Source organism: Aureimonas psammosilenae, from assembly GCF_009176975.1.
GTDB classification, from domain to species: domain Bacteria; phylum Pseudomonadota; class Alphaproteobacteria; order Rhizobiales; family Rhizobiaceae; genus Plantimonas; species Plantimonas psammosilenae.
This window is the reverse complement of the sequence record NZ_WEZG01000005.1, coordinates 1-226,387: the sequence shown is the minus strand read 5'-3', so window position 1 is coordinate 226,387 and position 226,387 is coordinate 1. Positions and strand designations below refer to the sequence as shown.

General features: G+C 65.4%; 220 protein-coding genes, 1 tRNA gene and 1 pseudogene (1 of these 222 cut by a window edge). 100 read left to right on the top strand and 122 right to left on the bottom strand.

Annotated features, from left to right (window positions below):
* From F9929_RS11660 to F9929_RS11620, 9 genes are all read left to right on the top strand, one after another.
* Positions 1-859, top strand: partial view of a glycosyltransferase gene (locus F9929_RS11660; protein ID WP_152046741.1) — the 3' portion only. It extends 230 nt beyond the left edge of the window; 859 of the gene's 1,089 nt are visible here — the last part of the coding sequence; the start codon falls outside the window, past its left edge; the stop codon is at positions 857-859.
* On the top strand, positions 849-1,949 hold the full coding sequence (locus tag F9929_RS11655) for an acyl-CoA dehydrogenase family protein (protein WP_152046740.1): 1,101 nt from the start codon (positions 849-851) through the stop codon (positions 1,947-1,949). Before F9929_RS11660 ends, F9929_RS11655 begins: the two co-directional genes overlap by 11 nt.
* The gene (locus F9929_RS11650) at positions 1,946-2,659 is read left to right on the top strand and encodes a PIG-L deacetylase family protein (protein ID WP_193227717.1); all 714 of its coding nucleotides are present in this window, start codon (positions 1,946-1,948) and stop codon (positions 2,657-2,659) included. Before F9929_RS11655 ends, F9929_RS11650 begins: the two co-directional genes overlap by 4 nt.
* Positions 2,656-3,246, top strand: coding sequence for a class I SAM-dependent methyltransferase (locus F9929_RS11645; protein WP_193227716.1), 591 nt, complete (start codon positions 2,656-2,658; stop codon positions 3,244-3,246). The genes F9929_RS11650 and F9929_RS11645 overlap by 4 nt, the downstream gene beginning before the upstream one ends.
* Before the next feature lie 91 nt (positions 3,247-3,337).
* Complete coding sequence (locus F9929_RS11640; protein ID WP_328595989.1) at positions 3,338-4,771, top strand: cytochrome ubiquinol oxidase subunit I; 1,434 nt, start codon at positions 3,338-3,340, stop codon at positions 4,769-4,771.
* A gap of 5 nt (positions 4,772-4,776) precedes the next feature.
* Positions 4,777-5,781, top strand: a complete 1,005-nt coding sequence (gene cydB / locus F9929_RS11635) for a cytochrome d ubiquinol oxidase subunit II (protein ID WP_152046737.1) — start codon at positions 4,777-4,779, stop codon at positions 5,779-5,781.
* Positions 5,782-5,783: 2 nt separating this feature from the next.
* The gene (locus tag F9929_RS11630) at positions 5,784-5,897 is read left to right on the top strand and encodes a DUF2474 family protein (RefSeq protein ID WP_235919219.1); all 114 of its coding nucleotides are present in this window, start codon (positions 5,784-5,786) and stop codon (positions 5,895-5,897) included.
* A gap of 9 nt (positions 5,898-5,906) precedes the next feature.
* A complete protein-coding gene (locus F9929_RS11625; protein ID WP_152046735.1) occupies positions 5,907-6,470 on the top strand; it encodes a GbsR/MarR family transcriptional regulator in 564 nt (187 codons plus the stop codon).
* 139 nt (positions 6,471-6,609) lie between these two features.
* Positions 6,610-7,470 (top strand): MurR/RpiR family transcriptional regulator, encoded by an 861-nt coding sequence (locus tag F9929_RS11620; RefSeq protein WP_152046734.1) that lies wholly within the window; start codon positions 6,610-6,612, stop codon positions 7,468-7,470.
* Positions 7,471-7,736: 266 nt separating this feature from the next.
* Here the strand turns inward: F9929_RS11620 and F9929_RS11615 are convergent, their stop codons facing one another.
* From F9929_RS11615 to F9929_RS11580, 8 genes are all read right to left on the bottom strand, one after another.
* Positions 7,737-8,189 carry a gamma-glutamylcyclotransferase family protein gene (locus F9929_RS11615; RefSeq protein WP_193227715.1) on the bottom strand — a complete coding sequence of 151 codons (453 nt, stop codon included), beginning with the start codon at positions 8,187-8,189 and terminating at the stop codon, positions 7,737-7,739.
* A gap of 97 nt (positions 8,190-8,286) precedes the next feature.
* Complete coding sequence (locus tag F9929_RS11610) at positions 8,287-8,826, bottom strand: DUF4142 domain-containing protein (RefSeq protein WP_152046732.1); 540 nt, start codon at positions 8,824-8,826, stop codon at positions 8,287-8,289.
* 14 nt (positions 8,827-8,840) lie between these two features.
* Positions 8,841-9,938 carry an alpha/beta hydrolase gene (locus tag F9929_RS11605; protein ID WP_210251332.1) on the bottom strand — a complete coding sequence of 366 codons (1,098 nt, stop codon included), beginning with the start codon at positions 9,936-9,938 and terminating at the stop codon, positions 8,841-8,843.
* 147 nt (positions 9,939-10,085) lie between these two features.
* The gene (locus F9929_RS11600) at positions 10,086-11,231 is read right to left on the bottom strand and encodes a YihY/virulence factor BrkB family protein (RefSeq protein WP_152046731.1); all 1,146 of its coding nucleotides are present in this window, start codon (positions 11,229-11,231) and stop codon (positions 10,086-10,088) included.
* Positions 11,232-11,346: 115 nt separating this feature from the next.
* Positions 11,347-12,912 carry a phospholipase D family protein gene (locus F9929_RS11595; protein WP_152046730.1) on the bottom strand — a complete coding sequence of 522 codons (1,566 nt, stop codon included), beginning with the start codon at positions 12,910-12,912 and terminating at the stop codon, positions 11,347-11,349.
* Between the two features lie 147 nt (positions 12,913-13,059).
* Positions 13,060-13,704, bottom strand: coding sequence for an alpha/beta hydrolase (locus tag F9929_RS11590; RefSeq protein ID WP_152046729.1), 645 nt, complete (start codon positions 13,702-13,704; stop codon positions 13,060-13,062).
* Between the two features lie 121 nt (positions 13,705-13,825).
* Positions 13,826-15,181 carry an FAD/NAD(P)-binding protein gene (locus F9929_RS11585; protein ID WP_152046728.1) on the bottom strand — a complete coding sequence of 452 codons (1,356 nt, stop codon included), beginning with the start codon at positions 15,179-15,181 and terminating at the stop codon, positions 13,826-13,828.
* 25 nt (positions 15,182-15,206) lie between these two features.
* A complete protein-coding gene (locus F9929_RS11580) occupies positions 15,207-15,668 on the bottom strand; it encodes an RrF2 family transcriptional regulator (RefSeq protein ID WP_152046727.1) in 462 nt (153 codons plus the stop codon).
* 283 nt (positions 15,669-15,951) lie between these two features.
* Here F9929_RS11580 and F9929_RS11575 point away from each other — a divergent pair, with 283 nt between their 5' ends.
* The 4 genes from F9929_RS11575 to F9929_RS11560 are packed head-to-tail and all read left to right on the top strand — an operon-like array spanning position 15,952 to position 20,649.
* Complete coding sequence (locus F9929_RS11575) at positions 15,952-17,493, top strand: ABC transporter substrate-binding protein (protein ID WP_152046726.1); 1,542 nt, start codon at positions 15,952-15,954, stop codon at positions 17,491-17,493.
* A complete protein-coding gene (locus tag F9929_RS11570; protein ID WP_152046725.1) occupies positions 17,490-18,428 on the top strand; it encodes an ABC transporter permease in 939 nt (312 codons plus the stop codon). Before F9929_RS11575 ends, F9929_RS11570 begins: the two co-directional genes overlap by 4 nt.
* A complete protein-coding gene (locus tag F9929_RS11565) occupies positions 18,425-19,243 on the top strand; it encodes an ABC transporter permease (RefSeq protein ID WP_152046724.1) in 819 nt (272 codons plus the stop codon). The genes F9929_RS11570 and F9929_RS11565 overlap by 4 nt, the downstream gene beginning before the upstream one ends.
* On the top strand, positions 19,240-20,649 hold the full coding sequence (locus tag F9929_RS11560; RefSeq protein ID WP_152046723.1) for an ABC transporter ATP-binding protein: 1,410 nt from the start codon (positions 19,240-19,242) through the stop codon (positions 20,647-20,649). The genes F9929_RS11565 and F9929_RS11560 overlap by 4 nt, the downstream gene beginning before the upstream one ends.
* A gap of 3 nt (positions 20,650-20,652) precedes the next feature.
* Here the strand turns inward: F9929_RS11560 and putA are convergent, their stop codons facing one another.
* Positions 20,653-24,321: a trifunctional transcriptional regulator/proline dehydrogenase/L-glutamate gamma-semialdehyde dehydrogenase gene (putA, locus tag F9929_RS11555; protein ID WP_235919218.1), complete on the bottom strand. Its 3,669-nt coding sequence runs from the start codon at positions 24,319-24,321 to the stop codon at positions 20,653-20,655.
* A gap of 142 nt (positions 24,322-24,463) precedes the next feature.
* Here putA and F9929_RS11550 point away from each other — a divergent pair, with 142 nt between their 5' ends.
* The gene (locus F9929_RS11550) at positions 24,464-24,952 is read left to right on the top strand and encodes an Lrp/AsnC ligand binding domain-containing protein (RefSeq protein ID WP_235919217.1); all 489 of its coding nucleotides are present in this window, start codon (positions 24,464-24,466) and stop codon (positions 24,950-24,952) included.
* Between the two features lie 162 nt (positions 24,953-25,114).
* Entirely contained in the window at positions 25,115-25,477 is a 363-nt protein-coding gene (locus F9929_RS11545; protein ID WP_152046720.1) for a hypothetical protein, read from the top strand.
* A 3-nt stretch (positions 25,478-25,480) separates the two neighbouring features.
* On the opposite strand, the gene F9929_RS11540 is transcribed toward F9929_RS11545, so the two are convergent.
* The 7 genes from F9929_RS11540 to F9929_RS11510 form a co-directional block, all read right to left on the bottom strand.
* Positions 25,481-26,488 carry an SDR family oxidoreductase gene (locus F9929_RS11540; RefSeq protein WP_152046719.1) on the bottom strand — a complete coding sequence of 336 codons (1,008 nt, stop codon included), beginning with the start codon at positions 26,486-26,488 and terminating at the stop codon, positions 25,481-25,483.
* A 130-nt stretch (positions 26,489-26,618) separates the two neighbouring features.
* Positions 26,619-26,828 (bottom strand): TOBE domain-containing protein, encoded by a 210-nt coding sequence (locus F9929_RS11535; RefSeq protein ID WP_152046718.1) that lies wholly within the window; start codon positions 26,826-26,828, stop codon positions 26,619-26,621.
* A gap of 98 nt (positions 26,829-26,926) precedes the next feature.
* Positions 26,927-27,277, bottom strand: coding sequence for a DUF779 domain-containing protein (locus tag F9929_RS11530; protein WP_152046717.1), 351 nt, complete (start codon positions 27,275-27,277; stop codon positions 26,927-26,929).
* 68 nt (positions 27,278-27,345) lie between these two features.
* Positions 27,346-28,866: an aldehyde dehydrogenase gene (gene adh / locus F9929_RS11525; protein ID WP_152046863.1), complete on the bottom strand. Its 1,521-nt coding sequence runs from the start codon at positions 28,864-28,866 to the stop codon at positions 27,346-27,348.
* Between the two features lie 175 nt (positions 28,867-29,041).
* Positions 29,042-29,800: an ABC transporter ATP-binding protein gene (locus F9929_RS11520; protein ID WP_152046716.1), complete on the bottom strand. Its 759-nt coding sequence runs from the start codon at positions 29,798-29,800 to the stop codon at positions 29,042-29,044.
* Positions 29,794-30,861 carry a FecCD family ABC transporter permease gene (locus F9929_RS11515; RefSeq protein ID WP_152046715.1) on the bottom strand — a complete coding sequence of 356 codons (1,068 nt, stop codon included), beginning with the start codon at positions 30,859-30,861 and terminating at the stop codon, positions 29,794-29,796. Before F9929_RS11515 ends, F9929_RS11520 begins: the two co-directional genes overlap by 7 nt.
* Complete coding sequence (locus F9929_RS11510; protein ID WP_152046714.1) at positions 30,858-31,991, bottom strand: ABC transporter substrate-binding protein; 1,134 nt, start codon at positions 31,989-31,991, stop codon at positions 30,858-30,860. The genes F9929_RS11515 and F9929_RS11510 overlap by 4 nt, the downstream gene beginning before the upstream one ends.
* A 98-nt stretch (positions 31,992-32,089) precedes the next feature.
* On the opposite strand from F9929_RS11510, the gene F9929_RS11505 reads away from it, so the two are divergent.
* Positions 32,090-32,899 (top strand): class I SAM-dependent methyltransferase, encoded by an 810-nt coding sequence (locus tag F9929_RS11505; protein WP_152046713.1) that lies wholly within the window; start codon positions 32,090-32,092, stop codon positions 32,897-32,899.
* Between the two features lie 55 nt (positions 32,900-32,954).
* Here the strand turns inward: F9929_RS11505 and gyrB are convergent, their stop codons facing one another.
* Entirely contained in the window at positions 32,955-35,402 is a 2,448-nt protein-coding gene (gene gyrB, locus F9929_RS11500; protein WP_152046712.1) for a DNA topoisomerase (ATP-hydrolyzing) subunit B, read from the bottom strand.
* 218 nt (positions 35,403-35,620) lie between these two features.
* On the opposite strand from gyrB, the gene F9929_RS11495 reads away from it, so the two are divergent.
* The gene (locus F9929_RS11495) at positions 35,621-35,911 is read left to right on the top strand and encodes a hypothetical protein (protein WP_152046711.1); all 291 of its coding nucleotides are present in this window, start codon (positions 35,621-35,623) and stop codon (positions 35,909-35,911) included.
* A gap of 33 nt (positions 35,912-35,944) precedes the next feature.
* Here F9929_RS11495 and F9929_RS11490 read toward each other — a convergent pair whose 3' ends face one another.
* Both F9929_RS11490 and cysK read right to left on the bottom strand, forming a co-directional pair.
* A complete protein-coding gene (locus F9929_RS11490) occupies positions 35,945-36,808 on the bottom strand; it encodes a mechanosensitive ion channel family protein (protein WP_152046710.1) in 864 nt (287 codons plus the stop codon).
* Positions 36,809-36,969: 161 nt separating this feature from the next.
* Positions 36,970-38,010 carry a cysteine synthase A gene (gene cysK / locus F9929_RS11485; protein WP_152046709.1) on the bottom strand — a complete coding sequence of 347 codons (1,041 nt, stop codon included), beginning with the start codon at positions 38,008-38,010 and terminating at the stop codon, positions 36,970-36,972.
* Positions 38,011-38,251: 241 nt separating this feature from the next.
* On the opposite strand from cysK, the gene F9929_RS11480 reads away from it, so the two are divergent.
* Positions 38,252-39,184 (top strand): GGDEF domain-containing protein, encoded by a 933-nt coding sequence (locus F9929_RS11480; RefSeq protein WP_193227714.1) that lies wholly within the window; start codon positions 38,252-38,254, stop codon positions 39,182-39,184.
* On the opposite strand, the gene dut is transcribed toward F9929_RS11480, so the two are convergent.
* From dut to ubiE, 6 genes are read right to left on the bottom strand one after another with little or no spacing between them, the layout of a single operon-like run.
* On the bottom strand, positions 39,103-39,549 hold the full coding sequence (dut, locus tag F9929_RS11475) for a dUTP diphosphatase (protein ID WP_235919216.1): 447 nt from the start codon (positions 39,547-39,549) through the stop codon (positions 39,103-39,105). The two genes, F9929_RS11480 and dut, sit on opposite strands and share 82 nt — an antisense overlap.
* Positions 39,546-40,769: a bifunctional phosphopantothenoylcysteine decarboxylase/phosphopantothenate--cysteine ligase CoaBC gene (coaBC, locus tag F9929_RS11470; protein WP_152046706.1), complete on the bottom strand. Its 1,224-nt coding sequence runs from the start codon at positions 40,767-40,769 to the stop codon at positions 39,546-39,548. Before coaBC ends, dut begins: the two co-directional genes overlap by 4 nt.
* Positions 40,766-41,194 carry a type II toxin-antitoxin system VapC family toxin gene (locus F9929_RS11465; RefSeq protein WP_193227713.1) on the bottom strand — a complete coding sequence of 143 codons (429 nt, stop codon included), beginning with the start codon at positions 41,192-41,194 and terminating at the stop codon, positions 40,766-40,768. Before F9929_RS11465 ends, coaBC begins: the two co-directional genes overlap by 4 nt.
* Complete coding sequence (locus F9929_RS11460) at positions 41,191-41,457, bottom strand: FitA-like ribbon-helix-helix domain-containing protein (protein ID WP_152046704.1); 267 nt, start codon at positions 41,455-41,457, stop codon at positions 41,191-41,193. Before F9929_RS11460 ends, F9929_RS11465 begins: the two co-directional genes overlap by 4 nt.
* Positions 41,458-41,509: 52 nt before the next feature.
* Positions 41,510-43,096 carry a 2-polyprenylphenol 6-hydroxylase gene (gene ubiB / locus F9929_RS11455; protein WP_152046703.1) on the bottom strand — a complete coding sequence of 529 codons (1,587 nt, stop codon included), beginning with the start codon at positions 43,094-43,096 and terminating at the stop codon, positions 41,510-41,512.
* Positions 43,097-43,100: 4 nt separating this feature from the next.
* Entirely contained in the window at positions 43,101-43,880 is a 780-nt protein-coding gene (gene ubiE, locus F9929_RS11450; RefSeq protein ID WP_152046702.1) for a bifunctional demethylmenaquinone methyltransferase/2-methoxy-6-polyprenyl-1,4-benzoquinol methylase UbiE, read from the bottom strand.
* Positions 43,881-43,990: 110 nt separating this feature from the next.
* Between ubiE and mutM the strand changes: the two genes are divergently transcribed.
* From mutM to F9929_RS11400, 11 genes are all read left to right on the top strand, one after another.
* Positions 43,991-44,899, top strand: a complete 909-nt coding sequence (gene mutM / locus F9929_RS11445; protein ID WP_152046701.1) for a bifunctional DNA-formamidopyrimidine glycosylase/DNA-(apurinic or apyrimidinic site) lyase — start codon at positions 43,991-43,993, stop codon at positions 44,897-44,899.
* Positions 44,900-45,040: 141 nt separating this feature from the next.
* Positions 45,041-45,322: a 30S ribosomal protein S20 gene (gene rpsT / locus F9929_RS11440; RefSeq protein ID WP_152046700.1), complete on the top strand. Its 282-nt coding sequence runs from the start codon at positions 45,041-45,043 to the stop codon at positions 45,320-45,322.
* A gap of 677 nt (positions 45,323-45,999) precedes the next feature.
* Positions 46,000-46,434, top strand: a complete 435-nt coding sequence (locus tag F9929_RS11435) for a rhodanese-like domain-containing protein (RefSeq protein WP_152046699.1) — start codon at positions 46,000-46,002, stop codon at positions 46,432-46,434.
* Positions 46,431-47,996: a chromosomal replication initiator protein DnaA gene (gene dnaA, locus F9929_RS11430; protein ID WP_152046698.1), complete on the top strand. Its 1,566-nt coding sequence runs from the start codon at positions 46,431-46,433 to the stop codon at positions 47,994-47,996. Before F9929_RS11435 ends, dnaA begins: the two co-directional genes overlap by 4 nt.
* Before the next feature lie 19 nt (positions 47,997-48,015).
* Positions 48,016-48,168 carry a hypothetical protein gene (locus tag F9929_RS23995; protein WP_193227712.1) on the top strand — a complete coding sequence of 51 codons (153 nt, stop codon included), beginning with the start codon at positions 48,016-48,018 and terminating at the stop codon, positions 48,166-48,168.
* A gap of 183 nt (positions 48,169-48,351) precedes the next feature.
* Positions 48,352-49,470, top strand: coding sequence for a DNA polymerase III subunit beta (gene dnaN, locus F9929_RS11425; RefSeq protein WP_152046697.1), 1,119 nt, complete (start codon positions 48,352-48,354; stop codon positions 49,468-49,470).
* A gap of 4 nt (positions 49,471-49,474) precedes the next feature.
* A complete protein-coding gene (recF, locus tag F9929_RS11420; RefSeq protein ID WP_152046696.1) occupies positions 49,475-50,620 on the top strand; it encodes a DNA replication/repair protein RecF in 1,146 nt (381 codons plus the stop codon).
* Entirely contained in the window at positions 50,617-51,369 is a 753-nt protein-coding gene (locus F9929_RS11415; RefSeq protein ID WP_152046695.1) for a HesA/MoeB/ThiF family protein, read from the top strand. The genes recF and F9929_RS11415 overlap by 4 nt, the downstream gene beginning before the upstream one ends.
* A gap of 4 nt (positions 51,370-51,373) precedes the next feature.
* Complete coding sequence (locus F9929_RS11410) at positions 51,374-51,670, top strand: putative quinol monooxygenase (protein WP_152046694.1); 297 nt, start codon at positions 51,374-51,376, stop codon at positions 51,668-51,670.
* Between the two features lie 5 nt (positions 51,671-51,675).
* Positions 51,676-52,362 carry an alpha/beta fold hydrolase gene (locus F9929_RS11405; RefSeq protein WP_193227711.1) on the top strand — a complete coding sequence of 229 codons (687 nt, stop codon included), beginning with the start codon at positions 51,676-51,678 and terminating at the stop codon, positions 52,360-52,362.
* The gene (locus F9929_RS11400; protein ID WP_152046692.1) at positions 52,362-52,868 is read left to right on the top strand and encodes a DUF2937 family protein; all 507 of its coding nucleotides are present in this window, start codon (positions 52,362-52,364) and stop codon (positions 52,866-52,868) included. Before F9929_RS11405 ends, F9929_RS11400 begins: the two co-directional genes overlap by 1 nt.
* On the opposite strand, the gene fabI is transcribed toward F9929_RS11400, so the two are convergent.
* Genes fabI through fabA form a run of 3 tightly spaced genes read right to left on the bottom strand, consistent with a single transcriptional unit; the run spans position 52,861 to position 55,577 of the window.
* Positions 52,861-53,712 carry an enoyl-ACP reductase FabI gene (gene fabI / locus F9929_RS11395; RefSeq protein ID WP_152046691.1) on the bottom strand — a complete coding sequence of 284 codons (852 nt, stop codon included), beginning with the start codon at positions 53,710-53,712 and terminating at the stop codon, positions 52,861-52,863. The two genes, F9929_RS11400 and fabI, sit on opposite strands and share 8 nt — an antisense overlap.
* A 55-nt stretch (positions 53,713-53,767) precedes the next feature.
* Positions 53,768-54,991: a beta-ketoacyl-ACP synthase I gene (fabB, locus tag F9929_RS11390; RefSeq protein ID WP_152046690.1), complete on the bottom strand. Its 1,224-nt coding sequence runs from the start codon at positions 54,989-54,991 to the stop codon at positions 53,768-53,770.
* Positions 54,992-55,049: 58 nt separating this feature from the next.
* A complete protein-coding gene (gene fabA, locus F9929_RS11385; protein WP_152046862.1) occupies positions 55,050-55,577 on the bottom strand; it encodes a 3-hydroxyacyl-[acyl-carrier-protein] dehydratase FabA in 528 nt (175 codons plus the stop codon).
* 133 nt (positions 55,578-55,710) lie between these two features.
* On the opposite strand from fabA, the gene F9929_RS11380 reads away from it, so the two are divergent.
* Complete coding sequence (locus tag F9929_RS11380; RefSeq protein WP_152046689.1) at positions 55,711-56,151, top strand: hypothetical protein; 441 nt, start codon at positions 55,711-55,713, stop codon at positions 56,149-56,151.
* A gap of 109 nt (positions 56,152-56,260) precedes the next feature.
* Positions 56,261-56,707, top strand: a complete 447-nt coding sequence (irrA, locus tag F9929_RS11375) for an iron response transcriptional regulator IrrA (protein WP_152046688.1) — start codon at positions 56,261-56,263, stop codon at positions 56,705-56,707.
* Between the two features lie 14 nt (positions 56,708-56,721).
* Here the strand turns inward: irrA and F9929_RS11370 are convergent.
* Positions 56,722-57,255, bottom strand: a pseudogene (locus tag F9929_RS11370) (AAA family ATPase); the annotation flags it as partial.
* Between the two features lie 402 nt (positions 57,256-57,657).
* Positions 57,658-58,251, bottom strand: coding sequence for an SH3 domain-containing protein (locus F9929_RS11365; RefSeq protein WP_152046687.1), 594 nt, complete (start codon positions 58,249-58,251; stop codon positions 57,658-57,660).
* Between the two features lie 240 nt (positions 58,252-58,491).
* Between F9929_RS11365 and F9929_RS11360 the strand changes: the two genes are divergently transcribed.
* Positions 58,492-59,478: a DUF808 domain-containing protein gene (locus F9929_RS11360; protein WP_152046686.1), complete on the top strand. Its 987-nt coding sequence runs from the start codon at positions 58,492-58,494 to the stop codon at positions 59,476-59,478.
* Positions 59,479-59,569: 91 nt separating this feature from the next.
* Here the strand turns inward: F9929_RS11360 and pnp are convergent, their stop codons facing one another.
* Together pnp and rpsO are read right to left on the bottom strand one after the other, a co-directional pair.
* Positions 59,570-61,708: a polyribonucleotide nucleotidyltransferase gene (gene pnp, locus F9929_RS11355; RefSeq protein WP_152046685.1), complete on the bottom strand. Its 2,139-nt coding sequence runs from the start codon at positions 61,706-61,708 to the stop codon at positions 59,570-59,572.
* Positions 61,709-61,957: 249 nt separating this feature from the next.
* On the bottom strand, positions 61,958-62,227 hold the full coding sequence (rpsO, locus tag F9929_RS11350; protein WP_152046684.1) for a 30S ribosomal protein S15: 270 nt from the start codon (positions 62,225-62,227) through the stop codon (positions 61,958-61,960).
* 399 nt (positions 62,228-62,626) lie between these two features.
* Between rpsO and F9929_RS11345 the strand changes: the two genes are divergently transcribed.
* Positions 62,627-63,769, top strand: coding sequence for a YcxB family protein (locus tag F9929_RS11345; protein ID WP_152046683.1), 1,143 nt, complete (start codon positions 62,627-62,629; stop codon positions 63,767-63,769).
* Positions 63,770-63,834: 65 nt separating this feature from the next.
* On the opposite strand, the gene F9929_RS11340 is transcribed toward F9929_RS11345, so the two are convergent.
* The 17 genes from F9929_RS11340 to F9929_RS11260 form a co-directional block, all read right to left on the bottom strand.
* Positions 63,835-64,668 carry a PhzF family phenazine biosynthesis protein gene (locus F9929_RS11340; protein WP_152046682.1) on the bottom strand — a complete coding sequence of 278 codons (834 nt, stop codon included), beginning with the start codon at positions 64,666-64,668 and terminating at the stop codon, positions 63,835-63,837.
* A gap of 5 nt (positions 64,669-64,673) precedes the next feature.
* On the bottom strand, positions 64,674-65,657 hold the full coding sequence (gene truB, locus F9929_RS11335; protein WP_152046681.1) for a tRNA pseudouridine(55) synthase TruB: 984 nt from the start codon (positions 65,655-65,657) through the stop codon (positions 64,674-64,676).
* Complete coding sequence (gene rbfA / locus F9929_RS11330; RefSeq protein WP_152046680.1) at positions 65,657-66,079, bottom strand: 30S ribosome-binding factor RbfA; 423 nt, start codon at positions 66,077-66,079, stop codon at positions 65,657-65,659. Before rbfA ends, truB begins: the two co-directional genes overlap by 1 nt.
* 138 nt (positions 66,080-66,217) lie before the next feature.
* A complete protein-coding gene (infB, locus tag F9929_RS11325; protein WP_152046679.1) occupies positions 66,218-69,538 on the bottom strand; it encodes a translation initiation factor IF-2 in 3,321 nt (1,106 codons plus the stop codon).
* A gap of 88 nt (positions 69,539-69,626) precedes the next feature.
* Positions 69,627-70,262 (bottom strand): RNA-binding protein, encoded by a 636-nt coding sequence (locus tag F9929_RS11320; protein WP_152046678.1) that lies wholly within the window; start codon positions 70,260-70,262, stop codon positions 69,627-69,629.
* A 43-nt stretch (positions 70,263-70,305) separates the two neighbouring features.
* Positions 70,306-71,901, bottom strand: coding sequence for a transcription termination factor NusA (gene nusA / locus F9929_RS11315; protein ID WP_152046677.1), 1,596 nt, complete (start codon positions 71,899-71,901; stop codon positions 70,306-70,308).
* A 43-nt stretch (positions 71,902-71,944) separates the two neighbouring features.
* A complete protein-coding gene (gene rimP, locus F9929_RS11310) occupies positions 71,945-72,574 on the bottom strand; it encodes a ribosome maturation factor RimP (protein ID WP_152046676.1) in 630 nt (209 codons plus the stop codon).
* Positions 72,575-72,752: 178 nt separating this feature from the next.
* Positions 72,753-73,481: a tRNA (guanine(46)-N(7))-methyltransferase TrmB gene (gene trmB, locus F9929_RS11305; protein ID WP_152046675.1), complete on the bottom strand. Its 729-nt coding sequence runs from the start codon at positions 73,479-73,481 to the stop codon at positions 72,753-72,755.
* A 16-nt stretch (positions 73,482-73,497) separates the two neighbouring features.
* Positions 73,498-74,703: a methionine adenosyltransferase gene (gene metK, locus F9929_RS11300; RefSeq protein WP_152046861.1), complete on the bottom strand. Its 1,206-nt coding sequence runs from the start codon at positions 74,701-74,703 to the stop codon at positions 73,498-73,500.
* Between the two features lie 170 nt (positions 74,704-74,873).
* Positions 74,874-75,302: a helix-turn-helix domain-containing protein gene (locus F9929_RS11295; RefSeq protein ID WP_152046674.1), complete on the bottom strand. Its 429-nt coding sequence runs from the start codon at positions 75,300-75,302 to the stop codon at positions 74,874-74,876.
* A 109-nt stretch (positions 75,303-75,411) separates the two neighbouring features.
* Entirely contained in the window at positions 75,412-77,013 is a 1,602-nt protein-coding gene (gene lnt / locus F9929_RS11290; RefSeq protein ID WP_152046673.1) for an apolipoprotein N-acyltransferase, read from the bottom strand.
* Between the two features lie 135 nt (positions 77,014-77,148).
* Positions 77,149-78,201, bottom strand: a complete 1,053-nt coding sequence (locus F9929_RS11285) for a hemolysin family protein (RefSeq protein WP_152046672.1) — start codon at positions 78,199-78,201, stop codon at positions 77,149-77,151.
* A complete protein-coding gene (ybeY, locus tag F9929_RS11280) occupies positions 78,198-78,704 on the bottom strand; it encodes an rRNA maturation RNase YbeY (RefSeq protein WP_152046860.1) in 507 nt (168 codons plus the stop codon). Before ybeY ends, F9929_RS11285 begins: the two co-directional genes overlap by 4 nt.
* A gap of 65 nt (positions 78,705-78,769) precedes the next feature.
* Positions 78,770-79,771: a PhoH family protein gene (locus tag F9929_RS11275; protein ID WP_152046859.1), complete on the bottom strand. Its 1,002-nt coding sequence runs from the start codon at positions 79,769-79,771 to the stop codon at positions 78,770-78,772.
* A 41-nt stretch (positions 79,772-79,812) separates the two neighbouring features.
* Positions 79,813-81,261: a tRNA (N6-isopentenyl adenosine(37)-C2)-methylthiotransferase MiaB gene (miaB, locus tag F9929_RS11270; protein ID WP_152046671.1), complete on the bottom strand. Its 1,449-nt coding sequence runs from the start codon at positions 81,259-81,261 to the stop codon at positions 79,813-79,815.
* On the bottom strand, positions 81,258-82,160 hold the full coding sequence (locus tag F9929_RS11265) for a lysophospholipid acyltransferase family protein (RefSeq protein WP_152046670.1): 903 nt from the start codon (positions 82,158-82,160) through the stop codon (positions 81,258-81,260). The genes miaB and F9929_RS11265 overlap by 4 nt, the downstream gene beginning before the upstream one ends.
* Before the next feature lie 54 nt (positions 82,161-82,214).
* The gene (locus tag F9929_RS11260) at positions 82,215-82,739 is read right to left on the bottom strand and encodes a GNAT family N-acetyltransferase (RefSeq protein WP_152046669.1); all 525 of its coding nucleotides are present in this window, start codon (positions 82,737-82,739) and stop codon (positions 82,215-82,217) included.
* 219 nt (positions 82,740-82,958) lie between these two features.
* On the opposite strand from F9929_RS11260, the gene F9929_RS11255 reads away from it, so the two are divergent.
* Positions 82,959-84,062 (top strand): acyltransferase family protein, encoded by a 1,104-nt coding sequence (locus tag F9929_RS11255; protein WP_193227710.1) that lies wholly within the window; start codon positions 82,959-82,961, stop codon positions 84,060-84,062.
* On the opposite strand, the gene tsaB is transcribed toward F9929_RS11255, so the two are convergent.
* The 3 genes from tsaB to F9929_RS11240 form a co-directional block, all read right to left on the bottom strand.
* Positions 83,983-84,654, bottom strand: coding sequence for a tRNA (adenosine(37)-N6)-threonylcarbamoyltransferase complex dimerization subunit type 1 TsaB (gene tsaB / locus F9929_RS11250; RefSeq protein ID WP_152046667.1), 672 nt, complete (start codon positions 84,652-84,654; stop codon positions 83,983-83,985). The two genes, F9929_RS11255 and tsaB, sit on opposite strands and share 80 nt — an antisense overlap.
* Before the next feature lie 14 nt (positions 84,655-84,668).
* Entirely contained in the window at positions 84,669-85,238 is a 570-nt protein-coding gene (locus F9929_RS11245; RefSeq protein ID WP_152046666.1) for a NifU family protein, read from the bottom strand.
* Positions 85,239-85,355: 117 nt separating this feature from the next.
* The gene (locus F9929_RS11240; RefSeq protein ID WP_152046858.1) at positions 85,356-85,847 is read right to left on the bottom strand and encodes a universal stress protein; all 492 of its coding nucleotides are present in this window, start codon (positions 85,845-85,847) and stop codon (positions 85,356-85,358) included.
* An 86-nt stretch (positions 85,848-85,933) separates the two neighbouring features.
* On the opposite strand from F9929_RS11240, the gene F9929_RS11235 reads away from it, so the two are divergent.
* Both F9929_RS11235 and F9929_RS11230 read left to right on the top strand, forming a co-directional pair.
* Positions 85,934-86,206 (top strand): type II toxin-antitoxin system ParD family antitoxin, encoded by a 273-nt coding sequence (locus F9929_RS11235; RefSeq protein WP_152046665.1) that lies wholly within the window; start codon positions 85,934-85,936, stop codon positions 86,204-86,206.
* A complete protein-coding gene (locus F9929_RS11230; RefSeq protein WP_152046664.1) occupies positions 86,203-86,511 on the top strand; it encodes a type II toxin-antitoxin system RelE/ParE family toxin in 309 nt (102 codons plus the stop codon). Before F9929_RS11235 ends, F9929_RS11230 begins: the two co-directional genes overlap by 4 nt.
* A 2-nt stretch (positions 86,512-86,513) precedes the next feature.
* Here the strand turns inward: F9929_RS11230 and trpS are convergent, their stop codons facing one another.
* From trpS to mutS, 4 genes are all read right to left on the bottom strand, one after another.
* Positions 86,514-87,626: a tryptophan--tRNA ligase gene (trpS, locus tag F9929_RS11225; RefSeq protein ID WP_407922222.1), complete on the bottom strand. Its 1,113-nt coding sequence runs from the start codon at positions 87,624-87,626 to the stop codon at positions 86,514-86,516.
* A gap of 56 nt (positions 87,627-87,682) precedes the next feature.
* Positions 87,683-89,302, bottom strand: coding sequence for a murein biosynthesis integral membrane protein MurJ (gene murJ / locus F9929_RS11220; protein WP_152046663.1), 1,620 nt, complete (start codon positions 89,300-89,302; stop codon positions 87,683-87,685).
* Entirely contained in the window at positions 89,299-92,172 is a 2,874-nt protein-coding gene (locus F9929_RS11215) for a [protein-PII] uridylyltransferase (protein WP_152046662.1), read from the bottom strand. Before F9929_RS11215 ends, murJ begins: the two co-directional genes overlap by 4 nt.
* A 103-nt stretch (positions 92,173-92,275) precedes the next feature.
* Positions 92,276-94,936, bottom strand: coding sequence for a DNA mismatch repair protein MutS (mutS, locus tag F9929_RS11210; protein ID WP_152046856.1), 2,661 nt, complete (start codon positions 94,934-94,936; stop codon positions 92,276-92,278).
* Between the two features lie 342 nt (positions 94,937-95,278).
* Here mutS and F9929_RS11205 point away from each other — a divergent pair, with 342 nt between their 5' ends.
* Positions 95,279-95,587 carry a hypothetical protein gene (locus F9929_RS11205; protein ID WP_152046661.1) on the top strand — a complete coding sequence of 103 codons (309 nt, stop codon included), beginning with the start codon at positions 95,279-95,281 and terminating at the stop codon, positions 95,585-95,587.
* Between the two features lie 24 nt (positions 95,588-95,611).
* Here the strand turns inward: F9929_RS11205 and F9929_RS11200 are convergent, their stop codons facing one another.
* On the bottom strand, positions 95,612-96,523 hold the full coding sequence (locus F9929_RS11200; RefSeq protein WP_152046660.1) for a GNAT family N-acetyltransferase: 912 nt from the start codon (positions 96,521-96,523) through the stop codon (positions 95,612-95,614).
* Positions 96,524-96,998: 475 nt separating this feature from the next.
* Between F9929_RS11200 and F9929_RS11195 the strand changes: the two genes are divergently transcribed.
* Entirely contained in the window at positions 96,999-98,348 is a 1,350-nt protein-coding gene (locus F9929_RS11195; protein ID WP_210251331.1) for an MFS transporter, read from the top strand.
* A 9-nt stretch (positions 98,349-98,357) separates the two neighbouring features.
* A complete protein-coding gene (locus F9929_RS11190) occupies positions 98,358-98,786 on the top strand; it encodes a DUF2000 domain-containing protein (RefSeq protein WP_152046658.1) in 429 nt (142 codons plus the stop codon).
* Between the two features lie 6 nt (positions 98,787-98,792).
* Here F9929_RS11190 and F9929_RS11185 read toward each other — a convergent pair whose 3' ends face one another.
* The 4 genes from F9929_RS11185 to F9929_RS11170 all read right to left on the bottom strand — a co-directional run bounded on the left by F9929_RS11185 (position 98,793) and on the right by F9929_RS11170 (position 102,535).
* The gene (locus F9929_RS11185) at positions 98,793-99,626 is read right to left on the bottom strand and encodes an AraC family transcriptional regulator (protein ID WP_152046657.1); all 834 of its coding nucleotides are present in this window, start codon (positions 99,624-99,626) and stop codon (positions 98,793-98,795) included.
* Positions 99,627-100,165: 539 nt separating this feature from the next.
* Positions 100,166-100,684, bottom strand: coding sequence for a signal peptidase II (gene lspA / locus F9929_RS11180; RefSeq protein WP_235919212.1), 519 nt, complete (start codon positions 100,682-100,684; stop codon positions 100,166-100,168).
* The gene (locus F9929_RS11175) at positions 100,681-101,532 is read right to left on the bottom strand and encodes a TrmH family RNA methyltransferase (RefSeq protein WP_152046656.1); all 852 of its coding nucleotides are present in this window, start codon (positions 101,530-101,532) and stop codon (positions 100,681-100,683) included. Before F9929_RS11175 ends, lspA begins: the two co-directional genes overlap by 4 nt.
* The gene (locus F9929_RS11170) at positions 101,522-102,535 is read right to left on the bottom strand and encodes a class I SAM-dependent methyltransferase (RefSeq protein WP_152046655.1); all 1,014 of its coding nucleotides are present in this window, start codon (positions 102,533-102,535) and stop codon (positions 101,522-101,524) included. Before F9929_RS11170 ends, F9929_RS11175 begins: the two co-directional genes overlap by 11 nt.
* A 100-nt stretch (positions 102,536-102,635) precedes the next feature.
* Here F9929_RS11170 and F9929_RS11165 point away from each other — a divergent pair, with 100 nt between their 5' ends.
* Positions 102,636-103,115 (top strand): SRPBCC family protein, encoded by a 480-nt coding sequence (locus F9929_RS11165; RefSeq protein WP_152046854.1) that lies wholly within the window; start codon positions 102,636-102,638, stop codon positions 103,113-103,115.
* A 31-nt stretch (positions 103,116-103,146) separates the two neighbouring features.
* Here the strand turns inward: F9929_RS11165 and F9929_RS11160 are convergent, their stop codons facing one another.
* The 3 genes from F9929_RS11160 to sppA form a co-directional block, all read right to left on the bottom strand.
* Positions 103,147-103,518: a lipopolysaccharide assembly protein LapA domain-containing protein gene (locus F9929_RS11160; RefSeq protein ID WP_152046654.1), complete on the bottom strand. Its 372-nt coding sequence runs from the start codon at positions 103,516-103,518 to the stop codon at positions 103,147-103,149.
* A 94-nt stretch (positions 103,519-103,612) separates the two neighbouring features.
* Positions 103,613-103,897 carry an integration host factor subunit beta gene (locus tag F9929_RS11155; protein WP_152046653.1) on the bottom strand — a complete coding sequence of 95 codons (285 nt, stop codon included), beginning with the start codon at positions 103,895-103,897 and terminating at the stop codon, positions 103,613-103,615.
* A 161-nt stretch (positions 103,898-104,058) separates the two neighbouring features.
* Positions 104,059-105,036: a signal peptide peptidase SppA gene (gene sppA, locus F9929_RS11150; RefSeq protein ID WP_235919209.1), complete on the bottom strand. Its 978-nt coding sequence runs from the start codon at positions 105,034-105,036 to the stop codon at positions 104,059-104,061.
* A gap of 249 nt (positions 105,037-105,285) precedes the next feature.
* Between sppA and lptC the strand changes: the two genes are divergently transcribed.
* The 6 genes from lptC (at position 105,286) to ptsN (ending at position 110,422) form a co-directional block, all read left to right on the top strand.
* Positions 105,286-105,990: an LPS export ABC transporter periplasmic protein LptC gene (lptC, locus tag F9929_RS11145; RefSeq protein ID WP_152046651.1), complete on the top strand. Its 705-nt coding sequence runs from the start codon at positions 105,286-105,288 to the stop codon at positions 105,988-105,990.
* The gene (locus F9929_RS11140) at positions 105,987-106,598 is read left to right on the top strand and encodes an LptA/OstA family protein (RefSeq protein WP_152046650.1); all 612 of its coding nucleotides are present in this window, start codon (positions 105,987-105,989) and stop codon (positions 106,596-106,598) included. Before lptC ends, F9929_RS11140 begins: the two co-directional genes overlap by 4 nt.
* 76 nt (positions 106,599-106,674) lie before the next feature.
* Positions 106,675-107,496, top strand: a complete 822-nt coding sequence (gene lptB / locus F9929_RS11135; RefSeq protein ID WP_152046649.1) for an LPS export ABC transporter ATP-binding protein — start codon at positions 106,675-106,677, stop codon at positions 107,494-107,496.
* Positions 107,497-107,632: 136 nt separating this feature from the next.
* Positions 107,633-109,054, top strand: a complete 1,422-nt coding sequence (gene rpoN / locus F9929_RS11130; RefSeq protein ID WP_152046648.1) for an RNA polymerase factor sigma-54 — start codon at positions 107,633-107,635, stop codon at positions 109,052-109,054.
* A gap of 252 nt (positions 109,055-109,306) precedes the next feature.
* On the top strand, positions 109,307-109,888 hold the full coding sequence (gene hpf / locus F9929_RS11125) for a ribosome hibernation-promoting factor, HPF/YfiA family (protein WP_152046647.1): 582 nt from the start codon (positions 109,307-109,309) through the stop codon (positions 109,886-109,888).
* A 75-nt stretch (positions 109,889-109,963) separates the two neighbouring features.
* Positions 109,964-110,422 (top strand): PTS IIA-like nitrogen regulatory protein PtsN, encoded by a 459-nt coding sequence (ptsN, locus tag F9929_RS11120; protein WP_152046853.1) that lies wholly within the window; start codon positions 109,964-109,966, stop codon positions 110,420-110,422.
* A gap of 137 nt (positions 110,423-110,559) precedes the next feature.
* On the opposite strand, the gene F9929_RS11115 is transcribed toward ptsN, so the two are convergent.
* The 5 genes from F9929_RS11115 to F9929_RS11095 form a co-directional block, all read right to left on the bottom strand.
* Positions 110,560-110,811, bottom strand: coding sequence for a BQ00720 family protein (locus F9929_RS11115; protein WP_235919207.1), 252 nt, complete (start codon positions 110,809-110,811; stop codon positions 110,560-110,562).
* Between the two features lie 88 nt (positions 110,812-110,899).
* Positions 110,900-111,325 carry an Hsp20 family protein gene (locus tag F9929_RS11110; RefSeq protein ID WP_152046646.1) on the bottom strand — a complete coding sequence of 142 codons (426 nt, stop codon included), beginning with the start codon at positions 111,323-111,325 and terminating at the stop codon, positions 110,900-110,902.
* A gap of 199 nt (positions 111,326-111,524) precedes the next feature.
* Positions 111,525-112,031, bottom strand: a complete 507-nt coding sequence (gene msrB / locus F9929_RS11105) for a peptide-methionine (R)-S-oxide reductase MsrB (RefSeq protein WP_152046645.1) — start codon at positions 112,029-112,031, stop codon at positions 111,525-111,527.
* A 106-nt stretch (positions 112,032-112,137) separates the two neighbouring features.
* A complete protein-coding gene (gene arfB / locus F9929_RS11100; protein ID WP_152046644.1) occupies positions 112,138-112,578 on the bottom strand; it encodes an alternative ribosome rescue aminoacyl-tRNA hydrolase ArfB in 441 nt (146 codons plus the stop codon).
* Positions 112,579-112,713: 135 nt separating this feature from the next.
* Complete coding sequence (locus F9929_RS11095) at positions 112,714-114,333, bottom strand: phosphoenolpyruvate carboxykinase (RefSeq protein WP_152046643.1); 1,620 nt, start codon at positions 114,331-114,333, stop codon at positions 112,714-112,716.
* A gap of 292 nt (positions 114,334-114,625) precedes the next feature.
* Here F9929_RS11095 and F9929_RS11090 point away from each other — a divergent pair, with 292 nt between their 5' ends.
* The 15 genes from F9929_RS11090 to trxA all read left to right on the top strand — a co-directional run bounded on the left by F9929_RS11090 (position 114,626) and on the right by trxA (position 133,743).
* Positions 114,626-115,105: a pyridoxamine 5'-phosphate oxidase family protein gene (locus tag F9929_RS11090; protein WP_152046642.1), complete on the top strand. Its 480-nt coding sequence runs from the start codon at positions 114,626-114,628 to the stop codon at positions 115,103-115,105.
* 310 nt (positions 115,106-115,415) lie between these two features.
* Positions 115,416-116,117 (top strand): response regulator transcription factor, encoded by a 702-nt coding sequence (locus F9929_RS11085; protein WP_152046641.1) that lies wholly within the window; start codon positions 115,416-115,418, stop codon positions 116,115-116,117.
* Positions 116,118-116,140: 23 nt separating this feature from the next.
* Positions 116,141-117,949, top strand: coding sequence for a stimulus-sensing domain-containing protein (locus tag F9929_RS11080; RefSeq protein WP_152046640.1), 1,809 nt, complete (start codon positions 116,141-116,143; stop codon positions 117,947-117,949).
* On the top strand, positions 117,946-118,416 hold the full coding sequence (locus F9929_RS11075) for an HPr kinase/phosphorylase (protein ID WP_152046639.1): 471 nt from the start codon (positions 117,946-117,948) through the stop codon (positions 118,414-118,416). Before F9929_RS11080 ends, F9929_RS11075 begins: the two co-directional genes overlap by 4 nt.
* A 297-nt stretch (positions 118,417-118,713) precedes the next feature.
* Positions 118,714-119,115 (top strand): PTS sugar transporter subunit IIA, encoded by a 402-nt coding sequence (locus tag F9929_RS11070; RefSeq protein WP_152046638.1) that lies wholly within the window; start codon positions 118,714-118,716, stop codon positions 119,113-119,115.
* A 33-nt stretch (positions 119,116-119,148) separates the two neighbouring features.
* Complete coding sequence (locus tag F9929_RS11065; protein ID WP_152046637.1) at positions 119,149-119,451, top strand: HPr family phosphocarrier protein; 303 nt, start codon at positions 119,149-119,151, stop codon at positions 119,449-119,451.
* Positions 119,452-119,557: 106 nt separating this feature from the next.
* Positions 119,558-120,985, top strand: a complete 1,428-nt coding sequence (gene ahcY / locus F9929_RS11060) for an adenosylhomocysteinase (RefSeq protein WP_152046636.1) — start codon at positions 119,558-119,560, stop codon at positions 120,983-120,985.
* Positions 120,986-121,192: 207 nt separating this feature from the next.
* Entirely contained in the window at positions 121,193-123,718 is a 2,526-nt protein-coding gene (locus tag F9929_RS11055) for a sensor histidine kinase (RefSeq protein WP_235919205.1), read from the top strand.
* A complete protein-coding gene (gene tsaE / locus F9929_RS11050; RefSeq protein WP_152046635.1) occupies positions 123,715-125,277 on the top strand; it encodes a tRNA (adenosine(37)-N6)-threonylcarbamoyltransferase complex ATPase subunit type 1 TsaE in 1,563 nt (520 codons plus the stop codon). Before F9929_RS11055 ends, tsaE begins: the two co-directional genes overlap by 4 nt.
* On the top strand, positions 125,274-126,008 hold the full coding sequence (locus F9929_RS11045) for a nucleotidyltransferase family protein (protein WP_152046634.1): 735 nt from the start codon (positions 125,274-125,276) through the stop codon (positions 126,006-126,008). The genes tsaE and F9929_RS11045 overlap by 4 nt, the downstream gene beginning before the upstream one ends.
* Positions 126,009-126,084: 76 nt before the next feature.
* Positions 126,085-126,273, top strand: coding sequence for a hypothetical protein (locus F9929_RS11040; RefSeq protein WP_152046633.1), 189 nt, complete (start codon positions 126,085-126,087; stop codon positions 126,271-126,273).
* Entirely contained in the window at positions 126,266-126,559 is a 294-nt protein-coding gene (locus F9929_RS11035) for a type II toxin-antitoxin system RelE/ParE family toxin (RefSeq protein WP_152046632.1), read from the top strand. The genes F9929_RS11040 and F9929_RS11035 overlap by 8 nt, the downstream gene beginning before the upstream one ends.
* A gap of 60 nt (positions 126,560-126,619) precedes the next feature.
* The gene (gene addB, locus F9929_RS11030; protein WP_152046631.1) at positions 126,620-129,766 is read left to right on the top strand and encodes a double-strand break repair protein AddB; all 3,147 of its coding nucleotides are present in this window, start codon (positions 126,620-126,622) and stop codon (positions 129,764-129,766) included.
* A complete protein-coding gene (gene addA / locus F9929_RS11025) occupies positions 129,763-133,368 on the top strand; it encodes a double-strand break repair helicase AddA (RefSeq protein ID WP_152046630.1) in 3,606 nt (1,201 codons plus the stop codon). The genes addB and addA overlap by 4 nt, the downstream gene beginning before the upstream one ends.
* Before the next feature lie 54 nt (positions 133,369-133,422).
* Positions 133,423-133,743: a thioredoxin gene (trxA, locus tag F9929_RS11020; protein ID WP_152046629.1), complete on the top strand. Its 321-nt coding sequence runs from the start codon at positions 133,423-133,425 to the stop codon at positions 133,741-133,743.
* 59 nt (positions 133,744-133,802) lie between these two features.
* Here the strand turns inward: trxA and F9929_RS11015 are convergent, their stop codons facing one another.
* The 15 genes from F9929_RS11015 to F9929_RS10950 all read right to left on the bottom strand — a co-directional run bounded on the left by F9929_RS11015 (position 133,803) and on the right by F9929_RS10950 (position 149,566).
* The gene (locus F9929_RS11015; RefSeq protein WP_193227724.1) at positions 133,803-135,140 is read right to left on the bottom strand and encodes a bifunctional folylpolyglutamate synthase/dihydrofolate synthase; all 1,338 of its coding nucleotides are present in this window, start codon (positions 135,138-135,140) and stop codon (positions 133,803-133,805) included.
* A gap of 5 nt (positions 135,141-135,145) precedes the next feature.
* Positions 135,146-136,069, bottom strand: coding sequence for an acetyl-CoA carboxylase, carboxyltransferase subunit beta (gene accD / locus F9929_RS11010; protein WP_152046627.1), 924 nt, complete (start codon positions 136,067-136,069; stop codon positions 135,146-135,148).
* 52 nt (positions 136,070-136,121) lie between these two features.
* The gene (gene trpA / locus F9929_RS11005) at positions 136,122-136,955 is read right to left on the bottom strand and encodes a tryptophan synthase subunit alpha (protein WP_152046626.1); all 834 of its coding nucleotides are present in this window, start codon (positions 136,953-136,955) and stop codon (positions 136,122-136,124) included.
* Between the two features lies 1 nt (position 136,956).
* The gene (locus F9929_RS11000) at positions 136,957-137,427 is read right to left on the bottom strand and encodes a hypothetical protein (protein WP_152046625.1); all 471 of its coding nucleotides are present in this window, start codon (positions 137,425-137,427) and stop codon (positions 136,957-136,959) included.
* On the bottom strand, positions 137,420-137,713 hold the full coding sequence (locus F9929_RS10995) for a type II toxin-antitoxin system RelE/ParE family toxin (RefSeq protein WP_193227708.1): 294 nt from the start codon (positions 137,711-137,713) through the stop codon (positions 137,420-137,422). The genes F9929_RS11000 and F9929_RS10995 overlap by 8 nt, the downstream gene beginning before the upstream one ends.
* Positions 137,710-137,988: a CopG family transcriptional regulator gene (locus F9929_RS23990; protein ID WP_193227707.1), complete on the bottom strand. Its 279-nt coding sequence runs from the start codon at positions 137,986-137,988 to the stop codon at positions 137,710-137,712. The genes F9929_RS10995 and F9929_RS23990 overlap by 4 nt, the downstream gene beginning before the upstream one ends.
* Before the next feature lie 25 nt (positions 137,989-138,013).
* Complete coding sequence (gene trpB / locus F9929_RS10990) at positions 138,014-139,234, bottom strand: tryptophan synthase subunit beta (protein ID WP_152046623.1); 1,221 nt, start codon at positions 139,232-139,234, stop codon at positions 138,014-138,016.
* Positions 139,231-139,899 (bottom strand): phosphoribosylanthranilate isomerase, encoded by a 669-nt coding sequence (locus F9929_RS10985; RefSeq protein ID WP_152046622.1) that lies wholly within the window; start codon positions 139,897-139,899, stop codon positions 139,231-139,233. Before F9929_RS10985 ends, trpB begins: the two co-directional genes overlap by 4 nt.
* 65 nt (positions 139,900-139,964) lie before the next feature.
* On the bottom strand, positions 139,965-140,711 hold the full coding sequence (locus F9929_RS10980; protein WP_152046621.1) for a M48 family metallopeptidase: 747 nt from the start codon (positions 140,709-140,711) through the stop codon (positions 139,965-139,967).
* 107 nt (positions 140,712-140,818) lie between these two features.
* Positions 140,819-141,247, bottom strand: a complete 429-nt coding sequence (locus tag F9929_RS10975; protein WP_152046620.1) for a DUF2852 domain-containing protein — start codon at positions 141,245-141,247, stop codon at positions 140,819-140,821.
* Between the two features lie 102 nt (positions 141,248-141,349).
* Positions 141,350-142,807 carry a polyhydroxyalkanoate depolymerase gene (locus tag F9929_RS10970; protein WP_152046619.1) on the bottom strand — a complete coding sequence of 486 codons (1,458 nt, stop codon included), beginning with the start codon at positions 142,805-142,807 and terminating at the stop codon, positions 141,350-141,352.
* 283 nt (positions 142,808-143,090) lie between these two features.
* A complete protein-coding gene (pyrF, locus tag F9929_RS10965; RefSeq protein WP_152046618.1) occupies positions 143,091-143,798 on the bottom strand; it encodes an orotidine-5'-phosphate decarboxylase in 708 nt (235 codons plus the stop codon).
* Positions 143,795-145,144, bottom strand: a complete 1,350-nt coding sequence (locus F9929_RS10960; protein ID WP_152046617.1) for a PAS domain-containing protein — start codon at positions 145,142-145,144, stop codon at positions 143,795-143,797. The genes pyrF and F9929_RS10960 overlap by 4 nt, the downstream gene beginning before the upstream one ends.
* Before the next feature lie 163 nt (positions 145,145-145,307).
* Entirely contained in the window at positions 145,308-148,223 is a 2,916-nt protein-coding gene (polA, locus tag F9929_RS10955) for a DNA polymerase I (RefSeq protein ID WP_152046616.1), read from the bottom strand.
* Between the two features lie 350 nt (positions 148,224-148,573).
* Positions 148,574-149,566: a Bug family tripartite tricarboxylate transporter substrate binding protein gene (locus tag F9929_RS10950; protein WP_152046615.1), complete on the bottom strand. Its 993-nt coding sequence runs from the start codon at positions 149,564-149,566 to the stop codon at positions 148,574-148,576.
* A 169-nt stretch (positions 149,567-149,735) separates the two neighbouring features.
* Here F9929_RS10950 and F9929_RS10945 point away from each other — a divergent pair, with 169 nt between their 5' ends.
* Together F9929_RS10945 and F9929_RS10940 are read left to right on the top strand one after the other, a co-directional pair.
* Complete coding sequence (locus F9929_RS10945) at positions 149,736-151,898, top strand: malate synthase G (protein ID WP_152046614.1); 2,163 nt, start codon at positions 149,736-149,738, stop codon at positions 151,896-151,898.
* Positions 151,899-151,907: 9 nt separating this feature from the next.
* Entirely contained in the window at positions 151,908-152,588 is a 681-nt protein-coding gene (locus tag F9929_RS10940) for a hypothetical protein (RefSeq protein WP_152046613.1), read from the top strand.
* Here F9929_RS10940 and F9929_RS10935 read toward each other — a convergent pair.
* From F9929_RS10935 to F9929_RS10925, 3 genes are all read right to left on the bottom strand, one after another.
* Positions 152,561-153,202, bottom strand: a complete 642-nt coding sequence (locus tag F9929_RS10935) for a nucleoside/nucleotide kinase family protein (RefSeq protein ID WP_152046850.1) — start codon at positions 153,200-153,202, stop codon at positions 152,561-152,563. The genes F9929_RS10940 and F9929_RS10935 overlap by 28 nt on opposite strands.
* Positions 153,203-153,205: 3 nt before the next feature.
* The gene (cysG, locus tag F9929_RS10930) at positions 153,206-154,675 is read right to left on the bottom strand and encodes a siroheme synthase CysG (protein ID WP_152046612.1); all 1,470 of its coding nucleotides are present in this window, start codon (positions 154,673-154,675) and stop codon (positions 153,206-153,208) included.
* A gap of 107 nt (positions 154,676-154,782) precedes the next feature.
* A complete protein-coding gene (locus F9929_RS10925; protein WP_152046611.1) occupies positions 154,783-155,208 on the bottom strand; it encodes a GlcG/HbpS family heme-binding protein in 426 nt (141 codons plus the stop codon).
* Between the two features lie 86 nt (positions 155,209-155,294).
* Here F9929_RS10925 and F9929_RS10920 point away from each other — a divergent pair, with 86 nt between their 5' ends.
* Complete coding sequence (locus tag F9929_RS10920; protein WP_152046610.1) at positions 155,295-155,969, top strand: DUF7002 family protein; 675 nt, start codon at positions 155,295-155,297, stop codon at positions 155,967-155,969.
* 156 nt (positions 155,970-156,125) lie between these two features.
* On the opposite strand, the gene F9929_RS10915 is transcribed toward F9929_RS10920, so the two are convergent.
* The 9 genes from F9929_RS10915 to F9929_RS10880 all read right to left on the bottom strand — a co-directional run bounded on the left by F9929_RS10915 (position 156,126) and on the right by F9929_RS10880 (position 166,583).
* Entirely contained in the window at positions 156,126-157,388 is a 1,263-nt protein-coding gene (locus F9929_RS10915; protein ID WP_152046609.1) for an Hsp70 family protein, read from the bottom strand.
* A gap of 148 nt (positions 157,389-157,536) precedes the next feature.
* A complete protein-coding gene (locus F9929_RS24800; RefSeq protein ID WP_328595987.1) occupies positions 157,537-157,926 on the bottom strand; it encodes a hypothetical protein in 390 nt (129 codons plus the stop codon).
* Between the two features lie 45 nt (positions 157,927-157,971).
* On the bottom strand, positions 157,972-160,941 hold the full coding sequence (locus F9929_RS10910) for a class I SAM-dependent DNA methyltransferase (RefSeq protein WP_328595986.1): 2,970 nt from the start codon (positions 160,939-160,941) through the stop codon (positions 157,972-157,974).
* A 116-nt stretch (positions 160,942-161,057) separates the two neighbouring features.
* Positions 161,058-161,279: a DUF2283 domain-containing protein gene (locus F9929_RS10905; protein WP_152046608.1), complete on the bottom strand. Its 222-nt coding sequence runs from the start codon at positions 161,277-161,279 to the stop codon at positions 161,058-161,060.
* Positions 161,280-161,333: 54 nt separating this feature from the next.
* Positions 161,334-161,720, bottom strand: a complete 387-nt coding sequence (locus F9929_RS10900) for a GIY-YIG nuclease family protein (RefSeq protein WP_152046607.1) — start codon at positions 161,718-161,720, stop codon at positions 161,334-161,336.
* A gap of 274 nt (positions 161,721-161,994) precedes the next feature.
* The gene (gene lepA / locus F9929_RS10895) at positions 161,995-163,797 is read right to left on the bottom strand and encodes a translation elongation factor 4 (RefSeq protein ID WP_152046606.1); all 1,803 of its coding nucleotides are present in this window, start codon (positions 163,795-163,797) and stop codon (positions 161,995-161,997) included.
* A gap of 26 nt (positions 163,798-163,823) precedes the next feature.
* Positions 163,824-164,738, bottom strand: a complete 915-nt coding sequence (locus F9929_RS10890) for a CHAD domain-containing protein (RefSeq protein WP_152046605.1) — start codon at positions 164,736-164,738, stop codon at positions 163,824-163,826.
* A gap of 3 nt (positions 164,739-164,741) precedes the next feature.
* Positions 164,742-165,212, bottom strand: coding sequence for a CYTH domain-containing protein (locus tag F9929_RS10885; RefSeq protein ID WP_152046604.1), 471 nt, complete (start codon positions 165,210-165,212; stop codon positions 164,742-164,744).
* Positions 165,213-165,260: 48 nt separating this feature from the next.
* Positions 165,261-166,583, bottom strand: coding sequence for an alkaline phosphatase D family protein (locus tag F9929_RS10880; RefSeq protein WP_210251330.1), 1,323 nt, complete (start codon positions 166,581-166,583; stop codon positions 165,261-165,263).
* Positions 166,584-166,873: 290 nt separating this feature from the next.
* On the opposite strand from F9929_RS10880, the gene F9929_RS10875 reads away from it, so the two are divergent.
* Positions 166,874-167,449 carry a histidine phosphatase family protein gene (locus tag F9929_RS10875; protein ID WP_152046603.1) on the top strand — a complete coding sequence of 192 codons (576 nt, stop codon included), beginning with the start codon at positions 166,874-166,876 and terminating at the stop codon, positions 167,447-167,449.
* Between the two features lie 4 nt (positions 167,450-167,453).
* Here F9929_RS10875 and F9929_RS10870 read toward each other — a convergent pair whose 3' ends face one another.
* Positions 167,454-168,632 carry an NAD-dependent epimerase/dehydratase family protein gene (locus F9929_RS10870; protein ID WP_152046602.1) on the bottom strand — a complete coding sequence of 393 codons (1,179 nt, stop codon included), beginning with the start codon at positions 168,630-168,632 and terminating at the stop codon, positions 167,454-167,456.
* Between the two features lie 96 nt (positions 168,633-168,728).
* Between F9929_RS10870 and F9929_RS10865 the strand changes: the two genes are divergently transcribed.
* The 4 genes from F9929_RS10865 (at position 168,729) to F9929_RS10850 (ending at position 172,434) form a co-directional block, all read left to right on the top strand.
* Complete coding sequence (locus tag F9929_RS10865; protein WP_235919203.1) at positions 168,729-169,766, top strand: glycosyltransferase family 4 protein; 1,038 nt, start codon at positions 168,729-168,731, stop codon at positions 169,764-169,766.
* Positions 169,767-169,884: 118 nt separating this feature from the next.
* The gene (gene exbB / locus F9929_RS10860) at positions 169,885-170,949 is read left to right on the top strand and encodes a tonB-system energizer ExbB (RefSeq protein ID WP_152046601.1); all 1,065 of its coding nucleotides are present in this window, start codon (positions 169,885-169,887) and stop codon (positions 170,947-170,949) included.
* Between the two features lie 7 nt (positions 170,950-170,956).
* Positions 170,957-171,427: a TonB system transport protein ExbD gene (gene exbD, locus F9929_RS10855; RefSeq protein WP_152046600.1), complete on the top strand. Its 471-nt coding sequence runs from the start codon at positions 170,957-170,959 to the stop codon at positions 171,425-171,427.
* Positions 171,424-172,434: an energy transducer TonB family protein gene (locus F9929_RS10850; RefSeq protein WP_152046599.1), complete on the top strand. Its 1,011-nt coding sequence runs from the start codon at positions 171,424-171,426 to the stop codon at positions 172,432-172,434. The genes exbD and F9929_RS10850 overlap by 4 nt, the downstream gene beginning before the upstream one ends.
* Before the next feature lie 7 nt (positions 172,435-172,441).
* On the opposite strand, the gene F9929_RS10845 is transcribed toward F9929_RS10850, so the two are convergent.
* Positions 172,442-172,756, bottom strand: coding sequence for an antibiotic biosynthesis monooxygenase family protein (locus F9929_RS10845; protein WP_152046598.1), 315 nt, complete (start codon positions 172,754-172,756; stop codon positions 172,442-172,444).
* Positions 172,757-172,897: 141 nt separating this feature from the next.
* On the opposite strand from F9929_RS10845, the gene F9929_RS10840 reads away from it, so the two are divergent.
* From F9929_RS10840 to sdhA, 7 genes are all read left to right on the top strand, one after another.
* Positions 172,898-174,697 (top strand): aminopeptidase P family protein, encoded by a 1,800-nt coding sequence (locus tag F9929_RS10840; RefSeq protein ID WP_235919200.1) that lies wholly within the window; start codon positions 172,898-172,900, stop codon positions 174,695-174,697.
* A gap of 78 nt (positions 174,698-174,775) precedes the next feature.
* On the top strand, positions 174,776-174,973 hold the full coding sequence (locus tag F9929_RS10835) for a hypothetical protein (protein ID WP_152046596.1): 198 nt from the start codon (positions 174,776-174,778) through the stop codon (positions 174,971-174,973).
* Positions 174,974-175,136: 163 nt separating this feature from the next.
* A complete protein-coding gene (tal, locus tag F9929_RS10830) occupies positions 175,137-176,117 on the top strand; it encodes a transaldolase (protein ID WP_152046595.1) in 981 nt (326 codons plus the stop codon).
* Positions 176,118-176,376: 259 nt separating this feature from the next.
* Positions 176,377-176,844: a GNAT family N-acetyltransferase gene (locus F9929_RS10825; protein WP_152046594.1), complete on the top strand. Its 468-nt coding sequence runs from the start codon at positions 176,377-176,379 to the stop codon at positions 176,842-176,844.
* Positions 176,845-177,010: 166 nt separating this feature from the next.
* Complete coding sequence (sdhC, locus tag F9929_RS10820; protein ID WP_152046593.1) at positions 177,011-177,400, top strand: succinate dehydrogenase, cytochrome b556 subunit; 390 nt, start codon at positions 177,011-177,013, stop codon at positions 177,398-177,400.
* Positions 177,401-177,410: 10 nt separating this feature from the next.
* Positions 177,411-177,788, top strand: a complete 378-nt coding sequence (gene sdhD, locus F9929_RS10815; protein WP_152046592.1) for a succinate dehydrogenase, hydrophobic membrane anchor protein — start codon at positions 177,411-177,413, stop codon at positions 177,786-177,788.
* A gap of 3 nt (positions 177,789-177,791) precedes the next feature.
* The gene (gene sdhA, locus F9929_RS10810; protein WP_152046591.1) at positions 177,792-179,645 is read left to right on the top strand and encodes a succinate dehydrogenase flavoprotein subunit; all 1,854 of its coding nucleotides are present in this window, start codon (positions 177,792-177,794) and stop codon (positions 179,643-179,645) included.
* A gap of 132 nt (positions 179,646-179,777) precedes the next feature.
* On the opposite strand, the gene F9929_RS10805 is transcribed toward sdhA, so the two are convergent.
* From F9929_RS10805 to F9929_RS10795, 3 genes are all read right to left on the bottom strand, one after another.
* A complete protein-coding gene (locus F9929_RS10805) occupies positions 179,778-180,686 on the bottom strand; it encodes a sensor domain-containing diguanylate cyclase (RefSeq protein ID WP_152046590.1) in 909 nt (302 codons plus the stop codon).
* A gap of 325 nt (positions 180,687-181,011) precedes the next feature.
* On the bottom strand, positions 181,012-182,724 hold the full coding sequence (ade, locus tag F9929_RS10800; RefSeq protein WP_152046589.1) for an adenine deaminase: 1,713 nt from the start codon (positions 182,722-182,724) through the stop codon (positions 181,012-181,014).
* 32 nt (positions 182,725-182,756) lie between these two features.
* Entirely contained in the window at positions 182,757-184,538 is a 1,782-nt protein-coding gene (locus tag F9929_RS10795; RefSeq protein WP_152046588.1) for a GGDEF domain-containing protein, read from the bottom strand.
* Positions 184,539-184,790: 252 nt separating this feature from the next.
* Between F9929_RS10795 and F9929_RS10790 the strand changes: the two genes are divergently transcribed.
* Positions 184,791-185,570 carry a succinate dehydrogenase iron-sulfur subunit gene (locus F9929_RS10790; RefSeq protein WP_152046587.1) on the top strand — a complete coding sequence of 260 codons (780 nt, stop codon included), beginning with the start codon at positions 184,791-184,793 and terminating at the stop codon, positions 185,568-185,570.
* 49 nt (positions 185,571-185,619) lie between these two features.
* On the opposite strand, the gene F9929_RS10785 is transcribed toward F9929_RS10790, so the two are convergent.
* The gene (locus F9929_RS10785) at positions 185,620-186,321 is read right to left on the bottom strand and encodes an SDR family oxidoreductase (RefSeq protein ID WP_152046586.1); all 702 of its coding nucleotides are present in this window, start codon (positions 186,319-186,321) and stop codon (positions 185,620-185,622) included.
* A gap of 108 nt (positions 186,322-186,429) precedes the next feature.
* Here F9929_RS10785 and F9929_RS10780 point away from each other — a divergent pair, with 108 nt between their 5' ends.
* The 9 genes from F9929_RS10780 (at position 186,430) to F9929_RS10740 (ending at position 194,777) form a co-directional block, all read left to right on the top strand.
* Positions 186,430-188,619, top strand: a complete 2,190-nt coding sequence (locus tag F9929_RS10780) for a primosomal protein N' (protein WP_152046847.1) — start codon at positions 186,430-186,432, stop codon at positions 188,617-188,619.
* A 40-nt stretch (positions 188,620-188,659) separates the two neighbouring features.
* Positions 188,660-188,884 carry a hypothetical protein gene (locus F9929_RS10775; protein WP_152046585.1) on the top strand — a complete coding sequence of 75 codons (225 nt, stop codon included), beginning with the start codon at positions 188,660-188,662 and terminating at the stop codon, positions 188,882-188,884.
* Positions 188,881-189,168 (top strand): type II toxin-antitoxin system RelE/ParE family toxin, encoded by a 288-nt coding sequence (locus tag F9929_RS10770; protein ID WP_193227705.1) that lies wholly within the window; start codon positions 188,881-188,883, stop codon positions 189,166-189,168. The genes F9929_RS10775 and F9929_RS10770 overlap by 4 nt, the downstream gene beginning before the upstream one ends.
* Positions 189,169-189,250: 82 nt before the next feature.
* The gene (locus F9929_RS10765; RefSeq protein WP_152046583.1) at positions 189,251-189,649 is read left to right on the top strand and encodes an AGROH133_08824 family phage infection protein; all 399 of its coding nucleotides are present in this window, start codon (positions 189,251-189,253) and stop codon (positions 189,647-189,649) included.
* Positions 189,650-189,863: 214 nt separating this feature from the next.
* Entirely contained in the window at positions 189,864-190,424 is a 561-nt protein-coding gene (locus tag F9929_RS10760; protein ID WP_152046582.1) for a F0F1 ATP synthase subunit delta, read from the top strand.
* The gene (atpA, locus tag F9929_RS10755) at positions 190,424-191,953 is read left to right on the top strand and encodes a F0F1 ATP synthase subunit alpha (protein WP_152046581.1); all 1,530 of its coding nucleotides are present in this window, start codon (positions 190,424-190,426) and stop codon (positions 191,951-191,953) included. Before F9929_RS10760 ends, atpA begins: the two co-directional genes overlap by 1 nt.
* Positions 191,954-191,986: 33 nt before the next feature.
* Positions 191,987-192,877 (top strand): F0F1 ATP synthase subunit gamma, encoded by an 891-nt coding sequence (locus F9929_RS10750; RefSeq protein WP_152046580.1) that lies wholly within the window; start codon positions 191,987-191,989, stop codon positions 192,875-192,877.
* A gap of 22 nt (positions 192,878-192,899) precedes the next feature.
* A complete protein-coding gene (gene atpD, locus F9929_RS10745) occupies positions 192,900-194,369 on the top strand; it encodes a F0F1 ATP synthase subunit beta (RefSeq protein WP_152046579.1) in 1,470 nt (489 codons plus the stop codon).
* 3 nt (positions 194,370-194,372) lie between these two features.
* Positions 194,373-194,777, top strand: a complete 405-nt coding sequence (locus tag F9929_RS10740) for a F0F1 ATP synthase subunit epsilon (protein WP_152046578.1) — start codon at positions 194,373-194,375, stop codon at positions 194,775-194,777.
* Positions 194,778-195,034: 257 nt separating this feature from the next.
* On the opposite strand, the gene F9929_RS10735 is transcribed toward F9929_RS10740, so the two are convergent.
* From F9929_RS10735 to rplU, 16 genes are all read right to left on the bottom strand, one after another.
* Positions 195,035-195,553, bottom strand: coding sequence for an RNA pyrophosphohydrolase (locus F9929_RS10735; protein WP_152046577.1), 519 nt, complete (start codon positions 195,551-195,553; stop codon positions 195,035-195,037).
* Between the two features lie 65 nt (positions 195,554-195,618).
* On the bottom strand, positions 195,619-196,890 hold the full coding sequence (locus F9929_RS10730) for an arsenic transporter (RefSeq protein WP_152046576.1): 1,272 nt from the start codon (positions 196,888-196,890) through the stop codon (positions 195,619-195,621).
* A gap of 63 nt (positions 196,891-196,953) precedes the next feature.
* Positions 196,954-198,342: an MFS transporter gene (locus F9929_RS10725; RefSeq protein WP_152046575.1), complete on the bottom strand. Its 1,389-nt coding sequence runs from the start codon at positions 198,340-198,342 to the stop codon at positions 196,954-196,956.
* 92 nt (positions 198,343-198,434) lie between these two features.
* Entirely contained in the window at positions 198,435-199,637 is a 1,203-nt protein-coding gene (locus F9929_RS10720; protein ID WP_152046574.1) for a divergent polysaccharide deacetylase family protein, read from the bottom strand.
* 121 nt (positions 199,638-199,758) lie between these two features.
* Entirely contained in the window at positions 199,759-201,102 is a 1,344-nt protein-coding gene (locus F9929_RS10715; RefSeq protein WP_152046573.1) for a S41 family peptidase, read from the bottom strand.
* Positions 201,092-202,570, bottom strand: coding sequence for a murein hydrolase activator EnvC family protein (locus F9929_RS10710; protein WP_193227704.1), 1,479 nt, complete (start codon positions 202,568-202,570; stop codon positions 201,092-201,094). The genes F9929_RS10715 and F9929_RS10710 overlap by 11 nt, the downstream gene beginning before the upstream one ends.
* Before the next feature lie 207 nt (positions 202,571-202,777).
* Positions 202,778-203,260, bottom strand: coding sequence for a 23S rRNA (pseudouridine(1915)-N(3))-methyltransferase RlmH (gene rlmH, locus F9929_RS10705; RefSeq protein WP_152046571.1), 483 nt, complete (start codon positions 203,258-203,260; stop codon positions 202,778-202,780).
* 34 nt (positions 203,261-203,294) lie between these two features.
* Entirely contained in the window at positions 203,295-203,759 is a 465-nt protein-coding gene (gene rsfS, locus F9929_RS10700) for a ribosome silencing factor (RefSeq protein ID WP_407922221.1), read from the bottom strand.
* An 80-nt stretch (positions 203,760-203,839) separates the two neighbouring features.
* Entirely contained in the window at positions 203,840-204,457 is a 618-nt protein-coding gene (locus F9929_RS10695) for a nicotinate-nucleotide adenylyltransferase (RefSeq protein ID WP_152046570.1), read from the bottom strand.
* Positions 204,458-204,491: 34 nt separating this feature from the next.
* Positions 204,492-205,766, bottom strand: a complete 1,275-nt coding sequence (locus tag F9929_RS10690; RefSeq protein WP_152046569.1) for a glutamate-5-semialdehyde dehydrogenase — start codon at positions 205,764-205,766, stop codon at positions 204,492-204,494.
* A gap of 3 nt (positions 205,767-205,769) precedes the next feature.
* Entirely contained in the window at positions 205,770-206,924 is a 1,155-nt protein-coding gene (proB, locus tag F9929_RS10685) for a glutamate 5-kinase (RefSeq protein WP_152046568.1), read from the bottom strand.
* Positions 206,921-207,994, bottom strand: a complete 1,074-nt coding sequence (obgE, locus tag F9929_RS10680) for a GTPase ObgE (RefSeq protein WP_152046567.1) — start codon at positions 207,992-207,994, stop codon at positions 206,921-206,923. The genes proB and obgE overlap by 4 nt, the downstream gene beginning before the upstream one ends.
* A gap of 46 nt (positions 207,995-208,040) precedes the next feature.
* On the bottom strand, positions 208,041-208,586 hold the full coding sequence (locus tag F9929_RS10675; protein WP_193227703.1) for a DUF3833 family protein: 546 nt from the start codon (positions 208,584-208,586) through the stop codon (positions 208,041-208,043).
* Complete coding sequence (locus tag F9929_RS10670) at positions 208,580-209,167, bottom strand: GNAT family N-acetyltransferase (protein ID WP_152046565.1); 588 nt, start codon at positions 209,165-209,167, stop codon at positions 208,580-208,582. Before F9929_RS10670 ends, F9929_RS10675 begins: the two co-directional genes overlap by 7 nt.
* A 139-nt stretch (positions 209,168-209,306) precedes the next feature.
* Positions 209,307-209,573 (bottom strand): 50S ribosomal protein L27, encoded by a 267-nt coding sequence (rpmA, locus tag F9929_RS10665; protein ID WP_152046564.1) that lies wholly within the window; start codon positions 209,571-209,573, stop codon positions 209,307-209,309.
* A gap of 114 nt (positions 209,574-209,687) precedes the next feature.
* Positions 209,688-210,158 (bottom strand): 50S ribosomal protein L21, encoded by a 471-nt coding sequence (gene rplU / locus F9929_RS10660; RefSeq protein WP_152046563.1) that lies wholly within the window; start codon positions 210,156-210,158, stop codon positions 209,688-209,690.
* 254 nt (positions 210,159-210,412) lie between these two features.
* Here rplU and F9929_RS10655 point away from each other — a divergent pair.
* The 7 genes from F9929_RS10655 (at position 210,413) to F9929_RS10625 (ending at position 214,327) form a co-directional block, all read left to right on the top strand.
* A tRNA-Ser gene (locus F9929_RS10655) sits at positions 210,413-210,499 on the top strand.
* A 179-nt stretch (positions 210,500-210,678) separates the two neighbouring features.
* Positions 210,679-211,215, top strand: coding sequence for a hypothetical protein (locus tag F9929_RS10650; RefSeq protein WP_152046562.1), 537 nt, complete (start codon positions 210,679-210,681; stop codon positions 211,213-211,215).
* 630 nt (positions 211,216-211,845) lie between these two features.
* The gene (locus tag F9929_RS10645; RefSeq protein ID WP_152046561.1) at positions 211,846-212,499 is read left to right on the top strand and encodes an SOS response-associated peptidase; all 654 of its coding nucleotides are present in this window, start codon (positions 211,846-211,848) and stop codon (positions 212,497-212,499) included.
* Complete coding sequence (locus F9929_RS10640; RefSeq protein ID WP_152046560.1) at positions 212,496-212,738, top strand: hypothetical protein; 243 nt, start codon at positions 212,496-212,498, stop codon at positions 212,736-212,738. The genes F9929_RS10645 and F9929_RS10640 overlap by 4 nt, the downstream gene beginning before the upstream one ends.
* Complete coding sequence (locus F9929_RS10635) at positions 212,739-213,296, top strand: histidine phosphatase family protein (protein WP_152046559.1); 558 nt, start codon at positions 212,739-212,741, stop codon at positions 213,294-213,296.
* Positions 213,293-214,018 carry a thermonuclease family protein gene (locus F9929_RS10630; RefSeq protein WP_152046558.1) on the top strand — a complete coding sequence of 242 codons (726 nt, stop codon included), beginning with the start codon at positions 213,293-213,295 and terminating at the stop codon, positions 214,016-214,018. Before F9929_RS10635 ends, F9929_RS10630 begins: the two co-directional genes overlap by 4 nt.
* A gap of 21 nt (positions 214,019-214,039) precedes the next feature.
* Positions 214,040-214,327, top strand: a complete 288-nt coding sequence (locus F9929_RS10625) for an excalibur calcium-binding domain-containing protein (RefSeq protein ID WP_235919196.1) — start codon at positions 214,040-214,042, stop codon at positions 214,325-214,327.
* Between the two features lie 85 nt (positions 214,328-214,412).
* Here the strand turns inward: F9929_RS10625 and F9929_RS10620 are convergent, their stop codons facing one another.
* Positions 214,413-215,507, bottom strand: coding sequence for an acyltransferase family protein (locus F9929_RS10620; protein WP_152046557.1), 1,095 nt, complete (start codon positions 215,505-215,507; stop codon positions 214,413-214,415).
* A 269-nt stretch (positions 215,508-215,776) separates the two neighbouring features.
* Here F9929_RS10620 and F9929_RS10615 point away from each other — a divergent pair, with 269 nt between their 5' ends.
* Positions 215,777-216,034, top strand: coding sequence for a DUF2171 domain-containing protein (locus F9929_RS10615; protein ID WP_152046556.1), 258 nt, complete (start codon positions 215,777-215,779; stop codon positions 216,032-216,034).
* 135 nt (positions 216,035-216,169) lie between these two features.
* Here F9929_RS10615 and F9929_RS10610 read toward each other — a convergent pair whose 3' ends face one another.
* A complete protein-coding gene (locus F9929_RS10610) occupies positions 216,170-216,562 on the bottom strand; it encodes a hypothetical protein (RefSeq protein WP_152046555.1) in 393 nt (130 codons plus the stop codon).
* 375 nt (positions 216,563-216,937) lie between these two features.
* Here F9929_RS10610 and F9929_RS10605 point away from each other — a divergent pair, with 375 nt between their 5' ends.
* Positions 216,938-217,960, top strand: a complete 1,023-nt coding sequence (locus tag F9929_RS10605; protein WP_152046554.1) for a hypothetical protein — start codon at positions 216,938-216,940, stop codon at positions 217,958-217,960.
* 240 nt (positions 217,961-218,200) lie between these two features.
* Here F9929_RS10605 and F9929_RS10600 read toward each other — a convergent pair whose 3' ends face one another.
* Positions 218,201-218,695 (bottom strand): DUF892 family protein, encoded by a 495-nt coding sequence (locus F9929_RS10600; RefSeq protein ID WP_193227702.1) that lies wholly within the window; start codon positions 218,693-218,695, stop codon positions 218,201-218,203.
* A 340-nt stretch (positions 218,696-219,035) separates the two neighbouring features.
* On the opposite strand from F9929_RS10600, the gene F9929_RS10595 reads away from it, so the two are divergent.
* The gene (locus F9929_RS10595) at positions 219,036-219,443 is read left to right on the top strand and encodes a DUF1761 domain-containing protein (protein WP_152046552.1); all 408 of its coding nucleotides are present in this window, start codon (positions 219,036-219,038) and stop codon (positions 219,441-219,443) included.
* A gap of 1,443 nt (positions 219,444-220,886) precedes the next feature.
* On the opposite strand, the gene F9929_RS10590 is transcribed toward F9929_RS10595, so the two are convergent.
* Positions 220,887-223,301: a sensor domain-containing protein gene (locus F9929_RS10590; protein ID WP_152046551.1), complete on the bottom strand. Its 2,415-nt coding sequence runs from the start codon at positions 223,299-223,301 to the stop codon at positions 220,887-220,889.
* 1,317 nt (positions 223,302-224,618) lie between these two features.
* Between F9929_RS10590 and F9929_RS10580 the strand changes: the two genes are divergently transcribed.
* The 4 genes from F9929_RS10580 to F9929_RS10565 form a co-directional block, all read left to right on the top strand.
* Positions 224,619-224,882, top strand: a complete 264-nt coding sequence (locus F9929_RS10580; protein ID WP_152046549.1) for a hypothetical protein — start codon at positions 224,619-224,621, stop codon at positions 224,880-224,882.
* Positions 224,883-224,891: 9 nt separating this feature from the next.
* On the top strand, positions 224,892-225,239 hold the full coding sequence (locus tag F9929_RS23985; protein WP_193227701.1) for a helix-turn-helix transcriptional regulator: 348 nt from the start codon (positions 224,892-224,894) through the stop codon (positions 225,237-225,239).
* A 225-nt stretch (positions 225,240-225,464) separates the two neighbouring features.
* A complete protein-coding gene (locus F9929_RS10570) occupies positions 225,465-226,007 on the top strand; it encodes a TadE/TadG family type IV pilus assembly protein (protein ID WP_328595985.1) in 543 nt (180 codons plus the stop codon).
* Positions 226,008-226,093: 86 nt separating this feature from the next.
* On the top strand, positions 226,094-226,387 hold a 294-nt coding region (locus tag F9929_RS10565), incomplete at its 3' end, for a TadE/TadG family type IV pilus assembly protein (RefSeq protein ID WP_193227700.1).

The following is a 226,387-nucleotide window of genomic DNA, read 5'->3' as shown; positions in this document are numbered from 1 at the left end:
CTTCGCGCCGCCGGATGCCCATGTCGGCTCCGCCCGGCGACTCGCCATGGACCGCGCCTTCGCCCATTTTCCCGATCCCGCGTCGGGTGTGATTCTCACCACCGATGCCGACGCCGTGCCTGAGCCGGGCTGGCTCGAGGCCAATCTGCGCGCTGTCGGAAACGGCGCCGATCTCGTCGGCGGCAAGCTTTTCGGCAACAAGCAAGAGGAAGCGCGGCTCGGGCCGGGCTTTGCCGAGCGGGCGAAGGCGGTTCTGACCTATTCCAGCCTTTGCGACCGCCTCGCCTGCCTGATCGACGAACAGGCGCACGACCCCTGGCCGCGCCACCGGGACCATACCGGCGGAAGTCTCGCCATCGCCGCCGCGCTTTATCGCCGGATCGGCGGCCTGCCGGTTCTGCCGAGCCGCGAAGATCTGGCGCTCGTGTCCAAAGCGCGCGCGGCGGGCGGGAGGCTCGTCCATCCGCTGGACGTGCGCGTCGAGGTCTCGGCGCGCCTCGTCGGGCGCGCGCCCGGCGGCATGGCCGATTGCCTGAAGGACTGGCTGCGCGCCGAGGCCGAAGGGCTGCCGCTTCTCGTGGAGGACCCGGCTGCCGTCGAGGAACGGTTGCTGAGGCGCCGCACCCTGCGACAGCTGGATCAGGCGGGCGCATCGGAGCGGGCTGCAATCGCGCAGAGCCTCGGGGTTCCCGCTCCCGCGCTGCTCGATGCCGATGGAGAACGGCTGACAGCGGCGGCGTTGATCGAGATTTTCGCGCCCGACGAACCGGATGCGCTCCCGACCGTGCCGGTGGCACTCGCCACGATGCGCATCGAGCAGATGATCGCGATCCACGAGGCGACACCCCGTGCGGCCTGACACCTTCGCCTCCCCTCACCCGACTGACGGCGCTCTTTCCTCCGCCTTGCGCGAGAACATGCTGGGGCGGGAAGACGACGGCGCTTTTCCTGGGCAGGCCTTCGCACTCCTGCATGAGCGCGGGCTCGTCGGCACGCCGCCGATCGCCGCAAGCGAGATAGGGAAGCTTCTTCGCCTCCTCGCCGAGATCGGCCGGGGCGACCTTTCGGTCGGGCGCGTCTTCGAGGGTCATGTCAACACGCTCATTCTGATCGAGCGTCACGGCACTCCCGAGCAGAAGATGCGGTTCGGTGAACTCGCCATGGCGGGAAAGCTCCTCGGCATCTGGAACACGGACCTGCCGACCGATCCCTTGCGCTTGGAGAACGGCCGGCTGGTCGGGGCGAAGAACTTCGCCTCGGGCGTCGACGGCTTGTCCCACGCGATCGTCACGGTGACGGAGAGCCAAGGCCGCGTAATGATCGTCGCGCCGCTCGACAATCTGCCGGTCGACCGCTCCTGGTGGAAGCCGATGGGGATGCGCGGCTCGGGCAGCCATATCGTCGATTTCACCGGCCTCGAGTTGCGACCGGAATGGGTGCTCGGCCAGCCCGACTCCTATCTCGAAGCGCCCTGGTTCTTCGCCGGCGCGATCCGCTTCGTGGCCGTTCATGTCGGCGGCATGCACGCCGTGTTCGATGTCGCGGTGGAGCATCTTCTGCGAACCAAGCGCCTCGGTGATCCTTATCAGGCCCATCGCGTCGCGCGCATGGGTGCGCTCGTGGAAGGAGGCTATGGCTGGCTCGACCGCGCGGCCGCCGAATGGCGCGCGGTGGCGGAAGGCCGGGCCTACCCGAAGGCGCTGATCGCCACGGTGAACGCGGCGCGGGGCGCGGTGGAAAGCGCGGCTCTGGCGGTTCTGGAGGAGGCCGAGCGCGGCGTCGGCGCGGCCGGCATGATCGCTCCCCACCCGCTGGAGCGGCTGATCCGCGACCTTCGCACCTATCTGCGCCAGCCCAACCCCGATGGCGCCTTGTCGGCGCTGGGCTCGGCCATTGCGGAAGGGACATGGCGGCCGGGTGCGTTCATCCCGACGGGAGAAGACCGATGAACGCGCTGCGGGACTTTGCCGAGATCGCTGCGCGGCGCATCCTCGTCGTCGCGCCTCACCCGGATGACGAGTCGCTCGGCTGCGGCGGCTTGATCTGGACGCTCGCCGCGCGCGGCGCGAAATTCTTCACCGCCTTCGTCACCGATGGGGGCGCGTCGCATCTCCATTCGAAGACCTGGCCGCGCGAAAGGCTGGCGGCGGCGCGCGAAGCCGAAGGCGCCGAGGCGCTGCGCCGGCTGCGAATCGGCGATGCCCCGCGCGCCTTTCTGCGCCTGCCCGATGCCGGCATGCCTGTTCCCGGCTCGGAAAGCCATGCCACGGCTTTGGCGGAGGCCGGCGCGATTGTGGGCGGTTTCCAGCCCGATCTCGTGCTTCTGCCCTGGCGGCGCGATCCTCATCGCGACCACCGCGATTCGTGGCGTCTTTTCACCGATGCGCTCGCCGCGAAGGACGTCCGGCCGGCGACGCTGGAATATGCCATCTGGCTGGACGAAATCGGCGAACGGCAAGACCATCCGCGCCCTGACGAGATGGAGCGGCTCGACTTTGCGGTGAGCGAAGCCCTCGCTCCCAAGCGCGACGCGGTGCGGGCGCATGTGACGCAAGTCAGCGATCTCATCGCCGACGATCCGACCGCCTTTCGTTTGACGGAGGCCACGATCGACCGCCTTGCCGGACCGGTCGAGACCTATTGGCGTCCCTCGTCTTGAAACCCATCGACATCGCCGGGTTCGAGGAGAAGTATCGCCAGGCGATCGACCCGTGGAACTACCGGACCTCGCGCTTCGAGGCGAGGAAACGCGCCGAACTCCTGCGCGCCTGCGGGCTGGGCAAGGTCGGACGCGGGCTGGAGCTTGCCTGCGCCATCGGCGAAACCTCCCGCGCCCTCGTTTCGCGTTGCCTGACGCTGGTGGCGAGCGACGGCGCGCCGACGGCTCTCGCCGAGGCGCGGCGCTTGACGCCGCCGGGAATGCGCATCGCGTACCGCGAAGGCAATCTGCCGCACGAGATGCCGCGCGGCCCCTTCGATCTCATCGTGGTGTCCGAGATCGCCTATTACCTGTCGCCGCGCGATCTCGACCTTCTCGCCCGGCGCATCCGGAACGAGACTGCGCCGGGCGGCCGGGTCGTGGTGCTCCACCATACCGTTCCCTTCCCCGATGCAGCGCAGCTTCCGGCTCTGGCGCAGGCGCGGCTTGCGCGGTGTCTCGAACGGGGAATGAGCCCCGCGGGGCAAAGAAGTTTCGGCCGCTACGAAATCGCCGTTTTCCGCAAGCCGTCGCGCCGCGACCGGTAGCGACATACGGGCACTGCTTCCCAGAACTGAAATCATTGACGTCCGTCATTTCAGTAATTACTGAAATGTCTGTATCTCTCAATGATTCGGAATGACGCTTCCCATGTCGCTCCTGTCCGGCTTCGACGCCCTGTTTCTGGCGCGGGCGCAGTTCGCCTTCACAATCTCCTTCCATATCGTCTTTCCCGCCTTCTCCATCGGGCTCGCCAGCTATCTGGCCGTTCTCGAAGCGCTCTGGCTGAAGACCGGACGCGAGGTCTATCTCAACCTCTTCCGCTACTGGCTGAAGATCTTCGCGATCGCCTTTGCCATGGGCGTCGTGTCGGGCATCGTCATGAGTTACCAGTTCGGCACGAACTGGTCGGTCTTTTCCGACAAGGCCGGGCCGGTGATCGGGCCGCTGATGGCCTATGAGGTGCTGTCCGCCTTCTTTCTGGAAGCCGGGTTCCTGGGCGTCATGCTGTTCGGCATGAACAAGGTCGGCCCGCGCCTCCATTTCACCGCGACCTTGATGGTGGCGGTCGGCACCTTCGCCTCCGCCTTCTGGATTCTGTCGGTGAATTCCTGGATGCAGACGCCGCAGGGCCATGGCATCAACGAGGCGGGGCAGTTCGTGCCGCTCGATTGGTGGGCGATCGTCTTCAACCCGTCCTTCCCCTACCGGCTCGTCCACATGCTGATCGCCGCCTATCTGACGACGGCGCTCGTGGTGGGGGCGGTCGGTGCCTGGCATCTCCTGCGCGAGCGGGAGAACAAGGGCGCGCGCAAGATGTTCTCCATGGCCATGTGGATGCTGGCCGTCGCGACCCCGCTGCAGATTCTCGTCGGCGACGCCCATGGCCTCAACACGCTGGAGCACCAGCCCGCCAAGGTCATGGCCATGGAAGGCCATTTCGAAAGCCATCCGAACGGCGCGCCCTTGATCCTCTTCGGCCTGCCCGACGAGGAAGCCGGCATCGTGCGGCACGCCATCGAGATCCCGAAGCTGTCCTCGCTCATCCTGAAGCACGATTTGAACGCGCCGCTGGCCGGTCTCGACACGGTGGCGCGCGAGAACTGGCCGCCGGTGCCCGTGGTGTTCTGGTCGTTCCGCGTCATGGTGGCCTTGGGCTTCCTGATGCTCGGGCTCGCGGCCCTGGCGATCCTCATGCGCTGGCGCGGCCGCTTCTACGAATCGACGCTCCTTCATCGCTTCGCCCTTCTCATGGGGCCGAGCGGCTTCGTCGCCGTCCTTGCCGGCTGGGTGACGACGGAAGTCGGCCGCCAGCCCTTCACGGTCTATGGCTTCCTTCGCACCGCCGAATCCGCTTCGCCGCTCCACGCGCCGGCGGTCGCGGCCTCGCTCCTCGCCTTCGTTCTCGTTTACTTCGCCGTTTTCGGGGCGGGCATCCTCTACATCCTGAAGCTCATGGCCCATGCGCCCCATCGCGGCGAGCCGGGGCTGGAAGAAGGAATGCCGATCCGCACGGCGGGCGTGACGCCCGCTCCCGCCATCGATCCAGGCCGCATGCAGCCGGCAGAGTGATTTCCATGGACTCCATCGACCTTTCCACCGTCTGGGCGCTTCTGATCGCCTTCGCCGTATTCGCCTATGTCGTGATGGACGGCTTCGACCTTGGCATCGGCCTCCTGTTTCCGGGACTGAAGCCCGGCGAGGAACGGGACGCGGCGATGAATTCCGTCGCGCCCGTTTGGGACGGCAACGAGACCTGGCTGATACTGGGCGGCGGCGGTCTGTTCGCGGCCTTTCCGCTCGCCTATGCCGTGGTGCTGCCGGCCCTCTATGACCCGATCATCGCCATGCTGCTCGGCCTCATCTTTCGCGGCGTCGCCTTCGAATTCCGTTGGCGCGATCCCGGCCACCGCGCTTTCTGGGACCTCGCCTTCTTCGGCGGCTCGACCGTCGCGGCCTTCGCGCAGGGCGTCACGCTCGGCGCCCTGCTCCAGGGCATCTCCGTGGAAGGCCGCGCCTATGGCGGGGGCTGGTGGGACTGGCTGACGCCCTTCTCGCTTCTCACCGGCGTTTCGCTCACCGTCGGCTACGGGCTTCTCGGCGCGACATGGCTGGTGATGAAGACCGAAGGCTCCGCCCGCACCCATGCGCAGCGCATGTCGTTGCGGCTCGGCGTGATGACGGTTGCCGCCATTGCCCTCGTCAGCGCCTGGACGCCCTTTCTGTCGGAGGCTTACGCCACGCGCTGGTTCGCCTTCCCGAACGTCCTTCTCACCGCGCAGGTGCCGCTTCTCCTGGTGATCGGTTCGGTTCTTTTCTTCCGGTCGCTGAAGGGCGGACGCGACCGGGTGCCGTTTTTGCTGGCGCTCGGCCTCTTCGGGCTTTCCTTCGTCGGGCTCGGCATCAGCATCTATCCCGACGCCGTGCCGGGCAGCCTGACGATTTGGCAGACCGCCTCGCCGCCTTCCAGCCAGTTGTTCATGCTGGTCGGCGCGGCGGTGCTCATCCCCATCATCCTGGCCTATACCGGCTATGCCTATTGGGTGTTTCGGGGCAAGGTGGGCGCGGAGGGCTACCATTGAGCGTGAAGCAACCCTCCCTCGCCGCGCGCCTCGGCTGGATGGCTCTCATCTGGCTCGCCAGCATTCTCGCTCTTGGAGCCGTGTCCATGGTGATCCGGCTCTGGTTGAAGGTCTGAACTCTTCCGATGCAGCTTCCGCCTCTCGTCCAGACCTTCGTTCTCCATTTCGGCGAGATGGGATCGCGCTGGGGCATCAACCGCACGGTGGGGCAGATCTATGCCCTGCTCTTCGTCTCCGAGAAGGCGCTGAACGCCGAGGAGATCGTGGAAAAGCTCGGCGTGTCGCGCTCCAACGTGTCCATGGGCCTCAAAGAGCTGCAGGCCTGGAATCTGGTGCGGCTCCAGCACATTCCCGGCGACCGCCGCGATCATTTCACCACGCCCGACGATATCTGGCTGATCGTCAGGACCCTCGTGGAAGAGCGCAAGAAGCGCGAGGTCGATCCGACCCTCACCATGCTGCGCGAAATCCTGATGGAACAGCCGCAAACGCCCGAAGAGCGCCACGCGCAGGAACGGCTCGGCGAGATGCACGACCTGTTCGAGCTTTTCGCCGGTTGGTACGACGACGTGCGCCGGCTCGAAACGGAACGTTTGATCCAGCTCCTGACGCTCGGCGCCAAGGTGCAGAAGATCCTGGAAATGAAGGACAAGCTGCGCATCCTGCCGCGCAAGAAGGGCGAAAACTGACGCCACCTCGGGGCTGGCTTCGCGAAAGCCGGTTATTGGATTGATTTAGCCATTTCCATTACGCTGAAATAGGAGTTCCATAGCTTCGAAGGGCGCGTTTCCCGCGTTTCCCGGCGTGCGTATCGAATCGGTTGTCGCCATGAGTATCGTCGAAACAAGCGAGGAAGGTCTCTCGTCCGCCGCGCCGCCCGAAAGCTTCGCGGAGCTGCGGGACCGCTTGGCGAGCGGCGCGGTGAAACTGCCCAAGCGTTTGAAGCAGGTGGCGTCCTTCGCCCTTGCCCAGCCGGACGAGATCGCGCTCGGCACGGTGGCGGGCGTCGCGGAAAAGGCCGGGGTCCAGCCCTCGACCCTCGTTCGCTTCAGCCAGGCGCTCGGCTTTGCCGGCTTTTCCGATCTCCAGGCCTTGTTCCGCGATCGTTTGCGCAACCACGTGTCCAACTACGACGAGCGGCTTCTGTCGCTGCGGGTGCGCGACGGGCACACCTCGAAATCGGCGGCGCTTTTCGATGGCTTCTGCGAGGCGTCCACGCGTTCGGTCGCGGCCGCGCACGACCGCATCGACCTGTCGGCCGTGGACGAGGCGGCGCGCATTCTCGCGGACGCGGAGACGATCTACCTCATCGCGCAGCGCCGCTCTTATCCGGTGACCGCCTATATGAGCTACGCGCTCGGCAAGCTCGGCATCCGCAACGTCCTGATCGGCTCGGCGCTCGGCACGGACACCGAAACCCTGTCCTTCGCCGGCCCCCGCGATGCGGCGCTGGCGATTTCCTTCACGCCCTATGCTTCCACCACCGTCGCCCATGCGCGGCAGGTGGCGGAACTTGGAACCCCCCTCGTCGTGATCACCGACAGCCCTTTCAGCCCGCTCGTCGCCGAAGGGCAGCTCTGGTTCGAGGTGGTGGAGGCCGATTTTCAGGGCTTCCGTTCGCTGGCCGCCAGCCTGTCCCTCGCCATGACGCTTGCCATCGCCATCGCCGATCTGCGCCGGGAAGGTTGACGGACGGCGGTTCGCGAGCCTTCAAGCCTGAAATTCGACGGAAGGCGGATGGAGCCTTCGCCAGCTTCGCGCATTCTTCGAGATGTTCAATGAGCTTGATTGAAGCGGAGCGGTTGTCCGGTGAGTTTCGAAGAGGGCATGACCGATCTTCTTCTGCGCCTGTGCGACAGCGCGGCGGATCTGGTGCGATTGACGCTGCCCCCAACACCCGCTGAATCGGCGAGCGACCTTCAGGATTTGTTAGCGAATGCGTGGTCTGATGATGGTCAGGCGTCGGGGCGCGTTGCGTATTGCCCTGGCGTCTCCTGATCCCTTCCCATCGCGAAGCGAAGCGCGGCCATGTCGAGCCCGAAGTCGCGATAGCCGTCCTCGATGAGCTTCAGATAAGTGGTTGAGGGCGCGGCCCACGCCTGCCGAGTCATGCGATAGGTGAAGGCTTCCACAGTCCTTCCGTCCGCATCTCCCAGGACTTCGACGATGCGACGCTCGTAGAGACCACTGGCGATCTCTTCGTATCGGTCGAGCGCGGTTTCGCAGGGAGCGGTCACGCGCCAAAGCGCACCCTCCACCTTCCCTTCCAGACAAGGCTCGATATCGGCGAAGGTCTTGAAGACCAGTCGATAGCCGAAGAGCTTCGCCTTGCCGATCGCGGTGGCGGCTGGGCAAAGCGCGCAGAAATGCGCGCGATTGAGGTTCGACCCATAGGCGAAATACAGCATCCGGGTCCTTAGGCGGCGGCACACCCTTCTCATGCGAAAAGGCCCGCCGGGATGCAACCTGGCGGACCTTCGGTGATCGTAGACGGGATGCCCGGTCTTACTGCGCGGCGACGATCTTCTGCACCATGTCGGCATGCATCTCGAGCGTCGGCAGCGTTTCCTTCGCGAAGGCCTTCACCTTCGCGTCGTCACCCCCGCCCGCATAGGTACGGAACAGCGCGACGGCTTCCTTGTGCGCCTGCGACTGCGTGTCGAGGTAGAGCGTCGTGAATTCAGCGCCGGACGCGCCCTTCAACTGTTCCAGCATCTTGGCGTGCTTGGGCGCGACGGCGGCGGTCTTGCCGTGCTCCTGGCCGAGCGCGGCGTGAAGGTTCTTCTCCGCCTTCTCGTGATCGTCGATCATCTTCTGGGCGAAGGCCTTCACGTCGGCATTGTCGGACTTCTTCACCGCCATTTCGCTCGACTGGATTTCGAACTGGTCGGAGCTCATGACGGTCTTGGCGAAGTCGGGCGTCGCCACCTTGAAGGGCGGTGCGGCTTTGTCGGCGGCGGGCAGATCCGCCTGCTGCGCGTAAGCCGTGCCGGTGACGGAGAGGGCAAGGGCGCAGGCGAGCGCGCGAAGGGTGGTTCTGGTCATGATGGTTCCTTCCCTCACTTGGCGGCTTCGAAAGCTTGTTTCAGGTCGGCGATGGCCGCTTCCTGCGCTTCCTTCGCCTGCGGCACGACCTTGGCCATGCCGAAGAACTCGTGCGTCACGCCCTTATAGTCCTTGGCATCGACCTTCACGCCGGCCTTCTGGAGATTCTCGGCGAGAAGCTGGCCCTCGGAGCGCAAGGGATCGAACTCCGCCGTGATGACGGTCGCCGAGGGCAGACCCGCCAGATCCTTGCGGTTGACGAGATCGATACGCGGATCGGCGGCCTCGTCCTTGGAAGGCAAAGCTTCCTTCACGAACCACATCATGTCCTTGGCGCCGAGCGGCAGGGTGTTCTCGTTGGCCTTGTAGGACGCGGTTTCCATGTCCTTGCCGGCGATCGGGTAGACGAGCACCTGATGCACCGGCTGGGTGACCTTGGCCTCCTTCGCCATCAAAGCGACATTGGCGGCGAGATTGCCGCCGGCGCTTTCGCCGACCACGGCCACGCGCTTGGAATCGGCGTTGAGTTCGCCGCCGTTCTCCACCAACCACTTGTAGGCCGCGAAAGCATCCTCGTGGGCCGCCGGGAACTTATGCTCCGGGGCATGGCGGTATTCCACCGACACCACGACCGCCTTGGCTCCTTCCGCGATGGCGCGGGGCGTCGCGTCATAGGTGTTGATGTCGGCGATCACCCAGCCGCCGCCGTGATAATAAACCACGAGCGGGAACGGGCCCTGGCCTTCCGGGACGTAGGCGCGGGCGAGAAGGCTGCCGGCGGGCGTCGGGATGGAGAAGTCCTTCGTCTTCACCTTGGCTTCGGGCAGCGGCGAGATCTTCTTGTCGCGCTGAACCGTCATGGCGGCGTCGGCGGCGCTCGCCTGCGAGCGGGCTTCCGGAACGCTGAGCGTATGGAGCGGCTTCGCGCCAAGCCCCTTCAAGGCATCGAGCACGGCCTGCATGTCCGCATTCGGCTTGCCGTCCGGGGCCGTTTCGCTCTGCTGCTTGGCCGGCGCGGCTTCCTGGGCGATGGCGGGTGCGACGGCGAAAGCCGGCAGCAGAACCATCATGGCGCCCATGGCCAGCGCGCGGTGCCGTTTTTCCAAGATCATGTTTGTATATCTCCTCATATCGGCTGCGAAAGCTCCGCAACCGAGGAGACGTTCCGAAAAACATGGCTGCGACCAGGACGAGTTTCGGTGTCCGGCCAATGGTTTCCTCATGGAACCATCGGCAGCCCAAATCGTCCGCGAGGGTCCTCAGCCCTTGGTATCGCCGAGCGTATCGGCCATCTGCGCCCCACGGCTGCCCATCGGACGCGCCGGCCTCGTGGTCGTATCTTCGGCCGTCTGGTGCTCGAGTTCGGCATTCACCTCCGCCCCCAGAAGCACGACGATGGTGGAGATCCAGATCCAGGTCATGAAGCCGATGGCGGCGCCGAGCGAGCCGTAGGTCTGGTCGTAATTGCCGAAGTTCTGGACGTACCAGGAGAACAGGCCGGAAAAGACGATCCAGAGCACCGCCGCGAAGGCGCTGCCCCAGGTGATCCAGCGCCATTTCGCCGGCTGGCGGCTCGGGCCGATGCGGTAGATCGCGGTGAGACCGAGCGCCACCACGAGAAGAAGAACCGGCCAGCGCAGAAGGAGGAGCCAGGTTTCCAGTCCGCCGAGGCCGATATAATCCAACGCGATCGGCAGAACGACCACCGCGCCGAGCGCCACGAGCAGAAAGACGATCATGCTGAGCGTCATGGCGAGGGTGACGAGCGTCAACCGGATGAAGCTGCGCTTTTCTTCTTCCTCGTAGACGATGTTCATGGCGTCGAAGAGCGTCTTCATGCCGGCATTGGCGCTCCAAAGCGCCAGCCCGAGGCCGAAGACCATGCCGAAGCCGAGCTTGCCGTCGCTTTGCGACGTCACGCGCTGCAACTGCTCGCCGATGATGCTGACCGCCCCGCTCGGCAGGATGCCGGACAGGGCGTCGAGTTGCGCGCGAAGCGAAGCCGGATCAGTGAACAAGCCGTAGATCGAGATCAACGCGGTGATCGCGGGAAACAACGCCAGAAGCACGTAGAAGGTGACGCCGGCCGCCACCAGCATCAGGCGGTCGTTGGAGAATTCCTCGAAGGTGCGCCAAAGCACATCCTTCCAGCCCTTGGCAGGAATGGCGGAAGGCCGCTCGGCGTCGCGGCCTCGCCCCTTGTCGCCGGCCGATGAAGCCTTCGCAGTTTCCTGCCCGGTGGGTTTGGCTTTCCCCGAATCCCAGGATCGCTCCACCGGATCGCCGGCAGCGGTTCCGCGCTCGGCCTTGCCGAGAAGGAAGCCTGCCAGCGCCAGAAGCCCTCCCGACATCAGGCCGATCGCGGCATTGGAGAAATCGGTCTGGCCTCGTTCACGCCCCTGCATTCATTCGCCCTTTCGCGCTTCGTTCCGGCGCGATCACAACGGCGAGAGGACGGCAACGATCCCTTCCGTCGCTAGACGGGCATGCAATTGCCGCCGTATGGCCGCAGAAAACCGCTCAAAGCTGCGATTCGAGCGGCAGCCATCCGACGACCGTGGCGAGAAGTCGCCGGCCGACGGCCGCGTCCGGCTCGCTCTCGTAGAGTGCCGATTTTTCGCCTTCCTTCTCCGCCGTCCAGCACAGCTTGCCCCCTTCGTCGAGCGCCACGGCATAGCTCATGGCCGGGTCGGTCTCCTCGTTGAAAAGCTCGCTCATCCGCTGGACGAGTACGGGCGACGTGAAGAGAATGCCCATCTCGGTGTTGAGCGAACTCGAGCGCGGATCGAAATTCAGGGAGCCGATGAAGCCGTGCCGCCCGTCCACGGCGAAGGCTTTCGTATGAAGGCTCGCGCGGCTCGATCCGCGAAGTGTCAGGCTCGGCGAGCGCCCGTCCGGCTTCAGCTCGAACAGCGCGACGCCCGCTTCCAGAAGGGGTTTGCGGTAAGGCGCGTAGCCGCCATGAACGGCCGCGACATCGGTCGCCGCCAGCGAATTGGTCAGAACCGCCACCTGCACGCCGCGCCGCCTCAGCTCCGTCAGGCTTTCCACGCCCCGGTCGCCGGGGATGAAATAAGGCGAGGTGATCTCGAGCCTTTCGATAGCCGCCTCCATCACCGGCAGGAGGTAGTCCATCACCCGGTTGCCGTCGTCGCGCCCCGCCGCCTTTTCCGGGCAGTCGCTGACGATCTCGACCTTGTCGCACCAATGAACGGCCGCGTGATCGAGCAGCCCTTCCAGGGCCATGTGGCTCTTCAGGCGATCCAGATAGGGCTTGGCCTCGCGCGAGCCGGCAACGCGCTGAAGCTGCGCGCGCACCCGCTTCAGCCGAGGCCGCACGATCCCCTTGGCGAGCTTGCCGATGGGCAGGGCGACACCGCTGTTCCAGTAGGTATCGAAAACCTTCTCGCTCTCAGTGACGGCCGGCCCGAGGCACAGGAGGTCGAGGTCGCGGAAGTTCGAGCTTTCGGAGGCGTCGTAATATTCGTCGCCCACGTTGCGCCCGCCGACGATGGCGAGCCGTCCGTCGACGATCCAGGCCTTGTTGTGCATGCGCCGGTTGACGCTCCAGGCCCGCAGCAGCATCTCCGCCGCCCGGCGCACCGGGTTGGCGCGCGCCCGCGTCGGGTTGAACAAGCGAAGCTCGATGTTGGGATGGCTGTCCAGCGCCAGCATCACCCTGTCGTCGCCCGATACGCCGAGATCGTCGAGGAGAAAGCGCACGCGCACGCCCCGATCGGCGGCGGCAAGGGCTTCGGCCGCCAGAAGGCGCCCCGTCAGGTCGCCGTGCCAGATGTAGTACATGAGATCGAGGCTGCGGCCGGCGGAGCGCGCGGACAGGGCGCGGGCGGCGAAAGCGTCGAGATTGGATGCCAGCAGCAGAAGCCCGCTTCGGCCACGGCTTTCTCGGGTGAGTTCGGCGACGCGGTGATCGATGGGCGTCGGCTCGGTGCCTCCGAGATCGAAGGCGGTGGAACGGCGTCCCCGCGCTTTCGCGGCGAAGCGGTTGTAGTCCCAGCCGGCGAAGGCCGAGGCTCCGGCAAAGGCAGCCGTAACTCCGACAACGATAGGCGCCACCCATCTCATGAGGAGCGGCCCTTCCTTGTCACAGGAGAAGGCCCGTCCCTTCGCGCTACCCGTCCCGCTGCCGCCTTTCCCATGTCCTCACGAAATCCACCCGACTTTTCTCGCGATATAGGACGCCGGGCGGGAATTGGATGAGGCGGGCGGTCGTCAATTCACGCCGAGGCCGGCATCGAAGGCGCGCGCCGAGAAGATGCTCGGCTCGCCCTGCCAAAGGCGGCGCGGCCTTGTCGCGACGACGCCCGGCACCGATCCCGCCTGCCGGCTGCGCAGCCCGTCGGCGAGAATGCGCCCTTCCGGCCACGCGCCGTGGCCGCTCGCGATGTTCACATGGCCGACCTCGCCGAGATCCACGAGGGCCGAGCCCCAAAGCGCGGCCTGACGCTCGGCTTCCTCGAAATGCATAAAGGGATCGTTGCGGCTCGCCACGAGAATGGAGGCGAAGGGCAGGACATGCCCCCGCGCCCCGGCGAAGGACCAGACGGAAGGGTGGGTTTCTGCCAGCGCCGGCACGTCGGCGGGAGCGACCAGAAGCGCGCCGCCGACATGATGGGCCGCCGGCCGCCCGGCGAGCGCCGCGACGAGGGCGCAGCCGAGGCTGTGCGCGACGAGGATCACGCCCGGCTCGCTCCCCGCGATCCGCGCTTCCAGTGCATGGAGCCAATCGGCCAGGATCGGGCGCGACCAGTTCTCCTGTTCCACGATGTCGGAGCCGGGATCGGTTTCCACCCAATGGCGCTGCCAATGGCCTTCGGGCGATCCGTTCAATCCCGGAACGATCAGGGTCTCGGTCATGGCGGGCCTTCCTTTCGAAAGAAACTGACCGGACCCTAGAAGTCTGCCGCCCGAAGCGGAAAACAAAAAATACCAAATTCCTAGACTGAAGCGGAAGACGGTTCCTTCCCGGCCATCGCGATCAGGCCGTCGCACGCTCCGCCAGCCGGCGGGCGAGGCCCGCGCTTTGCACCCGGATGTCGGGAATGGCGGTGATCTCCCAGAACTGGGCGCGCGTCACCGGCCCAAGCGCGAAGAGCCGGCGCGAAGGCGTGCCATCGGCATGGATCACCGCGCAGTCGCGATCCACGTCGAGCCCGAGCCCGAGCGGATCGAGCCGCGCGCTGCCTTGCTGGAGGAGACGTCCGACGAGCGGCGTATCGCCGGACGCGGGATCGCGCAGAATGCCGGTGCAGTCGATCACGTGATCGGCCACGAGTTCTTGTTTTTCGCCGTCGCGCCGGCGCAGGCGAACGACGCCGTGCCCGTCGGCTTCCCCGATATCGAGAACCCGGCCGGCGAGAATGCGCAACTGCCCGTCCGCGATCGCCTCGCGCACCGCCTTCTCGGCCTCTGGCGCCATGCGGTGGCGATGTACTTCCCAGAAGGTGCGCGCATGGCGCAGGAAGCGCCGTCGCGCATCGGGCGCCATGGACTGCCAAAGCGTTTGGGCATGCGGGCGCAGCGCATCCACGAGGTCGCGCCAGTCGCCGCCGCGCCCTTCTGCCCACCGGGCCGTTTCGCGCAGCCAGCGCAGAAGAAAGGAAACGCCGGTTCCGAAGGGAATATCGGCGGGATCGAGCCGCAACGGCGTCGAGGGCGCATGGACATGCGGCAGGAGACCGCGACGCGACACGGCGGTGATCGTGCCGCGATGCCCGGCGCGGCGAAGCTGCACGACGTTGTCGATCATGGAAAGGCCGGTGCCGACGATCACGACGCTTTCCGCCGGCCCGATGCCGAGTTCGGCCGGGCTGCACCAGGGGCCGGAGCGGTGCGTTCCCGCGCGAAATGAGGGAACCGTGTGGCCCGTCGCCAGAACCACGGTGCCGGCGATCTCGGTGCGCCCGTCGCCGAGTTCCACCGCGATGCCGCCGGGATGTTCGCGAAGAGCAACGCATTCCCCGGCCACGACATGAAGCCGGCCGTCGCCCTCCGGCCCGGCGAAGGGCGCGGCGACTGCGTTGAGGTAATCGCGATACACCCGGCGCGGCACGAAGCAGAAGGGGTCGGCGCAATCGAGGCTTTCCGCATGGCGGCTTGTGCCGAGCCAGCGGAAGAAATGGTCCGGGTCGTCCGGAAAAGCGCTCATGGAGGCGGCGCGGGTGTTGAGAAGATGGTCCGGCTCGTCCGTGCCGTAGGCGACGCCCGCGCCGATGGCGGGGCGGCGCTCCACGATCGTCACGTCGAGGCGCGGGTTCGCGTCGCGCAGGAGATGGGCCGCGAGAATGACGCCGCTCGCCCCGCCGCCGACGATGAGGATGCGTTCCCGTTTCATCGCGGCCTCCGAAGGGTGGCGAGGATCAGATGGTGGATGCCAGCTCGCGCATCTCGGCGACTTCCAGGGCGTCGGGCGCGTGGGCAAGTTCTGCGAGCGTCTTCTCGTCCAGAACCGCCGAAATGGCGTTGCGCACTTCCAGCATCACCCGGCGCACGGAACAGGTGGTCTCGTCCCGGCAGTCGTCGCAGCGGCGATAAGCGGTGCGGCTGGCGCAGGGGATCGGCGCCAGCGGGCCGTCCAGAACGCGCAAAACGTGGCCGACGCGGATATCGGCCGCCGACCGCGACAGGGCATAGCCCCCGCCCCGACCCTTGCGGGCATGGACCATCCCGGCGACGCGCAACTCGCCGAGGATCGTGTCGAGGAACTTCTTGGAGATGTTGTGCGCTCGGGCGATCTCCTCGGACAAGGCGCGCTGCCCTTCCGCGATTGTCGCCAGATGCAGCATGGCCTTCAGACCATACTTGCCCTTCATCGTCAGCATTGCCGAACTCGCCCATCACGCCGGTCGAAGACCGAACGGTCCAGACCCACTGTAGAATGATCGGCAAGGGATTGCCACAGCATGGAAGCTCGGCGGTATGAGCTGCTTGTCTATTCATGCAGTAGAATGAGTAGACGTTTCACGGCGAATGGCAAGTCGGGCGCTGGAGCCGGCCACCGCTCCGCTCAACCGCAGATGCTGCGTTGCGATTGTAAATAAATAACGTTACACAGCCGGCGAACCGATTCCGGCACGCTCGTTCCATCTGCAAGAAGGCTACACCATGTTCGGACCCCGATTGAAACCCGGCATCCTGGGCGGCCTTCTCCTTGGCACCTTGGCTCTCGCCCCTGCGTCGAACGCGGAGGCCGAGCCTCGGGTGTTCGATGTCGTCGCGCCCTTCGAGATCGGCGGCGCGGACCCCTCCTTGTCCGGCTTCATCTTCCAGCGGATGCAGATCGCCGAAACGCTTCTCGATGTCGATGGGCAAGGCCGCACCCGCGCGGGGCTCGCCACGGCCTGGACCGTTTCGGAAGACGGCCTCACCTGGACGCTGCCGATTCGCGCCGGCGTGCGCTTCCACGACGGAACCACGCTGACGCCCGAGATCGCCGCCGCTTCGCTGAACAAGGCGCGCGGCAAGCCGGGCGTTCTGGAACGGGCGAAGATCGAGACGATCACGGCCGAGGGCGATGCGGTGATCATCCGCCTGACGGAGCCCTTCGCGCCCCTGCCCGCGCTTCTGGCGCATTATTCGACGCTCGTTCTCGCCCCGTCCTCCTTCGCCCCGGACGGCTCGGTTTCCACCGTGGTCGGCACCGGCCCTTACAGGTTGACCCTTTATCAGCCGCCCCAGCGCCTCGCGGCGGAAGCCTTCGCCGATTACTGGAACGGCAAGCCGGCCATCGAGGCCACGACCTATCTCGCGGCCGGACGCGGCGAAACGCGCACGCTGATGGCGGAAAGCGGCGACGCGGACCTCGCTTTCCAGCTCGATCCGCCGAGCATTGCGCGGTTGAAGGCGAACCGGGCGGTGGGAGTCCTGAAAGTTCCCCTGCCGCGCGTGATGCAGATCAAGGTGAATGCCGGCATCCCGCCCTTCGACACGGTTGAAGGCCGAACGGCGCTCAGCGAAGCCATCGACCGGCAGGGCATCACGGCGGGGCTCCTCCGGGCACCGGGCACGGGGGCGACGCAGCTTTTCCCGCCGAGCGTCGAGAACTGGCACGACAAGGATCTGAGCCCGCTCGCAACCGACCCGGAACGCGCGGTGGCGCGCCTTGCTGCGCTCGGCTGGACGCCGGGCCCCGACGGCATCGCGCAGAAGGACGGCAAGCCGCTGCGCTTGAAGCTCATGACCTATGCCGACCGGCCCGAACTTCCCCTCGTCGCCACCGCGCTTCAGGACCAATTCCGCCGGATCGGCGTCGATGCGGAGGTTTCGGTGGCGAACGCCTCGTCCATTCCCGCCGGGCACCAGGACGGAACGCTCCAGCTCGCGCTCGCCGCCCGCAACTATTCGCTGGTGCCCGATCCCTTCGTCACCCTTCTCGGTGATTTCCGAGAGGGCGGCTCGGATTGGGGCTCGATGAACTGGGACGATCCCGTTTTCCACAAGGCGATGGCGGCGCTTCTCCAAGCAACCGACCCCGACGACAGGAAGCGCCTCCGGCACGAGATCGCCGGCATTCTCCAGCGGGATCTGCCCGTGATCCCCGTCGCCTGGTACGAGCAGACGGCGGCGATCACCAGAAAGGTGGAAGGCGCCGCGATCGATCCCTTCGAGCGGTCCTTCGGCCTGTCCGCCATGCGGTGGGTGCCATGATCCGCGTTCTCGGCTCCCGCCTCATCCAAGCGCTCTTCGTCGCCGTTTTCGTCGGCGCCCTCACCTTCGCGCTGATGCGCCTTTTGCCGGGCGACATGGCCTATCGCATCGCAGCCGGACGCTACGGCTACGACCTCGTTTCGACTGAGGCCGCCAATGCCGTCCGGGCCGAACTCATGCTCGACAAGCCGGGCTGGAGCGCCTTCGGGGCTTGGCTCTGGGACATCCTGACCCTCGATCTCGGGCGCTCGCTCGTGTCCGGCGAGCCGGTGCTGGACGAGTTGTCCCATCAGCTCGGCGCGTCCGTCGTCCTGGCGCTGGCGGCCGTGATCCTGTCGCTGATGATCGGCCCGCCGCTCGGCATGCTGGCGGGGCGCCATCCGGGCGGGATTCTTGACCGCGCGCTGCTTCTCGTTTCGGTCACGCTGCGCGCCCTGCCGCCCTTCGTGATCGGCCTTCTTCTGATCCTCGTCTTCGCCCTCACCCTCGGCCTTCTGCCGGCGGCGGGGCATGGCGGCGCGGGAACCATCCTCCTGCCGGCGGGCACGCTGGCGCTCGGCCTTGCCGCCGTGTCCTCGCGCGTCGCCCGCGATGCGACGGCCGAAGTGGTCGCCGCGCCCTACTACGCCTTCGCGCGGCTGAAGGGTCTGCCGGAGGGCGATCTCTTCCGCCGGCACGGATTTCGCAACGTCGCGGTGCCCGTCGTCACCTATCTCGGCGTCCAGCTCGCGATCCTCATCGAGGGCGTCGTGGTGGTGGAAACGCTCTTCGCCTGGCCCGGCATCGGCCATGCCCTGGTTCACGCCATCGTCCAGCGCGACGTGCCGATGGTGCAGGGAACGGCGCTGGTGATGGGCCTCATGTTCGTCGCCCTCAACGCTCTGGTGGACATCGCCAACCGGGTTCTCGACCCGCGTGGCAGGGAGGCCGCATGACCATCGCCGACACGCTTGCCCCAAGCCCGTCGCGGCCGAACCGCTCGGCGCCTCTCGGCGCGGCGCTGCTTCTCCTTCTCCTCCTCTTCGCCCTTCTCGCCCCCTGGCTGGCGTCCAGCGATCCGGCGCGTCAGGACTACATGGCGATCCTGGCCGGTCCCGGTCCCGCGCATCCGCTCGGCACCGATCATCTCGGCCGCGACATGCTGGCCCGGCTCGGCTCCGCGGTGCGCCTGTCGTTGTTCCTGGCGCTTCTGTCGGTGGTCACCGCCGGCATTCCCGGCACGCTTCTCGGCATCCTCGCCGCCTGGCGGGGCGGCTGGACGGACCGGCTCCTGTCCACCCTCGCCGACATCGTCCTGTCCTTGCCCGGCCTCCTTCTCGTGCTGCTCGTCGGCGCGATCTTTCCCGGCTCCTTCGTCGCGATCTATGCGGCGATCTCGTTGGTACTCTGGATCGAATATTTCCGCATGACGCGGGCGACGGCCCGCACGATCCTCGCTTCGCCGGCGGTGGAAGCCTCGCGTCTTCTCGGCTTCGGCCCGGCCTATATCGTGCGCCATCACCTTTGGCCCGAACTCTCGCCGGTGATCCTCACCGTCGGCGCATTCGGGGCCGCGACGGCCATCATGGCCATGGCGGCGCTGGGCTTCGTGTCCGTCGGCCTTCGCCCGCCGACCGCCGAACTCGGCCTGATGATGACCGAGCTCCTGCCCTATTACGCCGAAGCGCCGTTCGTGCTCCTCCAGCCGGTCGCCGCCGTGTTTCTCCTGGTTCTGTCCTTGAACCTCCTTGCGGGATATCGCGCCCGATGACGACGCTTCTTTCCGCCGACGCCGTGTCGGTCCATGCCGACGGACAACGCATCGTGTCGCCGACGAGCCTTCGGGTCGAGGCCGGTCGCCCGCTGACGGTGATCGGCGAAACGGGATCGGGCAAGAGCCTCCTGGCGCAGGCCATCGTCGGCAACCTGCCCGAAGGCCTCGCGGCGCGCGGCCATGTCGAGATCGACGGCCTTGCCGAAGACGCCTCCGCGAAAACGAGGCGCAGCCTCTGGGGCCGCGCCCTTGCCGTTCTGCCGCAGGAGCCCTGGCTCAGCCTCGACCCGACCATGCGCGCCCTACCCCAGGTGGCCGAAGCGCACCACCTCGTCGCCGGCAAGGCTGAGAACGAGGCGCGGCAGGCCGCGACCGCGGACCTTGCCGGTCTTGGACTGGCGGAGGCCGCCGATCGTTTCCCGTTCCAGCTTTCGGGCGGCATGGCGCAGCGCCTCGCCTTTGCGAGCGCGCGGGCCGGCGGGGCCCGGATCGTCGTCGCCGACGAGCCGACCAAGGGTCTCGACGCCGCGCGCATCGGCGATGTCGTGGCGCTTCTGCAGAAGGGTCTCGACGAAGGCGGCGCGCTTCTCACCATCACCCACGATCTGGAAGTCGCGCGCCGGCTCGGCGGCGAGGTCGCGATCATGCTGCGCGGCGAAATCGTGGAACGGGGCGAAGCGTCCGCCGTCCTGACGCAGCCGACGCATCCCTATACGCGGAAGCTGATCGACGCCGATCCACGCGGCTGGCCCAAGCGAACCGCGCGCATCGACGAGGCGGCCGCGCCGGTGCTGGACATGGCTGGCGTCGCCGCTTCGCGCGGCGGCCGGCGGCTTTTCTCCGATTTGTCCTTGAGCGTTCGGCCCGGCGAGATCCTTGGGATCACCGGCCCGAGCGGCTGCGGAAAATCGACGCTCGGCGACGTGATGCTCGGCCTCGTGCGGCCAGATGCCGGCACGGTGCGCCGGGAGGCGGGCACGGGCGCGTCGAGCTTCCAGAAGCTCTATCAGGACCCCGTCGCCGCCTTTCCGCCGCGCCGGGTGTTGCGGAGAACCCTGGACGACCTTTGCGCGCTCCATCGTCTCGACCGCGCCCGCATCCCGGACCTCATGGAGCGGCTGAGGCTGCATCCCGCCCTTTTGTCCCGTCGCCCCGGCAACGTATCGGGCGGCGAATTACAGCGCTTCTCGCTTCTGCGCGTCCTTCTTCTGAAGCCCAGCCTGATCGTCGCCGACGAGCCGAGTTCGCGCCTCGACCTCATCACGCAGAAGGAGATGATCGACCTCCTTCTGGACGCCGCCGAACGCCACGGCTGCGCGGTGATCCTCGTCAGCCACGACGAAGCACTGGTGAACGCCGTGTCGGACAAGCGCCTTCGCCTGCCCGACGATGCGAGGCCTTGAGGCTCAGCCGATCGTCATCAGGCTGGCATTGCCGCCGGCCGCCGCCGTGTTGACGGATGTCGAGACTTCTTCGAGAAGCCAGTCGAGACAATAAGCCTCAGTGTCTCCCGCGATCTCGCCGGTTCTTGCCGCCTGGACGAGAACCAGCGGCCCATCGAGCGCGGCGATCCGTCGGTTGATCGCGGCGACGCGTTCCGGCTCGCCTTCCACCAGAGCCCCAGAGAAAGGCCCGTCTCCATTCCAATCGGACGTCCAGGACAGGCGGGCTGCGACGGTGGCCGGCAGTCCGGCGAAGGCCTCGCGAAGGCCGGACCCCGCATCCACCGCCATGTGGTTGCCCGAGGAGAGTGCAGCCGCGATCTGGCGCGCCAGTCCGCCCGCCGTTTCCGGCGCCAGCAAGACCTTGCCGCGCGGATGGAGCGCATAGATGTTCAACTCGCCGACCGGCCCGGCAAGCTCGCGGCGGAGCCCCAGGGCGGAGCGCTCGGCGAAGTCGCGGGCGGCCTCCGCTTCTCTCGCCATTCCCTTGCCATCCAGCCAGCGCGCGAAGTCGAGAAGCGCCGGATCGGTATGGATCGCGCCGCTGCGCTGCGGCGGAACGGGCGCTTTCGCCACGAGGCGTCCGATATAAAGCGGCCCGCCCGCCTTCGGCCCGGTGCCGGAAAGGCCGCGCCCGCCGAAGGGTTGGACGCCCACCACGGCGCCGATGACGTTGCGGTTGACGTAGAGATTGCCGGCGCGGATGCGGTCGGTCACATGCGCGATCGTCTCGTCGAGCCGCGTGTGAAGCCCGAAAGTCAGGCCGTAGCCGGACGCGTTGATCTCTTCGATCAGGTCATCCAGCGCCTCGCGGCGATAGCGGATCACGTGGAGAACGGGGCCGAAGACCTCGCGCTCGAGGTCGGAAAGCGTCTTCAGCTCGATGATCGTCGGAGCGACGAAGGTGCCCTCGGCGGCGTCAGCGGGAAGGCCGATGCTCTCGACGGAAAGGCCGAGGCCGCGCATCCGCTCGACATGCGCCTCGATGCTCCCCTTGGCCTCGGCATCGATCACCGGACCGATATCGGTGGCAATACGATCCGTGCGCCCGAGGGAAAGTTCGGCAAGCGCCCCCTTCAGCATGTGCAGCACCCGGTCCGCCACGTCTTCCTGAAGGCACAGGACGCGCAGCGCCGAACAGCGCTGGCCGGCCGAATCGAAGGCGGAGGCGATGACGTCGCCCACCACCTGCTCGGCAAGCGCCGAGGAGTCCACGATCATGGCGTTCTGGCCGCCGGTTTCGGCGATCAGCGGGATCGGCCGCCCCGCCGCCGACAGGCGTTCGGCAAGCTGTGCCTGGATGAGGCGCGCGACTTCCGTCGAGCCGGTGAACATGACGCCGGCGGTTTCCGGCGCGGCGACGAGGGCTGCGCCGAGTTCGCCGCCGCCCGGCACGAACTGGAGCGCGGATGCCGGCACGCCCGCTTCGTGAAGGATGCGGACGGCTTCATGGGCGATCAGCGGCGTTTGCTCGGCGGGCTTGGCGATCACCGGATTGCCGGCGACGAGCGCGGCGGCGACCTGTCCGGTGAAGATCGCGAGCGGGAAGTTCCAGGGGCTGATGCAGATTACCGGTCCCAGCGCGCCGTGCGAGGGGCCGAGGGTGCGGCGGGTCTGCGCCGCGTAATAGCGCAGGAAGTCCACCGCCTCGCGCACTTCGCCGACCGCATTGGCGGCGGTCTTGCCGGCTTCGCGGATCGCGATGCCCATCAGCGTTTCGATGCGCGCCTGCATGATGTCGGCGGCGCGGTCGAGACAGGCCGCCCGCTCGGCCGGGGGAACGGCGGCCCAACCGGACGCGGCCTCGGAAGCGAGGCGCACCACCCGTCCCGCTTCGCCGGGTGCAAGTTCGACCACCTGCCCGACGCGGTCGCCACGGTCGGCGGGGTTCAGGATGTCGCGCGCTTCGCCTTCCGCAAAACCATCGGCGAGAAGCGGCGCGGCGTGCCATTCCCGCTCCGCGCTTGCCGCGAGCTTGGCGGAAAGATCGGCGAGCGACGTTTCGTTCGACAGGTCGATGCCGCTGGAGTTCGGTCGTTCCTCGCCGAAAAGCTTGGCCGGCAGCGCGATGCCGTCATGCGGCGCACCGACAACCGGCATCGCTTCAACGAGATCGGCCGGATCGGCGACGAGCATGTCGACCGAGATCGCCGGGTCGGAAATCCGGTTCACGAAGGAGGAGTTCGCGCCGTTCTCCAGAAGGCGGCGCACGAGATAGGCGAGAAGCGTTTCATGCGTGCCGACGGGCGCGTAGATGCGCGCCGGCCGGTTCAGCTTCTCCCGGCCCACCACCTCGTCGTAAAGCGGCTCGCCCATGCCGTGGAGGCATTGGAACTCATAATCGCCAGTTTCGAAATCCGGCCCGGCCAGATGATAGATCGCGGCCAGCGACTGCGCGTTGTGCGTGGCAAATTGCGGGAAAACCGCGTCGGTCGCGGCGAGGAGCTTCTTCGCGCAGGCGACATAAGCGACGTCGGTATGGATCTTGCGCGTATAGACCGGGAAGTCGGGCAGCCCGTCGAGCTGCGCGCGCTTGATCTCGGCGTCCCAGTAGGCGCCCTTCACGAGGCGCACCATGATGCGGCGTCCGGAGCGGCGCGCGAGGTCGATGATCCAATCGAGCACGAAGGGGCAGCGCTTGCCATAGGCCTGCACCACGAAGCCGAGGCCGTTCCAGCCCTTCAAGGCCGGGTCGAAGCTTAAGGTTTCCAGAAGGTCGAGCGAAAGCTCCAGCCGGTCGGCTTCCTCCGCATCGATGTTGAGGCCGATGTCGTAGCGCTTCGCCAGGATCGCCAGTTCGCGAACGCGCGGCAGAAGCTCGCCCATGACGCGCCTGCTTTGCGCGCGCGAATAACGCGGATGCAGCGCCGAAAGCTTGATCGAGATGCCGGGCCCTTCATAAACGCCCCGCCCTCTCGATGCCCCGCCGATGGCGTGGATGGCGTTCTCGTAGTCGCGGTAATAGCGGTCGGCGTCGGTGCTCGTGGTCGCCGCCTCGCCGAGCATGTCGTAGGAATAACGGAAGCCTCGCGCTTCCAGCGGCCGAGCGCGCTTCAGCGCTTCCTCGATGGTTTCGCCGGTGACGAACTGTTCGCCCATCATCCGCATCGCCATGTCGACGCCGCGCCGGATCACCGGCTCGCCGCAACGCGCGATGAGCCGCGTCAAGGCCGCCGAAAGGTTTCGGTCGTTGACGGTGGCCGTCAGCCGACCGGTAACGACGAGGCCCCAGGTCGCGGCGTTGACGAAAAGCGAGCGCCCGCCGCCGACATGCGACTTCCAGTCCCCGTCCGAAATCTTGTCGCGGATCAGCGCGTCGCGCGTCGCGGTGTCGGGGATACGCAGAAGCGCTTCGGCGAGGCACATCAGCGCGACGCCCTCCTGGCTCGACAGCGAATATTCGCGCACGAGCCCTTCGACGCCGGTGCCCTTGTGCTTGGCCCGCAGCGCCTCGATCAGGCGCCGCGCCGTTTGCGCAACGGCGCCTTTCATCTCGGCCGGCAGCCGCGCAGCTTCCACGAGGGGCGGAAGGCATTCGGGCTCGGGACGGCGATAAGCGGCGGTGATCGCCTGGCGCAACGGCGTCTGTGCGGCGATCGGCGGGGCGAAATCGGCGAAAGGTGCGGTGGACATCGAAGGCCTCACGCGGCGTGATCGAGGGGAATGGGTATGAAGCCCTATCCTACCACCGACCATGACGTGACATCGGACCATTCTTTGGCTAGATCGTAGGCGATCGAACCAAATCGAAGCCCTGCTTCTCGCCATAATGCCCATGGATAGGCCGAACACTAGCGATCTCGACCAGTTCGATCTGAAGATCCTCGAAATCCTCGCCCGCGACGGGCGCATCTCGGTGACGGATCTGGCGGCCAAGGTCGGATTGTCGAAGACGCCCTGTCAGATCCGGTTCAAGCGGCTGGTGAAGGACGGCTATATCGAGGGCTTTCGCGCGGTGCTCAATCCCGCCAAGCTCGATCTCGACCATGTGGCCTTCGCGGAGGTGAAGCTCACCCATACGCATGAGGAAGCGCTCGGCAGCTTCAACGCGGCGGTGAAGAAGATTCGCGAGGTGGAGGAGTGCCACATGATCGCGAGCCGTTTCGATTATCTTCTGAAGATCAGGACGCCCGACATCCGGCGCTATCGCCGCGTTCTGGGCGAGTTGATCTCCACCCTGCCCTATGTGGCGAGCACCTCCACCAATGTCGTGATGGAAGTGGTGAAGGAAAGCGGCGACGACGCGCGCTCGCGCGGGGCTTGAGGTGCGGCAGAACTGAAACCTTGCCGCGCCGGGAGCCGGAAAAAGCCACTGTTGCGAAAGGGCGACACAGTGCGCCCCGCTTCGTTACATCCCGTAACGCCCCCGCCCCCAAGCCACCCGGAAGCTTTGGCATTCTCGATCCCGTTCAAGGAGATCGAGTTCATGAAGAGTTTTCGGTGGTTTGCCCGTTCGGTGTCGCCCGCCTTTCTGCGCCGGGCAGCGATCCGTCTCGCCGCGTCCACCTTCGTCATGGCGACGCTGAACGCCGTGGCGCATAACGAGATCGACCGGCCGATGGCTCACGGAACTTTCGCAGCCTGCTCCGATGCGAGCGTCGTGCCAGCCGAGAAAGGCGGTCGCCTGTGCCGCCGAACGGTCGGCGGCACGTTGGCAAAAGAGACGCTCGTCGCCTTCGCACGCAGCGCCGGCGCTTCCTGGCTGGAGCCGAGCCCCCTTTCGGAAGGAAGCCCGTTCACCAACGGGCGGTGGCAGCCTTCGATCGAAAAGGCCGCCGCCGTTCGATAGGGCTTACCAGCGGTCCAGTCGTCTTGGCCGGCCGGCGGACAGAACGCGCCGGGCCAGCGCGCCGGCCAGAAGCAGCCCGCCGACCGCCCCGACCTTCAACAGATCGAGATGCCGGCTGGTGATGAATTCGTGCCTCGTGCCGAGCGTGCGCTCCTTCGAATCGCCGTCGATGCTGGCCGGTCCCGGTACGGGCGCATCGAGATTACCCTCGCGCGGCGGCATCGGGCGGCCCTGCTGCTGGCCGATCATGCCGGCGGCCTTGCGGTCGGCGAAGCTCGGGGCAATGGCCTGCGCGAGCGTCATCATCAGAGTCGAGCGGCCGACCCAGACTTCCCGCTGCGGATCGAGAACCGCGGAATAAACCGCTTCGGCGCAGAGCCTGGGATCGAAGAGCGGATCGGGGATCACCTGCTCGTGTCCCGTCCGGTTGCGGGCCCAGCCCGGCTGGGGCGTGTTGACGGCGGGAAGGTAGATGGTGCTGAGCGTCACCGGGCAATTGTCGGCGATGAGTTCCGAGCGCAGAGAATCGGTGAAGCCCCCGACCGCCGCCTTCGCACCGCAATACGCCGCCTGAAGCGGCGCGGAGCGGATGGCAAGACCCGACGAGACTTGGATGATCGCCCCGCGCCGCCGTTCTCGCATATGGCGAAGCGCGGCGAGCGTCCCGTAGACCTGCGACAGGTAAGTGGTCTCAGTGACGCGGAGATATTCCTCCGGGGTGATCTTGTCGGCCTTGGCGACCACGGTCGACATGGCATTGTTGACCCAGGCATCGATGCCGCCGAGTTCAGTGATGACCTTCGCCGCCGCCTCGTTCACCTTGCCCACATCGGCGACATCGGCGGCGATCGCCAGAACCTTGGTTCCGCGACGCTCCAGCATGGCTTTGGCCGCCGCCAGCCGCGCCTCGTCGCGCGCCAGGATTGCGACCTGCCAGCCGCTTCGGGCGAACCGGTCGGCGATCGCAAGCCCGATCCCGGCGCTTCCTCCGGTGACAACCACTGTATTCATGAACGCCCGCGCTTCCCTCGTTGCGGCCAGCCGGCCAACCAAACTTCGGGATGCAACAGCGGCGAGCGGCGAAAGGTTCACGGGACCGTTCGCCGCTGCGGGTCACGGACTGTTCAACCTCGCGAGGCGTTCAGTCGACCGCGATCATCACGTCCGATGCCTTCACCACCGCATAAGCCTCGGCCCCGACCGTCAAGCCGAGTTCGTCCACCGCCGCGTTGGTGATGGAGGAGGTGACGACCGCGCCGCCGGCAAGCTCGATGCGCACGTGAGCGGTGGTCGCGCCCTTGGTGATCTCCAGGATCTTGCCCTTGAGCTGATTGCGCGCGCTGATCTTCATGACGGTCTCCGGTCGGATGTGTCCGGCGCACGGGAAAGCGGCCGGCTCGGCGGCTCATATACGAGTACCATGCCAGCCTGAAGACTAAGCTTGCCCCCTCAGGCTGAGGCTTCGTCCGGCACCGCGCAGACCGTGGAGCGGGTCAGGAAGCGACGCTCGCGGCCGTTGTCGAGCGAGAACATGCCGCCGCGCCCCGGCACCACGTCGAGGATGAGATCGGTATGCTTCCAGACTTCGTATTGCGCGCCGCCGATGTAAACCGGCGTGTCGTCGGAAAGGCGGCCGAGAAGGACGTCGCCGTCGCCGATGCGGAACTCGCCGCGCGGATAGCACATGGGCGAGGACCCGTCGCAGCAGCCGCCCGACTGGTGGAACAGAACCGGGCCGTGGTCGGCCACGATCTCGGCAAGAAACGCCATGGCGTCCGGCGTCGCCGTCACCTTGTTCATGGGAAAACTCCGGTGGAGGCGGGCGGCGCAGAACGGTGAGGTTCCGCGCCGCCCTCCGAGCCAAAGGGTCAGAAGAAGCCGAGGGCTTTGGGCGAATAGCTGACCAGCATGTTCTTGGTCTGCTGGTAGTGGTCGAGCATCATCTTATGGGTTTCGCGCCCGATGCCGCTCTGCTTGTAGCCGCCGAAGGCCGCATGGGCCGGATAGGCATGGTAGCAGTTGGTCCACACGCGGCCCGCCTGGATGGCGCGGCCGAAGCGATAAGCGCGCGTGCCGTTGCGCGTCCAAACGCCCGCGCCGAGGCCGTAGAGCGTATCGTTGGCGATGGCGAGCGCATCCGCATCGTCCTTAAACTTCGCCACGGACACGACCGGGCCGAAGATCTCCTCCTGGAAGACGCGCATCTTGTTGTGGCCGGCAAAGATCGTCGGCTCCACATAGAAGCCGTCCGCGAGTTCCCCTTCCATCTGCGCCCGCTTGCCGCCCGTCAGCACCTCGGCGCCTTCCTGGCGGCCGATGTCGAAATAGGACAGGATCTTCTCCAACTGCTCGTTGGAAGCCTGCGCGCCGATCATGGTCGTCGGGTCGAGTGGATGGCCCTGCTTGATCGCCTTTACGCGCGCCACGGCCTTTTCCATGAAGCGGTCGTAGATCGATTCGTGGACAAGCGCGCGGCTCGGACAGGTGCAGACCTCGCCCTGGTTCAGAGCGAACATGGCAAAGCCTTCCAGCGCCTTGTCGAGGAACTCGTCGTCCTCGTCCATCACGTCGGCGAAGAAGATGTTGGGCGACTTGCCGCCGAGTTCCAGCGTCACCGGGATCAGGTTCTCGGAGGCGTATTGCATGATGAGCCGGCCGGTCGTCGTTTCGCCCGTGAAGGCGATCTTGGCGATGCGCTTGGATTGCGCCAGCGGCTTGCCGGCTTCGAGGCCGAAGCCGTTGACGACGTTGAGGACGCCTTCAGGCAGAATGTCGGCGATGAGTTCGGCGAAGACCATGATGGACAGCGGCGTCTGCTCGGCGGGCTTCAAGACCACGCAGTTGCCGGCCGCGAGCGCCGGTGCGAGCTTCCAGACCGCCATCAGGAGCGGGAAGTTCCAAGGAATGATCTGGCCGACGACGCCGAGCGGCTCGTGGAAGTGGTAGGCGACCGTGTCCTCGTCGATCTGCGAGATCGCGCCTTCCTGGGCGCGCAGAGCCCCGGCGAAATAGCGGAAGTGATCCACCGCGAGCGGCATGTCCGCATGAGTGGTTTCGCGGATCGGCTTGCCGTTGTCGAGCGTCTCCACCATGGCGAGAAGGTCGAGATTCTCTTCCAGGCGGTCGGCGATACGCAGGAGAAGCTTGGAGCGCTCGGCGGGGGCCGTCTTGCCCCATTTCTCGCGCGCCGCGTGGGCGGCGTCGAGCGCAAGTTCGATATCGGCGGCCGAAGAGCGCGCGACATGGCACAGCACCTTCCCGGTCACCGGGCTCGGATTGTCGAAATAGCGTCCATCGGTCGGCGCGACCCATTTGCCGCCGATGAAATTGTCGTAGCGCTCGCGGATCAGGACCTTCTTGGAGACCTGATCGATGGCTTGCTGAAACATGGTTTCCTCCCGCAGTTTCAGATGAATGCTTTCGGTCACGCATTCCCTTCGACCCGACGCGTCGCTCCCGACGACGCTTGAAGCCAAAGGCGGAAGGAAGCGCTGAAAGGCCCCTTCCCGAGGCAGGCAACCTGCTCCCGTTCCGCCCCCTCGTCAACGCCTCGCGAAGGCCCCTTCAGGCCGCCGCGGTGCTATCTACGATCAGCATGGCGCGCCCTTGCGAACAGGCCTCCACGCGCGCCTCGACGCGGTAGACCTCGCGCAGCATGGCCGGCGTGATGACCTCCGACGTCGGACCGCCGGCGACCATGCGGCCATCGGCGATGACGATCGTGTGTTCGCAATAGCGCAGCGCATGGTTGAGATCGTGGAGCGCGATCAGAACCGCCATGCCGGTGCGGCTCGCGCGCCGGCGCATGAAGTCGAGCACCTCGATCTGGCGGTAAAGGTCGAGCGCCGAGGTCGGCTCGTCCATCAGAAGCACTTCGGGCTTTCGAACGAGCGCCTGCGCGATGGAAACGAGCTGGCGCTGGCCGCCCGACAATTCGCCGAGCCCGCGAAAGGACAGGTCCTGGATCTGCAGCGCGGCGAGAAGCTGGTCGATCTCGGCGAGTTCGGCATCAGTGACGCGCCAGCCCGAGCCCTGCTTCGCGGCGAGCAGCACCGATTCGTAGACCGTCAGAACCGCGTTGCCGCCCGTATCCTGCGGCATGTAGCGGATGGCGTCCCGCCCTCCTTCGCTCTCTGTCAGATGGACGGTGCCCGGCCCCGAAACGAGACCGGCGATGCGTTTGAAGAGCGTCGACTTGCCGGCCGCGTTCGGGCCGATCACCGCCGTCAGGGTGCCGCCCGGCAAGATGCCGGTGGCGACATCGGCCAGGATCGTGGTGCGGCCGTAGCGGGCACCGATCCCTTCGAGAGCGATCGCTACCATGCGCGCTTCCTCGTGGTGAAGATGAGGACGAAGAAGAAGGGCACGCCGACAAGCGCCGTGATGACCCCGATCGGCAGGATCGCGCCCGGCAGGATCGTCTTCGACACGACGGAGGTGACCGACAGGAGCAGCGCTCCGCAGAGCACGGAGGCGGGCAGGAAGAAGCGCTGGTCCTCGCCCACCAGCATGCGCGCGATATGCGGACCGACGAGCCCGACGAAGCCGATGGTGCCGACGAAGGCGACGGGAATGGCGGCCAGAAGGCTCACCGTCAGCATGGTGCGCAAGCGAAGGCGGCGCACATTGACGCCGAAGCTTGCGGCCTTGTCCTCACCGAGGCGCAGGGCCGTCAGCGCCCAGGCCTGACGCGCGAAAAGCGGCACGGTGACGAGGAGAACGATCCCCGTGATCCAGACCTTCGGCCAGGTCGCCTTGGTGAGGCTGCCCATGGTCCAGAACACCACCGCCGCCAGCGCCTGCTCGGACGCCAGATATTCCAGAAGCGACAAAAGCGCGTTGAAGGTGAAGACGAGCGCGATGCCGAGAAGCACGATCGTTTCCACGGTGACGCCGCGCATGGTGGACGCGAAATGGATGAACAGCGCCGCCGCCATCGCCATCAGGAAGGCATTGATCGGCACCATGTAGACGATCCCGACCGGCAGGATCGCCGTGCCCGCAACAAGCGCCAAGGCCGCGCCGAAGGCGGCCGCCGCTGAGATGCCGAGCGTGAAGGGGCTGGCCAGCGGATTGGCGAGGATCGTCTGCATCTGCGCGCCCGCCACCGACAGGCTCGCGCCCACCGTCACCGCCATCAGGGCGATCGGCATGCGGATGTCCCAGACCACGACGCGAAGCTGGTCGCTGACGGATGCCGCGCCGAACAAGGCGTCGAGGATCTGGCTGATCGTGTAGTTCGCGGGTCCGAGCGCCATGTCGACGCAAACGCTGGCGAAAAGCGCGACGAGCAGCGCCGATAAAAGCGCGACGCGCCGAAGGGCGAGGACGCGATAGCGCCCCCGCCCTTGCCCGGTGCCGGCGTGCATCACGCCTGCGCTCATTTCGTGTCCGTCAGGGAAACGAAGTAGCCCGGCTTGTAGTCGAGCGGCAGGAAGCGCGCGTGCAGTTCCTTGAAGGTCGCTTCCGCATCGAGATCCTTGAAGAGGTCAGGATGCAGCCACTTGGCGATCTCCTGGATCGCGACGAACTGGTAGGGATTGTTGTAGAACTGGTGCCAGATCGCGTGGAACTCGCCGTTCTTTACGGCCTTCGTGCCGGTGAAGGCGGCGCGCTTCGTCAACGCTTCGAGTTTCAGGCGCGCTTCGGCTTCGTCCGCGCCGTAGCCGACGCCGACCCAGTTGCCGCCCGGCACATAGGCGCCCCAGTTGCCGCCGGTGACGATCACCTGATCGGGGTCGGAAGCGATGATCTGCTCGGGGTTCACGTTGCCGAAGGTGCCGGGGATCATGTCCTTGGCCATGTTCCGCCCGCCGGCGATCTCCACCATCTTGCCGAAATTCTCATCCCCGAAGGACATGCAGCAATCGTCGGAATAGCCGCCGGCGCGCTCAACGAAGACGAGCGGCGCGGCGGGCTTCTTGTCGGCCAGGACATCCGTCACCGCCTTGATGCTTTTGGCGCGGAAGTCGATGAAGTCCTCGGCGACCTTTTCCTTGTCGAAAAGCTTGCCCATGAGGCGCATGGAGGGCTCGGTATTGACCATCGGCTTTTCGCGGAAGTCGACGTAAACGAGCGGGATGCCGACCTTGGCCAGCGTGTCGATATAACCGGCCTCCTCAGTGGCGGTCTTGGCGTCGACATTCATGAGGATGACGTCGGGCTTCAGCGACACGGCCTGTTCGACATCGAACGTGCCGTCCTTCATGCCGCCGAAGGTCGGCAGCTTGGCGATCTCGGGATATTTGGCGAGATACGCGGCGTAGCTTTCCGGATCGGCCTTGGGAAGGTCGTCGCGCCAGCCGACGATATGCTCGAAGGGCGTGTCGCGCTCCAAGGCGGCGACGAAGTAGATCTGACGGCCTTCGCCGAGGATCACGCGCTTCACCGGCGCCGCGACCTTCACCTCGCGGCCCGTGACGTCGGTCACGGTGACGGTTTCGGCCAAGGCGGCTCCCGCCGTCAGCGACAAAGTGGCGATGGCAGCCAAGGCTGCGCGGCGGACGATCCGCATGTCGAGAACCCCTCGTGAAAGACGATGCGTTCTATGAATAGTTGATTTATGTAGTCAACTTATATGTTTTAGAAGAGTTCGAGTCTGGAATGACTGCCATGGACGGAACGGAACCCCGCCCCAACTACGGATTGCGCGAAGAGATCGAAGCCTTCTGGTCGGAGCGCGCACCGGGCTTCGACGAGTTTCCGGGCCACGAGATTTTCGACGAGGACGAGCGAAAGGCCTGGCACCGCCTCCTGTCGCGTCATCTGGGTCCCGCCGGGAAGCGCTCGGTTCTGGATCTGGCGAGCGGCACCGGCGTCATCTCGCATCTCCTCGACGATCTCGGCTTCCAGGTGACGGGTCTCGACTGGTCGGAAGCCATGCTGCGCCTCGCCAAAGCCAAGGCGGCATCGCGCGGTCGGCGCATCGCCTTCCGGCTCGGCGATGCGGAGCGCATTTTGGAAGATGATGCGAGCTTCGACATTCTCGTGACGCGCCATCTCGTGTGGACGCTGGTCGATCCAGCCGCGTGCTTTTCCGAATGGCTGCGCGTTCTCAAGCCCGGCGGCACGCTTCTCGTGGTGGACGGCGACTTCGTCCGGCAGACGCTCGGCCAGCGGCTCCTGCAACGGGTGGACGCGCTCGCCCGGCGCAGTCGGCTCGTCGGCCGGCAAGCGCCTGCCCTGTCGCCCGACATGGCGGAACGGCACCGAAGCATCCTGTCCCGCGTGCATTTCAGGAACGGCGCGCGTGCCGGCGATGTCGCCGCGCTTCTAGGCCACGCCGGATTTCGCGACATCGTCGTGGATCACCGGCTCGGGGAAATCCATCGCGCGCAAGGCCGCCACATGCCGCTCACCAAGCGCCTCAGCCGCCGGATCGAGCACCGCTATGCCATCAAGGCGGTGAAGCCGACAGCATAGCTCGGTCAAGTCTCGGCCGGTCGGCTCGCAAACGCGCCGACCGGCCGAGCAGTCTTCAGATGTCGAGGTTGGCGACCTGCAAGGCGTTGTCTTGGATGAACTCGCGGCGCGGCTCCACTTCGTCGCCCATCAGGCGCGCGAAGAGTTCGTCGGCGTCGGTCGCATCCTGCACGCGCACCTGGAGCAGCGAGCGCACTTCGGGGTCGAGCGTCGTTTCCCAGAGCTGCTCGGGGTCCATCTCGCCGAGGCCCTTGTAGCGCTGCAGCGACAGGCCCTTGCGCCCCGCCTCGAACACGGCGGCCAGGAGGTCCATCGGACCGGTGATGCGGATTTCCTCCTGGCGGCGGCGAAGCAGCGGAATCCCGGCATAGACGTCGCCGAGGCGCGCGGCCAGGCGGTTGAGCGCCAGGGCGTCGCCCGACTGGATGAGGCCGACATCGAGGTTCTGCACCTCCGTCACGCCGCGCACCTCGCGGGTGAAGCGATAGCCGCCCTCTTCCACGATCTCGCCGCTCCACGGGCCGTCGCCTTCTTCGGCAAGGGCGTCGAGGCGCGTGGCGATTGTCTGCACGAGTTCGGCGGCGCGCGCGGCGTCTTCGGCCACCGCCGGGCTCAACGCCCCCACCACGGCCGCCTGCTCGACGAGCCGCTTGTCGTAACGCGAATGGAGGCCCGAAACGACCGTGCGCAGGTTCACCGCGTCGTCCACCACCGAGCGCAGATCGCGGCCCGTGCGGACCTCGCCGGACTGGAGGGTCAGCGTCACCTCGTCGAGGCCACCCTCGATCAGGTAGTCGTCGAGCGCCTTCTCGTTTTTCAGATATTGCGACTGCTTGCCTCGCGTCACCTTATACAAGGGCGGCTGGGCGATGTAGACATAGCCGCGCTCGATCAGCTCCGGCATCTGCCGGAAGAAGAAGGTGAGAAGCAGCGTGCGGATATGGGCGCCGTCGACATCGGCGTCCGTCATGATGATGATCTTGTGGTAGCGCAGCTTGTCGGCGTCGAACCCGTAGGTCGAGCCCTCGAACGTGCCGATGCCCGTGCCGAGCGCCGTGATCAGGGTGCCGATCTGGTCCGACGAGATCATCCGGTCGAAGCGCACGCGCTCGACGTTCAGGATCTTGCCGCGCAGCGGCAGGATCGCCTGGTTCTGGCGGGAACGCGCGCCCTTGGCCGAGCCGCCGGCCGAATCGCCTTCCACGAGGAATATCTCGGACTTCGCCGGGTCCTTTTCCTGGCAGTCGGCGAGCTTGCCCGGCAGGGTCGAGACGCTCATCACGTCCTTGCGCACGGTTTCGCGCGCCTTGCGCGCCGCTTCTCGTGCGGCGGCCGCCTGCACCATCTTGCCGACCACGGTGCGCGCGTCCGACGGATGCTCCTCGAACCAGGTCGCGAGCGCCTCGTTCATGGCCCCCTCGACCACGGGCCGCACCTCGGAAGACACAAGCTTGCCCTTGGTTTGGGAGGAGAATTTCGGGTCCGGCACCTTGACCGACAGAACGCAGGTCAGCCCTTCGCGGCAATCGTCGCCGGTCGGCTGAACCTTTTCCTTCTTGAGCTGGCCGGACGTCTCGGCATAGCCGATCACCTGCCGCGTCAGCGCGCCGCGAAGGCCCGCCAGATGCGTGCCGCCGTCGCGCTGCGGGATGTTGTTGGTGAAGCACAGGACGTTGTCCTGGTAGCTGTCGTTCCACCAGAGCGCGGCTTCCACCGTGATGCCTTCGCGCTCGGCCGTGATGTAGATGGGCTCGGCGATCAGCGATTTCCGGGCCCGGTCGAGATAGCGCACGAAGGCTTCGAGACCGCCCTCGTAGAACAGCTCCACCTTCTTCTCGTCTGCGGGGCGTCGGTCGGTGAGAATGATGCGCACACCCGAGTTCAGGAAGGCGAGTTCGCGCAGCCGGTGCTCCAAGATCGGAAACTCGAACTCCGTCCTGGTGAAGGTGTCGGACGAGGGCATGAAGGTGATGGCCGTGCCGGTCTCGTCGCCCGCATCGCCCGTTTCAACCAAAGGCGCATCCGGCACGCCGTGGGTGAAGCTCATCTCGTGGATGCGGCCCTTGCGGCGGATCTTCATCTTGAGCCACACGGACAGGGCGTTCACCACGGACACGCCGACGCCGTGGAGGCCGCCCGAGACCTTGTAGGAATTCTGGTCGAACTTGCCGCCCGCATGGAGCTGGGTCATGATGACCTCGGCCGCCGACACGCCCTCGCCGGTATGGATGTCGGTCGGGATGCCGCGCCCGTTGTCGGTCACGGTGCAGGAGCCGTCGGCGTTCAGCGTCACAGTCACGCGCGTCGCATGGCCAGCCAGGGCCTCGTCGATGGCGTTGTCCACCACCTCGTAGACCATGTGATGGAGGCCGGACCCGTCGTCCGTGTCGCCGATATACATGCCGGGCCGCTTGCGAACCGCGTCGAGCCCCTTCAGAACCTTGATCGAATCGGCGCCGTATTCGGCACTCGCGCCGAGGTTCGGTTGTTCTGCAGTTGACATGAAATTCCCTGGATGGTCGGGCCTGGAAGGCGGCGTCCGACTGCGGCCCGCGACAATGTGAATATAGGCTCTCGAGCCCCGGAATCCAAGCGTCGCGCATGGAGCGGGCTTGTTTCGGCAAGCCACCTTCCCATTTGCGAGCGGTCGTCCGCGTCGCACCCCGGAACCCTTGCCGATCGCCGGCGGTTGGGCGGCATCGACCGACCTCGGAAATCTCCATGACCCGTTTCGCCCTGATCGCCGCCGTTCTCGTTATCGGCGGCTGCACGACCCCTTATCCCGACGCCGTGGATACCTTCTATACGCGCGGCGCGTCGCTCGACGCCAACCGCGCGCCGCGCGGCTCGAAGGCCTTCTGCGAGCGCTATGCGCAGCAGTCGCAGGACAATTTCTACGAATCCAACAGCGACCCCGAAGACGGCTTCGGCCGTAACGGCTTCGTCTATAACCAGGCGCGAACCGCCGGAAACAGCGCCTACGAGCGCTGCCTCCGGGGCCGCACGAACTGACGGGCGGCCCGCCCGCCCGTCATCGGCACGCGTTCAAAGGCTGAGATAGCGCGAGGGATCGTTGTCGACGGGCACGAGCCGCTGGATCGATTTCGGCTCCCCCGCATCGCCGTAGCGTTTGACGAAGGCGTCGCGAATCATCTCCGGCATGGTGTGCTGGGCCTGTCCGACGCGGGCGGGCGCGACGCGGGTGCGCACCACGATCACCTGCGCATCGCCGGTGAGTTGTTCGAGCGAGGCTTCGGCCTGCGCAACCCCCGGCGCTTCTTCCGGCGGGCGCAGCGTTTCCACGAGAAGCGCGCGGGCCTCCGTGAAGGCGACGTCGCGCGGCAGGCTCACCGACCAGGCGACGAGGCGCGAGGTGGAGCGCGAATGGTTGCGCAACCAGACGTTCCAAAGACCGGAATTGGGCACGAACACGAAGACGCCGTCGAAGGTTTCGAGATGGCAGACGAACAGGCCGATCTCGCGCACCGTGCCGGCGAAGTTCTGCGCTTCCACATAATCGCCGATGCGGAACGGCCGCAGCCAGAGCAGCATGATGCCGGCCGCGATATTGGTGAGCGTGCCCTGCAAGGCCAGACCGATCGCCAGACCCGCCGCGCCGAGAACGGCAAGGAGCGAGGTCATCTGCACCCCGACCTGCCCAAGCGCCACGAGAAGCGCCAGGATGATCACCACATAGCGCACGATGGATGCGAGCGGGCCGACCACGGTCGGGTCGACATGGGTCGTGGAGCGGAACGCGCCGGCCACGAGCCGCCCCAGCCAGCCGGCGATCACGAAGCCGGCGATCAGGATCAGGACGGCGACGAGGAGGTTGGGAAGAAAGGCCGCGACCTGCGCGGCGAGCGTGCGGAAGAACTGATTCGAAGCCTGGATGGTTTCCGTCGGCATGAATGCCCCTTGCTGATTGTCCTATGAGCCGGCGGCTCCCCCACCCCAAGCAGCGCACTCACCGTCTCGCGAGGTGAACAAAGGACATCGGCGGCAAATGAAAAGGGGAACTGCGAGGCTTTCGCCGCTCCCCTTTCCTCGTCGTTCAAATTTCGTCCACGTCAGATCGACGGCGTTCCCTTCGGCGGCTCCTTCGGTTCCTCCGGGTCCACCAGTCCTTCGAAAAGCGCGGTGGAAAGATAGCGCTCGGCAAAAGAAGGAATGATCACGACGAGGTTCTTGCCGGCATTCTCCTCGCGCCGGCCGACCTCGATGGCGGCGGCAAGGGCTGCGCCCGACGAAATGCCGACGGGCACGCCTTCGAGGCGCGCGACGAGCCGTGCGAGATCGAAAGCGGTGTCGTTGGAAACCTTCACCACCTCGTCATAGATCGCGCGGTCGAGGATCGCCGGTGCGAAGCCCGCGCCGATGCCCTGGATCTTGTGGGGGCCCGGCGCGCCGCCCGACAGGACCGGCGAGGCTTCGGGCTCGACGGCCACGATCCGCAGCGCCGGGTTGCGGCTTTTCAGCACCTGCCCCGCGCCCGTGATGGTGCCGCCCGTGCCGATGCCCGACACGAAGATGTCGACCTGACCGTTCGTGTCGTTCCAGATCTCCTCGGCCGTGGTGACGCGGTGAATCTCGGGATTGGCCGGGTTCTCGAACTGCTGCGGGATCACGGCGTTCGGAATGTCGCGCAAAAGCTCCTCGGCCTTGGCGATCGCGCCCTTCATGCCCTTGGCGCCTTCGGTGAGAACGAGCTCGGCGCCGAGCAGGCGCAGCATCTTGCGGCGCTCCACCGACATGGTCTCGGGCATGGTCAAAATGAGCTGATAGCCCTTGGCGGCGGCTGCGAAGGCGAGGCCGATGCCGGTATTGCCCGATGTCGGCTCGATCAAGGTCGACTTGCCGGGGGTGATCTTGCCGGCCGCTTCCAGCGCCTCGATCATGGCGACGCCGATGCGGTCCTTGACGCTGGAACTCGGGTTGAAGAATTCGAGCTTGGCGAGGATCTTCGCCTTGACCCCCTTTTCCGCCGCCAGCTTGTCGAGCCGCACGAGGGGCGTATCGCCGATCGTGTCCACGATGGAATCGTAGATGCGACCGCGGCCGTGGGTCCTGGCCGGCGCCCTGCCGGTCTCGTCATGGGTCGGACTGTCCATCGAAAGCCTCCTTGGCTGGCCGGCCGGTGCGCCGGCGGGCTCGTCACTCCCGAACAAGGTAGGACGCCCGCCCTCTTCTGCCGAGAACGGAAATGTTGCCGCGCACCGTCTCCTTGGAAAGACCTACCGCGCCGGTAGCTTAAAGGGGAGGAGCATTCCGGTGGGCGCTCTTCACGCTTTGGTAACCAAGAAAGGAGGAAATAGAGCCTATCCGTTGCCGAACGTCCGGAACAAAAGCGCCGTGGAACCTTCCAGCCGAATCCTTCGCTTCATGGGCGAGCTTGCCGGGCTCACGGCCTTCGTGATGGCGCTGACCCTGATCGGCGCATGGCATCATTTCGACGGCTTCACGACGGCCGGCGGCAGCGAAGCGACGAGCTTCGCACTGATCGTCCTGGCCTTGTCCTCGATCCCGGTCCAGGCTTATCTGGCCCTGCGCATCCTGCCGCTGATCCGCCGCAACGCGCGGTTGAAGCGTCTGGCGACGGAAGACAGCGTCACCGGCCTCCTGAACCAGATGACGTTCCGCACGAGCTTCAACATCGAGGCGTCGCGTCTTGGCCGACCGGGGGACGACCGGGCCGCGACCTTCATGATCGTCAGCATCGACCATTTCAAGCGCATCCACGACTCGCTCGGCCACGGCACGGGCGACCGGGCGCTGCGCCTCGTGGCGACCATGCTGAAGAACGCGGTCGGGCCGGACGACCTTGTCGGGCGCATCGGCGCCGAGGAGTTCGGCATTCTCCTGCGCGAAGCCGATTTCGGCGTGGCGCGCGCCCTTTGCGACACGCTGCGCGCCAATGCCGAGGCCTTGGTGGTCGGCCCCAAGAACGCCGCCCGCAATCTTTCGATCTCGATCGGCGGCGTGTCCTTCGCCACGCCCCTCCCCTTCGAGACCCTGTTCGCGGCCTCCGACGTCAACCTCTTCCGCGCCAAGCAGACCGGGCGCGACCGCAGCGTTCTCACCAACGCCGTGCGCGTGATCCGCAAGGCCGGCGACAATCGTGGCGCGACACGCATGCTGGCAGGTGGCGCCAACAACAACGGCATCGACGGCCGCATCCTGGCGCGGGCCGTGGTGCCGAGCGTTCAAACGCCGGTGGAGCCGAAGCCGCCCGTGCCGCGCGCCGTGAGGCCGAGTTCGGCGGCTTCCGTGAAGCTCGCGAGCTGAACCGGCGCCAAGACGATCTGCGCGATCCGGTCGCCGTGCCGGATCGCGAAAGGCTCGTTCCCGAGATTGACCAGAATCGCCATCACCTCGCCGCGATAATCGCTGTCCACCGTGCCCGGCGTGTTGAGAACCGTGACGCCGTGTTTCAAGGCGAGCCCTGAGCGCGGCCGCACTTGGATCTCGAAACCTTCCGGCACCTCGAAGGCAAAGCCCGAGGGCACCGCCGCGCGGCTTCCGGGCTCGATCACCATGGGCTCGGCGAGCGCGGCGCGCAGATCGGCGCCGGCCGCCCCTCCCGTGGCATAGGACGGCAAGGGCAGGTCGCCCGCATGGGGCAGGCGCTTCAGGCGGACCACGGGTTTCACGTGGCGCTCTCCGCAAGCCGGTCCGCGATGAGGTCCGTCAGCCGCCGCCCCACGTCCTCCTTCGACATCAACGGCCATGTCTCGATGCCATCGCGGGTGACGAGGTGAACGGAGTTTTCCGTGCCGCCCATGACGCTGCCGCCTTCCTCGTTCGTCGCGACATCGTTGGCGATGATGATGTCGGCCCCCTTGCGGTCGAGCTTCGATAAGGCATTGGCGAGAAGGTCGTGTGTTTCGGCCGCAAAGCCCACGACCAGGCGCGGGCGCTTCTCGTGATGGCCGACCGTTGCCAGGATGTCCGGGTTCTCGGCAAATTGCAGCGCCAGGGGCGGAACGCCCGGCGCCTTCTTCAGCTTCTGCGCCGCCGTATCGGCGGGGCGCCAGTCGGCGACGGCCGCCACGAACACCGCCGCGTCGGCCGGCAGCGCGGCTTCGACGCCGGCCAGCATTTCCAGCGCCGTTTCCACCTTCACCAGCGAAACGCCGGCCGGGGTCGGGATCGAAACGGGACCGGACACCAGCGTCACTTCGGCGCCCGCGGCGGCGAGCGCTCCGGCGATGGCGTGTCCCTGCCGCCCGGACGAACGGTTGGCGATGAAGCGCACCGGGTCGATCGGCTCGTGCGTCGGCCCGGAGGTCACGACGACGCGCCGGCCCGACAAACGCCGGCCGCCGGCGAAGAGTTCTTCCAAGGCATCGGCGATCTCGGTCGGCTCGGCCATGCGCCCGAGACCCGATTCGCCGCGCTCGGCCATTTCGCCGCTTTTCGGCCCGACGAAGCGCACGCCATCGGCCAGGAGGCGCTCGGCATTGCGGTGCGTGGCGGGATGCGCCCACATCGCCGGGTTCATGGCGGGAGCGATCAGGATCGGCGCTCGCGCGGCCAGAAGCACCGCGCCGGCGAGATCGTCCGCCAGACCGCTCGCCATCTTCGCCATGCGATCGGCGGTGGCGGGCGCCAGCAGGATCGCGTCGGCTTCCCGCGCGAGGCGGATATGACCCACATCCTGTTCGTCCTCGCGGGCGAAGAGTTCGGTGAAGACGTGCCCGCCGGCCAAGGCCCCGACGGCGAGCGGCGTCACGAATTCCTGCGCGCCCTTCGTCATCACCGGCACGACATGGGCGCCGCGCTCCTTCAAGCGGCGGATGAGATCCAGCGCCTTGTAGGCCGCGATGCCGCCCCCGACGATGAGGACGATGCGTTTGGAATCGAGGCTCATGCCGAACCGCCCTGCCATGGATCGATGATGTCGAGATCGGCGCCGTCGAAGTCGCGGATGTTGCGCGTGGCGAGCGTCGCGCGGTGCCGCAGCGCGATGCCGGCGATCAGCGAATCGGCCACCGCGACGGGCCGTCCCGCCTTCTGACGCTGGGCCCGGAAGGTCGCCGCCAACGAGGCGCTTTGGATGTCGAGTGGAAGAACGCGCTGGGGCCCCAAGGATTCCACGAACTCCTCGATCAGATCGCGGAGGTCCGAGCGCCGCCGGGATGGCGGCATCAGCGACAATCCGAACTGCCATTCGAAATAGGACAGGGTCGTGACGGCGAGATCGTCTTTCGACTGTCGGGCGACCCAACGTTCGACGCGCTCGTCGGCATTCTGCCGAACGAGTTCCGAAACGACATTCGTATCGAGAACGATCATTCGCCGAAATCGACCGGTCTGTCTTTCCATTCGGTCCGATCGAAGATCGGAATATCGCCCCCGCCGCCATGCTTGGCTTTCAGCCGCTGAATGAACTCAAGCGCGCTTTCCCTGGACGATCCTTCGACCGACACCTCGTTCACCACCTGATCGGCGAGCGCCCGGCGTGCCTCCTCCTCGATGGAGCGCCCGGTGCGGATCGAGCGGGCGCGCAGCCAGCGCTCCGTCTGGGGATCGATGTCCGGGATGGTCAGGGTCGTCACGGCAAGGCTCCTCGGCTGGCGCGAAGATAAAGGCGGCACGCGGCCGCCGCAATCAATAGCCGGCCAGAAGCGCCCCTGCGATGACGATCAGGGCCAGAGCCGTCAGCCATTGCGCGATATGGGCCGAGATGATGCCGAGCTTGGTTTCCTTCACGAGTTCCACCAGCGTGTCGTCGTTGAGGCGGATACCGTTCTCGATGAGTTCGGGCAGTTCCTTGGACAGGATCTCCAGTCCGACGGCGGCGTCCGGCAAGCGATGGGCGAGCCGAAGCAGTGCTTCGATCCCGGCCCTGGCGTCGCGCAGCTTGGCGGCAGGCCCGAGTTCTCCGAGGATGTAGGCGGAAACGACGGGCTCGGCCGCCACCCACATATTGAACTTCGGGTCCAGTGAGCGCGCGACGCCTTCCACCACCACCATGGTCTTCTGGAGAAGCACGAGTTCGGGGCGCGTCCTCATGTCGAAGAGTTCCGTCACCTCGAACAGGAGGGTCAGGAGATGGCCCATGGAGATGGTTTCGGCCGGCTGGCCATGGATCGGCTCGCCGATCGCGCGGAGCGCCTGCGCGAAGGACAGAACGTCCTGCCCGCGCGGCACGTAGCCCGCCTCGAAATGTACCTCCGCTACGCGCCGATAATCGCGCCGGATGAAGCCGTAGAGGATTTCGGCGAGGAACCGCCTGGAATCCGCACTCAAGCGGCCGACGATGCCGAGATCGACGGCGACGATCGTGCCGTCCGGGGCCACGAAGAGATTGCCCGGATGCATGTCGGCGTGGAAGAAGCCGTCGCGCATGGAATGGCGCAGGAAGCTCTGCACCACGGCGACGCCGAGCGCCGGCAGGTCGTGCCCCGCCGCGGCCAGCGCCGGCACGTTGTTCATCTTGATCCCGTCCACCCATTCCATGGTCAGGACGTCGCGGCCGGTGCGCTCCCAGTCGACGGACGGCACGCGAAAGCCTTTGTCCTCGGCGATGTTCTCGCCCATTTCCGACAAGGCGGCGGCTTCGAGGCGCAGGTCCATCTCGATGCGGGTGGACTGCGCCAGCGTTTCCACGACCGCGACGGGCCGCAGACGCCGGGTGGCCGGAACGAAGCGCTCCAACTGCCGGGCCATGAAGGCGAAGGTGTCGAGCTCGCGGCGGAAGGCGACGCGCACGCCCGGCCGCACCACCTTCACCGCGACGTCGCGGATGCCTTCGGGGGTGGCGACGGTGGCGCGGTGCACCTGCGCGATGGAAGCGGCCCCCACCACCTCGCCGAGTTCGACGTAAAGGTCCTCGATGCGCCGGCCGAGCGTCAACTCGATCTCCTCGATGCCCTTGTCACGGGCGAAGGGCGGCACGCGGTCCTGAAGGCCGGTGAGCTGGTTGGCGATGCGCGTGCCGACGATATCGGGCCGCGTGGCGAGGAACTGGCCGAGCTTTACATAAGAGGGGCCAAGCCGGTTCAGCGCGCGCGACAGATTCGCCGAGCCCGCGCGATCGTCGGAGGAAGGCTTGGCGAGGAACCCCGCGAACCGCCATGCCAGCATGGGGCCCGGCGCCAACCCGTCGGCGGGCAGCGAGGAGATGACGCCCTCCCGCGCCAGAACGAAGAGGGCTCTGATCAGTGCCAGGGTGCCGCGAACCGGATTGGGCAATGTTCTAGATCTTCCAGCCCGAATGGATCGCGGCGATGCCGCCGGAAAGATTGCGGTGCTGGACGCGCTCGAACCCGGCGCGCCGGATGGTGGCCGCGAAGTTCGCCTGGTTGGGAAAGCGGCGGATGGATTCCACGAGATATTGGTAGGAATCGCGGTCCTTGGCGACGGCCTCGCCAATCGCGGGGATCGCCTTGAAGCTCCAGAGATCGTAGATCTTGTCGAGAACCGGCATGTCGACCTCGGAAAATTCCAGGCACAGGAAGCGCCCGCCGGGTTTCAGGACGCGATAGGCCTCGGCCAGCGCCAGATCGATGCGCGGCACGTTGCGGATGCCAAACGCGATCGTATAGGCGTCGAACGTGTCGTCCGGCAGCGTCAGACTTTCCGCATTGCCTTCCACGAAGGAAAGGTTGGCGGCCAGCCCACGCTTCTCGGCGCGCTCGGCGCCGACGCCCAGCATGGACGCGTTGATGTCGAGAACGGTGCCCGTCGCCCGACGGCCGGACGCTTCCAGAATGCGGAAGGCGACGTCGCCCGTGCCGCCCGCGACATCCACGAAACGCCAGCCGGGCCGGCGCGAAGGGGCGAGCCAAGCCACCATCGCCGCCTTCCAGGCACGATGAAGACCGGCCGACATCAGGTCGTTCATCAGGTCGTAGCGCTCGGCCACGCGGTGAAACACGTCGTTGACCCGCGCCTGCTTTTCTTCCACGCCGGACACCGTCGAGAAGCCGTAGCTCGTCGTCATGCCTTCCGCACCGGTGGTTCGGCTTGCCGACATCGCGCCCACTCCTGTTTCCCTGTTCATTGGCCCGGCACTACCTGAAGAACGGCGCGCATGCCATCTTCGTCGTGCGCTGCATCAATTCTCAGCCAAGGACGTAAACGCCGATGCCCGAATTGCCAGAGGTCGAGACGGTGCGTCGCGGCCTCCAGCCCTTCATGGAAGGCGCCACCATGCGCGAGGTGGTGCTGACGCGCACCAAGCTGCGCTTCGCTCTGCCGGAAGATTTCGCCGCGCAACTGACGGGGCGCCGGGTGGAATCGCTGTCGCGGCGGGCGAAGTATCTCGTCGCCCATCTCGCCCCAGAGGAGAATTGCGAGGCGCTGGTTCTGGCGATGCATCTCGGCATGTCCGGCTCCTTTCGCATCGAGACGCCGTCCTCGTCCATCGTGCCGGGCGTCTTCGCCCATCCACGTTCGGAAGTGCGCAAGCACGATCATGTCGTGTTTCGCCTCGACGCGCCGCAATGGGGCGAGGTCGATATCGTCTTCAACGATCCGCGCCGCTTCGGCTTCATGACCCTGATGGCGGCGAGCGAGATCGGCGAGCATCCGCATTTCAAGGGCCTCGGCATCGAGCCGACCGGCAACGCGTTGGACGGAACGGTGCTCGCCCGGCTTTTCGCCGGCAAGGCCGCGCCCTTGAAGGCCGTGCTTCTCGACCAGCGACTCGTGGCGGGGCTCGGCAACATCTATGTCTGCGAGGCGCTTTGGCGCTCGCGCCTATCCCCGCGCCGGGCGGCCGGGACGCTGGTGAAGGCGGACGGGACACCGACGCAACGCCTCGACGACCTCGCTCTCCACGTGCGCGAAACGATCCGCGACGCGATCGAGGCGGGCGGCTCGTCTTTGAGGGATTATCGGCAGGCCGACGGCACGATGGGCCTTTTCCAGCATTCCTTCGCCGTCTACGGGCGCGAAGGCGAGCCTTGTCAGCGGCAGACATGCGCGGGCGTCGTCCAGCGCATCACCCAATCGGGGCGCTCCACCTTCTTTTGCCCGGTCTGCCAGCGCTGAATTGCAAGGATCGGATTGACGCCGCAGGGGGCTCATGCCTATAACGCGCCCACCTTCGGCGGTGCCTCCGGCGCCGTCCTTGTTGTTGCGCCAGCCTCCAAGGTTTCTCGGCGCTGGACCACGTGACGAGAGAGACATCCCATGGCCAATACGCCGTCGGCCAAGAAGGCCACGCGCAAGATCGCGCGGCGCACCGAGATCAACCGCGACCGCCGTTCGCGCGTCCGCACCTTCCTGCGCAAGGTCGAGGAAGCCATCGCTTCCGGCGACAAGGAAGCCGCGCAGACCGCTTTCCGCGCTGCAGAGCCCGAATTGGCCCGTGCCGTGACGAAGGGCGTGTTCCACAAGAACACCGCTTCCCGCAAGATTTCCCGCCTGTCCGGCCGCGTGAAGGCCATCGGCGCCGCGGCCGCCGCCTCCTAAGGCGCGAAACGGAAGTCCTAAAGTTTCGTTGAAGGCTCGGCATCGCCGGGCCTTTTTCGATTCCAGCCCGCTGCAAGCTTGTTGAGATTATATTAATCCGAGCAGCGAGGCGGGGCGCAGAGCGAAAGTTCTTCGCGTCAAGCGCGACAGAATCGCCCTCGAATCCGCTATCGCAGAAAAAATGCAGCTTTTGCAATGGCTTGCGCGAGGTCGGATAAATCCGCCGCAAAGCCGGCTAAGCGATTTTTTGCGGAACGCTGAGTCAAGCGGACGCACCCCCGACCCTTGAAAAATAATTTTGCCGCAATTGGCAGAGCGGCACGCGTATGGATTCAGCTAACTGAATCATATCCTTGCGTTTTCCGCCGCCGTTTACCCGTATGACGAGTCTGCGACAGTTGCGATGCGCGCTCCGCGATTCACTCTTTCGACCGGTTGCGGCCTCGTCATCCCTCCCATAGCGTTTTCCCCAGAACAAGCCTGTGGGAAACGGCCGAGGGGCATGTGTGGCCTGGAAGACTCGAAAGGACATTCCGTCTGCGACCCATTCGCCTCGCAGCCGGAAACCTTGACGAAATTGGTTAAACGTTAAGCCTTCCAGCCTACCCGTCACCATCCTGTCTTAGTCCGTTGCCCCCGCAGCGCAGTGCCGTTCCGGCCGCGTCGAAGGATCTGTCATGAGTGGAAACTACGAAGACGACGTCACGGTCACGGATTGCTGGTCGGCGCTGTCGAGCGATCCCGACGCCTTTCTGATCGACGTGCGCACTTCGGCCGAATGGAACTTCGTTGGCGTGCCGACGACGCCCGGCGATTCCCATCCCGTTCTTCTGGCGGAATGGCAGAGCTATCCCTCGATGGCGGTCGACCCGTCCTTCGTGGAGGATGTCACCCAGCACATCCTGCGCAGCGGCGGCACGAAGGAGTCGCGCTTGTTCTTCCTTTGCCGCTCGGGCGCCCGTTCGATGGCGAGCGCCGGCGCATTGACGGGAGCCGGCTTTCTTCATTGCTTCAACGTCCTTGGCGGCTTCGAGGGGCCGGTGGACCCCGACGGCCATCGCGGCACGGTGGCCGGCTGGAAGGCCGAAGGCCTGCCGTGGAGCCAACGATGAGCCTTCTCGCTCACGCCAAAGCGCCGGCCGCCTTTCGGACCGGTTCGATCGACACGCATGGGACGCATTTGGGAATGAAAGATCACTCGGAAGGCGCAGGCACTGGACGCTCGACGGCCGAAATCCACGAGCGGGTCAATGCGCGCTTGAAGGCGCAGCTCGGCCAGGACGCCTTCGCGAGCTGGTTCCAGCGCATGCTGATCGACGAGATCGGCAAGGGCACGGTGCGCGTTTCCGTTCCCACCGCCTTTCTGAAGACCTGGATTCGCTCGCATTACAGCCAGATCCTCGATGCGATCTTCGCGGAAGAAGTGCCCGGCACGCTGCGCGTGGAAGTGGCGGTGAGGAGCGCGGTGCGAAGCGCCTCCGCCCGGATGCCCGCTCCAGCCCCGCAGGCGTCCGGCTTCGGCAGCGCCGCGCCCGCCGCCCCGCGCCCCGTTGGCGAGATGACACCCGCCGAAGCGCCGCGCCCGGTGCGTGAAGCGCCGGTACGGGAAGTGCAGGCGGCCACCGCCCCCGAATTCGGCTCGCCGCTCGATCCGCGCTATCTCTTCTCGAACTTCGTGGAAGGCGCGGCCAACCGCGTGGCGCTCGCCGCCGGCATGGCCATCGCCGAGAACGGGCCGCAGGCGGTGCGCTTCAACCCGCTCTTCATCCATGCGAGCGTCGGCCTCGGCAAGACCCACCTTCTCCAGGCCATCGCCAATGCCTGCGTGGCGCGTCCCGACCGGCCGCGCGTCGTGTACCTGACGGCCGAATATTTCATGTGGCGCTTCGCCACCGCGATCCGCGACAACCAGGCCCTGTCCTTCAAGGAAAACCTGCGCGGCATCGACATCCTCATCATCGACGACATGCAGTTCCTTCAGGGCAAGTCGATCCAGCAGGAGTTCTGTCACCTCCTCAACGCCCTGATCGATTCGGCCAAGCAGGTCGTGGTCGCGGCCGACCGTCCGGCCTTCGAGCTGGAATCGCTCGACAGCCGCGTGCGCTCGCGCCTTGCCGGCGGCGTCGGCATCGAGATGGCGGTGCCCGACTTCGAGATGCGCAAGGGCATTCTGGAAGCGCGCATCGGCCAGATGAAGACCGAGGACCCGAGCTTCCGCATCGAGGAGCGGGCGGTGGAAACCATCGCCCGCCGCGTCATCGGCTCGGGGAGAGACGTGGAAGGCGCGTTCAACCAGATCGCCTTCCGCCATTCGGTCGGCCAGCCCTTGTCCGCCGAGCATCTGGACGACCTCCTGAACTCGCTCACCCGGACGGGCGGCGAGAAGCGGGTGCGCGTCGAGGACATCCTGAAATTCGTGTCGCGGCACTACAACGTGTCGAAGACCGACATCCTGTCGGCGCGCCGCACCCGCTCCATCGTGCGCCCGCGCCAGATCGCGATGTATCTGGCGAAAACCATGACGCCGCGCTCCCTGCCCGAGATCGGGCGCCGCTTCGGCGGGCGCGACCATACGACGGTGCTTCATGCGGTGCGCAAGATCGAGGCCGAGCGCCTCGCCGACGAGAAGCTCGGCGAGGAACTGGACCTCATCCGCCGCATGATCGAGGAATAAGGCGGGGGACACCGCTTCCATGGCCGACGTGATCGCTTTCGGGCTCTTCGCCGCCATCGCGATCGCGTTCATCGGCTTCGCCATCCGCCGGGACGGCCGCCGGGGAGATGCCGGAGGCGGAGGCGGCGATGACGGTTGCGACGGCGATGGGGGCGGCGACGGCGGCGATTGAGAATCCCCGAGACCGCCGGCCCGAAGCGACTTATCCCGACGCCCATATGCCGAAGGATTAAGGTTGAGACGGAAGGGTCGGGGATGCCCGCCCCTTTTCCTTTGAAATGCCGGGCGGACCCGCTAGAACACAAGACCCTGCCGGCCTTCCACGCCGGACGCTTCCCAAACGGGTCCTGTCGTCATGCGTATCCTGATCGAACGATCGAACCTTCTGAAAACGCTTGCCCACGTTCACCGCGTGGTGGAACGGCGCAACACCATTCCGATCCTGTCCAACGTCCTGCTGCGGACGGACGAGGGTGTTCTGCGTTTGAAGGCGACCGATCTCGACCTCGAAATCACCGAATCCGTGCCGGCCGAAGCCGAGCAGCCCGGCGGCACGACGGTTCCCGCCCATCTTCTCTACGACATCGTCCGAAAGCTGCCCGAAGGCTCCGAGGTGCGCCTGTCGACGGGTTCCGACAACGCGCAGATGACCGTTTCCGCCGGCCGCGTCAATTTCCGCCTCCAGTGTCTGCCGGAAGCCGACTTCCCCGACATCACGGCCGGCACCTTCTCTCATTCCTTCCAGATGCCGGCAGCCGATCTTCTGCGCCTCATCGAGCGCACGCAGTTCGCGATCTCCACGGAAGAAACGCGCTATTACCTGAACGGCATCTTCCTTCACACGCTGGAATCGGTGGGCGAGCTTCGCCTTCGCGCGGTTGCGACCGACGGGCACCGCCTCGCGCGCGCCGAGATCGCCGCCCCGAACGGCTCGGAAGGTATGCCGGGCATCATCATTCCGCGAAAGACCGTGGGCGAGCTTCAAAAGCTTCTCGGCGACGCGGAAGACACGATCTCGGTGGAACTCTCTGACTCCAAGATCCGCTTCACCATCGGGCCGGTGGTGCTGACCTCCAAGCTCATCGACGGCACCTTCCCGGATTACCAGCGCGTCATTCCGCAGAACAACGACAAGGCGCTGACGCTCGACCGGCAGAGCTTCTCGGCCGCCGTGGATCGCGTGTCGACCATCTCGTCCGAGCGCGGCCGCGCCGTGAAGCTGGCGCTTGGAAGCGGCCAGCTCACCCTCACCGTCAACTCGCCGGATGCCGGCACCGCGACGGAGGAACTCGCGGTCGGCTACGATTCGGACGATCTCGAGATCGGCTTCAACGCGCGCTATCTCCTCGACATCGCGGGCCAGCTCGCGGGCGAGGAAACGGTCTTCATGCTGGCCGATCCCGGCTCGCCCACCCTGATCCGCGACCAGAGCGACGAAGGCACGCTCTATGTCCTGATGCCGATGCGGGTCTGATACGATCGATTCCAGTCATCCCGAAGGGCGGACCGGCCTGACGCGGCTCGGCCTCGTCGACTTCCGCAACTATTCCACCCTCGACGTGACGCTCGACCGCCGCTTCGTGGTGCTGGCCGGCGACAACGGCGCGGGCAAGACCAACTTCATGGAGGCGGTCTCGCTTCTGACCCCCGGCCGGGGCCTTCGCCGCGTCAACTACGGCGAGATGGCGCGGGCCGGCGGCAGCGGCGGCTTTGCCGTGCGCGCCTGGGGAGAAGGCGCGCTCGGTGAAGTGCGCCTCGCGACGCTGGTGCGCCCGGAAAACGGCGAAGGCGCACAGCGCAGCGTGCGCGTGGACGAAACGCAGGCGAGAAGCGCCGACGAGCTTCTGGATCACCTGCGCATCCTTTGGCTGACGCCCGCCATGGACGGCCTCTTCACGGGACCCGCCGGCGACCGTCGCCGGTTTCTCGACCGCATGGTGCTGGCCATCGACCCGGCGCATGGCCGGCGCGCGGCCGATTACGAGCGCGCCATGCGCCAGCGCAACCGTCTTCTGTCCGAGCCGCGTCCCGACGAGGTCTGGCTGGACGGCATCGAAACGCAGATGGCCGAGCTTGGCGTCGCGACCGTTCTGGCGCGCGCCGAACTCGTCGGGCTTCTCGCCGCGATGATCGCCGAGATGCCGGACGACGGCCCCTTCCCCAAAGCCGACCTGACGCTCGAAGGAGGCTATGGCACGGCCTTCGCGGCAACCGCGGCGAGCGACATGGAGGACGAGGCGCGTCTCACCCTTCGCCGCGCCCGCGCCCTCGACGCGCGCGCCGGCCGCACGCTGGAAGGTCCGCACCGCGCCGATCTCGCCGTGTTCCACCGCGCCAAGGCGATGCCCGCCGCCTTGTCTTCCACCGGCGAGCAGAAGGCGCTTCTGATCGGTCTCGTTCTTGCTCATGCGCGACTGGTGCGCGCGGTCGGGGGCGTCGCGCCGATCCTGCTTCTGGACGAGATCGCGGCCCATCTCGATCCCGGTCGGCGCGCGGCTTTGTTCGATATCGTGGAAGGCCTCGACGTCCAGTCCTTCATGACCGGCACGGACGCTGCCTTGTTCGACGCGCTCGGCAGCCGGGCGCAGCATCTGACCGTTTCCAACGGAAGGGTCGAGGGATGACGCTGTCTGGAGACGAGATCGAGCGCTATGCCCGCCATATCGTGCTGCCGGAGATCGGCGGCGCGGGCCAGCAGAAGCTGAAAAGCGCGAGGGTTCTCGTGATCGGCGCGGGCGGCCTCGGCTCGCCCATTATCCTTTATCTCGCCGCCGCCGGAATCGGCACGATCGGCGTCGCCGACGACGACGCGGTTTCCCTCTCCAACCTTCAACGGCAGGTGCTTCACGGGACAGCGGATCTCGGTCGCCCGAAGGTCGACAGCGCGCACGATGCCGCCCTGCGAATCAACCCGCATGTTTCCCTTGTTCCCCACCAGATGCGGCTGACCGAAACGAACGCGGCGCAGATCATCGAGACCTACGATCTCGTTCTCGACGGCTCGGACAATTTCGCGACGCGCTTCCTTCTGGCCGATACCTGCGCGGCCTTGCGGAAGCCGCTCGTGACGGCGGCGGTGAACCGCTTTTCCGGCTCCCTCACGACGCTCCTGCCCTTCCGAAACGACAACCCGTCTTATCGCGACCTTTTCCCCGCCCCGCCCCCCGAAGGACTCGTTCCTTCCTGCGCGGAGGCCGGCATTCTCGGCGTCGTCACCGGCGTTCTCGGCACGCTTGCGGCCACCGAAGCGATCAAGCTCATCACCGGCATCGGTCGCCCGCTCGTCGGGCGTCTTCTCATGATCGACGCGCTGGACATGCGCTTCGAAACGATCAACTACCGGCGCAAACGCCGCGCCATCCCGAAGGACTGAACGCATGCTCCACCTGATCGCCACGATCCGCATCAAGCCCGGCACGGTGAACGAGGTCGCGAAGGCCGCGATCCCGTGCATCGAAGCGACGCGCAAGGAACAGGGCTGCATCCGCTACGACATGCTGGTGGACGTGATGGACGAGACCAACGTGACATTCGTGGAAGAATGGGAAAGCCGCGCGCTTCTCGACGCCCATGTGCGCTCGGCGCATGTGAAGGCGTGGCACGAGGCCGGCAAACCCTTCATCGTCTCGGAGCATATCGCCGTCATCACGCCTGCGAAGATCGAAGGGCTCTGAGGCGAATGCCGCGCATCGTCTTCGTGCCGGCCTTCGCCTGCGACGAGGCGCTCTACGCGCCGTTGGCGGCAGCCCTCGGGCCCGACTTTCCCAGCCGGACCGTGGTGCCCGCCAAACGGACGATGCGCGAATGCGCCGAGGACGTGTTGGAACAAGCCGGCGACGGGAGCTTCATCGTCTGCGGCACGAGCTTCGGCGGCCATGTGGCCCGCGAACTCGCGTTTCTGGCGCCGGACAAGGTCGCCGGCCTCGTTGTGATGGGCGCGGGTGCCGCCGCCCCGGCGGACCCGGCTCCGACGGACAAGAGACGCGCCGCCATCGAGGCCGGCCGTCAGGCCGAAATGCTGGCCGACATGGCCGAGAGCATCGTCTTCGAACCGGAAGGCCGTGGGCGGGACGCCGCCGAGACCTTCCGCGCGATAGTCGCACGCGCGACCCCGGAACTCCTTCTGGCGCAGAACGAGGCGCTCGCCACGCGGCCTGGACGGGAAAGCGGGCTTTCCACGATCCGCATGCCTTCGCTGATGCTCTGGGGCGAACACGACCGCTTCTCGCCGCCCAGTGCCGGCATCGCGATGGCGCAAGCCATGCCCGATGCCGAGTTCGTTCTTCTGCCCGATTGCGGGCATCTGCCGAGCCTCGAGAAGACGGATGCAGTCGCGGCCACGATCCGCCGGCGTTTCGGCGCCTGATGCGCCTTCTCGCCCGCATCATCGGCGCGGCGTTCGGGCTCTTTCTGTTCAGCCAGTCGGCGGAGTTCACGCAGCAATATCTGCAAAGGCTCGGCGGCGCGGCCGACGCACTGCGCGACGTGGTTCGACGCTTCGACGAGGGCGCGAGCGCCGAAGCGCTGACCCGTGAGGAGGCCGTGACGCGTCTGAAATCCTCGCCCGACCGTCTGGTTTCGCGCCAGGGCAGCGACGCCGAGGCGACGATCCTTGCTTTCACCGTCACGGAACGGCGCTATCGCGGGCTTCTGGACACCGCCCCGCTGTTGCGGCCGTTCGAAGCGCTCGGTGATTTCGATACGGAGATCGCGGCCAGCGCGCTCAGCGATTTCCGCCCTGCCCTTCCGGTCACGCCGGACGGTCTGGCGCTGACCGGGCTCGGATTTCTTCTCGGCTGGGGCGCAGGCGGCGGGGTCGCCGGAGCGGTTCGGCGTCTCGCCCGTCGCCGGAAAGTCCGTAGCCTTACTTGACGACTTCGGCTGCAGCCGCCGGCCCGTCCACGATCACCGCCCGCTGTTCCTGCACCTTCAACTCGTCCAAGGCCGGCATGGACATGATGTTGTAGCCGGAATCGACATAGTGGATCTCGCCGGTCACGCCGTTGGCGAGGTCCGAGAGAAGGTAGAGCACCGCGCCGCCGACCTCGTCGATGGTCACGTTGCGGCGCAGCGGCGCGTTCTTGCGCTGGTAGTTGAACATCAACCGCGCATCCGACACGCCGGCCCCCGCCAGCGTCCGCACCGGCCCTGCCGACACGGCGTTGACGCGGATGTTGCGCGGCCCGTAATCGGCCGCCAGATAGCGCACGGAGGCTTCCAGCGCGGCTTTCGCGACGCCCATGACGTTGTAGTTCGGCATGACGCGCGTCGAGCCGCCATAGGTCAGCGTCAGGACGGAGCCGCCCGTGGTCATCAGTTCGGCGGCGCGGCGCGTGATCTCGGTGAAGGAGAAGCAGGAGATCAGCATGGTGCGCGAGAAGTTCTCGCGCGACGTATCGGCGTAAAGGCCCTTCAGTTCGTTCTTATCGGAAAATGCGAGCGCGTGGACGACGAAGTCGAGCCCACCCCACTCTTCCTTGATTCGGGCGAAGACGGCATCCACGGACGCGATGTCCTCCACGTCGCAGTCGAGAAGGAGGTTGGCGTCGATTTCGGCGGCGAGCGGGCGAACGCGCTTGCCGAAAGCATCGCCCTGATAGGTCAGCGCGACCTGCGCGCCGTGGGCGTGGAGCGCCTTGGCCGCGCCCCAGGCGATCGAGTTGTGGTTCGCGACGCCCATCACGAGACCGCGCTTGCCCTTCAAAAGATCGCCCATGCCTACCCCTGCTTTTTCTTGTTCGGGCAATCGCCGCGCCTTTGAAATCTTAAGATCAGTTCGCGAAACGACGGAAGACCAGCGTCGCGTTGGTGCCACCGAATCCGAAGGAATTCGACAAAGCGAGGTCGATCTTGGCATTGTCGATGCGCTGGCGCACGATCGGAACGCCGTCGAATTCCGGATCGAGCTCGGAGATATGCGCGCTTTCGCCGATGAAGCCGGCCTGCATCATCAGAAGCGAATAGATCGATTCCTGAACGCCCGCCGCGCCGAGCGAATGGCCGGTCAGCGACTTGGTGGACTGGATATGCGGCATGCGATCGCCGAAGACCTCGCGGATCGCGCCGATCTCCTTGGAGTCGCCGACCGGCGTCGAGGTGCCGTGCGTGTTGATGTAATCGACGTCGCCCTCGACCCCCTGAAGGGCCTGACGCATGCAGCGCGCCGCGCCCTCGCCCGACGGAGCGACCATGTCGTAGCCGTCCGAAGTCGCGCCATAGCCGACAACCTCGGCATAGATTTTCGCGCCGCGCGCCTTCGCCCGCTCCAGTTCCTCCAGAACGAGAACGCCGGCGCCCCCGGCGATCACGAAGCCGTCGCGGTTCTTGTCATAGGCCCGCGACGCGACATCCGGTGTTTCGTTGAAGTCCGAGGACATGGCGCCCATGGCGTCGAAGAGGTTCGACATGGTCCAGTCGAGATCTTCGTGACCGCCGGCGAACATCACGTCCTGCTTGCCCCACTGGATCATCTCCACCGCGTTGCCGATGCAGTGTGCGGAGGTCGAGCAGGCCGACGAGATCGAATAGTTGACGCCGTGGATCTTGAACCACGTGGCGAGCGTCGCCGAGGCCGTGGAGGACATGGCTTTCGGCACCGCGAACGGGCCGATGCGCTTCGGCGAGGTGTTCTTGCGGGTGATGTCGGCGGCTTCCACCAGCACCTTGGTGGAGGGACCGCCCGATCCCATGATGATGCCGGTGCGCTCGTTGCCCGAGATGTCTTTTTCTTCCAGGCCCGAATCGGCGATGGCCTGCTTCATCGCGACATGGTTCCACGCGCCGCCCTGGCTGAGGAACCGCATGGCGCGCCGGTCCACCAGCTCGCTCGGATCGAGCGACGGCTTGCCCCACACACGGCATTTGAAGCCGTGCTCTGCGAAATCAGGAGAGAAGGTGATGCCGGATTTCGCTTCGCGCAGCGAAGCCAAAACCTCAGCGGCGTCGTTGCCGATCGACGACACGATGCCCATTCCGGTCACGACGACACGCTTCATCAGTTCCATTCTCCGAAATTCGGGGCCGAAGGCTTTAAGTTCGCGGGCGGATGCGGCCTCAGCCGCCGCTCGCCTCGTCCTGATCCACGAACAAGCCGACCCTCAGATCGCTTGCCCTATAGATGACCTCGCCATCGGCCTTCATCCAGCCCTCGGCGATGCCGAGCTTCAGCTTGGAGCGCATCACGCGCCGGAACTCCACACCGTATTCCACGAGCTTGACCTTAGGCGTCACCTGACCGGTGAACTTCACCTCGCCGACGCCGAGGGCGCGCCCGCGCCCCGGCTCGCCGAGCCAGCCGAGATAGAAGCCCGTCATCTGCCACAAGGCGTCGAGGCCGAGACAGCCCGGCATCACCGGATCGCCCTCGAAATGGCAGCCGAAGAACCAGAGATCGGGGCGGACGTCGAATTCCGCCTTGATCGAGCCCTTGCCGAACTGGCCACCATCGGTGGTCACTTCCGTGATGCGGTCGAACATCAGCATCGGCGGCAGCGGTAGCTGCGCGTTGCCCGGCCCGAACAGCCGTCCATGCCCGCAGGAGATGAGGTCGTCGTAGTCGAAGCTGTTCTTTTCGAGTGCCATCGTCATCCGGTCCCGATCCGGCCGGGGCCGGTGTCGCGCGAGCCTCTAGCAGAGAACTCCAAGAAGGTGAACGCATGTTAGGAAACGTGTACGGGTCGAAACGAAGGTTTCTTGCGAAGGATGCCCCCGATCGATGCCGAAACTTCCCCTCCTCCTCGTTTTCCATGCCCTTCTTACACCTTTGCCGGCCGTTGCCGCCGATGGCTGGGCGTTTCGAACGGAAGGGGGCGCGAAGGCCGGCTACGTCGCCGATGGCGGCTGGGCGGGTCTCTGGTTCGCCTGCACGCCGGAAGGGCGACGGCTTTTCGTATCGGCCGGGAAAACGCCTCGGCAAACGGGAATCGAGCGAACCGTGATTCTCGACGTCGACGGCACCGCTTTTCTTCAGAGAATGCGCACCGACAGCGGTTCGTCCACGTTGTCCCGCCCGCTGACGGCAGCGGAAGCCGGCGCCCTCGGGGCAGCGCTCGCCAAGGGCAAGCGGGCCGAGATCGCCATGCCCGCCGGGCGCTTCGTCCTGCCGCTGAACGGCTCGGGCAAGGCGATGGCCGCCTTCGCGGCGGCATGCGGATAAGAAAGGAATGGGGTTATCGGCGGGACAAGCCGTCACCATATCTTGCGTGGAATGGCTTTTTCCCGATAGAAGTCAACCGAATGACACGAAGTGCGGAAAGACGGTGACGATGGACGTTCGAGGTCGGAAGCAGGGTTTCTGCGTGTTCGAGCGGTTGCGCGCCGCCGGGCTTCGTCCGACGCGCCAACGTGTCGCCCTTTGTAACCTGATCTTTTCCAAGGGCGACCGGCATCTTTCGGCCGAAGAACTCTACGAGGAAGCGCACAAGGCCGGTGAGTCGGTGTCGCTCGCCACCGTCTACAACACGCTGCACCAGTTCACCGATTCCGGCATCGTGCGGCCGCTGACCGGCGAAGGCCAGCGCACCTATTTCGACACCAACACCTCCGATCATCATCACTTCTTCATCGAGGAAGACAACCAGATGATCGACATCCCGGACGGCACGATGCGGCTCGACAGCCTGCCGGAAGCGCCGGAAGGCATGGAGATCGTCAATATCGACATCGTCGTGCGCCTGCGCCGCAAGCCGGGTGCGCCGAAGCTTTCCAGCTGAGGCTCAATCGACCTCAAGCGCCGGAGCACGAAGTCGGCGCGCGTTTCCACATCCGTTTTCGGCAGAATCAGCGTCTCGTAACCGAGCGCCGGGTAAAGCGCGGCCAGCCGCTCGTATTCGGCGACCGCCTCGCCCAACCCATGCCTGCGCGCGTCGTCCGCGATATGGATTTCCGGCCAGGGCGGCGTGAGAAAGACGCGGTCGTCGTAGCGGTTCGTTCGGCTGAGGCATTCCGGCAGCGCCTCGCCGGCATGATGCAGGAGCGCCGCCGCCGCATCGATCAAGCCGCGATCGAAGAACACCAGACCGGACGACGGCGCGGCTGCAAAATCATCGAGCGCCAGCGCGAAGGCGCGGCGGGCGAAAGCGCCCATGTCGATCCAGGGCAGCGCCGTGCCGCTTCTCGCCTGCTCCTGCGCCACGACCCGCCGTCCCGGCTCTTCCACGACGGCATGGCCCCGGCGGCGCAACGCTTCCAGAAGCGTCGACTTGCCGCCGCCCGAGCATCCGGAGATCACGACGCGGCGCACTGAGCGCCCGCGACCCATATGGTCATCTCTCCCCATCTCAGCAGTAACCGCCCTCTTCAAAAACGAGGGAAACGAGTTCTCCCTGCCGACCGACGCAATAAGACGCCGTCAGAACGTTCGCGCATCCTTCGAACCGTCGAAGCGAGAGGCTTTTCCTTTCGCATCCATCTCGCAAGCCTTCGTTCGTCGGCAGCCAAAGCCCGTCGGCAGCCTTTCCTACGAACCAGACTTCGAATTGCGACGCATTCGATCCGATCGGAAACGAATGAGCCGCCTCGGCCTTCAATTGCCTTGTTTCCGCCAGGAAGCGGAAAGGCGGGAGCAAAAGGCATCCTGCCGCAATCGAGCAAGCCAATATCGCAGGAACCGGGAAGAGTATCCGGAATAAGCGATTCATGATCCGCGCGACGTTTCCAGGAACTAGAACTTCTCGTCCGGATAAACGCCCCAGATGTCGTTCTGGTGGACATAGCCCTTGCGGCCCGAAATCTCCACTTGGCACCAGGAAAAGGCGCATTCCCTGACCTTCGACACGACGCCGGGCTCCATCTTGGCGACGAGCGAGGAGTCTTCGGCCGCGCTGCGACGCACGTCGATGGTGGTGGCCTTGCCCGTCAGCCAGGGGGCGGCGATGCCGGTGCGAGTGCCGCTCAGCAGCGAATGGTAGACCCAGCCCTCCGTTCCTTCCGAATCGCGGATGCGACGCCAAAGCTCGAATTCCTGCACGATCTCCACCGGCAGGCCCGGCTTCATGTAGAGCCAGGACACGGCGTAGTCCTTGCCCGGACCGACCCGAAGGTTCACGCGCGCCGACTTCAGCGACACGAAACGCGGCAGCGGCAGCTTGGAATGCGCGCCGGCTTCTGCAGCGCTTTCCGCCGTTTCCTCTTCCGGCGCGGCGCCGGCTTCCTCGCCCGTGGCGGCGAACCCACTATGGGTGGACAGGCCGGTTGCGGCCATCGCCACGAGAACGAGAGCGAGAAGACTGCGAAGGAAGGGGCGCGGGGCGGACATGGCGGGTTTCGATCTCCACGGATGACCGAATCCCGAGCGCCTCCCGATCTGGGCGCGGCATGGCTTCAGGAGTCGGACGAGCCGTCGAAGCGTGGCGGCGGATTTGTCCACCCTCGCCCTTCGGCACGCAGACTATCGCCGAACGGGGTTAACGAGCGGTTTCGAGGAGGGTCGCCGATCTTGCCCCCATCCAGGCTTTTCGCGCTATCTTGCCGCCAACCGAAATAAAACGAGGTTGCCGTGAGCATCGGATTGATCGCGCTTCTGGACGACATCGCGGCACTTGCGAAAGTCTCGGCGGCATCGCTGGACGATGTCGCGGCGCAAGCCGCCAAGGCGGGGGCCAAGGCCGCGGGTGTCGTGATCGACGACGCGGCGGTCACGCCCCGCTATGTCGTCGGCTTCTCGCCCGATCGCGAACTTCCCATCGTCTGGCGCATCGCGCGCGGCTCGCTGATCAACAAGCTCGTATTCCTGCTTCCCGGCGGCCTCCTGCTCGGCGCCTTCGCGCCCTGGGCGATCACGCCCCTTCTGATGCTCGGCGGGCTTTATCTCGCCTATGAGGGCGCCGAGAAAATCTACGAGATGGTGGTGCCCCACGAGGCGCACGCCCACGAAGCCAAGATCGGCACCCTCGTCCCGAACGCCAAGACGCTGGAGGACGAGCGGGTGGCGAGCGCCATCAAGACCGACTTCATCCTGTCGGCCGAGATCATGGCGATCACCCTCGCCGGCCTGTCGGAAGGCACGATCCTGATGCAGGCCGCCGTGATGGCGGTGGTCGCGATCGGCATCACGGTCGCGGTCTACGGCGCGGTGGCGCTGATCGTGAAGGCGGACGATGCGGGCGTCGCTCTCGCCCGGCGCGGCACCGGCGCGCTGGCAAGCCTCGGACGCGGTCTGGTGCGGGGAATGCCGGGGTTCCTCAAGGGTCTGGCGATCCTCGGCACGGCGGCGATGGTGTGGGTCGGCGGCGGCATCATCGTCCACAGCCTCGCGGGCTACGGGCTGGCCGGTCCCGAGCATCTGATCCACGACATCGCGGTGGCGGCGGGCCATGCCCTCCCCTTCGCGGGCGGTGAGGTGGAATGGCTGGTGACGGCGCTCGGCTCCGGCATTGTCGGCCTCGCCGCCGGCTTCGCCCTGATCCCGATCGTCGGCAAGGTGCTGGCCCCGCTCTGGAAGGCGCTGACCGGCCTCCGCTCGGTTCAGGAAAAGGCGGGCTGAAAGTTCGAGCCCTCCTGTTCCGGCAACGAAAAAGGCCCGGCGATTTGCACCACCGGGCCTTTCGTCATTCAAGTGACGGGAAGCGCCATGATCAGGCGGCGTCTTCCTCGCCGGCGGGCTTCTTCAGCTCTTCGCCGGTTTCCTGGTCGACCACGCGCATCGACAGGCGCACCTTGCCGCGCTCGTCGAAGCCCATGAGCTTCACCCAGACCTTCTGGCCTTCCTTGACGACGTCGGTCGTCTTGGCGACGCGGCCGGCGCCGAGCTGGGAGATGTGGACGAGACCGTCGCGCGAACCGAAGAAGTTGACGAAGGCGCCGAACTCGACGGTCTTCACCACGGTGCCCTCGTAGATCGCGCCGACTTCCGGCTCGGCCACGATGGAATGAATCCACTTCTTGGCCGCCTCGATCTCCTTGCCGGAGGCCGATGCGATCTTGATCGTGCCGTCATCCTCGATGTTGATCTTGGCACCGGTCTTTTCCACGATCTCGCGGATGACCTTGCCGCCCGAACCGATCACGTCGCGGATCTTATCAACCGGGATGTTCATCACCTCGATGCGCGGCGCGAACTCGCCGAGCTGGCCGCGCGATTCCGACAGAGCCTTCGACATCTCGCCGAGGATGTGGATACGCCCGCCCTTGGCCTGATCCAGCGCGATGCGCATGATCTCCTCGGTGATGCCCTGGATCTTGATGTCCATCTGCAGCGAGGTGATGCCGTTCTCGGTGCCCGCGACCTTGAAATCCATGTCGCCGAGATGATCCTCGTCGCCGAGAATGTCGCTGAGAACCGCGAAGCGCTCGTCTTCCTTGATGAGGCCCATCGCGATGCCCGCCACCGGACGCGTCAGCGGAACGCCCGCATCCATCAGGGCCAGCGAGGTGCCGCAAACGGTCGCCATGGAGGACGAGCCGTTCGACTCGGTGACTTCCGAAACGGCGCGCAGCGTGTAGGGGAAGGCTTCCTTGGCCGGCAGCATCGGGTGGATGGCGCGCCAGGCGAGCTTGCCGTGGCCGATCTCGCGGCGGCCGGGCGAACCCATGCGGCCGGTTTCGCCGACCGAATAGGGCGGGAAGTTGTAGTGAAGGAGGAAGGTCTCCTTGTAGGTGCCGGTCAACGAATCGACGAACTGCTCGTCTTCGCCGGTGCCGAGCGTCGCGACGACGAGCGCCTGCGTTTCGCCGCGCGTGAAGAGCGCCGAACCGTGGGTGCGCGGCAGCACGCCGACTTCCGAGACGATCGGGCGGACGGTCGACAGGTCACGGCCGTCGATGCGCAACTGCGTGTCGAGGATGTTCCAGCGCACGATCTTGGCCTGGAGCTCCTTGAACACCGTGCCGACCTGCTCCTTGGTGTAGGTCGTGGTCTCGGCGCCTTCGGGAAGGAAGTGGCCGGTGACCTTGGCCTTCACCGCGTCCACGGCGGCGTAGCGGGCCTGCTTGTCGGTGTTCTTGTAGGCTTCGCGCAGCTCGTTCTCCACGAGTTGCAGCATTTCGCCTTCCAGCGCCGAATGATCGGGGGCCGTGAAGTCGCGCGGCTCCTTGGCGGCGGTCTCGGCGAGCTTGATGATCGCGTCGATCACCGGCTGGAAGCCCTTGTGGCCGAAGGTCACCGCGCCGAGCATGACCGACTCGTCGAGTTCCTGCGCTTCCGATTCGACCATCATCACGGCTTCGCCCGTACCGGCGACGACGAGGTCGAGCTTCGACTCCGGCATCTCATCGACATGCGGATTGAGCTTGTACTCGCCGTTGATGTAGCCGACGCGCGCCGCGCCGATCGGGCCCATGAAGGGCACGCCGGACAGGGTCAGGGCGGCGGAAGCCGCGACCATGGCGAGGACGTCCGGATCGTTCTCCAGATCGTGCTGGAGGACGGTGACGACGACCTGCGTGTCGTTCTTGTAGCCCGCGGCGAAGAGCGGACGGATCGGACGGTCGATCAGGCGGGAAACCAGGGTTTCCTTCTCGGACGGGCGTCCTTCGCGCTTGAAGTAGCCGCCGGGGATCTTGCCGGCCGCAAACGCCTTTTCCTGGTAGTTGACGGTCAGCGGAAAGAAGTCGAAGCCGACCTTCGGCTTCTTTTCCGACACGACGGTCGCCAGAACCGCGCTTTCGCCATAGGTGGCGAGCACGGCGCCGTCGGCCTGACGCGCGATCTTGCCGGTTTCCAGGGTGAGGCGGCGGCCGCCCCAATCGATTTCAACCTTATGGGTCTTGAACATATCTTGCCTTCCATTGCGGCCCCGGCTCGATAACAAGAGCCCGGCGACCGCCGGTCGCATTTTTCGGTTTGGAAGCGCCCATGGGCAAGACAGCGGGAGGCTCGGGTGAGCCTCCGGCAATCCTGCCCCATGACCGTTCCGGTTCGGGTTCGCCGGCGCGGCCGAGCCGGCGCCGGGTGGTCGGGAGCGGGTCGGCTCCATAAGGGATCGGCGGGCTCGTTGCCGGCCCGCCGATCCGAAACTCAGGTCTTAGCGGCGCAGGCCCAGGCGACCGATCAGGGTGTTGTAACGCCCTTCGTCGCGGCTCTTCAGGTAGTCGAGGAGCCGGCGGCGGGTCGAGACCATCTTCAGGAGGCCGCGACGCGAATGGTTGTCCTTCTTGTGGCCCTTGAAGTGCTCGGTCAGGTTCGAGATGCGCTCGGACAGGAGCGCGACCTGCACTTCCGGAGAACCGGAATCGCCGTCCTTGGTGGCGTAGTCCTTGATGAGCTCGGCCTTGCGCTCAGCAGTGATCGACATCGGAAATCCCTTTCTTGGATGGGAGTGTTCGGTCGCCCAAGGCCGGGATGTCGTCCAGCGAGGGCCGTGAAAAGCGCAAGAAAGGCGGATGACGCAGTCCGACGCTGACGCCGATATAGTCGATATAGGATGCAAGCGCCAGTACAGTTCGCCAAGCGGCGCTCCAGCCTTTCGGCGCGGGCTACGCGTACGTTCGATGGTTACTTCCTGAAAGGAATGGTCATCGCAAACCTTCGAGGCGACGATATATCGGTCCGATGGGCGCTCGACGTCCAAGCATCTAATAAAACGTCGGCCTTCTAAACGGATCCTCCTTTGGTCAGAGTTCCCAACGTATCGCGGACCGACGCTTCGGCGCTAACGCCATTGACGTTCGACGTTCGTCTAACCCGTGTCCAGATGGCGCGCGGCATCCTCCTAGCAGCAGATCTAGATCCCGAGCGTATGCAGCGATCCGTTTCGCCAATCGCCATCGGGACGGCAATTTTCCTAATTGCTCTCGGCTCCTTTTCCATCTGGCACACCGATGCTCGTGCGAGCCCCATCGCCGCGTCGGCGGTTCTGCCCGTCATCGCTCTGGCCGCATTTCTGGCGTTACTCCTTTGGATCGGCATCGCCGGCTTGGCGCGGTCGCACGTGCGGATGAACTCCGGTTTGCTGGCGAAACGTGGTGTGCCGGACGTCCTCTCCATCAACTATGAATTCATGCCGACCGGCATTCTGGCTCGGATCGGCCAACGCCAGCTTTTCCAGCCATCGCGCAGTTTTTCCCGTCTTGCCGAAACCGCCGAACTCGTGGTTCTCGTCAGTCATGCGGCGCGCGAGCCGGTAATCCTGCCGAAGGATCAGTTGAGCGAGGACCAGATCGCCAGTGCCAAACGCTGGGCGGATGTCGCCCTATCACAAGCGTCGTCGTCGACATCCCGGCCGAGCGAATCTGCGGCGTCCGAAGAGGACACCTCGCGGCCGGGTGTGTCGCAGCTACGATATATCCTGAAGGAGGAGGATCACCTCCAGGAAATCCTGCACAGCTTCCAGCGTTTCTATACGCCAGGGACCTGGGTTCTTCGCGTGATCCTCCCTTGGCTCTTGCTCTGTCTGGCGATCCAGATGGTTCCGATGGTGATCTGGGCCATCGACCTGCGCAGGCCGCCTTTGAGCATCGCCATGGCGGATTTCGTCGACGGGTTTCCTTGGGGCGGATGGATTTGGGCGGCAGTGGCGGCAGTCGGCGCGATTGGGTTCTACGCGACCCGCTCGCCGTCGCTCCGCTCCTATGCGCAGGGAATGAAAGAGACGGTCTATGCGTCCGATTCGGATTACGACGAGGTCGTCGTCGAACTCGATGCGGACGGAGCGTTGTTCCGACAGGCCGACTATCGGGACCTGATACCGCGTTCCGAAATCGCGGCGATCGAGGAGCGCCCAGACCATCTCGTCATCGTGACGCGCTCAGGGGCGCATTACGCCCTCCCGAAACGGGCGTTCGTGGAAGATACGGAAGAAGTCGTCCGTCGATTATCCCCTTCGCCAACCGCATAGCGATCGACATCCGCCGAGATTGGCGAGCGCCGATAACCATAGCCTTGGACCCAAACGGCGCGCCCTTAAAGCTCCAACACCCCGTCGATCATGATCGAGACCGCGCCGCCGATCAGGACGTCCCCGCCCCTCGGGGTGACGCGGACGCGGCCGAGGCGGCCGATGGCGGTGCCCTGCGCGACCGTCACGGCGTCCGGCAACCGCCCTTCCGCCAGCATCCAGCGGGCGAGAGCGGCGTTCAGCGAGCCGGTGATCGGGTCCTCGTTCATGCCGCTGGAAGGCGCCAGCATCCGTACCTCGTAGGCGCATTCTCCGCCCGGCGCATGCGCTCCGATGAGGCCGACCGGGCGGTGCTCCGGCCAGCGCACCTTCGTGGCATCCACCGCCAGCACGTCTTGCGCGCTGGCGAGTTCCAGAACCTGCCACACCGGCCCGTTGTCGAGAAGCGCGGTGCGCAGAATACGCTCACGCGGAATCTCCAGCGCATCCGCGATATCGGCGAGCGCTTCGTCACTGAGCGGCTCGATCTTCGTCGGCGGCGCGGTGAAGGCCGGCTCCTCCCCGGTGACATCGATCTCCACGATGCCGATCGGGCATTCCTGGCGAACGATCCCCGGCTCGCGTGGGCTTCCACCGGCATGGAGCCAGGTCATGCAGCTTCCCAGCGTCGGATGCCCCGCGAAGGGCATCTCGCGAACCGGCGTGAAGATCCGCACCCTGTAGTCGGCGCGCGGGTCTTCCGGCGGCAGGAGGAAGGTCGTTTCGGCGAGGTTCGTCCAAGCCGCGAAGTTCTGCATCGCCTCGGCCGAAAGACCTTGCGCTTCCACCACCACGGCGAGGCCGTTGCCGCGCGCTGGAGTGCGCGAGAAGACATCGCACTGAACGAACCGCCGCTTCATGGCTTTCAGCCCCTTCCGCCGAACACGCGCTTCGGGCGGAACGAGCCTTCCTCGACGCTGCCGAGCGCCACGAGGCGGCCGTGGCCGGTGGCGTAGGCTTCCTCGCAGAAGGCCGGCGCGTCGCGCCCGCGCAAGAGCACCGGGTTGCCGGCAAGGACGCGCCCCGCCTGCTCGTCGCTGAGCGCCACCTCGTAGAGGTCGGACAGAGCTGCTTCCGGCTCGATCAGGTACTCGTCGAGCCCGGAGAAGTCCACGACACGCGCCCGCGCCCCGGCTTCCACGGCTTCGGCATCGAGTTCCTCGCGGCCCTCGTCGGCGACGGTTTCCAGTTCGCCGAGTTCGACCATGTCGTCCTCGTTGAAGGCGCCGACCGCCGTGCGGCGGAGCGCCGTGACATGGCCGAAGCAGCCGAGATCGCGCCCGAGATCGCGCGCGATGGAGCGCACATAGGTGCCCTTGCCGCATTCGGCGATGAAGGTGGTGGAGCTTTCGCCCATCTCCACGATGTCGAGCCGGTGGACGTTGACGGTGCGGGCCGCGATCTGAACGATCTCGCCTTCGCGCGCCAGATCATAAGCGCGCTCGCCCTCGATCTTGATGGCCGAGAACTGCGGGGGCACCTGGGAAATCTCGCCGGTATAGTTCGGCAGAAGCGCTTCCACTTGCGGGCGGGTCGGGCGCGTGTCGGAGGATCGCACCACCGGCCCTTCCGTGTCATCGGTCGTCGTCTCCGCGCCCCATTGGACGGTGAAGAGATAGGTCTTCTCGCCGTCCATCACGAAGGGCACGGTCTTCGTCGCGTCGCCGAGCGCGATCGGCAAAAGGCCGGAGGCCAGCGGATCGAGCGTGCCCGCATGGCCCGCCTTCTGCGCGAAGAACAGCCACTTCATCTTCGATACGGCCTCGGTGGAGCCCAGTCCCTTGGGCTTGTCGAGGATCACCCAGCCGGAAATGGCCCGGCCCTTCGGCTTCTTGCCGCGTCGCGACATCAATTCTCGTCCTCGTTCATGTCATCATCGCCTTCGAGGTCGCGCACCACTTCCGGAGATTTCAGGAGGCGGTCGATGCGCGCGTAGTTGTCGAAGGATTCATCGGCGCGGAAGCGGACTTCCGGCATGTATTTCATTTGACGCAACAAAGGCGTCAAACGCCCCCGCAGAAACCGCGCATGGCGGTTCAGGGCGGCCACCGTCGGCTCCATGTCGTCCTGCCCGAAGGCGGTGATATATGCCGTGGCGAGTTTGAGGTCCGGCGACATGCGGACCTCGGAGACCGAGAGCACCATCTTTTCCAGGACGGGGTCTTCGATCTCGTGCCGCCCGAGAATGGCGGACAGGCCATGACGCACGTTCTCGCCAACGGAAAGCTGGCGCTGGGACGGCCCCTTGGTCTGGTTCTTGTGCTTGGCCATGAGGTGACGCTTTTCGGAAAAACGCGTGGGGTCGGGCACGGCGGCGCGGGGTCGTCCGTTCCGCCGTCCTCCCTCAACAAAAACGAACCCGGCGTCGAGGCGCCGGGTTCCATTCGGTCCGCCCTGTCGCCTTTCGGCTTAGAGCGTCCGGGCGACGTGCTCCACGCGGAAGCACTCGATGATGTCGCCCTGGCGAATGTCCTCGTAGCGCTCGAAGGCCATGCCGCATTCCTGGCCGCCCGGCACTTCCGACACTTCGTCCTTGAAGCGCTTCAGCGTCTTCAGGGTGCCCTCGTGGATCACCACGCCGTCGCGGATGAGGCGCACGCCCGCACCGCGCTCGACCTTGCCTTCGGTGACGCGGCAACCCGCGACCTTGCCGGTCTTGGTGATCTGGAAGACTTCCAGGATCTCCGCGTTGCCGATGAAGGTCTCACGACGCTCCGGCGACAGAAGGCCCGACATCGCCGACTTCACGTCATCCACGAGGTCGTAGATGATGTTGTAGTAGCGGATCTCGATCCCCTGCGCTTCGGCGGCCTGACGGGCCTGCGCATTGGCACGCACGTTGAAGCCGATGATCGCGGCATCCACGGTCGCGGCGAGCTGGATATCCGACTCGGTGATGGCGCCGGCGCCCGAATGAACGATGCGCGCCTTGACCTCGTCGGTGCCGAGCCGCTCGAGCGCCACTTGGATGGCTTCGACCGAACCCTGCACGTCGCCCTTGATGACGAGCGGGAACTCCTTCAGTCCGGTGGACTGAAGCTGGCTCATCATCTGCTCCAGCGAACCGCGCTGGCCGGCGGACTTGGCCACTGCCTTCTCGCGGGCGAGACGCTGACGGTACTCGGAAATCTCGCGAGCCCGCGCTTCGTCTTCCACCACCGCGAAGCGATCGCCCGCGCCCGGCGTGCCGGACATGCCGAGCACTTCCACCGGCATGGAAGGCGGCGCTTCCTTCAACTGGCGGCCCTTGTCGTCGACCAGCGCGCGCACGCGGCCCCACATATCGCCGGCGACGATGATGTCGCCGGTCTTGAGGGTGCCGGCCTGCACGAGAACGGTCGCCACCGGACCACGGCCACGATCGAGCTGCGCTTCGATCACGACGCCTTCGGCGGTACGGTCCGGATTGGCCTTCAGGTCGAGGATTTCGGCCTGAAGCAGGATCGCCTCGATCAGGTTGTCGATGCCGGTTCCCGCCTTGGCCGAAACCTCGACGTCCAGCACTTCACCACCGAGCGACTCCACGAAGACCTCGTGCTGGAGAAGCTGGGTGCGAACCCGCACCGGATCGGCCGCCGGGCGGTCGACCTTGTTGATCGCCACGATGATCGGAACGCCCGCCGCCTTGGCGTGGGAGATCGACTCGATCGTCTGGGGCATCACGGAATCGTCGGCCGCCACCACCAGAACGGCGATGTCGGTGGCCTGCGCACCGCGGGCACGCATGGCCGTGAAGGCCTCGTGACCGGGGGTGTCGATGAAGGTCAGCTTCCGGCCTTCATAATCGATCTGGTAGGCGCCGATATGCTGCGTGATGCCGCCGGCTTCCCCGGACACGACATTGGTCTTGCGGATGGCGTCGAGCAGCGAGGTCTTGCCGTGATCGACGTGACCCATGATCGTGACGACCGGGGGACGCGACACGAGCGCGTCCTCGTCGTCGGCGACGTTGAAGATGCCCGTTTCGACGTCGGACTCGGCGACGCGGCGAACCGTATGGCCGAATTCGGAGGCGATGAGTTCGGCGAGATCGGCGTCGATGACGTCGCCCGGCTTCATCATCTGGCCCTGCGCCATCAGGAACTTCACGACATCCACCGCCCGCTCCGTCATACGGTTGGCGAGTTCCTGAATGGTGATGGTCTCGGGAACCGTGACCTCGCGAGTGATCTTCTCGCGCGGCTGGTTCATCTGCGAGCGCTTGAACTTCTCTTGGCGACGACGGGTCGATGCCAGGGACCGGCCGCGCGCGCCGTCTTCGCTGACGAGCGCCTTGTCGAGCGTCAGCTTGCCGCCGCGCCGATCGTCGGTTCCGCGCGTCGAGCGCGCGGGCTTGGGCGTCGCGTCGACTCGAGCCGGACCCGGACGGGCCGGAGCGCGGCGAGCGCTCGGACCACGAGCCGCACGCCCGGCCGCGTCGTCCTCGAAGGACGGCAGGGGCGCGGGAGGCGCGCTGGAAAAGCCGCCCGAACGCGGTGCACCGGCACCGGCCGGACGCGGACCGCTGGTGCCACCCGGACGCGGACCACGCGATTCGCCCGGACGGGACGACGGCGCATAGGACGAGCGCGGACGCTGTTCGCGGGGCTCGCGCGATTCGGCGGTCTCGACCGGAGCGCGGCGCGCAGCCTCTTCCTCCGCCTTTTTACGGGCGGCGGCTTCGGTTTCGACACGAATCTGCTCTTCGAGCTGGCGAAGCTCGCTTTCCTCGCGCTCGCGGCGCCGACGCTCGTCGTCCGCCACGCGGCGTGCTTCGTCTTCGAGGAACAGGCGACGATCCTCGGCTTCGCGCTGGCGAGCGAGTTCCAGGGCGCGACGGCGGGCGTCCATCTCGCGCGACGACAGATCGCTCAGCACCGCGCCGCGCGGCTGGCGCGCGCCGGGCTGGCCCGGACGGGCCGGCTGCGAGGTGCCGCCCGGCTGACCGGGACGCGCGGATTGCGGAGCGCCGCTCGGCTGACCCGGACGGTTGCCCTGCGGCGCGCCGGAACGGGCGCCATCGCGGTTGTTGTAGCCGCCGCCGGTGCGGCCGGCAGGCGCGGAGTTCGGACGACCGGCCTGCGGCTGGGCTGCGCCAGGGCGTGGCGACGGAGCCGACGACTGGGGAGCCGACGGACGCTGAGGCGCGGAAGCGGCGGGCGGCGCGGGACGACGAACGTCGCCCTGCGGAGCCGCCGCGGGCACGGTGCGCGCCTCGACCGGACGCGGCGCTTCGACGGGCTTTGCGGCCACGGGTTCGGGTGCCTTCGGAGCGGGAGCCGGCGTCGGCGCGGGTTCGGGAGCCTTGGCAACGGGAGCCGGAGCTGGCTCGGGAGCCTTGGCGACGGCCGGAGCGGCGGGCGCGACTACCGGGGCCGGCACGGGCTTTTCAACAGGTGCGGGCGCTGCGACGGGGGCCGGCGCTGCGGGAGCCGGCGTCGCCGGGGCCGGCGCGACCGGAGCCGGCTGGGGCTGCGCGGGGCTTGGGGCGGCCGCCTGCAGCGCGGCGGGCGCCGGCGTTGCCGGGCGCGCGGAAACGGGAGCCGCGGGCGCGGGCGCGGGCTCGTTCTTGGCGTCTTCGGGCCGCACCATGCGCCGCTTCTTGGTTTCCACCACGACGCTGTTGGTGCGTCCGTGGGAGAAATTCTGGCGCACGGTCGACTGCTGCGCACCACCGCCCGGCTTCAGCGTCAATGTCTTCTTCGTTGCCACGCTTAAGGTCTTGTCGTCGCCGGATTTCGTGTCGCTCATCTATACTTCCGCTTCCTGGGCGGGATCGCTCCCTTGCCCGTCAATTCTCTTAAGACCTCATCGAAGGTCCCTTCAATTTGTCGTCTTCTCAGGTTGCCGGACTTGCTCGCCCAACGGTGCTTTCGCCCCGATAACCCGCCAGCGCTTCCAGGCGCTTCACGAGGGCTGCGCCCGCCTCTCCGGCAAGGACGGCCGCATGTATCACATTGTCCCCGCCGATGGCTAAACCCAATTCGCCCGAACCGGTTGGGCGATAGGCGGGAATCTGTTCCGTTTCCTCCATCGCGGCGACCGCGAAGCGCGCCGCGTCGATCTTGCGCACCCCATCGGGCGCGGCGTCCCGGGCATGGAGAACGGCGATCGCCGCTCCCGAACGCACCGCGGCATCCACCCGCGAGGCCCCCGTCACCACTGCCCCCGCCTTTCGGGCGAGGCTGAAGAAGCCGAGCGCCGAGCGCTCCAGAACGCTGTCCACCACATCCGGCAGATCGGCGCCCACCTGAACCTCGCGCTTCAGCCCCCTGCCAAAAAGCCGGCGCTTGACCGCAAGTTCCACAACTTCTCGCCGAGCCTCGACATGGACGCCCCGGCCGGGAAGCTTGCGCTTCAGGTCGGGCACCACGGAGCCGTCGGGCGCGGCGACGAATCGGATCAGTTGATCCGGCTCGAAGCTTTGCCGGGACACGACGCACATGCGCGGGTTCATCTCGTCTTCGTCCGCCATCCGCGTCATGTCCCTTCACTCGGCCTTTCGAACCGCGAAGGTCTTACTCGGCCGCCTCCTCGGCGGTCTCATCTTCCTGCGCCGGCGCTTCGTCCTCGGTGATCCAGCCCGCCTTCAACCGCGCCTTCAGGATCATCGATTCGGCCTCGGCGCGGCTTACGTCGAACTTCGACAAAGCGCCCTCGAACTTCTTCGTTTCACCGTCCTTGCGCTCGGTCCAGCCGACGAGATCGTCGGCCGCGCAGCCGGCGAAGTCTTCCATCGACTTGATGCCGTCTTCGCCGAGGGCGACCAGCATGTCGGTCTTCAGGCCCTCGATCTCCTTCAACTCGTCCTCGACGCCGAGGCTCTTGCGCTTCTCGTCGAACTCGTTCTCGCGCCGATCGAGATAATCGCGGGCACGTGCCTGGATCTCGGCCGCCGTGTCCTCGTCGAACCCGTCGATGGAGGCCACTTCGTCCACCTCGACATAGGCCACTTCCTCAACGGAGGTGAAGCCCTCCGAGGCGAGAAGCTGGGCGACCATCTCGTCGACGTTCAGCGCGTTCATGAAGAGATCGGACCGCTCGGCGAATTCCTTCTGCCGCCGCTCCGACTCCTCCTGCTCGGTGAGGATGTCGATATCCCAGCCGGTCAACTGCGAGGCGAGACGCACGTTCTGGCCGCGTCGACCGATCGCAAGGGATAGTTGGTCATCGGGCACCACGACTTCAATACGCTCGGCGTCCTCATCCAGCACGACCTTGGCCACCGCCGCCGGTTGAAGGGCGTTGACGAGGAAGGACGCGGCATCGGGCTGCCAGGGGATGATGTCGATCTTCTCGCCCTGAAGCTCGCCGACCACCGCCTGGACTCTGGAGCCGCGCATACCGACGCACGCGCCGACCGGATCGACCGACGAATCGCGCGACACCACGGCGATTTTGGCGCGCGAGCCCGGATCGCGGGCCACCGCCTTGATGGTGATGATGCCGTCGTAGATTTCCGGCACTTCCATGGCGAAGAGCTTTGCCATGAACTGCGGATGGGTGCGGCTCAGGAAGATCTGGGGCCCACGCGGCTCGCGGCGCACGTCGTAGATATAGGCGCGCACGCGGTCGCCGTAGCGGAACAGTTCGCGCGGGATCTGCTCGTCGCGGCGGATGATGCCCTCGCCCTTGCCGAGATCGACGATGACGTTGCCGTATTCGACGCGCTTCACCGTGCCGTTGACGATCTCGCCGACACGGTCGTGATATTCCTCGTACTGCTTGTCGCGCTCGGCCTCGCGCACCTTCTGCACGATGACCTGCTTGGCGGACTGCGCCGCGATACGGCCGAAATCCATCGGCGGAAGCTGCTCGGCGATGAAGTCGCCCGGCTCGGCGTCGGGGTTCTTGTCGCGGGCGAGATCGAGATAGATCTGAGTCGCCGGATTCTCGACGTCTTCCACCACTTCGAGAAGCCGCTGGAGCTTCATCTCGCCGGTGCGCGTGTTGATGTCGACGCGGATGTTGGTTTCCTGGCCGTAGCGCGAGCGGGCGGCCTTCTGGATCGCATCCGCCATCGCTTCGATCACGATCTCACGATCGATCGACTTCTCGCGCGCGACGGCGTCCGCGATCTGCAGAAGCTCGAGCCGGTTCGCACTGACTGCCATCTTCGCTGTTCTCCTCGCCCCGTGAGCCGCCCTTCACGGGCGCTCAGTCGCGGGCTTCTTCGTCGTTGTCGTTGTCCGCCGTGCCTGCGAGCACGCCCCGGCGGGCATCCTTGTCCGCCTTCAGGGCGGCGGCGATCAGTTCGTCGGTGAGAACCAGACGGGCGTCGCCGATAGCCTCGAAGGCAATGGCGACATTGCGCTCCTCGTCCGGCTGCACCTGGTCACGCTCGATCGTGACGGTGTCCGCCCCGACCTCGAGGATGCGCCCGCGCCAACGCTTGCGCCCGCCCGTCATCTGGCTGGTTTCGAGCTTCAGGAGATGGCCGCGCCACGTTTCGAAATCGCTGCGCCGCACGAGCGGGCGGTCGATGCCGGGAGAGGACACTTCCAGATGATATTCCTGCACGATCGGGTCCTCGACGTCGAGAACCGGAGACAGGGCGCGGCTCAAGGCCTCGCAATCGTCAATCGACATCGCGCCGTCCGGGCGCTCGGCCATGATCTGCAGCGTCATGCCGTTCATCCGCGAGACCTTCACGCGCACGAGGCGATAACCGATCTGCTCGGCGACCGGCTCCACGATCGCAGCGATCCGGGCTTCCAGACCATGCTCCGTCACGATGCGCCGGTCGGACGCCGGATCGGAAGGAAGTGTCGCGTCGGTTTCGGTCACCAGAACTCCGGATCGACTGCCCGAACGCACGAGTGCCGGGCCTTCACGGATGAATGCTGCACCGTCGCCATGCTCGGACAAGGTTCCGATAAGAAAAAAGAGCGGGACCGGCAGGACCCACTCTCGACGGTGTCGCAGAGAATTTCGATCAGCGATATATGTCAAAGCGCGTCCGCGATCAAGCGCCTCGCGCGTCGCGCCGTTTGAAGGTCAGGTAAGCGGCTTTGCGCCCTTCCCGGAAAGCCTTGGCCTCGTAGCGCGTTCCCGGCCAACCCTCGAATGGCCGATGCCAGTCGGCGGAAGTTTCCGCCGTCCATTCGAACCCACCGTGGTCGCGCACATGGCGCAGCGTCCAATCGACATAGGTGTCGATGTCGGAAGCGAATCGGAACAGGCCGCCGGGCCGCACCGCCCGCGCCAGCCGGTCGAGATTGACCTCGGACACGAATCGCCGCTTCCAATGACGCCGCTTCGGCCAGGGGTCCGGATAGAACAGATCGACACCGCCAAGCGAGCCCTCGGGGAGCCAGTCGAGAAGGATCGTCGCATCGTCGGCATGAAGGCGCAGGTTCGGCCGCGCCTTCTCCTCGACATCGGCAAGGAGCTTGGCGATGCCGTTGCGAAACGCTTCAGCGCCGAGAAAACCGATGCCCGGAAAGCGATCCGCCATCGACAAAAGATGCTCGCCCCCGCCATAGCCGATCTCCAGGCGCACCTCGTCCACCGGCATGGGGAAGAGGTCCGCCAAATTTGCAGGCGCCGGCTGCGACAGGTCCACCGCCAGGGTCGGCAGCAGCCTGTCGAAGATTTCCGCCTGATTCGGGCGCAGCGTCTTGCCCATGACCCGTCCGAAGAACGCCTCGCGGCGGCGCTTGGGATAGGACGGGGCCTCGTTCTCCTCGCTCATGCCAGTCGCATTCCGCTCAAGCGGAAAGCGCCGCCTTCAGCTTGGGAGCGAGATCGGTCCGCTCCCAGGAGAAGGAACCGTCGCGCCCCGCCTTGCGGCCGAAATGGCCATAGGCGCTGGTGCGGGCATAGATCGGCTTCGAAAGGTCCAGATGCTCGCGAATGGCGCGGGGTGTGAGCTGCATGGTCTGGCGGATGGCCTTCTCGATCTCGGCTTCGCCGACCGTGCCGGTGCCATGCAGATCGACATAGATCGACAAGGGCTCGGCGACGCCGATGGCATAGGAAAGCTGGATCGTGCAGCGCTCGGCGAGCTTGGCGGCCACGATGTTCTTGGCGATGTAGCGCGCCGCATAGGCGGCCGAGCGATCGACCTTGGTCGGGTCCTTGCCGGAGAACGCGCCGCCGCCGTGGGGCGCCGCGCCGCCATAGGTGTCCACGATGATCTTGCGGCCGGTGAGGCCCGCGTCCCCGTCCGGGCCGCCGATCACGAACTTGCCGGTCGGGTTGACGTGCCACACGCAGGACTCGGCGATCGGCAGGCCTTCCAGCGCTTCGCGCACGAAGGGCTCGACGATGCGGCGAACGTCGTCGGAGGACAGGTCCTCGTCGAGATGCTGGGTGGACAGGACGATGGAAGCGACTTCGCTGGGCTGGCCGCCGCGATAGCGCACCGTCACCTGGCTTTTCGCGTCCGGCCCGAGCTTGCCGGCCTCGCCCTCGTTTTCCTTGCGCGCCTTGGCGAGGCGCTCCAGGATCTTGTGGGCGTAGTAGATCGGGGCCGGCATCAGGTCCGGCGTTTCGCGGCAGGCATAGCCGAACATGATGCCCTGGTCGCCCGCGCCCTCGTCCTTGTTGCCGGACGCGTCGACCCCTTGCGCGATGTCGGCGGACTGCTTGTGCAGGAGGATGTCGATCTTGGCCTTCTTCCAGTGGAAGCCGTCCTGCTCGTAGCCGATGGCCTTCACGGCCTTCCGGGCGGCGGACTTCACCTTGGAGCGCATTTCCTTCTCGGTCAGCGAGCAGCGGACCTCGCCGGCGATCACGATGCGATTGGTGGTGGCGAGCGTTTCGCAGGCGACGCGGACCAGGGCCGGGTCCATGCCGGACTTCTTGGCCTCGCGATAGAACAGGTCCACCACCTCGTCGGAAATGCGGTCGCAGACTTTGTCCGGATGCCCTTCGGAAACGCTTTCGGAAGTGAAGAGATACTCGCCTTGCACCATCATCGTTCCCTTGGAGGCGGCCGGCTCTCGTCACCGACGCCGCTTGTGCAGCGCGGGAAATCGCCCGCCACCCGCGTAAAGGCAAGCAAAATCGAACGCGGCCACGTGGCGATGACGGTTTTGGACCGGAGAAAAGTCGGAAATCGGCGCTCTTGCGCGCCGTGGGATCAGTCGGCCTCGAACTCCGAATCGGAGGCATCGCCGAGCGCCTTGACGAGATCGATCACCCGCCGGCGCACTTTGGCATCGGCGATCTTGACGAAGGCGCGGTTGAGCTGAAGACCCTCGGAGGTGGACAGGAAATCCACCACATAGTTCGGGCCGGACGCCTCGCGAAAGCCTTCCGCGCCGCCGACGCCAGCCGGGGCGTCTTCGAAGAAGAAGGAGATCGGCACGTTCAGCACCTCGCAGATCTTCTGGAGGCGCGAGGCACCGATTCGATTGGAGCCCTTTTCGTATTTTTGAATCTGCTGGAAGGTGATGCCGAGGCTTTCGCCGAGCCTTTCCTGGCTCATGCCGAGCATGGTGCGGCGAAGACGAACCCGCGACCCGACATGGACGTCGACCGGATTAGGCTTCTTCTTGTTGTCCGACATCGCCCCGACCCTCAAAACCCTTCGGCGACGGGCGGCAGACCGGCCCGCCCCCGACCTTAAGGCACCGCTCGTCCTGCATGGCGTAGGCAAAGCCTGCCGGGGTTGTCAATCAATCACGACGCGCATCTGTAAGCCGGAAAACCAATCCTGCGAGAAGACAGGCGGCAAGCCCGCACCAGAAGGCGAGATTGCCGTAAACGGCGAAGATCGTCGGCGGCAGTGCGGCGGGCAATGCGGTCTCGATCGCCCCCGCCGATCCGAGCGCCAGCCCCTCGCGAAGGACCCCATAGGGGTCGGTCACGACGGAAATCCCGGTATTGGCCGCGCGCACCAGCGGCAGGCCGAAGGCGACCGCCGACAGTTCGGCATGGCGCAGATGCTGCCAGGGTCCGGGCGTCCTCCCGTACCAGGCGTCGTTGGTGACGTTGAGGATGGCGCCGGGCCGGCCGGATGTCGTGTCGATCTCGTCCTGAAAGATGATCTCGTAGCAGATCAGCGGCAGAAGCGGCGGCAATCCGGGGACGGCCAGGGGTTTGCGCGACGCGCCGGCGGTGAAGCCTCCCGGCATCTCCACGATCTGACGCAGACCCAGCCGGTTCTTCAGAAAATCCTCGAAGGGCAGGTATTCGCCGAAGGGCACGAGATGCAGCTTGTCGCGCGCATCCAGGATCTCGCCATTGTCGTCGATAAGGTAAACAGAATTGAAATAGAGGGGCTCGGCGCCGGGCAGTACTTCCGGCCGCGCCGCGCCCGCCAGCAGCATTTCGCCGGGCTCGATCGCGTCGGCAAGGCGTGCGACCGCGTCGGGCCGTTCGGTGAGAAAGAACGGAAAGGCCGATTCGGGCCAGACGATCAGGGTGCGCCCCGCTCCGCCTTCCCCGCCCGCCCCTTCCGGCGCACGGGAAAGCTGGAGAAGGCGCGCGAAGATGCGCTCCTCCTCGCTCTCGTCCCATTTCGCGCTCTGCTCGATATTGGGCTGGACGACGCGCAGGGTCACGTCCGGCACGTTCGCCTCCGCCTTCACGCCGAGCCGCGCCATGCCGAAACCGACATGGAGAAGGAGAAGAGCGGCGGCGATGCCGGCCACGGCACGCCCGCTCCACCCCCCACCCGGCAGCACCGCCGGGGCGGCGAAGATCAGAACGGCGGCGAGCGTCAGACCATGGAGGCCGACCACCGAGACCGACTGCATCAGGAACGGCGCGGGCGCGGCCAGAACGCCGATCTCGTTCCACGGGAACCCCGTCAGGAGATGGCCGCGTAGATATTCCATCAGCGCGAAGGTGCCTGCCAGCGACAGGACGCGCACGGCGCTCTGGCACCACAGCGCACGGGCGAGCGCCGCCGCCAGACCGAAATAGATCGCCAGCACCGCCGGAAGACCCAGAACAGCGAAGGGGATCGCCCACAGAAAGGCGTCGCCCTCCGTCGTCATGGCCGCGCCGAGCCACCAGAGACCGCCGACGAAATAGCCGAAACCGAAACACCAGCCGATGCGGAAGGCCGGAAACAGACCACGCAAGAAACCCCGGCCGGGCATGGGCGACGCGCCGTCGAGCAGCCAGACCAGAACGGGAAAGGACAGGAAGCCGACCGCCGGAAAATCGAAGGGCGGCAGCCCGAAGGTGAGAAGCGCCCCGGCCAGAACCGCCACGCCCGCGCGGCGCCATCCGTCGAGGAGGACGATCCGCCCCGTCAGTCCTTCCAGCATCGTCGTCCTTTTCTCAGAGCATGGTGCTCTCGGTCACCTTCGATCGAGCGGCTCGCCGCCGCCCGAAACCATGCGTCGCCCCGCCTTTCGCGAAGCTCGCGTTGGCGCGAAGCTCGCGTTGGCGCTAAGCCCGTCTCAGCGCGAGGCGGCGAAGCCCTGCCCGCCGCCGTGGCGGTGGCTGGCTTGCAAAGGCCGGATGCGGATGCGCCGCAGCCGTCGTGGATCGGCTTCCAGCACCTCGAAGGCGAAGCCCGGCACGACCTCGATCCGTTCCCCAACGAGCGGCACGCGGCCGAGCTCGGAGAAGATCATGCCGCCGACCGTGTCGGCATCGTTCTCATGGGCGGAAATGTCGAAGTCCGCGCCGATGGCCCCCCGCAGATCTTCGAGGTCCGCCCGCGCGTCGACATCGAAGCTTCCATCGCCGTTCGGCGATAGCAAGGCTTGCGTGTCGTCGTGCTCGTCCTCGATATCGCCGACGACGCGCTCGATGATGTCTTCCAGCGTCACCAGACCGTCGGTTCCGCCATATTCGTCGATCACCAGCGCCATCTGCGTGCGCGTCGTGCGCATGCGCGCCATGAGGTCGGAAGCGAGCATGGAGGGCGGCACGAAGAGCACCTTGCGCTCGATGCCGAGCGCTTCCATGCGGGTGTCGAGGGTGATGCGGCCGAGGTCGAGTTCCTCGTCGTCGCTCGGCCGGCCGGGCAGCCGCGCGGCCTCCACCACGTGGAGAAGCACATCGCGGAAATGCACCATGCCCTTGGGGTCGTCGAGATCCTCGCCATACACCGGCATGCGCGAATGGCCGGAGCGCTGGAACTCGATCATCAACTCGCCGAGCGTCGAACCAGCCTCCACGGCGTCGATCTGGGAGCGGGGGATCATGACATCCGAGGCGCGCAACTCGCGAAGGCCGAGGATGTTGGTGAGCATGGTGCGCTCTTCGACCGAAAAGCCGCCATCGGCGGTTTCCTCGAGCAGCGCTTCCGCGAATTCCTCACGGGAGGTTTGGGTGCGCGGGCGCAGGAACTGCACCACGCCGGACAGAAAGGCAGGCCAGACCGAATCGTTGGCAGCGGCCTCGGCCGCTGCGGGACTTCGGTCTTCCTCGCGACCGCGCTCGGACGGCGCGTCCTTTTCGGTGGCGGACACCGCCTGCGCTTCGTTCATGCTCCTGATATTCATGCCCGCGAGGGCTCCTCTTCCGGTTCGGTCATTAGGTAGGGATCGGATATGCCGAGCGCGTCGAGGATTCGAACCTCCAGCGCTTCCATGGCCTCCGCCTCGTCCGGTTCGACATGGTCGTATCCCAGACAATGAAGCGTGCCATGCACGATCAGGTGACAGAAATGGTCGGCGAGCGGCTTGTCCTCAAGGGCGGCTTCGGCGCGAAGCGTTTCGCGCGCCAGAACCAAGTCGCCCAGCATCGGCCCCGGCGCTTCGCCCGGCAGAAGATCGTTGATCGGAAAGGACAGGACGTTGGTCGGCTTGTTCTTGCCGCGCCATTCGGCATTCAAGGCCTGCACCTGGGCGTCGTCCGTGAGGGTGATGCCGATTTCGGTCTCGACATCATTGGCGAGACCTGCGGCTTCAACCGTTCGGTCGAGGCAGCGCCGGATGAGCGCCTCGATATCGCCGAGCCCTTCCGCTTCCCAGGCCTCGTCCTCGATCGCGAGCGCGATCGAGATGCCTTCATGGCCGGAGGAAGCCTCGTCCGCCCCGAAGGCGGCGCGAGGGGAAGGACTGGGCGAGGTCACGATCGCTCGCCCGGCAGGCCCGGAACGCGCGTCTTCATGCCATCGGCGTCGTAGGCCTCGACGATGGCCGCGACGAGCGGATGGCGCACCACGTCCTTGGACTCGAAGCGCACGGTGACGATGTTCGGAACACCGCTTAAGACACGCAAGGCTTCCACGAGGCCGGACTTCTGGCCGGGCGGCAGGTCGACCTGTGAAGGATCGCCCGTCACCACCATGCGCGCGTTCTCGCCGAGGCGCGTCAGAAACATCTTCATCTGCATCGACGTCGTGTTCTGCGCCTCGTCGAGGATCACGCAGCAATTGGCGAGGGTCCGGCCGCGCATGAAGGCGAGCGGCGCGACCTCGATGGCGCCGGCGGCCAGCGCCCGCTCCACCTTGTCGGCGGGGATCATGTCGTAGAGCGCGTCGTAAAGGGGTCGCAGATAGGGATCGACCTTTTCCTTCAGATCGCCCGGCAGGAAGCCGAGGCGCTCGCCGGCTTCCACCGCCGGACGCGACAGGACGATGCGATCCACCTGCCCCCGCTCCAGAAGCATCGCGGCATGGGCGACGGCGAGATAGGTCTTGCCGGTACCGGCCGGACCGATGCCGAACACCAGCTCGGCCCGCTCCAGCGCGCGCATATAGGCGTCCTGCGCCGGGTTCCTGGCGTGGATGGTGCGCTTCCGTGTGGAGATCTGCGCCAGCGTCATGCGGCCCTTCTTTTCCAGCGTCGGCAGAACGAGCTGGTCGTCCTGCGCGATGGCCATGCGGATGGCGCCTTCCACATCCGAGGCCCCGATCTCCGCGCCGCCCTGGAGGCGTTCGTAGAGCATGTCGAGCGCGCGCCGTGCCTGCTCGCAGGCGACCGGATCGCCGCGCAGTTCCACATGGTTGCCGCGCGCCCGCGCATCCACGTGCAAACGCTGCTCGATCAAGGCGAGATTCTGGTCGAACTGGCCGAACAGGACCCCGACCAAACGGTTGTCCTCGTAGGACAAGGCGATGTGGGCCATGTCGGACGCGCCGGGGCGCGAAGCGGCGGGACGGTCGACCCTCAAGCGATCTTCCTCAATGACGAGAGTTCGGCGGCTTCGGGCTCGCCACCGACGGCAATCAGGGAATTGGGCCCGTTGCGGGCGATGGAAACGCTGACGACATCCCCGACCGCGCCGGCCGATGCGGCCAGAACAACCGGGTGGAGATACGGCGAGCGGCCGACCATCTGGTGATCGTAGCGCCCGGTCTTCTCCACCAGAACGTCCATCCGGGTGCCGACAAGGCTTTCCATGAAGGCGGTCGACTGGGCGCGGATCAGGCCCTGTAGGCGATCCAGACGCTCGGTCGCCACCGCATCCGGCACCTGCGCATCGATGTCGGCGGCGGGCGTTCCGGGGCGCGGCGAATATTTGAACGAGAAGGCGGACGCATAGCCGACATCGCGCACGATCCGCATCGTCGCCTCGAAATCCTCGTCGGTTTCGCCGGGAAAGCCGACGATGAAGTCGCCCGACATGGCGATGCCGGGCCGCGCGGCGCGGATGCGGTCCACGAGGCGCAGGTAATCCTCCGCCTTGTGGCGGCGGTTCATGGCCTTCAGGATACGATCCGACCCCGACTGCACCGGCAGGTGCAGGTAAGGCATCAGGATATCGAGGTCGCGATGGGCCTCGATCAGCGCGTCGTCCATGTCGCGCGGATGGGAGGTCGTGTAGCGCAGCCGCGCGATGCCGGGGATTTCGGCCAGAAGACGCAGGAGACCGCCGAGCCCGACCGCTCGCCCTTCGTACTCGCCGGCCCAGGCATTGACGTTCTGGCCGAGCAGCGTCACCTCGCGCACGCCGGCCTGCGCGAGCCCCCTCGCCTCGTCGAGGATCGCTTCCACCGACCGCGACACTTCTGCGCCGCGGGTATAGGGCACGACGCAGAAGGTGCAGAACTTGTCGCAGCCTTCCTGCACGGTGAGGAAGGCCGCGACGCCGCGACGGCGGATCTCCTGCGCGCCGGCTTTCGGCAGATGGTCGAACTTGTCTTCCACCGCATAGTCGGTGTCCACCACGCGCTCGCCGCCGCGCACGCGGGCGAGAGCCTGCGGCAGGCGGTGATAGGTCTGCGGGCCGATCACGAGATCCACCACGGACGCGCGCTTGATGATCTCGGCGCCTTCGGCCTGCGCCACGCAGCCAGCAACGGCCACGTTGACGTTGCGGCCCTCCCTTGCCGCTTCCGCCTTCAGGAGGCGGATACGGCCGAGTTCGGAATAGATCTTTTCCGCCGCCTTTTCGCGGATATGGCAGGTGTTGAGGAGCACGAGGTCGGCATCCTCGATCCGCTCCGTCGGCGCAAAGCCTTCGCCCGCCAAGGCATCGCCCATGCGCTGCGAATCATAGACGTTCATCTGGCAGCCGTAGGTCTTGATGAAGACCTTCTTGGTCGGCAGGGCCGTCTCGGCCGCTCGCGCATCCCCGGCATCAGCCGGGACCGGCAATTCGTTTCGCAGCGTCATGCGCCTTTCTGATAAACCTCGTCCGCCAAGCACGCAGTATCCGCCTCGGCCGGCCCGGAAGCAAGCGCCGTTTGCGGGTGCGTCACGGCGACAAGCCCGCCCGGCCGCCGGTTCTCGCCTTGAAGACTGGCGAGAAGCAGCCGGCGAACCTCGGCTTCGCAGGTTCTTGCGAGCGCCTTGCGATCACCGTTCGCCGGGAAACGAATCGGCGTGCCGAAGCTGACTTCCGCTTCCACCGAGCCCTCCGACAGGAAACGCGGCAGATGCGGCATTAGCGGCACCGAACCCGGCCAAGCGGCGAGCGGCCGGCCATAGCGCCCGAGCGGCAATCCATTGGCCGCGACATAGGCGACGGCCACCGGCTGCACAACGATCTCCGCCTGACCCGAACGCCGCAGCGCCGCTTCCGCCGCGCCGAAAAGCGCCGTTCGGAAGGGCAGGACGCCGTTGCCGTCGGAGGTCGTGCCCTCCGCGAAAAGCACCATCGCGTCGCCAAGGAGAAGCCGCTCGGCGATCTCGTCCGCCTGCTGCCCCGTGCGCCGACGCTCCTCGCGGGCGACGAAGACGGTGCGCTGAAGCCGGGCCAGAAGTCCGAAGCCCGGCCAGTTCTGCACCTCGGCCTTGGCGATGAAGCAAAGCTCCATCACGCTGCCGAGCGCGATGATGTCGGCCCAGGACTGGTGATTGGACACGAGAAGGAGAGGTCTCGCCTCGGCAGGCCGGCCAACCGTGCGAACCTTCAACCCCGTCACGGGCGCGGCAACGCGGTGCCAGATCCATGGCAGGCGGCGGGCGAGACGCCAGCCGCGCCGCATCGCCAGCGCCTGGAGCGGCCAGAGCCAGAGTGTCATGCCGGTGAGGATGATCGCGACGACGCCGATGCGCAGCCGCGCGATCACGGGGAAATGTCCACGAAGCAGCGAGCGTCCCGAAGCTGGAGAGAACGCGCCCCTCTAACGAAGGGCGCGCTTCAGAACAAGGGCGCTGGTGCGCCGGCCGTTGGCGTCGGCGTAGTAAGCCGGGCGCCGGCCGACCTCCTCGAAGCGCAGGCGCCGGTAGAGCGCGAGCGCGGCGGCGTTCTCCTCGTCCACCTCCAGAAACAGGCTGGCGACGCGCTCGGCATGGAGGCGCTGGAGGACGTTGTCCATTAGAAGCCGTCCGATGCCCTGCCCCCGCGCCCGCTTCGACACGGCGATGGTGAGGATTTCGGCCTCGTCCGCCGCTTCGCGCACCAGAACCACGCCGACCGGCGGCGCTTCGGGATGGCCGACACGCCGGGCGATGAAACCGAAGGTGCCGGGCGTGGCGAGAAGCGCGGCAAACTCGTCGCCCGACCATGCGCGGTCGAAAGCTTCCGAATGAAGCTCGGCCGCGTAATCGACCTCATCCGACGAAAGCTCGGTCGCGACCGTCTGCCCGCCGCCGACGAGATTGTCCCAGAACGACGCCGTCCAAACCCAGGGCAGATACCAGTACATCGACGCCCCTTTCCCCCCGATGCCAATTTGCGAGGCAGTTCGAGTATCACGCTGCCCGCCCCCCAGGGCAAGAGCGCCTGCCCCGCGACACAACATCGAGCGCGCAGAGGCAAGGAAGCGTTAACCGGCCCCACGAGAAGGGCCGGAAGGCAAACGCTTCGTAACCTTCGCCGAAAGCCCCGGCGGGGTAGAAAAGAAGCGGTTCGAAGGGTGCCGGCGATGATCCTCAACGTCCAGTATCTCAGGGGCATCGCCGCGATGATGGTGGTGCTCTTTCATGTCGGCGACGGAACGGGACGGCTCGGGCCCGGCGCGGTTCTGCCGAGCTTCGGCTGGGGTCAGGCCGGGGTCGACATCTTCTTCGCCATTTCCGGCTTCATCATCTGGACCGCGACGCGCGAGGGAAATGGAGGCCCGGCCGATTTCGTCCTGAAGCGCCTGATCCGCGTCGCGCCGCTCTACTGGCTTCTCACGGTGCTTCTGGCCGGTGTGGCGCTGGTCCTGCCCGGTCTCCTGTCGAGCACGGTGCTGCGGGGCGACCATCTCCTCGCCTCGCTTCTGTTCGTCGCCTATCCCCATCCGACGCTCGGTGCGTTGAACCCGCTGCTTTTCGTCGGCTGGACGCTGAACTACGAGATGGCCTTCTATGCGCTGTTCGCGCTGGGCCTTTTCCTGCCGCTTGAGCATCGCTTTAAGGCGATCGCCGGAGCGCTTCTCGCTTTGTCGAGCATCGGCATCCTTCTGCGACCTCAGGGCATCGCCGGTTTCTATACCGACCCGATTCTCATGGAATTCGCCTGCGGCCTGGCGATCGGAGCCGCCTATACGCGCGGCATCAGGCTTCCACTGGGGGTTTCGGGCCTCATGATCCTCGTCGGCACGCTCGGCGTGGTTTCGAGCGGCGCGCATCCCGATCCGCGCTGGCTCGTCGCGGGCATTCCCGCCGCCATGATCGTCGCGGGCGCGGTGTTTCTCCATCGCGCGAAAGGATCAGCCAGCCTGCCGCTCCTCAAGCTTCTCGGCGATGCGTCCTATTCGATCTACCTGACGCACCTCTTCACGATTCCCGTGGTGCAGGTGGCCTGGAAGAAGGTCGGGCCGGAAGCCGTCGGCTCGGCCGCGATCGCCTATATGTCGCTTGCGATTCTCGCCTCGGCGTTGGTCGGCATCCTCTGCCATTTCGCGCTGGAGCGCCCGCTCGCGCGGCTCTGTCATCCGCTCGTGCGGACGAAGGCTGAGAACCTCATGCCAGAAGCGAAACCGTCCGGCTTTGCGGCTTGGCGTCGGCGCCGCGCAGATAAAGCGGGCGCGGCGGTTCGATAACGGATTTCCCGAGGCCAAGACGCGCCACGGACGCGATCTCGACATGGCCATCGGGCGCAAAGCGCGGAATTTCGGCGAAAGCGGTCAGCCCGTCCAGAAGAAAGGCCCCGCTTCCCGCGATCGCGGCAGGGCGAGGCAAGGCCGAAACCGCCTCGCCGAGAGCTTCGAGCGGGATTGCAGAAGGGGCAAGAAGCGCTTCCCCGTCCGCCGCATAACAGGCGGCATAGGCTTCGCCGCGTTTGGCATCGAGAAGGCAAAGAACCGGCCCTCGCCCTCGATGCGGCTCGGCCAAGGCTTCCAGCGTGGAAACGCCGACGGCTGGAACGCCGAGTGCCAGGGCAAAGCCACGCGCCGCCGCGACGCCGACCCGGAGCCCCGTGAAGGAGCCCGGCCCGACCGTCACGGCGATGCGGGAAAGATCGGCGAAAGACGCCCCAGCTTCGCTTAAGGCGTCGCGCACGAGCCCGGCCAGATGTTCGGCATGGCCGCGCCCGAGATCGGGCTCGCGCTTGGCCAGAACCGCGCCGGATTCATCGGCGACGGCCACTTGGCAACGCGAGCCGGCCGTGTCGATGGCAAGCAGAAGGCCCAACCCCCTAATCGTCCTCAGATCGCCTCGACGGCTTCCACCTCGGGCACGAAATGGCGCAGGAGGTTCTGAATGCCGTGCTTCAGCGTCGCGGTGGAAGACGGGCAGCCCGAGCAAGAGCCGCGCATGTTCAGGTAGACCGTGCCATCGCGAAAGCCGCGGAAGGTGATGTCGCCGCCATCCTGCGCGACGGCCGGACGGACCCGCGAGTCGAGAAGCTCCTTGATCGCTTCCACGATCGGCGCCTCGTCCTCGGCGAAGAACTCTTCTCCCGCATCCGCCGAAGCGTGAGCTGCGCCATGCGGAGCCATCACCGGCTCGTTGGCGACGAAATGCTCCATCAGGGCGGCGAGGATCGAGGGCTTCAGATGCGCCCAGTCGCCGGTCTCCTTGGTGACAGTGACGAAGTCGAAACCGAAGAACACGGCCGACACGCCCGGTACCGTCATCAGTCGCGCGGCGAGCGGCGAGCGCATTTCGGCATCCTCGCGCGTCAGGAATTCCACGGCGCCGTCCTCGTGGACGACGCGGCCCGGTAGGAACTTCAGGGTCGCCGGGTTCGGGGTGGTTTCGGTCTGGATGAACATGGTGTCCGGCTCCAAGCGGGCGGCCGCGACAAGGGCGGCGGAAACGTTCGAACCGTTCAGATAATCCTTAGCAAGGCTCGATGAAAGAGCGACGCGCCGTTCACCCTCGATGAGCCCTCAGCAGAGATTGTCGATTTCCTCGTCGGTGAGGGAGCCCGGCACGATGGTCACGGGAATCGGAAAGGCGCCGGGCTTGCCGGCGATGGAGGTGACGAGCGGCCCCGGCCCTTCGCTGGAAAGGCCAGCCGCCAGAACAAGAATCATGATCTCGCGGTCGGCCTCGATGACAGAGAGGATTTCTTCCGCCACATTTCCCTCGCGCGTCACGATCTCCGGCTCGATGCCGACCTTCTCGCGAATGTCCTCGGCGACGCGCGACAGCTTGGCATTGGCCTCGGACGCGGCTTCGGCGCGCATGATCTCCTCGACGCCCAGCCAATGGGAGAAGTCGCCCGCTTCCACCACGTAGAGAAGCACGACGCCGCCCCCGCTCGCCTTGGCGCGGCGGCTGGCATAGGCCGCCGCCCGCCCGCATTCGGGCGTCTCGTCGATCACCGCCAGAAACTTGCGTTTGCCGCCGGCTTGCCGGCCAAGTCGCATGGATACCATGGGCATGACATATGCAGATGCCGCGACGAGCAGCAAGCGGCTGGGAGAGGCGTTGCGTTCGTAAGACAATGTCTTACATTCCACCTATGCCGAAGACTTCCCCCCGTACCCTCACCGTCACGCTCGGGGCCCAGCAGAGGGTGGTGGACGAGCGTCTCGCCTCGGGCACCTATGCAAGCGCAAGCGAGATCGTGCGCGCAGGGTTGCGGGCCCTGGAGCGCGAGGAAGCCGTTCTCAACGAAACACTTCGGCGCATGGTGCAGGAAGCCTTGGACGATCCGCAGCCTCCCGTTCCCATGGAGGAGGTCTTCGAGCGCTTGGAGCGCAAGCATCTCGAGCGCCACGGCAAGATGGAATGACGAGAGCCGTCGTCTTTCACCGCGCTGCCGAAAAGGACCTCGATCTCATCTACGAAGCCATCGCCGAGGATAGCCCGTCGAACGCGATCGGCTTCGTCAGACGACTTCGCGAACATTGCCTGCGCTTCGCGCATATGCCGCATCGAGGCCAGGTCTTGGCAGGGACGAACGAGATCGTTCGCACGACGCCCTTCGAGAAGCGCGCCGTGATCGCCTACCGAGTGGACGATGATCGGGTGACCGTCCTGCGCATCGCCTATGCCGGCCGCGATCTGCGGTCCCTGTTCGCAGACCCCGATGGTTGAGATCAGCTATCCAGGAGCCCGACGATCTTCTTCACGTCGGCCATGGTGCGATGGGCGATCTCGTTCGCGCGCTCGCCGCCGCGTTTCAGGACGCGGTCGATCTCGGCGGGGTCGGCCATGATGCGGCGCATGTTGTCGGTGACGGGGCCGAGGCTTTCCACCGCCAGATCCACCAGCACCGGCTTGAACTCGGAGAACTGCTTGCCGCCCTGTTCAATGATCACCTCCGCCTTGGTCTTGCCGGCGAGAGCCGCGAAGATGCCGACGAGATTGTCAGCTTCCGGCCGGTTGGCCAAGCCTTCCACGCTGTCGGGCAAGGCATAGGGATCGGTCTTGGCCTTGCGGATCTTCTTGGCGATGGCGTCGGCATCGTCGGTGAGGTTGATGCGCGACAGGTCCGACGGGTCCGACTTCGACATCTTCTTGGCGCCGTCCTTGAGGCTCATGACGCGCGTCGCCGGCCCCTCGATCATCGGCTCGGTCAAGGGGAAGTAGCCGTTCACACGCGCCTCGCCCATCGCCATCGGAACGCCGAGGCCCGCCGCCTCGATACGGGCGGAGAAGTCGTTGTTGAACTTCGTGGCGATGTCGCGGGCAAGTTCCAGATGCTGCTTCTGGTCGTCGCCGACGGGCACATGCGTCGCGCGGTAGAGAAGGATGTCGGCGGCCATCAGGCTCGGATAGGCGAGAAGCCCCAGCGAAGCGTTCTCGCGGTCCTTGCCGGCCTTGTCTTTGAACTGCGTCATGCGGTTCATCCAGCCGATGCGCGCCACGCAGTTGAAAATCCAGGCGAGTTCGGCATGGCCGGACACCCGGCTCTGGTTGAAGACGATATGCTTCTCGGCGTCGATGCCGCTGGCGATATAGGCGGCGGCGATCTGGCGCGTTTGCGACACGAGATCGTCCTGCACGAGCTGGGCGGTCAGGGCATGGAGGTCCACGACGCAGAAGATGCAGTCGTGGCTTTCCTGCATGGCGACGAACTTCTTGATCGCGCCGAGATAGTTGCCGAGATGCAGATTGCCGGTGGGCTGGATGCCGGAAAAGACGCGGGGGCCGAAGCCGCCATGGGTGTCCTGCGTCATCGCGCGGCCCTTTTCAAAACACGAAGCCATCGCGAAAAATCATCCCGCGAACCGGGCCGCTCTATGCACCGCGAGGCGGCCGGAGATCAAGCCGCCGTCTGCTTGCGCCGCCCTTTCAAAAGGCGCTTCAGCATGCTGCGATCCACCGCGCCGGTCGCGACGGTGAGCGCGAAATAAACCACCATCGCCACGGTCACGAGGATCAGGATCGCCACGATCTGGTGCGGCACGCTGGAGCCGGGCCCCGTCCAGGCACCGAGCTGCCTTTGGAGGAACACCAGGGCGACGCCCATCAGGGCGGCGGAAAGCACCACGAGCGCGGCGCGCTTCACCAGGGCCCGGTCGAGTTCCCACAAGCCCCGCCGGCGCAATCCCTCGAACAGGAGCGCGGCGTTCAGCCAGCCGGCGAGCGTCGTCGCCCAGGCGATGCCCCGTTCGGCGAGTACGAAGAACAAGGCGAGCGACAAAGCGATGTTGGCGAAGGCCGAAGCGCCCGTCACGATCATCGGCGTTTTGGTGTCCTCGCGGGCGAAATAACCGGGCGAGAAGACCTTGATGAGAACGAAGGCGGGAAGCCCGAGCGCATAGATGCCGAGTACCGCCGCCACGAGATGGGTGGTGGAGGTCTCGAACGCGCCGCGCTCGTAGATCAGGCGGATGATCGGGTCGGGAATGATGAAGAGCGCCACCGCCGCCGGAACGGTGAGGAAGAGCGCAAACTCCAGGCTCCGGTTCTGCGTGTGCTGCGCTTCCTCCAGCCGGCCGGCCTTCAGGGAGCGCGCGAGTTCGGGCAGAAGCACGACGCCGATGGCGACGCCCACCATGCCGAGCGGCAACTGATAGGGCCGGTCGGCATATTGCAGGATCGACACCGCGCCCGGCTTGTAGGACGCGATGGCCTGCCCGACGAAAAGGTTGATCTGCGTGATGCCGCCGATCAGCGCGGCCGGCGCGGCGAGCACGAGGAGCCGCTTCAGGTTCTTGGTCCAGCGGGGGCGGCGGAGCGACACGCTGAAGCCGGCGATGCGCATCGCCACCGTCACCATGGCGAGTTGCGCGACGCCGGCCGCGAGAACGCCCCAGCTCATCAGGAAACCGACCTCGCGCTGCGGCGCCTTTTCGTAGAAGCCCCAGGCCAGAACCCCGATCAGGATGAAGTTGAGGAGCGAGGGCGCGACGGCGGCGGCGAAGAAGCGGCGAAAGGCGTTGAGGATGCCCGACACCATCGCCAGCATCGACATGCAGGCGAGGTAGGGGAACATGATGCGCGAATAGGCCACCGTGATGGCGTAGCGGTCGGCGCAGGAGATCGCCTGGGCCGCCGAAACGGCCGGGTCGTCGACGCAGGTCGCCAGACCCGGCGCGATGATGGTCTGCACCAGGAAGGGCATGAAGATCATCGCGACGACGGTGATGAGGGTGAGCACCACGAAGAGCGTGGAGAAGATTTCGGTGGCGAAATCGCGTGCGCCTTCCTCGCCGCCTTCTTCGAGCTTGCGCGCGAAGAGCGGAATGAAGGCGGAGTTGAACGCCCCTTCCGCGAACAAGCGGCGGAAAAGGTTCGGGAAGCGGAAAGCGAGGTTGAAGGCGTCCGCGACCGGCCCGATGCCGAGCGCGGAGGCCATCATCATTTCCCGGCCGAAGCCGAAGATACGAGAGAAAAGGGTCGCTCCGCCGACGGTCGCGAACTTGGCAGCAAGGCTCATCGGGCAGCCGGTATCCCGAAAGCCTTGGCCGAGTCCATCTGCGAGGGCGACGTCGCCTCCCCTTCCGGTTCCTCGAAGACGCGGGTCAGGCGGTGCTCGATCCGCTCCATGCGGGCCGGGCTCACGATCTTCATGCTGGTGAGGTCGGTGACATAGAAGACGTCCACCACCTTTTCGCCGAAGGTCGAGATATGAGCCGAGCGGATGTCGAGATTGAGATCGGCGAGCGCGCCGGTGAGGTCCGACAGGAGGCCCGGACGGTCGAGGCCTTCCACCTCCACCACGGTGAACTTGTTGGACAGGGCGTTGTCGATCGCAACCAGCGGGGGCACGGTGAAGGCTTGCGGGCCCCGCGCCGGGCGGCGCTGCGCCATCAGCGCCGGCACCACGGCGCGCCCGTCGAGAAGCGCGCGGATGTTGGCGTCGATGCGGCCCGCGCGGCGCATCTCGTCGGCATCCTCGGCAAAGGCGCGGTTGACGTTGATGACGTCGAGCGCGCGCCCGTCGGCAAGGGTGAAGATCTGCGCGTCCGCGATGTTGGCGCCCGCCGCCGCGCAGCCGCCCGTCAACGTCGACAGGAGGCGCGGATGGTCGGGGCAGAGAACCGTGATCTCGGTGACGGCGGCGAAGGCGTCGGTGCGCGTTTCGGTGGCGATCGGATCGCCGCTGCGCGTCGCCCGGCGCACGAACTGAGCGTGCCGCACCTGATCCTCGATCGACACGGTCAGGAAGTAGTTTTGGTAGTGGAGATCGATGTAAGCGGCGCGCTCGGCTTCCGGCCAATCCGCCAAGCGCTCGGCCAAGGCGATGCGCGCCGCTTCCAGCCGCTTGGCGCGCGGGGTCTGCGAGAAGCCGCCCGTCAGAACGGGCTCGGTCTCGTAGTAGAGCGTGCGCAGAAGCTGGCCCTTCCAGCCGTTCCAGACGCCGGGACCGACCGCGCGTATGTCGCAGACGGTGAGGACTGTCAGGAGCTTCAGGCGCTCCAGGCTCCGCACCTTTTCGGCAAAATCGAGGATCGTCTTCCGGTCGCCGAGATCGCGCTGCTGCGCCGTCATCGACATGGTGAGGTGATCCTCCACCAGCCAGGACACGAGTTCCGTCTCGTTCTCGTCCAGCCCGAAGCGCGGGCAAAGCTCGCGGGCGATGCGCGCCCCTTCCACCGAATGGTCCTGCGGCCGGCCCTTGGCGATGTCGTGGAGGAGGAGCGCGACATAAAGGGGCACGCGGTCGCGGATATGGCCGACGACTTCCGTGGACACGGGAAGCTCGTCCTTCAACTCGCCCCGCTCGATGCGCGCGAGAATGCCGATCGAGCGCAGCAGATGCTCGTCCACCGTGTAGTGGTGGTACATATTGAACTGCATCATCGAGACGATGCGGCCGAAATCGGGAATGAAGCGGCCGAGAACGCCGGCCTCGCTCATGCGCCGCAGATGCAGTTCGGGATCGGTCCGGTCGCTGAGAACGTCGAGGAAAAGCTGGTTGGCCTGCCGGTTCTCGCGCAGATCGCGGTCGATGAGGCGCAGCGAGCGGCGGATGAGCTTCAGGGCGTCCGGATGGTATTCCAGCGAATGGGAGGCGGCGAGCGCGAAGACGCGCAGGATGTTGACGGGATCGCGCTGAAACACGTCGCGATCCGACACGGTGATGCGGCCGTTATCGACGCGAAAATCGAGCGTGCCGGGGATCTTGCGCGAGCGCGAGCGGAAGGAGCGCACGAAACCGCGCAACCCCGGCGCTTCTTTCGCGTGTTCCTCTTCCAGCGCGGCACAGAAGATGCCGGTGAGATCGCCGACATCCTTGGCGATCAGGAAGTAGTGCTTCATGAAGCGCTCCACTTCCCGGAGGCCCGGATGGGCGTTGTAGACAAGACGGCCGGCGATCTCCGGCTGGATGTCGAAGCTCAGCCGCTCCTCGGCCTTGGCCGTGAGGAAATGCATGTGGCAGCGCACCGCCCACAGGAAGTCGGCCGCCTTGTGGAAGAGCTGTGCTTCCTGGCGCGAGAAGACGCCGCGGGAGACCAGTTCCTCTTCGCTATCGACGCGATAGAAGTCCTTGGCGATCCAGAACAGCGTGTTGAGGTCGCGAAGCCCTCCCTTGCCCTCCTTGACGTTCGGCTCGACCAGATAACGGGAATCGCCGATCTTGGTGTGGCGCACGTCGCGCTCGGCGAGCTTGGCGGCAATGAATTCGCGGGCCGTGCCCTCCTGCACTTCCTTCATGAAGCGCTGAGATAGTTCCTCGAACAGCATGGCCTCGCCGGTGACGAGACGCCGTTCCAGAATGGAGGTGCGGATCGTCATGTCGCTCTTCGACAGGCGGATGCATTCCTCCACTGAGCGCGTCGCGTGGCCGACCTTGAAGCCGAGATCCCACAGCATGTAGAGGAGATATTCGACGATCTGCTCGCCGAATGCCGTCTGCTTGTAGGGCAGAAGGAAAAGGAGATCGATGTCGGAGCCCGGCGCCAGCGTGCCGCGCCCGTAGCCGCCGACGGCCACCACCGCCATGCGCTCGGCGGCCGACAGGTTCACCGTGTCGAAGACATGGGCTTGCGCGAAATCGAAGATCGCGCGGATCAACTCGTCCTGGATGATCGACAGGCGCGCGGCGCAGGCGAGCCCGCCGCCATCGGAAAACAACATCGCTTCGGCGGCCTTGCGCGCCGCCACGATCCGCTCGCGCAGGAGCTTCTGCACGCCGGCCCGGACCTCCGGCGTTCCCCCGCCGCCTTGAGCGCCGCCGGCCAGCGCGGAAAGGTCACGCGCAAGGGCCTCGCGATCGAGGAAGCGATCCACCGGGCCGGCATCCACCGCGGTGATCGGCGTGGCTTCGGCATCGGTGGCGGCTTGTCGGGTCTTGGAGGGCATCGTCGGGTCCTGAAGCGGTCGCGCCAATGGCAGCCCGCATACGAGGGAGCCCCTATACGTGTTATCCGCGCCCCAGAATAGGAGTGGAGGAATGACCGGTGGCTTAACCCGCCTTCCCGTCCTCCGCCGTCATGGCCTTCAGGCGGTAAAGCGCGTCCAACGCTTCGCGCGGGCTTAAGGCGTCGAGATCGAGCGCCTGGAGGGCTGCGAGCGCCGGCGGCGGTCCGGCGGGCGCGGCGGGGGCCTCGGCCTCGCGCCGGACGGCGGCCGAGAACAAGGGCAGATCGTCGATGAAGGCGGTGCGCCGCTCGCCTTCCCCGGTCTTTTCCAACTCGCGCAGGACGTGGCGGGCGCGATCCACGACGCGCGCCGGCAGGCCGGCGAGCTTGGCCACCTGAATACCGTAGGAACGGTCGGCAGTGCCGGCCCGGACCTCGTGGAGGAAGACGACGTCGCCCTCCCATTCCTTGACGCGCATCGTGGCGTTGGACAAACGCGACAACCGCGCCGACAGGGCCGTCATCTCGTGGAAATGAGTGGCGAAAAGCGCCCGGCAGCGATTGACCTCGTGGAGATGCTCCACGGAGGCGAAGGCGATCGACAACCCGTCATAGGTCGAGGTGCCCCGGCCGATCTCGTCGAGGATCACGAGCGAGCGGGGGCCGGCCTGGTTGAGGATCGCGGCGGTCTCGACCATTTCCACCATGAAGGTCGAGCGCCCTTCAGCGAGATCGTCGGAGGCGCCGACGCGGCTGAACAAGCGGTCCACCACGCCGATGCGGGCGGAGGCCGCCGGCACGAAGGCGCCGGCTTGCGCCAAAACCGCGATAATGGCGTTCTGGCGCAGAAACGTGGACTTGCCGCCCATGTTCGGGCCGGTGACGAGCCAGATCGCCCCACCCTTGGCCCCTCTTGAAGGGGGCGAAAGATCGCAATCGTTGGCGACGAAGGAGCCGTGCGCGGCCTTCAACGCCGCTTCCACCACGGGATGGCGCCCGCCTTCGATGCGGAAGGACAGGCCGTCGTCCACGTCCGGCCGCGTCCAGTCTTCCGAGATCGCCAGATCGGCGAGCGCGGCCGAAACATCGATCACCGCCGCCGCGCCCGCCGCTTCGCGCAAAGCCGGGGCGGCCTCCACCACAAGCGCGGACAAGCGGTCGAAGGCAGCGAGTTCCAGGCGCAGCGCATCGGCGGCGGCCTCCGCGATGCGCCCTTCGAGGCCGGCGAGTTCGTCGGTCGAGAACCGCATGCAGTTCGCCATGGTCTGGCGGTGGAAGAAGCGGCGGCGCGCTTCCTCCGTGCCGTTCAGCGCCCCCGCCTGTCCCTCAGCGACTTCGATGAAATAGCCGAGCACGTTGTTGTGCTTGATCTTGAGCGAGCGGATGCCGGTTTCTTCGGCATAGGAAACCTGAAGCCCGGCGATGACGCGCCGCGATTCGTCGCGCAGCGAGCGCGCTTCGTCCAGCGCGGGAATCGCGCCCATCGCCACGAAGCCGCCGTCGCGTTTGAGAAGCGGCGGGCTTTCCGCCAGCAGGCTCCCAAGCTCCTGTTCCAGCGCATCCGGCAGGTCGGCGAGACCTCGGGCGGCTTGCCCGAGTTCGGCGGGCGGCGCAGCGGCGGCCAGGAGGGCGGCGGTTTCGCGCGACGCGCCAAGGAAGCCGAGAATGCTGCCGAGATCGCGCGGGCCGCCGCGCCCGAGCGCCAGCCTTGATAAGGCGCGCTCGGCATCCGGCAGGCCCTTCAGCACCGCTCTCAACGCGCGCACCAGACCCGGTTCGCCGACGAGGAAGCCGACCGAATCGAGGCGCTCGCCGATCGCGGACGGATCAGTCAGGGGCCGGGCGATGCGCGCGCCTAAAAGCCGGGAGCCGACGCCCGTCACCGTGCGGTCGACGGCGGCGAGAAGGCTCCCCTCGCGCCGGCCCGCGACCGAGCGCGTCAGTTCGAGGCTCGCGCGCGTTGCCGGATCGATCAGCATCGCCTCGCCCGCCGCGACCTTCGCGGGCCGCGCCAAGGCGGGGCGCGCCGCGAACTGGGTGCGCGTCAGATAAGCGAGAAGCCCTGCGCCGGCGGCAAGCTCGGCGCGCCCGAAGGCACCGAAACCAGCAAGCGTCGAAACCTCGTAGAAGGCGCAAAGCCGGGATTCCGCCGTGGCCGAATCGAAAAGCGCGGCGGGCTCCGGCCGGGCGAGCTTGCCCAGCGCGGCAACGAGGGGGCGCATCGCCTCCTCATGGAACAGCGCGTCGGAGATGACGATCTCGGCCGGGTCCACGGCGCGAATATCGGCCAGAAGCCTGTCGGCTTCGCTTTCCTGCACGGTGAAGGCGCCGGTGGAAAGATCGGCATAGGCGATCGCATAAGCGCCGCCGACCCGCGCCAGGGCCATCAGATGGTTCGGCCGGCCGGGTTCGAGAAGCGTTTCCTCCGTGATCGTGCCGGGGGTGACGAGGCGCACCACGTCGCGCCGCACCACGGATTTGGAGCCGCGCTTCTTGGCCTCCGCCGGGTCCTCGACCTGCTCGCAGACGGCCACCCGGTGCCCGAGACCGATGAGCCGGGCAAGGTAATCGTCGGCGGACACGACGGGAACGCCGGCCATCGGGATGTCGGCGCCCAGATGCTTGCCGCGCTTGGTCAGCGCGATGCCGAGCGCGCGGGCGGCGACGGAAGCGTCCTCGAAGAACAACTCGTAGAAGTCGCCCATCCTGTAGAACAGGAGGCAATCGGGATTGGCCGCCTTGATCTCGATATATTGCGCCATCATCGGCGTCGGCGCACCGCCGCCGCCGCCGTCTACCGTCAGTGCCGAAATCGTCGCGCCTCCCCAAGGGTCGAGGCCATCAATAAAGCCTGGCGCGGGCATTGGACAGAGCGCGGGCGCGACCTTCCCCAGCTACGCGCGCCCTTCCCCAGCTACGCGCGCCCTTGCCCGCGACTTCGGGGCTATGCAACAGTTCTTAACAAACGAATGTCATAGAGCGTGATAGGTTCGCACGGAACGAAAAGGGGCTTTTCCTGATTTTGTCGGGAAATCCCCGTCGTGGGTTCAAGGACGTATTGCCGGCGCAATCCCCAGCCAATGTGCGCGGCGACTTCGGACAATTCGATGCAGAGAAGAATTCTCGCCCCCTTCGTCATCCTCGCCGCCTTGATGCCGGCGACCGTATCCTTCGCCGCCGCGGCGGAAGCCAAGACGGCGGTGCCGCGCGTCAACGTTTATCAATATGCGATGGACAACCCGGTCGCGGATACGCAGCTCAAGATCGTGCCGACGCTCGGCTCGTCCGTGCCCGCATCGGTCGCGCTCAGCCCCTGCGAAGGCGAGAAGACCTATGTCTACTTCTATTACGGCGGCCAGCCGGTGATCGTGGAGCAGGCCACCCGCTCCATCGTGCGGATCGGCCAGAGCAACTGATCCTCTGGCCGAGGGGCACTTAACTCAAGCGGCCGCCCGCCGGCTCGGATCGCCGTAGTAGTCGACGTAGCGTGCGCCGATATTCTCCACCGGCAGAACGATCAGGACATCCGTGGTGCCGAACTGCGCATCCACCACGGCATCGGGTCCGATATAGCCGCCGAGCCGCAGATAGCCCTTCACCAGCGGCGGCAACGCCGCCAGAAGCTTGCGCCCGTCCTCCACCGCAGGCCGCCCGGTCATCGGCACGGCGCGGTGAGCTTGCGCGCCGACGCGCCACTCCTCCGGCGGCGGCGCGGCTTGGCCGAGAAGCGCCAGCATCGGCGCCAGGGCCTCCGGGTCGGTGCCTTCCAGCGATGCGCAGCCGAAAAGAACGTCGATGCGGTTGGCCTGGAGATAGGCCCAGATGCCCTGCCACAACAGTTCGACCGTGCGCTTGGAGCGGTATTCCTTCAGAACGCAGGAGCGGCCGAGTTCCAGAAAACGCTTCGCCGGATGGCGCGCCACGAGATCGTCGATCTGAAACTCGGAGGCCGTATAGAAACCGCCGGCAAGGCGAGCGCGCTCCGGCGGCATCAGGCGGTAGGTGCCGACCACCTCCCCTTCCCCGCGATCCTTGTCGATCACGAGAAGATGGTCGCAGAAGCGATCGAACCCATCCTTGTCGCGTCGCGTCAGCTTCTGCAGGGCCGACGGCTTGGCGGACATTTCCTCGTAGAACACGCGGTATCGCAGCGCCTGGGCGGCGCGAACCTCGTCCTTGGAGCGGGCGAGACGGACTTCGAGATTGGCGATCCGGCCGAGAACCCGGCCATTGGGGTCGAAGCGCCCGCGCATGGGCCGGACCGGGGCGGGAATCAACGCCTGGACCAGAGCCTCGAATGCGAGCTTCTCACGCAGCCCGGCACTGGTTTCGGCGATGCCTGCGAGGTTCATGAAAGTTCCTCTCCTGCGGAGCGGCGCGTGGGTTGCGAGAACGATATCTAGTCGCTCCGCGCGAAAGTCTTGTGACCGCCGCCCGGCTCCACGCTTCTTCTACACGAAGTTTCGGCGGCAAAGGAGGGATATCGCCCCATAAGCGCTAACTCAAAGCCTTCGACGAGCAAAGTGGTCCGTCAGCAGCCGCCCGACCTGAGGCGTTCCGATGATCATCATGCCATACTGAAATCGGGCATCCGACGATGTTCGAAGAGATTCCTGTTTCTCCGTCCCGGACGATCGATTTCGAAAAAGCCCCATCGGGAACAAGTTTCGGAAAGAACTGGCTTTGTGGCGGCAATAGGTTCGGGGCCGGCTCGGCCGGCTCGGTTGACGTTGCATCTCCAGAAACATCTGGAGCTCCATGGCGCCCTGCAAGGAGCCGTTGCAGGTTTGCGGGTCCGAGCGGGACCCAGTCCCATCCAGATTGCCGATGCAGATCGCGGCGCCGGTTGAAGGTGAATTCGCGCTCCGCAATGGGGTTCAAGACCGCCTCGATGGGGTCCCCTTACATGACGCGATGGAAACGAGCCCTTCCCCCAATAAAGTACCATTAGTGATCGCCGTCGCTTTCCTGGCTCTCGCGGTGTCGTTCGGTACGCGCGCGATCCTGGGCCTTGGGATGCAGGAATGGACCCGCGAGTTTGGATGGTCGAGAAGCGAGGTGTCCGTTGTCGGATCGCTCGCGCTCGTTGTGATGGCTGTCACCGTTCCGCTGGCCGGATATGCCGCTGACCGCTGGGGTGCCCGCCCAATTCTTGGGATCGGCTGTTTGACGCTTGCGGGCAGTCTGATCGCCGTCTCCTACATGACGAGTTATTGGCGCTTCATCCTCGGCTACGGCCTGTTGAGCGGCGCTGGTTTCGGCCTGGCCTCGTTACCGGTCATCGGCAGCCTTGTCCTGCGGCGAGTGAAGAGCCGGCAAGGTCTTGCTACAGGGATTGCCACGTCGGGTACGACGGGCGGGCAATTGCTGATTATCCCGGCTTTGGCGGCTTTCTTTCCATTGATCGGATGGCGCGCCGCGATCTTCGGTTTCGCAGCCCTGGCCGCGTTCGCGGCTTTGCTGGCCTGCGTCTTCATCGGCCGCGACCCGCCCCGGATCCGCGATGTCGGGCAGGAGGCTCAAGGCGGCATCCTCACGCGCCTGAAGCCGGTTGTCACCACGCGGGCATTCCACGGTCTGTTCTGGAGTTTCGCTCTTTGCGGCTTCACCTCGACAGGGATCGTGGAAACCCATCTGATTCCATTCGCGCAAATCTGTGGGTTCTCAACGGGTGCAGCTACCGGCGCTTATGGTATCTTCGCGCTCTTCAATCTCGTCGGCATGGTCTCCGCTGGATTTATCGCCGATCGATCCGACCGCAGGAGACTGCTGGTCGCCATCTACATTTTGCGCGCTATCGCCTTTGTGATCCCGCTGTTCGTCGGCGCGGATTATCCGTTGCTACTGGCGTTCTCATTCTTGGTCGGCATTGCCTTCTACGCCACGTTTCCGGCGACGATCGGCCTTTCAGCGGCTCATTTTGGCAAGGCCAACGTCGGCTCGGTCGTGGGTGTCCTGACCGTGGGCCATGCCCTTGGAGCGGCTGCGGGCGCGTGGTTCGGCGGCTACGCCTACGATCTGTTCCTTCGTTATGACGCCATGTGGATCGGCTCGGTCGTGCTGGCACTCTGCTCGGCGATGTTCGCCATGCTGGTTTCCGATCCGCGTTCGCGCCCGCCCGAACGTTTTGTCGCAGCAGGCTCCGACGCGCCCGAAACCGCTCCTCGATACTCCTGAAGGACTCACATGCTCGAAACTGACGAAGCTATCGAACCCGGCCGTTGCGTGATCGTGGTCGATGATGCCCTTCCGGCCGGTCGTGCCGCCAACGCGGCAGCCGTGATCGCCCTCACCCTTGGCAAGCTCCAGCCGGAACTGGCCGGCGCCGATCTGGTGGACGGGTCGGGGGTTGCGCATCCTGGCTTGATCCCGATCGGCATCACCATACTGGGCGCCGCGTCGGCTGATCTTCCCGGCATTCGCGCGAAGGCGCTAAGCCGCGAGTTAACCGTGATCGGCTTTCCGGTGCAGGGCCAACAAACGAACGACTATTCCGCTTTCGGGGCGGCCGTTGGGCGGGTCGAGACGAACGCGCTGTCTTATGTCGGAGTCGGCATCTACGGACCACGCAAGACAGTCGGCAAGGTCGTTGGGAAATATGGCCGATTCAAATGAGCTGGATCAACTCGGGCTAAGCACAGCGTCCCGATAAGCACCTGGGGTGATGCCCATGCGGCTTCGAAAGCTGCGCGTGAAATGGGCCTGATCCGCGAAGCCGATTGTTGCCGCGATCTCCGCCAGTTCGTTGCCGTGCCGGAGAAGCTGCAGCGCGAGGCGAATACGCGCCTGACGCTGATAAGCGTGCGGTGTCATGCCGGTCTCGCGCTCGAAGGAACGATAAAGCCGGAAGGGGGCAAGATTGGCGGCTGCGGCGATCTCGGACAGACTGACGCGCTCATCAAGGCGAGAGTCGAGATACGCCTTGGCGCGCCTGACTGCGGCGTTCTCGACGCCGGTTACGGCAGAAGAGGGTCCTTGGTCGGTGTGTCGCGCAAACAACCTGCACGCGAAGCGAAGATAGGCCTCGTCGCGCTCAAGCCGCGGCCCCCCTGTCTCCGAATGCGTGTGTAAGCCGGCAAATGCCGCGGCAAGCGTCTCGTCGCGAATGATTGGGCCTCGGATTGAGAACGTGCGGTCCTTCGCGTCGATGTCAGCGACACGGGAATGCAAGACTCCCAGGTCAACGTAGATCGTTCGCTGACTCCAACCCGACTGATCGACGGGCCATCCGGCGTGAGGTTGGTCCGGATCGATGGCGTAAAGGTCGCCTTTGCGTGCCACAAACTCGGCGCCGGGCATACGAATGCGGATCGAACCTTCGGTAATCAAGGCCAGGCATGCGCTGTCGTGCGTATGTAGATCATAGGAAAATTTTTCGAACTTCGCACGCAGCAAATCCGCGCCGAGATCATGGGCGCGCCAGAAGTGCGCTCTTTCAGTACCACGTGCCTGCATGGACGAACTGGCTCGACTTCGGTGCTCGTTGATCCAAACGGTAGCCCGCTGCGCTGCATGGCCCCGCGCGAGAGGGTGTTACCCAACATGCGGCCGCCACGATGCGCAAGTCGTGCGAAGCGGACAGATCGTCGTCGCGTCGATCAGCTTGAGACGGTGGCGGGGCCTACATTCGCAGGGACGAGCGATAGGCAACGCCCTCACGATACGCGCCAGAGCTTTTTGCGGTGGCTTGAAGCTCAAGGCTCGCTGGCAGCGCCGCAAGCAGCTTCAACCAACAACGATCATGTGGCTGTGTGGCTTGCATCACTAGAGCATCGTGCGGAAGGTTGGACGCGATGATGCCGAGGTGATTTTGGTTCGAGGTCGAGGGGATCGACAAGGTCGTAGCGGTGCTACGGCCGCAGACGAGCGCTGGAGGATGCGGAGCAAAAGCGCAAGGCAGCATGCGTCTCACCTTTCGCACGATGCTCTAGCGCGAACCGCAACACAAAAGCCGATGCCCCTTCAAGTCAGCGCCTATGGGGATATCGCCCCCTTCACTTCGCTTCGTCGGCGGAGACCTTGGGCGGACGGGCCAGCAGAAACTCGTCGATGAGAATCAAGGCAGCGCCGACCGAGATGAAGGCGTCGGCGAGGTTGAACACGGCGAAGCTCCAGACAGGCGTGTGGAAGAAGACGTAATCCACGACATAGCCGAGGCGCAAACGGTCGATCAGGTTGCCGATCGCGCCGCCGACGATGATCGCGAAGGCGAAATGCGACAAGCGCCGCGCCAGTGGCGTCTTCCACCACAGCCAGCCGACGAAAACGAGAACGCCGCCGGATAGAAGGGCGAGGCTGAGATCGCCCATCCCCGCGAAGAGCGAGAAGGCGATGCCCTCGTTGCGCGCATGGTAGAGGGCGAGGAAGGGCAGAAGCTCGATCGCGCCCCCGAGCGGCATCGTGGCGACGACAAGCGCCTTGATGCCTTGGTCGAGGATCACCGCGAGCACCACGAGGGCGAGCCCGAAAAGCGCCACCGATTTACTGCGTCCCGATTCGGGGGCGTTCGTCACAGCTTCAGCGCCTTCCGCCGCGCTTCGAACAGCATGATGCCCGTCGCGACGCCGAGATTGAGGCTGTCCGCGCGGCCGGCCTGGGGAATGCGCAACAGCGCCTCGCAGGCATTGGCGAGGGGTTCCGTCAGGCCGGCTTGCTCGTTGCCCATCAGAAGAACCACCGGACGGCCGGAATAGGTCGCGTCGCGATAATCGGTCTCGCCCCGCATGTGGGTCCCCGCGACGAGCCCCTTGAAGTCGCGGCGCCAGCGCAGGAACGCTTCTTCCGAAACGCGGGCCAGCGGCACGGCGAAGATCGAGCCCATCGTGGCGCGCACCGCTTCCATGGAGAAGGGATCGACGCAGTCGCCGATGAGAACGACGCCCTTGGCGCCGGCGGCGTCCACGGTGCGCATGATCGTGCCGAGATTGCCGGGATCGCGCACCCGGTCGAGCGCCACCACGACACCGTCCGCGCCGAAGGCAAGCTTTTCGAGGGCCGTAGTCTTCTGCTTGAAGACGCCGATGGCGCTTTGCGGATTGTCGCGCCGCGACACCGCTTCCATGACCTTGGAACTGGCTTCCACGACGTCGGCTCCCGCCGCGCGGGCGCGGGCCGCGGCCTTCGCCAGAAGCGCGCCGTGGAGTTCGGCTTTCGCGACCAGCAGCGTTTTCAGCACCCAGCCCGCTTCCAGCGCGTCGAGAACGAGCTTCAGCCCTTCGGCGATGAACAAACCCGTTTCGTCGCGCCCCTTCTTGGCGGCGAGCGCGCGGATGTCCTTGACGATCGGATTGGAAACGCTGGACAGGTCCTTGACGCGGCCGGGGGCCGCCAGATCCGTCCGCGGCCGTGTTTCATTCGCCATGATCGGGCATCCAGCGGGAGAAGAGCGAGGTGGAAAGGCCGCGCGGTTCCGCTCCGGCCTCCGTGATGACGAGTTCGCCCGATTCCACCGTGCCGCCGAGGCCGCGAAGGGCCTCGCGCATCAGGGCGGAAAGCGAAAAGAACGAGGCGCGGATCGAATAAGCGGTGAGCACCACCAGAAGCGGGCGCTCGGACAGGAGGCCGCGCGTCAGGTCGAGAAGATAGGGCAGATCCTCGAAGAGTTCCCAGACCTCGCCCTTCGGCCCGCGTCCGTAGCGCGGCGGATCGAGGAGCACGATGTCGTAGCGGCTGCCGCGCTTCACCTCGCGCTCGGCGTAGCGCACGGCATCCTCGCAGATCCAGCGGATCGGCGCGTCTTCCAGTCCCGCGACGCCGGCATTCTCGCGGCCCCAGGCGATGGCCTTCTTGGAAGCGTCGACATGCGTGACTTCCGCGCCCGCGCGCGCCGCCAGAAGCGTCGCAACGCCGGTATAGCCGAAGAGGTTGAGGACGCGGGCGGGGCGGCGGCGTCCCTCGATCGCCCGCACCATCGCCGCCCAATGCTCGGCCTGCTCTGGAAAAACGCCGACATGACGGTAGGAGGTGAAGCGGCCGAGATAGGACAGGCCTTCATGGCTCAGCGGCCAGGTTTCGCCGAGCGGGCTTTTGGGGAAGCGCCAGCGGCCCATCCCCTCCTCGTCGGTGTCGCCGGTGAAGACGGCATCCGCCTTCTCCCATTCGCTTGTGTCGAGCCTCGGCTGCCAGATCGCCTGGTTCTCGGGTCGCCGCACCACGAGGGGGCCGTAGCGCTCCAGTTTCTCGCCGCCCCCCGAATCGAGAAGCGCATAGTCCTCGGTCGGTTGGACGGTGAGAATCACCGGCAGGCGCTCGGCCGGGCGCTCGCCCTCGTGCCGGACGGCGACGCGGCGGCGCGCGCCCTCTCCGTTCGCTTCCCTTTCGCGTGGCCGGTCTTCCCCGCCTCGATCGTGCTTGGCCTTCTGCATCCGCTTCTCTTAATGCGGCCGGACCGCTTGAGAAAGGCGGTATCGAGGGCAACTTGTGAAGGACAAGGGCGGGGCGAACCCGCTGGAGGAGTTTGAGCCAATGGATCTCAAGGGCGAGTATCGGTTGCCCGCGCCGCGCCAGGTCGTCTGGGAAGCCTTGAACGACGAGGTGGTCCTGCAGGCCTGCATTCCCGGATGCGACAGTCTCCAACGTTTGTCCGACACGGTGCTTGCCGTCGAGGCGACCGCCAAGGTCTCGCTCCTCAAAGCGCGGTTCACCGGCGAAGTGCGGCTCGAGAACGTCCGGGCGCCCGAAAGCTACAGGATCGTCGGCGAGGGCAAAGGCGGCATCGCGGGCTTCGCCAAGGGCGCGGCCGACGTCGTCCTCACCGAGGACGGCGCGGAAACCATCCTGCGCTACAGCGTCGATGCGGAGGTCGGCGGCCGGATCGCGCAGATCGGCGGCAAGTTCATCGGGGCTGCCGCCGCGCGGCTGTCCGAAAAGTTCTTCGACCGCTTCGCCGCCCATGTCGCCGGCGAACATGCCAAGGCGGTCGGCGAAACGCGCGCCATCGCCTGAGGGCGCGCGGGAGCCGGAACGGGCGTCGACGTCAGGCGCGCGATAGCGCGAGGGCGGTGGAGCCTTCGCGCGGCAGGGCGCCCGAGCGCGATTCGCGCTCCTGGCGCAGCCGCTCTTTGGCATCGTCGGCTTCGCGGCGAAGGCGCTCCAACTCGTGCTTGCGGCGCCACGCGGCGCGGCGGTAATGCGCCTGCGTCAGCCATGTGCCGATGCCGCCGAGAATCGTGCCGACGATCACCGAGGCCATGATCACGATGAAGAGCGGCACTTCGTAGACGAATTGAGGAAGCGACCCCAGCGGATCGAGCGAGACCGTGACCGGCGCGCGGTTGGCGACGCAGAACACCACGATTAGGATCGCCAACGGAACCAGGATCACGAAAGACAGAAAGCGCGAGATCATCGCCGGACACCTTTGGGGCTGAAGCGGAGTGCTCCGTCGATATGGCGGGACCGCACGGGCGGTCAATCTCCGATCGCGAAACGAGGCCGAACGATCACTCGTCCGAGTTCAATCGCTCGCGCAGTTCCTTGCCCGCCTTGAAGAAGGGCACCCACTTCTCTTCCACATCCACCGCGTCGCCGGTGCGCGGGTTGCGACCCGAGCGCGGCGGGCGGTTCTTCACCGAAAACGCGCCGAAGCCGCGCAGTTCCACTCGGTTGCTGTCGCACAGCGCATCGGTGATCTCGTCGAAGACGGCGTTGACGATGGTCTCGACGTCCCTTTGATAGAGATGCGGGTTGCGGCTCGCGATGATCTGAACGAGTTCGGATTTGATCACGGAAATGACGACTCCCTGAAAACGCGGAGAGCGGGACCCCGCAACGGGCCGCCAAACTTCACTGAAGATTAGAAAACCGGCCCTATCACATGCAAGCACGTTTCTTGGCTGGCAAAGCATAGACGGGCATTTTTTGATCGCCGGGAGCGAAAATGCCACTCTTATGGCAGGGTCGTTCCCGCATCGGGCCGCCAAAGCGCCATCATGCCGCCCCGAAGACCGGTGGTCTCGAAGAGGCCCGAGTCGAGCCCCAGTGCCTTCAGAATCATCGACCGGGTGCCCGCGAAGATGCCGAAGCCGTCGTCCTCCTTCGGCTCGCGCTCGCGGATTTCCAGGCCCTTGGGCACCTGGCGCACGTTTTCCAGCCAGCGCCGGACCTCGATCTCGCCGCCGATGGCGTCCACCAAGCGATTCTGCAGCGCCTGCCGGCCAGTGAAGACCGAACCGTCGGCGAGGCGGCGCACCTCGTCCAGCGGGATCGGCCGGCGGTTGGCGACGATGCCGACGAACCATTCGTAGGAATCCACCACCATGCGCCGAATCATTTCCTTGGCTTCTTCGGGCGCGGGCGCGAAGGGCGAGGGTTCGGCCTTCAAGGGCGCCGACTTGATGGCGTTCACCGACACGCCGACATTGCCGAGAAGCTGGGACGCGTCGACATACTGGAAGATGGTGCCGATGGAGCCGACGATGGATGTCTGGCGCGCCACGATATGGTCGCTGCCGGCGGCGATCAGATAGCCGGCGGAGGCCGCCAAGGTGCCGACTTCGCTTGCCACCGGCTTCTTTTCGGCCAAACGCCGCACCGCCTCGAAGATCGCCTCGCCGCCGACCGACGTGCCGCCGGGGCTGTCGACGCGCAGGATCACGCCCTTCACCCCGTCGTCCTTTGCCAGATCGTCGAGAAGTTCGATCAGCTTGTCGTCTTCGGTGACCACCCCTTCGATATCGACGCGGGCGATGGACGAGCCAAGACCGCCCATGTCGCCGGCCAGCCGCCAGTTGCCCGGCCCGACGCCGAAGGCCGGCAGAAGAATCGCGGCGAAGACCGCGGCCACGGCGATCACGGCGAGGATTCGCCAGAAGCCGAGCTTGCGTCGCAGCCGTCGCCGATCGATCAATTCCTGGGCGTTGCTCAAGCCGCTCCCCATGCTTTACGCTTCGCTAACGGGGCAGCGATAGACTCAGCCCACGAACTTGCCAAGCCGGCAGCATCGGCATGGCTTTGCACAAAGACGCAAAATCCCCATATTGCGCCGGGAACTTGCACGTGCATCCGAACGGGCAGGCACGATTCGGCGCTTTTCGCGCTCCGTCGATCCTGTTCGAGGTATGCGGTGCGAGCGTTTTCCCGACGCTTTCCCGCCGGAAGGAACCGGATACAAGGCTTGAACGAAGCGACGCAGCATCTGCGCCCCATGACGCATGACGATCGATCCGCCGGCCGCAGCCGCATGGATCGGGAGTTCTCGCGCGCCCGCCGTCACACCATCCTCGTCAAGGCGCTGCGCATCGGGCTGCCGCTCGGGGCGGTGGCGATCGTGGCGGGGGGTGTGGCCGTCACGTTCCTGGCCCGCAGCCTGCCGGACAACGTGTCCGTGGCGAGCGCGGGGATCGGCGATGGCGGAATCGTGATGGAAGATCCGCGCATGTCCGGCTTCGACAAGAACAATCGTCCTTATTCCATGGATGCCGATCGGGCCGTGCAATCCCTGACCGGCGGCGGCGTCGACCTCCAGGGCGTTCGCGCCAAGCTGACGGTCAGCGAGGACTCCACCGCCGAGATCGTCGCCGCCAAGGGCTTCTACGATCAGGCCGGACAGAAGCTGCGGCTGTCGAACGACATCACGGTTGCGACCTCGGACGGCATGCGGATCGCGCTGGGCGCCGCCGATGTCGACCTCAAGACCGGTTCGCTTCAGGGCACCGGGCCGGTCGACATCCTGTCCGACAACCGGACCATCAAGGCAGGAAGCATCGCCGTGAAGGACGGCGGGGCTTTCATCAGCTTCGGCCAACGCGTGCGCATGACGATTCAACCTCCCGCCGGCGACGCGCCCGCGCGGGACCTTTCGAGCAACGAGCCCCGATGAAAACCTTCGCCAGACATGCAGCCTTCCTGTCCGCGACCCTGGTCGCGGCTTTCGGTCTCGTCGGGCCGTCCGGAGCGCAAAGCTTCGGCAACAGCTTCACCGGGCTTCAGGTGAAGGGCGACGAGCCGATCGCCATCGACGCCGACCAGCTCGATGTCGACGACAAGCAGCGCATCGCGACCTTCGTGGGCAATGTCGAGGTGGCGCAGGGCGACACCCTGATGAAGACCTCCAAGCTCCTGGTCTTCTACGCCAAGCCGGCGGGCGAGACTGCGGCCGGCACCGGCGGCGGCGCCACGACCCAGCCCGCGCGCTCCACCGGCGGCGCGATGCCCGGCGGCTCCAACCAGATCGACCGCCTGGAAGCGCAGGGCAAGCTCTATATCCGCTCCACCGATCAGGTGGCGACGGCCGAACGCGGCACCTTCGACATGAAGACGCAGATCGCCGTCCTCACCGGCAATGTGGTGATGTCGCAAGGCGACAACGTGGCGCGCGGCGACAAGCTGACGATCCACATGGATACGGGCCTCGCCCAGCTCGGCGGCTCGGGGCGCGTCAAGATCCTGATGGCCCCCGAACAGAACGGCCAGAAGGCCGGCAACTGATAGAAAGCCACCCGGCAGGGACAGGGCGGGCGCAACCGTGCGCCGGCCCGTTCCCCCGCGCGTGGACGGATCGATCATGAGTGTAGTTTCGACGGAAAAGCGCGTGGCGGGCGAAGCGGTGCCGGGTGACGGCCGGCCGGGCAGCGCGGCCCGCGAAGGGCGGGAAGCCGCGAGCGCGGGGCGTTTGTCGGCGAGCGGGCTGACGAAAGCCTATCGCGGCCGGCGCGTCGTGAACGGCGTCGACGTCTTCGTGCGGCGCGGCGAGGCGGTCGGCCTTCTCGGGCCCAACGGCGCGGGTAAGACGACCTGCTTCTACATGATCACCGGCCTCGTTCCGGTGGACGAAGGGCGGATCGAGCTCGACGGGCACGACATCACGCCGGTTCCCATGTATCGCCGCGCCCGCCTCGGCATCGGCTATCTTCCGCAGGAAGCCTCGATCTTTCGCGGCCTGTCGGTGGAAGACAACATCCGCGCCGTTCTGGAAGTGGTGGAGCCGAACAAGCGCGAGCGCGAAGCGCAACTCACCGCCCTCCTCCAGGAGTTCCACATCGAGCACCTGCGCAAGTCGCCCTCCACCGCCTTGTCGGGCGGCGAGCGGCGGCGCTGCGAGATCGCGCGCGCGCTCGCTTCGCGGCCGACCTTCATGCTGCTGGACGAGCCCTTCGCCGGCGTCGATCCGATCGCCGTCGCCGATATCCAGGGCCTCGTGCGCCACCTGACGCAGCGCGGCATCGGCGTCCTCATCACCGACCACAACGTGCGCGAAACGCTCGGCCTCATCGACCGCGCTTATATCATGCACGCCGGCGCCGTCCTGACCCACGGCACGCCGCAGGAGATCGTGGACAACCCGGACGTGCGCCGCCATTACCTCGGCGACCAGTTCACCTTCTGACGATCAAGCGAGCCACGAGCCTGTCGGCAACCGGCGCTTTCGGCGGCGGGTGGATTGACATGCAAGGACCGGACCATTTTATATCAGGCGGCAGCCGGTCGTTCCGGCATCGACCATCGAAGGGCGCCGCCCGCCAATGTTGTCCGCTCGCCTTCAGCTTCGCCAAAGCCAATCCCTGGCGCTGACGCCTCAGCTCCTCCAGTCCATCCGCCTTCTGCAATATTCCCATATGGAGCTCGACGCCTTCGTGCAGGAGGAGATCGAGCGCAATCCCATGCTGGAGCGCGGCGAAGCGGCGGAAGAGCCGGGCGAGGCCTTTGCCCCGGAAAGCACTGAGGCGCCGGCGGAGACCGTTCCCGAGCCCTTCGGCGATGCCGGCGGATCGGTGGCGACGACGGGAGTGCTTCCTTCCGAGCGCGGCTCGGCGCAGGCGAGCTATACGGAATTCCTGTCCGACGAGCGCCCCTCGCTCGGCGCCCATGTGCTCGGCGAGATCACCGAAATCTTCTCCGACCCGACGGAGCAGGCGATCGCCGGCATCCTCGCCGGCCATCTCGACGAGGCTGGCTATTATCGCGGCGACACGGCAGCGCTCGCCTTGTCGCTCGGGCTCGGCTTGGCAACGGTGCAGGATATCCTCGACCGGGCGCGCGCGGCGATCGAGCCCGCCGGGCTCTTCGCCGAGGATCTCGGCCAGTGCCTGTCTCTCCAGCTCGCCCGGCGCGACCGCCTCGATCCGGTGATGCGCACTGTTCTCGCCCATCTGGAACTTCTCGCGCGGCGCGATTTCGCGACTCTCCGACGCCTGACGGGCGAGGACGAGGCCGGACTTCTCGATGTTCTCGCCGAAATCCGCCGCCTCGACCCCAAGCCCGGCCACGGCTTCGAAACCGGCGATGCGGGGGCGATCGTGCCCGACGTCGTGGTGGGTGCCGCAGCGGACGGGTCGTGGCGCATCGAGTTGAATCCCGCCGCCCTGCCCCGCGTGATCGTGAACGGACAATACGCCCTCGGCGTTTCCGCCGCCGGGCTGGACGAGGCGGGACGCAACTTCCTGTCCGAATGCCAGACCTCCGCGAACTGGCTGGCGCGCTCCCTCGACCAGCGGGCCCGAACCATCCTGAAGGTCGCGGCCGAGATCGTGCGCCGTCAGGACGAGTTCCTGGTGAAGGGCATCACGGGCCTGAAGCCCATGACGCTGATGGCGGTGGCCGAAAGCATCGGCATGCACGAATCGACGGTGAGCCGCGTGACGGCGAACAAGTATATCGCCACGCCCCGCGGCACCTTCGAGATGAAGTTCTTCTTCACCGTGGCGATCGCCGCGACGGGCGGCGGCGACGCGCATTCGGCGGAAAGCGTGAAGCATCGCATCCGCCTGCTGGTGGACGGGGAAAGCGGATCGGGCGTCCTGTCCGATGACGACATCGCCGATCGGCTGCGCACTGACGGCGTGGACCTCGCCCGCCGGACCGTCGCCAAATACCGCGAAGCGCTCGGCATCCCCTCCTCCATCCAACGCCGGCGGGAGATGAATGCCCGGCGCATGGCGTCGTGATGGCACGAAATCGTACCGGTTCGGCCGGGTCTCAAGGATACGGAAGGCCCGCCGCGCGTTGACAGACCGTGTCGTGGTCTCCTAGAAGCCCGCCGTCCGCACCATCGGACGCCAAGGCCTTCGGGAAACCGCCGGCATCGTCAAGCCGCTTCGGCACTCCGCCGAGGCAATCCGGTAACGGCCCGCATCAAAGCGGGCGCAAGGCAAGGACGGATGGCGCCAGACGCCAAGAACGTCCGAGGGAGCTTATCGATGAGCGTTCGGGTTTCGGGCAAGCACATGGATGTCGGCGAAGCGTTCCGCTCGCGCATCGAGGACCGTCTCGACCAGTTCGTCACCAAATACTACGACGGCAACTACAGCGGCACCGTCGTGATCTCGAAGGATTCCGCGCGCTACTGCGCCGACTGCACCATTCATCTCGATACCGGCGTCGTGTTCCAGGCGACCGGCGAAGCGCACGATCCGGAAGCCAGCTTCTCCGATGCTTCGGACCGCATCGAGAAGCGCCTGCGCCGCTACAAGCGCCGGCTGAAGGACCATTATGCCGGTCACGGTCAGGCCCGCGATGTCGCTTATACCGTCGTCGCGGCGCCGACCGACGACGACGAGGACAACGGCATCCCCGAGAACTACGCGCCCGCGATCATCGCCGAGACTTCGCTGAAGGTCGGCACCATGTCGGTGGCCGGCGCGGTGATGGAACTCGACCGTCGCGACAGCCCGCTCTTTGTTTTCCGCAACGCGGGCAGCGGTCAGGTGAACATCGTCTATCGCCGCAACGACGGCAATTTCGGCTGGGTCGATCCCTCGACCGTCAAGCCGGAAGCCTGACGACGACGCGCCCGCCATTTCGGAACGACGCTCGGCAGCCTCATGACGCCTAGTCCTTCCCCGCCCAGCACCGCCATGGATCTGGGGGATCTCGTCGATATCGACGCGATCCTGCCATCCATGAAAGCGGGCACGAAGAAGCAGGTTCTTCAGGAGCTTTGCGAGAAGGCGGCCGAGCGTACCGGTCTTTCCAGCCGCGACATCCTCGAAACCGTGCTTCAGCGCGAGAAGCTCGGATCTACGGGGGTCGGCAACGGCATCGCCATTCCGCATGGCAAGCTGGGCGAGCTGGAACGGCTGGTCGGGGTCTTCGGACGCCTGAACCGGCCGGTGGATTTCGACGCGCTGGACGACCAGCCCGTGGATCTCGTGTTCCTGCTTCTCGCACCGGGCGGCTCGGGCGCGGAACATCTGAAGGCTTTGTCCAAGATCGCGCGCCTCCTGCGCAATTCCGAGACCGTGGCGCGCCTTCGCGAAGCGCGCGACGCGGGCATCATCTACGCCTTGATGACCGAACCGCCCAACAAAGGCTGATCTCGAAACGAGAAAAAGGCCCGTCGCCGATGGCGCGGGCCTTTGTCGTCTATGGCCGTCGTTGCAACGCGCTCGACCGTCTCGCGCCACCCTTCGGCCGAAACCGGCGGTGCTTACCAGTGCCGGTCAGCTTTCGATCAATGAAGGCTGACCGTCATGAGCTGATTCTCGTTGGCGCTGGCGATGATGCTGCCGCGATCGTCCGATACCGCCAGCGGCGTGCCGTCGGCCGCGAACAAAGCCCAAAGGTTCAGACCGGGCTGGATCGACTGGGCGCTCGGGAAACGCGCACGGATATCGTCCGACGACATGCGGCGCAGATAGGCCAGATGCCCTTCGCCGATGGCGGCGAGATCGTTGGTGGAAATCGTCTGATTCATAGCGGCCATATCGGTCGTCTCCTGTTAAAGGCAAACGTGCGCCTGCAGACTTGGATGGATATCGAGGACAAAATGTCGCGCTCGAGCGACACGTTCCTCAATCGGTGACGTCGATCGCGATGCGACGGATCACCCGTTCCGGCTCGGGACGGGCAAGATCGATGAGAAGCAGTCCGTTCTTCAACTGCGCCCCGATGATCTGCATGCCGTCCGCCAGAAGGAAGCTTTTCTGGAACTGCCGCGCCGCGATGCCGCGATGCAGAAATTCCCGCTCCTTGTCGTCGCTCTGGCGCCCACGGATGGTGAGTTGGCTTTCTTCCGTCGTCACTTCGAGGTCTTCCGGGCGAAAGCCCGCCACCGCGAGAGTGATGCGCAGAAATACGCCCTCTCCGTCTTCGCGACGGACCCGCTCGATATTGTAGGGCGGATAACCGTCGCCGGTCTTCCCGATCCGCTCCAGCGTCCGCTCCACGGCGTCGAAGCCGAGAAGCAGCGGGCTGGAGAAGGGCGTCACACGACTCATCGTTCCCAAGTCCTTGCAGCAAGCGACTTTGTGCAGGAGCCCATGGAAGCGGCGCTCCTGCCTCACGCCCTTGAATATGGCGGCGGCAAAGGGTCGATTCAAGCGCCTGCGGGATCGTTCGGCGCAGACCGGGGAAGGAGTGACCGAGCATCCCGTCGATGGTCGGCGATCTCGGTAAACAAAAGCTTGCGGCTGAGCTTCAGCCCGCCGCCGAACCGTTCTCGTCGAAGGCCAGAACCAGTCCGTTGATGCAGTGGCGCTTGCCGGTGGGCTTGGGCCCATCGTCGAAGACATGGCCGAGATGCCCGCCGCAGGTCGCGCAATGGACCTCGGTGCGCGGATAAACGAGCTTGTAGTCGGTGGTGGTGCCGACCGCCCCGTCGAGGGCCTCCCAGAAGCTCGGCCAACCGGTGCCCGAATCGAACTTCGTTTCGGAGGAATAAACGCCGCTGTTGCAGCCGACGCAGCGATAAATGCCGGTGCCGTGGTTCTTGAGAAGCGGGCTCGTGAAGGGCCGCTCCGTCGCTTCCTCGCGCAGGATCGCGAACTGGTCGGCGCTGAGTTGCCGGCGCCATTCCTCCTTGCTGCGCATCACAGGGAAATGTTCTTCCGCAGCGTTGCCGCGACGAAGGCCGAGCCCGAGCGAACCGAAGACGGAAGCCGCCCCGGCGGCGGCGGCCAATGAAAGAAAATACCTGCGCTGCATCGCCCGACCCCGTTCTTGAAGTCCCATAGCCTCCCGGCCCGGACGGCGTCGATTTGATGACGGAACGGCGCGAAGTCCCATCACGTTTTCGGCAACAGCCGCGCCTTCAATCGCCGATGCGGTTCCGGTCCCGCTTCACCCCCGATCGCAGCTTCTTGGCGGCGAGCCGCCGCTCGATCGCGCCCTTGGAAGGCCGAGTCTTGCGGCGGGGCGGCGGCGGGGGAATCAGCGCCTCGCGGATCAGGGCGGCAAGGCGCTCGCGGGCGTCCTGGCGATTGCGCTCCTGCGTGCGGAAGCGCGAGGCCTCGATCAGGATTTCGCCGTTCTTGGTGACGCGACTTCCCGCGAGCTTCAGGAGACGCTCCAGAACGTCGGCTTTCAGCGAAGGCGAGGCGGCGGCATGGAAGCGCAACTGCACGGCCGTCGCCACCTTGTTGACGTTCTGGCCGCCCGGCCCGCCCGCGCGGATGAAGGCTTCCTCGATCTCGTCGCCCGGAATGCGCAGCCGCGCGCTGACCACGACGTCGCGATCATCATCATCGGCCATGGCGACGCGCTTCCCTCGATCTTCGTTTTCGTCGGATCGGAAGAAGCCTTCCCGCGCACTCGCGTCAAGCCGCACATGCGAACGGCCCGCCCCTTGTGATGGGACGGGCCGCGACGATGGGGCCGTTTTCGAGCCTTATTCGGCGGCGAGCGCCGGATGCGGCAGAACCTGGCGAACTTCCTCGTCCACATGGTCCTCGAACTTGGCGAAGTTGGCGCGGAACATGCCGACGAGCCGGTCGGCCTGGCGGTCATAGGCGTTCTTGTCGGCCCAGGTCTCGCGCGGGTCGAGGATGGAGGGATCGACCCCCGCCACTGCGACCGGCACCTCGAAACCGAAATTCGGATCGATGCGGAACTCGGCTTCGTTGAGCGAGCCGTTGAGCGCCGCGGCCAGAAGCGCGCGCGTCGCCTTGATCGGCATGCGCTTGCCCGTGCCATGGGCGCCGCCCGTCCAGCCGGTCGACACGAGCCACACGGAGACGTCGTGGCGGGCGGCGAGATCGCGCAGGAGATTGCCGTATTCCGCCGGATGGCGCGGCATGAAGGGCGCGCCGAAGCAGGTGGAGAAGGTGGCTTCCGGTTCCGTGACGCCCTTCTCGGTGCCCGCGACCTTGGCCGTGTAACCGGACAGGAAGTGGTACATGGCTTCGGCCGGCGTCAGCTTGGCGATGGGCGGCAACACGCCGAAGGCGTCGGCCGTCAGCATCACGATGGTCTTGGGATGGGGCGCGAGGCCCGTGGTGCTCGCATTCGGGATGACGTCGAGCGGGTAGGCGGCGCGGGTGTTCTCCGTCAGGCGGCCGTCGTCGAGATCGGGAACGCGCGCCTCGTCGAGGACGACGTTTTCCAGAACCGTGCCGAAGGAGCGCGTGGCGGCGAAGATCTCGGGCTCGGCCTCCGCCGACAGACGGATGGTCTTGGCATAGCAGCCGCCCTCGAAGTTGAAGATGCCGTCCGCGCCCCAGCCGTGCTCGTCGTCGCCGACGAGAGTGCGCGTCGGGTCGGCCGAAAGCGTCGTCTTGCCCGTGCCGCTGAGACCGAAGAACACGGCCGCATCGCCTGCGTCGCCGACATTGGCCGAGCAGTGCATCGGCAGGACGCCGGTTTCGGGCAGGAGATAGTTCAGCATGGTGAAGACCGACTTCTTCATCTCGCCGGCATAGGACGTGCCGCCGATGAGGACGATCTTGCGCGTCAGGTCGACGGCGATCACCGTTTCGCCCCGGCAGCCGTGGCGGGCGGGATCGGCGCGGAAGGACGGCAGGTCGATGATGGTGAGTTCCGGCTCGAAGCCGCGCACCTCGTCACGGCTCGGCCGGATCATCAGGTTGCGGATGAAGAGCGAGTGCCAGGCATATTCGGTGACGACCCGCGTTTTCAGCGCGGTCGCCGGATCGGCCCCGCCGACGAGATCCTGCACGAAGAGGTCGCGGCCCATCACATGCGCCTTGAAGTCCGCGTAAAGGCGCTCGAAGGCATCGGGCGTGATGGCTTGGTTGTTGTCCCACCAGACGCGCCCTTCCGTTTGGGCATCGCGCACCACGAACTTGTCCTTCGGGCTGCGGCCGGTGTGCTGACCGGTGGTGACGGCGAGCGCGCCATGGGCGGTGAGAAGCGCTTCGCCGCGACGCACCGAAAGTTCGATCAAGGAAGCCGCATCGAGGTTCCAGGCGACGGAAGCCGGCTCTGCGAAGCCCAGCGTTTCGAGGCCGCGATAGGGGTTGCACACTCCGCTCTCGTTCGTACGGCTCACAGGCGAACTCCTAAAATCAGGTTTGCGTCGCGTGTATATTATTTGCGAGCCGAGGATACGCAAGTGAAAAACAAGTAACTCCAAATATTAAACGATTGAACTGCCAGTATTAATCTTCAAATCGGTTTAGTTGGTCGATCTAATCGTTTGTTGTCTTCGATCAGCCTTCTCGCCGCTTCGAAACCGCCGTCTCCGATCGGGCGTCCCGGCACCTTTGGCCGTTTCGAGCGTTGCTGGGGTTGAAGGGCCGGGCCGGTGGCCGGCCGGATGGATAGGACAAGGATTGAGCGCGATGAGCGAGAACGCGACCGACAAGTTCTGGGACATGGTGGACGAATTCGACACCTGCATGGTCGTCACCCGCACCGGCGGCGCGTTGCGCGCCCGACCGATGGCCCCTTACGTGTCTGAAGAGCGTCGCGAGATCCTGTTTCTCACCGATCGCGACACGCACAAGGTCGACGAGGTCGAGGCCGACAACCATGTCGCGCTGACCTTCTCCAAGCACGGCAAATACGTCTCCGTGACCGGCCGGGCCCGCGTGTCGGGCGACCGCGCGCTTGTCGACAAGCTGTGGGGGCCGGAAGCCGAAGCCTGGATGCCGCAAGGCAAGGACGATCCGTCCGTGGTGGTGCTGGCGGTGGACCCGGACGAGGCGGAACTCTGGGACGTGAAGGCCAACAAGGTGACGCAGGCCTATGAATTCGCCAAAGCCTATCTCGGAAACAAGGATCGGCCGGACACGACGGAATATCGCAAGGTCAAGCTGTAAGAAGAGGCATACACGGCCGGTTCAACTTGCCGAGAGCGGGTTTTCGAGGCGCGACTTCATCTCGCGAATCCTTGGGCCCATGAGTTTCTTCTTGCGCCGAGTTACCCTTTGCGGGAAAAGACATGGGCTGGCGGCGACAACGGACGGACTTGCCTTCGTGGTCGCCGCCGCCACAATTCGTCCCGGTGCGGTCGTTAGACCTCGTCGCATTCGAAGCGCGCGGACGCTCCGCCCTCCTTCAGGGGCGGGTCGCCCGACCCGGCGGAACCCTTGTTTTCCGTGACGCCGGCCTGACGGGAGAACACATAAGATGCCGACCATCGCCCTTGTCGACGACGACCGGAACATCCTCACCTCGGTGTCGATCGCATTGGAGAACGAGGGCTACCGGGTCGAAACCTACACGGATGGCGCTTCGGCCCTTGAAGGGCTGCAAAGCCGCCCGCCCCATCTTGCCATCTTCGACATCAAGATGCCCCGCATGGACGGCATGGAGCTTCTGCGCCGCCTGCGCCAGAAGTCCGACCTGCCGGTGATCTTCCTCACCTCGAAAGACGAGGAGATCGACGAGCTCTTCGGCCTCAAGATGGGCGCCGACGATTACATCCGCAAACCCTTCTCGCAGCGCCTTCTGGTGGAGCGCGTGCGGGCCGTCCTGCGGCGCGGGGCGGCGGCCAAGGACGGGGTCAAGCTCGTCCCCTCGCCCGAATCTTCCCTGGAACGCGGCCAGCTCGTGATGGATCAGGAGCGTCATACCTGCACCTGGAAGGGGCAGGCGGTGACGCTGACGGTGACCGAGTTCCTGATCCTCCATTCGCTTGCCCAGCGCCCCGGCGTCGTGAAGAGCCGCGATGCGCTGATGGATGCGGCTTATGACGAGCAGGTCTATGTCGACGATCGCACCATCGACAGCCACATCAAGCGGCTGCGCAAGAAGTTCAAGGCGATCGACGACGACTTCGACATGATCGAGACGCTCTACGGCGTCGGCTATCGCTTCCGCGAAATCTAGAACGGCAGAAGCGGCGAAGAGCAATGGTCGCCGGCATCGACAACGAAATCTCGCGCGACCGCGCCGCCATGCGTCAACGACGCCGGCGGGCGGCGACGCGTGCCCGGCTGCGCCGTTTGCCGGTGGTGGGACGCATCGTCCTCGGACTTCAGCGACTACTCGACCATTCGATCTTCTCGTCACTGACGCGGCGCATAGTTTTCTTGAATCTCGTCGCGCTGATCGTTCTCGTTTCGGGCATCCTTTATCTCAACCAGTTCAGGGCGGGCCTGATCGATTCCCGCGTCGAGAGTCTCCTGACGCAAGGCCAGATCATCGCGAGCGCCATCGCGTCTTCCGCGACGGTGGAAACCAATTCCATCACGCTCGATCCCGAACGACTTCTGGAGCTTCAGGCGGGCTCGACCCTCCAGCCCAACAACGACAGCGCCGACAGTCTCGACTTCCCGATCAACCCGGAGCGCGTCGCGCCGCTCCTGCGCCGGCTGATCTCGCCGACGCGCACGAGAGCCCGCATCTACGACCGCGACGCCAACCTCATCCTCGATTCGCGCCATCTTTATTCGCGCGGCCAAATCCTGCGCTACGACCTGCCGCCGGTGGTGGACGAGGACGAGGGGATCGCCGATCGGGCGCTGGAATGGCTGCGCCGCGTGTTCCAGCCGGGCAACCTGCCGCTTTATTCCGAAACGCCGGGCGGCTCGGGCGCGAACTACCCGGAAGTCACCAACGCCCTGACGGGCAGCCCGGTGGCCATCACGCGTGTCACCGACAAGGGCGAGCTGATCGTTTCCGTCGCCGTGCCGATCCAGCGCTTCCGCGCCATCCTCGGCGTCCTGCTTCTGTCCACGCAAGGCTCCGACATCGACAAGATCGTCCAGGCCGAGCGCATGGCAATCGTGCGCGTCTTCGCGGTCGCCGCCCTCGTCACCATCGTTCTGTCGACGCTTCTGGCCTCCACCATCGCGACGCCCCTTCGCCGCTTGTCGGCGGCTGCCATCCGCGTGAAGCGCGGGGTCAAGGCGCGCGAGGAGATCCCCGATTTCGGCGAGCGCTCCGACGAGGTCGGCAATCTCGCCTCCGCCCTGCGCGACATGACGAACGCCCTCTACAAGCGCATGGACGCCATCGAGAGCTTCGCCGCCGATGTCAGCCACGAGTTGAAGAACCCGCTGACTTCGCTGCGCTCGGCCGTGGAAACCCTGCCGCTCGCCCGCAACGAGAGTTCCAAGGCGCGGCTTCTGGAAGTCATCCAGCACGACGTCCGCCGGCTCGACCGGCTGATCACCGACATCGCCAACGCCTCGCGCCTCGATGCCGAACTCGCCCGCGAGGATTCGCAGCGCATCGACCTTTCCGGCCTTCTCGGCTCGGTGGTCGACGGCGCCCGCAGCCACACCAAGGACGGTTGGGACACGGCCATCGACTTCGATCCGGCCCCCCTCCCCCCCGGCGGCACCTACACGATTTCCGGCCACGATCTGCGGCTGACCCAGGTCTTCACCAACCTCGTCGACAATGCCCGCTCCTTCGTGCCGATGCAGGGCGGGCGCATCCGCGTCGCCTTGAAGCGCTCCGGCCTCCAGATGGAGGTGACGGTGGAGGACAACGGCCCCGGCATCCAGGCCGAGGCGATCGAGCGGATCTTCGAGCGCTTCTATACCGACCGCCCGGCAGCCGAGGCCTTCGGTCAGAATTCCGGCCTCGGTCTGTCGATCTCCCGGCAGATCGTGGAAGCCCATGCGGGCACGATCGCGGCCGAGAACATCGAGCCGGGCGACCCGTCCGGCCTTTCCGGGGCGCGCTTCGTGGTGCGGCTCCCAGCCGAATGAACGTTCCCCCCCCCAACCACCACGGCACCGTGGTTCTTCTCGGAGAAACGGGGGTGCTGATCCGCGGAAAAGCGCGCTCCGGCAAGTCGGCCCTGGCGCTTTCCCTTCTGCGGCGGGCCGAGATCCTCGGCCTCCGCGCTCGGCTCGTTTCCGACGATCAGGTGCTGCTTCTAGTCGAAGACGGCCGCCTCCTCGCTCGCCCGCCTGCGTCCATCGCGGGGCGGATGGAGATTTCGGGTGTCGGAATCTTTTCCGAGCACTTCGTGGAGGAAGCCGAGATCCATCTTCTCCTGAACCTTGAGCCGGCGTCCGAGGTCGAACGGTTGCCCGAAACGACCGCCGAAGCGCTTCTCGGCGTCGTCTTGCCGCGAATCACGCTTCCCGAGCGGCAGGCGGCGCTCGCCACGGACATCCTCCACAGCCTTGCCCTGCGACCCGATCGGCCATCAGCGTTAACGAAGAGTTGACAAATGCGTGGGAGTTGCCTGCGTAACGCGCTTCCGCCGGCGGCAAACGTTGCGAAGATGACGCGTTTCTGCGCATGATCGACGGCTACCGGGACGGATGGCGCAACGTCGCGGTCTCGCGAAGAGGTCGAGGCGTCGCCATTTGAGGAACGGACGGACATCGGGCAATCGGTGGCCGGCCGAAACAACCCAACCGGAAGGCCGCATGGCTTACGTAGATCGGCGATCTCGCCGGCAAGAACGCGACGCATCCAGCAGCATGATATCTTCCCGCCCGCAACGCGCGGACCGCCACGCATGATCGGTGTCGTTCTTGTCACCCACGGCCGGCTCGCGGACGAGTTCCGCCACGCCGTGGAGCACGTCGTCGGCCCCCAGGAGGCTTTCGAGACGATCTCGATCGGCCCCGAGGACGACATGGAACAAAGGCGCAGCGACATCATCGCCGCCGTGAACCGCGCCGACCGGGGCAAGGGCATCGTGATCGTCACCGATATGTTCGGCGGCACGCCCTCCAACCTCGCCATCTCCGTGATGGAAAGCGGGCGCGTCGACGTTCTGGCGGGCATGAACCTGCCGATGCTGATCAAGCTGGCCAGCATCCGCCAGGATCGCGACATCGACGACGTTCTGCGCTGCGCCCAGGAAGCGGGCCGCAAATACATCAACGTCGCGAGCCGGATCCTCAGCGGCCAGTGACCGGCATCGCATCCGAAGAAAGACGATAAGCATTTGTCGCAAGGGCATGAGGACAACGCAGCCGCGCCGGCCACGCGCACGCTGCCCATCGTCAACCGGCGCGGCCTCCATGCCCGCGCTTCGGCGAAGTTCGTGCAGGTGGCCGAGCGGTTCGACGCCGAGATCACCGTGTCGCGCGACGGCATGAGCGTCGGCGGCATGTCGATCATGGGCCTGATGATGCTGGCGGCCGGCATCGGCACCACGATCGAGGTTTCCGCCAAGGGGCGCGAGGCGCTGGAAGCGCTGGACGCCATCGAACGCCTGGTGGCGGACCGGTTCGGCGAGGATGCCTGAGCGCCTTCGCGCGCCATAGAAACATATAAGGAAGTCTTTATGTCCCTTGCCCGGCACTTGAGGGACTGATAGTCCTCGCGGCGATTTTGTCCGAGGATGCCAAGCTATGTCTGCCCTTCCGAACGAAGTCGGCCCGAGCGCCGGCCAGGACCATGTGGTCAAGGACCTTGCGCTCGCCGATTGGGGCCGCAAGGAGATCACCATCGCCGAAACCGAGATGCCGGGCCTCATGGCCTGCCGCGAGGAGTTCGGCGCCGACAAGCCGCTGACCGGCGCGCGCATCACCGGCTCGCTGCACATGACCATCCAGACTGCAGTGCTCATTGAGACGCTTCAGGCGCTCGGCGCGGATGTGCGCTGGGCGTCCTGCAACATCTTTTCCACGCAGGACCACGCCGCCGCCGCCATCGCTGCGACCGGCACGCCGGTCTTCGCGATCAAGGGCGAGAGCCTCGAGGACTACTGGACCTATACGGACCGCATCTTCCAGTGGCCGGACGGCCAGCCTTCCAACATGATCCTCGACGATGGCGGCGACGCCACGATGTACATCCTTCTCGGCGCGCGCGCGGAAGCCGGCGAGGACGTGCTGTCGAGCCCGGAAAGCGAGGAGGAGGAAATCCTCATTCGCCAGATCAGGAAGCGCATGGCCGCGACGCCCGGCTTCTTCACCCGCCAGCGCGACGCAATCCGCGGCGTGACGGAAGAAACCACCACCGGCGTCAACCGTCTCTACCAGCTTCAGAAGAAGGGCCTCCTCCCCTTCCCGGCGATCAACGTCAACGACTCGGTCACCAAGTCGAAGTTCGACAACAAGTACGGCTGCAAGGAATCGCTCGTCGACGGCATCCGCCGCGCGACCGACGTGATGATGGCCGGCAAGGTCGCTGTGGTCTGCGGCTACGGCGATGTCGGCAAGGGCTCGGCCGCTTCGCTCGTCGGGGCCGGGGCACGCGTGAAAGTGACGGAGGTCGATCCGATCTGCGCCCTTCAGGCGGCGATGGACGGCTTCGAGGTCGTGACGCTGGAGGACGCCGCTCCCACCGCCGACATCGTGATCACCACGACCGGCAACAAGGACGTCGTCACGCTCGACCACATGCGGTCGCTGAAGGACATGGCGATCGTCGGCAATATCGGCCATTTCGACAACGAGATTCAGGTGGCGGCTTTGCGCAACCTGAAATGGGTCAACATCAAACCCCAAGTGGACATGGTGGAGTTCCCGGACGGCAAGCGCATGCTGCTTCTGTCGGAAGGCCGGCTCCTCAATCTCGGCAACGCGACCGGCCATCCGAGCTTCGTGATGTCGGCGTCCTTCACCAACCAGACGCTGGCGCAGATCGAGCTCTTCACCAAGGGCGAGAAATACGACAACCAGGTCTATGTCCTGCCCAAGCATCTGGACGAGAAGGTCGCCCGTCTTCACCTCGGCAAGCTCGGCGCAAGGCTGACGGAACTTTCCGACGCCCAAGCCTCGTATATCGGCGTGACCCCGCAGGGCCCATATAAATCAGAGCATTATCGCTACTGACCCCGTCAAAAACCGCTTCGTTTCGAGGGCCGTCGCATCGCTTCGATGCGGCGGCTTTTTTCGTTTCGGAAGAGGTGTCGCATTCCTGCGATAGGCCTATCTCCCAACATGGTTAATGATGGCCGAATCGCGGCACCCGTACGGGGACGGGTGCCGGGGTGGCAGTTTCGTGCTGCCGGTTCGGGATGCGGCGAAGGGGACAACGGAATGCCTTCGGGTCTATCGATGCCGATGCGCGGACGGCATTCGGCTGCCCGCCCGTCGTCGGCCGCCTGCGGCTTGGCGACGGCGAGCGTGCTCGTTCTCGTGGCCGCGCCGTGCCGGGCGCAGGAGACCGTCAACGCCCTGGACATGGGCATGACGCCGCACGAGACGCTGATGCTGGCGCTTCTGGCCATGGCGGTGGCCTTCGGCATGCTCACCCTCGTCTGGCTTCTGCGCCAGCAGACGCTGACGGAAGCCGAAAATGTCCGGCTGAAGAGCCTTCTGGAAGAAAAGCGCACCGACTCCGAGCGGCGCGGCGAATTGCTGGCCGACGACGACCAGCGGGTGATCGTCTTCACCGCCGGCCAGGCGCCGGAAGTCTTCGGCTGCCTGCCGACGGGCGCCGGCACCCCCGCCGATCCGAAGCGATTCCTGTCCTTCGAGGCGTGGCTGCAAGGGGATTCGGCGCGCCGACTCGACGCCGCCATCGGCCGCTTGAAGGACCGCGCCGAGACTTTCCGCATGATCCTCGGCGTTCCGGGCGGCACGCCGGTGGAAGCCAGCGGCCGGGCGGTCGGAACGCATGCCGTGGTGCGCTTCTCCGCCCTCGGGGGCCTTCGCGAGGAACTGGCGCTCCTGCGCGACGACTACGAGATGGCGGACGCGACCATCACCACCCTCCAGGCGCTTTGCGACGATCTCGACGTGGCGGTCTGGCTGCGCAACCGCGAAGGACGCCTCGCCTGGGTCAACCGCGCCTATGCGGCGGCCGTGGAAGCCAGCGACCCGCAGGATGCCGTGCGCCGGCAGGTGGAGTTCCTCGGCGAGCGCGACCGCGCGACCATCGCCGCCACGGTCGCCGCCAAGGGCCATGTGCGCGAGCGCCTGTCGGCCGTGGTGGATGCCGACCGGCGCAACTTCTCCGTGGTGGAAGCCGCCGGCCCGCTCGGCACCGGGGGCGCGGCCATCGACGTGTCGGAAGCCGAGGCCGTGCGCATGGAACTGCGCCAAACCGCCGCCAACCATTCGCAGACGCTGGACCAGCTCACCACCGCGATCGCCAAGTTCGACGACAAGACGCTCCTCGTTTATCACAACGCCGCCTTCCAGAAGCTTTTCGGCCTCACCAGCGTTTATCTCGACGGCCATCCCGATCAGGTCTCGATGATGGACCACCTGCGCTCGCGCGGCGTCCTGCCGGAAGACCGCCCGCTTCGCGAGTTGAAGAACGAGATCCTTGCCGCTTATCGCGCCACGCAGCCCACCGAAACGCTTTGGCATCTGGCCGACGGGCGCACGCTTCGCGTTTTCGCCAGCCCCGCCCCGCAAGGCGGCGCGACCTGGATCTTCGAGGACCTGACGGAAAAGCTGGAACTCGAAAGCCGTCTCAACGCCCTTGTGCGCCTCCAGGGCGAAACGCTCGATTATCTCAACGAGGCGGTCTCCGTGTTCGGGCCGGACGGCCGGCTTCGCTTGTCGAACCCCTCCTTCGCCGAACTCTGGGGCATGACGCCCGAATTCGTGCAGGCCAAGCCCCATATCAAAGCCATCGGCAAGGCCGTGGACGTCGCGATCCTCGCGCCCGCCAATGGTGAGCCCGGCATCGACTGGACCGGCTTCGTGCGGGCCGTCACGGCCTTCGACGAGGGCGAGCGCCGCAATCAGAGCGGCGAGTTCCAGCTTTCCGACGGGCGCATCCAGTCCTACGGCATCGTGCCTCTGCCGAACGGGCAGACGATGCTGACCTTCACCGACATGACCGACGCGCGAAGGGCCGAGCGCATGCTGCGCGAGCGCAACGACGCGCTGGAAATGGCCGACCGCGTGAAGACCGATTTCGTCAAGCACGTGAACTACGAGCTTCGCTCGCCGCTCACCAACATCATCGGATTCTCGGCGCTCCTGCGGGCTGCCGAGACCGGCCCCTTGAACGACCGTCAGGCCGAGTATCTCGATTACATCTCGGTTTCCACCGCCGCCCTGATGACCATCGTCAACGACATCCTGGACCTCGCCTCCATCGATGCCGGCACGATGGATCTCGAAATCTCCGAGGTCGAGATCGACAAGGCCGCCGAAAAGGCGGTGGAAGGGATCGGCGACCGCCTACGCGAGAACGATCTTTCCGTCGCCCTCGACGTGGCGCGCGCCGGGCGTTCCTTCCGCGCCGACGAGCACCGCGTCGTGCAGGTCCTGTTCAACCTCCTGTCCAATGCCGCGAACTTCGCGCCGACCGGCTCCGTCATCGATCTCGTGGCCGAACGGCAGGGCAACGACGTCCTGTTCAAGGTGCGCGACCGCGGCCCCGGCATCGCGCCCGACCAGATCGCCCGCATCTTCGGCCGCTTCGAGGCCGATCCCGTGGGCGGCCGCCATTCCGGCGCGGGCCTCGGCTTGTCCATCGTCAAGAGCTTCGTGGAACTTCATCACGGCGCGGTGGATGTGCAGTCGAGCCGCGAAGGCGGAACCACCGTCATCTGCCGTTTCCCGAACGGGATGCGCGACGAGTTGTCGGACGCCGCCGAATGAGCGCGTCGCCGGCCGAGAAGTTTGCCGGGGAGGCCGCCACGTCCGTTCGCCACATCCATCTCGCCGACGAGGCGGCGACCCGCCGCTTCGGCGAGGATCTCGCGATGATCGTGCGGGCGGGCGACGCCGTCGCGCTTCGCGGCGGGCTCGGGGCCGGCAAGTCGACGCTGGCCCGCGCTCTGATCCGCGCCCTGGCGGGCGATCCGGACCTCGAAGTCCCCTCGCCGACCTATACGCTCGTGCAGAGCTACGACACCGCCCCGCCCGTATCCCATCTCGACCTTTACCGCCTCGGCGACGAGTCGGAAGCGGACGAACTCGGGATCGAGGAAATGCTGGAAACGGGCCTCGTGATCGTGGAGTGGCCGGAGCGCGCGCCCACGCTTCTCGGTCGCGCCACGCTCGACATCGCCATTGAGCTGGACGGCGCGGGTCGCCGGGCGACTTTGTCCGGTACCGCCGAAGCCGTCGAGCGCGCTGCCCGCAGCCTTCAACTGCGCGATTTTCTGGAAGGCATCGCCCCCTCGCCTTCGGATCGCCGCCGCTTGTTCGGCGATGCCTCCTCCCGCCGCTACGAGACCGCTTCGATGGGCGGGCAGCCGGTGATCGTGATGGATTCGCCCAAGCGCCCGAACGGCCCGCCCATCCGAAACAGCCTTCCCTATAGCCGCATCGCGCATCTTGCCGAGGACGTCCTGCCCTTCGTGGCCGTGGACAAGCTCCTGCGCGATCACGGCTTCGCTGCTCCCGCCATTCTCGGGCGCGACCTCGACGCGGGCTTCCTCGTGATCGAGCATCTCGGCACCGAGACCATGCTGTCGGACGATGGTCTGCCCGTCTTCGAGCGTTATGAGGCGACGGCGCTCGCCCTTGCCCATCTCCACGCCCAGGCGATCGATCCCGTCGTGGCGCTCGCGCCCGGCCGCTCGCACACCGTGCCGCCCTTCGACCACACGGCCATGGGCATCGAGGTGGAGATGCTGCTCGACTGGTATCTGCCCGACGTCTTCGGCCGCCCGGCATCGATCGGCGAACGGCAGGTTTTTCTGGCGGTATGGGGCGACCTCTTCGCGCGTCTCGACGAGGCGGAGCGCTCGCTTCTTCTGCGCGACGTTCATTCGCCGAACGTCATCTGGCGAGGCGACCGAGAGGGCCTCGACCGCGTCGGCCTGATCGACTTCCAGGACGCGATGATCGGTCCCTCCGCCTATGATCTGGCCTCGCTCGCGCAGGACGCGCGGGTGGACATCGCGCCGGATTTCGAGAACCGGCTTCTGTCCTCCTATCTCGCCGCGCGCCATGCCGCCGATGCTACCTTCGACGAAGCGGCTTTCCGCCAGGCCTATGCGATGATGGCGGCGCAGCGCGCCACCAAGATCCTCGGCATCTTCGTGCGTCTCGAAAAGCGCGACGGCAAGCCGTTCTATCGCCGTCACATACCGCGTGTATCGGCCTATCTCCGCCGCAGCCTCGAACATCCCGCGCTGGCGGCGCTTCGCGACCTTTATTCGAGCTGGGGCATCCTCGGCTTGGAAACGACGGACCCATCCGCCCGATGAACACCCGCCCGACCGCCAGCCCTTCCACCGCGATGGTTCTCGCCGCCGGCCTCGGCAAAAGGATGCGGCCGATCACCTCGACCATCCCCAAGCCCCTCGTGGAGATCAAGGGCAAGGCGCTGATCGACTACGGCCTCGACGCGCTGGAGCGCGCGGGCGTCCGCCGCGCCGTGGTGAACGTCCATTACCTCGCCGACCTGATGCAGGCGCACTTACGCCGGCGCGAAGGCCTCGAGATCGCCATCTCGGACGAGCGCGACACGCTTCTGGAATCGGGCGGCGGCATCGTGCGGGCCCTGCCGCTCATCGGCCCCGACCCGTTCTACGTCCTCAACGCCGACACCTTCTGGATCGACGGCTACCGCGACAACCTCCAGCTCATGGCCGAACTCTGGGAGCCGGAGCGGATGGACATCCTGCTTCTCATCGCCGACATGCGGCAGGCCACCGGCTACGAGGGTCGCGGCGACTTCGTGATGGATGCCGAAGGCCGTCTCGCCCGCGTGCCCGAACGCGACATGTCGCCCTTCATCTATGCCGGCGCGGCGATCCTGAAGCCCGAACTCTTCGCCGGCATGGCGGAAGAGAAATTCTCGCTGAACCGCCTGTTCGATGCCGCCATCGAGAAAGGCACCTTGTTCGGCGTCCGCCTCGACGGCCTTTGGATCACCGTCGGCACGCCCGAAGCGATCCCCGAAGCCGAAGCCGTGTTCCAGACAAGCGCGGCCTGACGGGCCAACCAAACGTCCAAGCTTCCGCGTGTCCCAAGCGTTGCCGTCGCCACGCTTTGCGTGGCATGATCGCCCCATGACGCAGACGCCCCGCCCTTCGGCACCGGACGAAGCCCCATTATCTGTTGCCAGCGAGGCGCCCGCCGACATTCGCGCATGGCAGGAGCAGCGGGTGGAAGAGCGGCTGAAGGCGGCCGACGAAGGGCGCTTCGCTTCCGCCGAAGAGGTCCGCGCCGTAATCGGCAAATACATCCGCAATGGATGATGTCATCTGGCTGGACGACGCGCTTCGCGATCTCGACCAGATCGCCGCTCATATCGCGGTCGACAGGCCGAAAGCGGCCGAGAAGATCGTGCTTCGCATCATAGAAGCGGCCGGGTCCGTGGCCTATCATCCCAAGCTCGGCCCCCAAAGCCCGGATGGCCGCACGCGCCGCCTGCGTGTTCGCGGGACGCCCTATCTGATCGTCTACCGTTTGCGGGAGCGCATCGAGATTGTGGCGATCTTCCACGCAGCGCGGCGCTGGCCGGAAACGTTTCCCGGTTCTTGACCGCTCGATCGAGTTCAGCGTCCCTTCCGGCATCCGACAGTTAAGTTTTCGGACCATCCCATGCCCGCCAATATTCATTCCATCGCGCCCGGCCTGCCTTTCCTTCGCACGCTTGCGCAAGGCATTCTCGACGGGCGTATTCTGCCCGGCCGCCGGTTCCGCGACGATCCTTTGGCGCTCGCCAACCTCACCGTCTACCTGCCGACGCGCCGCGCCGTGCGGGCGCTCGGCCAGGAATTCGCGCTGGCGCTCGGCGGCGAAACGGCGATCCTGCCGGCGATCAGAACGCTGGGCGAAGGCGACGAAACGGCGCTTTTGCCCGAACCCGCCGGCTTGGCGACCCTCACCCCGGTGATAGGCGCGACGGAAAGGCAGATCCTGATCGCCCGCTTCGTGCGCCAATGGAAGACGCGCATTACCGGTGTGGCGGGCGGGCTTTTCGAGGGCGAGGATATCGTTCTGCCGGTGTCCTCGGCCGACGCCCTATGGCTGTCGCGCGACCTCGCGCGGCTTTTCGATGAGGTGGAAACGGAGGGCACGACCCTGACCGCGCTGGCGGGTCTCGCGCCCGAACGCCTCGCCGGCTGGTGGCAGTTGACGCTGACCTTCCTCCAGATCCTCACCGAGCATTGGCCGGCGATCCTGGCCGAGCGCGGCGTGATGGACGAGGCGCGGGCCAAGAACGAGCGGATTCTGGCCGAAGCGGAGCGCCTCGTTAGAGAAGAAGGTAAGGGCCCGGTGGTGGTCGCCGGCTCCACCGCCATCTCGCCCGCGACCCTGACCTTGATGCGCGGCGTCGCCAACCGCTCGGACGGCGCGCTCGTTCTGCCCGGCCTCGACCGGTTTCTGGACGACGCGTCCTTCGACGCCATCCGCGCCGGGGGCGAGATGCGGTTGTCGGGCAGTGCGCCCGGCCATCCGCAATATGTGATGAAGCGCATGCTCACCGGCCTTCTCGTTTCACGCGAGGCGGTCGACCATCTGGCACCGCCGGACGAGGCGCCCTTGTCGGCGCGCGAGGCCTTCGTGTCGGATGCCATGCGCCCGGCCGCGACCACCGACCGCTGGGGCGAGCCCGGCCATCGCCACCCGCCAAAGGCCTTCGAGGGGCTGGCCCTGATCGAAGCCGAGAACGAGCGCGAGGAGGCGCTCGCCATTGCGGTCGCCATGCGCGACGCCTTGTCCGATCCCAAAGCCACCGTCGCGCTGACGACGCCGAACCGCAGCCTTGCGCGCCGCGTCTGCTCCGAACTGGAGCGCTTCGGCGTCAAGGCCAACGATTCGGCCGGTCGCCCGCTCGGCGCGACGCCGCCCGGCACGCTGATGTCGCTGGCGCTCGACTGCGCGCTTCGCCCCGGCGATCCGGTGGCGCTGGTGGCGCTTTTGAAGCACCCGCTGGTGCGCCTCGGCCATTCTGCCGTGGAAGCGCGCCGTGCGGCGCGCGCCATCGAGATCCTGGCGCTGCGCGGCAATGTCGGCACCGCCGACGCCGCCCGCATCTGCTCCATCCTCGACGAGGCGATCAAGGTCTTCGACCGGCAGGCGCATGATGCGGCGACGGGTCCGGCGCCCCGCATCGCCAGGGCCGTGCGCCTCGTTCTGGAAGACGACCGCAAGCTTGCCTGCGACGTCGCCAGGAAGCTCGAAGCGGCCCTGATGCCGTTGATCGAGCTGCGCGGCGGAAGGGAAGCCGAGGTGCAGGCTTTCGCGGTGGCCCTCACCCGCTCGCTGGAAGCTCTCGCCTGCGACGAAGAAGGTGCCCCGACGCCGTTCTACGCGACCGAAACGGGCGCGGCGGCGGCCGAATTCCTGCGGAAGCTCGTGTCCTGCCCTGAAACCGGCTTCGCTTTTCCGCCCACCGAATTGCCGGACGTGCTGGAAGCCCTGGTTGCCGCCGAAGGCGTTCGCCCGCGCGGCGGTTTGTCGGGCCGCGCCTTTATCTGGGGCGCGCTGGAATCGCGCCTTCAGCATGTCGACGTGATCATCCTCGGCGGTCTCAACGAGGGCGTCTGGCCGCAGCGCTCCACTTCCGACGCCTTTCTGTCGCGGCTGATGCGGGCCGAGGTGATGCTGGAGCCGCCCGAGCGCCTGATCGGCTTGGCCGCCCACGACATCCAGATGGCGCTCGGCATGGAGCGCGTGTTGATGACGCGCTCCACCCGCTCCGAGGGCGCGCCGACCATCGCATCGCGCTGGCTCCAGCGCCTCCTGACGCTGGCGGGAGAGGCCGGCGCAAAACAGATGCGCGAGGAAGGTCGCACCTTTCTCCACCACGCCTGCCTTCTCGACGAAGCGAAAAGCGGCCTGCCGCGCGCCGAGCGCCCCGCCCCGGTGCCGCCGAAAGCCCGCCGTCTCGACCGCTATTCGGTGACGGAAGTGGAGCGCCTGATCCGCGACCCCTATGCCGTCCATGCCCGCCGCGTGTTGAAGCTCGAACCCTTTCCGGAACTCATGCGCAGCCATGGCGCGGCTGATCGCGGCAATCTCTTCCACGCGATCCTCGCGGACTACGCCAAGAGCGGCGCGGACCCCGCCGCGCCCGATGCCGAAACGCGCCTCCTTGCCGTCGCTGCCGAGCATTTCGAGAAGGAAGCCCTGCCGAAGGAGATCGAGGCCGTCTGGTGGCCGCGCATGGAAACGCTCGCCACGAACTATATCGTTTGGGAGCGCGGCCGGACCGAGCGGGTGGTCCACCGCCTGGTGGAAACGCGCGGCGAAACGCGCTTCGAGGATATCGGCGTGACCCTCACCGGCTATGCCGACCGCATCGACGTGATGGCGGACGGGCGGGTGGAGATCATCGATTTCAAGACCGGCGTGAACCCTTCCGTGCGTCAGGCGCGCGTGCTGCTCGCCCCGCAGCTTCCCTTGGAAGGCGCGATGGCCAAGCGCGGCGCCTTCGCCGACACGAAAGGCCCGGTCGGCGAGGTGTCGGAGCTTTCCTATGTGCGCCTTCGCGAGCGCGAACTGATCGAAGAAGGCCTGTCGCACGAGAACCGCAAGACCGGCGAAACGATCACCGGCGACGACCTGTCGGAAGAAGCGCTCCACCGCTTCCGCGACCTTGCCGCCTTCTACGCGGATGCCGAAACGCCCTTCCTGTCGCGGGCGCGGCCCTTTCTGCAAAGCGACCTTTCCGGCGACTACGACCATCTGGCGCGGGTGCGCGAATGGGCCGTCGGCGACGACGAGGAGGAGATGGAATGAGCGCGCTCCTCGTTTCCGAAGCCACACACCAGGCGCAGCTCGGCGCGTCCGATCCGGCAAGCTCGGTGATCGTCGCGGCCAATGCGGGCTCCGGCAAGACGCATGTTCTTACCGAGCGCGTCGTGCGCCTTCTCCTGTCGGGGGCCGATCCCGCCAAGATCCTTTGCCTGACCTATACGAAGGCCGCCGCGGCCGAGATGTCGACGCGCGTCTTCGCCCGTTTGTCACGCTGGACGACGGCCGGCGACGCCGAACTCGACGAGGAACTGGCGCGGCTTTTCGGACGTGCCGTCGCGGACGACGACCGCAGGCAAGCGCGGCGGCTTTTCGCGCGGGCCTTGGAAACGCCGGGCGGTTTGAAGATCCAGACTATCCACGCCTTTTGCGAGGCGATCCTTCACCAGTTCCCGCTGGAAGCCAATGTCGCGGGCCATTTCGAGGTTCTGGACGACAAGCAGAGCGCCATGCTTCTCGGCGAAGCGCGGCGTCGGCTCGTCACCGGCGACGGCCACCCCTTGGGCGAGAAAGCACGGCTCGCCGAAAGCTTCGCCGAGGTTCTGTCCTTCGGCGGCGAATGGGGTCTCGACGCCCTTCTGTCCGAGATCGTGGCCAAGCGCGATCCGATCCGTCGCTACGTCGAGGATACGGGCGGGCTCGACCCGGCCATCGAGAAGCTGGCGAAGAGCCTCGGCCTTTCGGGTGAGGAGTCGGAGGAAGAGATCGTCGCCGGTGGCCTTCAGAAGATCGAGGGTTTCGACGCGCCCTTCCGCCGGAACCTCGCCGCCCTCGCCGCGACGAGCACCAAGGCGACCGACAAGACGCTCGAGCGCAATCTCGAAGCCGTGGAGAATGCCCCGCACGCCAGATCGCGGCTGGAGGCCCTGCGCGCCATCGCCTTCACCCAGAAGGGCGAGCCGCGAAAGCCGGGCAGCGTCGCGACGAAGAGCGTTACGGACTTCCACGAGGATTTCACGGAGCGCCTTGCCGCGCTCGCCGGCCAGATCGGCGACGTGGACGAGCGCCTTTCCTCGCTGCGCCTGTTCCGGGCGAGCCGCGCGGCTTTGTCCGTCGCCGACCGGCTGGAAGAGGACTACGCGATCCTGAAGCGGCGGCGCGGCCGGCTCGACTTCGAGGACCTCGTGGTGCGCACCGCCGACCTCCTGTCGCGCTCGGAAGCGGCGGGCTGGGTGCATTACAAGCTCGACCAGGGCATCGACCACGTGCTGATCGACGAGGCGCAGGACACGAGCCCGCGCCAATGGCAGGTGATGAACGCTCTTGTGGACGAGTTCTTCGTCGGCGCGTCGGCGCGGGGCGTCACCCGCACCGTTTTTGCCGTCGGCGACGAGAAGCAGTCGATCTACTCCTTCCAGGGTGCCTCCCCTCTGCGCTTCGCGGAGGAGCGTCGGCGTCTGCGCGAGCGGGCGGAAAGCTCCGGCATGCCCTTCAGCGAACGCCGGCTCCACCAGTCCTTCCGCTCGGCCGCCGAGATCCTCGACGCGGTGGACCTCGTCTTCACCGATCCCGAGAACCGTCGCGGCCTGTCGGCGGAAGGCTCGGCCCCGGCGCATGAAACGGCGCGCTCGGGCGATCCCGGCATCGTGGAAGTTTGGCCGGCCTTCGAGGCCGCGAGCCTCACCGAGCCGGACGATTGGCGCGAGCCGGTCGACGCGGAGCCCGAATCCTCGCCCGCCAACCGGCTCGCCCGGCGCATCGCGCGCCAGATCAAGGCTTGGCTCGGCACGCCGATCCGGGGCAAGAACGGCTGGCGGCCGATGACGCCGGGCGATGTCCTGGTGCTGGTGCGCAAGCGCTCCGGCTTCGTCGCCGCCATGGCCAAGGCGCTGCGCGCCAGGGAGATCGGCGTGCCGGTGGCGGGAGCCGACCGTCTCGTCCTCACCGACCATATCGCTGTGCAGGACCTGATGGCGCTCGGCCACGCCATCGCCAATGTCGAGGACGAGTTGTCGCTCGCCGCCTGCCTGAAAAGCCCGCTCTTCGGCTTCACCGAGGACGAACTGATGGCGCTGGCCTTGTCGCGCGACGGCAAGGACGAGCATATCGGCCTTTACTTCGCCCTGCGGAACCTGTCGCGCCCGAACGGTGGCCGGCTCGTACCGACCTTCCTTCCCGAGAAAGCGCGCGCGCCCTTCCTGGAAAAGGCGCGGGCAACCTTCGCGCGGCTCGAAGACCTCAGAAGCCGCGCGGGCTTTTCCGGCGTGTTTTCCTTCTATGCGCGCGTGCTCGGCCCGGAAGGCGGCCGCGCGCTTCTCACCGGGCGGCTCGGCAGCGATGCGGGCGAGGTGATCGACGCCTTTCTCGATCTGGCCTTGGCGGCCGAAGAAGACGGACGCGCCGGGCTCGACGCCTTTCTCGCCGAGCTTTGCGCCGCACCGCCCGAAGTGAAGCGCGAGATGGAGCATGGGCGCAGCGAGGTGCGGATCATGACCGTCCACGCGTCCAAGGGTCTGGAAGCGCCGGTGGTGTTCCTGGTCGATCCAGGCTCGGCGCCCTTTTCCCATTCGCACGGGGCGAAGCTGATCCGCTGGGAGACCATGCCCGGCCTTTACCCGGACCAAGCGCCCGGCTTCCTGTGGCGCGCCGACAAGAGCCTGGAGAACGGCACGGTCCGGGCTTTGCGCGAGGATGAGAAGCGCCTCGCCGAAGACGAATATCGCCGCCTCCTTTACGTCGGCATGACGCGGGCCGCCGATCGTCTCGTGGTCTGCGGCACGGCGGGCACGCGCGGCGGCCACGAGGAAAGCTGGCTGAAGCGCGTCACCGCCGCGCTGAAGCCGGTGGCGGAGGAAATTCTGGATGAAAACGATGCGGTGATCGGCTGGCGTCGGGGAACGCTGCCGGAGGTCCACGCAGCGGCGGATGCCGGAACCGAGCCGCCTCCCCCACCGCCCCGCGCGCTGGATCTCAGCCCCTTGCCGGATGAGCCGCTCGCGCCGCGACCGCTTTCGCCTTCCACCGCCGGCGGCGTTCATCGCCTGGAAACGGCGGAGGACGAGGAAGAAGCCGCGACCGCATCGCTTTCGCCGGTGCTGGGCCTTGGCCCGCAGCGGCCTTCGCTCGCCATCCGGCGCGGCACCGCCATGCATCGCCTTCTCCAGGTGCTGCCGGAGGTGCCGCCCGGCGAGCGGGAAAGCACCGGTGGCGCCCATCTTCGCCGCGTCGCGCCCGATATCGAGGATGGCGAGCGGGATGCGATGCTGGGGCAAGCGCTCGCGATCCTCGCCGATCCCGGCTTTGCGGAGGCCTTCGCGCCCGGCAGCCGGGCGGAAGTGTCGGTGGCGGGGACGATCGCTCTCGGACCACGGCAATATGCCGTATCCGGCACCGTGGATCGCCTCGCGGTCTCACCGACCGAGGTGCTGATCCTCGACTACAAGACGACGCGCCCCCCGGCGGAAACGCTGGATGATGTGCCGGCACCGTACATTCTTCAGCTCGCGCTTTATCGCCGCCTGCTGCAGCCGCTCTACCCGAAACTTGCCCTGCGCGCGGCGCTTCTCTTCACCGAAGGGCCGAACCTCATCGAGGTGCCGGGATCGGCGATGGACGCGGCCCTCATCAAGCGGAGCGCCGTCGCTTGATTTGGAGGGTCCTCGCTTCTACCTCTAGCTTCGAAACTGATTCAGGAGCCTTCCATGGCCACCACCAAGATCGATTCCAGCAATTTCCAGGCCGAAGTCCTGCAGTCCGACAAGCCGGTCGTGGTCGATTTCTGGGCGGAATGGTGCGGTCCCTGCAAGATGATCGCGCCGAGCCTCGAGGAAATTTCCAACGAGATGGCGGATGTGCGGATCGCCAAGGTCAATATCGACGAGAACCCGGATCTCGCCGCCCAGTTCGGCGTGCGCTCGATCCCGACCTTGATGCTGTTCAAGAATGGCGAGCATGCCGACACGATGGTCGGCGCGGCGGCGAAATCGAAGCTCCTCGACTGGATCAAGCACGCGGGCGCCTGAGAGTTCTTCTCTCACCGCTTCATGGGAAAAGCCCGGCCTTCGCGCCGGGCTTCTTCGTTTCAGGCCGGCGCGAGGCCGCTGAGACGCAGAACGTCGCCCGCCAGATAAAGCGAGCCACACACGAGAAGGCGCGGCGGCGCTTCTTCCGCCCATCCATCCGAAATGGCGCGGATCGCCGACAGGACGTCGGTGGCGGGCTCGGCCGGCAGGCCGGCGGCATTGGCGGAGGCCGCCAGGCTTTCGGGGGAAAGTCCCGCATCGGAACTCGCGATCGGCACCGCATAAACGCGGCGCGCGATGCCCTCGAAAGGTGCGAAGAAGCCGGCGGGGTCCTTGGTGTTCAGCATTCCGGCGATCAGAAACAGCGGGCGCGACACACGTTCCTCCATGTCCGCGATCACCTCGGCGATGGCCGCGCCCGCGCCGGGATTATGCCCGCCGTCGAGCCAGATTTCCGCGCCCGGCACGGCCGCCTCGACCAAGAGCCCCGTCTGGATGCGCTGGAGCCGCGCGGGCCACTCCACCGCAGCCAAGCCTTGCTCGATCGCCCGTTCGGACGGGCTGAAGCCGGCAAGCCGCAGGGCCGCGATGGCGGTGGCGGCATTGGCGAGCTGATGGCGTCCGGCAAGCCGGGGCAGCGGCAGATCGAGAAGCCCCTCAGCGTCCTGATACACGAGCCGGCGGTGCTCCTCGAAGGCGAGAAAGTCCTCGCCATAGAAGGCGACCGGCGCGAAGGCGCGCTGGGCGGCCGAGCGAAGGACTTCCAAAGCATCCGGCTCGCCCTGCTGGCCGATCACCACCGGCGTTCCGCGCTTGACGATGCCCGCCTTTTCCGCCGCGATCTGGCGCACCGTGTCGCCGAGATAGGACTGATGGTCGAGCGAGATCGTGGTGACGACGCTGGCCGCCGGCCGTTCCACGACGTTGGTGGCGTCAAGCCGGCCACCGAGCCCGACCTCGATCAGGGCGACATCGGCCGGGTGTTCGGCAAAAAGCACGAACATGGCGGCCGTCAGGATTTCGAAGATCGTGATCGGCTCGTCCGCATTCGCCTCGACCACCCGCGCGATCGTGGCGGCGAGAACGCCATCCGCCACCAACTGCCCGCGCTCGCCGGGCCGCCCGAGGCGAAACCGCTCCCGCCAGTCGACGAGATGGGGCGAGGTGTGGACATGGACGGACAGGCCGCCAGCTTCCAGGATGGCGCGCATGGTCGCGACCGTCGAACCCTTGCCGTTGGTGCCGGCGACATGGATCACCGGCGGCAGAGCGAGATGCGGGTCGCCGAGGCGCGCCAGAAGGCGCCGGATACGCTCCAGCGACAGGTCGTAGCCCTTCGGATGCTTCAACGACAGCGCGTCGATGGCGCGCTGCGTTTGGCTTGCCGCGTCCGGCACCCTGCTCACTCGGCCGCGTCGGCGAGGCTCGAGGCGTGCGCTTCGGCCGCCGAACGATCGACCGTGGAGATCGTCTCGGCCGGCTGCTTCATCATCACCTTGAGAAGGCGCGAGATGGTGGACTTCAGTTCGTGGCGATGGACCACCATGTCCACCATGCCGTGTTCCATCAGATATTCGGCGCGCTGGAAGCCTTCGGGCAGTTTCTCGCGGATCGTCTGCTCGATCACGCGCTGGCCGGCAAAGCCGATCAGGGCGCCGGGTTCGGCGATGTGCACGTCGCCGAGCATGGCATAGGAGGCCGTAACGCCGCCCGTGGTCGGGTTGGTGAGGACGACGATGTAGGGAAGCCCGGCTTCCTTCACCATTTCCACCGCGACCGTCGTGCGCGGCAACTGCATGAGGGACAGGATGCCCTCCTGCATGCGCGCGCCGCCGGAACAGGCAAAAAGCACCAGCGGCCGACGTCGCTCCACCGCGCTTTCGGCGGCGGTGACGATTGCCTCGCCGGCCGCCATGCCGAGCGAGCCGCCGATAAAGGCGAAATCCTGCACGCAGGCGACGATGCCGAGCCCGTCGATCGCGCCGCGCGCCACAAGAACGGAATCCTCGAGACCCGTCTTCGCCCGCGCGTCCTTCAAGCGGTCCACGTAGCGCCGTTCGTCGCGGAACTTCAGCGGATCGGCTGCGACCTTCTTCAACTCGACCGCGTGGTATTCGCCGTTATCGAAGAAGAACTTCAACCGCTCCTTGGCGCTGATGCGCATGTGGTGGTTGGAGGTCGGGATCACCCACTGGTTGGCTTCGAGATCTTTGTGGAAGACCATCTCCCCGGTTTCGGGGCACTTGATCCAAAGATTCTCGGGAACCTCCGACCGCGTCAGGAGGCTCGTGATCTTGGGGCGAACGTAGTTGGTGATCCAGTTCAAGGCGAAACAGGTCCAGTCGGTCGGTGCCGTTGCGGATCAGATGGACTTTTCTTCAGGCTTCGGCAAGATGCCCACCGCCGAGCCCCATGCTCAGCTCACGCACAAGCGACAGAACGGCCTCCGGCGATTGTTCGGTCGCACGCCCCTCTTCCAGCGAGGCTTCCAGCGCGCCGACGAGTGCGGAGCCGACCACGACCCCGTCCGCCGCGCTCCCGATGGCGAGCGCTTGTTCGGGTGTCCTGACGCCGAAGCCGACGCAGACCGGCAGGTCGGTATGGCCCTTGATGCGCGCGACCGCCGTTCCGACCTTGCCGGCATCCGGCGCGGCCGAGCCGGTGATGCCGGTGATCGAGACGTAGTAAACGAAGCCGGAGGAGTTCTTCAGGACGGCCGGCAGGCGGCGCTCGTCGGTGGTGGGGGTCGCCAAGCGCACGAAGGCGAGGCCTTCATTCATCGCCGGCAGGCAGAGTTCGTCGTCCATTTCCGGCGGCAGGTCCACGACGATGAGGCCGTCGACGCCGGAGGCCTTGGCTTCCGCCACGAAGCGCTCGACGCCGTAGACATAGATCGGGTTGAAATAACCCATCAGGATCACTGGCGTCTCGGTATCGATCTCGCGGAAGCGCCGGACCGTCCCGAGCGTTTTGGCCAGCGTTTCGCCGCCCTTCAGGGCGCGCAGGCCCGCCTTCTGGATCGCCGGCCCGTCGGCCATCGGATCGGAGAAGGGCATGCCGAGCTCGATCACGTCGGCTCCCGCTTTCGGCAGGCCGGCCAAGACGGCGAAGGCCGTTTCGGGATCGGGATCGCCGGCCATCACGAAGGTCACGAGCGCCGGGCGCTTCTCGGCCTTCAGCTTGGCGAAACGGGCTTCTATACGCGCAGTCATTTCAATAGCGTCCATCGGGCAATCGTTGCCGCAGGTAATCGTCATCGCTTCGGCCGTTCATGACCGTGCGCACATAGGCATCGCGCTCGAACGCGATCGGAACCAGTTCCCAGACGCAGGCCATCAAGGGCCGGTCGCGGGGCTCGAAGGCGATCGGTCCCTCCAAGGGCGAGGACCACAGCCGTTCGGCCAGAATGCCGCCCGGCATCCACCAGTGGAGAAGCAGCCACAGCGCTTCCTCGCCGCGATGGAGGATCACGAAGCCGACGCCGTTCGCCGCGCCGTCGCCGTCCACGATCTCGCGCGCCGCGTCCATCGCTCCGGCGTTCATCGGCTCGGGCGTGGCGGTGATCGTATAGAGTTTGAGCGTGGAGCTTCCGGAATGCCAGACATCCTCGCAACGCATCGAGCGCGCAGCATAGATATCATGGTCGAGGCGACCGCGAGTCGCGGGCTCACGCTCATCACTCACTGATCCAGTTCCCGCCGCGCTCTGCTCGTCCGTCCATGATCCTCAGCACCTCGATACGGTCATCGACAACCTGATAGACGAGAAGAAAGGGTGTTTGCGACACCGGATATTCCCTTACCGGACGGCCCGAAACGACTCGTCCGATCCAAGGCATCTCGGACAGTCGATCGAGCGCATCGAGATAGCTCCGTCCAGCCGTTTTGCGGCCTTGTGGGAACACATCCCGATAATACCGCCGAAACCAACGAAGGTCGTCATTGGCCTTTTGAAGAAGGAGAACCCTCACTTCAAAAAGACATCCGGTTCCGGCGGCGGCAGTTCGTTGTCCGTGTCCCAGGAGTCGATCCAGCGCTCCACGGCTTCCCTGGAAACGAAGACGCCTTTGTCGGCTTCGGCCAAAGCCTCGTCGATAGCAGCGTATTTTCTCTCTTGGGCAGCGATGTAGGCCCCGAGGGCACGTTCCACGATCACCGAAGGAGAAACGCGCTCCCGCGACGCCTGCTTTTCCAGTTCGGCCTGGATGCTGTCGGAGATATCGATGGAACGAGCCGTCCTAGTCATCCAAGCACGCTCCCTTCCACAAGGCTCACAAATCCACGCCCAGATGCTTGGCCGCCGTGAACACATCCTTGTCGCCCCGGCCGCAGAGGTTCATCAGGATGATCTTGTCCTTGCCCATCGTGGGCGCGCGCTTGATGACTTCGGCAAGCGCGTGGGCGGGCTCGAGGGCCGGAATGATGCCTTCGGTCCGAGTCAGGAGCTTGAAGGCGTCCAGCGCTTCGCGGTCCATGATCGGCACGTATTCGACGCGGCCCGTATCCTTCAGCCAGGAATGCTCCGGGCCGATGCCGGGATAATCGAGGCCGGCCGAGATCGAATGGCCTTCCTTGATCTGCCCTTCCGGCGTCTGGAGAAGATAGGTGCGGTTGCCATGGAGGACGCCGGGGCTGCCGGCCGTGAGCGAAGCGCAATGCTCCTCGCCGTCGAGGCCCTTGCCGCCGGCTTCCACGCCGACGATGCCGACTTCGCGGTCGTCCAGAAACGGATGGAACAAGCCGATGGCGTTGGAACCACCGCCGACGGCAGCGACGAGAAGATCCGGCAGACGCCCTTCGGCCGCCATCATCTGCTCCTTGGCTTCCACCCCGATCACCGATTGGAACTCGCGCACGAGTTCAGGGTAAGGATGAGGGCCGGCCGCCGTGCCGATCAGATAATAGGTCGAATCGACATTCGTCACCCAGTCGCGCAGCGCCTCGTTCATGGCGTCCTTCAGGGTGCCGTGACCGGCTGTCACCGGCACGATCTCGGCGCCGAGGAGCTTCATGCGGAAGACGTTCGGCGACTGCCGCTCGACGTCGGTCGCGCCCATGTAGATGACGCAAGGTAGGCCGAAGCGCGCGCAAACGGTGGCGGTCGCCACGCCATGCTGGCCGGCACCGGTTTCGGCGATGATGCGCGTCTTGCCCATCTTCCGGGCGAGCAGGATCTGGCCGAGGCAATTGTTGATCTTGTGCGAGCCCGTATGGTTCAGCTCGTCGCGCTTGAAATAGACCTTCGCGCCGCCAAGCTCTTCCGTCAGCCGCTCGGCAAAATAAAGCGGGGACGGACGGCCGGTGTAATGCGTGTTGAGGTTGTCGAGTTCGGCCTTGAAGCCCGGGTCCTGCCGCGCGGCCTTCCACGCAGCTTCGAGGTCGAGGATCAGCGGCATCAGCGTTTCGGCGACGAAACGCCCGCCGAACAGGCCGAAGCGACCGTCCTCGTCCGGGCCGGCGCGGAAGGAGTTCGGATGGGAGATCTCGTTCACGATGCTTTCCGTTGGCTGTGCGCGGCCGACGCTTGGAGGGCGTCGAACAGGGCGTGGATGAGGGTGGGGTCCTTGACCCCTGGCGCGCTTTCGACGCCGGAAGACAGATCGATGCCGGCGGGCGAGACTTCGGCGATCACCTCGGCGACGTTGTCCGGCGAAATGCCGCCGGACAGCATGTAGCGGGTTCGCGGCGGCAGCCCGGCGAGAAGCCGCCAGTCGAAGGAAACGCCGTTGCCACCGGGAAGCTCCGAGCCTTTCGGCTTCTTGGCGTCGAGCAGCAGGTGATCGGCGACATCGCGATAAAGCGCGACGGCTTCGAGATCGGCGCCCGATCCGATCGACAGCGCCTTGGTGACGGCAAGGCCCGTCATGGCGCGAACGGCAGCGACGCGCTCCGGCGTTTCGCGGCCGTGAAGTTGCAGGATGTCGGGCGAAACGCGCTGGACGATCTCGGCAAAAAGCGCATCGTCCGGATCGACGAGAACCACCGCCAGCTTCACCGGCGGGCGGATACAGGGCCGAAGCGCCGCCATCTCGTTCAAGGCAAGATGGCGCGGGCTCTTGGCGAAATGCACGAAGCCGACATGCGTCGCGCCGCGCGAGACCGCAACGTCGATCGCTTCCACCGTCTTCAGGCCGCAGATCTTGATCTCGAGCGCCATGGTCGTTCCGCTTGGGGTCTCTTAAGCTTATCGCGCCGGGCGGCCCGGCCCGCAAGCCCGGTGCGTCAGGTGCTGAAATCCACAGCGTGAAGCGAAGCGCCGTTCTGCTTCAACCACGCCCTGCCCTCGTCCATGCCGGGGCAAAGTTCGCGGCACAAGGCCCAGAAGCCGGCCCCGTGGTTCATCTCGCGAAAATGCGCCACTTCATGCGCGGCAAGGTAATCCAGAACGAAGGGCGGGGCCATGACGATCCGCCAGGAGAAGGACAGGCGGCGGGCAACCGTGCAGGAGCCCCAGCGGCTTTTCGTGTCCTTCAGCGCCAGGGCGGCCGGCTTCAAACCGACATGGGCGGAGTGACGCTCCACGGCCGCCTGAAGGTCGGCCCGCGCCGCCTTCTTCACGGCGTCGACGGCCCGGCGGGCGAAGTGCTCCGGCTCTCCGCCGACCAGAAGATGCAGCCTGCCGTCGCGGTGTTCGAAGGCGGACGTGCGGCGTGCCGGATCGTACCGAAGGTGAAGTTCGCCGCCGCGAAACGGCAGAACCGCACCATCCCCGACGCGAATGCCCGGCGCTTTCGCTTCGAGCCGCGTTTTCGCCCAATCGTGGTGGCGCTCCACGAATTCCAGAATGGCGCGGTTGGGCACCCGCATCGGCGCCGTCACCGACAGCCCCTCGCCTTGCAACCGCAATGTCAGGCGGCGCGCGCGGGGGTGGCGCCGAACGCTGAGGGCCACGGAGCGTCCCGCGATCTCGACCGCGTCCGGCAGAGGCGTCGCGCGCGTCGAGGCGCGCAGAAGCTTGGTCAAAGGCACGGATGATTCGAACAAAACCGCATGATCGCCAGCGAACCATATCCGACACGAAAAGGCGACGGCCGCGATGATCGCGACCGTCGCCGTTCAAGACCTCAAGCTTGGGTTCAGCCTTCGACGATCGGACCCTGATCGGCGGGCTTGCGACGGCTCGACATGAAGCGCTCGAACTCTTCCTGATCCTTGGCCCGCCGCAACTCGCGGGCATAGGCCTCGAAGTCGGCGCGGGCGCTGTCGAGGCGACGGCGCTCTTCGTCCAAGCGGCGAAGCTCGGCCTCGCGCCAGTCGTTGAAGGCGACGTTGCCGGTGCGGTCCATGGTGAAGGGCGTGCCGCGACCGAAGCCGGAACGGCGAAACGCGCTGAAGACGCGATCGGTGGAACGGTTCACGTCGGAGCGGAAAACCTCCAACCGTTCGCCCCAAAGGATATAGGCGAGAACGGCGAGGCCGAGCGGCCAGTAGAGCATGAAGCCGCCGACCATGAGGGCGATGGTGGCTGGCGTCCAGGCGGGACGGATCAGAGCGTGCGATGTCATCGAAGCGCTTTCCTTTCAAAAGCGAGGCGACCGGCGTCGCGTCACTTTCGAGATGGGAGCGCGAAAACGCCGCTTCAATGACGGCGAGTGGAATTTACCTTCTCAGGCTTTGCGCTTGGATTTGGGCTTCAGGCGCTCCAGCAGTGTCGGCGAAACCTCGTTGCCTGCCGTCAGCGCGGCAATGGCCGTGCTGGCGTCGAGAGCCGGACGATCCATCTCCGCCACCGGTTCCGGTGCCTGTTCGCTTGGGAACTCCAGCGCGACGACTTCGCCACGGCCCGGCTCGTCCTTCGCCTTTTCCTCCTCGCGCGCCGCCCGCGCGGCGATCCCGGCCGCGCCATGCGTCAGCGCGAAGTCCACGATGCGCGGCGCGATCTCGGCACGGAAGCGCGAGCCGTTGAAGACGCCGTAATGGCCGACCTTCGGCTGGACGTAGTGGACGCGCTTGTCGTCGGGAAGCGAAGAGCAGAGCGTTTGCGCGGCCTCGGTCTGACCGAGACCGGAAATGTCGTCGTTCTCGCCTTCCACCGTCAGAAGCGCGGCGCGGCGGATCTTGGACGGATCGACCGGATTGCCGCGATGGGTCATCTCGCCTCTCGGCAGCGCATGCGTCATGAAGACCTTCTCCACCGTTTCCAAATAGAACTCGGCGGTCAGGTCCATCACCGCGTTGTATTCGTCGTAGAACTGGCGGTGCTTGGCGGCGCTGTCCCCGTCGTTCTGAACGAGGTGCATGAAGAAGTCCTTGTGGGCGATGAGGTGGCGGTCGAGGTTCATCGACATGAAGCCCGACAACTGCAGGAAGCCCGGATAAACGAGGCGCCCGAAGCCCGCATGGGGAAAGGGCACGGCCATCACGACGTTCTCGCGGAACCAGTCGATGCCGTGCTCCTTGGCGAGCTTGTTGACGCCGGTCGGGTTGATGCGGGTATCGATCGGCCCGCCCATCAGCGTCATGGAGGCGGGCGAAGCCGGGTCCTCCTCCGCTTCCATCACCGAGGTCGCGATTAGCACCGGCACGGCCGGCTGACAGACGCCGATGACATGGGTGTCGGGGCCGAGATGCCGCAGCATCTCGATCACGTAGTCGACATAGTCCTCAAGGCCGAAACGCCCGGCCGAAACCGGCACGAGACGGGCATCCACCCAGTCCGTGATATAAACGTCGGCATAAGGAAGGAGCGCATCCACCGTGCCGCGCAGAAGCGTGGCGTAATGGCCCGACATCGGCGCGACGATCAGAAAGCGCGGGCCGGTCGGGCGCCCGGCAGGCAGCTCGCGCTCGAAATGGAGGAGACGGCAGAAGGTCTTTTCCCAGACCACCTTTTCCGCGACCGGCGCCCGCATGCCCCCGACCAAGGTCTCGTGCAGCCCGAATTCGGGTTTACCGTAGACGCGGGTGGTGCGCTCGAAGAGTTCGGCCATGGCCGCGAGCGTTCGTCCGGCCTGGGTGTGAGCGAAAGGGTTCAGCGGATTGGTGTAGAACAGCTTCGTCGCGTCGGCTACGGCGCGAAGCGGAGCGAGCGCTGCGTGGTTCCATTCGTAGAAGTGGTACAACATCCGCTCCGGCTTTTGGTTTGCTAACGTTACCATCGACTATTGCAACGCACAAACGAACAGTTGCGGTCGTGCGACCAATAGGCATAGAAGCGCGTCTACTCTCCGATCCGATAAAAATAGGCAGGAATTCCTGTAACGGAACTGCGGCCTATTCTCGTCTCCCGGCCAAGTATCATTCAGCGCGATGAAGGCCGGGTTACCGGCAAATCTCTCGCGCGAAGTGCCTTAGGCCTTCGCGCCAGCTTCTCCCCGGTCGTCAGAACGATGCCTGAGAAAGATTGCGTCAGGCCGTTGCCATCTCGGCAACGATCGCCCTCGCCGCGGCGAGACGGTCGGGAGCCGCGATGATGGGGCGCGCGACCACGAGATGCGAGGCCCCGCTTCGCAGTGCGTCGGCCGGCGTCACGACGCGCTTCTGGTCGCCCGCCGCCGAGCCTTGCGGGCGGATGCCGGGCGTCACGATCGCCATGCCCGGGCCGACGAGCCCGCGCAGGTGGGCGGCTTCGGCTGCGGAGGAAACGAGCCCGCGAAGGCCGCATTCGCGAGCCTGGAGGGCGCGCCGCTCGACGAGGGCGGCGACGTCGGTCGTCGCATAACCGGCGTCGGCGAGATCGCCCGCGTCGAGGGAGGTGAGGACGGTGACGCCGAGAACGGTGAGATCGGTGCCCTCCGCAGCCTTGGCAGCGGCGCGCATCACCTGGGGATAGGCATGAACGGTGGTCATCGTCGCGCCGAGCCGCAAAACGCTCTCCACACCCTTTTCCACCGTGTTGGCGATGTCGTGAAGCTTCAAGTCCAGAAACACCGACTTGCCGGCGCGGGCGAGTTCGCTGACGAGCGGCAGCCCGCCGGCAAAACCGAGCTGGTAGCCGATCTTGTAGAAGGAAACCGCATCGCCGAGTTCCGCGACGATGGCCTCGGCCTCCTGCCGGGAAGACACGTCGAGGCCCACGATCAGGTGCGGATCGGCGTTCAAGGATCTTTCGCTCATGCCGGATGCCGTTCGCTGCGCGGAATATCCACCGTCACCGTGGTTCCGACCGTATCGGAATTGACGTCGAGCCGCGCGTCGAGCCCGCGCACGAGGCTGAGCACGATCTTGCCGCCGAGGCCCTTGCCGGGCGCGGTGATGTTGGGATCGTCCACGGCCGGCGCTTCGGGGAAGTCGATATCGCGCCCGTCCATCTGGCTCGTCACCGCGTTGGGCTCGGGGTCGGCGGGCTGGCCCGCTTCGCGCCCGTGCAGCCGGCCGTCCGTGCCTTCCGAGATCGCGGCGGCGATCTGGCGCGCCATGTTCGGCTCGTTCTTCGGCTCGGCGTCGAGCGTTTGCGCGGCCCCGTCCTCGATCTCGCGCGTGGCGACGCTTCCGATCGCCTCGTCCTTCGCGGCTCCACCGTAAGGCCAGCGCGACCCCGGCTTCAGCCCGACGCCGTCATCGGTGACGGTGAGGCGCACGACGCCGGAGGAGAGCATCTTCAGGCGCGCTTCCACCAGCCCCTCGTCCCGCCCGTCGAAGGCGTGCTTCAGGGCATTGGTGAGGAGTTCGGAGAACAGGAGACCGATCCGGGCGGCGCGGTCGACATCGATATCCACCGCGTCGCAATCCACGTTGATCCGCACCGAACGGCGTCCGTCGAGATGGCCGATGGTGGCGGCGATGCGGCTGACATAGGCGCCGAGCGGCACGCGCTCCGAGCGCGTATGGGCGACGCCGGCTTCCGTCATCTCCTGGTAGAGAAGCTGCAGGCTCTCGATGCGGCGGGCGAGCGCGTGGAAGCTTTCCTCGCTCGTTTTCACGCGGGCCTGCATGCGGATCATGCCGATGATCATCGCGAGATGGTTCTTCACGCGGTGTTGGATCTCGCCGAGCAGCGTGTCGATCGACAAGGTCGCCGGACCGCCGTCGCGCGCGGTGATCGCGTCGTGCGGCCCCTCGCTCATGTCGCGCTGCACGCCAAGAAAGCATTGCAGCCGGTTCTCGCTGTCGTAGAGCGGCGTGATCATCAGCCGGTTCATGAACTTCGTGCCGTCGGCGCGGTAGTTCACGATGTCGAGCGAGATGTCGCGCTGGGCGACCAGCGCCTCGCGAATGCGGATATGGGCGGTGGGGTCGGTTTCCGGTCCCTGGAGGAAGCGGCAGTTGCGCCCGATCGCGGCGGCCGGCGCATAACCCGTGATGCGCCCGAACGCGTCGTTCACATAAACGATCGGGTTGTCCTTCAGGTGCGGATTGGTGAGGACGAGCGCGAGCGGCACCTTGGCCAACGCGGCCGCGCTGATGCCATCGGGCATGCCGGCCGAAGCGGGCTCATCGGTTTCCGAAAGTTCAGACGTCATGCCGTGGTTCGCGCGGCCTTCTGATGTGCCCCGACAGGGTACTTAGCTGGAAAAGATTGCGAACGGCAGCCGCCTGCGACCCCCGTTAGGCCGATAAAGCGCCTTTCCGCTTCCTGTCGACGCTTTGGCGACGAATGGCCGCACGGGAACGGGACAAGCGCGCTCAGTGGGCTTCTTCCCAGTTGCCGGCGCCTCGCGCTTCCACCACGAGCGGCACGGCGAGCGCGACCACCGGGTCAGCCGCGCCTTCCATGACGTCGCGGATCACCGGAATGGTCGCCTCGACCTCCTCGTCCGGCACCTCGAAGACGAGTTCGTCGTGAACCTGAAGCAGCATCCGGGCGGAAAGCTTCCTTGCCGCCAGCGCGTCCTCCATGCGGATCATGGCGCGGCGGATGATGTCGGCGGCCGTGCCCTGGATCGGCGCGTTCATCGCAGCGCGCTCGTTGAAGGCGCGCACCGACGGGTTGGAATGCTTGATGTCGGGATAATGCGCGCGCCGCCCGAACAGCGTTTCGACATAGCCGTGGCGCTTGGCGAAATCCTTGGTGCCGTCCATGTAGTCGCGGATGCCGGGGAAGCGCTCGAAATATTTCTTGATGTAGAGCCCGGCTTCTTCCCGCCCGATGCCGAGCTGATTGGCGAGGCCGAAGGCCGAGATGCCGTAGATGATGCCGAAATTGATCGTCTTCGCCCGACGTCGCATGGCCGGGTCCATGTTCTCGCGCGGCACGCCGAACATTTCGGACGCCGCCATCACATGGATGTCGATGCCTTCCTGGAAGGCTTGGATGAGTTGCGGAATTTCCGCCATGTGGGCGAGAAGCCTCAACTCGATCTGGCTGTAGTCGGCCGAGATCAGCTTGTGCCCGTCCGGCGCCACGAAGGCGGTGCGGATGGCCCTTCCTTCTTCCGTGCGGACCGGGATGTTCTGAAGGTTCGGCTCGGACGAGGACAGGCGGCCGGTGGTGGTCGCGGCCATGGAATAGGACGTGTGGATGCGCCCCGCCCCGTCGAGATAGGCCGGCAGGGCGTCGGTATAGGTGCCCTTCAGCTTGGTGAGCTGGCGCCAGTCCACGATGCGGCGCGGCAGCGGATGGCCCTCGGCGGCGAGATCCTCCAGCGTGCGCGCATCCGTCGACCATTGGCCGGTGCGGGTCTTCTTGCCGCCGGGGAGCCCCAGCTTGCCGAACAGGATGTCGCCGAGCTGCTTCGGGGACCCTGGATTGAAGGTCTCGCCGGCCATCTCGGAGATCTCGGCTTCCAAACCGGCCGTCTTCTGCGCGAAGCGCCCTGACAAGCGCGACAGGATCTCGCGGTCGACCTTGATGCCGCGCTCTTCCATGCGCGCCAGCACCGGCACCAGCGGGCGCTCCAGCCGCTCGTAGACGGCGGTCAGCCCTTCGGCGACGAGACGGGGCTTCAGCACCCGCCAAAGCCGCAAGGTGACGTCGGCATCCTCGGCGGCATATTCCGTCACCTTGTCGATCGGACAGGCGGCGATGGGCTTGGCGTTCTTGCCCGAGCCGCAAAGCTCCTTGTAGGTGATCGGCTTGTGGGCGAGAAAACGCTCCGACAATTCGTCCATGCCGTGGCCTTCCAGCGAAGCGGACGCGTCGAGCACGTAGGAGATCAGGAGCGTGTCGTCGAAGGGCGCGACGGTGACGCCCTCGCGGCGCATCACCAGCCAGTCGAACTTCATGTTCTGAGCGATCTTCAGGATCGCGGGATCTTCCAGAACCGGCTTCAGGATGGCGATGGCGTCGGTGACGGGCACCTGGGGCCCGAGCTTGTTCTTCTCCTCGTCGCCCGACAGGAGGTCCCCCGCCCCTTCCGCCACGTGGGCGAGCGGCAGATAAGCCGCCTCGCCGGGAGCGAGTGCGAAGGACACGCCGACGAGGTTCGCCTTGGTGGCGTCGAGCGAGTCGGTCTCGGTGTCGAAGGCGAGGAAACCGTTCTCGCGCGCCTTATCCATCCAGTTCTGAAGCGTCTCGGCATCGCGGATGGTGACATAGGCGGAGCGATCGATCGCGGTTCCCGCCGCAGCATCCCGGCGTTTGCTCGCGAGATCGGCGGGCGTCAGCGCTAGGCCGGTGCCGGAAGCGGGTGCATCCGCGTTCGGATCGAGATCGGGCCCGCGTGGCTCCCCGTCCACCTCGACCTTTGCCGCCGAAACGGCGGCCGCATCGGTCCCGAGCGCGGCGGCGACGCGCCGCGTCAGCGTGGTGAACTCCATCGCCTTCAGGTAGGCGATCAGCTTCTCGCCGTCCGGCTCGTGGAGGCGCAGGTCCTCCAGCGGCGCGTCGAGCGGCATGTGCTGTTCCAGCGTCACGAGGCGCTTCGACAGCCGCGCCTGATCGGCGTGAAGGAGAAGGTTCTCGCGGCGCTTGGCCTGTTTGATCTCGCCCGCGCGCTCCAGAAGCGCTTCCAGCGTGCCGAAGGTATCGAGAAGTTCTGCCGCCGTCTTCGGGCCAATGCCCGGAACGCCCGGAACGTTGTCCGAGGTGTCGCCGACCAGCGACTGAAGATCGATCATCTTCTCCGGATAAACGCCGAACTTCTCTTTCACGTCCTCGGGACCCAGACGCTTGTCCTTCATCTGGTCGTAGAGGATGACGCAGGGGCCGACGAGCTGCATCAGGTCCTTGTCGGAGGACACGATGGTGACGTCGCCGCCAGCCTCGACAGCCAAACGCGTATAGGTGGCGATGAGGTCGTCCGCCTCGAAGCCCTGTTGCTCGATGCAGGGGATGTCGAAGGCCCGCACCGCTTCGCGGATCAGGGCGAATTGCGGGCGCAGGTCTTCCGGCGGCTCGGCGCGGTTGGCCTTGTAGTGCTCGTAAAGCTCGTTGCGGAACGTGGTCGAAGAATGGTCGAAGATCACCGCGAAATGGGTTGGCGTCTTGTTCAGCGCCGTGTCGCGCGATTCCTCGATCAGCTTCCACAGCATGTTGCAGAAGCCCGACACGGCGCCGACCGGCATTCCGTCGGACTTTCGCGTCAATGGCGGCAGGGCGTGATAGGCGCGGAAGATATAGGCCGAGCCATCGACGAGGAAGAGGTGATCGCCTTTCTGCATGAGCGATGCCTATCCCGGCGCGGCCCCCGAGTCCATGCGGCGCACCGCCGGAAAAGACCTCGACGCCGCGCCCTCTTCCTTGACGAATTGTAATGTATTTCTCACGCGCAAGTGAGCTTTTCCGGCCCTCCGCGCCTTGCAAACATGGCGGTGAAAGATCACATCTGGGGCAACGGCGTGGCGAGAACCCGCCGTGTTCGGCCAAGGCAAGTCCCCCGCTTTTGTGCCGAAATTGGAAAGGCTTCAGGTCCTATCCCCCCTCGCGGGACCTTGAGAGCCTTCGAAAAGACGGAGCCGTCGCTGGCCATCCCCCCTCAGGCCGCGGCGGCTTCGCTTTTCTCCGACTGAGATCAGTCCATCTTGATTCCGGCTTCTTCGATCACCGGCCGCCAGCGCGCCACTTCCGCCGCGACATGTTCCCCGAGAACTTCGGGACTGGAGCCGACGATCACCGCCCCGCTTTCCTTCAAGCGATTGGCGACGGCTTCGTCCTTCAAAGCCTCGTTCGCCGCCGCGTTCAGCTTGGCGATCACCTCGGGCGGCGTGCCCGCCGGCGCGAACAGCGCGTTCCACGTATTGGTCTCGTAGCCGGAAACGCCCGCTTCCTTCATGGTGGGGAGATCGGGGAAGTTGGCGGCGCGCTCCTTCGTGGTGACTGCCAGCGCGCGAAGCTGGCCGGCGCGGATCGGTTCGGTCGCGGACGGCAGGTTGTCGAAGATGATCGGCACCTGCCCGCCGATGACATCGACGAGCGCCGGGCCGGAGCCCTGATAAGGCACGTGGATGATCTCGACACCCGCCAGCTTGGCGAAGAGTTCGCCGGAAAGATGCAGCGGCGTGCCGTTGCCCGAGGACGCGTAGGTATATTCGCCGGGCTTCTCCTTCAGGAGCGCGATGAGTTCCTTCACATCTTTCGCCGGAAACTCGGGATTGACCGCCAGAACGTTCGGCACGGTGATCAGCCAGGACACCGGCGCGAAGTCCTTCACCGGATCGAAGGGCGGCTTGGAATAAAGCGAGGCGGAGAGCGCGTGGGTCGCGATCGTGCCCATCAGGATGGTGTAGCCGTCCGGCGCGGCTTTGGCGACGACGCTCGCGCCGAGGTTTCCGCCGGCCCCCGCCTTGTTGTCCACCAGCACCTGCTGGCCGAGAATGTCGCCCATCTTCTTGGCGACGACACGCGCCACGAGATCGGTGGAGCCGCCCGGCGCGAAAGGCACGACCAGCGTCACCGGCTTTTCGGGGAAAGCGCTTTGCGCATGACCGATGCCGGTTCCGGCCGATCCAGCCAGAAGAATAGCGCCCAGAAGCTTCGTCGCTGTGCGACGCGTGAAACCCCTCATGCCGAACTCCCCTTCTTCCAAGGAAGCGCCTCCCGCTTCCGCATTGCAGGTTGCAATGGGTGAAGACGAGTCGCAAGCCGTCCGCAAGATCCTTGAACGAACTCAATCGATTTGACTTTGCCCATTCTCTGAACGACATCCCGAGCGAAGCGGAAGTTGGAGAAACGACATGGCGGAGATGACGGAAATCGAAGGCTTGCGGGTCGCCGACATCCTCAAGAACTTCATCGACGGCGAGGCGCTGCCCGGCACCGGCATCGAGCCGGCGCGCTTCTGGAAAAGCCTTTCTGCGATCCTCGCCGACTTGGCCCCCAAGAACCGCGAATTTCTGACGCTCCGCGACGAACTCCAGGCAAAGATCGACCGCTGGCACCTCGACCGCCGGGGGGCCGAGATCGACCCGGCCGAGTATCGCGCCTTTCTATCGGAGATCGGCTATCTCGTGCCGGAAGGAGCGGACTTCGCCATCGAGACGGCGAATGTCGATCCGGAGATCGCGCTGATCCCCGGCCCGCAACTCGTGGTGCCGCTTCTGAACGCCCGCTACACGCTGAACGCGGCGAACGCCCGCTGGGGCTCGCTCTTCGACGCGCTCTACGGCACGGACGCGATGGGCGATGCGCCGACGGGGAGCGCATATGACAAGGCGCGGGGTGCGCGTGTCGTGGAATGGGCCAAGCGCTTCCTCGACAAGGTCGCGCCGCTCGACGGCATGAGCCACACTGAGGCTCACCTCTACCGCGTCGAGAACGGGCACCTTCTCGCCGCCCATGGCGACCGCGTGGCGCGCCTCGCCGATCCGGCCCAGTTCGCCGGCTATGCGGGCGACACGGGCTCGAAGGGCTCGGTGCTTCTCAAGCACAACGGGTTGCATGTCGAACTCGTGATCGACGGCGAGAACCGCATCGGCGCCAAGGACCCGGCGAAACTCGCCGACGTGATCCTGGAATCGGCGATGACCGCGATCTGCGATCTCGAAGATTCCATCGCGGCCGTGGATGCCGAGGACAAGACCGCCGTTTATCGCAACTGGCTCGGCCTGATGAAGGGCGACCTCACCGAGAGCTTCCAGAAGAACGGTGAAACGGTGCGCCGGACGCTGAGCCCCGACCGCGACTACCTCGATCCCGAAGGTCAGCCCTTCACCCTTCCCGGCCGCTCGGTCTTGCTCGTGCGCAATGTCGGACACCTGATGACCAATCCGGCGATCCTCCTAGCCGACGGATCGGAAGTCCCCGAAGGCATTATGGACGCGATGGTGACGGCAACCATCGCCCTCCACGACCTGAAGAAGACGGACGGCATCCGCAACTCCCGCGCCGGCTCGATCTATGTCGTGAAGCCGAAGATGCACGGGCCGGCGGAAGTCGGTTTCGCGAACGAGATCTTCTCGCGCGTGGAAGAAGCGCTCGCCTTGCCTGCGAACACGATCAAGATGGGCATCATGGACGAGGAGCGCCGAACCTCGGCGAACCTGAAGGAGTGCATCCGCGCCGCCAAGGGGCGCGTCTTCTTCATCAATACCGGCTTCCTCGACCGCACCGGCGACGAACTCCACACCTCGATGGAAGCCGGCCCGATGGTGCGCAAGGGCACGATGAAGAGCGAGTCCTGGATCAAGTCCTACGAGGACCGCAACGTCGATATCGGTCTCGCCTGCGGTTTCTCCGGCAAGGCGCAGATCGGCAAGGGCATGTGGGCGATGCCGGCCCTGATGCATGACATGCTGGAACAGAAACTCGGCCACCCGAAGGCCGGCGCGAACTGCGCTTGGGTGCCCTCCCCCACCGCCGCGACGCTGCACGCCACGCATTACCACGAGGTCGACGTGCTTTCCCGCCAGAAGGAGATCGCGTCGGGCGGACCCCGCGCCGGGCTCGACGCGCTTCTGGCGATCCCGACGAACAAGGGCGGCAATTGGAGCGAGGACGAAATCCGCGCCGAGATCCGCAACAACGCGCAAGGCATTCTCGGCTATGTCGTGCGCTGGGTGGACCAGGGCGTCGGCTGCTCCACGGTGCCGGACATCAACGATGTCGGCCTGATGGAGGATCGCGCCACCTGCCGCATTTCCTCGCAGGCGCTCGCCAACTGGCTGCATCACGGCGTCGTTTCCCGTGACGAGGTGATGGCGGCGATGCGCGAGATGGCCGCCAAGGTCGACGCGCAGAACGCGAGCGACCGGAACTACCGGCCGATGGCGCCCGACTTCGACGGGTCCATTGCCTATCAGGCGGCCTGCGATCTCGTTTTCGAGGGCCGCAACCAGCCATCCGGCTATACCGAGCCGGTGCTGCATCGTCGCCGGCTGGAGCGGAAAGCCGCCGGCTGACCGGACGCCGTGGCCTGGACCGACCCGATCGACGCTTATTGCGAGCGCACCAGCGCGGCCTTCTGGGCCGAGCCCGTGAATGCCGCGACCAACGCCGCCTTTATTCTAGCGGCGCTGGCGGGTTTCGCGATCTGGCGAAAGCGGGACGTTCTCGCCCGCATCGGCGGCGAGCCTCGCGATTATGCAGGCCTTGCCCTTTGCGCGCTCGTCTTCGTGATCGGGGTCGGCTCGTTCCTGTTCCACACCTTCGCGGACCGTTGGTCGGTGCTGGCCGACACGATCCCGATCGCGGTCTTCATCTACGGCTATTTCGCGCTGGCGCTCCGGCGGCTTCTCGGGCTGTCGCTCGCGGCGAGCCTTCTCGGCACCTTGGCGTTTCTCGCCACGTCCTTCGCGGCCGAGCCCCTGTTCGCCAAACTCGTCGGCTCCTCGGCCGGCTATGTCCCGGCGCTGCTGGCGCTCTTCGGCATCGGCTCCTGGCTGAGGATCGCCAAGCGTCCGGGCAGCGAATGGGTTCTGGGCGCCGGATGCGTCTTTTCTATATCGCTCGCCTTCCGCATGGCGGACATGCCGGTCTGCGACGCCTTCCCGCTCGGCACGCATTTCGGATGGCACATTCTCAACGCGGTGACGCTGTTCCTGCTCCTGCGCGCCGCCCTGCCTCAGGCCGCGTCGGAGCGAATCTCGTAATCGGCGGGAAGGCTGTTCCTGACGACGAGCCGCATGTTGGGCAGGTCGTTGCCCTCCATCTTAGCCACCATCGCCTCGCCCTCGTAGCCGTAGCCCTTCCAACGCTGCGTCAAGCGGGCCTCCAGCACGGACTCGTCGGCGACGAGCTTCACGGACACGTCGAACAGGGGCGAGAGGTCGCGCCAGCCGGGCTCGTCGAGGAGAAGGTAATTCCCTTCCACCACCACGATCCGCGTATCGCCGGCGATGATGCGCGCGCCCGCTCGGGCGATTTCAAGGTCGCGGTCGAAGACCGGCACGGCGATATCCGAGCCGTCATCGCGTTTCACCCGCTCGATGGTCGCGCGAAAACCGAGGAGGTCGAAGGTATGCGGCGCGCCCTTGCGAGGTCGATGCCCCCGCGCATTGAGGACGAGATCGTCGAAATGAAAGCCGTCCATGGGCAGGATGTCGGCGAGGTCTCCCTGCCGCTCATTCAGCATGGACTTCAGAAGGTCGGCCGTCGTCGTCTTGCCGACGCCCGGCGGCCCGGCCAGCGCCACGAGGCGGCGCTTGGCGGAGGGCTGGTCGAGAAGGCGATCCACCAGGACCGGCAACGTGATCGTCTCGCTCACCATTCAGACCGCCTCTGCCAAGCGCGGGTCGGCCACCGCCTCGCATTCCCCGAACACATGGCCGACGCCGATCAGGATCGGCTTGTCGTAGCCGATCTCACCGACGATGCCCGCCAGACTCGCCAACGTCCCGAGCCGCCGAACCTCGTCGGCGCGGCTGAGATTGGAGGCGACGGCGACGGGCGTTTTGGGCGACAGTCCCGAGGCGACGAGCTTCTCGGCGATCCGGCCCGCCATGCGCCCGCCCATGTAGAAGACGGTGGTGGCATGGGCGCGCGCCAGATCCTGCCAGTCGACATTGTCCGGCAGGTCGCCGTGGCGCGAATGGCCGGTGACGAGGCGAAGCTCGCTCGCATGGTCGCGATGCGTCAGCGACACGCCGAAGGCGGAGGCCATGGCCGAAGCCGCCGTGATGCCGGGGACGGTTTCCACCGGAATGCCTTCGCGCTTCAGTTCGGCGAGTTCCTCGCCGGCCCGGCCGAACACCGCGACATCGCCGGATTTCAGGCGCACCACATGCCGCCCCGCCTTGGCGAGGCTGACCATGGTGGCGTTGATATCCTCCTGCCGGCAGGATTCGCGCCCGCCCCGCTTGCCGACCAGCATCCGCTTGGCCTCGCGCCGGGCGAGTTCCAGGACGTCGTCGGACACGAGATCGTCGAACAGGATCACGTCGGCGCTCTGGAGCGCACGAACGGCTTTCAGCGTCAGAAGCTCCGCCTCGCCCGGCCCCGCGCCGACCAGCGTGACACGGCCGCCGGATGAGGGCGCGGCAGCGATCTCAGACACGAGCCCGCGCGCCTGGCTTTCTTCGTCGGCATCCTCCACTCGCCTTGTGAAGGCGGCATCGGTGAAACGCTCCCAGAAGGCGCGGCGCTGCCCGCCGGGGGCGAGACGCTCCATCACCTCGGCGCGGACCTTGGCGGCAAGCCGCCCCCAGGCAGAAAGCGTCGGCGGCAGAAGGGTTTCGATGCGGCGGCGGATCGCCTGGCCGAGAATGGGCGCCGCGCCGTCCGTCGAGATGCCGACCACCACGGGCGAACGGTTGACCACCGAGCCGAAGCGGAACTGGCAGAAGGCCGGCTTGTCGACGACGTTCCAGGGCGTTCCGGCTTCGCGCGCCGAGCAGGCGAAGGCCTGTGCCTCGGCTTCGCTTTCGCAGTCGAGCACCGCGACGGCCGCGCCCTTCAGACAGGCCGCATCCCAGGGCCGGTCGAGACGGGTGAGCGATCCCGCCGCCGCGCCCGTCGCAAGTAGCTCGGTCATTTCGTCCGACAAATCGTCGCTCGGCGCGTAGATTTCGACCTGAGCGCCGGAAGCGGCCAGCATTTCCGCCTTCCAGGCCGCCGCCGCCGAGCCGCCCGCCAGCACCGCACGCCGGCCAGCCAGCGACAGAAAGACCGGCAGAACGGACAACGCGCCGAGACGCTCCGGGCGCGCCCTGTCTTCGAAAGGCTGGGTCTCGTCGTTCATGAGGTCTGCGCCATGCGAAAAGCGGTGGTTCGGCACTCTGTGCGGGAAAAGCCGCGGCTTTTCCAGAACAGGCTTTGCGCCTCGATGGCTTGAGGCGAAAAGCGAATCTATCCTTTGTCGGCGGCGAGGCCCACCGCTTCGATGCCGGCGACGGCCGCCGTCTCGTCGTTGTCGGACGTGTCGCCGGTGATGCCGACGGCGCCGATCACCACGCCGTTCTCGCGCACGAGTACGCCGCCCGGCACCGGTACGAGCGAGCCGCCGGCCAGCGCGTTCATCGATTGGATAAAGAAGGGCTGCTGCTCGGCGCGCACCATCAAGGCGCGCGAGCCGAGGCCCATCTGGATCGCGCCATTGGCTTTGCCGACCGCGATGGCGGGCCGAAGCGGGCTCGCGCCGTCCTCGCGCTCCAGCGCCAGGAGATCGCCGCCGGCATCCAGAACCACCACGGTCAGCGGCTTGAGGTTCAACTCGCGCCCCTTGTTTCTTGCGGCTGCGACGATGCGGCGGGCGATATCGAGGGAAAGCGGCATGGATCGAATCCGTTTCTGATCCATCCCTTGTATCGTCCGCGAAGCGAGATTGCACCCTTGGACGAAACCGACAGCCGGAAAGACCCATGACCGAGGCGGAACTGGACGAGCTTTTGCGCGATTGTCCGAAGCTTTTTCACATGGCGGAACGGGGAAGCTGGCCGGCGATCCGCCGCCATGGCTTGCTTTCCACCTCCGCCCTTCTCGATCTCTGCGATGTTCCGCAGCCTGAGCGCCCCGCGATCGAGGCGGCGCGCCGCCCGGCCGGCGTCGTGCTGGACGGGCCGGAGGGCGAGCGCATCGTGATCCGCGACAACAAGCCGATGAACGACGCCTCGCTCGCCCGCGTCCTTCAGGGCGGGCTGCGGCCGGAGGACTGGTATCGGACCCTCAACGCCCGAACCTTCTTCTGGCTCTCCGAGAAGCGCCTGCGCCGCCTGCTGGAGGCCGGCAGCTATCGGACCGCCCGGCACGACATCATCACCCTCGACGCCCGCGCGCTGGTGGATGCCTATCGCGAGTGCATCACGCTGTCGCCGATCAATTCGGGCGCGACGAGCCGCTTCCCGGTGGCGCGGGGGCCGGAGACCTTCCGCTCGATCACCGACTATCCTTACGCCGAATGGCGCAAGAAGCGCGCCAAGGGAGAGCGTGTCGTGGAACTCGCCGTGACGAGCGGCGTGCCGGACATCGCACGCTTCGCGCTCGCCCTCACCCGCATGGGCGCGGGCGAGCGCGACGAGCCGCTGGAGCCTGTTTGACAACTCGGCGGCGGAGGGCCGGCGAGGGATTTTTCGACATTGGCGAGGCGCCAAACGCAGTCGATGCCGGCGGCATCGGCGAGGATTGGCAACGAAGCGATGGCGGAAAAGTCCTGCCGGACCGACCCGACGATTTGTCGAGCAGGCTCCTAACTCTCACCTGAAACGGCGCGCGGCGTCGATGGCGAGGCCGAGGCCGACCGAGCCGAAAGCATCGGAGCGCGCGATTTCGGCTTTCGGGAAGCGCCCCGTCGCGGCCTTGAATACCGCTGGCACCTGCGCGCCGCCGCCCGTCAGGATTACGGTTTCGATAGCATCCGGCCCGACGCCGGCCTGCGCCAGGCCCTCGTCGATCGCGGCCTCGATTCGGGACACGAGTTCGGCGGTCGCGGCCTCGAACTCGCCCCGCGTCGCCGGCGCTTCCAGCGTCAGGTCCGGCTCGGTGAAGCGGATCACGGTCTCGTTCTCGTCCGATAGCCTGATCTTGGCGGCTTCCACCGCGCCCGCGATCCGATGGCCGGAGCGGTGCTTCAGGACATGGCCGAGATGATCGAGCTTTTTCGGCTCGGCCGCTTCGCGCTTCAGGCCGGCGACGTCCCGCAGCACCTTCGGCGTATAAAGGAAATTGACGCGGTGCCAGGTCGCGAGATCGTTGAAATACCAGACCGGCAGGCGGCGCTTGCCATCGGCGGTGGAGGAGCCGAGCCCGAGCAGCGGCTGCATCTTGGCGATGTTCAGGAGCCGGTCGAAATCCGTGCCGCCGACATGGACGCCGGTGGAGGCGAGCAGATCCTCGCTCCGGTCGAGTCGCTTGGCGCGTTCGGGCGACAGGCGCACCACCGTGAAGTCCGACGTGCCGCCGCCGATATCGACCACCAGCGCCAGCCGCTCGTTCCGGATGCCGCTCTCATAGTAGAGCGCGGCGGCGACGGGCTCGAACTGGAACTCGACCTCGCCGAAGCCCTGAGCCCGCGCGGCCGAGGCAAGCTGGTCCTGCGCGGCGCGGTCGGCGGCGTCGTCCTCGTCCACGAAGCGCACGGGTCGGCCGAACACGGCCCGGCCGATGGCGGCATCGCCGGCTTCCCGTTCGAGACGGGCGCGCAGGTTGGCGAGGAAGCGGCCGATCAGGTCCTCGAAGCTCAGGCGTTCGCGACCGACCGCCGTCGTTTCCTTCATCAGGCTGGTGCCCAGAATGCTCTTCAGCGCCCGCATGAAGCGCCCTTCCGCCCCGTCGACATATTCATGGACGGCGGCCCGGCCGAAATAGGTCTTGCCGTCCTCCAGGCTGAAGAACAGGGCGGAGGGAATGGTGCGATGCTCGTTCTCGACAGGGAGAAGGCTCGGGGTGCCGCCCGCGTCGCAAAGGCCGAGCGTCGAATTGGTGGTGCCGAAATCGAGGCCGGGGTGAAGCGTCGGCATGGAAGGGGCCTCCTTGGGCAACAACGGCACGAGCGAACGCGGCTCAAACCCCGCTGGACGATGGCTGGCGGGGCTTGGGCAGGGCCGGGTTCGAGAAAGGACGGCTCCTATAGCGAAGGGAGGGGGATGAGGAAAGGGCGGAACCGCCTCACGCGGCTTCACGTATCGTTGTCGGCACCCCGAGGATTTCGTACCGGCCGTCCGGCAGAGTGGCGATCCGGCCGAAATCCGCGAGCGTTTCGAGCGCCTTGTCGATCCGTGCCTCGATGCGTTTGCCGGAGCGCTCGAAGCGGCGGGAAAGGTCGGCGGCGCTCATCGGGTGGCTGGCAGCGCGCAGCAGCCGCTCCACGACGAGCGGTATCTCGTAGGGGTCCTTCGGGAAGGCTTCGAGATCGCGCGTGAAGGCGACCACGGTCTCGTCGAAGCCGAACTCCGTGGTGCGAGGCTTCGCGCCACGCGAGAAACGCGGCTCCTGATAGTCCGGGCGCAGCCAGCGCACACGGCCGGCGGCTTCTTCTTGCCGGCGCTCGGCGTTCAAGGCGACGAGACGGGCGAGGATGTTGTCCTCGGACAGATCGGCCGGCTAGCCATAGGCTTCCGCCGCCAGCCGGTCGATCGTGTCGTGCAGTTCCTTCAGGATCAGAACGAGCCCCCGCCGCTTGGCGTCCTCCTCGCGCTCGCTCAAGGACAAGTTGGCGCGCAGCTTTTCCAAGACGTTGTAGAGGCCGGTGAGCGTCAGGTCGGGGTGGTCGGCAAGAACGCGCTTGCAGGTGGCGTCCAGTTCCTCGCCGGCGTCGCGCAGTTGCGCTTCGAGGGGACCGGATAGGGTGGGAAAGGGGAACGGATCGAAGCACGTAGACTTCGTGTAGCGGGGTCGATCCTCGAGTAAACCACCTCGGCGCGACGCCCAAACGAGATTTATCCTACTGGATAGCGTAGCCAATCTCGCCGCGTCGTCATCCGCGACGACGACCAGCATGTTGTCGGCGAGAATCGAGGCGTCCAGAAACTGGAAGACGCGGTGCTTTGCTGTCTCCACCGTCGCGATGTAGCGGGGCAAACCTTCGAGAGCGGGACGAAGCTCGCTACGCGGCTTCCCGAACAGCCACCAGTTTTCCAAGTAGCTCAACGCATCCGTCGTCGGAGATTTGGCTGCCTGCTTCTCCCGAGGCGTTCGAACGGCCTCCAAGAGATACTGATAAACTTCGGGATAGGTGCGCCTGACACTTTCAGCCGAAAGGCCGAAAAGATCCACCGCCATGACGTTGCGTGGACGCCCCGTGAGATCGCGTCCGTTGCGATAAGGGCGGAGATGGTTTTCCAATCCTGGCCGCTGCCAGAGACCCAAATGCAACGCTTGCGAAGGCGTCACCACAAACCCGTTTCCATGCAGTTTGACACCCGGAGACGACAAACCGTCATTCGCGAGAAGGGGACGGGTCTTTGTGACATCCGTACCAATGCTCAGATTGGAGTTGATCAGACCCTCCTGTCGGACAAAGTCGATCTCCGGCTCGTCCGTGTCGAGTTTTCGTTCGCTGCTGACTTTCCAGAGAACGCCTCCGCCTCCTCCCTTCTCCGCGACGGTCATGGCGACCCGCACCGCTGCCGGGTCGCTTGTCACCTTGGTCCAAGGATGATTTGGCACGGCAAAACGCAGATGGATGGGCTCCTTCGCGTTCAAGCGGCGCTCTATCACGGAGCGCTGGAACGGTTGCGTGATGGCGTTGGTTGTAACGAACCCAAAGCGACGCAACCGCGTATCGACAGATGTCAAAAGCTCCGCTGCTCGGTCCCACCAATACATCACATAATTGGCACTCTCGTTCATCTGCGGATGCGCGCACCAGAGTGCTTCGACGTAAGAACTGCCGAGCCGGGACCTCAAATCCTTGCCACCGATGAAAGGCGGATTGCCGACGATGAACTCGGCGTCCGGCCAGTCGGGGCGGCGGGGTTTCGAAGCGCCGCCGTCCCATTCCAGAACCGCATCGAAGCCTTCGCGCTGGCCTCCGTTGATGTTCTGGAACGCCCGCAGGATCGGCTCCGACGGGTGGCCCGAGCGCGTCTTGTAGTGCTGCTGCAAATAGCCGATCCACACCACAAGCTCGGCGATGGCGGCGGCGCGCGGGTTGAGTTCGAGACCGAGGAACTGGTGCGGATCGACCGTTTCGCGGTCGAGGCCCATATTTTCGGCTTGGCCGAGTTCGGCCAGCGTTTCCAGCACCTCGCCTTCGAGCTTCTTCATCATTTCCAGCGCGACATAAAGGAAGTTGCCCGTGCCGCAGGCCGGATCGAGGACGCGCGTCCCGCAGAGCTTCAAGTGAAAGTCGCGGATGACAGCCACGGCCTTCTTCCCGTCGCCGTTTCTCGTGGCGGCCTCCGCCACCATGCGTGCCGCCTGCCAGTCGGTCTGCAGCGGCTCCATCACGGCGACGTTGACGAGGCGCTCGACATAGGAACGCGGCGTGTAATGGGCGCCGAGGCGTCGGCGCTCGGTCGGGTCGAGGGCTTGTTCGAGCAGGGTTCCGAAGATCGCCGGATCGACCATGCGCCAATCGAGCCGGGAGGCTTCCAGAAGCTCGCCGATCTCCTCGCGCTCCAACGCGAAGACCTCCGCGTTCTTGAACAGGTTGCCGTTGAAATGCCTCAGCCGCGCCCGGATCGCGACGCAATAGCGCTTCTCGTAGGCCGGCTCGTCCATGCTGCGCCAAAGGTCGGCGACGAGGGGTGCGAAGGACGCGGGGTCGGTCGTGCAGTTGGCGAGAAGGTCCGTGAACCCGCCCCTCGGCAGAAGCCCGACGCCTTCGGCGAACATGGTGAAGATGCAGCGCATCAAGAAATGCGCGACGCTTTCGGGCGGGTAATCGGCTTCGAGCCGGCGGCTGACGGCCGCCAGGCGCTGGGCGATGCCGCGCGTGACGCGCGTTGCGATGCGGCTCGGATCGAGCGAATGCGGGTCGGTCCAGACCGTGGCGAGACGCTGGCGGACCTCGTCCTTCTTGAGGTCCTCCATGTAGATGCGGAAGTTCTGCCGGTCGGGGAACTGGTGATAAGCGCGGCCGGTGCCGGTGAAATCGGCATAGAGTTCCAGGCAATGACCGACATCGCAGGCGATGATGAAAGGCGGCGCTGCGTGATCGGCGTCGAGCAGGAAGACATAAGCCTCGGCCTGCTTGCGCGCGTTCTGCATCATCACGTCCCAGCCGCGTGCGATGGAGCGCCGGCCGAGTTCCTCCGGCTCGCCGAAGAGCGGGATCGTCCCCTGCCCGCTCAGCGCCTTCGCGTGTCCCGGAAGCCGCATCTGCTTGGCTTCGAGGATGAAAGCGTTGCGTTTGTAGAGATCGATCCGCCGCGGTGCCCCGCTTCCCTCGCCGCGCGGCCTGACGGCGCGCTCGAAGACGTAATCGTTGCGCTCTCGATCAGCACCAGCCGGCTGCGGACGCTCGACGCCGATGGTGTCGCAGAGTTCCGACAGGAACATCTGATAATTCGCCCGCTCCGCCCCGCCCTCGCGCGACGTCCAACGGGCGATGAAAGTCTCGACATGCATGGAACGCCCGCATCCCGGATACAAACCTTGGGATGTGGCAACATGGCATTGTCTATCTTAGATTGTAAACGAACCTTGAGTTGCAACCTATCGTGGAGTTAGGAAGCGGAGAATGTTTACTCCGCCGCGTCCGCGCGCGGCGAACCGGGGATACGCGCGTTTTGCCATGGTCCTGGCGCCAGCGTGCGACTTGCGCCAAGAACCTCGATGCCGATCACACGCCCTTCCGCATCCACGTCGTAGATGAACGGTCCGGCTTCCTCGGTTTCCACGATCTGCCCTTGGCCGATCCGGAAGTAGACGGCATCGACGCTCGGATCATAGGTCATGTCGATCATATCTTGCGCCTCGCATTCCGATCGAAAGTCGCAGTAAAGACCATACTACCATCGCTATACATTGGTAGGATACTCTTCCAGCGCTTCGCCGGGATCGGCAGTCAGGTCAGGAATGGAGACGGTCGTTCTAGCCATCTCGCAGCCGCCACCCGCCACCTGTCTGTTTCGTGCCAAGGCCGGAAGCGCCTCGTAGTCGAGCGCAATCAGCGCTTCCTTCTTCGCCCGCAACCAACCTTTGATCTGGCGCTCCCGTGCAATGGCATCGAGCATACGGTCGTAGGTTTCGGTGAAGACCAAAGTGACCGGACGGCGCGGCTTGGTGAAGCCCTCGTAGATGCCCTCGTTATGCTCCCAGAGACGAGCTTCGATCGGCTGCTTCGTCAGACCGGTATAATACGAGCCATCCGCACAACGCAGAATGTAGACGGTGGCTTCGAACACGGTGCGTTCCCTCGCCCTTCGACAGGCTTAGGGTGAGGGAAAGCCAGATGTCGTGCAAGAATGAATGAGGAGCCAGGAGCCAGGAGCCAGGAGCCAGGAGCCAGGAGCCAGGAGCCAGGAGCCAGGTATTCGCAACCGTCTCAACAGCCCCTCATGCTGAGCTTGTCGAAGCACGAGGGGCGCTTGGCACCCACACGATTCATGGAGCTTTTCCCTCGTGGTTCGACAAGCTCAGCATGAGGGAAAAGGGTATGCGCGTCGGACGGATGCAGCCCTATTCCATCTTCAACGCGGCGATGAACGCTTCCTGCGGGATTTCCACTTTGCCGAACTGGCGCATGCGCTTCTTGCCTTCCTTCTGCTTTTCCAGAAGCTTGCGCTTGCGGGTGGCGTCGCCGCCGTAGCACTTGGCCGTCACGTCCTTGCGCAGCGCCGAGATGGTCTCGCGCGCGATCACCTTGCCGCCGATCGCCGCCTGGATCGGGATCTTGAAGAGGTGGTTGGGAATCAGCTCCTTCAGCTTCTCGCACATCTGGCGGCCGCGCCGCTCGGCCTGCGCGCGGTGCACCAGCATCGACAGGGCGTCCACCGGCTCGGCGTTGACGAGGATCTGCATCTTCACGAGATCCCCCTCGCGGTAGTCGTCGAGATGATAGTCGAAGGAGGCGTAGCCCTTCGAGATCGACTTCAACCGGTCGTAGAAGTCGAACACCACCTCGTTCAACGGCAGCTCGTAGGCCACCATGGCGCGTTTGCCGACATAGGATAGGTCCGTCTGGACGCCGCGCCGCTCCTGGCAGAGCTGGAGGATGTTGCCGAGATAATCGTCCGGGGTGAGGATCGTCGCCTTGATCCAGGGCTCCTCGATATGGTCGATGCGAACCACGTCCGGCATGTCGGCCGGGTTGTGCAAGTCGATCGCGGTGCCGTCGGTCAGGTGGATCTTGTAGACGACGCTCGGCGCCGTCGCGATGAGGTCGAGATCGAACTCGCGGCTCAGGCGCTCCTGAATGATCTCCAAGTGCAGGAGCCCGAGGAAGCCGCAGCGGAAGCCGAAGCCGAGCGCGGCCGACGATTCCATCTCGAAGGAAAAGCTCGCGTCGTTCAAGCGAAGTCGCCCCATCGCGGCGCGAAGATCGTCGAAATCGGCGGCGTCGACGGGGAAAAGGCCGCAGAACACCACCGGCTGCGCCGGCTTGAAGCCCGGCAGCATTTCGGCGGTCGGGCGCTTGTCCTCGGTGATCGTGTCGCCGACGCGGGTATCGGCCACTTCCTTGATGGAGGCGGTAATGAAGCCGAGTTCGCCGGGCCCGAGCGAATCCATGTTGACCATCTTCGGGGTGAAGACGCCGACCCGGTCCACCGGATACTTGGCGTCCGTGCCCATCATGCGGATGGTCTGACCCTTCTTCAATTCGCCGTCGATGACGCGAACGAGCACGACGACGCCGAGATAGGCATCGTACCAGGAATCCACGAGCATGGCCTTCAACGGGGCCTTGATGTCGCCCTGCGCCGGGGCAGGCAGGCGCGTGACGATGGCTTCCAGCACCTCGTCGATGCCGATGCCGGCTTTGGCCGAAATCATCACGGCGTTGGACGCGTCGATGCCGATCACTTCCTCGATCTGCTCCTTCACCCGGTCCGGCTCGGCGGCGGGAAGGTCGATCTTGTTGAGGACGGGAACGATCTCGAGTTCGTTGTCGATCGCGAGATAGACATTGGCGAGCGTCTGCGCCTCCACGCCTTGCGCGGCGTCCACCACGAGAAGCGCGCCCTCGCAGGCCGAAAGCGAGCGCGAGACCTCATAGGCGAAGTCGACGTGGCCGGGCGTGTCGATGAGGTTGATGACGTAATCCTGGCCGTCCTTCGCCTTGTATTGGAGGCGCACGGTCTGGGCCTTGATGGTGATCCCGCGCTCGCGCTCGATCTCCATGTTGTCGAGCACCTGCTCCTTCATGTCGCGCTCTTCCAGCCCTCCCGTCATCTGGATCAAGCGGTCGGCGAGCGTGGACTTCCCGTGGTCGATATGGGCCACGATGGAGAAGTTGCGGATGTTCGAAAGCGGGGTCGTCATAGGCCCCGCTCTTATAGCAATTTAACTCAAACGGAAGGGGCTGAGGGCTGGCGGGCCGCTTGCCTCCAGAGAGCGGCAAGGTTGCGCCTTGCCGCGCGAGGCCGCGCCGCGAAAAGACGCCGGGCGGTCAGGAGCGAGCGGGCGCGAAGCTCGGCGGAATGCTCGGTGATGAGACCGACCGCCGTTTGGCGCTGATCTTGCGAACCGAAAGCCTCCGGCTCGGCCTCGATCTCGGCCAGAAGCACGGCATAGTCATGGTCGCGCCCGAGATCGTCGGACACCCGCTCGGCCTGTTTTTCGAGAGGCTCGAAGACTTCCGGCCAAAGGCCCCCGAGAAGCCGCAAATGGTTCATGTGATACTTGGCGCGCTTGCGAAGCTCGTGGAAATCGTGGGGGTCGCCTGATTTGGCGGCGACCTTCAGGGCGCGGCGGGCTCGCGCATAATTGTCGGCATAGCCGCGCGACACGATCTTCTTCGCCGACTTCTTGAAGGCGACGGCATCGACCCGCGCTTCGCTCTTCTCCAAAGCCTCGATGGTTCGAGCGATCGCCGCATCGAGATCGCCTTCTTGCGCCAGCGCCGCGTCGCGGCGCTTTTCCAGCGTTTCGCGCACCGAGCGAAGCGGGGAGGACTCGCCGCCGACCGCTTCTCCCAGATCGTGCGCGGCCTCGATCAGGGCGGTGCGGTCGCGCACGGTGGACAGGGCGCGGGCGAGATCGCGCAGCCGGGCGTTTTCCTTGGCGTAGAGCGCCTCGTCGCCAGCCCGCACCAGCCGCAGAAGGGCGCGCAGCTTCTTCGCGCGCTTTCGAACGTCGTGGATCGCTTCGTGCCGGTCCTCGGCCGGCTCGCGCAGTTCCTGCACCGCCTTGTCGAGCTGCTCGTCGGAAATGCGCTTCACCTCCTCGTCGAGCGGGCGGGCGGGGTCGATCGAGAAACTCATTCGTCAGGACTCCTTCGGCAGGCCATGAAGAGCCAGCGACAGGTTGGAATAGGCCGGATCGTCGGTCAGTTCGCGGCCGAACCAGGCAGGGGCGTGGAAACGATCCTCCTCGCCTTCCAGTTCGATCTCGGCAAAAACGAGGGGCGCCAGCGCGCTGGAAAAAACGTCCACCTCGATCATATGGTCACCGAGGGGGATGCGGAAGCGGCGCTTCTCGATCACGGTGCCGATATGGGCCGCTTCCAGTTCGGCGGCATCGGTCAGCGGAATCTCGTATTCGTATTCGCCGCGCGACAGACCGATGCCGGTCTTCATCGTCAAAAAAGCCTTGGCGCCGTCCACGATGCGCAGGCGCACCGAAAACCCGTCGCGGCGGGCAAGGTAGAACTGCCGAAAAGCCTCGCCCTCGTCGCTGATTAGAGCGCGCCATGCCTCGTCCGTCACGAGGAACTTGCGTTCGATCTCTTTTCCCATGACGTTTCGATGACAGATGCCATTGTCACAAAAAAGGGGTCGTGGCTCTCAAATCGCGAGGCTCTTCGTGCGCCCGCTTTTTTCCAGCTCCCATTCGGCCGTCCAGCGCCCGCCTTGCCGATCGAGCACGAGATAGTTTCGCTCGGCCGTGTAGGTCGCGCTTTTTCCAGGGAGCGGTCGCATGCGGATCGGGCATCCCGGCACGGGGGACTCGCCGAAGCGCGCGAGAAGGCCGAGCCCGCCGGCATAAAGCGACGAGGGCTCGGGATGGGTGATGCCGGAGGCGACGAGCTGATGCAACTCGCCCGCCCCGCCGCGAAAGGACATGGTGCCCCGTGTCGCGAGGTGGATCTCGCCGGACAGGACCGTGACCGCCGCGCCGCGCGTTTGCGCCACGCGCTCCAAGCTTTCCAGAAGGCGCACCCATTCCAGCCGGTGGGCGTAGGATTGCCATTGGTCGCGCAGGTCGTCCTCGTAGTCCTGCGCTTTCGGCATCTTGTTCAGAAGCCGCTCCACCACCGATAGCCGAGGCCCGAGAACCGGCACGGTGGACACGAGGACCACCCGGTCGCCTTCGCCGACGTCTTCCAGAAGCCGATCGAAGGCCCGCCAGCCCTCCGGCCCCATGACACGCGTCAGGCTGCGTTCGCTGCGAAGGTCCGGCACGAGAATGGACAGGCCCGGAAAGCGGGCGCCGAAGGTGAAGCCGGCCTCGCTCGGGCTTGGTGCAAGCGGCATCGGCTCGTCCGCGCCGAGCCCGAGCTGGAACAGCTTGAACATCTCGCGCGCGACCTCGAACAAGCCGATGCCGACGGGGCTTTCCTGAATGGCCGCCGGATGGCTGCCCCAGCCGTCCATGATGTCGTGGTCGTCCCACATCATCATCGAGGGCACGCGCGCCACGATCTCGGCCATGGCGGGTTCGGCCGCGAGCCGAAGATAGCGCTCGGCATACCAGCGCCGTGCCGCCAAGCGCATTTCGGGCGTGAAGGCGATGCCGGGGCGCTTGCGGTTCGGCGCCTTCTTCCAGCGCGCCGTTTCTGGATGGCTCCGCATCGCCTCGTCGGCGTAGAGCTGGTCGCCGCCCTGCACGAGAAGCGAAAAGGGCCGCTCCCCGTGCTCGGTCAGGAGCCGTCGCCACATGCGGTTGCGAACCTCCAGCGGGCGATCCGCGTCGCCTTCCTCCTGCCCGTTGCACGACACGAAGGCGAGCCGCATGTCGCCGGAAAGATCGGCGCAAACGGGATAGGTCCGGCCGCCGAGTTCGTAACTCGCACCCTTTCGGGCGGGAAGCGCGAAGTCGTAGGCATGGGCGCTCCAGCCGAAGATCTCCGCGATGGGCCGCCCCGCGATCTCTTGCGCCCCCGCCACCAGCTTCGGCGCTTGCCTCCATGAGGGCGCGAGGAAAAGGGCCGTCAGACGGAACTCTCGATGATCCCCTCCCCTGGCGAAAAGGATCGGGCCGATCGACGGCGGCAGACCGTCCCCGAAGGGAGCGGGGGTGGGATGGGAGGATTCCGGCAAGACGATCAGAACTCGATGGGGTGTCGGAAGCCACGAGATAGTGAGCCGGGTGCCAAGCTTCGATAGGCACTGTGAAGGAAAGGCATTCGCCCTTCAGTTGAGCAGCGCTCAGCCATCCGTGTTAGAAGCCTTGGCCCATGGCTCGGCTCGTCTTCATCACCCATCCCGAAGTCGTCGTGGACCCCCGGCAACCGGTCCCGCGCTGGCACCTTTCGGAGATCGGCATCGCGCGGATGCGCGCCTTTGCCCATTGCGATGCGGCGCGCGGGATCGGCCGAATCGTCGCCAGCACGGAAACCAAGGCGATCGAAGCGGCGGGGATTTTGGCCGGCGCCTTCGGGCTGTCGGTGGAGGTGGACGAAGGCCTCGGCGAGAACGACCGCAGCGCCACGGGCTTCCTGCCCCCGCCGGAATTCGAGGCCACGGCCGACGCCTTCTTCGCGCAGCCGGAGCGCAGCGTCAGGGGTTGGGAGCGGGCGGTGGATGCGCAGGCACGGGTGGTCGCCGCAATGAAGCGCGCCATCGCCTCCCATACCGCCGGCGATCTGGCGCTCGTCGCCCATGGCGGCGTCGGCACGCTGCTTTATTGCCATCTTGCCGGGCTCGGCATCTCGCGCCGACACGACCAGTCGTCTCAAGGAAACTACTTCACGGCGGAGATCGAGACCCGCCGCGTGATCCATGGCTGGCGCGAGATCGCGCCCCGCGAGTGATGCTCTATTCAGCCGCGAGCGGGCGCACCCACTGGCTCTGCGACACGATCTTGGATCGGTCGCAGCGGTCGGCATAACGCCGGGCGATCTCCACCACTTCCGTCATCAGCCCGTCCGACAGCCGCGTGGGCTTCAAGCCGAGCTTCAAAAGCGTGTCGTTGGCGACCACGAGATCGTTCTCGGCCGCTTCTTTGCGCGGGTTGAGCTGGTGCTCCACCGGAACGCCGGTCATGCCGGAAATCATCGCCGCGAGATCGCGCACGCGGTGCGTTTCGGTCATCTGGTTGATGATCCGCACCCGGTCGCCGCGTTTGGGCGGCGTTTGCGCGGCTTTGGCGATGCACTGCACCGTGTCGCGGATATGGATGAAGGCGCGCGTCTGCCCGCCCGAGCCGTGAACCGTCAGCGGATGGCCGATGGCCGCCTGACACAGGAAGCGGTTCAGCACCGTGCCGTAGTCGCCGTCGTAGTCGAAGCGGTTGACGAGGCGTTCGTCCAGATCGGTTTCGGGCGTCGTCGTGCCCCAGACGATTCCCTGATGGAGATCGGTGATCTTCAGCCCGTCGTTCTTGGCGTAGTAATAGAAGAGGAGCTGATCCACCGTCTTGGTCATGTGGTAGATCGAGCCGGGATCGGCCGGATAAAGAATCTCGACATCCGCCGACACGCCGCCGGAGCGCAGGGTGGCGTCGATGTAACCCTCGGGGATCGTCATTCCCTTGGTCTTACCGTAGCCGTAGACGCCCATCGTGCCGAGATGCACGAGATGCGCGTCGGGCGCGGCCTCCACCATGGCGCAAAGCACCGCGTTGGTGGCGTTGACGTTGTTGTCTACCGTGTAGCGCTTGTGGCGCGGCGACTTCATGGAATAGGGCGCGGCGCGTTGTTCGGCGAAATGGACGATCGCGTCCGGCCGCGCTTCGCGAAACAGTTCCTCCAGCGCGTCGTAGTCTTCCGCCACGTCGAGTTGGACGAAGTCGATCGGCGAGTTGCGCGTTTCGCGCCATGCGGCGAGCCGCTCCTCGATCGGGCGGATCGGGGTGAGGCTCGACGCGCCGAGTTCCTCGTCGGTGCGCCGGCGAACCAGATTGTCCACGATGGTCACGTGGTGACCGTTGGCGGAAAGATGAAGCGAGGTCGGCCAGCCGCAGAATCCGTCGCCGCCCAGAACAATGATTCTCATGACAGTGGAACTATCGTCTCCTGGGAGCCCGTATGCAGGACCCGGTTCACTCACCTAACATTGCCATGTAGAACGGAAAACCTGGACTCGGAAGGCGTGGCGGCGTTTTTGGTGATGCGCATCCTGATTGCAACGGACGCCTGGAAGCCGCAGATCAACGGAGTCGTGCGGGTTTTCGAGACCACGGCCCACAACCTGCGGGACGCCGGGCACGTGGTGGAGATCATCGGCCCGGATCGCTTTCCCTTCACCCTGCCGGCCCCGAGCTATCCGGAAGTGCGGCTCGCCCTGCCGAGTGCCAAACGGCTGGGGCGGATGATCGAGGATTTCGCGCCGGACGCGATCCACGTGCCGGTGGAAGGCCCCATAGGCCTCGCCACCCGCCGCTGGTGCGCCAAGCGCGGCATCCCTTTCACGACTTCCTTCCACACCCGGTTCGGCGATTATTTCGAAGCAAGGCTTGGGCTCGACCGTCGCCATTTCTATCGGATGCAGCGCTGGTTCCACGATGCGGGTGCCGGCTTCATGGTGCAGACCGACAGCTTGGAACGCCAGCTCGGGCAATACGGCTTCCGCCGCATCCGCCGCTGGGGCCGCGCGGTGGATACGAGCGCCTTCCGCCCCTGGCGCGATGATCCGGATTTCGATCCCGACTTCCTGAAGCTTCCCCGCCCGATCTTCGCCTATGTCGGGCGCGTGGCGAAGGAAAAGAACCTCGAAGCCTTCTTCCGGTTGAACCTGCCAGGCACCAAGCTCGTGGTCGGCGACGGCCCGTCGCTCGCCGATTATCGGAAGGCATGGCCCGCGGTGCATTTCACCGGCTACCGCCACGGCGAGGATCTCGCACGGCATTTCTCGGCGGCCGATGTCTTCGTGCTGCCGTCGCGTTTCGAGACCTTCGGGCTCGTGGTGCTGGAAGCGCTCGCCTGCGGCACGCCGGTCGCGGCTTTTCCGGTACCCGGCCCGATGGACATCGTCGGGTCGCACCCGGAAGTCGGCGTTCTGTCGGAAGATCTGGCAAGCGCCGCCCTGGCCGCGCTCGACCTCGACCGGGCGGCGTGCCGGGCATTCGCGGAAGGCTTCTCATGGGCGGAATGCAGCCGGCAATTCGCGCAAAACCTCGTGCCCATATGATAATCGGGAACAAAATCGGTGAATGAACGTCTCGAAACTTGAGTTTTTAAATCATCTATGAACAAGGAACGGCGCTCGCCGGCATTTTCGGCACAGCACGATTCCGAAGGAGACAGCCATGCCGATTCCCTGCCGCAGGACATCAGCGGAAGGTTTGAACGGCAGAACCGCCAAACGGCTCGGCCGGGTCGCGGCGGCGTTCGTTCTCCTCGCTGCAACGGCGCTTCCCGTTCACGCACAGGATGCAGCGCAGACCGCACCGACGCTCGCGCCTGCCCAGACGAGCCCGGCCGTTCCTGTTGAAACCCCGCCGTCCGAAGCGCCAGCCCCGACCGGCGCAAGCCCGGCAGCACCCGCGCCGAGCCCGGCGACACCCCCCGCCCCGGTGACGTCCGAACCCGCCGAAGCACCGAGCGCCGCGCCGGCCGCAAGCCCGGACAGCCCCCCGCCGACCGTCGTCGGCGGCGCGAGCCTGCCGCACGACCTGTCCCCCTGGGGCATGTTCATGGCCGCCGACATCGTGGTGAAGTCGGTGATGACGGCGCTCGCCGTCGCCGCCGTCGCGACCTGGGTGATCTGGCTCGCCAAAACGCTGGAACTCGTCGGCGCGCGCGCCCGCATCCGGCGCGGGCTGTCCGCCCTGGAACAAGCGGAAGGCCTCAACGATCTGGAAGGTGAAATGGAGCGCCGCTTCAAGCGGGGCCCCGTTGCAGCCCTCGTTCGCAGCGCGATCCAGGAAAAGAAGCGCTCCGCCGACCTCGCACCGGACGGCATCAAGGAGCGCGTCGCCATCTCCATCGGCCGGATCGAAGCGCGCGCCGGGCGCAACATGGCGCGCGGCACGGGCATTCTCGCCACCATCGGCTCCATCTCGCCCTTTGTCGGCCTGTTCGGCACGGTCTGGGGCATCATGAATTCCTTTATCGGCATCAGCCAGTCGAACACCACCAACCTCGCGGTGGTCGCGCCCGGCATCGCCGAAGCGCTGCTGGCCACCGCCATCGGCCTCGTGGCGGCCATTCCCGCCGTCGTCTTCTACAACGTCTTCTCGCGCGCCATCGGCGGCTACCGCACGGTTCTGTCCGACGCTTCGGCCGAGGTGATGCGCCATCTGTCACGCGATCTCGACCGCGAGCGCCGCGCCGGCATCCCGCCGCGCCGCCGTCTCGAAGCGGCGGAGTGACGGGCCCATGGCCTTCAGCGTCAAGGACAGCCACTCGGATCACGAGGGCGAACTCGCCGACATCAACGTCACGCCGTTCATCGACGTGGTGCTGGTGCTTCTCATCATCTTCATGGTCGCCGCGCCGCTTTCCACGGTGGACGTGCCGGTGGACCTGCCGGCCTCCAACGCGCAGCCGAAACCCCGCACCGACGAGCCGGTGCTCCTGACCGTCAGGCAAGACCTCGGCCTCGTGCTCGGCAACGATCCCGTGGACCGCGCCGCGCTTGGGGCCACGCTCGACGGGCGCACCGGGGCCAACCGCGACGAGCGCATCTTCCTGCGCGCCGACAAGGGCGTTTCCTATGGCGACCTCATGGAGGTGATGAACGCCATGAGAAGCGCGGGCTATCTGAAGATCGCGCTGGTGGGCCTCGAATCGGTGTCGCCGGCCGGCGCGCCGCCCCCCGCCGCGCCCCTCACGCCCGCCGCCCCATGACGCTCGCGCTGGAAGCCCCTCACCGCATCGCGGGCGAAAGCCTCGGGGCGGCTGCCGCCCGCTGGGGTTTTTCGAGCGTCGTGGTGGCGCTCGCCTTTTCCGGCGCGCTCTGGTTCGCATCGAACCTGCCGGCTCCCGAAGGCGCGCTCGGCGATCTCAACGATGCGGTGATGATCGATCTGGAGCCGATGGAGGCCATCGAGGAAGCGCCGCCGCCCGCGCCCGAGCCGACCCCGGAGCCCCCAGTGGAACAGCCCGTCGCGGAAACGCCGCCTCCGCCGCCCGAGCCCGCCGTCGCGCCGGAGCCCGAGCCGACACCGCCGCCGCCTGAGCCGGTGGCCGAACCGCCGCCGCCCGAGCCGGTACCGCCACCGCCGGAACCCGTGGCGGAACCTCCCCCGCCTCCGCCGGAGCCCGTGGTGGAGCCGCCGCCGCCCGAGCCCCCGCCGCCGGAGCCTTTGCCCGAACCGATCCCGGAGCCGACGCCGCCCCCGCCCGAGCCCGTGCCGGAACTGCCGCAGAACGACGCGGCGGAAGCCGTCCTGAACGCGCCGGTGCCGGCCCCGAAGCCCGTTCCCCCGCGCCCGCGCGTGGAGCGCAAGGAGCCACCGCGCCCAAAGGAAACGCGCCGGGCCGAGCGCCGCGAACAGCCGAAGCCCCAGCCGCAGCGGCAGGCGTCCACCGCGCCGGCCTCAAGCGCGCCGGCGGCCCGCAACACGGCATCGGCCCCGCGCGCCACGCAGGCGACATGGGCGCGGCAGGTGATCTCGCGCATCCGTGCGCAAGCGCCTCGCACCGCCGGTTCCGCCGGACTGACCGCGCGCGTTTCCTTCTCCATCGATCGGAGCGGGCGCATCATTTCGGCCAGCGTCGCCAGTTCGTCCGGCGATAGCGCCTTCGACCGCGAGGCCGTCGCCTTGGTGCGCCGGGCAAGCCCGGTGCCTGCGCCGCCCGAAGGCGTGGGGAGCCGTGTGACCCCCCTCACCGTTCCGGTGCGCTCGCGCTGAGGAACCCTCAGGCTTCGATGGTCTGGATGACCTCGAAGCCCTCGAACTCGGGATGGCCGAGATAAAGCGGGCGGGTGCCGCCCGCCTTCGCGTGGCTGGCGCGGAAGGCTTCGGAGCGCGTCCAGTCCTCGAAGGCCTCGCGGCTCGCCCAGACCGTGTGGGACGAGTAGAGCCGGTGATCCTCGCGCTCCGGGCCTTTGAGCATGTGGAACTCCACGAAGCCCGGCAGCCCGCGCAGGTTCGAGGTGCGGGTGCTCCAAAGCTCTTCGAATTCCTCCGCCGCATCCTTGATGACCTTGAAGCGGTTCATGGCGATGAACATCGGGGCTCTCCTGTTTTGGCAAGCGCTATGTGCCGCGTTCGGGCGTCCTCGCCAAGACGTTTCGCCGCCCGCGGGCTTGGCCTCCGGCGACCCGCATGGCACATGGCACCGGCAAGCGAAGGCTGGCGAAGGATGCGAGCGATGAACGAGACCGAGCAGCACGAACGCCTCCAGGCCCTGCGCGCCGAGATGAAACGCGAGAACCTCGCCGCCCTTCTGGTTCCGCGCGCCGACGAGTTCCAGGGCGAATATGTCGCCGCTTCGTCCGAGCGCCTCGCCCATGTCAGCGGCTTCAAGGGCTCGGCCGGCTTTGCCGCGATCGGCCGCGAGAAGGCGGCGCTTTTCGTGGATGGGCGTTACACGATCCAGGTGCGCGGGGAAGCGCTGCCCGCCTTCTGGGAGTACCGTCACCTCCTCGACGAGCCGCTGGAAGGCTGGACCAAGGCCAATCTCCAACCCGGCGACCGGATCGGCTTCGATCCCAACCTCCATACCCCTCCGCAGATCCGACAGATCGAAACGGCGCTCGCCGGCCAGAAGCTCGTTCTCGTGCCGACGGGCCGCAACCTCGTGGATGCCGTCTGGACGAACCGCCCGGCCGAGCCGAAGGCGCCCGTCGCCCTTTACCCGGAAGAGTTCGCCGGGAGCAGTGCAAAGGAAAAACTGAAGCGCGTGGCGCGCGAGCTGCAGGAAAAGCGCCTCGACGCTCTTGTGATCTCCGCGCCCGACAATCTCGCCTGGGTCTTCAACATCCGGGGCGGTGACGTCGCCATGCTGCCCGTCGCATTCGGCTACGCGATCCTGATGGCGGACGGCACCGGCAGCCTGTTCATGGCCCCCGACAAGCTGAAGGGGGAAGCACGCGACGCGATTCTGGCGATCGGCGGCATCGACATCCACGATGCGCCGGACCTTCCCAAAGCGCTGGCGGGCCTTGGGCCCAAGCGCGTGCGCATCGACCGCGCGACCGGCTCGATTGCCATCGCGAAAGCCTTGGAAGCGGCCGGCGCGAGCGTCGATGCCGGACCGGACCCGATATCCCTGATGAAGGCGGTGAAGTCGCCGACCGAATTGAACGGGATGCGTGCCGCCCACAAGCGCGACGCCCTCGCCGTGACGCGCTTCCTCCACTGGTTCGAGAACACGCCGCCCGAAAGCCTCACCGAATGGACGGCCGCCGAGAAGCTGGAAGAGTTCCGCCGGGTCGGCAATCTTTACCGGGACCTCAGCTTTTCCACGATCTCCGCCTTCGGCGGCAACGCCGCGCAGGCCCATTACCATGCGAGCGAGAACTCGGCCGCGCAGCTCCAGGCCGACGGCATCTATCTCGTGGATTCCGGCGCGCAGTATCTCGACGGCACCACCGACATCACCCGCGTCACCGTGACGGGGAAGGCGACGGACGAGATGCGTCGCCGTTATACGCAAGTTCTGAAAGGCCATATCGCGGTGTCGCGCGCGCGCTTTCCGGCCGGCGTCACGGGGGCCCAGATCGACACGCTCGCGCGCCAGTTCCTGTGGGCGTCCGGCACGGATTTCGACCACGGCACCGGCCACGGCGTCGGCTGTTATCTGTCCGTCCACGAGGGACCGCAGAGCATCTCCAAGCGCGGCACGGAAACCGCGTTGGAAGCCGGCATGGTGGTGTCGAACGAGCCCGGCTACTACAAGGAAGGCGCGTTCGGCATCCGCATCGAGAACCTTCTGATCGTCCGCGAACTCGATCCGCAGCCGCCGGGCGCCGAGCGCCGGACGCTCGGTTTCGAAACGCTGACCTTCGTGCCCTATGAGCGCCGGCTGATCGACCCCTCGCTTCTGGATGCCGGCGAGCGCGCCTTCGTGGACGAGTATCACGCGCAGGTGCGCGACATGCTGGAAGGCGAACTGGACGACGGGGCGCGCGGCTATCTCCACCGCGCCACCGCGCCCCTCACCGCCTGAAAAGTCGCATTAAGACGGCTAAACTTGTCGCACCGCCGGGCACTGGCATCGCCCGGCGGATGGGGTAGGATCGCCCCCATGATTTCGAACGACCGCTTCCATGAGGAAGAGACCATCGTCCTTCACATCGACGCCGAGGGCGACGATCTGGCCGAACTCGTGAACGGCGCGGTGAAGGCGCTCAGCATCGGCAACCCGCTCGACACGGACGCTGAGGCCCGCCGCGCGGTGGACAGTCTGAAGCACCAGCTCGAATCGACGGAGGCGGCCGAATAGCCGGACAGGCTTTCGATCGGTAGCCGCCTGCCGCATCTTTCCCGATAAAGGTGCCGAACCGCCGCTGGACCGTCCCGAAACCGCATCTCGGGGGGTCGGATTCGGCGAGCGAAGCGCCTATATGGGGCGTGATCGACCGTCACGTCATCGGGAGAAACCTGAAATGCCCAGCAAACTCCAGCAACTGCGCGAGATGACCCTCGTCGTCGCCGATACCGGCGATATCGATGCGGTGAAGCGTCTCAAGCCGGTCGATTGCACCACCAATCCCTCGCTCGTGCTGAAAGCCGTCGGTCTGCCGCTTTTCGCCGAGAAGTTCGACGAGGCGCTCGACTGGGGCCGCTCGCAGAACCTTTCCGACGAGCAGCGCGTCGTGAAGATCGGCGATCGTCTCGCCATCTCCGTCGGCGCGGAACTGACCAAGCTCGTGGAAGGCCGCGTGTCGACCGAAGTCGACGCCGACCTGTCCTTCGACACGGAAGGCTCCATCAAGAAGGCGCACGAGATCATCGCGGCCTATGGGGAGCGCGGCGTTTCCAAGGACCGCATCCTCGTCAAGCTCGGCTCAACCTGGGAAGGCATCCGTGCGGCGGAACAGCTCCAGAAAGCCGGCATCGACTGCAACATGACGCTGATCTTCAACAAGGCGCAGGCCATCGCCGCCGCCGAAGCCGGCGCGTTCCTGATCTCGCCCTTCGTCGGCCGCATCCTCGACTGGCACGTGAAGGCCAGCGGCAAGACCTATTCCTCCGACGAAGATCCGGGCGTCGTGTCGGTGAAGGAAATCTACCGCTACTACAAGGCGCACGGCATCGACACCGTGGTCATGGGTGCGTCCTTCCGCAATACCGGCGAGATCGAGCAACTGGCGGGCTGCGACCGCCTCACCATATCGCCCTCGCTTCTCGATGAACTCGACAAGGACCAGGGCACCTTGGAGCGCAAGCTCCATCCCGAGATGGACGGCGCCAAGCCCGAGCGCGTTTCCATGGACGAGCGCGCCTTCCGCTGGGCGATGAACGAGGACGCGATGGCGACGGAAAAACTCGCCGAGGGCATCCGCCAGTTCAACGCCGACCTTCAGAAGATGCGCGGCCTGATCGCCGAGCGTCTCGGTCTCGGCGCGCGCGAAGCCGCCGAATAAGACCGACAAGGTTCGGGGGAAGCCATCCGCTTCCCCCGTTTCCATCGGTGCCGAGAGGCTGTCTGAGAAGTCTCCGGCGGAGGTCCGGCCGGGGATTTTTCGGTACTTGCAAGGCGACAAACGCAGTCGATGCCGGCGGCATCGGCGAGGATTGGCAACGAAGCAATACCGGAAAAGCACTGCCGGACCGACCCGGAAGGCTTCTCGGACAGCCTCTAAGTATCTTGACCGCCGCTTCGTTCGGAGGGACAGGAGCGGAATGGAAGTTCTGCCGCATCCCGATATCGAGATCAGGCTCCTGCGCTTGAAGGATGCGCGCGATTTCGCGCCCCTCATCGCGGCCTATAACCAGGACATGTTTCGCGGTGCGCCGAGCGCCCCGGACAAGCTCTATGCCGAACAGCTTCTTCAGGACCGCAGCGCCGAGATCCTCGGCGCGCGTCTCGACGGCGCCCTTGTCGGCTTCGTGATGTTCTACGACTTGCCGGATCTCTTCACCGGCATGCGCTCAGGCCTTGCCGACCATCTTTATGTCGACCACCGGCATCGGCGAAAAGGCATCGCTCGCGCCATGGTGGACCTTCTGGCGGAAGAAGCCGACACGCGCGGCTGGTCGAAGCTTGTTCTCCATGCACCGCGCAATCCCGGCCCGAGCCGCTTGTTCTACGATTCGGTCGCCGTCACGGCGGATTGGTCGAGCTATGTCATCCGCTTCACCGGGCGCTGACGGGAACCGACGCCCACCGCGTCTCTAATCGATTTTGACGCCCCCGCGCTCCTTTGACCGATTCCAAGGTCTTGCATTCGACCGCGCGATGACCTTTTAGCTGTAAGGCAAGACGCGGGATGCGGTGCAGCGAAGATTCCGCGCCCGGCCGCATCGAGGAGCCTTCATGTCGACCACGAAGATCGTCCGTCCCCTTTCCCCGCATCTGACGGTCTACCGATTCCGGCCGACAATGGCGGCCTCGATCACGCACCGCGTCACGGGCGGCGCGCTTTATGTCGGCACGCTTCTGGTCGTGTGGTGGCTGGCGGCCGCGGCCAGCGGGCCGGCGGCCTTCGCCTGGGCATCCTGGTTCTTCGGCTCGATCATCGGCCGGCTGGTGCTGTTCGCCTATAGCTGGGTGCTGATCCACCACATGCTCGGCGGCATCCGCCACTTCATCTGGGACACGGGACACGGCCTCCAGAAGGAGACCTCGACCAAGCTCGCGGTCGCCAATTACGCCGGCTCGCTCGGCCTCACCGCCCTGCTCTGGCTCGTCGTCGCGATCGTCTGAGGAAAACACCATGAAGATGCGCACCGACCTTTCCCGCGTTCGCGGTCTTGGCGCGGCCCATGACGGCACCGGCCATTTCTGGCACCAGCGGCTCAGCGGTATTTCCAACGCGATCCTCCTGACCGCCTTCGTGATCCTCCTCGTCGTCCTCCACGACGGCACCTATGCGGATGTTCGCGCCGCCTTCGCCAACCCGTTCGTCGGTCTCGTGATGGCGCTGACGATCGTTTCCGCAACCTTCCATATGCGGCTCGGGATGCAGGTCATCATCGAGGACTACATCCACGGGCACCTGCGCGTTCCGCTGCAGATCCTGAACACCTTTTTCGCCATCCTCGTCGCCGCGGTCTCCTTGATCGCGATCGGCAGGCTGACCTTCGGAGCCTGAGATATGGTCCATTCCGACACGCCGAGCGGCGGCCAGCCGCACCGCACCACCCGCGTCACCGACGGCAAGGCCTACGAGTTCATCGACCACACCTTCGACGTGGTGGTGGTGGGCGCCGGCGGTGCCGGCCTTCGCGCGACGCTCGGCGCGGCGCAGGCCGGCCTCAAGACCGCCTGCATCTCGAAGGTCTTCCCGACGCGCTCGCACACCGTCGCCGCGCAAGGGGGCGTCGCGGCGTCGCTCGGCAACATGGGCAAGGACGACTGGCGCTGGCATATGTACGACACCGTGAAGGGGTCGGACTGGCTGGGCGACCAGGACGCCATCGAGTATCTCGTGCGCGAAGCCCCGGCCGCCGTCTACGAGCTGGAGCATTTCGGCGTGCCGTTCAGCCGCACGGAAGACGGACGCATCTATCAGCGCCCCTTCGGCGGCATGACGACCGAGTTCGGCGAAGGACCGGCCGCGCAGCGCACCTGCGCCGCCGCCGACCGCACCGGCCACGCCATCCTCCACACGCTCTACGGCCAGTCGCTCCGTTATTCCTCGGAATTCTTCATCGAGTATTTCGCGATCGACCTCATCATGGATGAGGAAGGCGCCTGCCGGGGCGTCGTCGCGCTTTGCATGGATGACGGCACGATCCACCGCTTCCGCGCCAAGAAGACGATCCTGGCGACCGGCGGCTATGGCCGCGCCTATTTCTCCGCGACCTCGGCCCATACCTGCACGGGCGACGGCAACGCCATGGTGCTGCGCGCCGGCCTGCCGCTGCAGGACATGGAATTCGTGCAGTTCCACCCGACCGGCATCTACGGCGCAGGCTGCCTCATCACGGAAGGCGCGCGCGGCGAAGGCGGTTACCTGACGAATTCCGAAGGCGAGCGCTTCATGGAGCGCTATGCGCCCTCCGCCAAAGATCTGGCTTCGCGCGACGTGGTGTCACGCTCCATGACCATGGAGATCCGCGACGGCCGGGGCGTCGGCAAGAACAAGGACCATATCTTCCTTCATCTCGACCATCTGGACCCGAAAATCCTGGCCGAGCGTCTGCCCGGCATTTCGGAATCGGCGCGCATCTTCGCGGGCGTGGATGTCACGCGCGAGCCGATCCCGGTTCTGCCGACCGTCCATTACAACATGGGCGGCATCCCGACGAACTATCACGGCGAGGTTCTGACCAAGAAGAACGGCGATGCCGACACCGTCGTGCCCGGCTTGATGGCGGTCGGCGAAGCGGCCTGCGTGTCCGTTCACGGCGCCAACCGGCTCGGCTCCAACTCGCTGATCGATCTCGTGGTCTTCGGCCGCGCGGCGGCGCTTCGCTGCGCCGAAACGGTGACGCCCGGCCAGAGCCATGCGCCTTTGCCGGCCGATGCCGGGGAGAACTCGCTCGCGCGCCTCGATCGCTTCCGCCACGCCAAGGGCTCGACGCCGACGGCGGTGCTTCGCGACCAGATGCAGCGCACGATGCAGTCGAACTGCGCCGTGTTCCGCACCGGCGAAGTGCTGGAAGAGGGTCACACCAAAATCCACGAAGTCTGGCAGGGCTCGGAGGATGTCGACGTCAAGGACCGCTCTCTCATCTGGAACACGGACCTCATCGAGACACTGGAATACGACAACCTCATCAGCCAGGCCGTCGTCACCATGGACTCGGCGCTGGCCCGCCAGGAATCGCGCGGTGCCCATGCGCGCGAGGACTTCCCCGATCGCGACGACCAGAACTGGATGAAGCACACGCTGAGCTTCTGCGACACGGTGGGCAAGACCGTCACCCTGGACGACCGCCCGGTGCACACCTACACGCTGTCCAACGAGATGGAATACATCAAGCCGAAGAAGCGCGTTTACTGATCCGCTTGGCTCATCGAGCGATCACGGCCCGCGAAAGCGGGCCGTTTCGCGTTGATGGATCGGCTGGCGAACAACACCGTCTGAAGCCTGCCCATCGGCAGTTCCGGCAATCTACCTGACGGAGAAGGTTAATTACTCGCGGCTTGCCTGAGCGCCACGGCCATTGACCTTGGCACTATACATCGCGTTGTCGCAGTGGCGAAGCAGAGCATCGCAGGACTGCCCGTCCTGCGGGATCAGCGCGAGCCCGGCGCTGGCGCCGATCGCGACCGGGTTGCCGAACACCAGATAGGGCTCGCTGACCCTGTCCTGGATTCGCCCCAGGGCGTCATCCGCGAATCGGGGATCGGGGAGATCGGGGATCAGGATCACGAACTCGTCGCCGCCGACCCTGGCGACGGTGTCGCTCGATCGGACCGCTCCGCGCAGACGAACCGCGACCTGACGCAAAAGCTCGTCTCCGGCATGGTGGCCGAGATGGTCGTTGACATGCTTGAACCGGTCGAGGTCCAGCCCGACCACCGCTGCGGGAGCGTCGGGAGATGACCGCGCGATGGCCCCTTCGAGACGCTCCTGCAACAGGACGCGGTTCGCCAGACCCGTCATGGCATCGTGATGCGCCAGATAGGCGAGCTGGAATTCGCGCTGCTTCAGTTCGGTGATGTCGACGCGCGTGCCGATGGTCCCGCCGCTCGCGAGCCTTCGCTCCTCCACCCGAATCCAGCGCGAACCGGCGATCTGATGCTCGTATCGCGAGAAAGGCTGGCGATGTCGCGCCATACGCTCCGCCAGCCAATCCGTTTCGCGTCCAACGGCGGCAGGAACCTGCTTCAGTTCCAAGAGCTGGCGCAGGTAGTCCTCGAACAATTGTCCGACGAGCGGGGAATGCGCGCTTTCGGCGTAGAACTCTTCGTACTTGGCGTTCCAGAAAAGGTAGCGATCCTCGGCGTCGAAAATCACCGCCGCTTCCGGGAGCAGCTCGATCGTTTCGCGAAACAGCGAGAGCGGGTCAAGTTTTTCGTGGGTATTGGATGGACTCATGGTCGAACGCTTGGATGGATGCTACCGCACTGTAAGTGCATGACCTTTCCCCAAAGATAGAAGCACCTTCGAGGACGAAGTTCAGCCCTGCCGAGTTTCCGTTTTCAAACGTCGCAGTCACCTCAAAGGCTCTTAGGTATTCGGCCCCCTGCCATACCGTCACCCCATCCGCATCCGCTTTTCCGCTCGAAGAGCGGGTTTGTCGAAACTCAAGTCGCAGCTTACGGAATTCGCTCTAAGATTAAGTGAAGCGCAAATTTCCATCTTGTCCGAGACCCGAACCATGCTTCATGCCCGTTCGCTCGGATGAGCGACAGGCGGTCCCTCACCCCTCCACCAGTTCGAACCGATCGACATCCACCAGTCCCTTGTCGGTGATCTTGAGGTGCGGGATCACGGGAAGCGGCAGAAAGGCGACCTGAAGGAAGGGCTCGGGCAGAACGACGCCGAGGCCCTTGGCGGCCTGCCGGAGTTCGATCAGCGTCGCGGTGATCTCCTCGTAGGGTTTGAGGCTCATGAGGCCTGCCACGGGAAGGGCGATGGAGGCGAGGACCGTGCCTCCTTCCACCACGACGAAGCCGCCTTCCATGGTTCCGAGCGCGTTCACCGCCGCCGCCATGTCCGCCTCGTTCGCCCCGACCACGGTGATGTTGTGCGAATCGTGGCCGACGGAGGAAGCGATCGCGCCGCGCTTCATGCCGAAGCCGTGGACGAAGCCGATTCTGATATTGCCGTTGACGCCGTGGCGCTCCACCACGGCGACCTTCACCGCGTCCTGCGCAAGGTCGATCAGCCGCTCGCCATCGCGGTAAGGCAGGGTCATCTCGTGGCGAAGGGTGATGATCTTGCCCGGCACGACGCCGATCACGGGGGTCGCGGGGCCGGAGCCCATGGCGCGGAAATCCTCGGCCTCCACGTGGCGCGCCTTCACGCTGTTCCGGCCTATCGGCGCGACGGGCCGGCGGGCGGCGAAAAGCGCGTCGTCCACCACACGCCCGGCGGACAGGACGGTCGAGACACGGCATTCGCCGAGATCGTCGAGGACCACGAGATCGGCCCGCATGCCGGGCGCGACGAGGCCGCGGTCATACAGGCCGAAGGCGCGCGCCGCCGACCATGACGCGGCCCGGTACGCGGCGAGCGGCGGGCAGCCGAGCGCGATCGCGGTGCGGATGATGAAGTCGAAATGCCCTTCCTCCGCGATATCGAGCGGGTTCCGGTCATCCGTGCAGAAGGCGAGGAACGGCGAGGTCCGCTCGGTCAGGATGGGAGCGAGGGCGTGGAGGTCCTTGGAAACGGAGCCTTCGCGGATCAGCACCGTCATGCCCTTGCGCAGCTTCTCCATGGCCTCGTCCGCCGTCGTCGCTTCGTGCTCGGTGCGGATGCCGCTCGCGATATAACCGTTGAGGTCCTGGCCGCGCAGAAGCGGCGCGTGGCCGTCGATATGGCGACCGGCGAAGAGCGTAAGCTTCTCCATGACGCCTGCGTCCTTCATCAGGACGCCGGGGAAGTTCATGAATTCGGCGAGCCCGATGACCTTCGGATGATGCATGAAGGGCTGGAGGTCGGCGGCCAGAATGCGCGCGCCGGAGGTTTCCAGATGGTCCGTCGCGGGGACGCAGGACGAAAGCTGGACGCGCAGGTCCATCGCCATGGTCTCGGCATTCTCCAGAAACCACCGAAAGGCCTCGGTGCCGAGGACATTGGCCATCTCGTGCGGATCGCAGATGCCCGTGGTGACGCCGCGCGGCAGAACGCAGCGCTCGAATTCCTGCGGCGGCATCAGCGAGGATTCGACGTGGAAATGCGTATCGATGAAGCCCGGAACGACGATCCGGCCCGTGATGTCGATTTCCCGCGCGCCGCGATAATCGGTGCAAAAGGTGCCGACGATCCGGTCTGCGCAGATCGCGATATCGGAGGAAACGAGTTCGCCCGTGACGAGATCGAGAAAGCGCCCGTTCTTCAGGACGAGATCGGCGCTTTCGCGCCCCCGCCCCTGGTCGATGGCGCTTGCGAGAAAGTGGCCGTGTTTCATCGATCGTCATCCCCTGTCGGCGCGGCGCGGTTTCAGGCGGCCGATGGCATCTCCTCCATGTCCCCGCCATCCAGCCGCACGCAATCGCGCCCGTTCGCCTTTGCGCGATAAAGTGCGCGATCGGCTGCGCCAAGCAAGCGGGGCCAGCCGGAAGATCCGAGAAGTCCGGCCGCGACCCCGAAGCTCGCTCGAACCGCGACCTCCCCGCCGGCCTGACCGAGCGGAACGGGAGCGGAGCGAAGGGCGGCGCGCATTTCCTCGGCGGTGCGCAGCGCGTCGCCGACATTGCCGCCGGGAAGAAGAACGGCGAATTCCTCGCCGCCGAGCCGGGCGATCACCCCCTTGGAGCCGAGCGAATCGGCCAGCCGCCGCGCCACGGAGCGCAGGACGTCGTCCCCCGCCTGATGGCCGAACGTATCGTTGATCGACTTGAAATGATCGATATCGGCGATCACGAGGCAGAAGCGCGCTGCTTCCTCGCCGGCCGGCAGGACAAGGGCGAAACGCTCCAGCGCACGCCGGTTCCAGACGCCGGTGAGGCCATCGGTCTCGGCCTGCTTCTGCAATTCGGCCATGGTCACGGCGCGTTCGCGCAACCGGTGACGAAGAACCGCGAGCGCCTCGAAAAGGCGGACGAGTTCCAGCATTCGGGGCCGGGCGCCGAAATCCGGCGAATCCTCGCCGCTCGCCAGCGCCAGCGCGATCCGTCGGGCCTGAAGAAGCGGACGGAGAACACGCAAACGCAACCACGCGAAAAGCGCCGCCAGGCAGGCGAGAACCACGATCGCCGCCGCGCCGGCCGCGCAAAGCCGCCGGAAAGCGGCTTCCTCGTCCCTTTCCAGAAGGTTCGCCATGTTGGCGAGATAGGCTTCGCGCAGCTCTTCCAGCGGCATCATGGTCGGCACGTAGAGCCGCGTCAGGTCGCCGACGCTCATGGGATAGGACCCGAGGCTTCCACCCACCACCATGGACGCGATCAAGGATTGGCCGGTGCCGAAGTAAACGGCTTCGACCTTCGCAGCGACCGCCTCCAGCGGGCCGCCACCGTTGAATTCCGATTGCCCGCGCAGAAGGTCCCAGAGCTGGTGCAGCCGCCCCTGCATGCGCGCCACCTGCTCCAGCTCCAACGGCGAGAGCCGCTCGTTGCGCGCGATGGCGGGAACGATGATCGAGCCGAGGCGCCCGGCATATTCGCGCAGGTCGCTCGCCCCGCTCGCCACCGTGGCGACGCTCGCCAGGGCCGGATTCCGGCGCCCGAGAACGCCGATCTGCCGAATGGAGATTTCGCGTATGGCGTCGAAGGCGGCGAACATCTGGGCGATGGCGCGCTTGATCTCCGCATCGGGCCGATGCTGGCCGGGCATGTCGGCGACGCGGTCGATCTGGTTGCGACCGTAAAGAAGGGCCTGCCGGGCCGCGTCCATCAGCTTCGTCAGCTCGCGCCGCTCGGCGTCGCCCGTTTCGGGTTGGCGCATGGCCACGACAAGCTCGCCGAGGGCGCGATCGGTCTCGTCGCGCGCGGCCACGATACGCCATCTCGCGCTGACGATATTCTCCTCAGACGACGTCATCAGGCTGTTTGCCGGTCCGCGCTCGGCCGAAACACGATTGGCGGCGTCGAAGGTCGCGCGCAAACGCGCCGTTTCGCCGAGATTGGAGCGGGCGGCGGTATAGGCGTTCCAGAACGGCCCGAGGGAGCTTGCCGTCAGGCCGAGAAGGCACAGGACGATGAAGGCGAAGGAAAGCGACAGCAGAAGATCGAGACTGCTCGCTCTTGCCTCCCTTCTTCTTCGATCACGCCGGTGCTTCGTCATGGATTCGTCCGCTTCGTCGAGCCTTTCTTAAAGAGGGCTGCTTTCCCAATCGGGTTACGGAATGGGGAATCGATCGGAACGGTAAGTGTTCGGTGAACGAACCTTCCGCCGGGGCACTGGCTGGTGCTGCCGACCGCAAAAGAACTTTCAACCGATTTGCGATATGTCCTGCGTGGCTTTGCCGCTTTCGTTTTGCGGCCGGGCCCTTTATGTTTCGACACGTTCCAAACTGGCAGCCGGTTTTAGTCCCCGATGGTCGAGCTTACCCTCCCGAAGAACTCCCGCATCACCAAGGGCAAGGTGTGGGAGAAACCGGCGGGCGCCAAGAACGTGCGCGAGTTCGGTATCTATCGCTGGTCGCCGGACGACGAGGAAAATCCGCGGATCGACACTTTCTATGTCGATACCGACGATTGCGGGCCGATGGTGCTCGACGCGCTTCTGTGGATCAAGAACAAGGTCGATTCGACCCTGACGCTGCGCCGCTCGTGCCGCGAAGGCATCTGCGGCTCCTGCTCCATGAACATCGACGGCGCCAACACGCTGGCCTGCACCAAGGGCATGGACGAGGTGAAGGGGGCCATCAAGGTCTATCCCCTGCCCCACATGCCGGTGATCAAGGATCTCGTGCCCGACCTGACGGTTCCCTACGCGCAGCTTCGCTCCATCGATCCTTGGCTGAAGACGGAAACCCCGACGCCCGAGAAGGAATGGCGCCAGAGCCATTCGGACCGCGAGAAGCTGGACGGCCTTTACGAGTGCATCCTGTGCTTCTGCTGCCAGACCTCGTGCCCAAGCTATTGGTGGAACGGCGAGCGTTATCTCGGACCCGCCGTTCTTCTCCAGGCCTATCGCTGGCTGATCGATTCGCGCGACGAAGCGACGGGCGAGCGGCTCGACAACCTGGAAGACCCCTTCCGGCTTTACCGCTGCCACACGATCATGAACTGCACGCAGACCTGCCCGAAGGGCCTGAACCCGGCCAAGGCCATCGCCGAGATCAAGAAGATGATGGTCGAGCGCCGGGTCTGAAGACTTCACCGGCAAGGGCGCCGTTTCCAGGCGGCGCCCTGCTTTTGCGTCACACGGACCGGGTGATGCCGCCGTCGATGCGGATATTCTGGCCGGTGATATAAGACGACTTGTCGGACGCCAGGAAGCCGACGAGTTCGGCGACTTCCTCGACCGTGCCGTAGCGCTTCATCGGGATCTGCCGCACGCGCTCCTCGTTTGGCGCGAAGGAATCGATGAAGCCCGGCAAGACGTTGTTCATGCGGATGCCGTGGCCGGCATGTTTGTCGGCGAAGAGCTTGGCGAAGGACGCAAGCCCTGCGCGGAACACCGCCGACGTCGGAAAGGCGGGGTCGGGCTCGAAGGCGGCGAAGGTCGAGATATTGACGATCGAGCCGGCCTTCTGCGCTTCCATCGCCGGCAGTACGAGGCGGCTCGCGCGGATCATCGGCAGAAGATAGGTGTCCATGCCTTCGTGCCAGTCGGTGTCGGAAAGCGCCATGAGATCGCCGCGCGGTCCGTGACCGGCGCTGTTGACGAGGGCGTCGACCCGGCCCCAACGCGTCAGCGCGGCCTCGACCAACGCCTTCACGTCTTCCTCCGAACGGTTCGAGCCGGTGACGCCGATGCCGCCGAGTTCGCGGCCCAGCGCCTCGCCCTTGCCCGACGACGACAGGATTCCCACTTCGAACCCGTCGTCCTTGAGCTTGCGTGCGGCTTCGGCTCCCATGCCGCTGCCGCCTCCGATGATGAGGGCGACTTTCGTGACCATGCGCCTTTTCTCCCGATCCGCTAGAAGGAGCGACCGGCATTGCCGGACGACGAGGTGAAGATAAGCCGGAACGGCGCCGACGTGAACGAGCACCCGCAATCGACATTGATGGAGGATCTGTTCGGCCCCGCTCGGGTCGTGCCGGTGCTCGTACCACTGCCTTCCGAGCGGCCCTATTCCTATGTCGTGCCGGAAGGAATGGCCGTGGAGCCCGGCTCCATCGTCCAGGTGCCGCTCGGGCCCCGTCAGGTCGCGGGCGTCGTCTGGGACGAGGAAAGCGCGCCGGACGCCATCGATCCGAAGAAGCTGAAGGCGGTCACCCGCGTCTTCGACTGCCCTCCCTTGTCGAAGGACATGCGGCGCTTCATCGACTGGGTCTCCGCCTATACGCTCTCGCCCCCCGGCCTCGTGGTGCGCATGGCGCTGCGCGCGCCGACCGCCTTCGATCCCGAGCCGCCGACCGAAGGCATCGCCCTGACCGATACGCGGCCGCAGAAGCTGACCGCCGCGCGGGCCAAGGTGATCGAAACCGCAGAAAAGGCGGAAAGCTGGACGCGGTCGGGCTTGGCCCGCGCGGCGGGCGTCACCTCTTCCGTGATCGACGGCCTCCTGACGCTCGGCACGTTCCGCCCCGTTTCGCTGCCGGCCTTTCCCGTCGTTCAGCCGCCCGACACGCGGCACGCCCGCGCAAATCTCAGCGAGCTTCAACGGGCCGCCGCCGAACCGCTGGCCGCGAGCGTCGGAACCGGCGGGTTTTCCGTGACGCTTCTGGAAGGCGTGACGGGCTCGGGCAAGACGGAGGTTTATTTCGAAGCGGTCGCGGCGGCCTTGGAAGCCGGGCGGCAAGTCCTGATCCTCCTGCCCGAGATCGCACTGACGCAAAGCTTCATCGACCGATTCGGCCAGCGTTTCGGCTCCGAGCCAGCCCAATGGCATTCGGACTTGGCCCCAAGGACCCGCGAACGCGTTTGGCGTCAGGTGGCGGAAGGGCGCGTGCGCGTCGTCGCCGGCGCGCGCTCGGCCTTGTTTCTGCCCTTCAAGGATCTCGGCCTCATCGTGATCGACGAGGAGCACGACCCCGCCTACAAGCAGGAGGACCGCACCTTCTATAACGCCCGCGACATGGGCGTGGTGCGCGGGCGCATCGGCGGCTTTCCGGTGGTGCTGGCCTCCGCCACGCCTTCCCTGGAAACGCGGGTGAATGCCGAAGGTGGGCGCTACAACCATCTGAAGCTCGGTGCCCGCTTCGCCGAAGCCGCGCTCCCCGATCTGAGCCTCATCGACATGCGCAACCACCCGCCGGAGCGCGGGCGCTTCATCTCGCCGGTTCTGATCTCGGCGATTCGCGACACGGTGCTGCGCGGCGAGCAGGCGCTTCTTTTCCTCAACCGCCGGGGCTACGCGCCGCTGACGCTCTGCCGCTCCTGCGGCCATCGGTTCGAATGCGGCGATTGTTCGAGCTGGCTCGTGGATCATCGCCTGCGCGGCGTTCTCCAGTGCCACCATTGCGGCTTCTCGCGCCCCCGTCCCGAGGCCTGCCCGGAATGCGGCACGCTCGACCATCTCGTGGCTTGCGGGCCGGGCGTCGAGCGCATCGCCGAGGAAATGCTGGAAACCTTCCCGGACGCGCGCACCATTCTTCTGTCCTCCGATCTTCTCGGCGGGCCGAAGAGGTTGCGGCGCGAACTCGACGCCATCGCCGACGGCGAGGCCGACATCGTGATCGGCACGCAGCTCGTCGCCAAGGGTCACCATTTCCCGAAGATGACGCTGGTCGGGGCGGTGGATGCCGATCTCGGCCTGTCGAACGGCGATCCGCGCGCCGCAGAGCGCACCTTCCAGCTCCTTCATCAGGTGACGGGCCGCGCCGGACGCTCGGGCCTGCCGAGCCGGGGAATGATCCAGACCTTTCAGCCCGAGCATCCGGTGATGCAGGCGATCGCCAGCGGCAAGCCCGCTGCCTTCTACGCGCGGGAAGCGGCCGAGCGCGAGCGCGCCGGCCTGCCGCCGTTCGGACGTCTCGCATCCGTGATCGTTTCGGCAGAAGTGAAAAGGGAAGCCGAGGACCATGCACGGGCGCTTCGGCGCGCGGCGCCCGACGATGGCGAGATCGAGATCCTCGGGCCCGCCGAAGCGCCGCTGGCCCTCGTGCGCGGCCGCCACCGTTTCCGGCTCCTCGTGATGGCGGGGCGAAACGCGCGGCTTCAGACCTATCTGCGCCGCATGTTCGCGGAAGCGCCCAACCCGCGCGGCACGGTCCACGTGCAGATCGACGTCGACCCGCAAAGCTTCCTGTGACGCTCTTTTCTTGAGCCCGCCACGCGGGCATATTCCACCCATGACGGAACTCATGGAAATGGCCATCCAGCGCATCCGCGCCCTGCCGCCCGAACGGCAGGACGAAGTTGCACGCCTCCTGATGGATATGGCGGACGGCGAAGACGTCTACGTCCTGTCGCCGGAGGAGGAGGCTTCCTTCGCGAAAGCCTTCGCCGACATCGAAGCCGGACGCTTGGTTTCATCGGAGCAGATGCAGTCCGTGTGGAAAAAGTACGGCGGGTGAGCGTCAGCTACGCCGAAACAGCGGTCGCAGAGATCGAAGAGATTCTTGATTTTCTGAAAGAACGCTCTCCCAGCGCGGCCGCGTCCCTCCGCGGCAGTCTGCAGGAAATCGAACAGCGGCTCGCTTCTCACCCGTTGACCGGGAGCCCCGTCTCGGCGCGCGGTCAGTCGATGCGTCGACTGGTCGTCCAACCTTATCTACTATTTTACCGAGTGAGCGGGCCCGATGTCCTCGTCGTTGGCCTTCGCCACGCCGCGCGCCATGCCTCCTCCATGCCGAGCTGAACCTTCGCCGAATCACCATCCGGCTTTTCCCGCGCGGGCAAAGCGGGTAGGCAGTCGCGCCGCCCTGCCGCGAGGATTAGCCATGTTCGAAATCGCCCTGCCGGAAACGAATGCCGACCTCCTGCCTTTCCTGGCGGCGGCGATCACGATCCTGATCGGGCTTTTCGGCCTCTTCGCGCCGCGTCTTTTTCTTCGTGTCCTGAAGCTGCAGGCGACGCCGCTTCGCCCGGAGGCGGTGGCCGAGGCGCGCTCCACGATGGGTGGCTTCTATATCGGCAACGGCTTGATGGGCCTGCTGCTTTTCGACCAGCCCACGGTCCAGTTGATGCTCGGGGGCTCCTGGGCCATCGCTGCCTTCGGGCGCCTCGTGTCGATTCTTTCCGACAAGGGCGGCACAGTCTTCAACGTACTGATTCTGTTTCTGCAACTGGCGCTCGCGGCGGCGCCGCTTCTTGCCGCCTTTGGAATGATTCCGAACTGACATCCATCGCGTCTCCGTGAAAGCGGCGAAAGGGGGGCAAGGAGCCGGCTTACGGCGTTGTCGAGCCGGAAACCCTATGCTAGAGGGTCCCTGCCCTGCGAGAGGGCCAGCCGGCGGACCGCATTCCGCTGGGAGGATCAGAAAACCTATTCAAGCACTTGGCAGCCGACCTCCTGCCTCATGCTCGAATGCAGCAGGAAGAGAAGCGCTCGTAGTGGCCAGATCATCCTCTCCGGTGTCCGGAGTCGCAGAACGCTACGCCCTTTCCCTGTTCGAGCTCGCCCGCGACGAGGGCCAGATCGACACCGTCGAATCCGAACTGAATCAATTTGCGCGGGCCATCGACGAGGACGCCGATTTCCGGCGTTTCGTGGAAAGCCCGCTGTTTTCCGCCGATGAACAGGTGCGCGCCATTTCCGCCATCGTGGACGCGTCGCATCCGAGCGCCTTGACCGGCAACTTCCTGAAGGTCGTGGCCGCCAATCGCCGCCTTTTCGCCCTGCCCGGCATGATTCGCGGCTTCCGGCATCTCGCCGCCGCCCATCGCGGCGAGGTCGAAGCGGAAGTCACCAGCGCCCATCCGCTGAACGACGAGCAGCGCCGTCAGCTCGTCGAAACGCTCGGCGCCTATGCCAAGAAGACCGTCACGGTGCGTGAAAACGTCGATCCCGCGATCCTGGGCGGCCTCGTCGTCCAGATCGGCTCGCGCCAGATCGACACGTCGATTCGCACCAAACTCAACTCCCTCAAGTTCGCGCTGAAAGAGGCCCGCTGATGGAAATCCGCGCCGCGGAAATCTCCGCAATCCTGAAGAACCAGATCAAGAACTTCGGCACGCAAGCCGAAGTCTCCGAAGTCGGCACGGTTCTGTCCGTCGGCGACGGCATCGCGCGCGTCTACGGGCTCGACAGCGTCCAGGCCGGCGAAATGGTCGAGTTCCCGGGCGGCGTGCAGGGCATGGCCCTCAACCTCGAGCGCGACAATGTCGGCGTCGTGGTGTTCGGCCCGGACCGCGACATCAAGGAAGGCGACACCGTGCGCCGCACCGGCGCCATCGTGGAAGTGCCGGTCGGCAAGGGCCTTCTCGGCCGCGTGGTCGACGGTCTCGGCAACCCGATCGACGGCAAGGGCCCGATCGAGGGCGCAGAGCGCCGCCGCGTCGACGTCAAGGCGCCGGGCATCATCCCGCGCAAGTCCGTGCATGAACCGATGTCGACGGGCCTCAAGGCCATCGACGCGCTGATCCCGATCGGCCGTGGCCAGCGCGAGCTCGTGATCGGCGACCGTCAGACCGGCAAGACCGCGATCCTGCTCGACACCTTCCTGAACCAGAAGCCGGCCCATGACGAAGGGCGCACGAGCGACCAGCTCTTCTGCATCTACGTCGCCGTCGGCCAGAAGCGCTCCACCGTCGCGCAGTTCGTCCGCACGCTCGAAGAGCGCGGCGCGATGGCCTATTCCATCGTGATCGCCGCCACCGCCTCGGACCCCGCGCCGATGCAGTACATCGCGCCCTTCACCGGCTGCGCCATGGGCGAATATTTCCGCGACAACGGCATGCACGCCGTGATCGCCTATGACGACCTGTCCAAGCAGGCCGTTTCCTACCGCCAGATGTCGCTGCTTCTGCGCCGTCCGCCGGGCCGCGAAGCCTATCCGGGCGACGTGTTCTATCTCCATTCGCGCCTTCTGGAGCGCGCCGCCAAGCTCAACGACGAGCTGGGTGCGGGCTCGCTCACCGCCCTCCCCGTCATCGAGACGCAGGCGAACGACGTGTCCGCCTATATCCCGACCAACGTGATCTCGATCACCGACGGCCAGATCTTCCTCGAGACCAACCTCTTCTACCAGGGCATCCGCCCGGCGGTGAACGTCGGTCTGTCCGTGTCCCGCGTCGGCTCGGCCGCGCAGGTCAAGGCCATGAAGCAGGTCGCCGGCTCGATCAAGGGCGAGCTCGCGCAGTATCGCGAGATGGCTGCCTTCGCGCAGTTCGGCTCCGATCTCGACGCCTCGACGCAGCGCCTTCTCAACCGCGGCGCGCGCCTCACCGAACTCCTCAAGCAGCCGCAATTCTCGCCGCTGAAGACCGAGGAGCAGGTGGCGGTGATCTTCGCTGGGACGCAAGGCTATCTCGACAAGCTGGCCGTGAACCAGGTCGGCGCGTTCGAGCAGGGCCTTCTGTCTTCGCTGCGCACCGAGCACAAGGAAATCCTCGACACCATCGCCCGCGAGAAGGCGCTGTCCGACGACACCCGCGCCAAGCTCAAGTCGGCCTTGGATTCCTTCGCCAAGACCTTCGCCTAACCCTTTTCCGAAGACACCGGAGACAAGCCGCCGATGCCTTCACTGAAGGACCTGCGCAACCGCATCGCCTCCGTCAAGGCGACGCAGAAGATCACCAAGGCCATGCAGATGGTCGCGGCGGCCAAGCTCCGTCGCGCGCAGGAGGCGGCCGAGGCCGCGCGGCCCTATTCGGACCGCCTGGCCTCCGTCATCGCCAACATCGCGGGAGCCACCGGGGGCGACGACGCCCCCGCCCTGATGACGGGATCGGGCAAGGAGGACAGGCACCTCCTCGTCGTGTTCACGTCCGACCGCGGTCTCGCGGGCGGCTTCAACGCCCAGATCGTGCGGCTCGTGCGCGAGCACATCCGCCGTCTGGAGGCGGCCGGCAAGACGGTCAAGATCATGGCCGTCGGCCGCAAGGGCGTCGATATCCTGCGCCGCGATCACGGCGACAAGATCGTCGACCGGATGGAGCTTCGCGACGTGAAGCAGGTCGGCTTCGCCAATGCCGAGGAGATCGGCGAGAAGGTGATCGACCGTTTCGCGGCCGGCGAGTTCGACGTCGCCACCATCTTCTTCTCCGAATTCCGCAACGTCATTACGCAGGTTCCGACCGCGCGTCGCATCATCCCGGCGGTCGCCGAGGAAGGCACGACAACCGCGCCCGAAGCCCGCACCGGCGGCAATCTCGTCTACGAGTACGAGCCGGACCCGGCCGAGATCCTCGCCGATCTCGCGCCACGCAACATCAAGGTCCAAGTGCTTCGCGCGCTTCTGGAAAACGCCGCTTCCGAACAGGGCGCCCGCATGAGCGCCATGGATTCGGCGACGCGCAATGCCGGCGACATGATCAACCGCTTGTCGATCTCCTACAACCGGCAGCGCCAAGCCCAGATCACGACCGAACTCATCGAAATCATCGCGGGCGCGGAAGCGCTCTGACGTCAGGCAAGGAAGCCTTCTCATGTCCGACACCTACAACCCGTCGCAAGGCCACGACACGCCCAAGCTGAGGGGCCGCGTCGCCCAGGTCATCGGCGCCGTGGTGGACGTCGAATTCGACGAGCACCTGCCGCCGATCCTGAACGCGCTGGAAACCAACAACGGCGGCAACCGCCTCGTTCTCGAAGTCGCGCAGCATCTGGGCGAGAACACCGTCCGCACCATCGCCATGGACCTTTCCGAAGGCCTCGTGCGTGGCCAGGAAGTGTTCGACACCGGCGCGCCGATCGAGGTTCCGGTCGGTGACGGCACGCTCGGCCGCATCATGAACGTCATCGGCGAGCCGATCGACGAAGTCGGCCCGATCAAGTTCGAGTCCAAGCGCTCCATCCACCAGTTGGCGCCGCCCTATATCGAGCAGTCGCCGGAATCCCAGATCCTCGTCACCGGCATCAAGGTCATCGACCTCCTCGCGCCCTATGCGCGCGGCGGCAAGATCGGCCTCTTCGGCGGCGCAGGCGTCGGCAAGACGGTTCTGATCCAGGAACTCATCAACAACGTCGCGAAGGCGCACGGTGGTTACTCGGTGTTCGCCGGCGTCGGCGAGCGCACCCGCGAGGGCAACGATCTCTACCACGAGATGATCGAGTCCGGCGTGAACAAGGACCCGCACGAGAACAACGGCTCCACCGAAGGCTCCAAGGCCGCTCTCGTCTACGGCCAGATGAACGAGCCGCCGGGCGCCCGTGCCCGCGTCGCGCTGACCGGCCTCACCATCGCCGAGCATTTCCGCGACCAGGGCCAGGACGTTCTGTTCTTCGTCGACAACATCTTCCGCTTCACGCAGGCGGGCTCGGAAGTGTCGGCGCTTCTCGGCCGCATCCCCTCGGCCGTAGGCTACCAGCCGACGCTCGCCACCGACATGGGCTCGATGCAGGAGCGCATCACGACGACGACCAAGGGCTCGATCACTTCCGTGCAGGCCATCTACGTGCCCGCCGACGATCTGACCGACCCGGCGCCGGCGACCTCCTTCGCCCACTTGGACGCGACCACCGTGCTCAACCGCGCGATCTCGGAAAAGGGCATCTACCCGGCGGTGGACCCGCTGGATTCCACCTCACGCATGCTGTCGCCGATGATTCTCGGCGAAGAGCACTACGAGGTCGCCCGCAAGGTCCAGCAGACCCTTCAGCGCTACAAGTCGCTGCAGGACATCATCGCCATTCTCGGCATGGACGAGCTTTCCGAAGAGGACAAGCTGACGGTGGCCCGCGCCCGCAAGGTCGAGCGCTTCCTGTCCCAGCCCTTCTTCGTGGCCGAGGTCTTCACCGGCTCGCCGGGGCAGCTCGTTCCGCTGGAAGACACGATCCGCTCCTTCAAGGGTCTGGTCGAGGGCGAATACGATCATCTGCCGGAAGCCGCCTTCTACATGGTCGGCTCCATCGATCAGGCGATCGAGAAGGCCAAGAAGCTCGCGCAGGCCGCCTAAACCATGGCCGATAGCTTCTCCTTCGAGCTCGTCTCGCCTGAGCGCCTTCTCGTTTCCGAGCAGGTGACGGCGGTCGTCGCGCCCGCGACGGAGGGCTACATGACCGTCATGGCGCGCCACGCGCCCTTGATGACGACGCTGAAGCCCGGCGTCGTCACCGCGACGCTGGCCGGCGGCACTGAACGCCGGTTCTTCGTGCAGGGCGGTTTCGCCGACATCTCGCCGGAAGGCTTCACGCTTCTCGCCGAGCACGCGACGCCGGCCGAGGAACTCGACGCCGCCAAGCTCGACGAGTTCATCCGCAAGGCGGAAGAGGTCGAACGCGACGCGAAGACGCCGGAAGCCAAGCTTCGGGCGGTCGGACAGGTCGCTAGCCTCCGCGATGCCCGATCGGCACTCGGCCTTTAAAGGCACAGCAAGTTTCGAATCGGAAGGCGGGCTTCGGTCCGCCTTTTTTCGTTGGAAGGGGTGAGTTGGCTTCTCAGCGAGGCAACAGAGGGTGGACGTCGCTCGTTGTTGGGGCGACGCCGGACTGCTGTAGCCTCTGCGGCATTCGAAACGAGGAGGCGAGCGGAAGGCCGGGCAGTTCATTCCTGCACCTGATAGCTAAGAAAGGCAGAGCCGAAGCGAGACGCGCTCCTTAACCGACTCCCGAGCGGTAAGACCTAGACCAGCTCGTAACGCTTGAACCCGCCGATCACCACTTCGTAGACGGCGCGCTTGAAGGGCACGATGAGGTCCAAAACCTCGTCCATCGGCTTCCACGCCCATTCCTCGAATTCGGCCGAATGACCGCCGGGCGGCGGGTCGATCTGGATCTCGCTTTCTTCCCCTTCGAAGCGGAAGGCGAACCACTTCTGGCGTTGGCCGCGAAAGCGCCCTTTCAGCGCGATGCCGACGAGTTGCGGCGGCAGGTCGTAGGTGACCCAGTCCTCGCTTTCGCCGAGCAGCGAAACGGAGCGGATGCCGGTTTCCTCAAAAAGTTCGCGCATCGCCGCGGGAAGCGGGTCCTCGCCCTCGTCGATACCGCCTTGCGGCATCTGCCAGAGCGCTGTCGCGCCCTCCATCTCGCCCTTCGGCTCCACGAGCCGCTTGCCGACCCAAACCTTGCCTTCGGCGTTCAGCACCATGATGCCGACGCAGGGGCGGTAGGGGAGCGTTTCGAAGTCGATGGGCGCGACCATGGGCGTTTCCCGAAAATGTGTCCGTGCGTCGGGTTATCGGGCGTGGGCCTGCGAAGGCAACCGCCCTACCGCCACATGCCTTGCAGGATCACGACGCCGAGCGCCGGCAGAAGCGCCGCCGGCATCATGAGAAGGCCGAGCTTCAGAAACCGCCATGCGCTGAAGGACAGGTTCTCGCGGCGCAGCGCCGTCAGCCACAGGATCGTGGCGAGCGATCCGGTGACGGAAAGGTTCGGTCCGAGATCGACGCCGATGAGAATCGCGTCGACCACCTGATCGGGCAGATGGGCGGCCGTGGTGAAGGCCCCGGCCATCAGCCCGAGCGGCAGGTTGTTGGTCAGGTTCGTGCCGAAGGCGAGAGCGGTGCCGGCCACAGCCGCGCCAAAGGCGGGGGAACCGTTCAGGGGACCCTGGAAGGCGGTCACCAGCATCTCCTCCAGTCCGCTGATTTCCAAAGCCCTGACGATGACGAAAAGGCCGGCCACGAGAAGGAGCGTCGACCAGGACACGCCTTTCACCATCGGCCAGGGACTGGAACGCTCGCCGATCACGACGGCAAGGGCCGTCAGCCCGCCGGCGATAGCCGTTGGCGTGCCGAGATCCGCGCCGAGGGCGGAAGAGCTGAGGAGAACGATTGCTGTCACGACGATCCCGACCGCCGCGATGCGCCCTCCGAGAGACAGATGCGGAATGGCGACGTCGCGGCTCGTTTCCCCCGCCAGGTCCTTCGCTTGCGTCCAGCGCAGGAGCCAGAAGGTGACGAGGATCGCAACCATCGAAGGCAGGGCGAACCGCGCCAGCCATTCCGCGAGCGGCGGCATGTCGGCGCCGAAGACCACGAGATTGGCCGGGTTGGAGATCGGCAGCACGAAGGAGGCGGCGTTGGCGACGAAGGCGCAGACCAGAAGATAGGGCATCGGCGACGGCGCTTTCGCCGCCCGCGCCATGGCGGCGACGGCCGGCGTCAGAACGACGGCGGTCGCATCGTTCGACAGGAACACCGTGACAAGCGTGCCGATGGCATAAACGAGGGTGAAGAGGCGCTTGGGCGAGCCCTTCGCCCGGCGCGCTGCGAAGGCCGCCAGATAATCGAACAGGCCTTCCAGCCGGGCGACCTCGGCCAGAAGCATCATGCCGATCAGAAAGAGATAAACGTCGGTGCCGGACGCGATGCCGGCCCCGACCTCACCGAACGGGAGAAGGCCGAACAAGGCGAGGAGCGCCGCCCCGGCCACGGCGAAGACCCATTCCGGCCCATTAAGCGGGCGGAAGATGACACCGGCGATGGCAAGGGCCGAGATCACCCAGATGGCGACGTTCGGATCGAGAACCGACATGAAACTCAACTCGGTGGGAAAAGACAGGCTGGCGCTCGGTGCGAGACGTCGATCCGCTCCGTGTCATTCCCCTCGGCAGGCCGCAACGACTTTCGGCGCAAAGGCGAGCCAAACCACCAATCCGCAGACCGCGAAGCCGCCAAGGGCGAGATAAGCGGTGGAGAAGCCGAAGCTCGATACGATAGCGCCGGCAATGGCGGGGCTCAACGAAGCGCCGACGCCCTGCACCGTCATCACCGCGCCAAGGCCAGCATTGATGTGCCCGGTGCCTTTCAGGATCCGCGCGACGAGACCGGGCACGGCGACGCCGAGGAGCCCCGCGCCGACTCCGTCCAACATCTGGACGGGCACGAGCGCGTAGGGGCTCGCCCATAGCCCGGCGATCAATCCGCGAACGGGCAAGGCCGCAAGGGCCGCGATCAGAAGGAGGTAATATCCGCGCCGCCCGGCAAAGCCCGCGGCCAGAAGCGCCACCGGAATCATGGTGAGCTGCGCGATCACGACGGTCGCCGCCGTATAGGACACCGGATCGGCGAGAAGCGTTTGGACAAGAGAGGGCTGCGTTGCCGGGCGCCCGGCCTTGGCCGAAGACGGCGCCGGCCCGGTTTGCGAAACGGCTTCGCCCGATTGGGGCGCTGCCTCGTGATGCGTTTCCGCAGTCGTATCGGACGAGCTTTGCGCCTGCGAGGCCGCCTGTTGGCCCAGAAGCGGCAGCATCGCGCCGTTGCCGAAGTGGAACAGCATCAAGGTGGCGGCGAGAACGAGAAGCGGCGTAGAGCGCCAAAGAACGCGGAGGCCCGAGGGCGGTTCGCGTTCCCCCTCTTGCTTGGGCTCCAGGCCGCGCGCCACGTCATGGTCGATATCGCCCGGTCGGATCATGAGAACCGCGACGATCGATCCGACCGCCATCAGGGTCATCAGCACGAAGACGGCGGGAAGGCCGAACTCGTAGCCGAAGAAGCCGGCGCCGACGGCGGCGAAGACGTTGCCCCCGTGGTTCCAGGCCTCGTTGCGCCCGAGCTGAGGCGCCAAGCCCGATTGGCCGACGAGACCGAGCGTCATGCCGGCGACGGCCGGGCCGATGGCCGCGCCCGCGATGCCGGTCGCGATCTGCGAAGCAGCGACAAAGGCGAAGCTCGGCAGGAACAGGATGGCGAGGGAAGCGAGGATGGTCAGCGCGGCGCAGAAGCCGATCATGAAGCGCTTGGCCTTGGAAGCGTCGGCCAGCGCGCCGAGCGGCGTCGTGGCGAGCATTCCGGCGATGCCGCCGACCGTCATCACCAGACCGATGGAGGTCGTGTCCCAGCCCTTGCCGATCAGGAAGATGCCGAGAAACGGCCCGAGACCATCGCGAACGTCGGCGAGAAAGAAATTCACCGCGCCGAGAGCGCGCACGGAACGAGACCGCGCAGGAGCTTTCTCCTGCGGCTGGGCCAAGGCAAGGCTGCTCATGGGCAACGTCTCCGAAACGGGGAACGGCGCGGGACGCCCCGTGTCGCGGGAGACAATATGCTCAGTGCAGGTTTTGGTTCCCGTCTACCGGATTATTGTGCTTCCGGGTCGTCGGCGAGGGCGGAAACGGGCACCACGGCGATTCCCCGCGCTTCCGCTTCCCCGATCCAGGCGGCGATGGCCGAAACGGAATTGTCGAAGGCGGACGCCACGCCGATCGCCCTTCCCTTGGCGCGCGCGATCCGCTCCAGCGCGTCGAGTTGCTTGGCGATGGATTCCGCATCCTGGCGCTGATCGATGACGATATCGGCGCCGGCATAAAGGCCGCCCGCTTGCCCCAGCGCGTCCCGCGCCAGACTGCGCGCCGATGTGCCGTCGTCGAGATAAAGAAGGCCGCGCTTGGCGAGTTCCGAGGCGAGCGAGCGCATCGCGCCGGCATCCCCCGTCAGCCGCGCGCCCATGTAGTTCGTGATCCCGACATAGTTCGTCAAACGGCCGAGCGAGTATTGGAGATCGCGCCATCGTCCAGCCTCCGCGTCGGCCAGGGTCAGCGTGTGCTCGCCCGGCGAAACGTCGGGATAGCCGATCGGCTCCATCGGCACCTGGAGAAGCAGTTCGTGGCCGCTCGAGCGTGCCTGCCGCATCCAGCGGTCGAGGCTGTTGCCGGCCGGCGCGAAGGCGAGTGTCACGCCGGCGGGCAGCTTGTCGATGGCGTTCATCGTGCCGGTCTGGCTGATGCCGAGACCGCCCACCACGATGGCGACGCGCGTGCCGCGGTCGGCGGAAGGCTCGGTCTGGTAAACATCGAAGGGTCGCCTGCCGTCGGCGGCGCGAACGGGAAGCGGGCCTTCGTCGCCGGGTTCCAGAAGGGCCTCATCCGGGGAGGAAGCTTCCGAAAGCGGCTGGCGCAGAACGGCGGGATCGCGCACCGAGACGAGCTTGCCGAAGGTGCCGGACGCGCCGGGCGGATAGCTGACGGTCGGGGCATCGTCCGATGCCACTGGCGTCTCGATGCCGAGGCTCGACCGGCCAAGCGGCATCAACGGGGCGGATGCGACCGGATCGGGCTTCGCGGCGGCCATCTCCGCCGCCCGCGCTTCGTCCGCTTCGCGCAGGGCCGCCTCGGCGAAGACATCGACGTCGCGCAACGGTGGCCGGTGGAGACTGACCGCAAAGGAACCCACCAGCACTGCGAAAACAACGGACAGGCGGAGGAGGCGGCCGGTCGGAACCACGAACCGCCGTTCTTTGCCGTGCTGCTTGTCGAGCCCCAGGGGCCGGTAGAGATCGCCCATGGATGACTGATTAACCAGTCTGGCTGGAACGAGGCTCGTGGGGCGGAAACGGTTGATCGTGCAAAGAAAAGCCCGGCCGGGAAAACCCGGCCGGGCGAAACGTCATCGAAAGCGACGCGCCTTACTTGGCCGCGCGCTGGTCGGGCTTGGGCGGGAAGGCCGCGTCGGTCTTCACACCGCGCAGGAGATCCAGCGCGTAGTTGAGCTGGATGTCGTCCTTGGCGTCCGGCGGCACGTAATCGAGCGAACCGGACCCTTCCGAGTTTTCTTCCTTGCCGGTGATATGGCCACGGAGCGAAGACTCGCCGCGCGTCACCTCGTCTCCGGCGTCGAGGCCCATCTGCTTCTTGATGTCGTCGGGCAGCGGCTGCTCGACGGCGATATCCGGGTCGATACCGCGTCCCTGGATGGAGCGGCCGGACGGCGTGTAGTAGAGCGCCGTGGTCAGGCGCAGCGCACCGTTGCCGCCGAGCGGGATGATGGTCTGCACCGAGCCCTTGCCGAAGGAACGCGAGCCGACAACCGTCGCGCGGCGCTGATCCTGCAACGCGCCGGCCACGATCTCGGAAGCCGAGGCCGAGCCGCCGTTGACGATCACCACCAGCGGCTTGCCGTGGATGTCGTCGCCCGAGCGCGCGTTGTAGCGGCGGGTTTCTTCCGGGTTGCGGCCGCGCGTCGAAACGATCTCGCCGTTTTCCAGGAAGGCGTCCGACACGGACACCGCTTCGTCGAGAAGTCCGCCCGGATTGCGGCGCAGATCGAGCACGAAGCCCTTCAGCTTGTCGGCTGGAACCTTCTTCTCGATATCGGCGATGGCTTCTTCCATGCCGACGGTGGTCTGCTCGTTGAACTTCAGGAGCTTGATGTAGCCGACATCGTCCTTCACCTCGTGGCGGACGGAGGGCACCTTGATCTCGTCGCGCTTGATGGAAAGGCGGATGGGCTTCGTCGCCCCTTCGCGCACGATGGTGAGCGTGACGGACGAACCGATGTCGCCCTTCATCTTCTCGACCGCCTGCGAAAGGGTGAGGCCGCGCACCTGATCGCCGTTGATCTCGGCGATGAGATCGCCGGCCAGAACGCCCGCCTTGTCGGCCGGAGTGCCCTCGAAGGGCGACACGACCTTGACGAGCTCGTCCTGCATCGTGACCTCGATGCCGAGGCCCCCGAACTGGCCGCGCGTTTCGGTGCGCATGTCCGCCGCTTCCTTGGCGTTCATGTAGCTCGAATGCGGGTCGAGGGAGGTGAGCATGCCGTTGATGGCGTTTTCCACCATCTTCTGGTCGTCGGGCGCGGAAACATATTGCGAGCGCACGCGCTCGAACACGTCGCCGAAGATCGCGAGCTGGCGATAGGTGTCGGAGCCCGCCGCGTTGGCGACCCCCGCCTGCTGGCCGACGATGACCGTCATCGCCGTGGCACCCATCAGCGCGCCCGCGAAGAGAAGCGAGAGCTTACGTATCATTCCTGGTCCTTCCAGATAGCCGAGACGTCCACCACGGAGACGGATCGACCGGTTTCCCGTCCTTGCGAAATTCTACGTAAAGCGAGGGTTCGCTCGCTTCGAACTCAAGCCCCGACGCGCTCGCCACCCGTCGGGCTCCCATCACCGCCACGGGTTCACCGGCGAGAACGCCCTGCCCAACTTCCACGTCGGACCGGCTCATGCCCGCCAACACGACATGATAGCCATCGCCGGCGTCAAGGATCAATAGCTCGCCGTAGGAGCGGAAGGGACCCGAATACAAAACCTGACCGTCCGCGGGCGCCGTCACGATGTCGCCGGCCTTGGCGAGAAAGAACATGCCCGCGCTCGGGCGACCGATGCCGTCGCTTTCTCCGAACCGCGTCAGGACTCCACCCGCCACAGGAGGGGTGAGACGTTTCTTCAATGTCGAAAATGCGGCGACGGGCTCGATCCGCCCCATGTCACGGCGAAGTGACGCAATATCATAGCTTTGGGACGGTGTTTGGCCTTCCGGCGGCAGCGCGGCGACCTCGCGCTCACCCGCGTCCCCGCGCTCGTCCGGGGGCATCGGCTGGGCTTGTTCCTTGGCGGCGGGCTCTGCCTGGCGGCGGGCGGCGGCGATCGCGGCTTCTTCAGCGGCGCGCGCAACTGTCGCGTCCGCTTCCAGCGCGGCGACGAGGTCCTGAAGGCTCGTCGCCTTGGACGCGAGATCGGCGGCGCGGCGGCGCTCGGACTCGCGCCGGTCGCGGCTGCCCTGCTCCAGCCTTTCTTTTTCGGTGAAGAGCCGGGCGAGGCGCTCTTCTTCCTCGCGCTTCTGCGTCAAGCTCGCGACATAGCGCGCCTTTTCCGAAGCGATATCGCGCTTGACCTGGGCAAGCTGTTCCAGATCCGCGACAAGCTTTTCGGTTTCCTGGCGGATGCCCGGCACGACGGCGCCGAGGAGAATGGCGCTGCGCACCGAGCCGAGCGCGTCGTCGGGCTTCACCAGAAGCGCCGGGGGGGGCTTGCGGCCGATACGCTCCAGTGCGCCCAGAACCTCCGCCAAAAGCCCGCGACGAGAGCGGAGCGACGCTTTCAACTCGCCTTCCTCGCCGGCCAAACCTTCGATGCGCCCTTCCGTCTGCGACACGTCGAGGGCGAGGGCTTTCTGCGCGGCGGCGGCGTCGATCATCGCCTGCCGGATACGGTCGCGGTCGGCTGCGATTCCGGCGATCTCGGCGTCCAGCTTGGCGATGCCTTCGCGCGTCAGCGAGATGGAAGCGGAGATGGAAGCAAGCTGGTCGGCCGTGCGGTTGCGCTCGGCTTCGATTGCGATGCTGCGAGGTGGCCCTACCGGCACGGCATCGAGGTCCGGGGCGGCGGCGACGGACGGCATGGCGGACAGGAGGCCGAGCGCGATCCAGCCGGCGCGAACCAGACAAACGCGCGCGGAACTTTTAAGTTTAGCTGACCTGCCGCTTCGCAAGTTGCCCGCACCCTTGTCGCAGAAACCGGCGCCGAAGCGCTTCGGGCCGCACCCTAATCCCACCCGCGTTAACAAGCGCTCAACCATTCGCCAACGCAACGCCCGAAGCTTGTTCGAGGCTGTTGATGGCGCGCCGATGGCGGAAAAACGGATGCGGAAAATGTTCCCGCCCTTGTGGCGGAGGCGCAACAAGCGTTCCGGCGTGGCTCAGACCCGGTGATAGGGGTGGCCGGACAGGATGGTGACGGCGCGGTAGAGTTGTTCCGCCAGAAGGATGCGGACGATCTGGTGCGGCCAGGTCATCGCCCCAAAGGCGACGACGAGCCGCGCTTGCCGCTTCAGTTCGGGATCGAGACCGTCCGGCCCGCCGATCAGGACCGCCAGATCGCGCGTTCCCTCGTCGCGCAAAGTGCCGAGGCGCGCGGCGAAATCGGGCGACGAAAAGGTCTTGCCGGTTTCGTCGAGAAGCACGATCGCGGTCTTGTCCGGCAGGGCTGCGGTCAAGCGCGCGGCCTCGTCGCGCTTGCGCTCGGGCGCGGTGCCGGCGCGCGACTCCGCTTCTTCGATCAGCCCCGCATAGTCCAGCCCGACCGCGCCGCCGGTCTTGGCGAGGCGGTCGAGATAGCGCTGCGCGAGTTCCCGTTCGGGGCCGGCCTTCATCCGCCCGACGGCGGCGACCGTCACCCGCATCGAGGTATTCCTTCCCTCAACCCGTCGGACGGGATTAGTGACGGGTGGCTTCCGCCTCGCCCACCGACCACATCTTTTCGAGGTTGTAGAAGGTCCGCACTTCCGGGCGGAAGACGTGGATGATGATGTCGCCGGCGTCGATCAGCACCCAGTCGCCGGCCTGCAGACCCTCGACCCGGCAATTGCCGTAGCCGGCATCCTTCAGGTCGCGCAGGAGATGGTCGGCGACGGCGGTGACGTGACGGTTCGAGCGCCCCGAAACGATCACCATGTGGTCGGCGATCGGCGATTTGCCGGTGAGGTCGATGGCCAGAATGTCTTCGCCCTTGGAATCTTCGAGGCTCCGAAGAACGGCGGCGATGGCGGACCCGCCGGCCTCGCCGGCAATGGTCTCGGAAGAGCTGGAAAGCGTGGCGTCCACAGCCTTGATCGCGGTTGTCAGCAGGGTGTTTCCTTTTCCCGCAAGAAAAACGGAAGAAGGCGGGCTGCCCTCTCCCACGAGATTTCAAGATAGGGCCTTGACGGTGACGGTTTCAAGAACCGCATCGTCACAGGTCAAGGAGAAAGAAGGGGAAATCGTTACTTTCCCTCAAGTTTGGCCCGCAAGGCCGTGGAGGACGCCCACGATCTCGGGCCGTGCAGGAACACCCAGGCGGGCGGGCGCAGGCGCGGAAGAAGAACGGCGTCGGCTTCCGCGATCCGGGCGCTCTTGAATTGCAAGCCCATCGGCGACGCGAGGCTGGACAGCGTCGAGCCCGGTCGGTCGATCACCGCGATCGGCACGGAACCGGCGATCTCGCGCCAATCCTGCCAGCGATGGAAGCCGGCCAGACTGTCGGCCCCCATTATCCATACGAAATGGAGGAGCGGCCGCTCCCGGCGCAGGAGCCGCACGAGATCGGCCGTGTAGCGCAGGCGATAAGCGGCCTCGAAGCCCGTCACCTCGGCGCGCCGTCCCGGCATCAGGGCACGCGACAGGGCGACGCGCTCGGCCAAGGGGCGCAGGCCGTCGTGGCGCTTCAACGGGTTTCCCGGCGATACCAGCCACCACAGGCGGTCGAGGCGCAATCGCCGCATGGCGCTTTGCGCGACAAGGCGATGCCCTTCGTGCGGCGGATCGAACGAACCGCCGAAAAGGCCGACCGTCGCGCCCGCCGGCGCGTTCGGAATGCGCAGGTATCGCGGCGCCAGACTCATGCGTGACGATCGTGCGCGCCGTTGGATGCCGCGTTCACGGCCGCGTCTGGCCGGTGCCGAGAACGCGGTAGTTGAAGCTCGTCAACTGTTCGACGCCCACCGGACCGCGCGCGTGCATCTTGCCGGTCGCGATGCCGATCTCGCCGCCGAAGCCGAATTCGCCGCCGTCGGCGAACTGCGTGGAGGCGTTGTGGAGGAGGATCGCCGAATCGAGCCCCGTCAGGAAGCGCGTCGCCGCCGCTTCGTCGTCGGTCACGATCGCCTCGGTATGATGCGAGGAATAGCGCTCGATATGGCGGATCGCCCCTTCCACGCCGTCCACCACGGCGACCGAGACGATTGCGTCGAGATATTCGGTTTCCCAGTCCTTAGGGTGGGCCGGCAAGCCTTGCGGATAAAGATCGCGCACCGCCTCGTCGCCGCGGATCTCGCATCCCTTTTCGGCGAGCGCGGCCAGAACCGGCACGAGATGGGTGTGCGCCACCGCCCGGTCGACGAGGATCGTTTCCGTCGCCCCGCAGACGCCGGTGCGCCGCATCTTGGAATTCACCGCCAGCGCGACCGCCATGCCGAGATCGGCGCGTCCGTCGATATAAAGATGGCAGAGGCCTTCCAGATGAGCGAAGACCGGCACGCGCGCTTCGCTTTGCACGCGCTCCACCAAGGAGCGGCCGCCGCGCGGCACGATGACATCCACCGCGCCGGCAAGCCCCGTCAGCATATGGCCCACCGCCGCGCGGTCGCTGACCGGCACGAGCTGGATGGCATCCACGGGCAGGCCGGCTTTGGCGAGGCCTTTGGTCAGGCTCGCATGGATCGCGCCCGAAGACGCTGAAGAATCGGAACCTCCGCGCAGGATCACCGCATTTCCGGCCTTCAAACAAAGCGCGCCGGCATCGGCCGTGACGTTCGGCCGGCTTTCGTAGATCACGCCGACGACGCCGAGCGGGGTTCGCACGCGGCGAATGCGAAGGCCGTTCGGCCGCTCCCATTCCGTCACCACCGAACCGACCGGATCGGGGAGCTCGGCGACTTCGCGCAGGGCGCCCGCGATCGCCTCGACCCGCCCTTCCGTCAGCGTCAGACGGTCCAGGATGGCGGGGCCGAGACCGTTGGTGCGGGCGCGCTCCAGATCCTCAGTATTGGCATCGAGGATCACTGCCAGATCGGCCTCGACGGCATCGGCCATGGCGAGAAGCGCGGCATTCTTGCTGTTAGAAGACGCGGTGGCGAGGATGCGCGCGGCCGCCTTGGCGCGCGCACCCATATCCAGCATCAGGGTTTCGACATCATCGACCTTGGTCAGCATCGGTCAGGCCGCCTCGTCGCTTTGAGCGAAATGATGGGCGACGACGAGGTCGTCGCGGTGGATCATGGCCGCGCGGGGGCCATAGCCGAGCGCCGCCTCGATGGCCGAGGAGCGAAGGCCCATGATCTTTCGCGCGTCTCCGGCATCGTAGGACACGAGCCCGCGCGCGACTTCCAGGCCTTGCGCGTCGAGAACGAGGATGGTGTCGCCGCGCGCGAACTCGCCCTCGATCTTCCTGACGCCCGCAGGAAGGAGGCTTTTGCCTGAGCGAAGCGCCCGCACCGCGCCGGCATCCACCACCAGCCGTCCGGCAGCGTTGAGATGGCCGGCGATCCAGCGCTTACGCGCCATGACGGGGCTGGCGGTCGGTTGAAACAGGGTCGCGGGCGCGCCGTTCCGCACGGCGCCCAACGGCGACAAACGCCCACCTTGCGCGATGATCATCGCGGTGCCGGCATGGGTCGCGATCTTGGCCGCGTCGATCTTGGTGCGCATTCCGCCGCGCGAATATTCGGACGCCGCAGCACCGGCCATCGCTTCAATTTCCGGCGTCACGCGCTCCACGAAGGGGATATGCCGCGCATCCGGGTCGCGCGCCGGCGGCGCCGTGTAAAGCCCGTCGACATCCGACAAAAGCACCAGCATGTCCGCCGACATCATCGCGGCGACGCGCGCGGCGAGCCGGTCGTTGTCGCCATAGCGGATCTCGGCGGTCGCCACCGTGTCGTTCTCGTTGATGACCGGCACCGAGCCGAACTGAAGAAGCGTGCCGATCGTGGCGCGGGCGTTGAGATAGCGCCGGCGCTCTTCCGTGTCGCCGAGCGTCAGGAGAATCTGCCCGGCTTCCAGCCCGTGCGGCCCGAGGCAGTCGGCATAGGCCTTGGCGAGTGCGATCTGGCCGACCGCCGCCGCCGCCTGGCTTTCTTCGAGCTTCAGGAGACCGCCCGGCAGTTTCAAAACGCTGCGCCCGAGCGCGATGGCACCGGAAGACACGATCAGCACTTCGCGCCCGTCCTCCGCAAGGTTCGCCACGTCGGAAACCAGGCTTTCCAGCCATTCGCGCTTCAGACCGGTCGCGCGATCCACCAGAAGCGCCGAGCCGATCTTGACGACGATGCGCTTGGCGCCCGCCAGGGCCTCAGCGGCCCCGATCGTCATCGACCGCCCTCCCCCGTCGCGGCCTCGCCGCGCTGCCAGCGCGGATCGGGCCCGGTCGGCTGATCTTCGGTCTCCGCCTCGCGCTCGGCGTCGATGGCGCTCCGCAGGTCGCGCAGCACATCCGTCATGCCCTCGCGGCTGACGGCCGACAGGACCCGAACGGGACGGCCAACGGCTTCCATGAGAGCCGCAAGCTTCTCCTCGCGCGTTTCCGGGTCGAGCGTGTCGGTCTTCGAGAGAGCGACGATCTCGGGCTTGTCGATCAAACCCTCGCCATAGGCTTCCAGCTCGTTGCGCACGGTGTGGTAGGCCTCGGCCACGTCGTCCTCGGTGGCGGATACGAGGTGGAGGAGAACGCGCGTCCGCTCCACATGGCCGAGGAAACGGTCACCGATCCCGACGCCCTCATGCGCCCCTTCGATGAGGCCCGGAATGTCGGCGAGCACGAATTCCTGGGTGTCGATCGTCGCCACGCCCAGATTGGGGTGGAGCGTCGTGAAGGGATAATCGGCGATCTTCGGCCGCGCCGCCGTGACGCTGGCCAGGAACGTCGACTTGCCGGCATTCGGCAGCCCGACGACGCCCGCATCGGCGATGAGCTTCAAGCGCAGCCATATCGTCAGTTCCTCGCCCTCCAAGCCCGGATTGGCGCGGCGCGGCGCCTGGTTCACGGAAGAGCGGAAATAAGCGTTGCCGAAGCCGCCATTGCCGCCGGCGGCGATGCGCTCGCGCTGGCCGATCTCGGTGAGATCGCAAAGCATGGTCTCGTTATCCTCGGCGAAGACCTGCGTTCCCGCCGGGACCTTCAGGACGATGTCGGAGCCCTTGGCGCCCGTGCGGTTACGGCCCATGCCGTGCATACCGGTCTTGGCGCGGTAATGCTGCTGGTAGCGGTAGTCGATCAGGGTGTTGAGACCCGACACGGCCTCCACGAAGACATCGCCGCCGCGCCCGCCGTCGCCGCCATCCGGGCCGCCGAACTCGATGAACTTCTCGCGCCGGAACGAGACCGAACCGGCCCCGCCGTCGCCGGAGCGGATATAGACCTTGGCCTGATCGAGGAACTTCATCGTTTCTTCATCCCGCCGGCATGGTCGCGCCACGCCGTTTCTTAACTCATTTCGCTTCGCCGGGCACCTTCGTGAAGATCACGTGCGATGATGCCAGCGGCAAGCCGAATTTCGAAACCCGCACCCGGTTCTCCGCCGTCCCGTCGGACAGCATGACCATGCGGTGCCGAAAGCCGAGAAGCGTGTCGCCGCCCGGCGCGTAGCCCTCGTAGGAAAGCTCGAGCGCCGCCCCGAGGATGCGTCCCTCGACCGGCACCGGCGCATGGAGAGCGCCGTCGCGCCCTTGTGTTTCCACCGTGCCGCCGTAGCGCCCTTCGCCCGTTTTCGCCAAATGCCAGCGCTGGAGCCGTGGGCCTTCGGGAAACAGGAAATGCTCGTCGAGCACCAGCGCGCTTCCTTCCTCATGCCCTTCGAACCGCGCGGTGAAGGCACGGGTGGAAACGAGCGCCGTCGTCACGGTGCCCTCGCTCGTCGCCTCGCCTCGAAAGAAGCTCAGCGGATCGAAGACATTGGTGGTCACCGGCAAGGTTCCATCCCGCGCGCATGCACCGAGCGCCAAAAGGCCGGCGAGGAGGATCGCGGCCTTCAACATGCCGCCGCATCCAGGCGGCCCCAGGACCGCAAGGCTTCCCAGGTGCGCCGCTCCAGGCCGAACTGCTCGCTCGACACGCGGCCCGCCGCGCGCGACACGAAGGTGCTCGTTCCCCGATACTGGAAGCCGCATTTCTCGAGAACGCGCCGGGAGCGACCGTTGATCGCCCGGCAGCCGGCCAGAACGCAGGTGAGCCCGGCCGTCTCGAAGGCGAGATCCACCACCGCCTGCGCCGCTTCCGTCGCATAGCCCTGCCCCCAATAGGGTCGGCCGAGCCAATAGCCGAGATCGCCGGCGCCGGCCCGCTCCGTCGGGCGCAATCCGCAGATACCGATGAAGCGGTCGTTCTCGGCCAGCGTCACCGCGAAGACGACGCTTCGCGCCGCGACTTCCAGGAAATCCTCGGCATCCGCCATGCGATAAGGGTGCGGCACATGCGCCAGCATTTCCGCCACGCTCCGGTCGCCGGCAAGCTCGGCGATGCGCGAGGCATCGGTCTCCAGCGGTCGCCGCAACCGCAGCCGCCGCGTGGACAAGGGTTCGAGGGGCTCCTCGCCCAGACTGTCGAGTTCGTGTTCCATGGGTCGCCGCTCCGGGTCGGAAAACGAGAAAGGGGAGAGGGTGGTGTCCCGTCTCCCCTTGCCGTCCTGGAAGCTCGAACCCTGTTCGGGTCTCCTCAGGCGCCGGGTCTTCGGGACACCGGCGCTCGGGAGGCTCCGGTCACTCGGCGGCCATCGCCTTCGGCGTGACCGAAATGTACGTGCGGTTGGCCTTGTCGCGGAAGGTCACGGCGCCTTCGACCGTCGCGAAGATCGTGTGGTCCTTGCCGATGCCGACGCCGGCGCCCGGGTGCCAACGCGTGCCGCGCTGACGCACGATGATGTTGCCCGGGACAACCGCCTGGCCACCCGATTTCTTGACGCCGAGACGCTTCGACTCGGAGTCGCGACCGTTGCGGGACGAGCCGCCTGCCTTTTTATGTGCCATCTTCGTTTCTCCTTCGGATCGCGCATCGCTCAAGGAAAGCGACGGGACCCGTTCAAATCTTCAGGTTCCAGACCCGGCGAGCGATCGATCCCTCGACCGCTCCCATCCCGCGTCTTACTCGGCGTCCGCGGCCTTGTCGGCCTTGGGCTTACGGGCAGCCTTCGCCTTGGCCTGCGGCGCTTCGGAGGTTTCGACCGACGAGATGTCGGAAGCGGCGGCAGTCGCCGGGGAGTCGTTCTCGGCCTTGGCCGGCGCGGTCCTGGCCTTCTCGGAAGGCGCCTTGCCGTCCGTCAGGATTTCGCTGATGCGCACCAGCGTCAGGTCCTGGCGATGGCCGCGCGTGCGCTTGGAATTCTGGCGACGGCGCTTCTTGAAGGAGATGACCTTCGGGCCGCGCGTCTGCTCGACGATTTCGGCGACCACGCTGGCGCCGGCCACGAAGGGCGCGCCGACGGTGGAGCCGACCATCAGAACTTCGGCGAAGGTCACGCTGTCGCCAGCCTCGCCGGCCAGACGCTCGATGGTGAATTCGTCGTTGGCGGCGACGCGGTACTGCTTGCCGCCGGTCTTGATCACTGCGAACATGGATAGATCCTTGTGACACGAACTCTCGAAGCCTGAAGCTCCGGGTCGTCTTCTTATGGTTATGGCCGGCCGATCCCGCACTGCAGACGTGGGAACGCCATCAATGAAGACAAGACTGGCCGTGCGCCGCGATATCGCAGAGGCGGCCCAACGTCAATGCCGCCGGCCATGGCCCCGCCCTCTCTCAAACAATCGACACGAGACGCAAAGAAGCATCTGGACAGACGCATCGGTTTCAAGGATATGTCCGCCCCGGAAAGGTGGCAGAGTGGTCGAATGCACCGCACTCGAAATGCGGCATACGGGCAACCGTATCGGGGGTTCGAATCCCCCCCTTTCCGCCGGGATTAACTCCTAGCGGGTTGTTTTAGCTCAAGAATTACGAGCGAAACGGAAACCTTCCCCACTTTCTTCCCCACTTCATTGTTCCGCTGTACGCGGTTGTTCGTTGTCGTATCCTGACGTTCGGGCCGTCCTCCGCCAATCTTGTGCGCCCTCCCCTCTTGGGTAGCGTGCCTGCATGTCCGACCATCCGCCTCACCTTCGCGTCGTCTCCGAACGTAGCTCCGCAGACATCCAGCACGAGCACCGGCTGGCCGAACTGCGATGGAGCCTCGTCACTCTGACTGCGAACCTGTTGCGGGTCACTCGGGGTGCGGGACGGTCGTGGGAGATCGTCACCCAATGCATCGAGACGGCGCACGCCTACCACGCCTATGTGCAAGCAATCGGGCATCTGCCTCCGTCTTTCGAAATCGAGCAGATCCTGAACCTGAAGCGCGAGTTTGGTGACTTCTCGTCGGATGCGGATATCGACTGTGGTCGATCGATGCTGGTGGCCGGCGCGCTCCAATTCACCGCCTCGACGCTCCTGGGCCAGCGAACGCAAGTCGCCGCCGGGCAGCGCGAGATGTTCGAGGGCGAAAGGCTGATCGTCCAGGCGCGGGAGCGTCAACGAAAGGAGCGCTTGGCAGAGGAGCGGGCCGCCAGGACACCGCGTCGAAAGACGAGCAAGAAGCCGAAGGCTAAGCCGAAGCGGGCGAAGATCGAACTTTAAGCGGTCATACCGTCGCTCTTGCCAGCCAGACCCATCCCTCTGCCCTCGCCAATGTCGCGACGGTCCGCACACTGCAGCGAAGACGAAGCTTGCGATTGGAACGAAGCGGCGGCTCGACGCGCCACCAGCCGGGATCATCCGGCAAGCGTTGTATGCTGTAACCGCGCTGTCGAAGAAACTGCAGCGGGCTAGTCAGAACGAGCGCTTCGGCATTCTCGCCTTGAACAGGGAAGGCGCTCACGTTGTCCTCTGGTCCCGCCAAACAGGCCGGCGGATCGTCTCGATGCGCTCCAAACGCCTGATGACTTTCGGATGCTCTTCGCCAATGATTGGCTTCCAGAAGTGAACGTGGACATAGTCTTTCTTACCGCAGTCCTCGCACCGCATCCGACGCTCGACGCGATCAATCTCCAGGTTGCCGAGAAGCGTGATGAGGTCTTCCGGCAGGTAGTGCCGTTTCGTCCGGCAGAGGTTGCACGAGACGGTCGCGTAGTTGCCCCATCCGTGCTGCTCGGACAGTGTTGCGCATTGATGATACCTGCTTCGGCCCATGCGAACGAAGAGAGAACACGCCTGCCAGCTTGGCAAGTGTCTCTGGACGGTTATCGACGGTCGTGGTGATCTCGCATCATGTGCAATCTCTATTCGATCACAAAAGGCCAAGCGGCCATCCGCGAGTTCACGCGGGCGGCCGAAGACCGAACCGGCAACCTGCCTTCAATGCCGGCCGTCTTCCCCGACACCGCCGCACCGATCGTCCGCGAGGTCAACGGAGTGCGGGAACTTACCCTCGCTCGATGGGGTATGCCTTCGCCGAAGATGGCGCTGGAAGGCAAGAAGACCGATCCGGGCGTCACGAACATTCGGAACACGAAGTCCCCGCACTGGCGTCGCTGGCTGGGGCCTGAGCATCGCTGCCTCGTGCCGCTCACCTCGTTCTCTGAATACGACACCATCGACGGCAAGAAGGTGCCGGTCTGGTTCGCCGCCAATGACGAGCGGCCCATGATGGTGTTCGCCGGCATTTGGACGACATGGACCAGCGTTCGCAAGATCAAAGAAGGCGAGGTCACGGTGGACGCTTACGGCTTCCTCACCACCGATCCCAACAAGGAGGTGAAGGCGATCCACCCGAAGGCCATGCCCGTCATTCTGACGACGCCCGAAGAAATGGACACATGGCTTCGCGCGGACTGGAAAGAGGCCTCCGAGTTGCAGCGTCCCTTGCCCGATGGCGCGCTGCAGATCGTGGCCAAAGGCGACCGGAAGGACGGTGGCGATTGATCCGCCTTCTCCATCTCCATGCCGACGAGGTCGAAATGCTGGAACGGCTGGACGACGGCTTTCCCGAAGAAGATCACGTCGGCATTCCGTCCGACCAGCTTACCGCCGCTCAAGTCCGAGCGTGGGAAGCGCTATGGCAGGACGGCCTTGCCGACTACACTGAAGGGCGGCACGGAACGATGTGGCTCCGCCTTACGGAAAGAGGCCGCGAGTTGAAGACGAAAGGAAGCGTCCTCTAAATGAACGCATCAGATGGCGCCGCCCGAAGCGGGCCGAACCGTATCCTATTCATCCGGCACGGCGAACTGCACGAGACGCCGGGCTTCAACGAACATGGCATTCCGAACGACCAGAGCCTGACAGTCCGGGGCTGGCAGCGCGCCGGAGCTTTGGTGCGCCGCGTCTGTCCGCAGAATGGCAACCGGGACTTGGTTCCCGATGTGGTCTTCGCGTCCGGCGTCGGGCAGGACAGCCCGAGCCTGCGACCGCAACAGACGATCGCGCCGCTTGTTGAGTTTCTTCACGGAGCCGGCGGGGTGAATACCTGCTTTACCTTCATGAAGCACGACGCCGATGCCTTGATGGCGGACGTGATGCGGCGTTCAGGCACGGTCCTTATCGCTTGGGAGCATTCGCAGATCGCAGCTTGTATCGCAGCGCTTCCGACCCCTCCCCGCCATCCCGATAAATGGCCGGACGATCGCTATGACCTAATCTGGCGCCTGGATCGGGACGGCGATGGTTGGTCGTTCTCACAGGGTCTCCAGTCGGTCCTCAGCGGAGACGAGCAAGCATGAAGGCGCTCCTCCTATCCATTGCCGCCCTGCTTGGCTTGGCGATGCCTTCCTATGCCGCTGAAACCATAACAGGCCGTGCCCAAGTCGTGGACGGCGACACGCTCGCGGTGGAAGGCACGAAGGCACGCATCCGGCTCTACGGCATCGACACGCCAGAGAAAAAACAGACCTGCGACGATGCGGCGGGCAAGCGCTACCTTTGCGGGTCGCGGGCCGCCGAGTACCTTGCCGAACTGATCGGGAGGAACGGTCAGGTGAAGTGCTTCGAGGAGGACCGCGACCGCTACGGCCGGATCGTTGCCGAATGCTCGACTGCCGACAACAAGACCGTTCTGAACGCTGCCATGGTGAAGGCAGGATGGGCCGTCGAGTACAAGCAATACAGCGACGGACGCTATGACCAGGAGGAAGCCGAGGCCAAGCGGGAGAAGCGTGGCATGTGGGCCGGACAGTTCGTGGTCCCGGCGAACTGGCGGCGCGGGGAGCGCCTGCCGAGCGAGGACGGCAAGGCGGTGACGCCAGCGGAGAACAAGACGACGAACGCGGCCGGCGGCAAAGATGGGTGCCGCATCAAGGGCAACATCTCGTCGTCGGGCAAGATCTACCATCTGCCGGGCGGGCGCTCCTACGACGATACCCGGATCGATGAGAGCAAGGGCGAACGCTGGTTCTGCTCGGAAGGGGATGCGCGAGCCGCCGGGTGGCGCGCTGCGAGGGGATAGAGAACAAGGGGAGGATTTCACATGCTGCGCATGATGCTGGCGGCGATGATCAGTGCGGGGGCGCTGTCACCTGCCATGGCCGCGCCGCCGATGACGCGGTTTGAGCCGGCGTTGATGGAGCGGCTTCAGGCAACGCCCGTCGCCAGCCGGCGGACCTGCAAATCCGTCTCGTCCTGCGAGGAAGCTGTTGCCCTCTGGTGTGGTGGCTATCGTCGGGCGGATGGCGACGGGGACGGCATCCCCTGCGAGAACGTGTGCTCGTCCAAGGCCGACGTGGACCGGATCAAGGCTGAGATCGGCTGCGATTGACCTGCTGCACCATCGACCCTGAAAACGTCCTGCACCACGTGGGGTGTATTACTCGAACCAGTCAGAGCTTCACGTTCGCGCACGTTTAGTGAGCATGATGACGCCGTCTACGCGACAGCCTCTTCAAAGCATCCATGACGGGTGTCTCGTAATAGGCCCCGATTGCATATCCAATAAAAACAATTGCAATCAGATGCAGTAAGGCTGGTTCAGAATAGTGGTGCCTCAAGAACTCGCTTTGTTTGGCAATGAACTGCATCGCATAGATGGTGAACCAGTGAATGAGATAGACTGGATAGGAAACGAGGCCGAGGAATGCGAACCACTTGTGATAATTGGCAGGCCTGCAGTTGATGCCGCCGATCACGATGAGCAGTAAGACACCTAAGATAGGAACATAAAGCCAGCCCCCGATCTCGAACGGGATCATAGCAAGGGCTAATAGGCTGGCCGAAAGCACGAAGATGTTGGCTTGAAACTTCGGCAGACGTCCAACTTTCCATAGCTCGCGTAGAAGCACCCCCGCGAAGAAGCCAGCTACAACCCTCGGAAATCCAGCGAGAAAGTTAGTGCGTAGGCCCCCTCCGAGCGGTCCCATAAATACAACGCCGATAATTCCAACGAACGTCAAAATACAAAGCGTGCGGACGGTGAGAAATTTCGCGACTGCCAGATAGAGGACATTCGCGAAAATCTCGAAGAACAGCGACCACATCGGTGGGTTTAAGCTGAACGAAAAGACATTGACCGCATCCGCTCCCAGATACGGCAGGACAATAAACGATAGGGCAGCCGTAATTGCTACAACCTTCAGATCATACGGATCTGCTGCGTTGATGGAGTTGTGCAGCAGAGCCAAACCGACGCCGCCAACTGCACCAACAAGCAACATCGGATAAAGGCGGATAAATCGGCTGATCAGGAATTGCCGCCTTCCTTTTGGAAGAAGGATGCGGTCTCCATATGAGTGCGCTATCACAAAGCCGCTAAGGATAAAGAATAGATCGACGGCAAGCTGTCCATTTGGGATGATAGAGTTATCAAATGTATGAAGTAGCACGACGATTAGCGCAGCAACACCGCGTAGTCCATCAAGAACGGGAAAGCGATGGGATGCTAAAGAGCTGCCTGTATCTAACGGACTTGATCTAAAAAGAGCGCGCCCCGTTTGTTTCACCATTTCCAAAACTGCAATTCTGCTATCTGATCAAGGTCTACCAAATGGGTAAGCACATTTGGGCGACTAGCCTACCAGAACGCATCATGTTGATATTGTATATGTCCACCTACTGATTGAACGTGCCTGTAAACTCCTACCGTTCAGAGTTTCACCCTGAACCACTTAGAGCACGAAAATTTGCAAGCATTCCGCTCTACCACGCATGGCTTCTCGCTATCGCATCCAACCTGACATTGTCGCGTTACCTCCCACCAACTGAGGAGATCAGCATGTCGAATATCGGATCAATCCGCGAGCATATGGAAGTCATCGGCGCCGACGGCGTCCATGTCGGGACCGTGGACCGCGTTGAAGGCGACCGCATCAAGCTCACGAAGAAGGATAGCGGCGAAGGCTCCCACGAAGGGCATCACCATTACATTTCGACCGGCTTGGTCGCAGACATCGAAGGCGACAAGGTTCGCCTGTCGGCCAACGGCGACGTTGCGGTGACGTTCGAAGAGGAAGAGAACTCGAAAACCGTTTGATGGCCGAGGCCGCAAATCGAAACGAAGGCGCAGGTTTGAAGACTTCCTGCGCCTCATTAAACTCTCCGCTTCGTGCGCCAGCCTTCTTGGCCTTCTTCTAGTCAGGTGACGGCACTCGGATGGTGATCAGTGCGGCTATCGGCAGATCACCGAGGCAACATCGTCCAGCTCACGATCGTAGCTGGCTCGCTCGGCTGCGCTGAGAAAGCCTTGGCTCACCACCAGACCATCAGCTTCCGTGCGAACCTTCTCAACCCGTTGCCATAGCGCGTCCGCTTCTCGCTGAGTGACGTGTCTAGCCTTGCGCGCATTGCCGATGTCAGCCTGCAGAACGTTACCTCTCCTCGAAACATGCGCTTGGAGCGGGTCTTTGATGTTTCCGCCAACTTCGGCCTGGAGTGTCTGCTGGCTCTTCAGATCGCAGCTTTGATAATCCTGCTTCGGCGTTTGTGCAGACGCCGTCGTTGCAGCAGCGAGGATCAAGGCAGAGGCAAGATACTTCACGTTGTCGAACTCCGTAGATGCCATTCCTGCGCTCCCTATTGCTCCTGCGATGCTGAATGGCAGGTGACAGAAAGCGCGCTTCAGATTTACCCGGATCGCAAACTCACAAGACCATCTTCAACATCCGCACTCTGCCCTTCACCCGACACGATTTCTCTTGCCGCACGGGTGAATGCGCATGAACAACCGCATCGTTCGCAGCCAAGAGCAAAGTGTTCACTCGAAGTTAAAATTGGCCAACAATAAGGCATTTATAATAATCATACCAATTGATCGAAAGCAGAATAAACCGATATTTTGCAGTCGGTTGATGCAATATGAAATCCTATCCGAGTATGTCTTGCGCGCCTTTGCCGACGAAGCCTAGCCTTATTTGGCGTCACGCAAAGGGAGCACTGCATGACTTTCCAGACAAGCGATGATCACATCATCACGGCGAGCGCCGCGTCTGACATTGGATACGGGCAACTTGATCCGAACCAGTTTGGCCCAGGTTACGGTCAACTCGATCCCGACAGTTTTGGATCAGGGTATGGGCAACTAGACCCGTCCACGTTTGGGGACGGGTATGGACAACTTGATCCCTCTACCTTCGGTGATGGCTACGGTCAGCTAGACCCATCGATTTACAGTCAGTCTTCAAACGAAGTCGTCTGGGGCGAGCCTCGCACCAATGCGAACGACTTCAACATGATCAACGAGACGACGCAGGACGCCAACAACCTCGAGCAGTCGCTGATCTACCTTCAGCAATCTGAATACGCGACGGACATCATTAACCAGGCCGCCGGCACGAGCATCACCTTTGATCGGACCGACATCAACGCTGATCAGGCGTTCATGGATGGATCAGGGGTTGGGTGGAACCCGGAGATCGCGTTGCAGCTCACCAGCGGCGAGGTCATGAGCCCGGCGCTCAATTTGGCGTCCGAGTTCGCGCATCTGGTTCTACCCGGCGGACTTGATCCGAATGCCACTCCCGATCTGATTTGGGACAATTCAGCCGAAGCGGTCGCGCACCTCGCAGCCAATGACATGGCCGTCGAGCTAGGCGAACCCATACGGTCAGGCTACGCGGATGGCGACTTCCTGCTGGTCAACGACCCTACGGTATCATTTGCAGATACGTCCGGTGTCCTGTCGGGGGATACGATCGATACGTCCAATCTCGGCACCTATGACAGCACAGGCTTCGATGCCGGATCGTTCGCCGCCGACTACGGGGTCGCCAATTACGGCTTGGATGGTGGCTTCGACAGTTCCGGTTTCGATAGCTTCAGTAGTGGCTTCGACTACGGTTCATTCAGTGCGGACTACGGGATCGGCGATTTCAGCTTCGACAGTTTCGGCGGCGGTGGAGGCGGCGGCAGTGGCGGGGGCTTCAGCACGGACAACTATTCCGAACTCATGATAGCTGTTTAACCTAAAGGCCAACGGCGCCTGTCGTCGTTGGCCTTATCAGCGACGCCCCGCTGCCACCGACAAGGTTCTGTTTTGATCGGCTTTGGTGACTTGTGGGGGTATTGATTGACTGACGCTAATGGCCTGACGATCGACCCGAGTTCAACGAAGGTCGAAGGCTCGTGTTTGCTGCGACTGAAGGGCTCAAAAATACCCGAGCCCTTCAAGTCTGCGCTATGATCCGCGGCTTCCCGCTACAGCTTAGGCTGCCTGCTTTTCGAGATACGACCGAACTAGTCCCGGCAAATGTTCGCCCAGCCAGTCCCCCATCTCTTGCTCTTCCTTCATCGAATGCTCAAGCACGGTTCGGTCTTCGGAAGCACCTGCTGCTTCAGCGAGTGCGATAAGAGCTTTGTAAGATGCGATCTCGTAGGCCTTGTAACCGATGGCCGCTAGAACGTTCTTCAGAACATCGTCGTTCGATACCGCGTGGGCGAACCCTGCGACTGTCGCAACCGCACCGCCAACGGCCTCCTTGAAGTAGGATTTGGAAGTGCCGTGTCGTTCGAGAAGCTGCTCCAGCCGTGCTGCTTGTTCTGTTGAACGATCCTTGTCCATCTGCATTCGTCCATGCAGTTCCGGATAGTCCTTCGTGTAGGCCATCTCGTTCTGCAATGTTCCGATAGCCTGGGTCTCAACGAGATGCTGGTTCCGCAATCCAGTCAGGTAGACTTCAAGGGCGGTATTGCCGCTCATAACGCGTCCTCTTCGCTGTCTGCGCAGCTGCATGCTGCTTGGATCAGCAAAGCTTCCCTCGGGCGGCTTTCCTTTAACGTGGCAAACTGTCCGCTCCAGACGCTAAAGATTGTTCGTGGTCTCGAGAGCCTTTCGCTCCACTTCGGTAGGGGCGGCAAACACGGTCGCCTCGATTGGCATTAGTTCGAGCGCCGCCGTAGCCTTAACGAGCCTGTACGGCAAAGCTCGAGTATGGGGTAAGTAGGATCGCAGCGCGTCAACAGCGCAAGGGAACGGTGCAGCGTCGAGACGGTTGGCAATTGTTGCCTTTCCATCCAGGCAGATCAGTGGGCCGAAGCACGTGATCTACATCCTCGAAAATGTCCTGCCGATCGGTCTGGCGACGCTCGCTGGCCTGCTGTTCGGCTTCCTGTGGTATCGGTCCTTGGGAATAACGTCGGATGCTCGCCCCCTGACGACCGGGTTCGCAGTCACCGCCTTCGTTGCCGAGTTCTGGCTTGCTTCGATCCTTGCCGGCGCATTGATCCTGGCACCGCCGCAAGCGGCACGGTGGACCATGACGATCGCAACGCCGATTGTGATCTGGCTGGGCTTCATCGTACCGGCGTTGGTTGTCACGCTTGCACGACGAGGCATCTCCATTGCGGCGATCGCAAAAGAGACGGGTCATTGGGTCGGCGTCATGGTTATTCAGGCAGCGGTGCTGCAAAGCGTTGGCCTCACAGCACCGCAGGCAATGCCGTCGTAAAACGTACTCAGGAGACGACATGGATAGAACTCCGTCCCGGATCTGCCCGGATCGCAAACCCTCAAAACCTTCAAAACCCCATCCTCCAACGTCGATGATGCGGAGGAAATCAGTAAGCTCGCTCTGCAGGTATCGCTTCGTTGAGCGAGACCATCGGCAGCAACGGCGGGTTTTCTGAGACACCTATGCTCAATCGCTTCGATGTTTTCGCATTGCATCATACATCGTCTGCAATGGTAGGATTTGGCGTCATCGTCTGTTGAGCGAGTTCACGTCCCGCGTGAAGCACAACGGCTTCGATCAACCGGACAAGCATCCCCTGACTTGGCGATCGCTGCGCAGCCTCCAAAGCTGCCATCAAATGAGTGACTGCCTCACGCAGTGGACCTTCAGAACCGTGGCCATCGATTTCCATAACGAAAGTCGCCTTATCGGTACCACAATGAAACTGTCAGCACTAAGTGCTTTGGATGCAATGAACATTTGCTGCACGTACTTCAGGTTGAGTTCTAGGGGCGGTGATGCTGCAAGCAATGAACGACGACTGTAAGCTGTCTACGGAAATGCAGGCTGCGACGACCTCTGAGCAGGACGAGCTGTTGAACCGCCTTTGCAATGTTGTTGGGATTGCGCGGGCCGACATGCTTGCACCCTACGATCCATCATTCGTCCTGAGCCAAGCTGCGCAGGAGAGGTTGGAAGCCGTTGAGGACCCAGACCTGCGGCAATGCTTGGCTCATCTTCTGTACCTGCAGGAGCAGCAGAGCGGGCGGTAAGTTCGATCAAAGGCACGAGTTACAGTCCACCTACAGCGATAAGGAGCTGCTTCGGCAAGACTAATGGTGCCGTATGGTACGCGAGCTTAAGACCCTCAACGAAACGACACACGCGTGATCTGGACGATGTCAATCACGTGAGGACAACTCACTGACCTTTCGTCAAACGCGCCGCTACTGAAGAATAGGCGGGAAAATTCTGGAGCTAATCCTTAACCGGTTTCTTCAGATAGAAATCCAGCCTCTGCCCAGCTTAAGCCATTAGTCTCTAGACGTTCAGTTCTCCACCTCGAACCCTGATGCCGCTACGTCTCGACGATTTAACCCTCGACCAGCGTCAACTGCTAACAAGGTTCGACGACGGCTTCCCATACGAGGACAGCGTTGGCGTTCGAGACAGTGATCTAATTGGCTTTTCACCTGACGATCTGGGCAGGCTGCTCCGGCTTGAACTCATCGATCTAAACTGGGGTTGGCGAAACTCGGCTTGGCTGCGGTTAACGAAGCGAGGCCGGCGGTTGAACGAGGTCGGGTCCATCGAGTGAGCCGACTGCGTGTAAAGAAGTAGTTCGTCGCTAGGGGCGGTAGCGAAAGTTTCGAAGGCTAGGCGCGCTGAGGGCAAATTGTTGACCGCCAACGCGTCCGACTGCCCATCCATTTTACGCCGTCAAACTCTTGTTTCTAACCGCTTCGGCTGATTTGCTTGAGGCAGCCTTTCGGGACGCCCGACGAGATAGCCCTGAATAGCATCGCATCCGATGTCTCGCATGAGTTGAAGTTGCGATGATGTCTCGACCCCCTCAGCCAAAGTCGCAACGCCAAGCCTTCGTGCAATATGCGTGATCCCCTCTAGCACCGCCATGGAGCGTGGGTCGGTCTCAGCTGTCGCTACGAATGACCGATCCAGCTTGATGCGGTCGAGCGGAAAATCGCGCAGATGGGCCAGCGACGAGTAGCCCGTGCCGAAATCGTCCATCGCCACCGTCACCCCAAGGCGACGTATCGCGGTAAGCGTCTTGGCTATTTGGATGCCGTCCTCAACGATTGCTGTTTCAGTCAGCTCGATCTCGAGCCTGTTCGCGGCAAGACCGCTTTGCGTTAGCGCTTGTGTCAGATGAGATAGAAGCAAAGGGGATCGAAACTGAACCGGTGAGACGTTGACCGCGACGTAGATGTCTTCTGGCAGCTGAGCGGCTTGCTGGCACGCCTCCCGCAAGATCCAGGCTCCCATCGGAACGATCTGGCCTGTTTCTTCCGCCAAGGGAATGAAACGAACAGGCGGGATGGCACCAAGCGTCGGGTGGTTCCACCGGATCAAGGCCTCGTACCCAATGATACGATCGTCGGTCAGTGCGAGAACCGGCTGGTAGGCCAAATACATTTCGCCCCGTTCGATCGCCATTCGCATGTCGGCTTCGAGCTGAACGCGCTCAATTACCCCATCGAGCATGCCGCTCGTATAGCAGATGGACCGACCCCGTCCGCGCCGCTTGGCCTCGTAAAGCGCAAGATCGGAGAACTGCATGAGTTCGGTCGTGTTGCGCGTCTCGTCGGTGCAGCACATGCCGATGCTGCATCCAACCGAAATGGCGAGGCCATCGATCTGAAACGGTCGCGCGATCGCGTCGATCACACGGGCCGCCATTGCTTTGGCTTTGTCCAGATCGCCATAAACGAGGAGCGCCAACTCATCGCCGCCAAGGCGCGCCACGAAGTCTTCCGGTCCGGCGACCCCCCTCAAGCGCTCGGCGACTTGGATAAGAAGGCGGTCGCCGACCGCGTGGCCGTAGGTGTCGTTCACCGGCTTGAAACGGTCGAGGTCGATCAAAAGCAGCTTGAAGCGCTGCTTGGGGAAAAAGTCGCGCTCCATGCGCTCGTTGAGGGCCCGCCGGTTCGCAAGACCTGTCAGTCCATCCTGATAGGCTGCTTTCCAAACCTCGTGCTCGGACTGTTTGCGCAGAGTTATGTCCTGAAGTGTGCCGATGTGGCGGACAATGTCACCGACTTCATTGCGGTAAATGCGGCTTCTACCTTCAATCCAACGCACTTCTCCAGAGGGAACGCGAATGCGGAAGGTACTTGCACCAAACTCCTCATCGCACGCGATAACAGACATAAACTCTAAATCAACGCGGGCTCTGTCTTCGGGATGAACGCGCTCGAGGTAAGTTGCATGTGACGCGATACAGTCGGCTGGCAGCTGAAACATATCCAGCATCTCCTTCGACCAGACTTGCCGATTTGTGGATGCCTCATACTCCCAACAAGCAAGGCCAGTCGCTTCTACGGCCAATCGAAGCCGCTCTTCACTGGATCGCAGCGCCTCCTCAGCACTACGCCGATCATGGATATCGCTAATTATACCAACCCAGTCAGATATCTCGCCAGCATTGTCGAGAAGCGGCGTCGCATGGTCTTCGACCCATCGCCATTCTCCCGAGTGGTGCCGCATCCGGTACTCGATGAGAAGCGGCTTCCGCTCGACAAAAGCTTGGCTGGTAAGGAAATCTGCCTGTTCTCGATCTTCTGGATGCAAGAACTGGAGCCAACTGTCCGCGTCGAAAGCATTATCGGGCTGCCCTGTGAAAGCTTGCCAACCACGTCGGTCCGTGATGCCCGAACCGACGTCGAAATGCCACACGATCTCTGATGTAGCATCGATGAGTGCGCTGTGGATCTCCGCTGACTTCTTCAACGCCAACAGTGCGTTTCTCTCCGAAGTGACGTTGCGGCTTTTAGCTAGAAACCGCACGGCAAGTCCCCCCGCCCCTACTAAGGGCGCAATGATCGTCTCCCAGGTCTGATCATTGCTTGGTCCCAAAGCCTGGATCGAGGTAAGTTTCGCCGACATAGCGCCGGACGCGCGTTTGAACGCTTCGCGAACACTCTGATGCGACTGATGATCCCAAAGGTCTATCCAGTTACTGGGTTTCAACTGGCCGAATGCTTGAAGCGCACTGTCATTCATGCGCAGGATTGTGCCGTCGATATCAAGAAGACTGATAGCGTCGAGGCTAATATCGAATGACAACCGCAGAAGGGCGGAGAAATACGCGTCCTCCGAAATGTCGAGCATGGACATTTTAATGTTGCGCTACCAGGATCACTGCACCAGTGCGACGATTGTTAGGCCAGAAAGATAAACCCTTTCCTACACTTAGCCGGGTGCGGGCTTTGTTGACACACCCACTGCTCCTCAGCTTTCAACCGGTTAGGGCAAGCAGACAGTTGACAAATATGAGGCCGAGCGCCTCGGCTGCCCCATGTTCGGCCAAGGTGCGCTGAAAATCGGTTTAGAGCCTGCGACAGTTGCGAAGTTTGCGACACTTCGGGCTCCAGTTGACGGAACAACCGCTCCTCGGTGGACCGTCTCTTACGGACGTGAGCTTGCAACGGCGAGAACGCGAATGACCATAAGGTGGCGGCTAAGGAACTGCGCGCCCATGGCAACCGGACTTTCTTTCAACAAAAAACAAAGGCCCGCCAATTGGCGAGCCCGTTAGACGCTTGGTAGATTGACAGGCGGTTTGCCTACTTCCCAGTGTAACTAAGTCCGACTAGCGGCAAACACGCGTGGTCTTCGACACACGCTCGCCATGGACGATCCTGACGACTTTCTTTGTCACACAGCCCCGGTCACGGCGTTCCGCACGGCGGTCGTGCCTCCAGTCGCGATCATGGCGCCGGTCGCGATCAAAGCGGCGATCATGATGCGGTCCGCCACGGTCCGTATCGGTGATGATGACGCGGGTTTCAGCGTTCGCGGCGGATGCTCCGGTGACGATGGGAGCCGAGAGGGCGAGAGCAGCGGCGATGATCCAGTTACGCATTAGGCCTCACAAGGATTGTTTCGCGACCCCAACAGGTTAGCGAAGCCCAGGGTTCCGCTATTCGGTCATGGGTATAGAGTTCGGACGTTCATGGTTAGCGCAGGAGCCTGAGGACTGATGCTCTCCTCATTGGCATTCCGTTACGCGGATTTTATATCAGCAACGCCGGTCGCAAACCCTATTGGGAATGATGGCGTCGAAGGCCAGCGTCAAAACGCACACCGATTGTAACCCCTAAATCCTGAACCGCGAACCGAACCGGTATTGGCGGCATGTTTGTCATGCATGGGTCGGATGCCATCGATAGAGAGACTGCAAGCGCAATCACCTTCTGATGCCTCGCCTGCCTCCAGTAGACGGCTCCCGGTGAGACAAAGTCCATATGCAAAAAGCGAAAGGCCGCATCCGGCAACGACCACGCTCAAGATGAAGTATTCCATGACCCGCCCCCAAATCATGCTCCCCTACGTTTAGGTACAGAACTGGCGCGGAGCTGGCTACTTATGTGTTGCGGCTCTCGCGGTGTCTGCAGCAATGTATGGACCTGCGCCGTTCCGAACTTTGCGAGCATGATCGCTCCATCAGACCCATACCTCTACCCGCCACGCGGGATGGATCGCTTTGAAGCCACCCAATACATCGGCGTTGGCGTCACGAAGTTTGATGAGATGGTTGCCGACCGCCGGATGCCAGTACCGAAGAAGATCGACGGCCGAAACGTCGGGGATTGCATCCAGCTTGTCGCTGCCTTCTCCGACCTTCCATCGCGCAAAGACAGCGGGAACAAGATAGATGCGATCCTAGCGCATGCGCCACTTCGCAAGGAGGCGTAGCGGTTCGCCTTGTCTGCTGACCAATCGGAGATGAGTGTGCCGAGCGGAAACGTCCCGTCCTACGTCAACATCAGGACGCTCGCCTCCGAACTGGAGATCAGCGAAACGCAAGTTTACGCACTCGTGCGAGGTGGCGTTTTGCCGAAGCCGCTGAAGCTCAGCGCTGGGTGCGTTCGCTGGTCGTGGGCCGCCGTAGAGACGGCTCTCGCCTCGTTGCAGCCTGAAGGCCAAGCAAACGGCAATCACGACCCTGATCCGATAATGCAAAAGCTACGCGATGCCCAAGCCCGTGAACTCGAAGAAAAGGCGCAGAAGGCGTTGGCAAACGGATCCGGCAAGCCGAAACTTAGGCCATGAGCCGAGGCTTACACACCTTCGAAAAGCCGGATCTTGCAAGCGCCGCTGTGGTCCCCAGACCGAACGGCATATGCCGCCATAAATCCCACGTTCACCGTTAGGCGTACGGAGCTGTTGGCCGGCAAATATAGTAGTTGAAGGTAAACTTTCGCCCACTCTGACGGTTTAATAATTCAGTTATAATAGGGGTTTAGACCAAAATTACTTTTCAGCTAAGAGTTGAGCATGCGATCACATCGAAAGCTCAGTGGCCTAACTCATTTCGTCTCTCACAATCGAGGAGCTTCAGCAGTTGAGTTTGGTCTACTGGCGGTGCCCTTCTTCTTGGTGCTCGCAGTTTGTATGGAAAGTGGCGTATCATTCCTAGCAGAAGTCAGCCTTATACATGCGGTTGAAAAGATGGGGCGCCAGGTAAGAACGGGAGAAGTGAAACTCTCAAACCTGACGGCAACCGACTTCCGTAGCCGAATGTGTACGATCGCTGGGACTATGTTCGATTGTTCGAAGTTGAATATCGATCTGCGTGAATACGCTTCTTATAAAGACTTACCAGATGGCCCGCCTGTCACGGGGGCGGCCGGAAGCAAGACGCTCAACACGGCTGGCTTTCAATATATGCCAGGCGCTGCTTCCAAAATCATGGCACTCCAAGTCTACTACGAATGGCCTCTCGTCTTCGATAAAGCGCGGGTCTTTCTCGCGGGTCAAAAAAACGGAACATTCCTGATTGGTTCGACCGTCGCGTTCAAAAATGAGAACTTCGAGTGAACATAATTCACGACAGTCGCCGCCTTCTGTGCGAGGCCAGACGGCTTGCTGCCGCGGTAACGTCACAACTTCCATACCAATATCTGATGAACCGAGAAGGCACAGGTGCGATCGAATTCGCACTCGTGTTACCGATCCTGCTCTTACTGTACATCGGAGGCTTGGACGTATGCCTTGCTATGGCAGCGCATAAAAAGATGCAGCACGCAGCAAGCGTTGTCAGCGACCTCATAACTCGTGGCACAAGCGTCACTTCAGCCGAAATCGATGGAATGTTTCACCTTTCGAACGCAATTATGAAACCGCGAGCTGAGCGCCTAAGCTCAATTAAAGTAAGCGGTATCCAAATTGATGGAAACGGGAAGGCCACTATCGCTTGG

Excerpts from the sequence above, each read along its gene's own strand:
- F9929_RS11650 (WP_193227717.1), top strand. The coding sequence starts at position 1,946 with ATGAACGCGCTGCGGGACTTTGCCGAGATCGCTGCGCGGCGCATCCTC.
- F9929_RS11640 (WP_328595989.1), top strand. The coding sequence starts at position 3,338 with ATGACGCTTCCCATGTCGCTCCTGTCCGGCTTCGACGCCCTGTTTCTG.
- cydB (WP_152046737.1), top strand. The coding sequence starts at position 4,777 with ATGGACTCCATCGACCTTTCCACCGTCTGGGCGCTTCTGATCGCCTTC.
- F9929_RS11625 (WP_152046735.1), top strand. The coding sequence starts at position 5,907 with ATGCAGCTTCCGCCTCTCGTCCAGACCTTCGTTCTCCATTTCGGCGAG.
- F9929_RS11620 (WP_152046734.1), top strand. The coding sequence starts at position 6,610 with ATGAGTATCGTCGAAACAAGCGAGGAAGGTCTCTCGTCCGCCGCGCCG.
- F9929_RS11615 (WP_193227715.1), bottom strand. The coding sequence starts at position 8,189 with ATGCTGTATTTCGCCTATGGGTCGAACCTCAATCGCGCGCATTTCTGC.
- F9929_RS11610 (WP_152046732.1), bottom strand. The coding sequence starts at position 8,826 with ATGACCAGAACCACCCTTCGCGCGCTCGCCTGCGCCCTTGCCCTCTCC.
- F9929_RS11605 (WP_210251332.1), bottom strand. The coding sequence starts at position 9,938 with ATGATCTTGGAAAAACGGCACCGCGCGCTGGCCATGGGCGCCATGATG.
- F9929_RS11600 (WP_152046731.1), bottom strand. The coding sequence starts at position 11,231 with ATGCAGGGGCGTGAACGAGGCCAGACCGATTTCTCCAATGCCGCGATC.
- F9929_RS11595 (WP_152046730.1), bottom strand. The coding sequence starts at position 12,912 with ATGAGATGGGTGGCGCCTATCGTTGTCGGAGTTACGGCTGCCTTTGCC.
- F9929_RS11590 (WP_152046729.1), bottom strand. The coding sequence starts at position 13,704 with ATGACCGAGACCCTGATCGTTCCGGGATTGAACGGATCGCCCGAAGGC.
- F9929_RS11585 (WP_152046728.1), bottom strand. The coding sequence starts at position 15,181 with ATGAAACGGGAACGCATCCTCATCGTCGGCGGCGGGGCGAGCGGCGTC.
- F9929_RS11580 (WP_152046727.1), bottom strand. The coding sequence starts at position 15,668 with ATGCTGACGATGAAGGGCAAGTATGGTCTGAAGGCCATGCTGCATCTG.
- F9929_RS11575 (WP_152046726.1), top strand. The coding sequence starts at position 15,952 with ATGTTCGGACCCCGATTGAAACCCGGCATCCTGGGCGGCCTTCTCCTT.
- F9929_RS11570 (WP_152046725.1), top strand. The coding sequence starts at position 17,490 with ATGATCCGCGTTCTCGGCTCCCGCCTCATCCAAGCGCTCTTCGTCGCC.
- F9929_RS11565 (WP_152046724.1), top strand. The coding sequence starts at position 18,425 with ATGACCATCGCCGACACGCTTGCCCCAAGCCCGTCGCGGCCGAACCGC.
- F9929_RS11560 (WP_152046723.1), top strand. The coding sequence starts at position 19,240 with ATGACGACGCTTCTTTCCGCCGACGCCGTGTCGGTCCATGCCGACGGA.
- putA (WP_235919218.1), bottom strand. The coding sequence starts at position 24,321 with ATGTCCACCGCACCTTTCGCCGATTTCGCCCCGCCGATCGCCGCACAG.
- F9929_RS11550 (WP_235919217.1), top strand. The coding sequence starts at position 24,464 with ATGGATAGGCCGAACACTAGCGATCTCGACCAGTTCGATCTGAAGATC.
- F9929_RS11545 (WP_152046720.1), top strand. The coding sequence starts at position 25,115 with ATGAAGAGTTTTCGGTGGTTTGCCCGTTCGGTGTCGCCCGCCTTTCTG.
- F9929_RS11540 (WP_152046719.1), bottom strand. The coding sequence starts at position 26,488 with ATGAATACAGTGGTTGTCACCGGAGGAAGCGCCGGGATCGGGCTTGCG.
- F9929_RS11535 (WP_152046718.1), bottom strand. The coding sequence starts at position 26,828 with ATGAAGATCAGCGCGCGCAATCAGCTCAAGGGCAAGATCCTGGAGATC.
- F9929_RS11530 (WP_152046717.1), bottom strand. The coding sequence starts at position 27,277 with ATGAACAAGGTGACGGCGACGCCGGACGCCATGGCGTTTCTTGCCGAG.
- adh (WP_152046863.1), bottom strand. The coding sequence starts at position 28,866 with ATGTTTCAGCAAGCCATCGATCAGGTCTCCAAGAAGGTCCTGATCCGC.
- F9929_RS11520 (WP_152046716.1), bottom strand. The coding sequence starts at position 29,800 with ATGGTAGCGATCGCTCTCGAAGGGATCGGTGCCCGCTACGGCCGCACC.
- F9929_RS11515 (WP_152046715.1), bottom strand. The coding sequence starts at position 30,861 with ATGAGCGCAGGCGTGATGCACGCCGGCACCGGGCAAGGGCGGGGGCGC.
- F9929_RS11510 (WP_152046714.1), bottom strand. The coding sequence starts at position 31,991 with ATGCGGATCGTCCGCCGCGCAGCCTTGGCTGCCATCGCCACTTTGTCG.
- F9929_RS11505 (WP_152046713.1), top strand. The coding sequence starts at position 32,090 with ATGGACGGAACGGAACCCCGCCCCAACTACGGATTGCGCGAAGAGATC.
- gyrB (WP_152046712.1), bottom strand. The coding sequence starts at position 35,402 with ATGTCAACTGCAGAACAACCGAACCTCGGCGCGAGTGCCGAATACGGC.
- F9929_RS11495 (WP_152046711.1), top strand. The coding sequence starts at position 35,621 with ATGACCCGTTTCGCCCTGATCGCCGCCGTTCTCGTTATCGGCGGCTGC.
- F9929_RS11490 (WP_152046710.1), bottom strand. The coding sequence starts at position 36,808 with ATGCCGACGGAAACCATCCAGGCTTCGAATCAGTTCTTCCGCACGCTC.
- cysK (WP_152046709.1), bottom strand. The coding sequence starts at position 38,010 with ATGGACAGTCCGACCCATGACGAGACCGGCAGGGCGCCGGCCAGGACC.
- coaBC (WP_152046706.1), bottom strand. The coding sequence starts at position 40,769 with ATGAGCCTCGATTCCAAACGCATCGTCCTCATCGTCGGGGGCGGCATC.
- F9929_RS11465 (WP_193227713.1), bottom strand. The coding sequence starts at position 41,194 with ATGATCGTTCTCGATACGAATGTCGTTTCGGAACTCGTTCGGCAGAAT.
- ubiE (WP_152046702.1), bottom strand. The coding sequence starts at position 43,880 with ATGTCGGCAAGCCGAACCACCGGTGCGGAAGGCATGACGACGAGCTAC.
- mutM (WP_152046701.1), top strand. The coding sequence starts at position 43,991 with ATGCCCGAATTGCCAGAGGTCGAGACGGTGCGTCGCGGCCTCCAGCCC.
- rpsT (WP_152046700.1), top strand. The coding sequence starts at position 45,041 with ATGGCCAATACGCCGTCGGCCAAGAAGGCCACGCGCAAGATCGCGCGG.
- F9929_RS11435 (WP_152046699.1), top strand. The coding sequence starts at position 46,000 with ATGAGTGGAAACTACGAAGACGACGTCACGGTCACGGATTGCTGGTCG.
- dnaA (WP_152046698.1), top strand. The coding sequence starts at position 46,431 with ATGAGCCTTCTCGCTCACGCCAAAGCGCCGGCCGCCTTTCGGACCGGT.
- F9929_RS23995 (WP_193227712.1), top strand. The coding sequence starts at position 48,016 with ATGGCCGACGTGATCGCTTTCGGGCTCTTCGCCGCCATCGCGATCGCG.
- dnaN (WP_152046697.1), top strand. The coding sequence starts at position 48,352 with ATGCGTATCCTGATCGAACGATCGAACCTTCTGAAAACGCTTGCCCAC.
- F9929_RS11415 (WP_152046695.1), top strand. The coding sequence starts at position 50,617 with ATGACGCTGTCTGGAGACGAGATCGAGCGCTATGCCCGCCATATCGTG.
- F9929_RS11410 (WP_152046694.1), top strand. The coding sequence starts at position 51,374 with ATGCTCCACCTGATCGCCACGATCCGCATCAAGCCCGGCACGGTGAAC.
- F9929_RS11405 (WP_193227711.1), top strand. The coding sequence starts at position 51,676 with ATGCCGCGCATCGTCTTCGTGCCGGCCTTCGCCTGCGACGAGGCGCTC.
- F9929_RS11400 (WP_152046692.1), top strand. The coding sequence starts at position 52,362 with ATGCGCCTTCTCGCCCGCATCATCGGCGCGGCGTTCGGGCTCTTTCTG.
- fabI (WP_152046691.1), bottom strand. The coding sequence starts at position 53,712 with ATGGGCGATCTTTTGAAGGGCAAGCGCGGTCTCGTGATGGGCGTCGCG.
- fabB (WP_152046690.1), bottom strand. The coding sequence starts at position 54,991 with ATGAAGCGTGTCGTCGTGACCGGAATGGGCATCGTGTCGTCGATCGGC.
- fabA (WP_152046862.1), bottom strand. The coding sequence starts at position 55,577 with ATGGCACTCGAAAAGAACAGCTTCGACTACGACGACCTCATCTCCTGC.
- F9929_RS11380 (WP_152046689.1), top strand. The coding sequence starts at position 55,711 with ATGCCGAAACTTCCCCTCCTCCTCGTTTTCCATGCCCTTCTTACACCT.
- irrA (WP_152046688.1), top strand. The coding sequence starts at position 56,261 with ATGGACGTTCGAGGTCGGAAGCAGGGTTTCTGCGTGTTCGAGCGGTTG.
- F9929_RS11365 (WP_152046687.1), bottom strand. The coding sequence starts at position 58,251 with ATGTCCGCCCCGCGCCCCTTCCTTCGCAGTCTTCTCGCTCTCGTTCTC.
- pnp (WP_152046685.1), bottom strand. The coding sequence starts at position 61,708 with ATGTTCAAGACCCATAAGGTTGAAATCGATTGGGGCGGCCGCCGCCTC.
- rpsO (WP_152046684.1), bottom strand. The coding sequence starts at position 62,227 with ATGTCGATCACTGCTGAGCGCAAGGCCGAGCTCATCAAGGACTACGCC.
- F9929_RS11345 (WP_152046683.1), top strand. The coding sequence starts at position 62,627 with ATGGCGCGCGGCATCCTCCTAGCAGCAGATCTAGATCCCGAGCGTATG.
- F9929_RS11340 (WP_152046682.1), bottom strand. The coding sequence starts at position 64,668 with ATGAAGCGGCGGTTCGTTCAGTGCGATGTCTTCTCGCGCACTCCAGCG.
- truB (WP_152046681.1), bottom strand. The coding sequence starts at position 65,657 with ATGTCGCGACGCGGCAAGAAGCCGAAGGGCCGGGCCATTTCCGGCTGG.
- rbfA (WP_152046680.1), bottom strand. The coding sequence starts at position 66,079 with ATGGCCAAGCACAAGAACCAGACCAAGGGGCCGTCCCAGCGCCAGCTT.
- infB (WP_152046679.1), bottom strand. The coding sequence starts at position 69,538 with ATGAGCGACACGAAATCCGGCGACGACAAGACCTTAAGCGTGGCAACG.
- F9929_RS11320 (WP_152046678.1), bottom strand. The coding sequence starts at position 70,262 with ATGGCGGACGAAGACGAGATGAACCCGCGCATGTGCGTCGTGTCCCGG.
- nusA (WP_152046677.1), bottom strand. The coding sequence starts at position 71,901 with ATGGCAGTCAGTGCGAACCGGCTCGAGCTTCTGCAGATCGCGGACGCC.
- trmB (WP_152046675.1), bottom strand. The coding sequence starts at position 73,481 with ATGAGCGAGGAGAACGAGGCCCCGTCCTATCCCAAGCGCCGCCGCGAG.
- F9929_RS11295 (WP_152046674.1), bottom strand. The coding sequence starts at position 75,302 with ATGTCGGACAACAAGAAGAAGCCTAATCCGGTCGACGTCCATGTCGGG.
- lnt (WP_152046673.1), bottom strand. The coding sequence starts at position 77,013 with ATGCTGGAAGGACTGACGGGGCGGATCGTCCTCCTCGACGGATGGCGC.
- F9929_RS11285 (WP_152046672.1), bottom strand. The coding sequence starts at position 78,201 with ATGAATATCAGGAGCATGAACGAAGCGCAGGCGGTGTCCGCCACCGAA.
- F9929_RS11275 (WP_152046859.1), bottom strand. The coding sequence starts at position 79,771 with ATGGCCCACATCGCCTTGTCCTACGAGGACAACCGTTTGGTCGGGGTC.
- miaB (WP_152046671.1), bottom strand. The coding sequence starts at position 81,261 with ATGACGCTGCGAAACGAATTGCCGGTCCCGGCTGATGCCGGGGATGCG.
- F9929_RS11260 (WP_152046669.1), bottom strand. The coding sequence starts at position 82,739 with ATGTACTGGTATCTGCCCTGGGTTTGGACGGCGTCGTTCTGGGACAAT.
- F9929_RS11255 (WP_193227710.1), top strand. The coding sequence starts at position 82,959 with ATGATCCTCAACGTCCAGTATCTCAGGGGCATCGCCGCGATGATGGTG.
- F9929_RS11245 (WP_152046666.1), bottom strand. The coding sequence starts at position 85,238 with ATGTTCATCCAGACCGAAACCACCCCGAACCCGGCGACCCTGAAGTTC.
- F9929_RS11240 (WP_152046858.1), bottom strand. The coding sequence starts at position 85,847 with ATGGTATCCATGCGACTTGGCCGGCAAGCCGGCGGCAAACGCAAGTTT.
- F9929_RS11235 (WP_152046665.1), top strand. The coding sequence starts at position 85,934 with ATGCCGAAGACTTCCCCCCGTACCCTCACCGTCACGCTCGGGGCCCAG.
- F9929_RS11230 (WP_152046664.1), top strand. The coding sequence starts at position 86,203 with ATGACGAGAGCCGTCGTCTTTCACCGCGCTGCCGAAAAGGACCTCGAT.
- trpS (WP_407922222.1), bottom strand. The coding sequence starts at position 87,626 with ATGGCTTCGTGTTTTGAAAAGGGCCGCGCGATGACGCAGGACACCCAT.
- murJ (WP_152046663.1), bottom strand. The coding sequence starts at position 89,302 with ATGAGCCTTGCTGCCAAGTTCGCGACCGTCGGCGGAGCGACCCTTTTC.
- F9929_RS11215 (WP_152046662.1), bottom strand. The coding sequence starts at position 92,172 with ATGCCCTCCAAGACCCGACAAGCCGCCACCGATGCCGAAGCCACGCCG.
- mutS (WP_152046856.1), bottom strand. The coding sequence starts at position 94,936 with ATGATGGCGCAATATATCGAGATCAAGGCGGCCAATCCCGATTGCCTC.
- F9929_RS11205 (WP_152046661.1), top strand. The coding sequence starts at position 95,279 with ATGCAGAGAAGAATTCTCGCCCCCTTCGTCATCCTCGCCGCCTTGATG.
- F9929_RS11200 (WP_152046660.1), bottom strand. The coding sequence starts at position 96,523 with ATGAACCTCGCAGGCATCGCCGAAACCAGTGCCGGGCTGCGTGAGAAG.
- F9929_RS11195 (WP_210251331.1), top strand. The coding sequence starts at position 96,999 with ATGCAGATCGCGGCGCCGGTTGAAGGTGAATTCGCGCTCCGCAATGGG.
- F9929_RS11190 (WP_152046658.1), top strand. The coding sequence starts at position 98,358 with ATGCTCGAAACTGACGAAGCTATCGAACCCGGCCGTTGCGTGATCGTG.
- F9929_RS11185 (WP_152046657.1), bottom strand. The coding sequence starts at position 99,626 with ATGCAGGCACGTGGTACTGAAAGAGCGCACTTCTGGCGCGCCCATGAT.
- F9929_RS11175 (WP_152046656.1), bottom strand. The coding sequence starts at position 101,532 with ATGGCGAATGAAACACGGCCGCGGACGGATCTGGCGGCCCCCGGCCGC.
- F9929_RS11170 (WP_152046655.1), bottom strand. The coding sequence starts at position 102,535 with ATGCAGAAGGCCAAGCACGATCGAGGCGGGGAAGACCGGCCACGCGAA.
- F9929_RS11165 (WP_152046854.1), top strand. The coding sequence starts at position 102,636 with ATGGATCTCAAGGGCGAGTATCGGTTGCCCGCGCCGCGCCAGGTCGTC.
- F9929_RS11160 (WP_152046654.1), bottom strand. The coding sequence starts at position 103,518 with ATGATCTCGCGCTTTCTGTCTTTCGTGATCCTGGTTCCGTTGGCGATC.
- F9929_RS11140 (WP_152046650.1), top strand. The coding sequence starts at position 105,987 with ATGAAAACCTTCGCCAGACATGCAGCCTTCCTGTCCGCGACCCTGGTC.
- lptB (WP_152046649.1), top strand. The coding sequence starts at position 106,675 with ATGAGTGTAGTTTCGACGGAAAAGCGCGTGGCGGGCGAAGCGGTGCCG.
- rpoN (WP_152046648.1), top strand. The coding sequence starts at position 107,633 with ATGTTGTCCGCTCGCCTTCAGCTTCGCCAAAGCCAATCCCTGGCGCTG.
- hpf (WP_152046647.1), top strand. The coding sequence starts at position 109,307 with ATGAGCGTTCGGGTTTCGGGCAAGCACATGGATGTCGGCGAAGCGTTC.
- ptsN (WP_152046853.1), top strand. The coding sequence starts at position 109,964 with ATGGATCTGGGGGATCTCGTCGATATCGACGCGATCCTGCCATCCATG.
- F9929_RS11115 (WP_235919207.1), bottom strand. The coding sequence starts at position 110,811 with ATGGCCGCTATGAATCAGACGATTTCCACCAACGATCTCGCCGCCATC.
- F9929_RS11110 (WP_152046646.1), bottom strand. The coding sequence starts at position 111,325 with ATGAGTCGTGTGACGCCCTTCTCCAGCCCGCTGCTTCTCGGCTTCGAC.
- msrB (WP_152046645.1), bottom strand. The coding sequence starts at position 112,031 with ATGCAGCGCAGGTATTTTCTTTCATTGGCCGCCGCCGCCGGGGCGGCT.
- arfB (WP_152046644.1), bottom strand. The coding sequence starts at position 112,578 with ATGGCCGATGATGATGATCGCGACGTCGTGGTCAGCGCGCGGCTGCGC.
- F9929_RS11090 (WP_152046642.1), top strand. The coding sequence starts at position 114,626 with ATGAGCGAGAACGCGACCGACAAGTTCTGGGACATGGTGGACGAATTC.
- F9929_RS11085 (WP_152046641.1), top strand. The coding sequence starts at position 115,416 with ATGCCGACCATCGCCCTTGTCGACGACGACCGGAACATCCTCACCTCG.
- F9929_RS11080 (WP_152046640.1), top strand. The coding sequence starts at position 116,141 with ATGGTCGCCGGCATCGACAACGAAATCTCGCGCGACCGCGCCGCCATG.
- F9929_RS11075 (WP_152046639.1), top strand. The coding sequence starts at position 117,946 with ATGAACGTTCCCCCCCCCAACCACCACGGCACCGTGGTTCTTCTCGGA.
- F9929_RS11070 (WP_152046638.1), top strand. The coding sequence starts at position 118,714 with ATGATCGGTGTCGTTCTTGTCACCCACGGCCGGCTCGCGGACGAGTTC.
- ahcY (WP_152046636.1), top strand. The coding sequence starts at position 119,558 with ATGTCTGCCCTTCCGAACGAAGTCGGCCCGAGCGCCGGCCAGGACCAT.
- F9929_RS11055 (WP_235919205.1), top strand. The coding sequence starts at position 121,193 with ATGCCTTCGGGTCTATCGATGCCGATGCGCGGACGGCATTCGGCTGCC.
- tsaE (WP_152046635.1), top strand. The coding sequence starts at position 123,715 with ATGAGCGCGTCGCCGGCCGAGAAGTTTGCCGGGGAGGCCGCCACGTCC.
- F9929_RS11045 (WP_152046634.1), top strand. The coding sequence starts at position 125,274 with ATGAACACCCGCCCGACCGCCAGCCCTTCCACCGCGATGGTTCTCGCC.
- F9929_RS11040 (WP_152046633.1), top strand. The coding sequence starts at position 126,085 with ATGACGCAGACGCCCCGCCCTTCGGCACCGGACGAAGCCCCATTATCT.
- F9929_RS11035 (WP_152046632.1), top strand. The coding sequence starts at position 126,266 with ATGGATGATGTCATCTGGCTGGACGACGCGCTTCGCGATCTCGACCAG.
- addB (WP_152046631.1), top strand. The coding sequence starts at position 126,620 with ATGCCCGCCAATATTCATTCCATCGCGCCCGGCCTGCCTTTCCTTCGC.
- addA (WP_152046630.1), top strand. The coding sequence starts at position 129,763 with ATGAGCGCGCTCCTCGTTTCCGAAGCCACACACCAGGCGCAGCTCGGC.
- trxA (WP_152046629.1), top strand. The coding sequence starts at position 133,423 with ATGGCCACCACCAAGATCGATTCCAGCAATTTCCAGGCCGAAGTCCTG.
- trpA (WP_152046626.1), bottom strand. The coding sequence starts at position 136,955 with ATGACTGCGCGTATAGAAGCCCGTTTCGCCAAGCTGAAGGCCGAGAAG.
- F9929_RS23990 (WP_193227707.1), bottom strand. The coding sequence starts at position 137,988 with ATGACTAGGACGGCTCGTTCCATCGATATCTCCGACAGCATCCAGGCC.
- F9929_RS10985 (WP_152046622.1), bottom strand. The coding sequence starts at position 139,899 with ATGGCGCTCGAGATCAAGATCTGCGGCCTGAAGACGGTGGAAGCGATC.
- F9929_RS10975 (WP_152046620.1), bottom strand. The coding sequence starts at position 141,247 with ATGACATCGCACGCTCTGATCCGTCCCGCCTGGACGCCAGCCACCATC.
- F9929_RS10970 (WP_152046619.1), bottom strand. The coding sequence starts at position 142,807 with ATGTTGTACCACTTCTACGAATGGAACCACGCAGCGCTCGCTCCGCTT.
- pyrF (WP_152046618.1), bottom strand. The coding sequence starts at position 143,798 with ATGAGCGAAAGATCCTTGAACGCCGATCCGCACCTGATCGTGGGCCTC.
- F9929_RS10960 (WP_152046617.1), bottom strand. The coding sequence starts at position 145,144 with ATGACGTCTGAACTTTCGGAAACCGATGAGCCCGCTTCGGCCGGCATG.
- polA (WP_152046616.1), bottom strand. The coding sequence starts at position 148,223 with ATGCAGAAAGGCGATCACCTCTTCCTCGTCGATGGCTCGGCCTATATC.
- F9929_RS10950 (WP_152046615.1), bottom strand. The coding sequence starts at position 149,566 with ATGAGGGGTTTCACGCGTCGCACAGCGACGAAGCTTCTGGGCGCTATT.
- F9929_RS10945 (WP_152046614.1), top strand. The coding sequence starts at position 149,736 with ATGGCGGAGATGACGGAAATCGAAGGCTTGCGGGTCGCCGACATCCTC.
- cysG (WP_152046612.1), bottom strand. The coding sequence starts at position 154,675 with ATGAACGACGAGACCCAGCCTTTCGAAGACAGGGCGCGCCCGGAGCGT.
- F9929_RS10925 (WP_152046611.1), bottom strand. The coding sequence starts at position 155,208 with ATGCCGCTTTCCCTCGATATCGCCCGCCGCATCGTCGCAGCCGCAAGA.
- F9929_RS10920 (WP_152046610.1), top strand. The coding sequence starts at position 155,295 with ATGACCGAGGCGGAACTGGACGAGCTTTTGCGCGATTGTCCGAAGCTT.
- F9929_RS10915 (WP_152046609.1), bottom strand. The coding sequence starts at position 157,388 with ATGCCGACGCTTCACCCCGGCCTCGATTTCGGCACCACCAATTCGACG.
- F9929_RS10910 (WP_328595986.1), bottom strand. The coding sequence starts at position 160,941 with ATGCATGTCGAGACTTTCATCGCCCGTTGGACGTCGCGCGAGGGCGGG.
- F9929_RS10905 (WP_152046608.1), bottom strand. The coding sequence starts at position 161,279 with ATGATCGACATGACCTATGATCCGAGCGTCGATGCCGTCTACTTCCGG.
- lepA (WP_152046606.1), bottom strand. The coding sequence starts at position 163,797 with ATGACGACCCCGCTTTCGAACATCCGCAACTTCTCCATCGTGGCCCAT.
- F9929_RS10890 (WP_152046605.1), bottom strand. The coding sequence starts at position 164,738 with ATGAGTTTCTCGATCGACCCCGCCCGCCCGCTCGACGAGGAGGTGAAG.
- F9929_RS10885 (WP_152046604.1), bottom strand. The coding sequence starts at position 165,212 with ATGGGAAAAGAGATCGAACGCAAGTTCCTCGTGACGGACGAGGCATGG.
- F9929_RS10875 (WP_152046603.1), top strand. The coding sequence starts at position 166,874 with ATGGCTCGGCTCGTCTTCATCACCCATCCCGAAGTCGTCGTGGACCCC.
- F9929_RS10870 (WP_152046602.1), bottom strand. The coding sequence starts at position 168,632 with ATGAGAATCATTGTTCTGGGCGGCGACGGATTCTGCGGCTGGCCGACC.
- exbB (WP_152046601.1), top strand. The coding sequence starts at position 169,885 with ATGCCGATTCCCTGCCGCAGGACATCAGCGGAAGGTTTGAACGGCAGA.
- exbD (WP_152046600.1), top strand. The coding sequence starts at position 170,957 with ATGGCCTTCAGCGTCAAGGACAGCCACTCGGATCACGAGGGCGAACTC.
- F9929_RS10850 (WP_152046599.1), top strand. The coding sequence starts at position 171,424 with ATGACGCTCGCGCTGGAAGCCCCTCACCGCATCGCGGGCGAAAGCCTC.
- F9929_RS10845 (WP_152046598.1), bottom strand. The coding sequence starts at position 172,756 with ATGTTCATCGCCATGAACCGCTTCAAGGTCATCAAGGATGCGGCGGAG.
- F9929_RS10840 (WP_235919200.1), top strand. The coding sequence starts at position 172,898 with ATGAACGAGACCGAGCAGCACGAACGCCTCCAGGCCCTGCGCGCCGAG.
- F9929_RS10835 (WP_152046596.1), top strand. The coding sequence starts at position 174,776 with ATGATTTCGAACGACCGCTTCCATGAGGAAGAGACCATCGTCCTTCAC.
- tal (WP_152046595.1), top strand. The coding sequence starts at position 175,137 with ATGCCCAGCAAACTCCAGCAACTGCGCGAGATGACCCTCGTCGTCGCC.
- F9929_RS10825 (WP_152046594.1), top strand. The coding sequence starts at position 176,377 with ATGGAAGTTCTGCCGCATCCCGATATCGAGATCAGGCTCCTGCGCTTG.
- sdhC (WP_152046593.1), top strand. The coding sequence starts at position 177,011 with ATGTCGACCACGAAGATCGTCCGTCCCCTTTCCCCGCATCTGACGGTC.
- sdhD (WP_152046592.1), top strand. The coding sequence starts at position 177,411 with ATGAAGATGCGCACCGACCTTTCCCGCGTTCGCGGTCTTGGCGCGGCC.
- sdhA (WP_152046591.1), top strand. The coding sequence starts at position 177,792 with ATGGTCCATTCCGACACGCCGAGCGGCGGCCAGCCGCACCGCACCACC.
- F9929_RS10805 (WP_152046590.1), bottom strand. The coding sequence starts at position 180,686 with ATGAGTCCATCCAATACCCACGAAAAACTTGACCCGCTCTCGCTGTTT.
- ade (WP_152046589.1), bottom strand. The coding sequence starts at position 182,724 with ATGAAACACGGCCACTTTCTCGCAAGCGCCATCGACCAGGGGCGGGGG.
- F9929_RS10795 (WP_152046588.1), bottom strand. The coding sequence starts at position 184,538 with ATGACGAAGCACCGGCGTGATCGAAGAAGAAGGGAGGCAAGAGCGAGC.
- F9929_RS10790 (WP_152046587.1), top strand. The coding sequence starts at position 184,791 with ATGGTCGAGCTTACCCTCCCGAAGAACTCCCGCATCACCAAGGGCAAG.
- F9929_RS10785 (WP_152046586.1), bottom strand. The coding sequence starts at position 186,321 with ATGGTCACGAAAGTCGCCCTCATCATCGGAGGCGGCAGCGGCATGGGA.
- F9929_RS10780 (WP_152046847.1), top strand. The coding sequence starts at position 186,430 with ATGGAGGATCTGTTCGGCCCCGCTCGGGTCGTGCCGGTGCTCGTACCA.
- F9929_RS10775 (WP_152046585.1), top strand. The coding sequence starts at position 188,660 with ATGACGGAACTCATGGAAATGGCCATCCAGCGCATCCGCGCCCTGCCG.
- F9929_RS10765 (WP_152046583.1), top strand. The coding sequence starts at position 189,251 with ATGTTCGAAATCGCCCTGCCGGAAACGAATGCCGACCTCCTGCCTTTC.
- atpA (WP_152046581.1), top strand. The coding sequence starts at position 190,424 with ATGGAAATCCGCGCCGCGGAAATCTCCGCAATCCTGAAGAACCAGATC.
- F9929_RS10750 (WP_152046580.1), top strand. The coding sequence starts at position 191,987 with ATGCCTTCACTGAAGGACCTGCGCAACCGCATCGCCTCCGTCAAGGCG.
- atpD (WP_152046579.1), top strand. The coding sequence starts at position 192,900 with ATGTCCGACACCTACAACCCGTCGCAAGGCCACGACACGCCCAAGCTG.
- F9929_RS10740 (WP_152046578.1), top strand. The coding sequence starts at position 194,373 with ATGGCCGATAGCTTCTCCTTCGAGCTCGTCTCGCCTGAGCGCCTTCTC.
- F9929_RS10735 (WP_152046577.1), bottom strand. The coding sequence starts at position 195,553 with ATGGTCGCGCCCATCGACTTCGAAACGCTCCCCTACCGCCCCTGCGTC.
- F9929_RS10730 (WP_152046576.1), bottom strand. The coding sequence starts at position 196,890 with ATGTCGGTTCTCGATCCGAACGTCGCCATCTGGGTGATCTCGGCCCTT.
- F9929_RS10725 (WP_152046575.1), bottom strand. The coding sequence starts at position 198,342 with ATGAGCAGCCTTGCCTTGGCCCAGCCGCAGGAGAAAGCTCCTGCGCGG.
- F9929_RS10720 (WP_152046574.1), bottom strand. The coding sequence starts at position 199,637 with ATGGGCGATCTCTACCGGCCCCTGGGGCTCGACAAGCAGCACGGCAAA.
- F9929_RS10715 (WP_152046573.1), bottom strand. The coding sequence starts at position 201,102 with ATGATACGTAAGCTCTCGCTTCTCTTCGCGGGCGCGCTGATGGGTGCC.
- rlmH (WP_152046571.1), bottom strand. The coding sequence starts at position 203,260 with ATGCGGGTGACGGTCGCCGCCGTCGGGCGGATGAAGGCCGGCCCCGAA.
- F9929_RS10695 (WP_152046570.1), bottom strand. The coding sequence starts at position 204,457 with ATGAGTCTGGCGCCGCGATACCTGCGCATTCCGAACGCGCCGGCGGGC.
- F9929_RS10690 (WP_152046569.1), bottom strand. The coding sequence starts at position 205,766 with ATGCTGACCAAGGTCGATGATGTCGAAACCCTGATGCTGGATATGGGT.
- proB (WP_152046568.1), bottom strand. The coding sequence starts at position 206,924 with ATGACGATCGGGGCCGCTGAGGCCCTGGCGGGCGCCAAGCGCATCGTC.
- obgE (WP_152046567.1), bottom strand. The coding sequence starts at position 207,994 with ATGAAGTTCCTCGATCAGGCCAAGGTCTATATCCGCTCCGGCGACGGC.
- F9929_RS10675 (WP_193227703.1), bottom strand. The coding sequence starts at position 208,586 with ATGTTGAAGGCCGCGATCCTCCTCGCCGGCCTTTTGGCGCTCGGTGCA.
- F9929_RS10670 (WP_152046565.1), bottom strand. The coding sequence starts at position 209,167 with ATGGAACACGAACTCGACAGTCTGGGCGAGGAGCCCCTCGAACCCTTG.
- rpmA (WP_152046564.1), bottom strand. The coding sequence starts at position 209,573 with ATGGCACATAAAAAGGCAGGCGGCTCGTCCCGCAACGGTCGCGACTCC.
- rplU (WP_152046563.1), bottom strand. The coding sequence starts at position 210,158 with ATGTTCGCAGTGATCAAGACCGGCGGCAAGCAGTACCGCGTCGCCGCC.
- F9929_RS10650 (WP_152046562.1), top strand. The coding sequence starts at position 210,679 with ATGTCCGACCATCCGCCTCACCTTCGCGTCGTCTCCGAACGTAGCTCC.
- F9929_RS10645 (WP_152046561.1), top strand. The coding sequence starts at position 211,846 with ATGTGCAATCTCTATTCGATCACAAAAGGCCAAGCGGCCATCCGCGAG.
- F9929_RS10635 (WP_152046559.1), top strand. The coding sequence starts at position 212,739 with ATGAACGCATCAGATGGCGCCGCCCGAAGCGGGCCGAACCGTATCCTA.
- F9929_RS10630 (WP_152046558.1), top strand. The coding sequence starts at position 213,293 with ATGAAGGCGCTCCTCCTATCCATTGCCGCCCTGCTTGGCTTGGCGATG.
- F9929_RS10625 (WP_235919196.1), top strand. The coding sequence starts at position 214,040 with ATGCTGCGCATGATGCTGGCGGCGATGATCAGTGCGGGGGCGCTGTCA.
- F9929_RS10620 (WP_152046557.1), bottom strand. The coding sequence starts at position 215,507 with ATGGTGAAACAAACGGGGCGCGCTCTTTTTAGATCAAGTCCGTTAGAT.
- F9929_RS10615 (WP_152046556.1), top strand. The coding sequence starts at position 215,777 with ATGTCGAATATCGGATCAATCCGCGAGCATATGGAAGTCATCGGCGCC.
- F9929_RS10610 (WP_152046555.1), bottom strand. The coding sequence starts at position 216,562 with ATGGCATCTACGGAGTTCGACAACGTGAAGTATCTTGCCTCTGCCTTG.
- F9929_RS10605 (WP_152046554.1), top strand. The coding sequence starts at position 216,938 with ATGACTTTCCAGACAAGCGATGATCACATCATCACGGCGAGCGCCGCG.
- F9929_RS10600 (WP_193227702.1), bottom strand. The coding sequence starts at position 218,695 with ATGAGCGGCAATACCGCCCTTGAAGTCTACCTGACTGGATTGCGGAAC.
- F9929_RS10590 (WP_152046551.1), bottom strand. The coding sequence starts at position 223,301 with ATGTCCATGCTCGACATTTCGGAGGACGCGTATTTCTCCGCCCTTCTG.
- F9929_RS10580 (WP_152046549.1), top strand. The coding sequence starts at position 224,619 with ATGATCGCTCCATCAGACCCATACCTCTACCCGCCACGCGGGATGGAT.
- F9929_RS10570 (WP_328595985.1), top strand. The coding sequence starts at position 225,465 with ATGCGATCACATCGAAAGCTCAGTGGCCTAACTCATTTCGTCTCTCAC.